Here is a 228255-nt window from a genome sequence, read left to right as displayed (position 1 = left end):
CTTCTACCGCGCCCTCGGGCTGAACCTGAAGCAACTCTACGGTCAGACGGAGGCCTGCGTCTACATCACCGCGCAGCCGGACGGCAAGATCAGGGCCGATACGGTCGGGCTGCCGTCGCCGGGCGTGGATGTGAAGATCGCCGACAATGGCGAGGTGCTGTATCGCTCCGACGGCGTCTTCCTCGGCTACTACAAGAACGAGGAGGCGACCCGCGCGACCAAGACGGAAGACGGCTGGGTGCATACGGGCGATGCCGGGCTGTTCGACGCCGAGGGCCATCTCAAGATCATCGACCGGGCCAAGGATGTCGGCAAGCTGCGCTCGGGCGCGCTGTTTGCGCCGAAATATATCGAGAACAAGCTGAAATTCTATCCCGACGTCAAGGAGGTCGTGGCGTTCGGCGACGGTCGCGATTTCTGCGCCGTGTTCATCAATATCGATCTGGAATCGGTCGGGAGCTGGGCCGAACGCAACAATGTGTCCTACGGTTCCTATCAGGAACTGGCCGGTCATCCCGACGTCTACAAGAGCATGGCCAGCCACATCGACGCGGTGAACCGCTCGCTGGCGGAAGAGGAGCTGATGGCCCCCTCGCAGATCCGTCGCTTCCTGGTCCTGCACAAAGAACTCGACGCCGATGATGGCGAATTGACCCGCACCCAGAAGGTGCGCCGTTCCTTCATCGCCGATCGTTACGGCGAGTTGATCGAGGCGCTTTACGACGGCACGACCGAAAAACACGTCGAGACCGAGGTGACCTTCGAAGACGGTCGCAAGGGCAGCCTCAAGGCTTTGGTACGGATCGTCGATGCGCCCGTCCACGGCCTCGACCCCAAGCCGGTGAGAGAGGCCGCCGAATGAACCGGGCCGTCGATCCAAGGGACCTGAACGTTCATCATGCGGACGGTGTCGCCAAGGGCGACGTCTTGCTTGAGGCGAAGGACGTGTCGCTGCGTTTCGGCGGAGTCAAGGCGATCACCAAGATCTCCTTCGACATCCGCAAAGGCGAGATCCGCGCCATCATCGGGCCGAACGGCGCCGGCAAGACCTCGATGCTGAACGTTATCAACGGGTTCTATACCCCGCAGGAAGGCACGATTACTTTTCGCGGCGTCGAGCGCCGCGCCATGCGCACTACCGACGCCGCCCGGCAGGGCATCGCACGCACCTTCCAAAACATCGCGCTGTTCAAGGGCATGACCACGCTCGACAACATCATGACGGGCCGGATCACGCTGCAGAAGAGCAACATTTTCGCACAGGCGATCTGGCGCGGCCCGGCGCTGCGCGAGGAGCTGGAACATCGCCATCGCGTCGAGGAGATCATCGACTTCCTCGAAATCCAGCATATCCGCAAGGTGCCGGTCGGGCGCCTGCCCTACGGCCTGCAAAAGCGGGTCGAACTGGGCCGGGCTCTGGCGGCCGAGCCCGCGCTGCTTCTGCTGGATGAGCCGATGGCTGGCATGAATTTGGAGGAGAAGGAGGACATGAGCCGCTTCATCCTCGACGTGAACAGCCAGTTCGGCACCACGATCGCCTTGATCGAGCACGACATGGGTGTCGTCATGGACATCTCCGACCGGGTCGTCGTCCTCGATTACGGTCGCAAGATCGGCGACGGACCGCCCGACGAGGTGTCGAAGAACCAGAACGTGATCGACGCCTATCTCGGCGTCCCGCACGAATGAAGAGCTGAGGAGAACGCTGTCGCATGAGCCCGGCCTTCCTGTATTTCCTCGAAACGGTCCTGAACGGGCTGATGACCGGCGTGATGTATTCGCTGGTCGCGCTGGGCTTCGTGCTGATCTTCAAGGCCTCGGGCATTTTCAACTTCGCGCAGGGTGTGATGGCGCTGTTTGCCGCGCTGACCCTGGTCGGACTGCAGACCGGGCAGGTGCCGTTCTCGCACCTGATCAACGCGATCTTCGGGACCGACTTCCACCAATTCGGCTGGACCCTGCCGGCTTTCGTGGCGGTCATCGGAACGCTCGTGGTGATGATCGTGTTCGCCTATTTGTTCGAAAAACTGGTGCTCAAGCATCTCATCAACCAGGAGCCGATCATCCTGTTCATGGCCACGATCGGTCTTGCCTATTTCCTTGAAGGGTTCGGCGATTTGATGTGGGGCGCCGACATCAAGGCGCTCGACATCGGCATTCCCTCCGGCGGCTCCTTCTGGCTTGAGGACGTGACCCGGGAATGGGCGGCCGAGGGGTCCGACTATTTCGGCATGTATATCGACAAGCTCGACGTGGTTGCCGCGCTGGTCGCGGTGGTACTGGTGCTGCTGCTGATGCTGTTTTCGCAATACACCGCCACCGGCCGGGCCTTGCGCGCGGTCGCCGACGATCACCAGGCCGCCATGTCGGTCGGCATTTCACTGCGCAATATCTGGGTGATCGTGTGGTCGATCGCCGGTTTTGTCGCGCTGGTCGCGGGCATCATGTGGGGCGCGAAGTCGGGGGTCCAGTTTTCGCTGTCGCTGATCGCGCTCAAGGCGCTGCCGGTCCTCATCCTCGGCGGCTTCACCTCCATTCCCGGCGCGATCGTCGGTGGCCTCATCATCGGGGTCGGCGAAAAACTGGCCGAGCTCTATGTCGGCCCGTTCGTCGGCGGCGCGATCGAAAACTGGTTCGCCTACGTCGTTGCTCTCGTCTTCCTTTTGTTCAGGCCGCAGGGCTTGTTCGGCGAAAAGATCATCGAGAGGGTTTGATGACGCACAGGAGCAGGCCCGGCGTGTTCGTGATCGATTGCCAGACGGATGATCTGTCGGAGGCGGCGGCCTTTTGGAGTGCCGCGCTCGGCGAGCGGGTGATCGTCGACGACGATGGCAAATATGCGCGGGTGGGGGACTATGACCGGCGGCCGCGCATGTTGCTGCAGGCCGTCGAGCATCCATCCCGCATTCATCTGGACATCGAGACGGACGACCGCGAAGCCGAGGCAAAGAGGCTGGAGGCCGCCGGTGCGCGCCGGATCGAGACGCGCGAGCGGTGGATCATCATGGAAGCGCCGAGCGGGCATCGCTTCTGCCTGGTCGGGCCGCAGGGGGACGATTTCGCCGAAGACACCAAGATGTGGGGAGACGCCTGATGCTCTACCGTGAAGCGGGCGATTTCAAAACCACCTATGTCGCCGACATGCAGACCTTCCCGATCCGCGGCGAGCGCCTCCTGTTCTGGCTGTTCGTGGCGGTCTGTTTCGGCGTCGTACCGTTCTTCATCACCGGGTATTGGGAAAAGTCGATCATCGTGCCGTTCCTCGTATGGTCGATGATCGCGCTCGGCCTCAATATCCTGACGGGCTATTGCGGCCAGGTCTCGCTCGGCACGGGCGGGTTCATGGCCGTGGGCGCTTTCGCCTGCTACAAGCTGACGACCGCCTTTCCCGAACTCAATATCGTGCTGATCATCGTCATGTCCGGCGCGGTGACGGCCGGCGTGGGTATGCTGTTCGGCCTGCCTTCGCTCAGGATCAAGGGGTTTTATCTCGCGGTCGCCACGCTTGCCGCGCAATTTTTCCTGGTTTGGTGCTTCAACAAGTTCGGCTGGTTCTACAATTATTCTGCGTCGGGTCAGATCAGCATGCCGACGCGGACGCTGTTCGGCGTGGCGGTGACCGGTCCGGACGCGCCCTCATGGGCGACCTACCTGGTGTGCCTGTCCTTCGTGTTCGTGTTCGCCTGGGTGGCGCGCAATCTGACGCGCGGTCGGCTCGGACGCAGCTGGATGGCGATGCGCGACATGGACATCGCCGCGCAGATCATGGGGGTTTCCCCCTTCAACGCCAAGCTGTCGGCCTTCGCCATTTCATCCTTCTATGTCGGTATGGGCGGCGCGATGTTCTTTGCCATCTATCTCGGCGCGGCCGAGGTTACGGAGGCGTTCGGCATCGACAAATCCTTCGACGCGCTGTTCATGATCATCATCGGCGGGCTCGGCTCGATCCTCGGCTCCTTCCTGGGAGCCGCCTTCATCGTTGTGTTCCCGGTGTTTTTGAAAAATGTCATGGTCGGCGGGCTTGGTTGGTCGACGGACCTAGCGGCCCATATCGAGATCATGACAGTCGGGGCGCTGATCATCTTCTTCCTGATCGTCGAGCCGCACGGGCTTGCCCAGCTTTGGCGCCTGACGAAAGAAAAACTGAGGCTTTGGCCATTCCCCTACTAGCGCGATACAATCATCTCAACCGGCCAATCGCGGCCGGGAATAAGTACTGAAAGTCTCACCATGGGAGGATTTCACATGAGACTGAAGACGTTGCTTGCAACTGCTGCACTCGCCATGGCGGTGGGAGCAGGACCGGCGATGGCCGATCTGGTCTTTCCCTCGCTGAGCTATCGCACCGGCCCCTATGCGCCGAACGGCATTCCGTTTGCCGACGGCTATGCCGACTATCTGACCTTGCTCAACGAACGCGATGGCGGCATCGAGGGTGAAAAGATCCGCATGACCGAATGCGAGACCGGCTACAACACCGAAAAGGGTGTGGAATGCTATGAATCGACCAAGGGCGAGGGCTCGCTGGTCTATCAGCCGTTGTCGACCGGCATCACCTACCAGCTGATCCCAAAGGCCACGGCCGACAAGATTCCGGTCCATTCCATGGGTTACGGGCGTACTTCGGCCGCCGACGGTGCCGTGTTTCCCTATATCTTCAACTATCCCGGCACCTATTGGGATGCCGCTTCCATCATCGTCAAGCACATCATGAACGAGGAAGGCGGCGACATATCGGGCAAGAAGATTTCGCTCGTCTACCACAATTCCGCCTACGGCAAGGAGCCGATCCGCACGCTCGAGGAACTGTCGAAAAAACACGGTTTCGAGCTGTCGCTCTATCCCGTCGACCATCCCGGGCAGGAACAGAAGGCCACCTGGCTGCAGATCCGCCGCGACCGTCCCGACTATGTCACCATGTGGGGCTGGGGCGTGATGAACCAGGTCGCGGTCCAGGAGGCGGCGAACATCCGCTTCCCGATGGATCACTTCATCGGTGTGTGGTGGTCCGGCTCTGAAAACGATGTGCTCCCGGCCGGCGCCGGCGCCAACGGCTATAAGGCGGTCACCTTCCATGGCGTTGGGACGGATTTCCCGCTGTTCGAGGACATCAAGAAACACGTCACCGACGCGGGCAAGGCGGCCGGCGACGGCAGCCATATCGGCGAGGTGCTCTACAATCGCGGCCTCTACGCGGCGATGCTCGCCACCGAGGCGGCGCGCACGGCGATGAAGATGCACGATACCAAGGAACTGACGCCGGACATGGTCCGTGACGGCATGGAAGCGCTCAAGATCGACGAGGCGCGCATGAAGGAGTTGGGCCTGCCGGGCTTCGCTCCCGAGATCGCGGTCACGTGCAGCAACCATGGCGGTCCCGGCCTTGGCGCCATCCAGCAGTGGGACGCGGACGCCAAGAGCTGGTCGCTGGTGACCGACTTCATGGGTGCCGACCGCGAGGTGGTTGACGCCCTGATCAAGGAGGATTCCGAGGCCTACGCCAAGGAAAACAACATCACGCCACGCGATTGCGGCGCCTGATTTTGATCGTGTATCGCCCCGGCGGTCCGCCGCCGGGGTCCTATCTGGCAGCCTGACGGGACATGCGCATGACGGACGCCGCACTGGCCACGAAAGAAGCCGAAGCCATTCTTTCGGTCAACAATATCGAGGTGATCTACAATCACGTCATTCTCGTCCTGAAGGGCGTGTCGCTATCGGTCCCGCGCGGTGGCATCGTGGCGCTGCTCGGGGCCAACGGCGCCGGCAAAACAACGACGCTGAAGGCGATTTCCAATCTGTTGCGAGCCGAGCGCGGTGAAGTCACCAAGGGCGGCATCGAATTCGACGGCGAACAGGTCGAGGCCTCGTCGCCCAGCGATCTCGTGCGGCGCGGCTGTATCCAGGTGATGGAAGGCCGCCATTGCTTCGGCCATCTCACAATCGAGGAAAACCTGATGACCGGCGCCTTCACAAGGCGCGACGGCGCGGCCAACGTCAGGCGGGACCTGGAAATGGTCTACGACTATTTTCCGCGCCTCAAGGAACGCCGTGGCTCGATGGCCGGTTATACGTCGGGTGGCGAGCAGCAGATGACGGCGATCGGCCGCGCCTTGATGTCGCGTCCCAAAATGGTCTTGCTCGACGAACCGTCGATGGGACTTGCCCCGCAGTTGGTGGAGGAAATCTTCGAGATCGTGAAGAAACTCAACGAGGAGCAGGGTGTGTCGCTGCTTCTGGCCGAGCAGAACACCAACATCGCCCTGCGCTACGCCAAATACGGCTATATCCTTGAATCCGGGCGGGTCGTCATGGACGGCGAGGCCAAATCACTGCGCGAGAACGAGGACGTCAAGGAATTCTATCTCGGCATTGGCGGCGAAGGACGCCGCTCCTTCAAGAACGTCAAGCACTACAAGCGCCGCAAGCGGTGGCTCGCTTGACACCGCGCTGCGGCGGGGCCGCCGTCGGCTCCGATGTCTCAAACGACCCGCGCGAGGGATGAAGCGACCTCCGGTTTGATCGGAGATGCGGGTTGACCCTGCGGAAGGCGATGGCTTGTATGTCGCGATTTGGGAATCGCGCGGTTGGAGGCCGGACCATGAACACTCGCACGTCGACACACAGCGCGTTGCGCCTGTTCGCGCTTGCCGTGGCGGGTCTCGTCCTCTGCACGGCGCCTGTCCTTTCGGCCGAGCGTGCGATGATCGTGCTTGATGCCTCCGGCTCGATGTGGGGCCGGATCGACCAGAAACCCAAGATCGGCATTGCGCGCTCGGTGCTGAAGGAGGTGCTGGCGGACCTGCCGTCCGAGGTTGAGCTCGGCCTGATCGCCTATGGACATCGGCGTAAGGGCCAGTGCGACGATATCGAGCTGCTTGTCGAACCGGGCGCCGGCAGTGCGGTCGAGATCGGCGCGGTCGCCGAGGGCCTCAACCCGCTCGGCAAGACGCCGTTGTCGGCCTCCGTGAAGCTGGCCGCCGAGACGCTGAAATTCACCGAGGACAAGGCGACCGTCGTGCTGATCACCGACGGTATCGAGACCTGCAACGCCGATCCATGCGCGCTCGGTCGCGAACTGGAGGCGACGGGCGTCGACTTCACCGCGCATGTCGTCGGTTTCGGTCTTTCGGCCGAGGAGGGGCGCCAGGTCGCCTGCCTGGCCGAGGAGACCGGCGGGCTCTATCTGCCCGCCCACGATGCCGGACAGCTTGGCGAGGCGCTCGACCAGCCGTTGACCGAGATCGCGGAAGCCGAGATCGCGCGCGACGATCCCGCTTCCGAAGCCGAGGCGACGCCGGCGCCCGCCGAACTGCCTGCCGCCACACTCGACGCGCCGAACGGCATCGAGATCGGCAGGCCGCTGACGATTGTGTGGGACGGGCCCGGAGAGCGTCGCGACGCGATCGAGATTTTTGATCCGGCGGCGCGCAACGGCGAGGGGCGCGTCGTGGCTTCGCGCCGGCTGATCAGTGGCGATGTCGACGCGAGGTCGGTCGCGCTTCTGGCCCCCGTGCGTCCCGGCGACTACGAGATTCGCTACTGGTGGGGCGAGGGCCGGACCGTGCTCACCACGCGCCCGCTCGAGGTGGTCGAGGCGCCCGTCTCGCTCGATGCGCCGGCCTCGGTTGGGCTGTCCAAGACCTTCACCGTCGCCTGGGTCGGCCCCGGGGCCCGGCGTGACGCGATCCGGATCGTCGATCCGCGCAAGCCCGATGGCAGCAGCGCGGTACTGCGTTCCAGGCGTCTTGTCAGCGGCGATTTCGACGGCCGCACGGTCGCGCTGGTGGCGCCGGCCGAGCCGGGCTTTTACCAGTTGCATTATTTCAGCGGCGACGGCCGCGCCGTACTCGCCACGCGCGAGATCGAGGTGCTCGATGCCGATGTCGCGCTGGAGGCGCCGGACGAGGTGGCAATCGCGACGCGCTTCACTGTCACCTGGACAGGACCGGGTGCTCGCCGCGACGCCGTCGAGATTTTCGACCCCCTGGCCGGCGGCGGCGCGGGCAAGGTGGTCGAGTCGCGACGTGTCGTGAGCGGCGATATGGATGCTCGTACCGTCGATCTTCATGCCCCGGCGAAACCGGGCGGCTACGAACTGCGCTATTATAACGGTGAAAACCGCACGGTGCTCGCGACGCGCGCACTGGCGGTGTTGGAGGCGGACGTCACGCTCGCCGCGCCTGAAACCGTGGCGATGGGGCGTCGCTTCAGCGTCGAGTGGACGGGACCGGGCGCCCGGCGCGACGCCATCCAACTCTTCGACCCGCGGGCGCGTGCCGGCGAAGGCAAGGTGCTGGCTTCGACGCGCCTCGTCAGCGGCGACATGGACGAGCGCATTGTTGCCCTCAACGCGCCAGCGACCGCCGGCGACTACGAACTGCGTTACTACAATGGCGACAATTCCGCCGTGCTCGCCACCCGCGCGATCAGCGTCGAGGAGATCGCCGTCGGACTGGAAGCGCCCGACACGGCGCTGATCGGTCATACCGTCGAGATCAAATGGGAAGGGCCGGGGGCTCGGCGTGACGCGATCCAGCTCTTCGATCCGAACGCCAAGGCCGGCCAGGGCGCGGTCGAGACCAGCCAGCGCATCGTCAGCGGCGACATGGACGCACAGTTGGTGCGTCTCGTGGTGCCGGCGATCGCCGGGGACTATGTCGTGCGCTATTTCAGCGGCGAGGGCCGAAAGGTGCTCGCCGAGCGGCCGATCGTCGTGGAGGCGATGGAAGTTGCGCTCGATGCGCCCGCATCGGTGCCGGCGGCGCAATTCTTTAAGGTCGCGTGGGTCGGGCCGGGTGCGGCGCGCGATGCCGTGGAGCTGTTCGACCCGGAGGCCAATGCAGGCAAGGGCAAGGTGCTTGCCTCCGCGCGGGTGGTCAATGGCGACTATGACGGCAAGTCGGTGATGATCAAGGCGCCGGCCGAGCCGGGCGCCTACCGGTTGCGTTATCATAACGGCCATAGCCGGGTGGTGCTCCACGAGACGGGTGTTGTCGTCGAATAAGGTCGGTGGCGGCCGCGCGATGCCGCCTGCGACGATCCGCAAGGTGCCTGCGCCATTGCTCTTGGGTCGGCTTTTCGCTATGTGCGCTGCGGAAGGTCTCTAACGGGGTTTGCACATGGCTGAGAATATGCCGACCGGTCCGGTCGAAACAGGCGCGGATATGGATTACAGCGAGCACGAAAAGACCTATGCGACGTTCGTTTCGCTGGCGAAATACAGCTCCATCGTCTGTGCGGCGATCATGATCGCGATGGCCTTCGGCTTTTTCGCCGGTGGCGGGTTCATCGCGTCCACGGTCCTGTTCCTGATCGTGGTTGCCCTGGCGGCATATATCCTGCGCTGACGCGGCGTGCCGGCGGATCCCTGGGAGGGGCCGCCGTAGCGGACGGCAGGCGCATTCCAACCGGAGAGGGAGTAGGCGGTGGGACAGACAGTTTTCGTGCCACGCGAGCTTGAGGCTGGCGAGGATCGCATCGCCGCCTCGCCCGATACGGCGAAGCGGCTTTTTGGGCTTGGTTTCGCGGTCGTGGTCGAAAAGGGCGCCGGCGCGGGGTCGCGCATTCCCGATGCGGAGTTCGTCAAGGCCGGTGCTACGATCGGCAAGGCCGGCGATGCCGGCAAGGCGGACATCGTGCTTAAGGTGCGCCGGCCGGCTGCGGCCGAACTCAAGGCTTACAAGAAGGGCGCTGTGGTGCTTGCCACTATGGATCCCTACGGCAACGAAGCCGCGGTCGAGGCGATGGCTAAAGCAGGCATCTCGGCGCTGGCGATGGAATTCATGCCGCGCATCACGCGCGCGCAGTCGATGGACGTGTTGTCCTCGCAGGCGAATCTCGCCGGATACCAGGCGGTGATCGACGCGGCGGCCGAATATGACCGTGCGCTGCCGATGATGATGACGGCCGCCGGGACAGTGCCGGCGGCCAAAGTGTTCGTCATGGGCGCCGGCGTGGCCGGCCTGCAGGCGATCGCGACGGCGCGCCGCCTCGGCGCCGTCGTCACCGCGACCGACGTGCGCGCGGCGGCCGGCGAGCAGGTCGCCTCCCTCGGCGCCAAGTTCATCATGACGGATGCGCTCAAGGACGCCTCCGGCGAGGGCGGTTACGCGCGCGAACTGACGGATTCTGAAAAGAAGGCGCAGGCCGAGTTGGTCGCCGAGCATATCGCCAAACAGGACATCGTCATCACTACGGCGCTGATCCCGGGGCGTCCGGCACCGCGGCTGGTGTCGGGCGAGATGGTGAAGTCGATGCGTCCAGGCTCGGTCATTATCGACTTGGCGGTGGAGCGCGGCGGCAATGTCGAAGGCGCGAAGGCCGGGGAAATCGTCACGACCGCGAACGACGTCAAGATCGTCGGACATTTGAACGTGCCGGGCCGGGTCGCGGCTTCCGCTTCGCTGCTTTACGCCAAGAACCTGTTCGCCTTCCTCGAAACCATGATCGATAAGGACAACAAGACGCTGTCGCTCGATCCCGACGAGGAATTGGTCAAGGCGACGCTGCTGACCCATGACGGCGTGGTCGTTCATCCGAATTTCGCCGGCGACAAACCTGCGCCGGCAGCGAAAAAGCCAGCAGCTAAAAAGCCAGCGGCCAAGAAACCGGCGCCAAGTAAGCCGGCGACCAGGAAAGCGCCGCCGAAAAAGGCGAGCGCAAAAAAATCCGCCGTGGCCCAACCGGCCCCCGCCGGAAAGCCGAAGGGAGACGCCTGATGGAACAGTCCGCTTTCGAACAGGCGCTCGACCAGCTCGACCAGGCCTCGGCCGCGGCGCGGCTGGCGCTGCAGGAGGCAGGCGGGGCAGCCGACGCCGCCGGCGGGATCGCCCATGCCGCCACCGGCGGGGCGATCGACCCGTTCGTCTTCCGCTTCGCGATCTTCGTCCTGGCGATCTTCGTCGGCTATTATGTCGTGTGGTCGGTCACCCCGGCGCTGCACACGCCGCTGATGTCGGTCACCAACGCGATTTCCTCGGTAATCGTGGTCGGCGCGCTTTTGGCGGTCGGCATTTCCGCCTCGGGGCTCGCCACCGGCTTCGGCTTCATTGCGCTGGTGCTCGCATCGGTCAACATCTTCGGCGGTTTCCTGGTCACACAGCGCATGCTCGCCATGTACAAGAAAAAAGAGAAGTGAGGCCCAGTCGATGAGCGTGAACCTCGCTTCCTTCCTTTATCTCGTTTCCGGTGTCTTGTTCATCATGGCGCTCCGGGGCCTGTCGCATCCGACCACCAGCCGCCAGGGCAACCTCTACGGCATGATCGGCATGGCGATCGCCATCATCACGACGCTGGCGCTGGCCACGCCGTCCTTCGGCGGTTTCGTTCTCATCGTCGCCGGCATAGCCATTGGCGGCGGCGCGGGTGCGGTGATTGCCAAGCGCATCGCGATGACGGCGATGCCACAGCTCGTCGCCGCTTTTCACTCGCTCGTCGGGCTGGCGGCGGTGATGGTCGCCGCGGCGGCGATGTATTCGCCCGAAAGTTTCGGGATCGGCGCGGTCGGGGCCATCCACGCCCAGGCGCTGGTCGAGATGAGCCTGGGCGTCGCCATTGGCGCCATCACCTTCACCGGCTCGATCATCGCGTTCCTGAAGCTCGACGGGCGCATGTCGGGCAAGCCGATCATGCTGCCGATGCGGCATGTGGTGAACGCGGCGATCGCCATCGGGCTGTTCGTGCTGATCATCATGCTGGTAACCACGCAGTCGACGACCGTCTTCTGGTTGATCGTGTTGCTGTCGCTGGCGCTCGGCGTCCTGATCATCATTCCGATCGGCGGTGCCGACATGCCGGTCGTGGTGTCGATGCTGAATTCCTATTCCGGCTGGGCCGCAGCCGGCATCGGCTTCACGCTCGGCAATCTGGCGTTGATCATCACCGGTGCGCTGGTCGGTTCGTCGGGCGCGATCCTGTCCTACATCATGTGCAAGGGCATGAACCGCTCCTTCATTTCCGTCATTCTCGGTGGCTTCGGTGGCGAGACGGCCGCGGCCGCCGACGACGGCATAGAGCGCACGGTCAAGCAGGGCTCCGCAGACGACGCGGCCTATCTCATGGCCAACGCCTCGAAGGTCATCATTGTGCCGGGCTACGGGATGGCGGTGGCGCAGGCCCAGCACGCGCTGCGCGAGATGGCCGATAAGCTGAAGGCCGCCGGCGTCGAGGTCAAATACGCCATCCATCCGGTCGCCGGCCGCATGCCGGGCCACATGAACGTGCTGTTGGCCGAGGCGAACGTGCCTTACGACGAGGTGTTCGAGCTGGAGGACATCAATTCCGAGTTCGCCCAGGCCGACGTCGCCTATGTCATCGGCGCCAACGACGTCACCAATCCCGCCGCGCGCGACGACAAATCCTCGCCGATCTACGGCATGCCGATCCTCGACGTCGACAAGGCGCGCACCTGCCTGTTCGTCAAGCGCTCGCTGGGCTCGGGCTATGCCGGTATCGACAACACGCTGTTCTACAAGGACGGCACGATGATGCTTCTGGGCGACGCCAAGAAGATGACCGAGCAAATCGTCAAGGCGCTCGATCACTGATCGATCCCCGTCCTATCGGGAGCTTTAGCCGATAGGCGTGTGACAGGCCGGGGTGGAAGCGTCCCGGCCGTTATCGTTTGCAGCCCTGTTCCGCCGCGGCCCTTGCACGTGTTCACCGAGGCCGGAATCGGCCGGCTCTTGGCAAAGCCGCGTCAGGCGTCGCCTTCAAGCACCGGCGTATGCCGCCGTCCTGCGTCGCGCGCGATGATGATCCCGGCGGCAAGGCCGACCGCTCCGAGCGGAATGAAGGCCAGGAACAGCCAGGTGGCGACATTGGCCGCCGCCGCCGCGCTGAGGCCGCCCGAAAAGCCGCTGGCATTGGCGATGATGCCGGCGACCGCCGCGCCGAGCGCATAGCCGATCCGCTGCAGGGTGGGGATGGCCGAGGACGTGATCGTGGTTTCCGAAGGCGCGGCCGAGGCGACGATGAGACGGGTGATGAACGGCCAGGCGATGCCGAAGCCGCCGCCCTGAAGCAGCGCACAGGCCAGCACCAGCGGGATCGAGCCCGAGGGAACCGTCCAGGCGAAACCGACGATGCCGGCGGTGATCATCAGGGCGCCGGTGGCGATGATCGCCCGCTCGCGGCGAGGCGGCGCATTGGCGACCAGGATCGACAGTACCGACCATGAAATCGCCTCGGCGGCGATGATGTAGCCAGCCGTGAGGGCTGAAATCCCGTGTAGCCGCGTCAGCAGCAGCGGCCCGTAAATGGTGAAGGCGACCGTGGCGACCGAGAAGGCGAAGACCATGATCATGCCGGCGCCGAGCGTCGTGCGCGCGTCGAACAGACGCGCGGGGAAAAGCCGGGAAGCGGGCCGTCCGGCGTCGATCCGGAAGAACAGGGCGAGGCCTGCCAGCCCGCCCGCAAGCAGCAGGCCGGAGCGCACGATATCGAGCGCGACGCCGGCATAGGCGATCAGCATGACCGAAACCGCCAGGCAGCCGAGCGCGGTTGCCGGGAAGGGGGGTGCGACCTCGCCGCGCGTTTGCGTCGCGCCCGGCGCGGACAGGACGATGAAGCTGATCGTGGCCATGACGAGCCCGCCGCCGGCGAAAAGCCCGAACGACCAGCGCCATGACCAGGCCTCGGCCACCAGCGCGCCGATCAATGGCCCGGAAAAGGCGGCGGTGCCCCAGACGACCGAAATGATGGCGAAGAGTTGCGGCCAGATCAGCCGCGGAAACAGACGTTCGACCGAGACGAAGGCGAGCGCTACCAGCGCGCCGCCGCCGAGCCCCTGGATCAGGCGTCCCACCAGCAGCCAGTCCATGCCGGGGGACAGGGCGCAGGTCAGCGCGCCGGCGGCGTAGAGAAAGGCCGCGCCGGCCATGTTGGAGCGCAGCGGCAGGTAGGAGATCATGCGCCCGGCCGCCGCACCGGCCGTGATCGAGCCCAATTCATAGATGGCGAGGGTCCAGCCGACGAACTGGACGCCGGAAATGTCGGCCACCATAGCCGGCATGATCGTGGCTACCATGGTCTCGTTGGTGGCGTGCAGCATGATGCCGAGGCTGATGAAGATGAAGCGGGCGAGATCGCCGCTTGCCCACAGGGCCCGCCAGTCGAGCGCGGTTTCGGGTTCATCACGCGTCGACATGGGTGCTCCGGGCGGTAACCAGATAGGCGCAACGCCGCGCGCCGGCGAGCAGGTGCTCGGTGCGCTCGACCGTGGCCTCGGGACCGAGCGCGCGCCGGAACATGTCGAGTTCGGAGCGGCAGAAGCCCTGGCAGTTCCGCGCCGCCGCGCAGATCGGGCAATGGTTTTCCACCAGCAGATAGGTGTCCGGCGCCACAGGCTCCCATTCGGCCATATAGCCTTCCTTCGTGCGCAGGGCGACGAGCCGATCGAGTCTGGTTTCCAGGTCGGGCGTGGCCCGCAACGCGGCGTGGTATCGGTTTTCGGTGTCGCGGGCGCGGTCGTCGATCAGGCGGTCGAGGCCGGCCTGACCGAACAGGGTGCGGATTGTCTGGATGATCTCGACCGTCAGTGCGGCGTGCATATCGGGAAAACGCGACTGCGCGGCCTCGGTCAGGCGCCAGATGCGGCGCGGCCTTCCGACGGCGCCGGCCTCGTCCTGATAGGAGACCAGCCCGCGGGCGAGCAGATTGTTCAGAAGCTTGCGCACGCCGGGGCCCGTCACGGCAAGGTGACGCGCCAGTGCCCCGGTCGACTGCGGTCCCCTGAATTTCAGGAAACGCAGAATGGGTTCGTCACTATCGGAAGTTTGCTCCATGACCAACCGCAATAAAGAAACCGAACGGTTTCTTTATTGCGGTTTAGGCATCGCGCGTCAAGCCCGCCGCCGGCAGCGGGCTGCGTTGAAGGCCTCAGTCGGCCGCGGACCGCAGTTCGAAGCGACTGACGCCGATTGCGACATTGACGCCGGTCTGCGTTTGAACACTGACGGGTTGCAGCGAGAAGCTCTCGCCGGAGCCGCCGACCAGAACATTGGCGCCGGCACCGACGCCCGCGCTCGCCTCCGCGCTGGCGCCGACATAGTCGCCGGCCAGGGCGCCCGGCTCGTAGACGTCGGCGGCCGGAGCAAGCACGACCCACTGCATGACCGACTGGCCCGTCACGCCGATATCGAGACCGAATTTGCGGATGACACCGAAATAGGCCTCCGTCGGTTCGTTCTCGTCCGCCGGCTTGTAAGTGCAGCTTACATCCTTGGTCGATCCGACGATGAAGCCGGCGCCGCCTTCCACCACGCAGTCGAGAAGGCCGAGCTTGACCCCTTCCTGGGCGGAGGCGGGTGCCGCGACAAACATGCCGGCCATGGCGGCGATCAAAAATTTCTTCATCCGTTCATCTCCTTGTTCGGGATTTAAACGGGCGAGGGGCCGTGGCGTTCCCCACGGCCTGACGATTTATCGCGGTCAAAGGCGGGTTTCGGCTGCTTGGGTCAGCCCTGAACGCGAGCGAGGCCGGTCTTGGCGGGGCCGTATTCGGGATCGAGCTTCAAGGCTTGGCGGTAGGAGCGCATGGCCTTTTGCTTGTCGCCGCGCCGCTCATAGACCAAGGCCTGATTGGCCCAGCCTTCCGCGATCTCGCCGTCCAGCTTGATGGCGGTGTTGAAATCGGAGAATGCGTTGTCCTCGTCGCCGAGGGCGAGATAGGACACGCCGCGGCCATTATAGGGTTCGGCCGCGTTGGGTGCGAGCGAGATGGCGGTGGAGAAATCCTCAAGCGCCAGATTGTGCTGGCCCTGCGCCTGATAGAGCAGGCCGCGATTGTGGTAGGCGCGCGGATCGGTGGTGTCGAGCTGGATGGCGCGCTGGAAATCGTCGAACGCCTCGCGCGTGCGTCCGGCCAGGCGATAAAGATTGCCTCGCCCGATATAGGCCGCGTCATAGCTCGGATTGAGCTGGAGCGCCTTGTTGTAATCGGCCACGGCCCTGCCGTCATCGCCCTTGAAACGATGAATGAGCGCGCGGTTCGCATAGGCCTGGAAATAGGACGGGTTCAGGCGGATGGCGGTGTCGAAATCCTCCAGCGCCTCGCGATAGCGGCCCGCCCGCCCGAAGGCAGAGCCCCGCACATTGTAGGCCTGGGCATCCCTGGGGCTGCGTTCGATCACCGCTGTCAGCGAGGCGATGTTTTCGGCCGAGCCCTGGGCGGTGTCGATCGCGGCGATCTCGGCGCCGGGCCCCGATGTCTGGCAAGCCGCGAGTGCCAGACACAATAAAGCTGCGAAGGGTGTCGCCGATCTACGCCCTTCGCGTTTCCTGCCTGAATATCCCTGCATGCTGTCTCGTTCCCCGTCCGGTCCCGGGGGACCGCTCTGTTCACGCCCGAAAAAAGCCTGCCGCCGAACGCAAAAAGGCGGCGGCGACTTTCATCGCCCCACCCTGGATAACGCCGGAAATCGACGAAATAGCGGCGCGATCAACGCGCCACGGCACCGCGCGGACCAGCCATCAGTCCTTCGCGCTGGGCGCGCTTGCGGGCAAGCTTGCGAGCACGGCGAACCGCTTCGGCCTTCTCGCGCGCACGCTTTTGTGAAGGTTTCTCGTAGTGTCCGCGCATCTTCATTTCGCGGAAAATGCCCTCGCGCTGCATCTTTTTCTTGAGCGCGCGAAGCGCCTGATCGACGTTGTTGTCGCGGACAAGTACCTGCACGGGCGTTCCTGTTTGTCGGTTACGATCCTCGAGGCGTGGTCAGCAACAAACGCCTCCGCAGCGACATCGCTGCAAATCGGAGCGGCTGATAGCAGAATCACCAAGTCTTGTCCAGCACCAAACGCGGCTGGTTGAAGGGTTAAGCTGTTACCCGTACGCCATCGACGCGCCGCGCGGCGGGCGTTGCTTCGACCTCGTCCCGGACAATTATTTGCGCGCCCTGGCGACGAAACGGGGTAGACGAGCCCCGCCTGCCGGGTCGCACTTGACGCAAAACGGCAAACGCCGTCGCATTTGGCGCAAAAACTTGCCGGCGAAGTCGGTAGGGATACGCTTGCGACAATCGTCGCGAACGGTGGTCGGGCAGTTTCCAGGGCGGATAGCCGATGCGCAAATATTCCGTTTTCGCCATCGCACGCGAAGCGCTTCGCGGCCACAAGGGCTGGCCGGCGCAGTGGTCGTCGCCCGAGCCCAAGGCGTCTTACGATGTCGTCATCGTTGGCGCCGGCGGGCATGGCTTGGCGACCGCCTACTACCTGGCCAGCGAATACGGCATCACCAATATCGCGGTGCTGGACAAGGGTTGGCTCGGCGGCGGCAATACCGGCCGCAACACCACGATCATTCGTTCCAACTATCTTTATGACGAATCCGCCGGCATCTATAACCACGCGATGAAGCTGTGGGACGGGCTCTCCCAGGAGCTCAACTATAACGTGATGTATTCGCCGCGCGGCGTGATGATGCTGGCCCACAACGTCCACGACGTGCAGGTCTTCAAGCGCCACATCCACGCCAACCGGCTGAACGGGGTCGACAATCAGTGGCTGTCGCCCGAGGCCGCCAAGGCGTTCTGCCCACCGCTCAACATTGCCGGCAACGCCCGGTACCCGATAATGGGCGCGGCGCTGCAGCGGCGCGGCGGCACCGCTCGCCACGACGCCGTCGCCTGGGGATACGCGCGCGGCGCGGCGGCGCGCGGCGTCGACATCATCCAGAACTGCGAGGTCACCGGTATCCGCCGCGGCGCGGACGGCGCGGTCGCCGGCGTGGAGACCGCGCGCGGCTTCATCGGCGCCAGCAAGGTGGGCGTGGTCGCGGCCGGCCACTCAACCGTGCTGATGGACATGGCCGGCGTTAGGATGCCGCTCGAAAGCTATCCGTTGCAGGCGCTGGTGTCGGAACCGGTCAAGCCGTGCTTTCCCTGCGTGGTGATGTCGAACACGGTGCACGCTTATATCTCACAGTCCGACAAGGGCGAGCTGGTGATCGGCGCGGGCACCGACCAGTACACCTCCTATTCGCAGACCGGAGGCCTGCACATCATCCAGCACACGCTCGACGCGATCTGCGAGATGTTCCCTATGTTCACGCGCATGAAGATGCTGCGCTCGTGGGGTGGCATCGTCGACGTGACCCCCGACCGCTCGCCGATCCTGGCCAAGACGCCGGTCAAGGGGCTTTACGTCAATTGCGGCTGGGGCACCGGCGGGTTCAAGGCGACGCCGGGCTCGGGCCACGTCTTCGCCCACACCATCGCCCGCGACGAGCCGCACCCAATCAACGCGCCGTTCACGCTGGAACGTTTCCGCACCGGGCGGCTGATCGACGAGGCGGCCGCGGCGGCCGTGGCGCACTGACCATGCTGGGCCTGGCCGATCTCGCGGTCGCCGTGCCGCTTCTCTTGGCCTCGGAGCAGGACTTTTTCCACCTTCCGAACGAGGACGAGGTGCGCGTCCAGCCGATCGCGCGTACCGACGGGGAACGTGGCTGGCCGTTCTCGGTGACATTTGGACATATCGCCTGTGTCTGGTCGGCCGGCCGGCCGCTGGCGATTTTCGTCGAGGACATCGACGAGGCCGATACCGACGAGGAGGCCGCTCGCCATGTAATCCTCTCGGTCGATCCGATCGAACTGACCGTGCTCAACATCGCCAATCGGACGCTATTTGCGCCCGCCGGCAGCATCGAGGACCTGATCGAACGCGTCGCCCCCTATGTGGTGATCGGCGAACGTCTCTGCGACCAGCCGCCCGGGACCGTGCTCGGCCCGGGAGAATTGTGAGGATCGGCAAGCGATGCTTCTAATTCACTGCCCCTATTGTGAGGAAGAACGGCCGGAGCTCGAGTTCCGCCATGCCGGCGAGGCGCATGTCGCGCGTCCGGTCGAGATAACCGCAGAAAGCGACGAGGCCTTCGAGGGCTATTTCTTCATCCGCGCCAATCCACGCGGGATCGCCTATGAGCGCTGGCGTCATATTCACGGCTGCGGGCGTTTTTTCAACGCTGTGCGGGACACGGTGAGCGACCGGTTCTTCGCCACCTACAAGGCGGGCAGGAAAAAGCCCGACGCGGCGAAATTCGCCGGCGCGGCGACGGGCGGAAAGGACAAACGCTGATGGTCGGCGCCAATCGCATCGCCGGGACCGGCCGGCTTTCGGCCGCCGGGCGGCTTGCCTTCTCCTTCGACGGCCGTTCCTATCAGGGGCTGGAGGGCGACACGCTCGCCTCCGCGCTGCTTGCCAACGATGTCCATCTGGTCGGGCGGTCGTTCAAATATCATCGGCCGCGCGGCGTTCTGTCGGCCGGCACCGAGGAGCCGAACGCGCTGGTCGGCGTCCACCGGGACGCCGCGCGCAGGACGCCCAACGTGCGTGCGACCGTCCAGGAGGTCTATGACGGGCTGACGGCGGTGTCACAAAACCGCTGGCCGTCGCTTGCTTTCGACATCGGCGCGATCAACGACCTGTTCTCGCCCTTCTTTTCGGCCGGTTTCTACTACAAGACCTTCATGTGGCCGAAGGCGGCGTGGGCGGCGTTCTACGAACCCAAGATCCGTGCCGCGGCCGGGCTGGGAGTTGCCCCCGACAGGCCCGATCCAGACCGTTACGCCGCGCGCTACGCCCATTGCGATGTGCTGGTCGTGGGCGGCGGCGCGGCCGGGCTTGCGGCGGCGCTTACCGCGGCCGAAACCGGCGCGCGCGTCATCATCTGCGACGAGCAGGCCGCGCCCGGCGGGGCGATGCGGTTTGAAACCGGCGCGCGCATCGACGGCGAGGAAGGCTGGGCCTGGGCGCAAAAGGCCACGGCCCGGCTCGCCGGGATGGACAATGTGCGCGTACTGACGCGCACGACCGCATTCGGCTATTACGCTCAGAATTTCGTCGCGCTCGCCGAGCGCGTCGGCGATCACCTGGCCGAGCCTGGTGACCGGCCGCGCGAGCGGCTGTGGCAGGTGCGGGCCAGGCGGGTGGTGCTGGCGACCGGCGCGATCGAGCGGCATATGGTGTTCGCCGACAATGACCGGCCCGGCATCATGCTCGCCTCGGCCGCGCGCACCTATCTCAACCATTACGGGGTCTGCGTCGGCCGTAATGTCGGCGTCTATGCGGGCAACGATTCCGCCTATGCGGCGGCGATCGACCTGAAACGGGCCGGCGTCGCGATCGCGGCGATCGTCGATCTACGCGAAACGCCGAAGGGCGCGCTCTACGAGGAGGCGCGCGGGCTCGGTATCGACGTCCTGCCGGGCCGGGCCGTCATCGGTGTCGACGGCCGTACACGGGTCAGCTCGATGACCGTTACGCCGCGCACCGGCGGGCCATCGCGCCGGATCGCGATCGACGCGCTCTTGACCTCGTCTGGCTGGACGCCCTCGGTTCACCTTTATTCGCAGTCGCGCGGCAAGGTGGCTTTCGATGCGTCAACGCAACGGTTCCTGCCGGACGCCTATCCGCAGGACTGCGTTTCGGTCGGCGCCTGCAACGGCACCGACGACCTGGCCGCCGCGCTGAAGGAAGCGGCCGCGGCGGGTGAACGGGCCGGCCGTGCGACGGGTGCCAGGGCCAAGGCAACCAAGGCGCCCAGGGTCGACGCGTCGGAGGGCTGGTCGGGCGGCATGCCCGGCGTTGCGCCGGGCGCCGGCGCCGACGCTGCGGTGAAGGCGTTCGTCGATTTCCAGAACGACGTCACGGCCAAGGATATCCGCCAGGCGGTGCGCGAGGGCATGCGCTCGATCGAGCATGTCAAGCGCTTCACCACCAACGGCATGGCCACTGATCAGGGTAAGACGTCGAACCTGCACGGGCTGGCGATCGCGGCCGACGCGCTCGGCAAGGAGATGCACGAGGTTGGGCTGACCACGTTTCGTCCGCCCTATACGCCGGTCACTTTCGGCGCGCTCGTCAATCAGGCGCGCGGGGCGCTGTTCGACCCGACGCGCAAGACCGCCATGCATGACTGGCACGAAAAGCACCGGGCGGTGTTCGAGGATGTCGGCCAGTGGAAACGGCCCTGGTATTATCCGCGCGCGGGCGAGGACATGCACGAGGCGGTCAACCGGGAATGCGCCACGGTGCGGCAGACCGCCGGCCTGTTCGACGCCTCCACGCTCGGCAAGATCGAGGTGGTCGGCCCGGACGCGGCGGCCTTCATGGAGCTGCTTTACACCAATCCCTGGCAGAAGCTGGAGCCGGGCCGTTGCCGCTACGGCGTGATGCTGCGCGAGGACGGTTTTGTCTACGATGACGGCGTCGTCGGGCGGCTGGCGCCAGACCGGTTCCACGTCACCACCACGACAGGCGGCGCGGCGCGGGTGCTCAATCACATGGAGGACTATCTCCAGACCGAGTTCCCGCATCTCAAGGTGTGGCTGACCTCGGTGTCGGAACAATGGGCTGTGATCGCCGTCCAGGGGCCGAAATCGCGCGACATCATTGCGCCGTTCGTCGAGGGTATCGACCTTGCCGACGCCGCCTTGCCGCACATGTCGGTGCGCGAGGGGCAAGTCTGTGGCGTGCCGGCCCGGCTGTTCCGCATGTCTTTTTCCGGCGAATTGGGCTTTGAGGTCAATGTCCCGGCCGATTACGGCGAGGCGGTCTGGGAGGCGCTGTGGACCGAGGCCGAAAAAAACGGCGCCTGTGCCTACGGCACCGAGACCATGCATGTCCTGCGCGCCGAAAAGGGGTTCATCATCGTCGGCCAGGACACCGACGGGACTGTGACGCCCGACGATGCCGGTCTCGCCTGGGCAATCGGCAAGAAGAAGACCGATTTCGTCGGCATACGCGGCTTGCGGCGACCGGACCTGATGGCCGCCGGGCGCAAACAACTCGTCGGCCTGAGAACCCGGGATCCGAATATCGTTCTGGAGGAGGGCGCGCAGATCGTCGCCGACCCGAACCAGCCGGTGCCGATGACGATGATCGGTCACGTCACATCGTCCTACTGGTCGCAGAACTGCGGCCGTTCGATCGCGCTTGCCCTGATCGCGGACGGTCGCGCGCGGATGGGCGAAACCGTTTACGTACCGATGCCCAACGGGGCGATCGCGGCGGAGATCGGACAGACCGTCTTTTTCGACGAAAAAGGGGAGCGGGTGCATGGCTGACGTGGCAAACCGCGATCTGAAGGCTATGCGCCGCGAAAAGCTGGCCGGGCTGTCGACGACGCGCGAGCGCGTCAGTGTCACGCCTGGACCGCCGGCGGCGCGGCTTGCGCTGCGCGCGGGCGAGGACGCCCTCAACTCGGTCTCGCGGGCGCTCGGCGTCGGCGTTCCACGCAAGCCCAAGACATCGGCACGGGCGAAATCGGGCGGCCGGGTCGCACTGTGGCTGGGACCGGACGAATGGCTGGTGATCGACGAGGACGGCGCCGATCTGCCGGCCGCCGCCGGCTGGGCGAAGGCGCTCCATTCGGCCGTCGACGTGTCGCATCGCAACGTCGCGATCCTGGTCGCCGGGGACGGGGCGGAAACCTGTCTTGCCGCCGGCTGTCCGCAGGACCTGTCGCTTGCCGCCTTTCCGGTCGGGGCCTGTTCGCGTACGGTTCTGGGCAAGGTCGAGATCGTGCTGTGGCGCACCAGCGAACGGGCTTTCCATGTCGAGGTGTGGCGCTCCTTCGCCGAGTACGCCTACGCGTTTCTGGCCGAGGCGGCGCGCGACGTGTAGGCTTTGTCCGGCAATCGGACCGGTCTTCATGCACGACGTCCGCCTCGACCACCGTCAGCTGCTTGCCGCGCTGTCGCGCGCGCAACGTCGTGCGCTGACCGAAAAGTCCGACCGGCCGGGGCTCGTGCGGCTTTGCGTGCATTTCGGGTCGATCGCCGGGCTCGGCCTGCTGATCGCGGCGCGGGCGCCGTTGTGGCCGGTGCTGGTGCCGGTCCAGGGCATCCTGATCGTGTTCCTGTTTACGCTCGAGCACGAAACCATCCACGGCACCGCCTTTCGCACCGACTGGTTCAACCAACGGGTCGCGCAGATCTGCGGCTTTCTGATCGCGATCCCCGCCACCTGGTTTCGCTATTTCCATTTCGCCCATCATCGCCATACGCAGGACCCGAAACGCGATCCCGAACTGGCCGCGCCGAAGCCTGAAAGCCTGGGCGGTTATATGGTGCATGTGTCGGGCCTGCCGCTGTGGCGGTCGCTGGCGACCACCCTGGTGCGCAACGCGGCGGGGCGAGTCGATGGCGATTTCGTCCCCGGCAACGCCCGGGGCAGGGTGGTGCGCGAGGCGCGCGTCACGCTGGTGCTGTATGGCTTGCTGGCCGGGCTGTCGATTGCCGCCGGGTCGGGCGTCCTGCTATTTATCTGGGTGATTCCGGCTGTGGTCGGCCAGCCCTTCCTGCGGCTTTATCTGCTCGCCGAGCACGGGCGCTGCCCGTTCGTGGCCAACATGCTGGAAAACACCCGCACCACCTACACCAACCGGCTAGTGCGCTGGGTCGCCTGGAACATGCCCTATCATGCCGAACACCACGCCTATCCGGTGGTGCCGTTCCACAAGCTGCCGGAGTTTCATGACTTGGCCGAAGCCCATCTGAAGGTGACGGAAAACGGCTATCGCCGCTTTCACGCCCGCTATGTGGGCGGCTTGCGCGGCTCAGACGATGGCGGCCGTGCTGCAGATGTCAGGGATTGAAGGCGAGCAGCGGGCGTACCTCGATGCCGCCGACCTCGCGCTCGCGCGCCAGATGCTTGCCGGCCTCGATCGCCTCGTCGAGCGTGTCGCACTCGATGATCCAGAAGCCGAGCAGTTGCTCCTTGGTCTCGGCATAGGGTCCGTCGACCACCATCGGGTCGTCGCCGGCCTTGACGAAATGCGCCGCCGTCGTCGGCTTGAGGCGTAGGCTCGGTCCGATTCGGGCCTTGGTGCGGATCTTGTCCTCGGCCGCGCGCACACGCGCCATCATAGCCGCCTCATCCTCGTCGCTCAGGCAACTGGTTTGGGCCTGAGAGTGGTAGCAAAGCAGGGCAAACTGCATCTTATCCTCCTATCGCCGCCCCGTTAGGGCGAACCATGGCCGTTGCTACGGGTGCGCTCGGGCGGCTTTTGACGGCGTCGTCGACAACAAGATCACAACGCGGCGATGCCGCCGTCGACGGAAAGCGTGTGGCCGGTCATGAAGCTGTTTTTCGGGTCGGCGGCGAACAGGATCACCTCCACCACCTCGTCGATTTCGGCGACGCGTTTCATCGGCACGCCCCGGGTCAGTTGCTCGATCGCCTCGTCTTCGCCAAGTCCGGTCATCCTGACGAAATCCTGCACCATATTGGTGCGGGCATAGGAGGGGCAGACCGCGTTGACGCGAATCCCCTTGGCGGCATATTCGGCCGCGCCCGAGCGGGTGAGCCCGACGACGCCGTGCTTGGCCGCGGCATATACGGAAAGGCGCGGGGCGCCGGCGACGCCGGCGACGGAGGCGATGTTAACGATTGCGCCGGCCCGGCCCGTGGCGCGCCGCTGCCGCTCCATCTGCGGCAATTGGTGCTTCATGGCAAAAAACACGCCCATAAGATCGATGTCGATAATGCGTCGTGCCTCCTCGCTCGGCACGCTCGCAAGCTTGACATAGCTTTGCGCGATGCCGGCATTGTTGATGGCGATGTCGAGCCGGCCGAAGCGTTCGACGGCGAGCGCCACCAATCGTTCCGACAGACTTTCCTCGGCGATGTCGCCGGCCAGGACCGCAGTCGGGCAAGAGAGTGAGCCGGCGAATGCGGCCAGGCCGGTTTCGTCGACATCCGACAGGACGAGCGTCGCACCGTCTTCGGCCAGGCGTTCGGCGGTGCGGCGGCCGAAACCGCCGGTGGCGCCGGTGACGAGCACGACCTGATCGGAGAACCGCGCCATCATTTCCCCCCGTTGATCCGCTTCATCGCGAGTCCGGCGAGCAGCCGAACGGCCTCGCCATACATGCGCGCCTTTTCCGGGTTGGAGGCGTTGCCGTCGAGCGAGCGCTTGTAGACGCCCTGGCAGATCGCGGCGAGCCGGAAAAAGGAGAAGGCGAGGTAATAGGTCCAGTCGTCGATCGCGCCGATGCCGCGACGTTCGCAATAGCGCGCGACATAGTCCTCCTCGCTCGGGATGCCGAGGGCGGCGCGGTTGACGCCGTCGAGGCCGCGAAAGCCGGAACTGTGCGGCAGGCGCCACTGCATGCATTGATAGGCGAGGTCGGCCAGCGGGTGGCCGAGCGTGGAGAGCTCCCAGTCCAGCACGGCGAGCACGACCGGGCGGTCCGGCGCGAACATCATATTGTCGAGCCTGAAGTCGCCATGTACGAGCGAAAACTGGCCGTCGTCGTCGGGCTGCGCCTCGGCGAGCCAGGCGACGAGCCGTTCCATGTCCTCCACCTTTTCGGTCTCCGACGCCCGGTACTGGCTGCTCCAGCGGCCGTACTGGCGCTCGAAATAGCTGCCGGGCCGGCCGAAATCCGCAAGCCCGGCCTTGTCGATGTCGATGTCGTGGAGTGCTGCGAGCGTGGCGTTCATCGCATCGTAGATCGCCGTGCGCTCGCCATTGTCCGCGGCCTCCGGCAAGGCCGGATCCCAGAAAATCCGGCCCTCGATGAACCCCATCACGTAGAACATGCGCCCGATCGGCGAACTTTCCTGCGACAGATGAAGCACTTTGGGGACCGGGAAACCGGCTTTGCCGAGTGCGGCCATGACCCGGAATTCGCGGTCGACCTGATGCGCCGATTTCAACAGCTTGCCAGGCGGCTTGGCGCGCAGCACGTAGCGGCCGGACCTGGCGGCAATCATATAGGTTGGATTTGACTGGCCGGTCTGGAACTTCTCGATTTCCTCCAGCCCTTCGAATCCGGGAACATGCTTTTCGAGATACGGGGCGAGGGTCTCGGGGTCGAGGAGGTTCGGGTCGGTCACGATGCCTTGTCCACTCTTTGAAGCTGGGAAAGGGTAAGCCAGCGCGCGGTCAGGGCCGGTTTTTTCGAGTTTTCGATCTCGATCGTTATGTCATAGGCGATCTCGACCCAGCCGGAGGGGCGGATATTGGCATTGGCAAGGAAAAACCGGGCCCGCACGCGCGCGCCGGCCTTGACCGGCGCCTTGAAGCGGACTTGGTCGAAGCCGTAATTGATGCCGATCACCGTGTTCTTGAGCGGAGGAAGCGTCTCGTAGGCAAGCGCCGACAGCAGCGACAGCGACAGAAAGCCGTGCGCGATCGTACCACCATAAGGTGTCTCGCTTGCTGCCCGCGCGGGATCGACATGGATGAATTGGTGATCGTCGGTCGCATCGGCGAACTGATCGATCATGCGTTGCGAAACCGTCCGCCACGGGGAAATGCCGATTTCGGTCCCGATCGCGGCGGTCAGGTGATCGGTGTCGACGGGTTCCAGCGGTTCCTTGCTCATCAGTCGCGTATCAATCCGGTTCCTTGAACAGAGACATGCCATGCTGCACGGACTGCCCACCGTCAATCGGCAGGATCGCGCCGGTGACATAACTCCCAGCCTTTGCGCACAGATAAAGCGTTGCGCCGGCAATGTCATCCGGATTGCCGATTCTTCCGATCGGCACCCTGCTGCCGACCCTGGCGGCCTTTTCGTCGGTGCCGGTAGCGAAAGCCGTCATGCGGCTCTGGAAAGGGCCGGGCGCGAACGCGTTGACGGTTATATGCCGGCCGGCGAGTTCGTAGGCCAGCGTCCGGGTCAGATGATGCACGGCGGCCTTGGAGGCGGTGTAGGAATAGGCCCCGTCTGCGATCGGCTGGGTACCCATCACCGATCCGAGATTGATGATGCGCGCCGGATCGTTGTCGGTCGCGGCGTTTTCGAGCAGCGGCAAAAGGCTGCGGGTCAGGTGAAACAGACCGGTCACATTGACGTTCAGCACCCGGGCCCAGGCGTGATAGGGGAAAGTGTCCAGCGGCTCCCCCCAGCTCAGCCCGGCATTGTTGATCAGGATGTGCAGGTGGTCGGTGCGTGCTCGCACCGCTTCGGCGAGCGCGTTCACCCCCTCCTCGCTGCCGACGTTGCCGGCAAAGCCTTCCGCCTTGCCCGCGCAGCCGAGCGCGTTCAGCTCGCCGGCCACCTTCTCGCATTCCTCCGGCCGGCGCGAGGCGATGTAGACCTCGGCGCCAGCGCGCACCAGCGCGGTCGCCGCCATGCGGCCGATGCCGCTCGCCGCGCCGGTGATCAGGGCGCGCTTGCCGGCCACCGAAAACAGTTCGTCCAGATAAGCCATCTTTCTCCCCTTCGCGGCCCGCCCATGTGAGTCCGCATTGACAACATACTCGGTAGTATGTTCATCATTGCCCTGCCAGTAAAGAGCCCTTCGGTCTTGTGCCGAAACGATAAAAGGGCGGACAGGGAGGTCGTGCGGGCAATGTCGCTTGGCGTTCGCGAACACGTTGTCGACAGCTCACGCGCCGACATTTTGCGCGCGGCGGCGACCTGTTTCATGGAACGCGGCTACGCCAGCACGTCGATCGACGACGTGGCGCGCAGTCTCGGTGCCACGAAGGGCCGGATCTATCATCATTTTCCGTCCAAGGCCGATCTGTTCGCCGAGGTCTTCCGCGCCGGCATGGACATGAACTACCAGGCCGTCGAACCCTACCGCCACCTGCCGGGTCCGGCGCTGCCGCGCTGGCGCAAGATGGCGATGGTGCATGTGCTGCAGATGATCGACACCAAGCCGTTCCAGCGCGCGGTGTGGATCGGGGTCGAAATGCATCTGCGCGGCGCGACCACGCCCGCCCAGCGCGAGGTTTTTAACGAGCTGCTGGAATATCGCAGCACCTATGGCAAGCTGTTTCGCGAGACCTTGTTGCAGGGGCGCGAGGAGGGGGTATTCCGGTTCGAGGACATGAGCATCGCCAATCAGTTGATGTTCATGACGCTCAACTCGCCGATCTTCTGGTATTCGCCACGCGTCGGCGAAACCCGCTCCGATATCGAGGTCATCGCCCGTCAGGTCGTCGATTTCGCCCAGGGCGGGCTTCGTGGAACACAGGAAAACCCGACATGAGCATTATGGATCTCGGCATGACCGAGCGGCTGAAACCGATCCACGACAAGGTCGCGCGCATGGTGCGCGAGGAGATCATGCCGCTCGACGGGGAGTTTCTGGCCGAAGTCGGCAGGGACGGCGACCGGTGGAGCTACACGGCGCGCCAGACCGAAATTCTGGAAGGCCTGAAGGCCAAGGCGCGCGAGCGCGGTCTGTGGAATTTCTGGCTGACGGAGTCGAACCGCGGCTACGGCCTGTCGACCGTCGAATACGCCTATCTGGCCGAGGAGATGGGCAAAGCGCATCTGGGGGCGGAGACGTTCAACTGCTCCGCGCCGGATACCGGCAATATGGAGGTTCTGGAGCGTTACGGTTCCGAGGACCACAAGCGCACCTGGCTGGCGCCGCTGCTGGAGGGCCGCATCCGCTCGGCCTATTTGATGACCGAGCCCGACGTCGCGTCCTCCGACGCGACCAACATCGCCATGAGCTGCGAGCGCGACGGTGCCGACTATGTGCTCAACGGTGAGAAATGGTGGTCGTCGGGTGCTGGCGATCCGCGCTGCGCGATCTATGTGGTGATGGTGAAGACCGCCGAGGACGGGCCGAAACATCAGCGCCATTCCATGATCCTGGTGCCGGCCGACACGCCCGGCATCATCAAGCTCAGGGCGATGCATGTCTATGGCGAGGACGATGCGCCGCACGGCCACCTGCACCTCAAATTCGAGAATGTCCGGGTTCCGGCCGAAAATCTCCTTCTCGGCGAAGGGCGCGGCTTCGAGATCGCGCAGGGCCGGCTCGGACCCGGCCGCATCCACCACTGCATGCGCGCCATCGGCCAGGCCGAGATGGCGCTGGAGCAAATGTGCCGGCGCTCCATGCGCCGCGAGGCGTTCGGCAAGCCGCTTGCCCAGCTCGGTGCCAATTACGACATCATCGCCGAATGCCGGATGGAGATCGAGATGGCGCGGCTGTTGTGCCTCAAGGCCGCCTGGATGATGGATCGGGGCGACCCGCGCGCCGCCGCGCCCTGGATCAGCCAGATCAAGGTGGTCGCGCCCAGGGTGGCGCTAAAGGTGACGGACGAGGCGATCCAGATGTTTGGCGGCCAGGGCATCAGCCAGGACACCCCGCTCGCGCGCTCGTGGACGCATTTGCGCACGCTGCGCCTCGCCGACGGACCGGACGCGGTGCATCGCCGGCAGGTGGCACGGGTCGAGTTGAAGAAATACACGCAGGAAAAGGTGTGACGGCGTCATGAAAGCGATCGTTGCCCGCGATTTTGCCCCGCTCGACCGGCTCGAATATGCCGACTGGCCGGAGCCGGAGGCGAGCGGCCATATGGTGGTGATCGAGGCCGACGCGATCGGCGTCAACTATCCCGACGGGCTGCTCGTGCAGGGGCTTTATCAGATGAAGCCGCCAGTGCCGTTCGTGCCGGGCATGGAGGTGGCGGGCACGGTGACAGCGGTCGGCGATGCGGTGACCACCGTCAAGGTCGGCGATCGGGTCGCGTCGGTCTCCTCGCACGGCGCCTATGCCGAGAAGGTCGCCGCGCACGAAGACACGGTGATGCGGTTGCCCGACGGGATGAGCGACGCCGACGCCTGCGCGCTGCTGTGCGGCTTCGGGACGTCGCACCACGCCCTCAAGCAGCGCGGCAAGCTCGTTGCAGGCGAGACATTGTGCGTGCTCGGCGCGGCCGGCGCGACGGGGCTTGCGGCCGTGCAGATCGGCAAGGCGATGGGCGCGCGGGTAATCGCCGTCGCCTCCAGTGAGGAAAAACGCCGGATCGCCCTCGATGCGGGCGCCGATCTGGTGCTCGGCTACGACAATCTCAAGGAGACGCTGAAAGAGGCGACAGGCGGCAAGGGGGTCGACGTCGGCTACGACCCGGTCGGCGGCGAGGCTTTCGACGCATTGGCGCGCGCCATGGGCTGGGGCGGTCGGCTTTTGGTGATCGGCTTCGCCTCCGGCACGATCCCGAAATTTCCCGTCAATCTCGCTTTGGTCAAGGGATTCAGCGTCGTCGGCGTCTTCTGGGGCGCGTTCACAGCCAGGGACCCTGCCGCCTATGCCGCCAACATGCGCGAACTTGTCGGCTGGTACCTTGACGGCAAGGTCAAGCCGGTGATCGAGGGCGAATATCGGCTCGCCGACGCCCCGGCGGTGCTCGCGCGGGTGATGAACCGCGGCGCGGCCGGCAAGCTCATCCTGAAACCCGAGAGGCACGTCACATGACGATACCAGCCACCATGCGGGCGCTTTTGCTGAAACATGACGGCTATTCCGCCGCGCCGTCGGATGCCTCGCTTGCCGACATGGCGTCCTTCGTCGAACTGGGCGAGATCGGCGTGCCCGAGCCCGGCCCGAGCCAGGTGCTGGTGAAGGTCAGGGCGGCGTCGATCAACCCGTCGGATGTCATGTTCGTCAAAGGGCTCTACGGCCAGCCGCGCCACAAGGGCCAGCCGGCCGGTTTCGAGGGCGTCGGCGAGGTCGTCGCGGCCGGTTCGGACGCTGCCGGGCAAAAACTTGTCGGCGCACGTGTCGCCTTTCCGACCGGCCTGTCGAACTGGGGTTCGTGGGCCGATTACGCGATCGCCGAGGCGGCGGCCTGCATTCCGCTGATTGACGGCGTCAACGACGTCGACGGCGCCGCCATGATCGTTAACCCGCTGACCGCGCTCGCCATGTTTGGGATCGTCAAGGAGGAGGGGGAGAAGGCGTTCGTGCTGACGGCCGCGGCGAGCCAGCTTTGCAAGCTGATCATGGGCGTGGCGGCCGAGGAAGGGTACCGGCCGATCGCCATCGTACGCCGCGACGACCAGATTGCGCTGCTGGAAAAGGCCGGCGCGGCGCATGTGCTCAATGCGACGGCGCCCGATTTCGATGCGGCGCTGAAGGCGGTGATGAAGAAGGAGCAGCCGCGAATCTTTCTCGACGCGGTGACCGGGCCGCTGGCCGGCCGGATATTCAACGCCATGCCGAAGCGGGGGCGCTGGATCGTCTATGGCCGGCTCGACACCGAGACGACGCCGATCCCGGAGCCGGGACAACTGATCTTCATGCACAAGCGCATCGAGGGCTTCTGGCTTACGAACTGGTTGCGCGCCGCCGCGCCCGAGCGCAGGGTCGGGGTTGTCATGGAGGCGCAGAAGCGGTTCGCCGACGGGCGCTGGTCGACGGACGTCACGGCGGTCGTGCCGCTCGACGAGGCGATCGCGCGCGTGCCGGGCGAACTCGCCAAGCCGAACGGCAAGGTGTTTATCGCACCCTGACGAAAGTGGGCGAGTTTGCTTGCGGGAACAGGCAAGTCGCTGGTACGGTTAAAAAAAACACGGCGAAGACCGTGACGGTGATGGGAGGAGAACGTCTTGGACGTCTTGCAGCTTGTTGTAAGCGGCCTCGCCAATGGGTGCGTCTACGGCCTGATCGCCTTGGGGTTCGTCCTGATCTACAAGGCGACCGAAGCCGTGAATTTCGCCCAGGGCGACTTCATGATGCTCGGCGCCTTCATCGCGCTTGGCCTGACCAATCAAGACTTCCTCGGCTGGCCGTTCTGGCTGTCGGTACCGATCGCGATCGTGCTGATGGGTGTGTTCGGCTATCTGCTCGACCTGTTCGTGCTCAGGCGCATGTTCGGCCAGTCCCAGATCGCGATCGTCATCCTCACCATCGCGCTCGGCTTCGTGCTGCGCTTTTTCGCCGGGTTGATCTGGGGGCATGAGCCGATCTCGCTGGAATCGCCGATCGCCGGCAAGGATGTGCGTTTCGGCGGGCTGGTGCTCGGCCTCGACGAGGTGATGATCATCGCCGTCACGCTGATCCTCACGATCGCACTCTATTTCTACTTCAACCGCACCAAGCTCGGCGTTGCGATGCAGGCCGCCTCGCAGAACCAGCTCGCCGCCTATTATATGGGCATACCGGTGATGCGCGTACATTCGCTGATCTGGGGGCTTGCCGGCGCGGTTGCCGCCATTGCCGGCATCCTGTTCGCCTCGAAGGGCTCGATCGACCCCTCGATCGGCCTGCTCGGCATCAAGGCTTTCGCCGCGGCGGTGATCGGCGGGTTCGGCTCGCTGCCCGGCGCGCTGCTTGGCGGGCTGATCGTCGGGCTGATCGAGCCGTTCTCGTCCTACTACATCGCCGCCGGCTATTCGCAGATCATGCCCTATCTGCTGTTGTTCCTGATTCTCATCTTCCGACCACACGGCATTCTCGCCCAGGTCCATCGGAAGAAGGTGTAGCGCGGCCATGAGAATCGTTTTCAAGACGTCCTACGACGCCGACATCAATTATTTCCGCCATGGCAACCAGGCGGTGTGGTATCTGCTTTTGACCGTGCTGGTGGTCTTGCTGCCGCTGTTCTTCGACACGTTCTGGGTCGGCGAGATGACCAACCTGCTGATCTGGGCGATCGCCGGCATGGGGCTGATGGTCCTGGTCGGCCAGACAGGCCAGGCGAGCCTCGGCCATGCCGCTTTCCTCGCCGTCGGCTGCTATGCCAACGTACTTTTGCAGGAAAGGCTGGGACTGCCCTTCATCCTGTCCTTTCCGCTGGCCGGCGTGATCGCCGGGCTGGCCGGCGTCCTGATCGCCATCCCGACCACCAAGCTGCATGGCATCTATCTGGCTATCGGCACGCTGGCGATCTCGATTCTCACCGACGACCTGATCGTCATCGCCGAACCGCTGACCAACGGCGTGGTCGGCCTGTTCGCGCCGACGATCAGCATTTTCGGACTGGAGATCGATCGCTACGGCAATCCGGAGCGGTTCTACTGGCTGGTGCTGATCGTCACGATCCTGGTGGTACTCGCCTATCGCAACCTGCTGCGCTCGCCACTCGGCCGCTCTTTCGCCGCGGTGCGCGATTCGGAAGTCTCGGCGCAGGCGATGGGTGTCAACATCGCCCGCACCAAGGCGGTTTCCTTCGGCATATCGACTGCGATCACTGGTCTGGCCGGGGCGCTGATGGGCCATTTCGCCGGCATCTTCAACAACGAGACCTTCAACATCATCATCTCGATCCAGCTTCTGATGATGATCGTCATCGGCGGGCTCGGTTCCATCCATGGCGCGTTTTTCGGCGCGATCGTGGTGGCGTTGATGCCGCAAGCGATCGCGATGGGGCGCGATTTCCTCACCGGTCTGACCGGCAGCGGGTCGATCGCCATACCGGGGCTGGAATCGGCGATCTTCGGCGCCATCTTGATCGGATTCATTCTGTTCGAGCCGATGGGCATTTACGGCCGCTGGGTGAAGATCAGGACCTATTTCGAGCTCTTCCCGTTCTACCGGCGCGACATGTTCAGGCGCCAGAAGAGCTATCTGAAGACGGAGCGCATGCGATGAGCCTGCTCGAAATCGACAATGTCACGCTTCGTTTCGGCGGCGTGGTGGCGGTCAACCAGGTCTCGTTTTCGGTCGAGGCGGGCGAGGTTTTCGCGCTGGTGGGCCCCAACGGCGCCGGCAAGTCGACCATCTTCAACCTGATTTCGCGCTTCTACGAGCCTGCGGAGGGCGACATCCGCTTCGACGGTAAGAGCATCCTGACGCGCCAACCGCACGAGATCGCCGGGCTGGGGATCGCGCGCACCTTCCAAAACATCGAGCTGTTCGAACAGGCCACCGTCCTGCAGAATCTGCTTGTCGGACGCCATCGCCACCGGCACTCCAACTTCGTCTCGGAACTACTGTTCACCCCCTTCGTGCGCGAGGAGGAGCGGCGCCACCGCACCGCGGTTGAAAAGGTGATCGATTTTCTCGACCTGCAGCCCTATCGCGAGAAGATGATCGCGGGCCTGCCCTACGGGGTGCGCAAGGTGGTCGAGATGGGCCGGGCGCTCGCGATCGAACCGAAGCTGCTGCTGCTCGACGAACCGGCCTCCGGCCTTTCGGTGGAGGAAACCCAGGACGTGGCCTTCTGGATCGAGGACATCAAGACCCAGATGGGCATCACCGTTTTGATGGTCGAGCACGACATGCATCTCGTCTCCTCGGTCTCCGACCGGGTGCTTGCACTGGCCGACGGCATGATGCTGGCGCTCGGAACGCCGGCGGAAGTCCAGAGCGATCCCAAGGTGATCGAGGCCTATATCGGCTCGGCCGACGACGCGGCGGAAAGGGAGGTCGCATGAGCGGCGCCACGGCAGCACAGGCACATCCCGTTCAGGCGCCGCAGGCTTTGCTGACGGTCAGCAACCTGGAAAGCTATTACGGGCCGATCATGGCGATCCGCGGCTGCAGCCTGGAGGTCCGCGAGGGCCAGATCGCGACTGTGCTCGGCGCCAACGGTGCCGGCAAGACGACACTGATGAAGACGATTTCCGGGGTCATGGACCCGGAAAAGGGGCAGATCGTCTATCGCGGCGAAAACATTGCCGGCGCGAGCCCCGACAGCGTCGTGCGCAAGGGCATCGTCCATGTGCCGGAGGGACGGGAGGTGTTTCCGTTGCTGACGGTCGAGGAAAACCTGAGAATGGGGGCCTTCACCCGCAGCGACGCTGGCGAAGTGCGCCGCGACGAGGAGATGGTATTTTCCTATTTCCCGATCCTGGCCGAGCGGCGCCGGCAGGCCGCCGGCACGCTGTCGGGCGGCCAGCAGCAGATGCTGGCGATCGGCCGCGGGCTGATGGCGCGTCCGACGCTGATGCTGCTGGACGAACCGAGCCTTGGCCTGTCGCCGCTGCTGGTGAAGGAAATCTTCAGGATCATCCGCCGCCTCAATCGCGAGCGGAAGGTGACGATGCTGCTCGTCGAGCAGAACGCCAAGGTCGCCCTGGAAGTGGCCGATTACGGTTATGTGATGGAACTCGGGCGTATCGTCATGGCCGACGACGCAAAGCGCCTGCTGCAGTCGAAGGACGTGCAGGAATTCTATCTCGGCGTCCAGCAGGAGACGCAACGCGGTCAGAAACGCTGGAAGCAGAAAAAGACTTGGCGCTGACGCGCTTGAACAGGGAGGACGCAATGACGATTGCCGAAAAACTGCCTCCGCAACAGACGGTTCACGGGCATAGTTTCAACGCGGACCTGTCGCGGGGGCCGTATGTGTTCGACGGTTGCGACACGTTGGTGAAGCTGTTTCGTCATCGCTGCCAGGAGCTGGGCGGTCGTGTCGCGCATCGTGAAAAGCAGTTCGGCATCTGGTTGTCCTACACCTGGGAGGATTTTTACGAGCATGCAAGGCTGATCGGGCTCGGCCTGCTCGCGCTCGGACTAAAGCGCGGCGAGGTGGTGTCGATCCTGTCGGAGGACAATAAGGAATGGATCTACACGGACCTCGCCGTCCAGTCAGTGGGCGGCATCGCGTCTGGGGTCTACACCACCGATTCGGCAAAGCAGCTGCAATATCTGGTCAACGATTCCGATAGCCGCTTCCTGTTCGTGGAAAACGACGAGCAACTCGACAAGTACTTGTCGGTCAAGGATGGGATGCCGGGGCTTGCCAAGGTGATCGTCTACGATGCCGACGGCCTGCACGGCTTTTCCGACGACAGGGTGATCTTCCTCGACGAGCTTTACCGGCTCGGGCGTGATTTCCTGAAGCGGAATCCCCAGCGTTTCGAGGAGGAGATCGCCGGATCGAAACCGGACGACACGGCGATCCTGGTCTACACCTCCGGCACCACCGGCCCGCCGAAGGGGGCGATGATCAGCCATGAAAACATCATCGTGTCGATCGCCGGCGCGGTCTTGACGCTGCCCGTCGACGAAACCGACGAACAGGTCTGTTTCCTGCCGCTGTGCCATATCCTGGAAAGGCTGATCAGCGTCTTCACGCCGATCGGCCTGCGCTCGACAGTCAATTTCGCCGAAAGTCCCGAGACGGTGTTCGACAATCTGCGCGAGGTCTCGCCGCACGTGTTCACGGCGGTGCCGCGCGTGTGGGAAAAGGTCTATTCGCGCATCACCATCATGGCCAACGAGGCGACGCCGCTCGGCAAATGGGCTTTCCGCCGCGCGCTCGCGGCCGGCATGGCACGCGCCGAAGCGCTGGAAAACGGGAAGACGGTTCCCGCTGCGACGCGGATGTCCTACGCCATCTGGGATTTCCTGGTGCTCAAGAACCTGCGCCGCATGCTCGGTTTTGACCGGCTGAGGCGGGGGACGACGGGCGCGGCCCCAATCTCGCCGGCGCTTTTGAAATGGTACCGGGCCGTCGGCATTACCGTGCTGGAAGGCTATGGCATGACCGAAAGCGCCGGCGTGATCTCGGTTAATCTGATCGAAGACAACAAGACCGGCACGGTCGGCCAGCCGGTCCCTGGCGGCGAGCTCCGCATCTCGCCCGAGGGCGAGATCCAGTACCGTGGCGCCAATGTATTCAAGGGTTACTGGAACAAACCCGACAAGACGGCCGAGACGGTGACTAAGGACGGCTGGCTCAAGACCGGCGATGTCGGACGGCTCGACAATCAGGGTTTTCTGACGATCACCGGACGGGTCAAGGACATCATCATCACCGCCGGCGGTAAGAACATCACCCCGGCCGAGGTCGAGAACCGGTTGAAGTTCTCGCCGTTCATCGCCGACGCGGTGATCATCGGCGACAAGCGCAAATATCTGACCAGCCTGATCATGATCGATCAGGAGAATGTCGAGAAATTCGCGCAGGACCGGCGCGTGCCGTTCAACGACTTCAAGTCGCTGTGCGCGGCGCAGGAAGTGCGCGATCTCATCGCCGGCATCGTCGCGGAGACCAATGCCGAATTTGCCCGTGTCGAGCAGATCAAGGATTTCCGCTTGATCGACGTGCTCTTGACGGCCGAAGATGAGGAACTGACCGCGACGATGAAGTTGAAGCGAAGTTTTGTCGAACAAAAACATAAAAAGCTGATCGACGATATGTATGGCCAGCCCGGCCATGCAAAAACCTGACCATAATTGCCAAGGAGGAAATACCCATGAGGAAGACACTGACCAGATCCATCCTCGCAGCCGCGATGGCGGCCGGGATGGCCTCGGCCGCCAACGCCACGCAGGGCGTCAGCGACGACGAGATCGTGCTCGGTTCCAACGGTGACCTGTCCGGCGTGTTCGCCGCCTTCAACGTGGGCGCCATCAAGGCGGCGCAGCAGGTGTTCGACGAGGTCAACGAAAAGGGCGGAATCCATGGACGCAAGATCCGCTTCGTCGTCGAGGATCACGGCTATCAGGTGCCCAAGGCGGTACAGAATTTCAACAAGCTGGTGAATTCCGACAAGGTCTTCGCCATGCTGCTCAATCTGGGCACGCCGCACAACATCGCCGGTTTCAAGATCATGGAATCGAAAGAGGTGGCGAACGTATCGCCGCTGACGGCCGCGCGCCAGATGATCGAAGGCGATACCACTTACAAATATACCGGCTTCTCGTCGTACTACGACCAGATCCGCGCTGGCGTGGAGTTCCTGGTCAAGCAGGACGACGCCAAGGAAGTGTGCGCGATGTATATTCCTTCCGATTTCGGCAAGGAGATCGAGGAGGGCGCCAAGAGCAAGGCCGAGGATCTCGGGCTGACCTGGGCGGCGGAGACCACGCACAAGCCTGACGAACAGGATTTCGTCGGCTCGATCCAGAAGCTGAAGGATGCCGGCTGCGACATCGTCGCCACTGCGCTTGGCGTGCGACAGACCATCGTCGCCTACGGCACGGCCAAGAAACTCGGCTGGACCGACGTCGCCTTCATCGGTTCGTCGGCTGGCTTCAACACCGCTGTCGCCAAGGTGCCAGGCGGGGTGACGGAAGGCTATTATGCAGCGGCGGGCTGGGTCGATTTCGAGGCCAGGATGGATGTTCCCGAGGTCAAGCAGTGGGCCGAAAGCTACGAGGCTTATGCCGGCAAGGCACCGGACACGGCCGCCCAGCTCGGTTACGGCGCGGCCAAGACGCTGGTCATGGCGCTTGAGGCCGCCGGAAAGGATCTGACGTCTGAAAGCTTCCGCACAGCCATGGAAGGCGTGAAGTTCCAGGATGTGGTCAACGACGTTCCGGTCGATGTCGGCGCCGACCATCAGGGCGGCGAACTGATCATCATTTCCAAGATCGTGGGCGACAAATGGGTCGAGGTCGGCCGCGTCGACCCGTCTCAGTCGAACTGATCGGCATGAGTTGAAGAATAGAGGCCGCGCGGCGATCGTCGCGCGGCCTTTACCATGCGATTGGAACGACTTTACTCGCCAGGCGTCGCCGCCGGACGCCGCGCCTCATCGATCTCCCTGTGCAGTCTGGCCTCTTCCTCGGCCTTGGGCGTCACGAGGTGGCCGAGCAGCAGATAGGCGACCGGCGTGAGAAACAGGGTCGAGACCGTTGCAAGTCCGAGGCCGCCGACGATCACCCAGCCAAGTGCGATCCGCGCTTCGGCGCCGGCCCCGCTCGCCATTACCAGCGGCACGCCGCCGACGATCGTGCAGATCATGGTCATCATCACCGGGCGCAGCCTGACATTGGCGGCGTTTTCGATAGCCTCGCGCACGGTCTGGCCGCGGTCGCGGAGCTGATTGGCGAACTCGACGATCAAGATGCCGTTCTTGGCCATGATACCGACCAGCAGCACCAGGCCGATCTGGCTGTAGACGTTCAGCGTCGTGCCGGTCAAAAGCATGGCGAAAACCGCGCAGGCGAGCCCGAGAGGCACCGTCGCCATGATGATGAGGGCACTGACGAAGCTTTCGAACTGCGCCGCCAGCACCAGGAGGATAATGATGATCGCGAAGCCGAAGGTCGTCATCATGCTTTCCGACTGCTCGCCGAGCGTGGCGGTTTCGGCAAGCGGGATGATGCGGTAGCCGGGCGGCAGCAGCGGTTCGGCGATTTCCAGCGCGCGCTCATAGGCCGGTCCGAGCGCGAAGTCGGCGTCGAGCGCGGAGGTGACGGAAACGGCGCGCATCTGCTGCTCGCGCGACAGCGATGGCGGCACGGCCATCTCGCTCAGCGTGGCGATGGTGGAGACCGGCACGAAACGGTTGTCGCGGGTCTTCAGAAAGATGTTTTCCAGATCGGTGGGGTCGTTGATCGGATTGGTGGTGGAGACCAGCTTCACGTCGAAGCTGCGGTCGTCGATGAACACCGTGCCGATCTTGCGCCCGTCGAGCATGGCCTGCAGCGCCTCGCCCATGCCGGCGATTTCGATGCCGAGGTCGCTCGCGCGCTCGCGGTCGATCCTGACGGCGAGTTGGGGTTGGGTGGTGTCGCTGGACAGGCGCGCCTGGCGAAAGCGCGGGTCTTTTTCCATCTCGGCTACGATCGCGGAAGCGGTTTCGTTGAGCACGGCGTAATTGGCGCCTGCGACGGCGAATTGCAGTCCGCTGCCGGCGCCGCGTATGCCCAGGCTGTTGGGCTGGAAGGCGAAGGCGCGCACGCCCGGCACCTGAGCGACCAGGGCGTTGGCCTCGTCGAGAATGTCCTGCTGGGAGCGCGCGCGCGCGTCCCACGGTGCGAGACGCATCACCAGAAAGCCGCTGTTGGAGGATCCGCCGGAGCCGGCGATGGAAAATGTGCTCTCGATCTCACCGTTTTCCTGTAACGGAGCGAGCAGGGCTTCGATACGCAGCATCTGGTCGGCGAAGTAATCGAGGCTGACGCCTTGCGGTGCCGAGACCCGCATGAACGCCAGCGAGCGGTCCTCGCGTGGTGTCAGTTCGGACTTGATGGTCGGATAGAGCAGGGCCGCCGATCCGGCGATTAGCGCCGAGACGACAACGACTACAAGCGGCGCGTCAAGGCAGACGCGCAGCACCCGCGCGTAAAGCCCGGACAGGCCGCGCCCGAGCGATCCCATCGCGCCGTGGTTCTGCGCCTGCTCGCTGGTGCGCAGGAAGCGCGAGGCCAGCATCGGGCACAGCGACAACGCCACGAGCGACGACAGGAATACGGAAATAGCCAGCACGAAGCCGAATTCGCGGAACAGGCCGCCGGTCTGGCCGGGCAGGAAGGACAGCGGCACGAAGACAGCGATCAAGGTGGCAGTGGTTGCCAGGACGGCAAAAAACACCTCCTCGGTGCCCAAGACGGCCGCCGCGCGCGGGCCGAGCCCCTGATTGCGACGCCGGACGATATTTTCCAGCACCACGATGGCGTCGTCGACCACCAGGCCGGTCGCCAGCACCAGCGCGAGAAGGGTCAGGATATTGATCGAAAAGCCAACGAGGTAGATGGCGGCCACCGTGCCGACCAGGGCGACCGGGATCGCCACGGCCGGTATGATCGTGGCGCGAAAATCCCACAGGAACAGGAAGATGATCAAAAGCACGACCGAGACGGCGATGCCGAGCGCAATCTCGACTTCGTGGATGGCGCCGGTGATGAAGGTGGCGTCGTCGCTGGTTACGTCGATCGATACGCCCTCGGGCAGGTTTTCGCGGATGCGCTCCGCCGCCTCGCGGATGCCGGTCGAGATTTCGAGCGTGTTCGATTGGGCCGCGCGGATGACGCCCATACCGATGCCGGTCTTGCCGTTGGCGCGTAATTGCGTCTCGCCGAGATCCTTGCCCAGGGTCACAGAGGCGAAGTCGCCGAGGCGGGTATTGCCCTTGACGACGATCTTCTCGAACGCTTCGGGCGTGGCGACCGTTGCCGAAGCGCGCACGATCAGGTCCTGGGTGTTGCTGGTCAGCGAACCTGCCGGCGCGTCGAAGGCCATCGACGCCAGCGCGTTGCGGACGTCGCCGACGGTCAGGCCAAGGCTGGCGAGTCGGGCCGGGTCGATGTCGATGCGGAAGATCTTGTCGCGTTCGCCATAGACCTGGATGTCGGCGACGCCGGTGACGGATGCGAGCTGGTCGACGAGTTCGTCTTCGACCAGCACCGTCATGTCCTGGACCGACATGGTCGCCGAGGTGACGGCGAGCCGCATGACCGGCTGGGCGTTGGAATCCGCCTTGATGATACGGGAGGCGTCCGCGTCCTCCGGCAGTTCGTGGGCGATCCGGCCGAGGGCGTCGCGCATGTCGGAGGCGGCCGTGTCGATATTGGCCGTGTCGTTGAATTCAACCGTCACCGTGCTGCGACCGAAGGAAGACGACGACGATATCCATTTCACGCCGGCGATCCGCGATACGGCGCCCTCGATCAGGCCGGTCAGTTCGCGGTCGATGGTTTCGGCCGAGGCGCCTGGATATTCGGTGCGAATGGTGATCACCGGCCGGTCGACTTCGGGCAGTTCCCGGATCTCGACACCGAGCAGGGCGGCAAGGCCGGCCACGGCAATCAGCGTGTTCATCACGAAGGCAAGCACGGGGCGGCGGACGAAAAGCGCCGTCAGGCCGAGTTCGGGATCGGTTTTCGTGCTCATTGCCCCCGTTCCGCTTAGGAGCCGCTGGCGGGGCGCGGCGTTCCCGTCTCGGGTGCCGCGGCTTCGCCGTCACGGCTTGCCAAGCGGACTTCCGCGCCCTCGCGTACGGCATGAACGCCCTGCGTGACCACGGCGTCAGAAAGCGCCAGCGGCGCGTCGACGAGGATGCTGTCGGCGTTGCGTTGGACAATCCGAACGGCGACGCGTTCGGCGCGTCCGTTGCGCACCGCCCACACAAAAGCGCCGTCGGCACCCCATTGCACCGCGAGCGGATCGACGGCGGGATAGGTGTCGCCGGGAAAGCGCATGGAAACATGGAACGACATGCCGGCGCGCAGTCGGTCGGCGGTGTTGTCGAGGCGGGCCTGGACGTGCAGCGTCCGGCTTTCGGCGTCGATGCGGTTGTCGACGGCGCTGACACTACCTTGAATGGTTTCGCCCGCGCGGGCGATGGCAGCGGCAGTCAGCGGCGAGCCGACGGAGACCGAGCCGGCATAGCGTTCGGGGATCCAGAAATCGACCAGGATTTCCGAGCGATCGTCTATCGAGGCGATTTCGCTTTGCGCAGTGACATAATTGCCGGCGGCGATCGGCAGGATGCCGACAATGCCGTCAATCGGGGCCGCGACGGAGCGACGCGACAATTCCAGTTGCGCGTCGCGCAGCGCCAGGCGCGCATTGTCGACGGCGAGTTCGGCATCGGTGACCTGGACCGCGCTGGCGGTGTTGGAGGCTCGCAGCGCGCGCGCGCGCTCGAGCCGGGCTTCCGCATCGCGCAACGCGATACGGGCCCGATCGAAGGCGATCTGCTCGGCCTCCGCGTCAAGCCGGGCGATCACCTCGCCGGCCTCGACGAGCGAGCCCGATTCGACCAGCAATTCGGTCATGCGGCCACTGGTAAAGGGGGTCACGGTGACGGAACGCGCGGCGCGTCCGGTGCCGATGGCAACGAGGCGGTCATTGATGGTGCTTTCCAGGACGGGGCCGGTCACGACCCCGGCTTGCGCTGGCCGGCCGCCACGACCGCGGGCTGGACCGCCTGCGCGGCCGTCACCGCCGGCGGTTTCGGTCGCCGCCACCGGTACCCAGTCAAGGCCCCAGCGCGCAAGTTGCTCGCCGGCGCCCGGGAAAAACCGCACCCATACCGCCGCGGTGACAAGCAGTACCAGCAGGGTCAGCGCAATTTGCTTCCAGATCGACATCCATCACTCCGGGACCGCCGGTCACCCGCCATTTTTGCTTGCTTCCGCCCGCTACGCCGCCGTCAAAAGGCGAGCGCGCGGGCGAGGCCGGTTCCGCAAACGGTCAATAGGCTGTCTTTATGACAATTCTCCGGCGTGCCTGCACGCCGAAAAATGTTAAATCTTGTCCATGTTTATCGCCTTCGCCGCGTTGGACTCAGCCGCCGCGCAGCGCTTCCATCTCGCGGATACGCCCCTGGCTCTCGGTCTCCAGCGCGCGGGTGAGTTCCCCGATCAGGATTTCGGCGATCACGAACAGCGCGGCCGAAGAGTCCCAGGCCGACGGCACCGCGGTGCGCCCGGCGATGACGTGGCGCGAGAAGCGGGCGATCGGCGACAGCCATTGATCCGTTACCAGAACGATGTGGATGCCGCGTTTGGCTGCCAGTTCGGCGAAGTGCAGCAGGCTGTCCTGATAGCGTCTGATGTCGAAGATCACGAGCACGTCGCGCTTTCCCATGTCGATCAGGCGGTCGCGCCAGTTGCTCTCCTGGCCGGTGAGATGGGAGACGTTCGGGCGGATGATCGTCAGGTGGGCGGCCATGTAGCGCGCGATTGGATCGGTGAAGCGGCCGCCGACCAGATGGATGCCGCAGCGCCGGTTCGACAACAATGTGACGATGTCGCGGATCTGGCGGTCGGAGACGTGCTGGAACGTTCCGTGGATGTTTTCCAGCGTCGCGTCCACCGTCTGCGCCGTCCTGCCGCGCGAGGGCGGGGTCTGTGCCGTGCGCGTGAGCGGCGACTGGAGTTGCGCGGCGAGCTCGTCCTGAAGGGCCGACTGGAACTCGGCGTAGTTGTGGAAACCGAGCCTGGCGACGAAACGCAGGATGGTCGGTGAACTGACACCGGCTTGATGCGAAAAATCGGCGACGGTCTTCAACCCGATCAAGGGATAGTTGGCGATCAGGGTCTGCGCAGCGCGTTTTTCGCCCGTCGGCATGGCGTCCATCCGGTCCGCGATCAGTTCGGCAATGCTGGTGGCCACGACGCCATCCTCCTTGCGGCGCGCCGCCTTGCTTTCGGCGGAAAAGCCATTTGACACGTCCGAAAAAATTGTATGAAATCATCCATAGACGCGCAACATTATAAAAAACGTATCATACGTTACGAAAAAGGGATCTGCGCAGACAATGGGAGCGGCGCCGTCGCAGAGTGCGGAGACGTTCGATCCGGTCCGCCTTTCCGGGCGTTCGGCACCGGGACCGCTTGTGCTTTTGTGCGAGCATGCATCCAATTTCGTTCCCGCCGAATTGGCCGACCTCGGCCTGCCGGTCGCCGCGCTGCAAAGCCATATCGCCTGGGACCCAGGTGCGGCGGCGGTCGCGCGCGCCATGGCCGGGCGGCTGGGCGCGGCACTGGTCGAATCGACCGTGTCGCGGCTGGTGGCGGATTGCAATCGCCTGCCCGACGCAGCCGATCTCGCGCCTGAGATCAGCGAAACGACGTCGGTGCCCGGCAATCGCGGCCTGGATGCCAGGGGCCGCGCGCGTCGCATCGCGATGGCGCACGCGCCGTTCCACGCCGCCGTCGCCGGGCTGATCGAGGAGAGAATCGCGGCCAATCGCCCGGCGGCGGTGGTTTCGGTTCACTCCTATACACCAGTCTATCGCGGTCGCCACCGACCCTGGCATGTCGGGATTGTGCACGACGCCGACGCGCGCATGGCACGACCGATGCTCGCGGGTTTGGCGCGGCTGCCGGGCATCGTTGTCGGCGACAATCAGCCCTATTCGCCGCAGGATGGAGTTTATTACTCGCTTGCAAGGCATGCGCGTGCGCGAAGCCTGCCTTGCGCGATGATTGAAATCCGCAATGATGGAATCGCGACCGACGAGGGGCAGCGCCTGTGGGCCGGGCGGCTTTGCGACATCCTGGCCACGATGGGCTACGCAGCGCAGGAGGGGGCGTGATGGCAATGATCGGATCGGCGATAGCGGGGCCCCGCAATGCCTGAGCCCGTGAAGCGGTTCGTGCGCGCCGTCGACGCGGTCAACCGCGTCGTCGGGCTGTTTGCGATGTATCTCATCTTCGCGATCATGGGCGTGCTTTTATATTCCTCGATCATGAAGGCGGTGGCGATCCCACCGCTGTGGACGTTGGAAATGGCCCAGTTCCTGATGGTCGGCTACTACATGCTCGGCGGCGGCTGGTCGTTGCAGAACGATGCCCATGTGCGCATGGACCTGATCTACGGTCGCTGGAGCCCGCGCCGGCGCGCCGCGATCGACGCCGTCACCATCCTGTTTTTGATCTTCTATCTTTTCATGCTGCTTTACGGCGGATTTTCCAGCACCGGGTACGCGCTGCATTATGGCGAGAAGAGCTATTCGGCGTGGGCGCCCTACATGGCGCCGATCAAGATCGTCATGTGCATCGGCATCATCTTCATGATCCTGCAGGCGGCGGCCCAGTTCTTCCGCGATGTCGCGCGCGTTCGCGGCGAGGAGTTCTGATGGGCTACGAGTTGATCGCCGTCACGATGTTCTCCTCCATGATGGTGCTGCTTTTGACGGGGCAGCGCGTCTTCGGCGCGATCGGCTTCGTCGCCGTCATCTTCGCTTTTCTGCTGTGGGGGACGGGTGGGTCCGAACTCGGTTTCTCGGCGGCGATGAAGCTGATGAAATGGTATCCGCTGCTGACGCTGCCGCTGTTCATCTACATGGGCTACATGTTGTCGGAATCCGGCATCGCCGACGATCTTTACAAGATGTTCCATGTCTGGTTCGGCCCGGTGCGCGGCGGGCTCGCGATTGGCACGATCGGGTTGATGGTGGTGATCTCGGCCATGAACGGCCTGTCGGTCGCCGGCATGGCGATCGGGGCGACGATCGCCCTGCCCGAACTGCTCAGGCGCGGCTACGACAAGGTGATGGTGACCGGCGTCATCCAGGCCGGATCCTCGCTCGGCATCCTGGTGCCGCCCAGCGTGGTGCTGGTGCTTTATGGCATGATCGCGCGCCAGCCGGTCGGTCAGCTCTGGCTGGCCGGCGTCTTTCCCGGCCTTTTGATGGCGACCCTGTTCGTCGTTTATATCGCGGCGCGCTGCTGGCTCCAGCCCAGCCTCGGTCCGGTGCTGCCGGCCGGCGAGCGCAACGTGCCGCTGCGCGAGAAGCTGCGGCTTCTGCAGGCCGGCATACTGCCGTTTTTCATCTTTTTCATGATGACGGGGCTGTTCCTGATGGGTTACACCAGCCTGGTGGAAAGCTCCGCCGTCGGCGCGGTGGCGGCGACGCTCGCCGCGCTCGTCAAGGGCAAGCTGACGCGCACGGTGCTGCATGACACGGTGCGCAAATCGCTGGCCGTGTCGTGCATGTTCATGTGGATTATCGTCGCCGCCTTGTGCTTTGGCGCGGTCTTCGACGGGCTCGGCGCAGTCAAGGCGATCGAGTATTTCTTTGTCGACAGGCTCGGCCTGACGCCGTGGGAAGTGCTGATCCTGATGCAGCTTTCCTACCTGATCATGGGCATGTTCCTCGATGACACGGCGATGCTGGTGATCGTCGCGCCGCTCTACGTGCCCCTGGTCAAGCTGCTCGGCTTTGATCTGATCTGGTACGGCGTGCTCTACACGATCACCTGCCAAATCGCCTATATGACGCCGCCCTTCGGCTACAACCTGTTTTTGATGCGGGCCATGGCGCCGCCGGAAATCAGCCTCGGCGACATCTATCGTTCCATCATTCCGTTCGTCGCGGTGATGATCTTCGGCCTCGTCGTGGTGATGGCGTTTCCGCAGATCGCGCTGTGGCTGCCGCAGCATGTCTATCTTCGCTGAAGACGGAGGTCTTCGACCATGAAAGCGGGTGCGAAAGGAGGTGACGTTCAAAAACCGCGAGCCGACAGGCCGACCCGTACGGGCGGCCTGATGAGGGTGAACGAACAGGAGGAAGAGACGATGCACAACAGACGCCAATTCATCAAGAAGGCCGGCCTCGCCGGTGTCACCGCCGCCGGTGCGACGACGCTGGCCACGCCCTATGTGCGCGCGCAAAGCCCGATCCGCTGGCGGATGCAGACCTATGCCGGCGTCGCGCTCGCCGAACATGTCATCAAGCCGGCGATCGACGCCTTCAACACGGTCGCCGACGGCGAAATGGTTATCGAGCTCTACACCGCCGACCAGATCGTGCCGACGGGCGAGCTGTTCCGGGCCATGCAGGCCGGCACCCTCGATGCGGTCCAGAGCGACGAGGATTCCATGGCCGCGCCGGTCGACGTGTCGGTGTTCGGCGGCTATTTCCCGTCGGCCACGCGCTATTCGCTCGACGTGCCGGTGCTGTTCAACCAATACGGGCTCAAGGAGATCTGGGAGGAGGCCTATTCCGAGGTCGAAAACGTCACCTGGCTTAGCGCCGGCTCCTGGGATCCGTGCCACTTCAACACGACCAAGCCGATCCGCAGCCTGGAAGACCTGAAGGGGCTGCGCGTCTATACCTTTCCGACCGCTGGACGCTTTCTGAGCCAGTTCGGGGTGGTGCCGGTCAACATCCCCTACGAGGACGCCGAGGTCGCGGTGCAGACCGGCGAGCTCGACGGGATGGCCTGGTCGGGCATCACCGAGGATTACACGGTCGGCTGGGCCGACGTCACCAACTACTTCCTGACCAACAACATCACGGGTGCCTGGATCGGTTCGTTCTTCGCCAATTCGGAACGCTGGAACGCTATTCCCGAGCGGCTGCAGACGCTGTTCAGGCTGTGCATGGATTCCTCGCATTATTATCGCCAGCACTGGTACTGGGGCGGCGAGGCCAAACTCAGGACCGGCGGCACCAAGCTGGAGCTCACCACCATCCCCGAATCCGAATGGCAACAGGTGGAGGACGCGGCCGAAAAGCTGTGGGAGGAGATCGCGGGCGAAAGCGATCGCAGCGCGCGGGTGGTGAAAATCCTGAAGGAATACCGCGACACCATGCGCAAGGCGGGTCCGCCCTACCGCTATGCCTAGACCATGATTTGGGTGTCGGTGTTGGGAACGCACCATGCCGGCAAAAGACGATAGATCATGATCGCGACCGGCTGGAACGCCTCTTTGTTCCGGCCGGCGCACTCGGGACGGGGTCGGCCGATTGGTGCCGGGCCTCGGCGAAAACGAAACTGGCCGGTGCCGCCGGCGGAGAGCTTGATGTCCGCAACGATGACCCTTGAGGAACTGAAACGGGCGGTTGGCGCCGGCGATATCGACACGGTGCTTGCCGCAGCGGTCGACATGCAGGGACGGCTGATCGGCAAACGCTTTATCGGCAGCTATTTTGTCGAAACCGCCCATGGCGAAACCCATGGCTGCAACTACTTGCTGGCCAACGACATCGATATGGAGCCGGTGCCGGGCTACAAGGCGGCGAGTTGGACCAAGGGTTACGGCGATTTCGTTATGAAGCCGGACCTCGCCACGATCCGGCCGCTGCCGTGGCTGGAAAAGACTGCGCTGGTGATCTGCGATATCCAGGATCATGCCACGCATGCCGACCTGCCACATTCGCCACGCGGCATCCTCAAGCGCCAGGTCGCGCGGCTGCGGGAGCGTGGGTGGCTCGCCTATTTCGCCTCCGAGCTGGAATTCTACCTGTTCGACGAAACCTTTCGCAGCGCGCGCGGAAAACACTGGCGGGGCCTCGACACCGCCTCGCCCTATATCGAGGATTACGTGATCCACCTCACCACCAAGGAAGAGGAGGTGATGCGGGCGATCCGCAACGGACTTCAGGGCGCCGGGATTCCAGTGGAGAATTCCAAGGGCGAATGGGGCCCGGGCCAGGAGGAGATCAATGTCCGCTACGCTGAGGTTTTGGAGATGGCCGACCGGCACGCGGTGCTGAAGACCGGTTGCAGGGACATCGCCACGGCCATGGGCAAATCGATCACCTTCATGGCCAAATACGACTACGCGCTTGCTGGCAATTCGAGCCACATCCACAATTCTCTGTGGAGCGCCGACGGCAAGACGCCGCTGTTTTTCGACAAGACTGGCCGCTACACGATGACGCCGCTGATGCGCGCCTGGGTCGCCGGCCAGCTTAAATACGCCAGCGAGTTCACCTGGTTCCTGGCGCCCTACATCAATTCCTACAAGCGTTTCCAGGTCGGCACTTTCGCGCCGACCAAGATCGTGTGGAGCCGCGACAACCGCACGGCCGGTTTCCGTCTATGCGGGGAGGGGACCAAGGGCATTCGCATCGAATGCCGGATCGGCGGCGCCGATCTCAATCCCCATCTCGCCTTCGCCGCGTTGATCGCCGCCGGTCTGGCGGGCGTCGAGGAAAAGCTCGATCTTGCCGACCCGTTCGAGGGTGATGCCTATCACGGCGCGCGGCTGAAGGAGATCCCGAAGACCCTGCGCGAAGCGACCGAGACGATGGCGAAGTCGAAAATGCTCAAACAGGCCTTCGGCGAGGAGGTGATCGAGCATTACGTGCACACAGCCCGTTGGGAACAACTCGAATATGACCGTCGGGTGACGGATTGGGAACTGCATCGCGGCTTTGAAAGGTACTGATAGGAAATGGGTTCCTTGTGACCGTATCTGGCTGATGTTATCTGTGACGCATGACCGAAGGAACGAAGTACCATCCTCTCTTCGAGCATCTCCTGTTTTCGGGACAGGGTCGCGTCGAGATGAGCTTTGCCGAGGTCGAGAAGGTCATCGGCGCGAAACTTGCGCCTTCCGCGCGTCGACGAAAGGAATGGTGGAGCAACAATGCGAAAGGTCACAGTCAGGCCCTGTCGTGGCTACGTGCCAACTACAGGACGTCGCAGGTGGACCTGGCGGGCGAAAAAATCGTGTTCCAACTGGAAGGGTGGCCCAACGGGTACCGCGCTCCCGATCTGACGAAGCGACCCGGCGCGGCTCGTACAGGCTGGGGCGAAGCGGATCAGGCCGACCACGTAGCCACGAGCGACGCCGCAGGCGGAGCGGATCATCCGCTCTTCGGAATATGGCGGGGAAAGGTGACACTGGTGCCAGGGTACGACTACACCAAACCGGCGTTCGAGCCCGATTGATTCACATGTCAGATCAACTTCTGCTGGATACTTGTGCCCTTATCTGGATCGCGCTGAACGAGCCGATCAAGCCGGAAGCCAGGGCTGCGATGAGTTCCGCCATGACCGCTGCCGAAAAGGTCCGCGTGTCGCCGATCTCGGCGTGGGAGCTGGGGCTGTTGAGTGCCAGGGGACGGCTCGCGGCAGCCAGGTCACCCATGGCCATTTTCGGCGAGGTGATCGCCACGGAGGGGGTGAGGTTGGAGCCTCTTTCTCCGGAGGTCCTGATCGAATCGTCATTCCTGCCTGGCGCGCTTCATCGGGATCCCGCCGATCGCATCCTGATCGCGACGGCGCGATCGGTCGGCCTGACGATCGTGACGCGAGACCAGGCCATCCTCGACTATGCGCAGCAGGGCCATGTCCGCGCCCTGCCTTGCTGACCTGACGGAGCGCCCATGTCCAGTACCGTGAAATTGAAATCCCCCGTCGACGGTTCGGTCTACGCCGAGCGACCGCTCGCGACCGACCAGCAGATCAACGCCGCCGTCGAGCGGGCGCGGAGAGCGCAAGCCGACTGGGCTCAGGTGCCGATCGCCGAGCGCGGCGCCTATCTGCTCGGCTTTCTCGACGCACTTTTGGCCATGAACGAGGAGATTGTGCCGGAACTTGCCTGGCAGATGGGCCGGCCGGTGCGTTACGGCGGCGAAAAGGGCGGCGTGGAGGAGCGCACCCGCTACATGGTGGGGCTGGCCGAGACCGCGCTCAAGCCGTTTGTTCCGCCGGACGACAGACCCGGCTTCCGGCGCTATCTGAAACGCGAGCCGCTGGGCGTCGTCTTCACCATCGCGCCGTGGAACTATCCCTATCTGACCGCAGTCAACTCGATCGTGCCGGCGCTGATGGCAGGCAATGCGGTGCTGCTGAAACACGCCGCCCAGACCCTTCTGGTCGGCGAACGGTTCCAGGCCGCGTTCGACAGGGCCGGCCTGCCGAAAGGCCTGTTCGAGAACCTGGTGATGAATCACGGCCAGACCGAACGGCTTTTGGCGTCGGGCAAGGTCGACCATTGCAACTTCACCGGCTCGGTCGGCGGCGGGCGCGCGATCGAGAAGGCGGCGGCCGGCACCTTCACCACGCTCGGACTCGAACTCGGCGGCAAGGATCCCGCCTATGTGCTGCCCGACGTCAAGCTCGACCATGCTATCGCCAATCTGGTCGACGGCGCTTTCTACAATACCGGCCAGTGCTGCTGCGGCATCGAGCGGGTTTATGTGCATGCCGACATCTATGACGATTTCGTCGACGGTTTCGTGGCTGAAACGAAAAACTACGTCGTCGGCGATCCGCTCGAGACCGCGACCACGATGGGGCCGATGGCACAGACGCGTTTTGCCGACCTGATCCGCGAACAGAAGGCCGAGGCATTGCGCAAGGGCGCCAGGGCCCACATCGGCATGAAGGTCGACAACGATCGAGAAGGCTCGCCCTATATCGCGCCCGAGGTGCTCACCGATGTCGATCATCAGATGAGCGTGATGCGCGAGGAGAGCTTCGGGCCGATCGTCGGCATCATGAAGGTGCGTAACGACGACGAGGCGGTCGCGCTGATGAACGACAGCCCTTACGGGCTCACCGCTTCGATCTGGACGACCGACACCGACCACGCCGCCGCGATAGGCGACCGCGTGGAGACGGGCACGGTGTTCATGAACCGTTGCGACTATGTCGATCCGGGGCTGGTATGGACCGGCGTCAAGGATACCGGCAAGGGTGGGGCGATGTCGGTGGTCGGCTACGAGAACCTGACCCGGCCCAAAAGCTATCATCTGAGGGACGTGTCGTAACGTTTGCATGCCCCTCCTCCGGCCCCGTTGCGCTCGGATGAGTGGGTTTTTCCTCCTGTCAATTAAACGAACCGGATTGCCATGACCTCGTTAACCGCCAATTGGAGTTTTCCCACTGCGATCCGCTTCGGCCCGGGCCGGATCGCGGAACTGCCCGAGGCGCTGCGTATCGCCGGCATCGCCCGACCGCTTTTCGTCACCGATCCCGGCTTGGCGAAGCTGCCGGTCGTCGGACGGGCGCTGGCGGTGCTGGAGGAGGCCAAAATCGCCCATGGCGTCTTTTCCGAGGTCAAGCCGAACCCGGTCGAAGCCAATCTGACGGCCGGCGTTTCGGCCTTCGCGACGGGCGGTCATGACGGCGTGATCGCCTTCGGCGGCGGGTCGGCGCTCGATCTCGGCAAGCTGATCGCCTTTGCGGCCGGTCAGAACCGGCCGGTCTGGGATTTCGAGGATGTCGGCGACTGGTGGACGCGTGCCGACGCCGACCGGATAGCGCCGGTCGTGGCCGTGCCGACGACGGCGGGAACCGGCTCGGAGGTCGGGCGCGCCGGCGTGCTCACCAACGAGGCGACACACACCAAGAAGGTGATCTTTCATCCCAAAATGCTGCCGGCGGTCGTCATTGCCGATCCGGAGCTGACCGTCGGTATGCCGCCCTTCATCACCGCCGGGACCGGAATGGATGCGCTGGCGCATTGTCTGGAGGCCTATTGTGCGCCCGGCTTTCATCCAATGGCTGCGGGGATCGCGGCCGAAGGCGTGAGGCTGGTGCTGGAGAATCTGCCTAGGGTCTTTGCCGATGGCACCGACATTGCCGGTCGCGCGCAGATGATGGCGGCCGCGGCGATGGGCGCAACGGCATTTCAGAAAGGGCTCGGCGCGATCCACGCGCTTTCGCACCCTATCGGCGCGCTCTACGACACTCATCACGGCATGACCAACGCGGTGTTCATGCCCTATGTGCTGGCGGCGAACCGTCCGGCAATCGACGGACGCATCGCCCGGCTCGCGGCCTATTGCGACATTTCCGGTGGCTTTGACGGCTTTGCCCGCGAGATCCTTGCCCTGCGCGAACGTCTCCAGGTGCCGCATCGGCTCGGCGGCCTTATCGCGGGGCTCGACATGGATGCCGCCCGTAAGGAGCTGATCGCGCAGATGGCGATCGTCGACCCGACCGCCGGCGGCAATCCGGTCGAGCTGACGGCAGAAGGCGCCCGCTCAATCCTTGAGGCTGCGATCGACGGCGCGGTGTAGAGTATTCGCGTCAGGCCGCTCAGCTGGCCGGCGTCGAAAGCCGCGACGTCCAGTCCTCGACGGCGCGGCGGGCGAGCCGCCGCCGCGCGAGATCGCGCCATGAGGTCGACAGGACGGCAAGCTCGGCCATCTCTGCAAGCGCGTCGTGGTTCAGCATGTCGCGGTAGAGCGTATGCGCCAGCCGGGACAGCGTCCAGGTTCCGGCCGGCCTGTCGATCAGCTCGGCCGTCGCGCCGGCTTCGATTTCGCCTTCCTCGATCACCCGGTAATACCAGCCGGTCCGGCCGCTCTCCTGGACTCGGCGCGCCATCTGGCGTTCGCCGAAACGCTCGTTGAGACGCCAGCAGGGCTGCCGCCCCTGCGAGACCTGAACCGTCGCGCCGCCGAGGCGAAAGACGTCGCCGATGCAGATCTCAGCCTCGGTGACGCCGCGCGAGGACAGGTTTTCGCCGAAGGCGCCGATCGCCGCCAGGGTGGCGGCGATGTCGGGATGGTGGTCGCGCCAAGCCGGGTAGTGGTCGGCCGGATAATGGTGAAGCGCTTTTTCCGGGCCGCCATGATGCTTGCGGTCGCCCTGCTGGTCGCCGACCAGCCCCTCGCGGGTCAGACGCACGGGGCCGCGCACCGGTGCCTTGCGGATGCCGCTGGCTATCTGTCTTGGCCCGAGCGGCGCGACCTGGCCGACCAGCACGGCGTCGACCACGAAGCCCGACGTTGCGCCTTCGCTCTCTGCCATGTTTCTCACCAGCTTTGCCTCAGTCGTTCCATGACCTTGTCGGCCATATGGGCGCATCTGTCGCCGTCGAACGGGAACAGGTCGGCGAAACCGGACGAAAGTTCCGCCTCGATAGCCTTTTTCAACAATCGCCGGGCGCGGTGCAGGCGGGTTTTGACCGTCTCGGACCTGATCGACAAATAGGTCGCGGTGTCCTCCGTGCTCATGCCTTCGACGTCGCGCAGGATGAACACCGCCCGGAAGGCGGATGGCAGCGTGTCGACCGCCCGTTCCAGCGTCTTCCTGATTTGTTCGCGGGCGGTCTCCGTTTCAGGGTTCGGGACGGTCGGCACTATCGGGAACATGAGGACATTGTCTCCAGCCGGGCGCGCCGCGCCGTTCTCCAGTTCGGCGAGGTCGGCCATGGGCCGGCGTTTTCTCAAGCGGCCGAGCGCCTCGTTGATGGCGATCCGGGACAGCCAGGTTGAGACCGCCGCGTCGCCGCGAAAACCGTCGAGCCGGCTGAAGGCGCGCACATAGGTTTCCTGCACGATATCTTCCGCTTCGGCGTCGTCGCGCACGAAGCCGCGCGCGAGACGAAACAAGAGTCGGTTGTGCTTTTTGACCAGGACACGAACCGCCTCCTCGCTGCCGCTCTTGGCGCGAGCGACAAGGGCTGCGTCATTGGCCGGGCCCGGTTCTGTGCGGGTGGCAAGATGCTGTTCCATCACAACCTCGTTTCGCTCCCTCTTGTGGTCATGAGCGTCGCACGACGCCGCGTGCCATGATTTCGTCGATGCTCGGAAAGCCGCGCAGCGCGACCTCGGGCAGGTCGCCCGCCGGGTCGCCCTCGATCCACCCACTCTTGACGGGACCGCCGACGATGATGCGTCCGACCATGCCCGCATGTTCGTGCGGAATGCAATAATAGTCGTAGACGCCCGGTTGGGTGAGCGTGAGCGAATAGGTTTCGCCCGGCAACAGGAAATCGGAGTCCCAGGGCGCCGCACGCGCTGGCATGCGCCGCGGCCGATCATAATTTTTCGGGTGGTAGGCGGTGGCGGTGTGCGAATTTCCCTTATCTCGATTGGTCCAGCGGACCGTCTGGCCAGGCCCGATTAGAAGGCCTGCCGGGTCGAACCAGACATGGGCGCCGTTGTCGCGACCGCCCATGTCGATTTCCACGATGTCGGCCGACAGGGCCGGCCGCGCGAGGATGGGCAGGAGGGCGGCCAAGCCGCCGCCCGCCCACAGGAATTGACGCCTGCTGATCGTCATTGCCCGACCCGCGCCTCCTCATCGGCCGCGACATGCCACAACACGATATGGGCGTGCGGCACCTCCACGCCGGGATGGCCGGCATTATAATAGATATCGACATGGTCGACGGTGCCGCCGGGCACTGCCAGATTGTCGAAGGACGTGTCGGGGTTCAGGTCGGCGACCGGGACCATATAGATGGTGCTGACCAGAGCGCCGTCGCGGTCATAGGCAAGGAACGGCCCGGCGGGCAGGCTTGCGGGATCGACGAAAAGCTGGCCGAGGCCGGGGATGAAATCCGGCAGTTTCACCAGCTTGGACACCTGCTGGTAGGGCGCGGCCGGCGGCGATTTTGCGACCGCTTCGTCGGGATCATGCGCAAGGGCCGGCGCGGCAAAGGCGAGGGCAAGGGCGGCGGCGCCCAGAAGGATCGTTCTCATCGGTTTGTCCTTTCCATAGTCCGCCCCGTTATGGAGCGACAGCAATTGGATGCGGCCGGACCGCAAAGGTTCCCGCCGGTTCAACGCAATTGAAGCGAGGCGAGGAATTCGCCGCGCAGCGCCGCATCCTCCCGGTAGGCGCCGAACATGGCTTTCGTCACTAGGCCGGTGCCGCAGGCACGTATGCCGCGCGAACTCATGCAGTCGTGCCGTGCCTCGACGACGACGGCCACGCCGGCCGGTTGCAAGACCTGCTGGATAGCGGCCCCGATCTGGTCGGTCATACGTTCCTGGATCTGCAGCCGGCGCGCGAAGGCGTCGACGAGACGGGCGAGCTTGGAAATGCCGATGACCCTTTGACTAGGCAGATAGGCGATATGCGCCTTGCCGCGGATCGGCGCCATGTGGTGCTCGCACCAGGAAAAGAAGGCGATGTCGCGCAACTCGACGGGGTCCGCGTAGCCGCCGATCTCGTCGAATGTGGTGCCCAGAATGTCGTCGGGCGCTAGGTCGTAGCCGCCGAACCAGTCTTCGAACGCGCGTGTCACGCGCGCCGGAGTGTCGGCCAGGCCTGGCCGGGCTGGATCGTCGCCGGCCCAGCGTATCAGCACCGCCACCGCGGCCTCGACTTCGCTTCGGGTCAGGGCAGGGCTGTTATTCTGACGTCGCCGCGCTTTGGCGGCGGCGCGGCCGTGGTCTTCGAGCGAGGTCGTGGCGCGGGTCGCGTGCCGCGGACCCTCCGTCGCGATATCCATGATCTGTTCTCCGTGCCGGCTGCATTCGACCGTTCGATGCGGGATGCGGCCGAAGGTTCCCGCCGCGACTGTTTGACAATGCGGCTTTCCGGTCCGCCTGCGCATGACGGCGCGCGCGCGAATACCGACCGGTGCGACACACGCGCTCTTGCGGCGCGCCGCCGGGATCGTTAAAAGCTATATCTGAAATACTTCTTTTAGGATCGCCCATGTCCGATCATTTCCCGTTGCGCGCCCGGCCGGCTCCGCCGCGCGAGCTTGCGGTTCCCGAGGGCGTCGACCGGGCCTTTATCGGCCGGCTGGTGCGCGATTTTTATGGCCGGGTTCGTGCCGATCCGCGCCTGGGGCCGATCTTTGCCGGCGAGATCGGCGAGGCATGGGAGCCGCATCTGGAGAAGATGACGGATTTCTGGTGTTCGGTGATCTTGCGCAACGGCGCCTATGAGGGCCGCCCGGTTCCGGCCCATTTGAAGCTGAAACAGGTGCGTCCCGAGGATTTCGATATCTGGCTCGGCCTTTTTCGGCAGACGGTTTCACGGGCTTGCGAACCGGCGCTTGCCGCCGTCTTCGTCGAGCGGGCCGAACGGATCGCTACAAGCCTGAAGCTGGCGATGTTTTACCGGCTGCCGGCAGCCGGGGTTACGGCGTCCGGCGGTCCGGCGTCGACGCACGAGGTCTGATATGGCGAAGCGAATGCCTGTCCGTCTGCCCGCGGCGCTGACCGCGCTTGCGGCGGCCGTGTGGCTTGGCATGGTCGTCGGCGTGTCCTTCCTGGCGACACCGGTCAAATTCCAGGCGCCTTCGCTCGCGCTGCCGGTCGCCCTTGAGGTCGGCCGGGTCACTTTTGGCCTGTTTTCGCGGGTCGAGTGGGGCTTCGCCGTTCTGCTCGCGGTTTCCGTTGGTCTACCCGGCGCGGGACGGGGCGCCCGGCTGCTGGCTGCGGCCGTGCTCGCGTTCGTCGCGGTGGAGGCGATCTGGCTACTGCCGGCCCTCGACGCGCGGGTCGAAGCCGTCATCCAGGGGCGACCGGAGCCGGCAAGCTGGCATCATCTCCTCTACGCGGTCGCCGAAACCGCCAAGGCGGTCTTGCTCGCCGCTCTCGCCCTCCTTGCGCTGCGACGGCTCGGCTGGGAAGCCGGACCGGGTAGAACCGCGGCCGGCGTTCCGGGAGACTGATTTGCGACGTTGAGCATCGTCCTGGCTTTGCCGTGATCCGCGCCCCGTGCGTTGGTCGAAATCCCTGCCAATGCACGTCGCCGACGGTTCGCGTCGGCTCGGCGATGATGTCGCGCCATCGCGTGATCCCAGCTTGTTCCATCGACTATCCAGCGCGAATAAACTGCACATGTCAGTTTGCCCTCGATGCAAGGTCAGTGATACTAAGAACGGTGACTCAAAGCTCGCCGACAGGAGACCAACAGGCCTATGAACACGTCCGAGGAGCTGCCGCGGATCGGCCTGAGCGAACAGGCTTACGCGAAGATAAAGGACGACATCGTCTGGTGCCGACTCCGTCCCGGCGAGGAGGTTAGCGAAACCAAGCTTTGCGGTCTCTACGGTTTCGGAAAGGCTCCGATCCGTGCGGCCTTGTCGCGCCTGTCGCAGGAATCCTATGTCGTGCCGCAGCCGCGGAGGGGACATGTGATCGCGCCGGTCACACTGAAGGCGATGCGCGAATTGTTCGAGCTGCGCCGGATCGTCGAGCCGGCGATCAGCGAGATGGCCTGCGGCGGGGTCGATGGCGACCGGCTGCTGGAACTGGACGCGCGCTGCGCGCACGGCTACGTGCCGGGCGAGGTGGAAAGCGAGGCCCATTTTATTGCCGCCAACAAGGCGTTTCATCTCGAGATCGCACGTGCGGCCAACAATTCGCGGCTGACTGCGCTGCTGGAACAGATCCTCGACGAAATGACACGGCTTCTGCATTTGGGCTACGTGCTGCGCGAGCGCCCGACCGAGGTGCGCGCCGAGCACCACACGCTGATCGAGGCGCTGGCGCAGGGCGACAAGGCGACGGCACGCGCCACCACGATCGCGCATATCGATAGCGTGCGCCAGATGGTCATGGACGGCATCACCCAATATTCGAGCTTGAACGAGGCCAATATCGCTCCGGCCATGGCAGCCGGCAGCAGGCGCTGAATCCCGGGGTCGACGGGCCGGCCGTTCGGCCGATGCGGGGATGGTGACGTCAAGATCGCCGCGCCGCAGGCCTTTTGGGCCGACCGCAACACGATACCGGCTTCCGTCTCAGCCGGTCCGCACCGCAATTGCAGCTCACCCAGTCCGGGCTTTCGTGCCGACGAGGACCCGGCTCAACCACGGAGAAAGTCGAATGAAGCCAGTTTCCACCGCCGCCGCGCCTGCCGCGATCGGTCCTTATTCGCAGGCCGTGCGCACCGGCTCGCTGCTGTTCGTTTCGGGACAGTTGCCGATCGACCCCGCGACGGGCGAATTCGCGACCTCGGACGCGGTCGGTCAGATGCGCCAGTGCCTGGCCAATATCGCGGCGATCGCCAAGGAAGCCGGCAGCGACATTTCGCGCACGGTCAAGACCACCATACTTCTGACTGATCTGGGTGGGTTCGCGGCCATCAACGAGGAATACGGCAAGGCGTTCGCCGAGCCCTATCCGGCCCGCGCCTGCTACGAGGTCTCGGCCCTGCCGAAAGGCGCGCTGGTCGAAGTCGAAGCGGTGATCGAGGTCGACTGACCGGCCTCGGGCGCTCGCGCGCACAAGAAAGGCCCGGCGCGTGCGCCGGGCCTTTTTCGTCGGCAGAGGGAAACCGTTCAGCCGATCTTGGTCAGCAACTCGTTGATCGACTGTTTGGCGTCGCCATACAGCATGCGGGCATTGTCCTTGAAGAACAGCGGGTTCTCGATGCCGGAATAGCCGGTTCCCTGGCCGCGCTTGCACACGATGACGGTACCGGCCTTCCAGACCTCCAGGACCGGCATGCCGGCAATCGGCGAGTTCGGATCGTCCTGGGCTGCCGGGTTCACGATGTCGTTCGAGCCGATGACGATGGCGACCTCGGTGTCGGAGAAATCCTCGTTGATCTCGTCCATCTCCAGAACGATGTCGTAGGGCACCTTGGCCTCGGCCAGAAGCACGTTCATGTGCCCGGGCAGGCGGCCGGCGACAGGGTGGATGGCGAAGCGCACCTCTTTGCCCTTGGCGCGAAGCCTGCGCGTGAGTTCGGAAACCGCGCTTTGCGCCTGGGCGACCGCCATGCCGTAACCCGGCACGATGACCACGCTGTCGGCGTCGTCCAGCGCGGCGGCCGCCTCGTCGGCGGTGGTGGCGATCATTTCGCCCTCGACCGCCATTTGCGAGCCGCTCGCGCCACCGAAACCGCCGAGAATGACCGACACGAAGGCTCGGTTCATGGCCTTGCACATGATGTAGGACAGGATCGCGCCCGAGGAACCGACCAGCGCGCCGGTGACGATCAGCAGGTCGTTGGACAAAGTGAAGCCGATCGCGGCCGCGGCCCAGCCCGAATAGGAATTGAGCATCGAGACGACCACCGGCATGTCGGCGCCGCCGATGCCCATGATCAAATGGTAGCCGATGAACAGCGCCAGAACCGTGATCGCGATCAGGGGCAGCATGCCGCCGAACGCCAGATAATAGACCGCCAGCACCACGCAGGCGAGTGCGGCGGCGGCGTTGAGCAGATGTCCGCCCGGCAGTTGCGCCGGCTTGCCGTCCAGTTTGCCGGCGAGCTTGCCGAAAGCGACCACGGACCCGGTGAAGGTGACCGCGCCGATGAAGACGCCGAGCACGACTTCGACCTGAAGAAAGGCGATCTCGGTCGGGGTCTTGGTGGCGAGCCTGGCGGCGAAGGCGGCCAGGCCGTCGAGGCTCTCGCCCGCCGCCCGCAACCCCTCAACGCGCAGCCGTTCCATCTCGGCGTTGAGCCCGACGAACACGGCGGCGAGGCCGACGAAGGAATGCAGCGCGGCGACCAGTTGCGGCATCTGCGTCATTTCCACCCGCCGGGCGACGACCGTGCCGATCACGGCGCCGACGAGCACCATGGCCAGCATCAGCCCGTAATTGCTGACCCCCGGCCCGAGCGCGGTGAAGACCACGGCGAGCGCCATGCCGGCGATGCCGTACCAGACCGCGCGCTTGGCGCTTTCCTGATTGGAGAGCCCGCCGAGCGACAGGATGAAGAGCACGCTCGCCGCGACGGCGGCGGAGGTAACCAATGGTTGTGCGAACATATGCTGCCTCCGCCTCAGGATTTCTGGAACATTGCGAGCATGCGGCGCGTGACCAGAAAGCCGCCGACGATGTTGATGGTGGCGATCAGCATCGAAATGGCGGCGAGTGTCACGACGAGCCAGTCGCCCGAGCCGATCTGCAGCAGCGCCCCGAGCACGACGATGCCCGAGATGGCGTTGGTCACCGCCATCAACGGCGTGTGCAGCGCGTGGCTGACGTTCCAGATCACCTGGAAGCCGATGAAGCAGGCGAGCACGAAGACGATGAAATGCTGCATGAAGGAGGCCGGCGCGACCGCGCCGACAAGGGCGATCAGCGCCGCCCCGGCGACGAGTAGGCCGGCCTGGCGCCGCGTCTGGGCGCGGAAGGCGGCGATTTCCAGCGCGCGCTTTTCTTCCGGGCTCGGCTCCTTCGGCTTGTCCTTGCGCGGTGCTGCCGCGATCGCCCGTACTTTCGGCGGCGGCGGCGGATAGGTCACGGCGCCCTGATGGGCGACGGTCGATCCGCGGATGACGTCGTCGTCCATGTCGTGAATTAGCGTGCCGTCCTTGGCCGGCGCGAGCTCGCCCACGAACTGGCGGACATTGTTGGCATAAAGCGTCGAGGACTGGGTTGCCATGCGGCTTGGAAAGTCGGTGTAGCCGATGATCGTCACCTTATTGTCGGTGACGATCCTGTCGTCCTTGACTGTCAGTTCGCAATTGCCGCCGCGTTCGGCGGCCAGGTCGACGATGACGGAGCCGGGCTTCATCGCCTCGACCATGTCCCTGGTCCACAACACAGGCGCGTCGCGGTTGGGAATCAAAGCGGTGGTGATGACGATGTCGATCTCGGGCGCGAGCGCGCGGAATTTTTCGAGCTGCTTGGCCTGGAACTCGGGCGAGGACGGCGCGGCGTAACCGCCGCTGGCGGATCCGTCCTGCTGGTCGCTGTCGAAATCGAGATAGACGAATTCCGCGCCCATCGATTCGATCTGCTCGGCCACTTCCGGGCGAACGTCGAAGGCGTAGGTGATCGCGCCGAGCGCGGTGGAGGTGCCGATCGCGGCGAGGCCGGCGACGCCGGCGCCGACCACCAGCACCCTGGCCGGTGGCACCTTGCCGGCGGCGGTCACCTGGCCGGTGAAGAAGCGGCCGAAATTGTTGCCGGCCTCGATCACCGCGCGATAGCCGGCGATGTTGGCCATCGACGACAGCGCGTCGAGCTTCTGGGCGCGGCTGATGCGCGGCACCATGTCCATCGCCACCACGGTCACGCCTCTGTCGGCGGCCTGGCGCATCAGCGCCTCGTTCTGGGCCGGGTGGAAGAAGGAGATCAGCACCTTGCCCTTGCTCAGCCGCTCGATCTCAGTCTCGGTCGGCGGGCGAACCTTGGCGACGAGGTCGGCATCCGCCCACAGGCGCTCGGCCGATTTGACGATCTCGACGCCGGCTTCTTCATAGGCGGCGTCGGTGAAGCCGGCCTTCTCGCCGGCACCGGTCTCGATGGCGCAGGCGAAGCCGAGTTTCCGCAGCATCCTGGCGCTGTCCGGTGTCATCGCGACGCGGGCCTCGCCGTCAAGCACCTCCCTTGGCGTTCCGATTTTCATTTTTTTTGTCCTCTTATTGTTGGTGGAGGCGGCGAAGGGCGTTGCGGCCCGACAGCCTGCGCAGCGGCCGTACCGAAACGCCCGCATGCCGGCCATTCGCCGGCGCGGCGGGAAAAGCTGCTTTCTTCAGCCTGCCAAGCCGGCTTCGGCCAGGGCGTGCCGGCTGCCGATGCGGGCACGTTTGAGTGCCGGCGCCTGGACGCGCTCGGCCAGCGGCGGCGCCTGACGCGACCGGCGCTGCTGCACCTCGTTCGGGGTGCCGTAGAGCGTGGTGCGCTGGCGCGGGTTGCGGCCGGCGTCGCGGATCGTCTCGTCCATGCGATGCGGCGGGAACTCCTGCCCGTGGCGGGTGCCGGCGGCGCGGCTGATCGATTCGTCCATCAGCACGCCACCGAGGTCGTTGGCGCCCGCCCGCAGCGCGGCGGCGATGCCCTCCTCGCCCATCTTCACCCAGGAGACCTGGATATTGGCGATCACCGGGTTCAGGGCTAGGCGCGACACGGCATGCATCATCACCGCTTCGCGGAAGCTCGGCCCCTGGCGGGCGTCGCCCTTGAGATAGATCGGCGCTTCCATGTGCACGAAGGGCAGCGGCACGAATTCGGTGAAGCCGCCGGTTCGTTCCTGCAGGGCGCGGATGCGCAGAATGTGCCGTGCCCAATGCCGATAGCGCTCGACATGGCCGAACATGATGGTGGCCGTGGTGCGCAGGCCGATCTCGTGCGCGGCCTCGATCACGCCGAGCCAGTCCTCCGTCGACAGTTTTTGTGCGCACAGCGCCGCGCGTATCTCGTCGTCGAGGATTTCGGCCGCCGTGCCCGGCAGGCTGCCGAGCCCGGCCTCCTTCAGCCGTTCAAGGAATTCGCGTACCGGAATGTTGAGCGATTGCGCGCCGTGACTGACCTCGAGCGGCGAGAAAGCGTGAACGTGGATGCCGGGGGCGGCGCGCTTGGCGGCGCGGCAGATTTCCAGATAGGTCTCGCCGGTATAGTCGGGGTGGATGCCGCCCTGCATGCAGACCTCGACGCCGCCGCGCTCCCAAGCTTCGCCGACCCGTCGGGTGATTTCCGACAATTCCAGATCGTAGGGGCGTCCGCGCAGATGGGCTGCCGTCCGGCCCTTGGAAAAGGCGCAGAACCGGCAGCCATAAGTGCACACGTTCGTGTAGTTGATGTTGCGTGTGACCACGTAGCCAACCGTGTCGCCCACCGTCTCGCGGCGCAGCGCGTCGGCGGCGTCGATGACGGCGTCGGCCATCGATCCACGCGCCTCGAAAAGCGACACGATCGCCTGCTCGTCGAGCGGCCGGCCGGCGACGGCCATGTCGATCGCGCGCATGGCGGCGGCGGCACGCGAGGGTAGGGTGGCGGCGGCCGGGAAATCATGGCCGCGCTCGGTCCGGCCGACGCGCCAGCCGCTTTCATGGGCAAGGCCCGACGTGTCCTGGCGGCGCAAAGCGGCCTTGCGCGGTTCCGGCGCCAGCCAGGTGCCGGCTTCGTCCAGCCAGGCCGGGTAGACGGCCAGGCGCGGCGCGAGCGTCTTGCCGGCGCGCGCGGTCTCGGCTGCGAGCCGCTCGAGCTCCGGCCAGGGCGCTTCCGGATTGACATGATCGGGGGTGACCGGCGAGACGCCGCCCCAATCGTTGATGCCGGCGTCGATCAGCGGCTTCAGCCCGTGGGCGCGCAGATTGGGTGGCGACTGGATCGCCATCTCGGGACCGAAGATCATCCGGGCGACGGCGATCGTCCAGAGCTGGTCGTCCAGGCTCGGCTCGGGCGCATCTGCCATCTTGGTGCCGGGCTTGGCGCGGAAGTTCTGGACGATGATTTCCTGAATGTGGCCATGCTCGGCGTGAAGCGCGCGCAGGGCGAGCAGCGCCTCGACGCGCTCGCGCCGGGTCTCGCCGATACCGATCAGGATGCCGCTGGTAAACGGCACCTTGGCGCGGCCTGCCGCCGCGATCGTGGCCAGCCTTACGGCGGGGTTTTTGTCGGGCGAGCCGAAATGCGGCCCGCCGCGTTCGCTCAGCCGCTCGGACGCGGTTTCCAGCATGATGCCCTGCGAGACGGAGACTGCGCGCAGCACGCGGATTTCGTCCTCGCTCATCACGCCGGCATTGATATGGGGCAGCAGACCGGTCTCGCGCAGCACCATGTCAGCCATCGCGGCGAGATAATCGACAGTGGTTTCGTGGCCGAGCGCGCCCAGTTCCTCGCGGGCGATCCGGTAGCGCAGCTCCGGCTTGTCGCCGAGCGTGAACAGCGCCTCGTCGCAGCCTGCTTTGACGCCGTCCTTGGCGATTGCCAAAACCTGCTCGGGCGTCAGGAAGGCTGCGCCGCAGTTTCGCGGTGCCTGCGCGAAGGTGCAGTAATGGCAGACGTCGCGGCAGAGCTGGGTGAGCGGAATAAACACCTTGCGCGAGACCGTGACGACGTCGCCGTGACCGGCATCGCGGATTGCGCCGCCTGCGGCGACGAGGTCGTCGAGCTCGTCGCACCCGGCAAGCAGCAGGGCCTCGTCGTCATCGATCCTGCCGCCCTTGATGAGGCGCTTGCTCCACTGTGCGATCGGCGGCGTGGTCATTGCACAATCTCCTCTTTCGTGCCCTGGGCGCGGTTGTGTCGTGGCAATGCGCGGACCAGAGCGCGAGCTCTGTGGGCGCTGTCGCCCGATACCGCGTCGCGCAACTGTTCCAGATCGTTCGGCAGGTCGATGTCGCAGGCCAGCGAGGCGAGGCGAAGCGCGCGCCTCGGCGGCAGGCGCCGGTCGCTGGGTCGGTCGAGATGGCGACGGAAACTGTCCGGGCCGAAACGGAACTCGGGCGGCGTCGATGCCGGAAAAACGAGGCCGTTGGTACCCGTGCCGTGCCGGTCCGGCACGACCGCGCAGACGCGCGCCAGCGCAGCGGCGGCGATGGCGATGTCCAGTTCAGCGCTGTCCAGAAACGGCAGGTCGGCGGGCAGCACGGCCACGATCCGCGCGCCGCTGGATGAGAGGGTGCGGGTCGCGAAGGCGACGGCGGCGTTGAGCCCGTCGGTGCCGGTGGGCTGGTGGATGAAGGTGTGACCGGATCGCGCGGCCAGGGTCGCGGTCGCGGGATCGGGACCGCAGAGCGCGATGCCGGACAGAAGCTGCGAAGCACGCAGCTCGTCGAGCAGGTCGAGCAGCATGGCCTGCTGCAGGTCGGTGCGCTGTCGCGGCGTCAGGATGCCGGCGAGGCGGGATTTGGCCCGCGCGCCTTCCTTGACCGGAATCAGGGCCCAGGCGCCGCGGCTCATGATTTTGCGTCCGCTGCGTGGGCGTCGGCTGCGGCGAGCACCGTGCGGGCCAGCGCCACGGACTGCTCGAGGCCATGCATGAGCGTTGGCGCGAACAGGGTTTTCGGGCCGGTCACCGCGGCGCCGCTGTCGGCCTCGTCGGCGATCAGGATATCGAGGAAATCCGCATAGTGGTCGGCGATCGTTTGCAGCGTTGCTGCGTGGCCGAGTTCGCCGATCATCTTGGCAAGCGGACCCTTGACGGCTTTGCCGCCGACCAGCGGCGACACCGCCACAACCGGCGCGCGCACGGCGCGGATCGCGGCGCGCAGGCTGGGGATCGCCAGCATCGGATCGATCGACAGATAGGGGTTGGACGGGCAGATCACCAGCGCGGCGAGGGGCTCGGCGCTGAGCGCGGCCAGCGCTTCCCGGGTCGGGCGCGTCCGCTCGGCGCCGTCGAAACGCAGGGCGCGAATCCGCGGCTGCCAGCGCCGGCCGACGAAATAATGCTGGAAGGGCAGGGCGCCCTCGTCGGTGTCGACGATCGTGGCCACGGCATCGTCGGTCGCCGGCAGGATCGTGCAGCCGACGCCGAGGGCGCGGGCGATCTCGCCGGTGATTTCGGTCAGCCGCGCGCCCTGCGCCAGACGCTGGGTGCGCACGGCCTTGGTGGCGAGATCGGTATCGCCGAGCCCGAACCAGCTCTCGCCGCCCAGTTCCTTGACGGCCTCCATGAAACGCCAGCTCTCGCCGTCGCGGCCCCAGCCGCTGTCGCGGTTGGAGCGGCCTGCGAGCGTATAGGTGACGGTATCGATGTCGGGGCTGACATGCAGGCCGAAATGGCGGAAATCGTCGCCCGTATTGACGATGATGGTCAGCCTGTCGGACGGCACCACGCGCGACAGGCCGAGCGCCAGCTTGGCGCCGCCGATGCCGCCGCACAGCGCAACGACGCGGCCGTCGGCAGCGGTTGAGAAAGCGGTGCGGCTCATCGGAAGAGGTCCCTTTCCGGATCGCGCAGCCCGTCGCTGGCGTCGTGCACGCCGGCCTGCCAGTCGAGCCCGCGCACGATCGCGACCGGGATCGCTTCCGCGCCTTCGCCCATTGCCAGGCACGCGGCGGCGGCAACCGCGTCGGCGAAGCCGACTTCCGTCACCTGCATCACCCGTCCGAACAGGTCCTGCTCGCCGCGCCGGTCGACGACAGCCGGAACACCGGCGACGCCGATCGCGATTCCCGTCGTGCCGATCCGCCAGGGTCGGCCGAAACTGTCGGAGATGACCACGCCGATGCGCTCGACGCCGTGCGGGCGAAGCCGGTCGCGCAGCGCGCGGGCGGAGGCGTCGGGATCCTCGGGCAGGAGCAGGATCGTCTCGCCGTCTGCGCCGTCCGCTTCGACATTGGACTGGTCGATGCCGGCATTGGCCATGATGTGCCCGAGCTTGTGCTCGACGATCAGCACGTTTGGGACGGCGCGGATGACGGCGCGGCTTTCCGACAGGACGGCCTCGACCAGTCTGGCATCCTTGTTGACCGTGCCGGCGAGGTCGCGCGCGGCCGGCGAGGGAACGTAGTCGTTCAAGGCTCGCTTGCGGCCCTCCGCCTTGCTGACGATCTTCTGCGCCACCACGACGATGTCGCCGTCCTGCAAGGCGATGGCGCTGCGCTCCATCGCGCCCGCGATTTCCACGCAGAGATCGCTGTCCGGCCCGATCATCGGCAGGCCGGCCAGCCTTAGGATATGGATGGGTCCGATCCCGGTCATCACGCCCGTTCGGCGGCCTTGTCCCGGATTCCGGTGACGACGATGCCGGCGCCTTCCGGAATGTTGTAGCGCTTGTTGATACCGATCAGCACCGACGTCAGCGCCTCGGCGGCGACCGAGTTGGCGAGCGGCCCGGCATGGATGCCGCGCAGGCCGATCCGGTCCGCCAGCGCCACGATCGTCTCGCGGGCCGCCACGTCGTCGGAAAACAGCAGCACGTCGCCGTCGATCTTTTCGCCCTTGCGCAGCTTCTGCGCCGACACGCTGTGAAAACCGGTCACCAACCGTACCTGCGGGCCGAGCGTCGCAGCCGCCCGATTGGCCGCGCAGCCCTCGGGAGGCATCTGGACGCGCGCCACTTTCGGCGGCACCAGCGGTACGGTGGTGTCGAGCACGATCTTACCCGCGACCTTGTCGGCGATGGTCTCCAGCGTGCTCACGTGGCTGGCCGAGGGCACGGTGATGGCCACGATCTCGCCGGCCTCCGCGCAAGCGACATTGTCGAGCCCGACGACTTTCGCGCCCGTGCTTTCGGCGATTTCAGCGGCGGCCGCCTCGGCCCGCGCCACGTCGCGCGAACCGATGAAAACGGTGAGCCCGGCGCGTGCGCAGGCCATGGCCAGCCCGCCGCCGAGCGCGCCTGTGCCGCCCACGATAGCTATGCTTTTTATGTCAGTCATGTCTCGAATGTCCTTGCCTTGCTCGGGATGTCGGACGTCGCTTCAGATGTGCGGCACGACTTCCTTGGCGAAGATTTCCATCTGGTCGTAGAGTTCCGGCAGGGTGTTGACGGCGAAATACAGTCCCAGAAGATGGGTCGCGCCGGCTGCCTTGAGCGCCTGCGCCTTCTCGATCACCTGCTCGGGAGTGCCGATCAGGTTGATGTCCTCGTGCCGGACCTCGCCCTGATCCTTCAGCGTCGACTGTGACAGCGAGACAAGATGCTTGTGCATCTGGCTTTCCTGGAACCGCGCGATGGCCTGCTCGCGGGTGCGGCCGACATAGACGACATATTGCGGCGCCACTTCGATCTGTTTGGGATCGCGGTTCTTCTGTTCGGCCAGGGCGTGCAGTTTCTGGACGTTCTCACGCAGCTTCTCAACCGCGAGGCAGGCCGGCAGCCAGCCGGTTGCGTAGTCGACGGTGCGCTGCAGGGCGTTGACGTTGTTGCCGCCGACATAGGTCGGCAAGACCGGCTGGAACGTCTTGGGGTACATCTCGATATCGTTGAACTTGTAGAACTCGCCGTCGAAACTGGCGGAGCGCTGGTTGTAAAGCAGGTCGAGCGCCTGGAACGCCTCCTCGACCATACGGCCGCGATGAACCTTCCAGCCGGGATGCAGCGCCTCGAACTCCTCGCGATAGGCGCCGATGCCGATGCCGATCTCCAGACGACCGCGGCTGAGATGATCGATCGTGGCGATCTGCTTGGCCGCCACGACGATGTCGCGCCGCATCGGCAGGACCAGCATGCCGGTGCCCAGCCGCAACGAGGTCGTTTCGGCGGCGATATAGGCGTAGGTCGACAGGATCTCCCAGAAATTGGGCGCCTGGGAAAATTCCTCGCGGACATATTGCTGGGTCGTCATGTGGTCGTTGCCCCACACGGAATCGTAGCCCAGCGCTTCCGCTCGCTTTGCCATGTCCACTAGGTCATGAACTCCGGCAAACGGCACCGGGTACATCATGCCTTCCATGCCGGTCGGCAGGCCTACGCTTACTTTCATGGTTTCGTTTCCCTATGTCCGCACGTTAATTCGATAATCGGAACGGTGTTGCGAAAATCATCAGGCGCGGAAATTCCTTTGTCAAGCTTCGGTAGGTCAATTTTGCAAATCTGAAGTTCGTGGTAACAGATGTTGACATGTCAGGCTAGCGTCCTCTAACCTGAAAATATCGAAATGGTGTTCCGAAAAACGGTACACTCGATCGGTTGGAGAAAGTGCATGCTGTTGAACCGCGAACGTCTGGACCGCGCTCTTGCGGAAAATAAAGTCGACGCGGTTGTCGCTGCCACATTCGAGAACGTCCGCTACTTCACGGGGATCGGCAGCGTCTCCCTGAAGATCCATCCCTATTTCGGGAATTGCTACGCCTTCGTGACCGCCGGCTCGACCGGCGGCGCGAAGCTCGTGTCGAGCGTCGGCGAGGTCGATCAGGTGCTCGATTCCTTCGATGGTGTCGAGGTCGCGGCGACTTTCGGCACGTTCTATCGGGAAATGCGTGACGACGGGCCGTTGCGGCTGACGGAAGCCGAGGCGCGGCTCAAGGCGGCCTCGGTGGAGCTTGCTTCGTCGGGCGCGCCGGCTGCCGCGCTGGCCTCCGCGCTCAAGGCGGCGGGGCTCGCGCGCGGGCATATCGGTCTCGACGAGGACGGCATGAAACCCGGTATCGGCGAGGAGCTCCGGCGTCTGTTGCCGGAGGCGCGGTTTTCGAATGCTTCGGACCTTCTGTCTTGGACGCGGCGGGTCAAGACGGCGGAGGAGGTCCGCCGCCTGCGCCGCGCCGCGGCTGCCACCGAGCAGGCGATCCGCGCCGTTGTCGCGGTGCTTGAGGAGGGCGTGACCGAGCGCGGGATGATGCTCGAGTTCAACCGGGCGATCGCCTCGCAGGGGGCGATCCCGCAACTGACCATGATCCGGTTCGGGCGCAACGGCGTCGGCGGGCAGGTGCTGCCCGACCTGACCCGGTTGCGCAAGGGCGATACGATCTGGTTCGACGTCGCCTGTACGCGCGATGGCTACTGGTCCGATATCGCGCGCAATGTTTCCTTCGGCGAGCCCGATCTGCGGGTCGCGACCTACTACGCCGCCCTCAAGCACGGCGAGGATGTGGCGATTGAGTCAGCGCGCCCCGGCATGACCGCCGGCGCGCTTTTCGACCTGATGGTCGACGGGGTCCGTCAGGCGGGCATCCCGCATTATCGGCGTCATCATGTCGGGCACGGCATCGGTGCGGAGATCTATGAAAAGCCGGTTCTCACTCCAGGCAACGATTTGGTGCTGGAGGCCGGCATGGTGCTGAATGTCGAGACGCCCTACTACGAGTTCGGGACCGGCGGCATCCATGTCGAGGATCCCTTCGTGCTGGGCGATGACGGGGCGAACGTGCTGTTGACCGGGCTGGCCCGCGAATTGATGGTGGTGGAGCCGTGAGTGAGGCCGGCAAGCTTTACAGCGACGTCCCGCGATCAGGGCAGCCGGCCGTCGATCCGGTAGGTTATGCCCGCCGACAGCGCCTGCGCCAGCTTAACGAGCGCGGTGATTTCGAGACGTCCGGTCGTGAGCAGATGCAGCGGAAAGCCGAGCGAAAGGCCTGCGACGACGCTTCCCTGGGCGTCGTAGAGCGGTACGCCGATCGCGCCGATATCCTCGAAATTCTCGCCGAGGCTGACGGCGAAGCCCGAGCGGCGCACTTCCTCGATATCTTCCTGCAGCGCCTCGGGCGTGGTCTTGGTCTTGTCGGTGCGCCGGGTCAGCGGCCCGGCGGCGATGAAGCGCTCGAAGTAGGCGCCGTCCTGCGCGGCCAGCAGCACCTTGCCGATCGCGGTCGTGTGCAGCGGGATGCGCTCTCCGACATGGGTGGAGATCTTCAGCGCGCCGCGCCCTTCCACCACGGCGGTGTAGACCACTTCGAAGTTGTTCAGGACGCCGAGATAAAAACTGTGTTCGAACTCTCCCGACAATTCCTCGAACACGCGGCGCGCCACGTCCTGAACCGGGTTTTGTTCCGCGTAGCGGCCGGCCAGGCGCATCACCTTGGCGCTCAGCCGATAACGCTGCGAGTTCTTCGAGTGTTCGACATAGCCGAAATTCTCAAGCGTGGTCAGAAGCCGGTGAATGGTCGTCGGATTGGCGTCGAGCGCGCGCGCCAATTCCCGAACCCCCCATTCGGGATGTTCGCTGTCGAATGCCTCAAGGATGCGCAGCCCGCGCGCCAGGTTCAGATTGGGTTGGGTTCGCGGATCGATCTCGTCGGTCCGGGAAACGTTCGATGGCGGCATTTCGACCTCGACTGGCTGTCGGGCAAGCCGGCGACGGTGCCGCTCACTTGACCCATAACGTGAATACATTCCAGTAATCGGAACGGTCAATCAAAAACAGAAACATCTACTGGCGATTGGATTCCCTGACCTCATGCACACCAAGCACACCCACTCCCTGGCGCTTCGGCAAACCGCGATGGGCGACCTCTCCGTCGATTTTCCGCTGTTTCCGCCGCGGGTCGGTGAGTTTCGCCGGGACGCCGATCCGTCGCTGCCATGGCCTCTGGAGCTGGATTTCGACTATTCCGCGCTGGACGTGAGCCTGTTTGACGCGCCGCGATGCGGCCCCAGTCTCGGGCTTGGCGCATGGGGCCCGCTGATGCCGCCGCTGACGCCGCAAACCAATCTGGGTGAGGGCGAAACGCCGTTCTTCGAACTGGCGGCGCTTGCCGATTGGGCCGGCATAGACCGTCCCGTCTTCATCAAGGACGAGGGCCGCAATCCGACCTGGAGCCACAAGGACCGTCTCAACCGCTGTACCGTCAGCGCCGCGCAGCTCGACGGCGCGCCGGGCGTCATCGTTGCCTCATCCGGCAATCACGGCGCCTCGGCCTCGGCCTACGCGGCCGCGGCCTGCCTGCCCTGCATCGTCTTGGCGAGTTCCACCGCGCCGCTCGCCATGCAGCGCTTCGTTGCCGCCTATGGCGCCGCGGCACTCGCCGTACCGTCCGAACGCCGCTGGGACCTGATGGCCCGGCTGCAGGCCAAGACCGGATTCCATCCGGTCAGCAATCTGACGCCACAGGCCCATACCGGACATCCGTTCGCGATCGAGGGCTACAAGTCGATCGCCTACGAGATCTTCCGCGATCTCGGCGGAAATGCGCCCGGGTCGGTTTTCGTGCCCACCGGCTACGGCGAACTGCTCTACGGCGTGTGGAAAGGGTTCGCCGAACTCAGGGCGTTGGGGCTGATAGAGCGCGTTCCGCAGCTCTATTCGTGCGAATCGACCGTCTACGGTCCTCTCCACAGTGCCATGCGTGACGATCAGCCTGTCGTAAGCGTGCCGTCGCCCAACGGCAGCACAAAGGCGCTGTCGATCGCCACACCGGTCGGCGGACTGCGCGGCCGCCGCGCGATCCTGGAAAGCGGTGGCGCCGCTCTCGCGATGGACGACGAGGAGATCGAGGCCGCGCGCGCCAAGCTCGCGCAGTCGGGGCTTTGGGTGGAATTCTCCGCCGCGGCCGGGCTCGCCGGCCTGCGCCAACAGGCCGCTCGCGAACGGCTGCCCGACGGCCCGGTGGTCTGTCTGGCGACTGCGAGCGGAATGAAGGATGTCGACGGGGCGGGCGAGGGCCTGCCGGAAACGGACGGCTCCTTCGAGGACGCCACGCGCGCGCTCCGCGAAAATTACGGACTGGAAATCTGACCGATGTGGAGGGTACCTGCAGAGCAAGCATTTTTGGACACAGATGAAAAAGAACCAATGGCCTCCGAAAAACCAACCGGAGGGGATCAACAGGAGAACCAACACATGAAACGGTGGACAAAGGCGGCCCTTGTGGCGGTCGCAACCTTTGCCGGCACGCTCCCGGCTCTGGCGCAGGACGAACCGATCACCTGGCGAATGTCGAGCTATGCCGGCGAGACCTGGGGCCTGTGGAAAAACATCGTCATGCCCTTCACCAAGCGCGTGAACGAACTCTCCGAGGGCCGGCTGGTGATCGAGCCGTACCCGGTCGACGTGCTCGCTCCGGCGACGAAAAACTACGAGGCGGTGCTCGACGGGACCGCCGATGCGGCGATGATCACACCGCTCTACGCGGTCAACGCCGATCCGGCCAACAGCTTCTACGCCGGCCATCCCGGCGGCATGGGACCCGAAACCATGCTCTATTGGCTCTATGAAGGCGGCGGGCAGGATCTGCTGACGCAGTTCAAGCGCGATACGCTCGGCCTGCATTCCCTGGTCGGCGGCGTCGTCGGCACGGAGCTTTGGCATTCGCACAAGCCGATCGAAAGCGTCGCAGACCTGAAGGGCCTGAAGTTCCGCGCCGCGGGCTCTTGGGCCTCCATCCTGTCGGAGGAATTCGAAGCCGCGCCGGTCTTCGTCACCGGCGGCGAGGTATACCAGATGCTCGATCGCGGCGGGGTGGACATCGCCGAATGGTCCGGGCCGGCCGACAATCAGATCGCGGGACTGGAAAACGCGGCCGAGTACATCATCACGCCGGGTCTTCACTTCCCCGCCGGGATCAACGAATTCATCGTCACGGCGGAAAAGTGGGACGCGTTGCCCGATGACCTCAAGGAAATCGTGACCGCGGCTGCCAAGCTCGCCGTGTTTGAAAGCTACCTGCAGTCGGGCATGGCCGACCTGGTCGCGATGAAGGAATTGCGCGCGGGCAACAACAAACTCCAGGAATTGCCGGCGGAAGTCACCGAGGCGATCACCATGGCGGGCCGCAAATGGGCCACGACCAAGGCCGAGGAGCAGACCGCAAGCGGCAATGAGTGGATGAAGAAGATCGGCGAGAGCTACTTCGCCTATCAGGATCTCTATGCCGACGGCGCTTCCTTTAAGCACCTGGATCGGAAATGATCGGACCCGGGCCCGGGTCGCGCTTCGCGGCTCCGGGCCCGGCCTTCCAGCAGGAAGTCACAATGAAACTCATCGACAGACTATCGGCCGGCTTCGCCTTCCTCTCGGGCATCATGGTCTTTCTGCTGATCGCGGTGATGATCTTCGAGGTCGTCAGCCGTTACGTCTTCGGCAGCCCGACGCTGTGGGCGGGAGACCTGACCTATATGCTGGGCGGTGCGCTGTTCCTGTGCGCGGCCGCCTTCTGCCTGAAGGAGGACGGTCATGTCAGCATCGACTTCCTCGTGCTGATGCTGCCCGAGCGCCTACGCTCCGGCATCGGCGCCGTATTGCTTCTCACACTCGCTCTACCGAGCTTTTCGGCGATCAGCTATGTCGCGGTCGCCAAGGCGCTGCGCGCCTACGAAAGGGGCGAGGTCGACCCGGTCAGCGCGTTCGCATCGCAATTGTGGCCTTTCTACGCCGCGCTGGCGGCGGGTATGGTGATGCTCACCGCCCAGATCCTGGTGACCGGCCTGCGCGCCTCCTTGAAAGCGGCAGGGCGTGATGGGTGATCCCTTGCTCGCGGGGTTGATGTTCCCGACCCTTTTCCTCCTCATCCTGCTTGGACTGCCGGTCGCTTTTAGCCTGATCGTCACCGCCTTCGGCTTCGCGCTTCTGGCCTTCGGCGACATCGCGCCGGCCCAGCTCTACCGTTTCGTCGACAAGGTCGCTTCCCAGCCGACCTTCGCGGCCATCCCGCTGTTTGTGTTCATGGGTGCCATGCTGGAGCGCTCCGGGATCGCGGCGCGCCTGTTCGAGGCCATGCGGCTATGGCTCGGCCGGTTGCCGGGCGGACTGTCGCTCGCCGCGCTGTCGATGTGCGCGATCTTCGCCGCCGGAACCGGCATTGTCGGCGCGGTCGAGGTCATGGTCGGCATGATGGCGATCCCGGCGATGAAGAAATACAACTATTCCAACGACCTGATCGCCGGCACGATCTGCGCCGGCGGTTCGCTCGGCACCATGATCCCGCCGTCGATCGTCGTCGTGGTCTACGCCACCCAAGGGCAGCTTTCGATCGGCGATTTGTTCGCCGCGGTCATCATCCCGAGCGTGCTGATGGTCGCCTGCTTCTTGGGTTACGCGCTGGTGCGCTGCGCGCTGCGTCCCCAGGACGGTCCTCCGGTGGCGGACGAGGACATCGCCATGCCGACGCGCGACAAGATCTGGATCACGGTGACCTCGCTGCTGCCGGCGCTGGGGCTGGTGCTGGCCGTGGTCGGGTCGATCATCGCCGGGATCGCCGCGCCGACGGAAGCCGCCGGCGTTGGCGCGCTCGGAACGATCATTTTGACACTGTTTTACCGGCGTCTCACGATCGAGGTTCTATGGTCGGCGACGCGCGCGACGCTGGTGATCACCGCGATGGTCATGTTCATTGTCGTCGGCGGAACGATGTTCACCAGCATCTTCCAGATCAATGGCGGCCGCCAACTGATCCAGTCGACGATATTGGCGATGGACCTGTCGTCGGGCGAACTGATCCTGATCGTGCTTTTGATCATCATGATCCTCGGCTTCGTTTTGGACTGGATCTCGATCGTGCTGATCTGCGTGCCGATCTACGATCCCCTCCTGCGCGCCGCCGGCATCGATCCGGTCTGGTTCGCGGTGCTTGCCATCATAGCCCTGCAGACCAGCTATCTGACCCCGCCGATGGCGCCGTCGCTGTTTTATCTGCGCTCGATCGCGCCGCCGGACATGAGTTACCGCCAGATGGCGCTCGGCGTGATGCCCTTCGTGGCCTGCCAGGTGCTGGTGATGCTGATCGTCTATTTCTTTCCGGCGACCGCCTTGTGGCTCACCTCCTTTGTCGGGATCTGAGGGCGGCCGGAGCGAAGGAACGAAGGACAATCCCATGACACACACAGGCGTCGGCGCGTCTCTTCCGCGCAAGGAGGATGACCGCTTTCTTCACGGGCGCGGCCGCTACCTCGCGGATATCGAAATGCCGCGCATGCTGGACGTGGCCTTCGTGCGCAGCCCGCTGGCCCATGCCGAGATCGTGGGGATCGAAAAACCGGAAGAGGCCGGCGAGCGGGTCTTCACCGCGCACGACATGGATGGCGTGGTGCCGATCCGGCCCACGTCCAACGTGGCCGGACACCGGATCATAGGCAGCCCGCCAATGGCGCTGACCCGCGTGCGTTTCGTCGGCGAGATCATCGCCGCCTGTCTCGCTCCGAACCGGGCACAGGCCGAGGATCTGGCCGAGCAGGTGGTCCCCGACCTGAAGGAACTGCCCGTGGTGGCGTCGATCGACGCGGCGATGGCTGAGGGCGCGCCGCTTGTGCACGCGGACTGGGGCACGAATCTATCGATGGAAACCCGCTTCGACAGCGGTATCGAGGAGCAGGTGGCGCGCGCAACCGTGCAGGTGACGCGCACGCTCGACATGGCGCGCCAGGCGATGGTCCCGCTCGAGGGCAAGGGCGCGCTCGCCCATTTCGATGCCCGCGACGGCCAGCTTGTCGTGTATTCCTCCACCCAGTCGCCGCACATGATCCGCAACGCGCTTTGCCAGTGCCTCGGCCTGCAGCAGCGCCAGATACGTGTCGTGGCGCCCGACGTCGGCGGCGGCTTTGGCTACAAGGCGATCCTGCATCCCGAGGAAGTGATCGTCGCCTGGCTGTCGCTGCGGCTAAGACGGCCGGTCCGCTGGCTGGAAGACCGGTTCGAGCACCTGACCGCCGGCGCCAACGCGCGCCAGCATCGTTACCAGATGACGGCGCATGCCGACGATCGCGGCCGCATCCTGGCGCTTGACGCGGTGCTGACCACCGATGCCGGCGCCTATTCGATCTGGCCGCACACCAATGGTTTCGACGCCATCCAGGCAAGCGGCATCCTGACCGGCCCCTACGATATTGGCGGCTACCGGGTACGTACGATGACGGTCGCGACCAACAAGCCGCCGCTTTCGCCCTACAGGGCGGTCGCGCGCCCCGGCGCCTGCTTCGCCATGGAGACCCTCGTCGACGCGGTGGCGCGGGCAGTCGGCCGCGATCCGGTCGAGGTGCGGCTGGAAAACCTCGTTCCCGCAGCGGCGATGCCTTATAAGGCGATCACCGGCAAGGAATATGACAGCGGCGACTACCCAGCCTCGCTGCGCCGTGCGCGTGTGCTGGTCGACGCGGTTTCGTCGGAGGCCGGACCCGACAGGCTGATCGGCACCGGCTATGCCGTCTATACCGAGCACACCGCGGTCTCGACCGCCACCATCTCCCAGATCGGCGTGCAGATGATGCCCGGCTTCGAGCAGGCCGCCGCCCTCATGCAGCCGGACGGCAGCCTGGAGATCCGGGTCGGGGTGCAGTCGCACGGGCAAGGCATGGAGACGACACTGGCCCAGATCGCGTCGGAAGTGCTGGGCATCGATCCCGAGCGCGTGTCGGTGCGCCATGGCGATACGGCGCTTTCGCCCTATTCGACCGGTACTTACGCTTCGCGCGCCGTCGTCATGACCGGCGGCGCGGTGGCCGCCGCCGCCGACAAGCTTGCGTTCAAGCTCAGGGGAATCGCCGCGCACATGATGCAGTGCACGGCCGACGATGTGCGGCTGGAGGCCGGCGAACTCGTCGGGCCGGGAGCCTCGATGACGATCGAGGAAGCAGCAGTGATCTGGCATTTCCGTCCCTTCGATCTACCCGAGGAGCTTTTGCGCGATGGGCTGGAGGTCACCGGCGGCTATCGCCCCGACGGCGATCGGGCGCCCTTCGCCTATGCCGCCCATGCCGCGCGGGTGGCGGTCGACCCGGAGTTGGGAACCGTGGAGGTGCTCGACTATGTCGCGGTCGACGATTGCGGCACCCGGGTCAACCCGATGATCGTCGACGGCCAGGTGCTGGGCGGCGTCGCGCAAGGGATCGGTACGGCGCTGTTCGAGGAAGTGCCCTTCGACGACCAGGGACAGCCGCTTGCAACCACGTTTGGCGACTATTCGGTGCCGGCGGCGAGCGAGATTCCGATGATCCGGCTCGACCACATGGAAACGCGCTCGCCCTATACGCGCTTCGGCGTGAAGGGCGTCGGCGAAGGCGGCGCCATCGCCCCGCCGGCCGCCGTGGTCAACGCCATCAACGACGCGCTCCGATCCACCGGGGCGGAGCTGTGCGCCGTTCCGGCCACGCCGCGTCGGGTACTGCAGGCGATCTTCGATGCCCAGGACCGCGCCGCCGGCAGGAAGGAGGTCGCGCGATGAAGGCTCCCGCGTTCGACTATCTGCGTCCCGCCACCATTGCCGAGGCCGTTGCCGCGCTCGCCAAAGGCGCCGGCGGCGCGCGGATACTCGCCGGCGGCCAGTCGCTCGTGCCGATGCTCAATTTGCGCGTCGTCTTTGCCGAGACGCTCATCGACATTGGCGCGATCGCCGACCTGCGTGCCGTCGTTGACGAAGGCGAAACCGTGCGGATCGGTGCCGGCGTCACCCACGCAACGCTTGAGGACGGTACGTCGGGCGATCACTGGCGCGGCATGACTGCCTTCGTCGCCCGCGACATCGCCTATCGCGCCGTGCGCAATCGCGGCACGCTGGGCGGCAGCCTGTGCCATGCCGACCCCGCAGCCGACTGGCCGGTGGCCATGATGGCGCTCGGCGCCACCATGCTGCTTGCCGGTCCCGATGGCGAACGGGCGCTGGCGGCCAAGGACTTTTCCGTCGACGTTTTCACCACGGCGCTCGAAGAAGACGAGATGCTGACTGGGATCCGGTTGCCGAAACTGTCGCCTTCGGCCCGCTGGTCCTACCGCAAGATGCGCAAGAAGGCAGGGGCCTTCGGCGAGGCGATCGCAGCGGTGGTGCACGATCCCGCGCGCGGCTTCACCCGCGTCGTCGCCGGCAGCAGCGCGGTCGGCGGGCCGTGTCGGCTGGAGGCTCTGGAAGGGGCGGTTGCGTCCGGAAGCCTGGCGGCGGAGGCAGCGATCCGCGCCGCGCTTGCTGAGCGCGAACCCGATCTCGACCGCTACGAGATGCAGATCCATGCCACCTGCCTGCGCCGTGCCATGAAGGAGGTTTTGTCGTGACCACGCTTTCGCTTACCGTCAACGGCGGGCCGGTGCGCGCCGAGATCGATCCGCGGCTCAGCCTGGCCGATTTCCTGCGCGAGAACCTGGCGCTGAAAGGCACGCATCTCGGCTGCGAGCATGGCGCCTGCGGGGCCTGCACGGTCGTGGTGGACGACATGCCGATGCGCTCCTGCATCACGCTGGCGGCCTCGTGCGAGGGCGTGCGGGTCACCACGGTCGAAGGTTTTGACGACGATCCGGTGGTCGCCCGGCTGCGCCAGGCCTTCCGCGACGAGCACGCGCTTCAATGCGGTTATTGTACGCCGGGCATGCTGGCCACGGCGCGCGACATCGTGCTGCGTCACGACCGGCCCGATATCGAGCAGATCCGCGCCGAGCTTGCCGGCTGCATCTGCCGCTGCACCGGCTATCGCGGCATTGTCCGCGCGATCGCGCATGTCATCGAGACCAAGAGCCAAGCCACCGCGGCGAAAGCGGCAACGAGCTAACGAGAGGACGGTATGGATTTTTCATTTTGCGCATTGCCGCGGCAAACAGCGGCCGAGGTCATCGAGATGGTGCAGCGGGCCGAGGACGCCGGCATTCCCATGGTCTGGGTGCCCGACGAGACCTTCATGCGCGATCCGTACGTGCTATTGGGCGCGATCGCGGCCAAGACCAGCACGATCAGGCTCGGGGTCGGCATCGCCAATCCCTATACGCGGCACCCGATCCAGATAGCCCGGGCCGTGGGCACGGTGGCCGATCTGTGCGAGGGCCGCGTCGTGCTGGGCATTGGCGCGGGGCTGAAGCCGACGCGCAAGGCGATGGCCGCGCCGGACGGAGACTTCACCGAAACCACCCGCGACGCCATCGTGGCGATGAAGGCGGTGCTGGCGGGTGAGCATCATTCGGTCGCAAACGACGTCTTTCGTTTCGACAACGCGCATATGGAGTTCAAGCCGAAGAACCCGGTCGATATCTATGTCGCCACTACCCATCCGCGCGCCTTCCGCATGGCGGGCGAGGTTGCCGACGGCGTGATCGTCGGCAATGTCGGGCGTCCCGACGCGATGAGGACGGTGACGGGGTGGATCCGCGAGGCGGCGGCGGCGGCCGGCCGGCCGGAAGACGCGGTCAAGATCGTGGCCTGGAATTTTGCCCTCTGCGGCGAGGAAAAATCGGCCATGTACGACACGATCCGGCTGATCACCGCGCGCACCATCGCCAATTCGCACAGCAAGGTGACGGGGATCCTGGGGATCGACAAGGACGAGGTCGAGAAGATCCGCGCCGTCATGCGCGGCGGCGCGACCAAGGTCGGACCGGACCTGATCCCGGATGACTATATCGACCGGATCGCCGTGATCGGCTCGGCGGAGGAATGCCGGGCCGGCATCGAGGAGTTGGCGGCGGCGGGCGCCGATATTTTCGGCCTGCGCCCGAGCCTCGAGGTGCTCGAGCGCTTCGACTACGAGGCGATGGTGCACCGGCTGTGGGGGGCGGTGCGGTAGCCGGCGCCCGGCGAACCGAAATCCTCGGGCCGGCCGGATCGTCGGCCGCGAGGGTGCTTCGCTCGTGCACTCTTGCCGACCGGCATGGCACACAAGGGCGGTTGTTGCGAAAACCGGTTCTATCACCGCGCCAGGTCGAGCAGGGCGTCGAGCAGCACGTTGGTTCCGGCCGCCAGGTCTTCGGGCGATGCGTATTCGTTGACATTGTGGCTGATGCCGTCCCGGCACGGCACGAACACCATCGCTGTCGGCACCACCTTGGCGACATTGGCGGCGTCGTGCAGCGCGCCGCTGGCGATCTTGCGATAGGCGTAGCCGCGTCGCGCGGCGCCGTCCTCAAGGGCGCGAACGCAGCTTGCGTCGAACTGGGTCGGCGAAACGGAGATGCGCTGCGTAACAGTGGCCGTGCATCCGGATTGGACGGCGAGGGTTTCGCAGATCGCGGTGCATTTGGCGGTCAGCCCGGCCAACGTTCCGGTGTCGGGGTGGCGGATGTCGATCACGAAGGCGGCTTCGCCGACGACGGTACTCGGCCCGTCGGTGGCGGTTGTCAGACGGCCGACGCTGACGCGTGCCGCCGGGCCGCATTCCAAGCCGGCCTCGTTGAGCGCCGCCAGCATCCGGGCGGCCGCCAGCAGCGCGTCCTGCCGGTGGTCCAGCGGCGTGGTGCCGGCATGGGCGTCGGTGCCCGAAACCCTGACGTCGAGCCAGGTCAGGCCCTGGACGGAGGTGACGACGCCGACCTGCTTTTCCTCCCGCTCCAGGACCGGTCCCTGCTCGATATGCAGTTCGAGGAACGCCGCGAGCGGGATTTTTTCCGAAGAGTCCCCGAGCCAGCCGCGCAGGCGCGCCTCGTCGTCGAACAGCATGCCGTCGGCGGCGCGGGTGTCGGAAAGCGCCTCATCCGTCAACAGTCCGGCATACCAGGCCGAACCGAGCAGGCCCGGCGCATAACGCACGCCTTCCTCGTTGGTCCAGTTGACCACAGCCAGCGGCGCCGCGGTCGCAATGCCCGCATCGTTGAGCGTCTCCACCGCTTCCAGCGCGGCCAGCACGCCCGAGACGCCGTCGAAGCGGCCGCCGTGCGGCTGGGTGTCGAGATGGCTTCCCGAGGCCACGATGCCGCGCGCCGGATCGCTGCCGGGGCGGACCGCGACCATGTTGCCGGCGCGGTCGACTCTTAGCTCGAGACCGGCGTCGCGGCACCAGGACGCCAAGAGCGCGCGCGCTTCTGCGTCCTCCGCCGTCATGGCAAGGCGGCAGGATCCGTTGCCGGCGATCGCGCCGATCCGGGCGATGTCCATGTGGCGCGCCCACAGTCGATCGGCGTTGATCTGCAGCGGGGGCATGGCATCGTTGGCAATCCGGGTCAAAGCGTCCTCTCCCTGCGCCCGCTGACGAGTTGAGAAATCATCACCGCCAGCACCAGGGCGCCGCCGTAGAAAAGATCGTGCACATAGGTGCGGAAGCCGAGCACGGAAAGCCCGTTGATGCCCGTCACCAGGAAATAGACCGCGATCACCGATCCCCACGCGTTGAAGCGGCCCGGCTTGATGCAGGTCGCGCCGAGAAAGGCCGCGGCAAAGGCGGGCAGCAGCAAGGTCGTTCCCGAGTTCGGATTGGCCGAGCCGGTGGTGCCGGTATAGAGCATGCCGGCGACCGCGCCCATCATGCCCGAGGCCGCGAAGGCGATCATGCGCACGCGCCCGACGGCCACGCCGGTGAGGCGGCCGACCTCGCGCCCGCGCCCGGTAAACAGCAATTGCTGCCCGTAGGCGGTGTGGGAAAGCACGTACCAGATGATCGCGGCCAGTGCGATCGCGTAATAAAAGCTGATCGGGATGCCGAATATCCGGTGGATGATCACATATTGCATGAGCATGCGCGAGACGCCGCTGATCGTCTGACTGTCGCTCATCCACAGCGTGATGCCATGCAGAAACGTCCCCACTCCGAGCGTGACGATCAGCGAATGGACGCGGAAAAACAGCACGATCGTTCCATTGACCATGCCGACCAGAGCGCCGGCTGCCAGCGCGATCGGAATGATGTAGACGAGCGGCACGCCCAGGCGCGCGCTCAAGATCGCGGTCAGCATCGACACGAATGTCAGGGTCTGGGCGATGGACAGATCGAAATCGCCGGCGGTCAGGGGAATGATCAAGCCGAGGGTGACGATCACCAGCACGGCCTCGGAGCCGAAGATGCTGGAGAAGTTGGACCAGCTCAAAAACGTCTCGGGGCGCATGGCGCCGAAGATCGCGATGACGGCCAGCCACACCAGAACGAGCCCGAACCGCTCGACTTGATAGCCGACACTAGACTGACGCATGAATTCTGCTCTCCCCGTAACAGGCCGCCTCGATGGACGATTTTGCGACCGCGTCACCGCGCAGCTCCGCCTTGACGCGGCCGCGCTCGAACACAAGTACGCGGTGGGCGATCATTTCGAGCTGTTCGAACTCCGATGTGGCGCAGATGATGGCGGCGCCCCGGGCGCACGCCTCCAGCAGCCGGTCGTAGATCTCCCGGCGCGCACCGACGTCGATGCCCTGCGTGGGCTCGTCGAGCAGGATCAGTTTCGGTTCGAGCCGCAGCCATTTGGCAAGCAGTAATTTCTGCTGATTGCCGCCCGACAGTTCCGAGGCCGCCTGCTGCGGCGACTGCGCCTTGACGACGAAGCGGCGCATCAATTCGGCCGTGATCGTCCTGTTGCCGCGGTGATCGATCCGCAGGCGACCGTCGCCCTGCACGATGGCCGGCAGCATCGCGTTTTCGGCGAGCGTGAGGTCGAGCGCCAGGCCCGCCTTCTGGCGGTCGGCGGGAATGAACACGATTCCGGCCGCAATCGCGTCGGCCGGCTTGAGATGGCGCAGATGGTGGTTTCGGCCGTTGATGGCGAGCGTGCCGGCTATCGCCGCTGACGCGCCCGACAGCAGATAGGGGACCTCGTCGTAACCCGAACCGATCAGTCCGGTCAGGCCGAGGATTTCGCCGGGCGCGACCCTTAGGTCGAGATCGTCGACGAACCGGCCGCGCAGCCCCTTGACCACCGTTGCCGCGTCAGTTCCGGAAGGCGCGTCGCCGACGAGTCTGGCCTGGCTCATTGAGCGGCCGACGATCGCGGCGACGATTTCGGAGCGGTCGGTGCGGCCGGTTTCGAAACTGCCGATGACCTGGCCGTCGCGCAGCACGGTGGCGCGGTCGGTAATCTCCATCACCTCGTCGATGTCGTGCGAGACGAAGATGATGCTGACCCCGGACTGCTTGAGCCGGCGCATCATGGCGAAGAGTTCGCGAACGTCCTCGATCGGCAGGAAAGGCGTCGGTTCGTCCAGCACCAGAAGCCCCGGCGTGGCCTGCTCGTTGTGCGAGCCGACGCGGTCGGCCGCGCGGATGATGGCGAGCTGGGCGCGCTGGACCGGCGTCAGTTCCTCGACCGCGGCCCAGGGATCGAGATCGAGGTGGTGCTCCGCAAACAGCCGGCGCGCCCGCGCGGCTTCCGCCTGCCAGTTGATGAACCAGGACGCGACCCGCTCATGATCGCCGGCGATCAGGTTTTCGAGCACCGTGGCTTCGGGCAGCAGGCCCAGATTCTGGTGGACGAAGGACAATCCGATGCGCTCGCTGCGGCCGGGCGGTATCGGCAGCGGCACTGGTTTTCCGTCGATCTCGAGTGCGCCCCCGTCCGGCTTGTGAAAGCCGGACAGGATCTTGATCAGCGTGGACTTGCCGGAGCCGTTCTTGCCGAGAAGCCCGTGGATCTCGCCCGGCATGACGGCAAGGTCGGCGCCCGAAAGCGCGTGGACGCCGCCAAACGATTTCGACAGTCCCCTGATCGCCAGCCTGGGAGGATGCCGCTCGTTCACTCAGGCAGCTGCCACAGCTTCCGGTAGCCCGTCACATAGGCGTCGCCGTACCCCTTGGCCGCATCGGCCGGCTCGCCGACCTCGCCGATATTGTCCGCGTCGAAGACGCGCAGCGGAACCTTGGAGTCGCGGATGGTTTCCTTGCCGCACAACAGCCGCATCTCGGCGTCGAGCATGGCGTGCGCGATCCAGTCGAGGTTCTCGCCGATATCCATCTCCACGTCGCCGGCGCGGATCAGGTCGAGCACGAAAGGCGTACCGTTGAAGGTCGCGACCTTGACCCGGTCGTTGCGGCCGGCGATCGCGATCGCCGGTGTTACGAAACTCGACATGCTGTCGTAGATCGGGATCACGTAGTTGAGGTCGGCATCGGCTTGCAGCGCGCCGGCGACCGTGGGTTGGATCTTCGTCGCCCAATCGGTGATCGGCACGTTGACGATCTCGTATTTGCAGTCGGGGCAGCGCGTGTCGAAGGCTTCCTTGAGGCCGCTGACGATCGAATCCGTCGACAGCGCCTCGTTGGAGACCAGAACCAGTGCATTGGTCTTGCCGCCGGTCTGGGCGATCGTCCAGTCGGCCATCAATTCGCCGGCCTTGCGGTAGTCGATAGCCACGGCGGCGTCGACGCCGGCCGGCGCATCCTGCTCGAGCCCGGTCAGGTGCGAGGTGACGATCTTGACGCCAGCGGCCTGGGCCTGGGCGACCTGGGGCTCGAAGAAGCGCGGATCGGCGCCGGCGAGCAGGCTCACCAGGTCGTAGCCATTGTTGGCGGCGTGCTCGATGCCCTGGATCCACTGGGTGGGATTGCCCTGGTTCTCCCATTCCATGTGCTCGAAGCCGAGCTCGGCGGCGAGCTTGCCCTTGTGATCGCTGATCGTCTTGATGAACGGGATCGAGCTGGAGGCCGGTATCGTGAAGATCTTCTTGCCGGCCATGCAGGATTTGGCGTCGAACGGTTCCCCCGGGGCCACGAAATCGGGAATGCCCGAATAGGTTTCGATGTTGGCACGCGCCTGGTCGACGCCGTCCTGTGCCGCGGCGGGCAGCAGGCTGGCGAGAACGAAGGCGGATGCGAGACCGGTCAATGTTTTTAGGCGTGTCATGCCATTCTCCCTTTTCACGCGTTGGATCCCCTTTGACCTGGAGGCGGGCTCATGCGAGCCGCATCGCGGTCATTTCCTCATGCGGACGCGACGGGTCTGGCTACCGACACGCCCGGTTGCGGACCGCGTCCTAGGTGCGGCCGGCGCGCAGCTCCCGCGTCGCCGCCTCGTCCACGCCTTGTCCGTCCACGACGACGCCGTAGTCGGCGCGTGCCGAGGCGGCATCGATCAGGCCGTCGAGCACGTCGTCGAGAACGGCCTGCGGATCGCGCTCCAGCGGATCGCCATATCCGCCGCCGCACGGGCCGTAGGCGGTGATGCGGTCACCCTTGGACAGTTGCCGATAGGGAAGCTTCGACGGCAGTTCGACAGTGGCGCCGCGCGCCTGCACCAATTCGATCTTAGCCGGCGATCCGTCGGCGCCGCCCAGAAACCCCCAGGGATCGAAGCGCTGGCCGTCGCCTTCGATCGAGACCGCGCCGTCCTCGAGCAGTTCGAACGATCGGATCGATCCGATGCCGCCGCGCGAGGCGCCCGGGCCGGCGACGTTCTCGCGCAGTTCGTAGTTCAGCACCCGCAAGGGCAGATGCGATTCGATGTCCTCGATCGGATTGTTGCGCGTGTTGGCGTAGAGCGTGTCGACGGCGTCCATGCCGTCCTTGCCGTAACGGCCGCCATAGGCGCCCTCCATGATCTCCATATGGACCCAGGGCGCGCTGTTGGAGACGCCGCTGAACGCCATCACCCGCAGATTGCCGATCCCGGCGCTGACCTGTTTTGGAACCGCCGGCGCGATCGCCTTCATCACGGTGTCGGCCACGGCGTTGCCGGGGCAGAAGCGCGCGATGACGGGGGCCGGGAAGGTCGGGTTGGCGAGGCAGCCTTGCGGAGCGTGGATGGTGATCGGCCGGGTCAGGCCGCTGTTTTGCGGGATCGCCCCGTAGACGTCGCTGTCGAGCAGGATGGAGCGCAGCGTCAGCCAGACCGCGCAGTCGACCGTGCCGACCAGCGGCATGTTGATCGGCTTGTTCGGCGTTTGCGGCGCGGTTCCGGTCAGGTCGACATGGATATCGGAGCCGGTGATGGTCAGCGTTACCTCGATCGGCAGTTCCTTCAGCGCGGGATCGGGGCTGTCGAGATAGCCGTCGATGAAGGTGCGGGCATTGTAGCGCCCGTCTGGAATGTGCGCGATGGCGTCGCGCATTAGGTTTTCGGAATAGTCGAGCAGGTCCTCGTAGGCGCCGGTGACCGTGTCGAGGCCGTATTGGTCGAGAAGCGCGGAGTAGCGCTCCGCGCCGATCCGGGCGGCGGCGACCTGGGCCTCCATGTCGCCGACGACGAGGTCGGCGATGCGGATGTTGCTGCGCAGGATCTGCCAGACCGGTTCCACCTTGCGGTCGTCCTCGTAGACGCGCACCGCCTTGAACTGGAGCCCTTCGGCGTAGGTGTCGACCGCATCGACGATGCCGCAGCTTCCCGGCGTCAGCGCGCCGATGTCGAGATGATGCGCGGTCGTTACCGAAAAACCGGCCAGTTCCTGCATGTGGAAGATCGGAACGACGAAACCGACGTCGGGGCCGTGCGAGGCGCCGCCATAGGGATCGTTGTGCATGAACACGTCGCCGGGTTTCACCCGGTCGCCACGGTTTTCCAACTCGCGCAGAATGCCTGCGATGTAGCCGGGAATCGGGCCGGACTGGAGCGGCGTACTCATCGTGCATTCGCAAAGCTGACGGCCGGTCGCGTCGGTCAGCGCCGCGCCGAAATCCTCGCTTTCGCGGATAATGCTCGAATAGCTCATGCGCATGAGCTTGTGGCCCATCTCGATGGCGATGTTTTCCAGCGCCCCGTGGATGACCGCTGCAAGGAAGGGATCAACGCGTGTTTGCATCTTTCGGTCCCCTTCAAGCCTGGTTGTCGTGCGTCATGCGCACATTGCCGTGTCGGTCCGCCCAGTAGGTCCAGCCGGGCGGCACCACGGTCGTGGTATCGGTCTGAAGCAGGATCGCCGGGCCGGCGAACTTGCGCTCGACCGGCAGCGAGTTCCGCTCGATATGCGGTGTGTCGTGGGTTTCCAGCGTGTCGTCGACGCGAAACACGCAGCGACCGACACCGACCTGCTTCGGCTCCGACGACACCGTGTAGGCCGGCGGTTCGGCGAGCTTGTCCACCATGCCGAGGCCGCGTAGCTTCACCGTGACGATCTCGATCGGGCTCGCCTCGAAGGCGTGGCCGTATTCCTCGCGGTGGCGGTCGTGGAACGCCTGCCAAACCCGGTCGAGCGCGGCTTCGGTAAGCGGGCCGTCCGGCACGTCGATCTTCAGCTCGTAACCCTGGCCGACATAACGCAGATCGGCCTGACGCAGCATCTTGATCTTGTCGGAAGGCACCCGGTCGCGTGCGAAGATCGCGCCGAGTTCGCGCTCCATGTCATCGTAGAGCGTCTGCAGCCGGGCGATGTCGAGCGCGCCCTTGACCGCGAACGCGGTTCTGAGCGCGTGATATTCGAGATCGGCGGTCAGCAGGCCAACTGCGGACGTGATGCCCGGATGCGGCGGGATGAGCACGTTTTTCATGTCGAGCATCGTTGCCACCCCGGCCGCGTGCAGCGGGCCTGCGCCGCCGAAGCCGCACAGGGTGAAGTCGCGCGGGTCGATGCCCTTCTGCACGGTGCGCGAACGAATGGCGTTGGCCATGTTGCTGTTCAGCACGGTGAGGGCGCCTTCCGCCGTTTCCTCGGGCGTGCGGCCGAGTTTTTCGGCAAGCTCGCCGATGACGCGCGCCGCGGCTTTCGCGTCGAGCCCCATGCGCCCGCCAAGGAAATTGTCGGCGACCAGCCGGCCGAGCACCAGGTTGGCGTCGGTGACGGTGGGAACCGTGCCGCCGCGTCCGTAGGCGGCAGGGCCCGGATCGGCGCCCGCGCTCTGCGGTCCGACGCGGAATGCCTTGCCGCGGTCGATATAAGCGATCGAGCCGCCGCCGGCGCCGACCGTGTGGATGTCGATCATCGGCAGCATCACCGGGAAATCGGCGATCTTGGCGCTGCGCGCGTCCGCTTCGGCCAGCCGCCCGTTGCGGATGATGCCGATATCGGCGCTGGTGCCGCCGATATCGAGCGTTACCAGCCGGTCGGTGCCGGCATGCGAACCGACCCAGGCGCCGCCGCGCACGCCGGCGACCAGGCCGGACAGCAGGGTGGTCGCCGGGCGTTCGGCGATCATTTCGGGCGTGGCCAGGCCGCCGTTCGACGTCATGACCCGCAATTCGCCATTGACGCCGATCTCGCGCAGTTCGTCGGAAAGCCTGCTGACGTAACGCCGTACCTTGGGTCCGATGAAGGCCGACATCGCCGCGGTGGTGAAGCGCTCGAACTCGCGGAACTGCGGCGAGACCTCGGCCGAAGTGGTCACGAAGACGTCGGGCAGCGTGGCGCGCACGATCTGGGCGGCGCGCCGTTCGTGCGCGGGATTGACGTAGGAGAACAGGAAGCCGACCAGGATCGCCTCGACGCCGGCCGCGCCCAGGTCGCGGGCGGCCTTTGCGACGGCCTCCTCGTCGAGCGGAACCAGTTCGTTGCCCTTGGCGTCCAGCCGTCCGGCCACCGTCTTGCGGAAGCGGCGGCGGATCAGGGGGCGGCTCTGCCAGGGCAGGTCCTGCATGATCGAATAATGCTGGGGTCGCTGGTGGCGACCGATATGGAGGATGTCGCGAAAACCCTCATTGGTGATCATGCCGGTCACCGCGCCGTCGTGGACGAGCATGGCGTTGGTGCCGACCGTCGTGCCGTGGAAGATGGCGTCGATCCGGCCCGGTTCGGTGCCGGTGAGTTCGCAGATCCCCCTGACGCCGTTGATCACCCCTTTGGCCGGATCGCTCGGCGTGGAAGGCGTCTTGTGGATGGTGACGTCTCCCTTCGCCAGATCCGCCAGGATCAGATCGGTAAACGTTCCGCCGACGTCGACGCCCAGTGCAATCATTCCTGCCTCCACAAGACCATGAGGCGACATTGATCCATTTGGATTGAAATGGCAAGTTGAATCCAAATGGGTTTAGGAGCTAGGACCGATGTACGGCAATGGAGGCTGATCGAACGTGAGCGCGGACAAACTGCTTGAGACCATTTTTGCCGGAGATCTGCGCGAGCTGATGGTGATCAGCTACATCGTGCTGGGCAACAACGCCGTCACAACCCGCTATATCGAACGCAGGTTCCGGATGCCCGTGCAGGCCTGGTCGGCGCTTTACGCGATCGACAAATTTCCCGGCATCCGCGCCAAGGAGATCCGCCACCTTTTCCCGCGCCCGCAAAACACGATCAGCCGCGCGGTCTCGCTGCTCGAGGCGCGGGGCTTCATCGTGCAGAACCCGTCCGATTCCGACGGCCGGGAGAAGCGGCTGGTTGCGACGGAGGCCGGCACGGCGGTGCTCGCCGACCTGATCGAGGTTTCGCGCCAGCGCCAGGAGGAGCTGCTCGGGCCGCTATCGACCGAGGAGCGGGCCGTATTCTTCGAACTGGCGCGAAAGATCGCGACCGGTCCCGATCTGCTGCGCTCGGCGGTGATGCGGTCCTGAGGTTTTTCTTGGGCGGGCCGCGCCGGTCGGGAAGATAAAGCGGGGCTTGCCCGGCCGGGGCCTTCAGTTCGCGCGGGCTGGCCCGGTGCTATCCCTGACGTGCATCTTGCAGTCCAGATAGACGATCTGCGGGGGCTGCTTGGGAGCCTCGATCCTGGCCTTCATAATCTCGATCAGCGCCTCGGCGCCATCCTCATGGGTGCCGCCGACCATGGTGAACAGGCCCAGATGCTCGGTCGCGACGTCGGGGTGACCCAATATGACTATGCTGAGCTCGTCCGGGATGTCGATTTGCATGTCGCGTATGACCTCGCGAATCCCCATGCAGTCGGAAAATCCGATGAAGATCAGAGCGGTCGGCATAGATTGCGTCTCGTCCGCGCGCAACCGCGTGAGCGCCTTCTCAAGCGCTGTCGCGACGCCCTGGGTCGGATGCTTCATCCCTTCCAGCACCATCAGCCGGCCGTCGATCTCCTGGCCCCGCCAGCGGTTCATGCGGGCGAAATAGCGCCGCCCGCCAAGAATCGGCTGGGCGGAGCTGTCGAGCGAGACCAGCGTTATGCGTCGGTGACCGAGGCCGGTCAGGTGATCGAGCGCGTGGTCGAGCGCCTCTTCCCAGTCGATGCCCATGCGGTCGATGTCGACGCCCGAGACGGTGTGGCCGTCGACCACCAGCGCGCGCGTCTTGCTCTGCAGCATGGCCAAGAGACGAACCGGAATAACCTCGTAATGGGACTGCAGGATTACCGCGTCGAAGGTCGGGATCGATTTCAGGATGTCGAGCAGATGGTCGGTGTCGTGGTAGGACATCTGCACGACCTTTCCACCATCGGCACCGACGACCTCGACGATCCGGTTCTGCACCAGCGAGCAGCGCTCGTTCATACTGGAATTGGCGAGGATCAGAAGGCTGCGCAATCCGCCCCGATGGGTGGGCGCAGCCGTGACGGCGGAGCGGGACGCGGCGCGGGCATGCGGCTTGACCACGAACGAGCCGCGGCCGACCTGCGAGCTGATCAGCCCCATAGCGCGCAATCGCGCGAACGCCTCCTGCACGGTCGCCTGGCCGACGCCGTGCCGGGCCATCAGCTCGCGCACGGTCGGCAGGCGTGCGCCATCGTCGGCAGCATCGATTTGCTCGATGAGCGATTGCGCGATCATGTCCGAGGATCCTGCCCGCAATGGTCGTCTCCTTTAGCCTGATAGTTACATTGCCGAATACAATCTTGCAAGTCGACCGAATGCTCCGGGAAACGACGAGCGCGAAACGCTGAGCGCTCGCGATAAAATATATATTTTCAAGATCTTAGTTCTGATGAGATACAAAAAGTACAAAAATTGTATCCTTGGCCTTTACAATCGTATTGTATCTGTGATTGCATTTGCCGGTGACAGGCTGGGTGGTCCGGGGAGGAAGATGTGACTGTCGGACGCAAAGGGCATTCGCAGACAAGACCGGACGCGTCGGTTCGGGCCGGGGCGGGGCTGTCTGCGGCGAACGCCATCCAGATTTCGAATGTCACCAAATCGTTCGGCGCGGCCGGGCACGGCCCGACCGTGCTCCAGAATATCGATCTGACCGTGCGCGAGAACGAATTCGTTTCGCTGGTCGGTCGTAGCGGCTGCGGCAAGACCACCTTGCTCAACATCATCGCCGGGCTGGAACGCCCGACCTCCGGCACGGTGGAAATCCACGGCCGTGAGGTGCGGGGACCGGGCCAGGGTCAGGGCGTCGTTTTCCAGCAGCATGCGCTGTTTCCATGGATGACGGCGCGCAAGAACGTCGCGTTCGGCTTCCGCGACAAGTCGCTTTCCAAATCGGACAAGGAGGAGCGGGCCCGCGAATTGCTGCAGCTCGTAGGACTGTCGGCGGCGGCCGACAAATATCCGCGCGAGATGTCGGGCGGCATGCAGCAGCGTGTTGCGATCGCCCGCGCGCTGGCGCTGGACCCGGAAATCCTGCTGATGGACGAGCCGTTCGGTGCCCTGGACGAATTGACCCGCATCGAATTGCAGCAGGAGCTGCTGCGGATCTGGGAGGCGCGCAAGAAAACCGTCGTGTTCGTCACGCATTCGATCAACGAGGCGCTGGTGCTGTCGGACCGCGTCATCCTGCTGGCGCCGCATCCCGGCCGCATCGAGCGCGATCTGGCGATCAGCCTGCCGCGCCCGCGCCCGCGCACCGATCCGCGCTTCGTCGCCCTGCACGAGGAGATCTGGAAGGGCCTGTCGTCATGAGGGGCCGCCTTGTCCTTCAATATGCGATGTCGGCCGCCGTCATTGTCGGCGCGATCGCGTTGTGGGAATTCGGCGTTAAGACCGGCTATCTGAAGGCCTACCAGTTTCCGCCGGCCAGCAGGATCGCCGAAGGTTTCGTCGAGATCGCGACGAATGGCTTTCCGACCGGCATCACCATCTGGTCGCACATTCTGACGACCGTCACGCGCATCCTGCAAGGTTATCTGGCGGCGATCGTGCTGGCGGTTCCCGTCGGGCTTGTGATCGGCGCCTTTCCGCTCCTCAACAAGATGCTCGAACCGTTGATCGTGTTTTGCCGGTCGATCGCCACGCTCAGCCTGCTGCCGCTGGTCATCGTCTGGTTCGGCGCCGGCGAACTGACCAAGGTGATCCTGATCGCCTATGGCTGCTTCTGGGTCATGCTGTCCAACGTGATCGCCGCCGTCGTCTATGTCGATCCGGTGCTGATCAGGGCCGGCCGCTCATTCGGCCTCAAGGGCGTCGCGCTTTATCGCGAGATCGTGCTACCGGCGGCATTGCCGCGCATGTTCGCCGGCGCGCGCATGGCGCTCGGTGTCGGCTTCATGGTCATCGTCGGCGCCGAGATGATCGGCACGATCGAGGGGCTCGGCGCGCTGATCATGGAGGCGCGCACCTTCTACCGCAGCGAAATCACCATTATCGGCATGCTCGTGATCGGCGTGCTGGGTTTCGTGATCTCGACCGGCCTGGCCGCGCTCGAGCGCATGCTTTTGCCCTGGGGTTCGACGTCGGAGGGCGCGCGCGCATGAGCCGGGATCGTCTGACCAATATCGCCCTGCCGCTGATCGGCACGCTGATCGTGGTTGGCGCCTGGGAAACGGCGTCGCGGCTGGGTGCGATCGATCCGCGCGTCTTTCCCGGGCCGATCACGGCAATAATCGAGGCCTCCGGCCGGCTGTCGGCCGACACTGTCGGCGAACACATGGCCTGGAGCCTGTTTCGGGTGTTTTCCGGCTTTGCGATCGGGGTTGCCGCCGGCATTGCGGTCGGCGTTCTCGCCGGCTGGTACCGCTGGTTCGGTCTGATCGCCCGACCGCTGATCGAATTGCTGCGTCCGATTCCGCCTTTGGCCTGGATCCCGCTGGCGATCATCTGGTTCGGTCTGGGCGAACCGTCGAAATTCTTCATCATCTTTCTGGGCGCGTTCTTTCCCGTCGTCACCGCCACCTATCACGGCGTCACCTATGTCGACCCGACCCTGGTGCGCGCGGCGCGCACGTTCGGCGTGCGCGGCTGGTCGCTGCTTGCCCGCATCGTCCTGCCGGCCGCCGCGCCCGATCTTGCGACCGGCATCCGCATCGGCTGGGGGCTGAGCTTCGGGGTGCTGGTCGCCGCCGAGCTGATCGCCGCCGATCGCGGGCTTGGTTACATGATCATGAACGAGCGCAACACCGGCGGTTCGGTCAGTGTCATCATCGTCGGCATTCTCTTGATCGGGTTTCTCAATCTGCTCACCGACGCCGTCATCGGCAGCGCGATCCAGCGGTGGATCGGACGCTGGCACGGCAGCGGCGTGTAGGGACTGCGCAAGACACAATCAACAAAGGGAGATTAGTCATGATGAAACGATTGAAGAGCGCGGCGCTGGCCGCGCTCGTGGCGACCTTCGCCGCCAACGCCTCGGCCGCGGACGTGGAGACCGACACGCTGTCGATCAGTATCGGCGTGGACCTGCCGTTCCTGGTCCATGTCGTGGCCAAGGAAAAGGGCTGGCTCGCCGAGGCCGGCTTCACCAATGTCGAATTCAAGAAGTTCCAGTCGGGCAATCTTGCCGGCGAGGCGCTGCTGGCCGGCGAGATCCAGCTTTGGACGCCCGGCAACCTGCCGCCGATCGCCATGGCCCATAATGGCGTGCCGGTCGTCATCCTGGGCAGCAACGCGGTCAGCCACGGTCTGGAAAAGATCGTCGTACGCAAGGACGCCAATGTCGAAAAGCCGGAGGACCTCTACAACGTCAAGCTCGGCTTGCTGGTCAGCTCGACCTCGGGTGCGCTGCTGGGCAATGTCGCCAAGCATTACGGCCTCGACTTCAACAAGATCCAGGCGGTCAATCTGGCTCCGCCGGAGGCGATGGCCAGCCTCGCCAACAACGAGATCCAGGGCATCGTGTTCTGGGAGCCGTGGCCGTATCGCGCGCTGACCGAGCTCGACACCAAGGTGGTGCACACCGGCACGATGAGCGGCTTCGCGCAGAATGACGGCGAGGCGGTCCAGGTTTCCAACAACCGCACCGTTTGGGTCGCCTCGCAGGACTGGGTTAAAAACAATCCCAACGCGACCAAGGCGCTCGTCGAGGTCCTGGTGCGTACGCAAAACTATGTCAGCGACCCGGCCAATCGCGACGAGGTGCTGAAGATCTTCTCCAACTTCCAGGAGCAGCCGCTGGAGATGAACCAGGCGCTGCTGTCGAACTATACGTTCGACGCTTCGATCGACGAAACCTATGTCGAGGACATGGCGGCGATCGCTGACTTCCTGGAAGCCACCAACAGGATCAAGGACCGGCGCGACGCGCTGACCTTCACCTATTCCGAGCCGCTGGCTGCCGCCGACAGCGCGCTCGTGTCCGTCGAGGGCCAGTGGAAGCCCTGACGCTCCTCCCAGGCGCCCCGGTTTTTCCGGGGCGCCGCTACCAGGCACCGTTCCAATCAGTATCTGGAGACCGATCGACATGGTCAGCCCGGCCAAACCCCGCATCGCCATCCTCGGCGCGGGATTCATCAGCGACTATCACGTCCGCGGCCTGACGGCGGCCGGCGATGTCGCGATCGCGTGTCTGGTCGGCCGCGACCCGGCGCGAACCCGCGCGCGCTCTGCCGAATTCGGCATCGAAAACGCGGCGACCGAACTGGCCGCGGTACTTGCCGATCCCGGCATTGACGGCGTGGTGGTCGCAACGCCGGACGGGCTGCATCGCGATCACGCCATCGCCGCCCTGTCGCAGGGCAAGGCGGTGCTTTTGCAGAAGCCGATGGCGCTCGACACGGCGCAATGCGCCGAGATCATCGCCGCGTCGGAGGCTTCCGGCGCGCCGCTGACCGTCAGTTTCATGCATCGTTATTTCCCGGAGGTGCGCTGGCTCAAGCGGCTGCTCGACGACGGCGCGCTCGGCCGGGTCCATTCCGTGCGCATCCGCAATGCCACGCCCGGCGCCGACTGGGCGGACTGGTTCTATTCGCCGGAAAATGTTTCCGGCGGCGTGGTCATGCAGCTCGGCGTGCACGGCATCGATCTATGCGCCCATCTGTTCGGTCCGATCGCCGAGGTGACGGCCAGCCTGGCAACGGCCCGGCCGAACCGCCGACTGGCAGACGGGCGCGCGGTGACCACCGCGCTGGAGGACAATGTCGTGGCGAGCTACACGCTCGCAAACGGCGCGCTGGTCAGCCACGAGATGAGCTACACCGAGATCGCCGGCTGCGATCGGTTTCGCCTCGAACTCTATGCCGACAAGGGCACGGTCTGGCTTCGTACCGAACGCGGACCGGCGGCGATCTACGCGCCCGAGATAACCGGGCAGGACGGCTGGGTGAGCCCGCCGCTTGCCGACGAGGCGCTGGGGGCAGCGCATCACCGGCACTGGCTCGACATCGTGCGCCGGCAGGCGCTCCCCGACGACAGCGCGTCCGCCGGCCTGGCCTCGATCCTTGTCGCCGAGGCGATCTATCGCGCCGCCGGCGAAGGGCGACGGGTCGCGGTCGCCTGCCCAACGCCCAAGGAGCACGAGGTCAAATGACCCAGCCGATCCGCATCGCCCTGTTGGGGGTTCAGCACTATCACGCCAATTTCTGGACCAAGGCGATCCTGGCCAGAAAGGACGCCGCCATGGCCGGCATCTGGGACAGCGACCCCGCGCTGGCCGAAAAGTTCGCCAACGCCTACGCCCTCACCGTCTTCGGCGACCGGCAGGCGCTGCTGCAGGAATGCGACGCGGTCGCGATCTGTTCGACCACGATCGAGCACAGGGAGCTGATCGCGGCGGCCATCGATGCCGGCAAGCCGATCCTGTGCGAAAAGCCGCTTTCGGTGAATGTGCGCGAGGGGCTCGAGATCTGCCGCATGCTGGCCGCTTCGCCGGTGCCGTTCATGCAGGGTTTCCCCAAGCGGTTCGACCCGGTGAGCGAAGCCGTGCGCAAGATCGTGGCCTCCGGCGATCTCGGCACGGTCACGCTGTGCCGCATAAGACACGGCCACAGCCACGGGCTGAGCGACGATTTTTGCAAGGCCTGGTTCGTCGACCCGGAAAAGTCCGGCGGCGGGACCCTGCTCGACGAGGGGGTGCACGCGGCCGACCTGCTGCGACTGTTGTTCGGCGAGCCGGAGCGGGCTTTCGCCGCCCTGTCGGCGCACACGCTGGGCCTGCCGGTCGAGGATACGGCGCTGGCGACGTTCTCCTATCGATCGGGCCTGCTGGCGGAGGTCGCGACAAGCTGGTGTTTCGCCGCCGCCGATCATTCGATCGAGATCTACGGCACGGGCGGCACCGTGCTGGTCAGCGGCGTCGACATCGCCTCGCGGCCAACGCGCGAAGAGGCGTTTTTGCAGGTCTTCCGCCGCGACGGAACCACGCGCGGCTGGCAGGTTTCCGACATCGTGCCGCATTTCAAGACCGGCGTGTTCCACGAACATGTCGCCTGGGCCTTCATCGACGCGCTTGTCGGTGGCACCGCGATGCCGACCGGCGTGCGCGACGGGCTCTACGCCTCCGCGATGATCGAGGCGGCCTACGAGGCGGCCCGGCAGGGGCGGATGATGCCGATCGACTATCCCGAGGTCGGGCCGTGACCTGGATGGCGCGCGAAATCGGCGCCGTGCCCGGCGTGGTCGAGCACCAGCTTGCCGCGGCGATGGATGACTATCTGGAGACCGGCCGCATGCTCAAGCGGCGCGCGCCGGCCTGTGTCGTCACCTGCGCGCGCGGCAGTTCCGATCACGCGGCGACCTATTTCAAATATCTGGTCGAGACCCAAATCGGCATCCCGGTCGGCTCGATGGGCCCCTCGGTCGCCTCGATCTACGAGACACCGTTGAAAATGGCCGATGTGCCGCTCGTCAGCATCTCGCAATCAGGTGCCAGCACCGACATTGTCGCCCTGCAGCAAGCCGCGCGCGCCGGTGGGGCGCCGACGCTCGCCCTCACCAACACGGCAAGTTCGACGCTGGCCCGGCAGGCGGAATTCTGCCTGGCGCTGCATGCCGGCGAGGAACGCGCGGTGGCGGCCACCAAAACCTTCGTGACGTCGCTGGTCGCGCTGGCCGCTCTCATTGCCGGCTGGCTCGACGATGCCGATCTCGCCGCCGCCATCCGCGAATTACCGGCCAGCCTTGCCAGGGCCGCCGCCACGGACTGGTCGGCGGCGCTGGCGCCGTTTTCGGCCGGTGGCAGTCTTTACATGGTGGCGCGCGGGCCGGGCTTCGCGATCGCCTGCGAGGCCGCGCTCAAGCTCAAGGAAACCTGCCGGCTGCATGCCGAGGCCTATAGCGCGGCCGAACTGCGCCATGGGCCGATCGAGCTGGCGGGAGACGATCTGGCCGCGCTGGTGTTTGCGGCCCGCGACCGGTCCGCCGCCAGCATCGGCGAGGCGGTGCGCGCCCTGCGCCAGGCCGGCGCTGCCGTGTTCGTCGCCGGACCGCGTGAGGCGCTGCCGACGGTCGATGCCGGTCATGTGCTGCTCGACCCGATCTGCCAGGTGGTGAGTTTTTACCGGTTCGCCGAGCAATTGTCGGTGATGTTGGGGCGCGATCCCGACCGGCCGGCCAGGCTTGCCAAGGTGACGGTGACGACATGAGGGCGCTGGCCTGCGATCTCGGCGGAACGAATGTACGCTTCGGGCTCGGCATCGACGGCCGCCTCGACCCCGAATCGGTCGTGCAGCTCCCGAACGACCGGTTCTCCGGCTTCGGTGCGGCGTTGAAACACTATCTCGGCCAGGCTCGGGTCGGCGGGGTCGACCGCGCCGTCGTGGCTCTGGCCGCCCCGATCGACGGCGACACGATAAGGTTGACCAATCGCGACTGGACGATCGCGCGCGCCGAAATCGCCCAAATCGCCGGCACTGGCGACGTCGTGCTGATCAACGATTTCGTCGCGCTCGGTGCGGCGCTGTCGCGCTCCGAGGCGTTGGCCACAAGGCCGGTCCTCCCGGGCGCCGCGGAGCAGGGCGTCAAGCTGGTGCTCGGTGCGGGCACCGGCTTCAATGCCAGCGCGCTGGTTGCTGACGGCCATGTGCTGGCAGCCGAGATCGGCCATACGGGCTTTGCGCCCGAGCCGGGGCTGGAGACGGAGCTGCGCGACCATTTTGCCGGCCGCTTCGGCCGCTGCTCGCTCGACCGCGTGTTGTCCGGCTCCGGCCTTGTCGCGCTTTACCGGCTGGCCTGCGGGCGCTCCGGCCGGGCGGCCCAATTGGACGATGCCGCGGCGGTGACGGCCGAAGGCGCTGGCGGGCGCGATGCCGATGCGGCTCTCGCCTGCGGCACGCTTGCCGGCATGCTCGGGCGGACGGCCGGCGATCTGGCGCTCACTTTCCTGCCGCGCGGCGGCATCTATTTGACCGGCGGCGTGACGCGCGCACTGGCGCCGTTCATCCAGGGCGCCGACAGTCCGTTCGCACGCGCCTTCCTCGCCAAGGGGCGGATGCGCGAGCTGATGCAGGGTTTCGCGCTCGACCTGGTGGTGGACGACAGCGCCGCCCTGGTCGGCTGCCTCGCTTGGCCAGACCTTCCCAGCAACAATGTCCGCGGCGCTTGCGCCGCCGGGCCGACCTGACCGGCGGAGGACCACGTCTTGCCGACACAACCGCTCCCCGATCGCCTGATGCCGCTTGCCGTCGCCGCCGGCCTGCGTCCGCTTTATGGCGATCTGCACAATCACTGCAATCTGTCCTACGGGCATGGCGAGCTCGAGACGGCGCTGGACAACGCCCGCAGGCAGCTCGACTTCGTCTCGATCACCGGCCACGCCTACTGGCCCGACATGCCGGTCGACGATCCGCGTGTCGCCCATATCGTCGATTTTCACGTCAAGGGTTTTTCGCGGCTCGAGCGGACCTGGCCGGCGCATTTCGACACGCTGGCCGCGTTCAACGATCCCGGTCGTTTCACCGTGTTTCCCGGTTACGAAATCCATTCCTGCGCGCATGGCGACTACACGATCGTGCTGCGCGATCTCGACCAGCGCGAGATCCTCAAGGCCGACGATCCGCGTACTCTGCTGGAGCGGCTGCGCGGCCGTTACGGCGGGCGCGCCTTCGCCTTTCCGCACCATATCGGCTATCGGACCGGTGCGCGGGGCATCAACTGGTCGAGCTTCGAGGAGGATCTGTCGCCGGTGTTGGAAATGATCTCCATGCATGGCTGCGCGGAGACCTCGCTGACCGACCGGCCGTTCCTGCATTCGATGGGGCCGTGCGACGGCGCCAACACGGTCCATGCCGGCCTCAATGACGGCCATCTCTTCGGCGTGCTGGGAAATACCGATCATCACAGCGGCTTTCCCGGCTCCTACGGCCATGGCCGCTCGGCCGTCTACGTGGCCGAAAACAGTCCCGACGCGCTGTGGCAAAGCCTGTTTGCGCGCCGCACCAATGCGCTGACCGGCGACAACGCGCATTTGTTCTTCTCGGTCGGCGGCGCGATGCAGGGCGACGTGGTGGCGCCGGCAAGCCGGGCGGAGATGGCGATCGAGGCGGTCGGCGGCAGCTTCATCGATCAGATCGACATCGTCAGGAACGGCGCGGTTTTCGAGCGGATCACGCCGGCATTGCGCCCGTCGGCGGTGGCGAGCGACCCGCACGCGCTGGAAACGCTGCTCGTACTCGAACTCGGCTGGGGCGCCCGCGGCAGCCATCACGACTGGGACGGCGTTCTCAAGCTCGAAAACGGCGAGATCCTGGCCGTCGAGCCGCGCCTGCGCGGTCCCGAGATCGTGTCGCCGCTAGAGGCGAGCGCGCCGGAGCCGCACGAAAGCCGGATCGTTCAGGACGGCAACGCGGTTTCCTTTTCGCTGCGCGCCCACGCCAATCCGAACAATTTCACCGCCACCACGCAGGCGATCGCGGCGCGGGTGCGGTTGCGGCCGGGCGCGCGTATCGACGCGGACCTGTCCGGCGAGCGTGTGTCGGTCGATGTCGAGCGTCTCTTGAAAGGGGCCGTGTCGGGCAATATCGGCCCGATCGATTCGCCGGCCTTCCGGTTTCATCCGCTGCCCAGGCCGCAGCAATGGCAATGGACCGGCACGGTGCCGCTCGGCCAGCTGCGGCGCGGGGAGTGGGTGATGGCGCGCATGCGCCAGGCCAACGGTCAATCGGCCTGGACGAGCCCCATCTTCTGCCGGTAGCGCTGTTCGCCTGCGGCTTGAAACGCGCGCCGGGTTCGCAGGAGCCGGCGCGGTGCCGGCTTCCGTCTCTTGATGCAGCTTTGGCCTGCGCCGTTTCGCGACCTCAGACCGAGCCGTCCAGCGTTGCCAGAAGGGCGGCGATCAGTCGCGCCCTTTCGGCCAGGCTCTCCGTCACGATATGTTCTTCCAGCGTGTGAGGGCCGTCCCCGCGCGCGCCGAGCCCGTCGAGAGTGGCGATGCCCATCGCGCCGGTGAAATTGCCGTCCGAACCGCCGCCCGAATCCTGATGCGGGATCTCCAGGCCGATTGTCTGCGCCAGGCGGGCCGCATGTTCGTAAAGCGCCCAGGAGGCCGGGCTTGCGGCCCATACCGGCCGCACGACGTCACGGCTGACCAGGACCTGCACATCCTGGCCGACCGGCTCAAGGTTCTCCATCCGGCCGATCGCCTCGGCCAGTTTCTCGTCGGTGGTGGCCGATACCAGCGCCTTGGCCCGGCAAGTCGTCGACACACAGTTCGACCAGCGGCCGCCCTCGACAACGCCGACGCTGTAGCCGGCTTCGGCGTCGGTCATCGCCTCCACGGCGATGATCTGGTGCGCCATCTCGCGGATCGCCGATACGCCTTCGCCGAGCCGCAGCCCCGCATGGCTCGGTCGGCCGCGCGTCTCGATATCGAAGCGGGCGATCGCATAGCGCCCGGTCACGACGCCGCCGTTGCGACGCGCCGGTTCGGGCACCAGCACGTAGCGGTGCCGGGCCGCCTCGGCTTCGATCAGCGCGCGGGTGCTTGGGCTGCCCACCTCCTCGTCGCTGGTGAACAACACCGTGACGGGCAGCGGCGTCCGGTGGCCGATGCGCATCAACTGGCCGATCGCCTCGAGTGCCAGATAATTGCCTGCCTTCATGTCGAGCACGCCGGGTCCGTAGCAGCGACCGTCCTCCTCGCGCCAGGCGAAATGCCCGATCGTGCCGAGAGGGTGGACGGTATCCATGTGTCCGAGCACCAGGATGCCGGGCTGACCGGCCCGGGGATGGGGAAAGCTGGCCTTGACGCAATTGCCGAAGCCGCGCGTTCCCGGAATATGCTGGACGGCCGCGCCCAGGACTGCCAGTTCGTGGGCTGCAAGGTCCATCATCCGGTTGACCGCGTCGCGCTCGTAGGTCGGACTTTCTGTCTCGACCCAGGTGCGCAGACCTGCTGCCATCCGGTCGCTGTCGAATGCGAGTCTCGTGACATCGAGACCGTCCAAATCGTTAGTTTGCATTGTTTGCGTATCGCTCTGCAATGTGTTTAAATCGACGCTATCATAAGTCGAGATTTTCACGGCGGTCAAACCATCCCGCAACAGGATCGCGCTATATCCGCAAATCGCTCGAACACCCGCACAGAGAGGACGTTGTGGCAGCAGGAAAGGCACGTACCCCGAGAGAATCGATGTCGCCGGACGGCGCCGCCTCAAAGCCGGACCGATTGTTCGTGGAGGCGCTGGCGCGCGGGTTCCGGGTACTCGAGGCCTTCGCCGACCGGCCGGCGGCGATGTCGCTTGCCGAAATCGCGGCGGCGAGTGGGCTCGACAAGAGCGCGGCCCAGCGCCTGGTGCATACGCTGGTCTCGATCGGCTATCTGGAAAAGACGGCTGCCGGCGTCGCGCCGAGCCGGCGCATCCTGGACCGCTCGTTCGATTATTTGAGGTCCAATCCGCTCATCAATCGGGCCATCCCCATTCTGGCCGACCTGCGCAGGACCATCAAGGAACGCGTCGATCTCAGCCTGTTCGACGATCTGACGATGCTTTACGTCGTGCGCATGCAAAGCAAGCGCGACACGTTCTACGCCCATCTTATCGGGCGGCGCGTGCCGACCTACTGCACGTCGGGGGGGCGTGCCGTTCTCAGCCACCTTCCCGAGGAAGACGTTCTCGACATCCTGCAGCGCTCGCAGAGGCGCAAGCTGACGCCGCGCACCACCGTGGAGATCGATCAGATCATGGAGCGGATCGTGCAGGTGCGCGAAACCGGCTATTCGCTGGCGATCGAAGAGGTTCTGGTCGGAGAAATCGCCGTGGCGGCGGCCGTGCTCGACGAAGCCGGCCACCCGGTGGGGGCGATCCACGTCGCCGCCTCCCTGGCCGAGTGGCAGCCGGACGAATTCGTCGCGCGCGCCGGCCCGCTGGTCACTGCGGCGGCGGCCGGACTGCGCCCTTCCTGAGCCTGTCGCCCGCTTCCGCCGCGACGCCGTATTCCCCCTCGAACGCCCGCTCGCTTGACAAATCGGACGGCACGTCCATAAATTGTCAAATACAGTTCGATCGTATCGCATAGCAATACGCAAAAAGGGAAACCGCATGACGGCCACACCCGGCGAACAAAGTGGGGGCAATCCGACAGACGAGGCGCTGCTGCGTGTGTCGGGCCTGGCCTACGACTATGCCGGCGTCAGCGCGGTCTCGAACTGTTCGCTGGAACTCCGCCGCGGCAAGATCGCGGCACTGATCGGCGGCAACGGCGCGGGCAAGTCGACCAGCGTCAAGATGATCGCCGGCGCCCTGAGGAGCCGGTCCGGGTCGATCATGCTCGACGGCCGGGACATCACCGGACTGCCGGCGCACAAGGTCGTCGAACTGGGGATCGCGCTGGTGCCGGAAGGTCGTCTCGTGTTCCAGCACCTGACGGTTCGCGAAAACCTGATCCTGAGTGGCCACGTACGTCGCGCCCGGGAAAAATGCACGCAGAGTTTGGGGCGGGTCTTTGAACTGTTTCCGCGCCTCAAGGAACGCCAGGCCCAGGTTGCCGGCTCGCTGTCGGGCGGCGAGCAGCAGATGCTGGCGATCGGCCGCGGCCTGATGACCATGCCGCGCCTCTTGATTCTGGACGAGCCGTCGCTGGGCCTGAGCCCGATTCTCGTCGGGCAGATTTTCGGGCTGGTACGCAAGCTCAACGAGGAGGGCATCAGCGTGCTGCTCGTCGAGCAGAACGTGCACCACACGCTTGCCATCGCCGACTACGCCTACGTGCTGGAGAAGGGCCGCGTCGTCCAGGAGGGCGAAGGCCGCCGCCTGCTCAACGACCCGAAGGTCAAGGAAGCCTATCTCGGGCTGGTCTGAATGCCGGATTTCAAAATGGGAGACGAAAGATGAGAAGACGCACCTTCCTGCAAGCAACGACCGCCGCGCTCGCCGCCGGCGCGATGCCGAAACTGGCTTTCGGCCAGGACAATATCATTACCTTCGGCGGATCGGTGCCGATGACGGGCGCGGCCGCGGAGACCGGCCAGAACGTGCTCCAGGGCTACCAATGCGCGGTCAAATACATCAACGAGGAAATGGGCGGCGCCGAGATCGGCGGGCAGAGCTATCAGCTCGACCTCAACATTTTCGACGACGCGTCCGATCCGGCACGCGCCACCACGCTGATCCAGCGCCAGGTCGATGAAGGCATCAGCTTCTTCTTGGGCTCGTTCGGCTCCAACATCGTGCTGCCCACCTGTTCCATCACCGAAGCGGCCGGCCGCATCATGGTGCAGGCCGGCGGCGGGTCCGACCTGATCTTCACCCAGGGCCGCAAGCGCGTGTTCGGCATCTTCCCGCGCGCCTCGCAGCAATTCGTGTCGTCCGTCAACATGTTCACCAGCCTCGACCCGGCGGTGAAGACGGTTTCGATCATCTACACCAACGACGCCTTTTCGGAATTTCAGGCCAAGGGCGCGCGCCAGACCATCGAACAGGCCGGTATCGAGGTGGTCGACTATATCGCCTTACCGGCTGGCGTCAGCGACGTGTCGAACGTGCTCACCACGATCCGCGAGAGCGCGCCGGACATTCTGGTCTGCACCACCCATGACCAGACCTCGATTCTCATCGCCCGCCAGATGGTCTCCACCGAGACCAACGTGCCGATGCTCTACCAGACGCTCGGCCCGCAGACGGCGGCGTTCCGCGACGCGCTGGGCAATTATGCAAACGGCGTCGTCACCCAGGCCTACTGGTCAGAGCGTGCGCCCTATTCGGGCAGTTATTTCGGTTCTGCAGCCGATTTCGCCAAGTATTTCCGTGCCAATTTCGACCGGGAACTGACCTATCACATGGCCAGCGGCGCGGCCTGTATCGTGGCCTATGTCGAGGCGGCCAAGCAGGCCGGTTCGCTCGATCTCGACGCCGTGCGCGATGGGCTTGATGCGCTCGATCTCGAGTGCTTCTACGGGCGCGTGCGCTTCACGCAGGACGGCGACGGCGATCCCGATCTGCTCGGACCGCTGCTGATCCAGCGTCAGAATGGCGAGATGGAGGTAGTCGCGCCGCCGGACGGTGCTTCGGCCAAGCCTGTCTATCCCGCCCCGACATGGCAGGAGCGCGCCTGATTGCGCGCTGTAGCGACCGCGGCACCCGGCACGCCCCCGGTTTTCCGGGCGCCGCAATCCTGTTTGGTGAGTCGACGAGCATAGTATGGCAGACCTCCCGCTTCTGGAACTCGGCGCGGACCCGCGCGAGCGCGGCCGCGTCCACGGCGCCACGCTGGCCGGCGCCATCCGCGACAACGTGGCGACCTATCTCGCTCGCTTCGAGGCGGCCGGCGCGGCGCGCGCGACGATCATGGAGCAGAGCGAGGCCTGGCTAGCGTTCATCGCCGCCGACAATGGCGAATATGGCGAGGAGATGGGCGCGATCGCGACGGCGTCGGGCCTGTCGGCGACCGAGATCGCCATGCTGAACGCTCGCTATGAAATCACCTATCTTGCCTTCGGCACCGAGGCGAAAGCCGCCAACGGGCGCCTCGAACAGGAAGGCTGTACGTCCTTCGGCATGTTGCCCGAAGCGACCGCCGATGGTCATACCGTGCTCGGTCAAAACTGGGACTGGCTGGCCAATGTGCGCGGGCGCACCTTTGTGCAGCGCGTCCGGCGCGCCTCCCGGCCCGAGGACGGCAAGCCCGATTTCATCGGTTTCAGCGAGGCAGGTATCGTCGGATCGAAGATGGGCGTCAACGCGGCCGGCATCGGCCTGTGCGTCAACGGGCTGGTGACGCCTCGCGACGGCACGACCGGTATGCGCAAGCCCTTTCACGTGCGCTGCAAGGAGATCCTCGACGCCTGGCGTTTCGACCAGGCGCTGGCGCCGGTCGTGGAGACCGATCGCACCGCTTCCAGCAATTTTCTGATCGGCCACAGCGACGGTGAAATCCTCGACATCGAGGCTACGCCCGACTATTGCGCCTACCTGTCGCCGGTCGACGGACTCGTCGTGCACGCCAACCATCTGGTGAAGGAGACGCGAACCGTCTCGCAGATGGAGCGGATCGCTCCGAACACGCTCTATCGCGGCCCGCGCGCCGAGCGCCTCCTGCGGCGCCATCTCGGCCGGATCGACCGCCCGGCGCTCGAAGAAGTGATGCGCGATCATTTTTCCGCGCCGGCTGCGATCTGTCGACATGCCGATCCGCTGCTGCGGCCCGAAAAGCGCGTCATTACCGTGGCCGCCATTCTTCTCGACCTGGACGAGCGCATTCTCTACGCGACCGACGGCCCGCCATGCGAGGCCTCGTTCCAGGCCTTTCCGCTCGTTACCGACGAGAGCCGTTGCGATGCTGCCTGAGGAGATATTGCCGTGAACGATATGAGCCCTATCGAATGGCCGAACGGTGCGCGCTGCGCCGTGATGCTGACCTTCGACTTCGACGCCGAGACGCTGTGGCTGTCGCGCAATCCCGACAATGCCAGGCGTCCGGGCGTGCTTTCACAGGGCATTTACGGAGCCAAGACCGGAGTGCCCAAGATCCTCGAGTTGATGCGCGAGGAGAGCCTGAAGGGCACCTTCTTCGTGCCCGGCTGGACGGCTGAAAAATATCGTGACCGCATGGACGCGATCGCAGCCGCCGGCCACGAGATCGGCCATCACGGCTATCTGCACGAATGGATCGATCCGGATTTTCCCGACAAGGAGCGCGAAGCGCTCGAAAAGGGCCTCGAGGCGCTGAAGACCACTGTCGGCGTCAAGCCGAGAGGATATCGCTCGCCGGCCGGCGAGACCTCGCAGAACATGATCGGCCTGCTGCACGAATACGGCTTTGAATACGATAGTTCGCTGATGGACCAGGTCAGCCCCTACCGACATATCCTGGAAGACGGCACGCGCGGCCCGGTCGAACTGCCCTGGCACTGGAGCATGGACGACGCGCCTTTCGCGCTGTTTGCCATCCAGTCGCCGCGGCCGATCCACACCAACGACCACATACTGAATGTGTGGAAACAGGAATTCACGGAGATCTATCGCTGGGGCGGACTGGTCAATGTCGTCACGCATCCGCAGATCATCGGCAGACCGTCGCGGCTTGCCATGCTGCGCGAGTTCATCGCCTTCATGCGCCGCTTTCCCGACGTGTGGTTCGCGACGGGCGCGGAGGTGGCGTCGGCCTGGGCCGCTAAGGAAAACGGCTAGGAGCTTGTCGGCCTCATGACCCTGTTCCTGCAAACGACCCTGAACGGTCTCGTGCTGGGCGGCATCTATTCGCTTGCCGCCGTCGGTTTCTCGCTGGTCTTCGGCGTGCTCGGCATCGTCAACCTGACGCATGGCATCTTCGTCGTGGCCGGCGCCTATGGCGCGCTCGTGCTGTTTACCAAGCTCGGCATCGACCCACTTTTGGGGATCGTGCCGATCGGGCTGGCCTTGTTTGCGGTCGGGTATGTGTATCAGCGTACTATCATCCAGTGGGCGGTCTCGCGCGCATCGCTGGTCGCTTCCCTGGTGGTTACGTTCGGAGTCGCGATGATGGCGCGCAACGGCCTCCAACTCGTGTTCGGACCGGACGTTCACACTATCACGCCGAGCTACAGCTTTCTGAGCATTCCCCTCGGGCCGCTGCGCATCGACGTCGTGCGTATCGTGGCCTTGGGCGCGAGCCTTGTGCTGCTGACCGTTCTGGCGCTGGTCCTGGCCAGGACGCATTTCGGCCGGGCGATACGCGCCACGGCCCAGCAACCGCTTGCAGCGGAACTGTGCGGGCTGAACGTCAAAAATCTGCATGGGCTGACATTCGGGCTCGGCGCTGCGATGGCCGGCGCGGCCGGCGCCATCATCGGCATCGTGCAGCCATTCACGGCGGCAAGCGAGGTCGCCTGGACGCTCAATGCCTTCATCGTCGTCGTGCTTGGTGGTATCGGCAGTCCGGCCGGCGCCCTGGTGGGGGGCCTGCTTCTGGGCCTCATCAATGCCTACACCGCGCAATATGTCGGCCCCTCGCTGACGCAGGCGGCGATGTTCCTGGTTCTGGTCCTCATGCTGCTGGTTCGGCCGAGCGGGCTGCTCGGCAACGCGTTCGGAGAAAGCCGATGAACCGCGCCCTCGTCCTCCTGGCGGCCATCGCCGTCGTCGTCGCGGCCGTGCTGCTGCCGTTGTGGATCGGTCCCTTCTACACGCGCGTCATCCAGCTGTTCTTCTTCTCCGCCGGTCTGGCAATCGCATGGAACCTGCTGGGCGGCTTTGCCGGTTATTGGAGCTTCGGCCACACCGTCTTCATCGGCATGGGGGCGTTCACCGCGGCGCATATCGTCACCAGGCTGGGGCCGTTCGGCGACGGGCCGTTGTCGATGGTCCTGCCGATCCTGCTGTCCGGCTTGCTCTGCGGCCTGTTCGCGGCGATCATCGCCTATCCGATCCTGCGCTTGCGCGGCATCTATTTCGCCATCGCGATGCTGGGGGTCAGCCAGGTGGTCGGCGAACTGATCAACAATCTGTCGTGGTTTCAGGGCGGGGTCGGCGTCTTTCTTCAAACGCCGCTGCCGGCCGGCACCGCGCCGGAGGACTTTTTCTACTACGTGTTCGGCGCGCTCCTGCTCGCCTCCATCCTGATTGCGATCGCGGTGCGCAAGTCGCGCTTCGGCTACGCGCTGCTGTCGATCCGGGAGGACGAGGATACGGCGATGATGCTCGGCGTGGCGACGGAGCGCTACAAGATCATGGCCTTCGTGCTGTCGGCCGTGCTCGTCGGCACGCTCGGCGCGGTTTACGGCTACAGCGTCGGCTATTTCACCACCTATACCGTGTTCCGGCTCGACTTCTCGCTCAACATGATCGTTTTCTGCCTGATCGGCGGCATCGGCACACTGGCGGGACCGGTCATCGGAACCGCGATCATGCTCTTCATCACCCAGGTGCTGTTGTCGCGGTTTCTGGACATCCACCTGCTCATTACCGGAGCCATCGTGGTGGCGATCATCCTTCTCATGCCCGGCGGCATCATCGGGGCGCTGCGCTCGTGGAGCCGTCCGCGCGTGCGCGGCGGGACGGTAGCGACGGAGACCGGCTCATGAGCGATATCCTTCTATCGGGCCGCGGCGTGACAAAGTCCTTTCGCGGGCTGACCGCCATCCGCGACGTCGATTTCGACATTCCCGCCGGCGCGATCTTCGGGCTGATCGGCCCGAACGGCGCCGGTAAGTCGACGCTGTTCAACCTGATCACCGGCTACTACGCGCTGACCGGGGGCGAGATCCGTTTCAAGGGCGAGGATATTTCCGGCTTGCCGACCTACCGGCGCAACCGGGCGGGCATCGCCCGGGCATTCCAGATATCAAAGCCGTTCCCGGCGCTGACGGTGCGCGAGAACGTGCGGGTGGGCGCGATGTTCGGGCGTCCGGGCGCGCGCGAGGCCGAGGACGTGGTCGACCAGGCGCTGGCCATCGCCGGTCTGGAAGAGCTTGCGGACCGGACCGCGGAGGGGCTGACCGTGGGCTCGCTGCGCAAGCTGGAAGTCGCGCGCGCCTTCGCCACAAGGCCGTCTCTGCTCTTGGCCGACGAGCCGTGTGCCGGCCTCAATCCGACCGAGACCGAGGAGATGGTCGGCTGCCTGCGCAAAGTGCGCGAACTGGGCACCACGGTATGGCTGGTGGAACACGACATGAAGGCGGTCACCAGCGTCTGCGATCGCATCGTGGTGATCGATGCCGGCCAGAAGATCGCCGAGGGCACGCCGCAGCAGGTTGTCGCCAATCCCAAGGTGATCGCCGCCTATCTCGGAGAGCCGCTCGAGGACGAAGCCGGCTGAGGCGGACATGCCGCTTGAGCGCGGCGCAGGCCGGACGGAGACGGGATCATGGCGGAAGAATTCGAGCCCGCGCTGATGCGGGCACAGGCCTTCGACGGCGAAAAGCTGGCCGAAGGGATCGTCGACTGGGTGGGGATGGAGACGCCGTCCGACCGGCCCGACCTGATCGACCGGATACTCGACCGGGTCGAGCGCACGTTCGACGGCCTGCCGGTCGAAATCCAACGTTTGCCCGCGCGCGACGGCTGCGGCGGCCAGATGGTCATCGACTACCGGCCCGCGGGCTGCGACGGCGACGCGGCCTTGTTGATGGGGCATGTCGATACGGTCTGGAGCGCCGGGACGCTGGCCCAACGGCCGGTCCGGCGCGAGGGCGACCGGCTTTACGGGCCCGGGATCTTCGACATGAAGGCCGGGTCCTACCTGGCGACGGAGACGCTGCGGCGCATCGCCCGGCAGGGGATCGTGCCGCCGCGCCCGGTGCGCGTCTTCCTCAACGGCGACGAGGAGATCGGCAGCCCCGTCTCGCGCGGCACCATCGAGCGTCTGGCGGGCGAAGCGGCCTTCGTGCTGGTCCCCGAACCCTCGTACGGCGCGCCGGGAACCGTCGTGACCGCCCGCAAAGGCTGGGCGCGCTTCGACCTGACCGCGCATGGGCTGTCCGCGCATGCCGGCGGCAACCGCGATGACGGGCGCAGCGCGATCCGCGAGATCGCGCACCAGATCCTCGACATCGAGGCGATGAACGACAGCGAGAGAACGGCGACATTCAATGTGGGAACCGTGCATGGCGGCACGCGCGCCAATGTCGTGCCGGACAAGGCCGGCATCGAAGTCGACATGCGTGTCGACGACATGGCCACGGCCGAGCGTCTCGTCGCGGCGATGCTGGCGCGGCGGGCGGTCGACCGCGATATCCGCCTGGAGGTGGACGGAGGCCTCAATCGCCCGCCCTTCGTCCGCTCGCCGGCCGTGGTGCGGCTTTATTCGGCCGCTCGCGCGCTCGCCGCCCATCTCGGTCTGCCGATCGGCGAGACCTCGCGCGGCGGTGTCTCGGACGGCAATTTCGCCGCCGCGAACGGCCGGCCGGTACTGGACGGTCTGGGCTGCGGCGGCGGCGGCGCCCACGCCATCGACGAGCATATTCTCGTGTCCACCATAGCTCCGCGCGCGGCCTTGTTGCATGCCATGCTGACGTCACGGCATTTCCAGAGCCTCGCGACCGACTGACACACCTTCATCCATTCTTCATCTCTCATCGAGGAGCAACACTTGAGCGCGTTGTTTTCGCCGATCACCCTGCGGGGTCTGACCCTTGCCAACCGGATCGCGGTATCGCCGATGTGCCAATACAGCGCCGTCGACGGTGCGGCGACCGGTTGGCACCTAGCTCATCTGGGCACGCTGAGCGCGTCGGGTGCCGGCTTGCTGGTCGTGGAGGCGACCGCGGTCGAGCCTGCCGGACGCATCACCCACGGCGATCTGGGGCTCTACGACGACACCACCGAAGACGCGCTGGCGCGCATCGTGTCGCACTGCCGCGATCATGGTTCGGCGCGGCTTGGCATCCAACTCAGCCATGCCGGGCGCAAGGCGTCTGCGCAACGGCCGTGGGAGGGGGGACGTGCGCTCGGGGCCAGCGAAATGCCATGGACGACGATCGCACCCTCCGCGGTGGCCTTCGGGGAGGGCTGGCACGTGCCGCGCGCGATGGAGCATGCCGATCTGGAGCGCGTCAAGGAGGCGCATATGGCAAGCGCCCGGCGCGCGGCGCGGCTCGGTTTCGACCTTCTGGAGCTGCATGCCGCGCACGGCTATCTGCTGCATCAGTTTCTGTCCGGGCGCGCCAACCGGCGAACCGACGAGTACGGCGGCAGCATCGACAACCGCATGCGTTTCCCGCTCGAGGTGGTCCGTGCGGTCAGAAAGGCGTGGCCGCGGGACCGACCGCTCGGGGTGCGCATGACCGGCTCGGACTGGGTCGAGGGCGGGATCGACCTCGACGAGGCGGTGCGTTTCGCCCACGGGCTGAAGGCGGAAGGCGTCGACTTCGTGTGCGTGAGCAGCGGCGGGGTGACGCCGACCGCGGCGCCGCGGACCGGGCCCGGCTATCAGGTCGCGCTGGCGAAGCGGGTGCGTGATGAAACGGACCTTGCCGTGCGTACCGTCGGCCTGGTGACGACGCCGAAGCAGGCTGAGCGGATCGTCGCGGCCGGCGACGCCGACATGGTCGCGCTCGGCCGAGCCTTTCTCGACAATCCGCACTGGGGCTGGGCGGCAGCGCGGGTTCTGAGTGCCGAGGTCGAGCGGCCGGTCCAGTATCAGCGCGCGGCCGACGCGGTTTGGCCCGGCGCGGCCTATTCCGACGCCGACTAAGACGCTGGGACGATCATCGGCCTCGCCGTCTGTTCCGACCGCAATGGCTGCCAACGCCACCCAACGGTTGCTTAGGCCGCGATTGGAGGCAGCGCCAAGCGCCTGTGGCAGCGTGAAGCGGGCAGGGCTTTTTGAAGGCGGTTAAAGCGGGGCGGGCTCTGGCGCAAGGATCATTCATGATGTTCACCGTCATCGACGAGTTAACCCGTGACGGTCTTTCTATCCGGCTGCTCTTGCCGGGATTTCCTTGCCAGGACCGAGCGCCCAGACTGAATGGGCGATCAGTGTCATCACCAATATTGAACCGCCTATCAACGAAGCGGTGGTGGGCACTTCGGCGAAGATCATCCACACCCATACCGGCGTGAGTACCGTTTCAAGCAGATAGAACATGGCCACTTCCGGACCGGAGATGTATTTCGGTCCGGTCGCGAGGCAGAAAAACGAGAGCGGTAGAACAACAGTGCCGGTGAGCACGACCCACAAGGGCTGCTCGACGCGGAATCCCACTTGGCTCACCATAACCAGGCCCAACACCGCAGGCGCGGCGAATGCCACGAGCGCGGCAAAACCCATGTCTTTGCCTGACGCCCTGGTAACGGTGATCGCACTGGCCAGCAGAACCGACGAGGCGACCGCGAAGAGATCGCCGACGAGACTGCCGCGTCCGAGGCTGTCGAGCACGATGATCGAGACCCCGCCCAGCATGAACGCCATCGCGACCACCGTGGCCAAGCGTGGTCTCTCATCGAGAAACAGCCACCCCAGAAGCGTGGCAAAGACGGTGTTGAAGGCCAGAATGAAAACGAGATTGGCGGTGGATGTGTTGAAAACCGCCATGACGAAAGTGATCGAGGCCGTGCCGTAAAGCGCGGCCACGAACAGGCCCGCGCGCCCGGGGACAAGGGTCGGGGGATTTTTGCGGATCAGAGCCCATACCATCCAGATTGCAATGGCGGCGAGAAAGGTCGTTCCGCTTCGCAGCAGCACGATCGACCATGGGTCTCCGTCGGCGAGCCGGATCAATGGAATGTCGATGGTGAGGGCCATGCCGCCAATCGCGGTGATGAGGAGGCCCTTGGCATGGTTTGCGTTCGTCTTGGACATCAAAGAACTCGCTGGTACCGCATTCCGTCGTTTCGGCTAGGCCGGTTGCTGGTGGTAAATCAGAAGGCCGGTAGCGGCCGGTAGCGGCGGTCCACGACTTCCTGGCGCACCTTGGCCGCGCCGGCGGTCGCTTCATCCCGCAGTCCCTGCATATCGATCGTCGCGAAGTTGCCGCGGTCGTAGAGTACGCGTCCGGCCACGACGGTCTGGAGTATTTCCGCCCGGCTGCCGTAGCGCACCAACTCGCTCGTGACGTCCTGGCTTGCCATGAAGTGCGGAGCAGTCCCGTCCATCACCAGAAAGTCGGCTGCTTTGCCCGGCTCCAGAGACCCGGTGATATGGTCGATACGCAGGCTTGAGGCGGATTCGATGGTCGACATTTCAAGCAGTTCGCCGGCCGGCAGGAACTCCGGGTCGAACCGCTCCACGCCCCATCGCGCGCCGTGGATGAGCCAGGCTGCGCGCATGGTCGCGAACATGTCGTTGGCCTGGTTGTCGCAGCCAAGGGCAACCCGGATGCCGGCCGCGCGAAAGCGAGGCAGGTTGGGGATGGCATTCATATTTGCGACGCACTCGGTCGGTGAGTGTGCGAGCGCTGCCTTGCCCTTGGCGAGAATCTCGATTTCCCGTTCGCTGGCAAGGACGGCGTGAACCGCCACAAGATGCTCGTCCACCACTCCAAGGTCGAACAGTCTTTCGACAGGGCGGCGTTTCCAGACGTCGAGGCAAAACTCGACCTCCTCGCGATCGCGTCCGATATGGACTTGGAGCGTGGAGTCAAACCGGCGGGCGAGGGCCGCGCCTTCCGTGAAATACCGGGGTGAGAAGCCCAACAGGGCGGATGCGTTCACCGCTGCATGGATCAGCCCATCGCCCCGCGATGGGAAGCGCTGGAGTAGATCCTCCGTGCGCAGCAGGTCGGACTCGGCTTCGCCGTCTCTCGCCTTGACCCATGATCGATCATTGATCTGGCTGTAGAGCGATGCGTGATGGAAGTCCTGGTCGGCTCGGCCACGGGCCAGGATGCTTCGAATCCCGACCTCCTCGAGCGTTTCGAGGATGGCGGTTTCATGGTCGGGGTTGAGCGTCCCCTCGCACAGGGTGGTGACGCCCGCGCGCAGCATCTGGGCACTCAGAAGGCGGACAGTTGACGCCGCCTCGTCTGCGGTCAGCACACGTTGCGCGGGGTTGTAAATGCGTGGGATCATCGGCAGTTCGCCCGAGGTCAGGCCTCGGACGAAACATTGGGTGCAGTGGGTGTGCGCGTCGATAAATCCTGGCGTCAAGAGCGCGTCCGGGCCACCGAGCATATCGGCGGCGCGATAGCGTCCAGCGATGTCGGCATGGGCGCCGACCGCGACGATTAACCCCTTGTCGATGGCGATGGCGCCGTCCTCGATGATGCGACGGGTCGGGTCCATCGTGATGATCCTCCCGCGCGCAATCATCTGCACGGGCTGCGGGGCGTCGGCGGTCATGGCTGTCCTCGATTAAGCGTTAGGTCCGGAACACGCTCAGGCCAAATTTCTCGGCGCGAACGACGTTCTGGTAAACTTCGATATTCGTTGCCATGTGCTCGCGCATGGCGGTGTTGGCTGCATCCGCATCGCGCGCGGCAATGGCTTCGATGATGCGTCTGTGCTGTTCGGAAAAATGAGCGCGGCGCTCGGGTTTGAGGGTCGACCTACGCATGGTGTTCCACACGATCTGCTTGCGGATCTCGTTCACCGTCTCGAACATGGCCAGAAGGATCTTATTGCCCGCTGCACGCGCGATCGCAGCGTGCAGTTTCTCATCCCACACTTCGTAGATTTCGATGTTGCGGGCCGCCGCGCATCTACGGCCGATCGACTGGATCTCGGCGATTTGGGCGGTGTCCGCACGCAGCGCGGCCATCGCGGCAAGTGCCGGTTCGATCGTGTGCCGCGTTTCGACGACTTCCATCGGGTTGGAATTGTCGATCAGCAGGCGCAGCGCTTCGACCTCGACCGTGGGGCGTGGTCCGACGAATGTGCCCTTGCCGACATGGCGCCAGATCCGACCCTGCTTTTCGAGCTTCTCGAGCGCCTGCCGTGTCTGCCATCGGCTCGCGCCAAGCCGTTCCGATAGCTCCCTTTCGGTGGGCAGGCGCTCGCCTTCGGGTAGCCGAGCCTCGTCGATCAAGTCCGAAATCGCTTTGGCAAGGGCGTCCAAATTTCTCTCCATTGCAACCAATTTTTGATTGCGTGATTATGGATATCAGAAAATATTTATGTATGTCAACTAGTTAAAAGAACTGAAAAATGCGTGTTGACTCGATAATTGCAATAATCAAGGTATTTTGAGGTGAACCTGGAGATGTAGCGCTACCCTGACCGATCGGGTCAAGCGCACGTGGGTTTGGTGGAGGAGAACGCAATGCGAATTCATACGATGATAGCAACTGCAGCGCTTGCACTATGCGTGTCAGCGTCGATGGCGAGTGCGGAGACGATTACGGCGGTTCACAATGGCGGAACGGTCGGCGCGGCTCAGCACGAGGCCTTTTTCGTTCCGTTCGCGGAAGCGCGGGGCCATACGGTTGTCGAGGACACTTTCAATCAGGAACTCGCCAAGCTGCGCTCGCAGATCGAGACCGGTAACCTGATCTGGGACGTGGTTAGCGTGACGGCGATCAATGAGGCGACGGCTTGCGAGGAAGGGCTGCTGGAGCGGGTCGACTGGGCGGCTATCCTCGACCTTGAGGATTTCAAGGGGGCTGGCGGCTTCGGTGAGTGCGGCGTGCCCAATAACCTGGTCTCCGGCGGACTTGTCTATGATGCCGACGTGATCGATCCAGCGGATGCGCCGCGTACATGGGCGGACTTCTGGAACGTGGAGAAATGGCCCGGCAAGCGTGGAATGCTCTACCGCGCCGAACAGACCCTCGAGGTGGCGCTCATGGCCGATGGCGTTCCGCCGCAGGACGTCATGACGGTGCTCTCGTCGGACGGCGGGGTGGAGCGGGCATTTGCCAAGCTCGAAGAACTCAAGCCCCATATCATGTGGTGGAAGAGCGGCGATGAATCCATGCAGAACATCCTGTCGGGCGAGGTGGTGATGACCTTCGCCTGGAACGGGCGCGTGGCGACGGCGAACAAGTCGAACGACCGCAACCTGAAAATCGTCTTCGACGCCGGGCACGTCTCGGGAAGCCAGTACTTCGCGATCATGAAGGGAGCGCCGAAGCTCGACCTGGCCAAGGAGCTCATTCTATTTTCGTCTTCGCCGAAAGCGCAGGCGCAATATTCGCGCCTGATCGACTATGCGCCTGCGAATGCGGAAGCCTTCGACCTGCTGACGGAAGCTGAACTCGCCACGCTGCCACGCGACCATCTCGACAAGGCGTCGTTCCAGAACGGCCAGCTCTATCTCAACTTCTGGCTCGACAATGGCGACACCCTTCTGCAGCGCTTTCTGAGGTTCGCCGCACAGTAGGATTTTTGAAGCTCAAACTCTCGGGAGGAGTCCTATGAGCAGGAGAAAAACGGCATTGGCAACGGTTGTCGCGTTGTCGATCGCGGCATTGATCTCACATCAGGCGTCGGCCGAAAGCCTTACGGTCGTAAATCAGGGCGGTTCGCCGGGCGACGCACAGAAAACGGCGGTTTTCGATCCGTTCACGGCCGAAACCGGGATCGAAATCCTGGTCGACACCTACAACCAGGAACTGGCGAAGATCAGGGCGCAGGTCGAGACCGGCAACCTGATCTGGGATGTCGCCAGCGTGCATTCCCTTAACGATGCGATCGGCTGTGACGAGGGGCTCCTCGAGCAGATCGACTGGTCAGAACATATCGACGAAACCAAGTTCGAGGCCGTGGGCGGCTTTACCGAATGCGGGGCGCCTTATCTCGTGTCGCCGGGTGCTCTGGTCTACGACGCGGACCGCTGGCAGGGCGATATGGTGCCGCGATCCTGGAGCGACTTCTGGAATGTGGAGAAATGGCCCGGCAAGCGTGCGCTTCCGTTCCAGCCGGACCAGGTCCTCGAGATCGCGCTTATGTCGGATGGTGTCGCCCCGCGCGACGTACCGGAAGCGCTGACTTCGCCGGGCGGTGTTGACCGCGCCTTCGCCCAGCTTGAGAAGATCAAGCCACATGTCCTGTGGTGGAAGAGCGGCGATGAATCGATGCAGCTCCTGCTCACCAACGAGGTGGTCATGGGGTATGGCTGGCAGGGGCGCGTGAACGTTGCCAACCGCTCCAGCGGCCGAAACCTGAAGATCGCCTGGGAGGCCGGATACACCTCGGCGGTCATCTATCTGGCGGTGATGACCGGTTCGCCCAAGCTCAAGGAAGCCATTGAACTTGTGAAGTACTCGCTTGAGGCGGAGTCGCAGGCGCGCTACGCCGAAATCATGGGCTATCCGCCGGCAAACGTGGATTCCTACGCAATGCTGTCGGATGAAAATCGCGCAAATCAGCCGACCGAATATCTGGATCGCGGCATGATGCAGGCGGGAGATCTCTATATCAGCTTCTGGCGCGACAACGGGGACAGCATCCGCCAGCGCTTCTCCACCTTTACCGCGCGCTGAGACCGCAATCATGAGTACCACTACGACCCTCGCCGACACCGGGCAGGTTCCCCGGCGGCTTCGTACGCTGGTACGCCGCGCCGAGCGCCAGCATTTTTCAAGAATGCTGGCGCTGATGGCGCCGAGCGTGGTGTTCGTTGCCCTGTTCTTCGTCGTTCCGATCGCGTTGTTTCTTTTCCGTAGCGTCGACAACGCCGAGATCCCCAAATACATGCCGCGCACCGTCGCCGAAATCGGACAATGGCATGCCGACGACCTGCCTCCTGAGCCCGTGTTTCGCGCTCTTGCAGAGGATCTGATCGCCCTTAAGGGGCAGCCGGAAGCCGCTGTTTTGGGCCGGCGGCTGAATTACGCGGTGCCGGGTTTTCGTGGGCTGGTCACGCGAACGGTTCGCCGGCTGCCGGCTGCGGTTCCACATTCTGCCATCGACACTTTGGCGGACATTGATGCCAGGTGGCTGGACCCGACCTATTGGGCGACGCTGAAGCAGCAGTCCGGGCGTATGACGGATTTCTACCTGCTCTCCGCCATGGATCTGCAGCGCGGCACGGATGGCGCAATCACCAGGGTCGACGAGACGCAAGCCATCTTCCTGTCGCTTTATGGCCGCACGCTCTACACCAGCGTCGGCGTGACCGTGATCTGCCTGCTTATCGGCTATCCGGTCGCCGCCGTGATGGCTACGGCCGGACCGGCTGCTGCCAACTGGCTGCTCATGCTCGTTCTGGTCCCTTTCTGGACATCGCTTCTGGTGCGGACGACGGCATGGGTAGTCCTTCTTCAGACCGAAGGCCTCGTCAATAAGGTACTGATTTACCTGGGTGTCATCTCCGAGCCGCTCAGTCTGATGTTCAACACTGCGGGTGTGTTCATCGCGATGGTGCATGTCCTGCTGCCTTACATGATCTTGCCGCTCTACAGTGTGATGAAAGGCGTGTCGCCGGTCCATCTGCGGGCCGCATCCTCCCTCGGCGCGCCGCCGATTACGGTCTTTCGAACCGTCTATCTGCCGCTTACCATTCCCGGTATCGCAGCCGGCTGCACGCTCGTATTCGTGCTTGCTGTCGGGTTCTACGTAACGCCTGCCCTCGTTGGCGGTCCCGGCGACCAGATGATCGGATATTTCATCGCCTACTTCACCAATTCGGCGGTGAACTGGGGACTGGCATCCGCGCTCGGCGCTTTCCTGATCGTTGTCATCGCCGCCATCTACTTGGTGCTCGGCAAGGTCGTCGGCTTCGACAAGCTTAAGGTAAGATGATGCAGAAGCTTCGCCGGCGGGCACGACGTGGCAGCCTTTGGCAACTTGCGTTGCGGGGCTTCGTGGGGTTGGTCCTGGCCTATCTGGTTCTGCCGATCCTGGTCGTGATCCCGCTTTCCTTCACGGCCGGACAACTTCTGGTCTTCCCGATCCCGGGCTATTCGCTGCAATGGTACGAGGACTTCTTCACCAATCCCCTGTGGACGGGCGCGCTTTGGAACAGCCTGCTGATCGGCGTGGCCACCACCATTCTGGCCACCATATTGGGAACGCTGGCGGCACTCGGGCTGCACGGTTCGCAGTTCCGCCTCAAGCCGGTCGTCGTGGCGCTCTTGATCACGCCGCTGGCAGCCCCCGTCGTCATCGTGGCGGTTGCCACGTTCTATTTCTTCGCTTCGATCAATCTCGTCGGCACCTATCTCGGCGTCATCCTGGCCCACACCGTGCTGGCGTTGCCGTTCGTCGTCATCACCGTCACGGCAACGCTGCAGAGCTTTGATCCCAACCTGACGCGGGCGGGTGCCAGCCTGGGCGGAACGCCGGTTCACGTTTTTCGGACCGTCACGCTGCCGATCATCGCTCCTGGCATCATATCGGGCGCGCTGTTTGCATTCGTGACGTCTTTCGACGAGATCGTCGTGGCGTTGTTCGTTGCGAGCCCACAACAGCGCACCCTTCCCAGACAGATATTCAGCGGCGTCAGCGAAAGCATCAGCCCGACGATCATGGCTGCTGCCGTAGTGCTTTTGGTGATTTCGCTCGGTCTCATGATCGTCATGGAAATTCTGCGCCGTCGCGGCGAGCGGCTGGCGGGGCGCAACCGGTAACAACAGACTTGATGGAAGCTGGAATGATTTCGGAACACGATACGGTCGCAATCAGCGGCGGCACGATCATCGCCCATAACGCAGACGGGCACAGTACGATCGAAGGCGGCGTGGTCGTGATGCGCGGCGACCGGATAGTCCATGTCGGACAGTCTTGGGACGGACAGGCCGCCCGCATTATCGACGCGCGGGGCAAGCTGGTTATTCCAGGGCAGGTCAGCACGCATGCGCATGTGGGCGCTCACGAGGCCCAGCGCGCGCTGGTCGATACCGGCCAGCGTGAATTCATCAGGTCGAGCTTTTTGCATTTCCTGCCTGCGCGCCGCTCGGGTCAGCCCGGTGTCGCATCGCAGCAGGACCTTCGAGCATCGCTGCGGTTCGGGTTCTCGGCCTTGCTTCGTCATGGTGTGACCACCGTTCTGGCGTTTGCGCCGGCAGGGCCGGATGAAGGCCGGACGATGCTTGAAGTTGCCGAGGAATCCGGCATCAGACTGTTCTGGGCGCCGATCGTGACGGGCGGGCGATATTGGCTGGAGGACGACGGCAAGGTCACACGGGAGCTCGACGAGAACGAGGGACTGGTCTCGCTGCGCCGCGCCGCGCAATTCATCGAGCGCCATTCAGGCGCGATGGACGGACGGCTGAACGGCGTTATCGCCCTTGACGAGTATTACGTCTCCACGCCGCGATTGCGGCGCGAAGCCAAGGCGGTGGCACGCTCGCTCGGCGTTCCGTTTACGATGCACTTCCTCGAGCAGCACAGGGAGTTCTTCGAGACCGTGTCGGACGGCGGCCGCACACCGGTGCAATGTCTTGCCGACGAAGGGTTACTTGATCCCTCAACGCTGCTGGCGCACTGCATCTATGTCGGATCGCACAGCCTGGTCGGATACCCGGTCGCAGACGATATTCGCATCCTCGGCGAACACGGGACCGCAGTCGCCCATTCGCCCGTGGCTTTTTCCAGGCGCGGCATGATGCTGGAGAGCTTCGACAGATATCGTCGCGCCGGCATCAATGTCGCGTTGGGGACCGATACCTATCCACTGGACATGTTCGCGGAGATGCGAGCGGCGTCCACGGCCTGCAAGGCGGCGGACCGGAATTACGAGGCGGCACCTGCGGGCGCGGTGTTCGGAGCCAGCAACCTTGCCGGCGCAAAGGCGCTGGGCTGCGCGGACATTGGGCGCATAGCGGCCGGTGCAAAGGCCGACATCGTGATCGTGGATACCGGCAATCTGAGTTTCGGTGTCAATCCCGATCCCATTCGTGCCCTGGTCCATCTGGCCACGCCGGGGATGGTCGACACGGTCATCGTGGACGGTCGGGTGGTCGTCTCCGACAAGCGCCTCCTGGGTGTCGACGAGAACGCCCTGCTTGAGGAGGTGCGCACGTCAAGCGAGCGAATGTGGCAGCACTACAGCCAATATCATCCCAGCGGACAGACGCTCGCCGAGCGGTTTCCCGCCGCGCTACCTCAATGGACGGAGTAAACATTGAACGCGATTGCTTCCATATCCGGCAAGGACCGGACTGACGACCCAATCGTACGTTTTTCCGGTGTCCGGAAGAGCTATGACGGCGAGACCCTGGTCGTGCGCGACTTGAATCTCGACATTGTCAGGGGCGAGTTCCTGACGCTGTTGGGACCGTCCGGTTCGGGCAAGACGACCAGCCTGATGATGCTTGCGGGTTTCGAGGCGCCGACCGAGGGAACGATTTCGATCGGCGGCAAGGATGTCACGGCGTTGCCACCCTACCGGCGTGGGATCGGTGTCGTGTTTCAGAACTACGCCCTGTTCCCGCATATGACGATAGGTCAGAATGTCGGCTACCCGTTGCGCGTTCGCGGAGCCGCCCAGGCCGATATCGACAAGCGGGTCGTGGAAGCGCTGGAAATGGTCGAGCTCGGCGCATTCGCCGACAGGCGTCCGGCGCAATTGTCCGGCGGACAGCAGCAACGTGCGGCTCTGGCGCGGGCGCTGGTTTTCAGGCCGGAACTCGTTCTCCTGGATGAGCCGCTCGGTGCGCTCGACAAGCAGTTGCGCGAACAGATGCAGTATGAGCTCAAGCGCCTTCACGAGGAACTGAAGGTCACCATGGTTTATGTCACGCATGACCAGACCGAAGCATTGACGATGTCCGATCGTATCGCCGTGTTCAATGACGGCGGCATCCAGCAACTCGCGCGTCCGTCGGATCTTTACGAGAACCCGCAAAACGCATTCGTTGCCGAGTTTGTGGGAGAGAACAACCGGCTGACCGGCATCGTGACCGGCGGTTCCGAAAACGGCGTTTATGTCGATGTCGGCGGCGGTGTCAGCGTGCACGCCCGCCCCGTGGGCAGCTTTGCGCCGGGCGACAGGACGGTGCTGTCCCTGCGCCCGGAGCGCATCGCTGTTGGCAAGGACGGACAATGGGAAAACGACTTCACCATCGAGATCGACAAGGTCGTCTATCTCGGCGATGTCAATCGTCTCCTGCTGCGCTTTGCCGGCGGTAGCGAGTTCGCCGTGAGGGTCGCCAATCAGGGCGGCGGTCCGGTGTTTCAACGTGGCGACAGCGTGCGCGTCGCGTGGCGTCAGTCGGACTGCCTGGCTTTCCCGGCCGAGTGACGGCTGTTCGCGGTCTGCATAGCCCCTAGGTTTGTGGACGCCTTCTTCCCAAAACTTGAGGCAGGGAGTCACCTGAGACCCGGCTTTTTCTGGTCCACCGCCATTCCCTGCCGTTCCCCCGTTAGGCGGATACCGCGGTAGGCAGTGCGCTGACGTTCGCTGGCAACGTCTCATGGCCTCGCGCAGATCCCCGTTGTCCGGTCTGCTGCTCCTGTATCGGAAGACGTGGCCGTTCTCCCGCATCAGCCGCTCGACACGGTGCAGACCGCAGGAGAGCCCGTCGGCGAGAGCATCGTGCCGGATACGACGTGCGCCACAGGTGCGATCGCTGCTCTTGACGCTGCGGTCGCACCAATGGCGCCGAGAAGGTTTTTGTTATGGCGTGACCGCGTGCTGGGGGCGCTGGGGAGTTAGGCTTGAAAGCGCGAGCGTGAGACATCCAACGCTTCGCAAAGCCATTCCGACGGTCAGATCGAACGGCGCTTTGTAATGAGAACGGACCTCGTATCGCGCCTCTCCAAACCCGCGGATTTGGGTTTGCCGCTGCCCGTTGCGAGAGGGCTTTGCGGGTCTCTCGCCAGAAACGGAAAAACCGCCGAGGCGGATTTTTCAACTTTTCCAAGGGGGCCGATGGTGGGCGTGACAGGGATTGAACCTGTGACCCCTACGATGTCAACGTAGTGCTCTCCCGCTGAGCTACACGCCCATCAGCGCCGCGCATAGACCACACAAATCATGCTGGCGTCAATGCCGAAAATCCATCGTCCGACGACGGCCCCGGTCAGGCCGCTTTCAGCATTTTTTCGACCTCGCTGACGAGCTCGCGCAGGTGGAACGGCTTCGACAGGACCTTGGCGTCCTTGGGTGCTTTCGAATCCGGATTGAGCGCGACCGCGGCGAAGCCGGTGATGAACATCACCTTCAGATCGGGGTCGATCTCGGTCGCCCGGCGCGCGAGTTCGATACCGTCCATCTCCGGCATGACGATATCGGTCAGGAGCAGCGAAAACGGCTCCTCGCGCAGCCGTTCATAGGCGCTGGCGCCATTGTCGAAATCGATGACGTCGTAACCGGCCCGTTCCAGCGCCTTGACCAGAAAGCGGCGCATGTCGTTGTCGTCTTCGGCTAGTAGGATTCTCGTCATGGATTCCCGTCCGCATTCCAGAACAGAGTCGGCCGCCATGCCGCCCGTTAACCAAACCAGATATATGCGTAGGGTAAGGTAAACATCAAGTGAACCGTAGCGGCGCTCGGGGACCGAATCCCCATTTTGTGCCGTCGCCATCGTGCTCGGGCAGGCGCGGCGTGGCGGCAGACCGCATGCGATTGGTTCTGGACAGGCCACGGATCGGATGGCACTTTCGCGGCATGACCAGACCCTGCCCGCGGCGGATCAACCTTCGATGAGCGTCGCCGACGATTTCGCCGGCGTCGTGCCTTTCCAGACACGGTGCCCACCTCACCAGAGCGTTCCCTTCATCTTCAATTCGCCGCATAGCGGGCGAAGCTATCCCGAACGCTTCCTGGCCTTGTCCAGGCTCGACCGCCAGGCGATCCGCCGCTCGGAGGATTGTTATGTCGAGGAATTGTTCGCAGCCGCGGTCGCCTTCGGCGCGCCGCTGCTTTCGGCCAATTTTCCGCGCGCCTATCTCGACGTCAACCGCGAACCGTGGGAACTCGATCCGCGGATGTTTTGCGAGCCCTTGCCGGCCTATGCCAACATCCGCTCGCCGCGCGTGGCGGGCGGGCTCGGCACGGTGCCGAAGATCGTCGGCGAAGGCCAGGAAATCTACGCCGGCAAGCTGCCTTTCGCCGAGGCGCGGCAACGCGTCGAAGCGCTCTACAAGCCCTATCACGCCTGCCTGGGGCGGTTGCTTGCCGACACTCAGGCCGTTTTCGGACTGGCCGTCCTGATCGATTGCCACTCCATGCCGGCCAGTATCCGGGTGGGCGAAACCGGCGTCAGGCCCGACTTCATCGTCGGTGATCGCTTCAACACCTCCGCCTCCGCGGCGCTCAGCGAAGCCGCAATCGGCATCCTGACTTCACTCGGCTACACCGTCGCCCACAACAAGCCCTATGCGGGCGGCTTCATCACCGAACATTACGGGCGACCGGCGCACGGGATGCACGCCTTGCAGATCGAGGTCAATCGCGGGCTTTATATGAACGAACGCAACTACCGCAAGTCGAGCGGTTTTTTGCCGCTCGCCGACAATATGGCCCGTTTCGTCGACAGGCTGATCGCGGCGGCCGGCTTTGGCCGGCCGGCGATGCCGTTGGCGGCCGAATGAGCCTGGAAAGGCGAAAAAAAAGACCGCATCGCGAGACGACACGGTCCAAGTCTAGGGAGGAAACGCCCAAAAGGGCATGAACGGACAAACCGTTCGCAAAAAGCCTATTGTGCAATGCACAAAAGTCAAGCGCCGACGGTGGAAAACCCGTATTTCGCCGTTTGGTAGGTCCAAAATGCCGATTATATGTGGCAAATTTGCAACAAAATGGGGATTCAAATGGCAACGGCGGAACTGTTGCGCCGAATCGCGGCCGCGGCGGCCGAGCAGACGCTGCCGCGGTTTCGCCGCGCTGGCGCGGTTTCCAACAAGCAGGCGGCTGGCTTCGATCCGGTGACGGAAGCCGATCGCGAGGCCGAACGCGCGATCCGCGAGATCATTCGGGCGGAATTTCCCGATGACGGCATTGTCGGCGAGGAGCACGGGGTGGAGAACCCCGACGCGCGCCGTGTGTGGGTGATCGACCCGATCGATGGTACGCGCGCCTTTATTTCCGGCGTTCCGTTGTGGGGGACGCTGGTCGGCCTGGTCGAGGACGGCAAGGCGGTGGCCGGGCTGATGTCGCAGCCGTTCATCGGCGAGCTTTATTACGCGACCGGGCAGGGGGCGTTCTATGAGGGCCCCGGCGGTGCGCGGCCGCTTGCCACGCGTGCGACGACGTCTCTTGCCGAGGCAAGCCTGTTCACGACGACGCCGGCGCTGTTTCAGGGCGCGCTGCGCGATCGCTACGATCGTCTGGAGGCGGCAGTCCGGCTGCCGCGCTACGGAACCGATTGTTATGCCTTTGCGATGGTGGCGGCCGGCCATGCCGATATCGCGGTGGAGGCGGGGCTGCAATCCTACGACATCGCCGGCCTGGTGGCGCTGATCGAGCGGGCGGGCGGGGTGGTGACCACATGGCAGGGCGGACGGCCGGAAGGCGGCGGCGACATTGTCGCGGCGGCCACGCCGGCGTTGCATCGCGCGGTGCTCGACCTCGTCGGCGACTGATCCGGGGCGGATCCGGGCGGCCGCTTTTCGTCAGGCGATCGCGGTGTCGGTGCCGGGCACAAAGGCGGCGAAGGCGGCCAGCAACTGCTCGCGATAGATGTCGGCTTCCTGCAGCAATTCGTGGCGGGCTCCGTCGATCGTCAGCAGCGAGGCGGCGCGCAGCGGCGTCGCGTAATGCTCGATCGCGCGGGTCGACACGACGGTGTCGGCGCCGGCGGCGACGAACAGCGTCGGCAGTTGGATGCGGGCGGCGAAGGCCGGCTCCGTCACCTGTTCGATGGCACGGCAGGCCGCGCGCACCCAGCCGGCGGTCGGCCCGCCGAGCGCCAGATGGGGGAATTGCTGGTAGAGTGCGACATTGCGCTGATAGCGGGCGAAATCAGTGGTCAGCTTGTTGGTCGCGAACGGGGGCGGGACCGCCGGCCGGCGCCCCCAGCCCAGATAGACCGTGCCGAGGCCGAGCGCGTAAAGCAGTGAGCTGATGCGGCGCAGGCCGCTCACCGAGGCATGTTGGCCCTCGAAGGCGAGTAGCGGCGCCGAAAGTACCATGCGCCGGACCCGGTTGGTCAGGCTCGGCGCGGCGAGCAACGCCACTAGCGCGCCGGTCGAATGGGCGAGGATGTAAAACGGGCCGCGGCAGTCGGGCAGGGCGATGTCGGTGAAGAACCGGTCAAGATCGGCCACGTAGTCGTCGAAACTGTCGACATGGCCGCGTTGCGGATCGCGTGTGAGGCGCTCCGAGCCGCCCTGGCCGCGCCAGTCCATGACGGCGGAGCCGAGGCCGAGCTTCGACAGGTCGCCGATGGTCTCGAAATATTTCTCGATGCACTCGTTGCGGCCGGACAGGATGATCACCGTGCCCTTCAGCGGCCTGGCCTGTGCTGGAAAAAGCGCGTAACGCAGCCTTTTCCCGTCCCAGCTTTCGAAATAGCCCACACGCGCGCGCTCCGGGACGCGATTGCCCGGGATCTCGTGAAGCACTGCCGTGTCTTTGTCTTCGAGCGGCATGTCGGCGCGCAGGTTCATGCTCCGGTGATAAGTAGGCGCTGGGAGAAAAGCAAAGAAAATCAGGGACGATCCGGATCGCGGAGGTCTTGAAAGATCAAGGCCGGAGGTGCTGCCAGCAACCTCCGGCCTCTGTCGATCCGGGAGGAAGGGACGTTACACCCGGACCAAACTCGTTCGAGGCGGCTTGTCGCCCCGATCTGATGACCCAACACTAGTGGGGCGAAGATGAACCCGGACCGAAAGGCCGGTTCATGTGCCGTTCAGGAAGAAAACCGGCCGGCGGGGGTGCTCTTGAACCGGGTTTTGGCGCTTCCCAAATAAGGGATGCGGCCGCCGTCGGATCGGGGCCGCTGGCGTTGCGGAAATGCCTTCTCGGATCTCCAAAAAACGCCAAACGCGAACTTGTTGCTCAACAGGAGAACACACCATGCGTCACGTCGATTTTTCGCCGCTTTACCGCTCCACCGTCGGCTTCGACCGTCTTTTCACCATGCTCGATTCGCTGGCCCAGCCCGATAGCGGCCAGACCTATCCGCCCTACAACATCGAACGGACCGGCGAGGACGCCTACCGGATCTCGATGGCCGTGGCCGGTTTCGCCGAGACCGACATCGCGATCGAGGCGCACCGCAACGTGCTGACTGTCAAGGGCGAGAAGTCCGAGGCCGATGGCGAGGACGGCGTCGATTTGCTTTATCGCGGCATCGCCTCGCGCGCCTTCGAGCGCCGCTTCCAGCTTGCCGATCATGTCGAAGTGACTGGCGCCGAGCTTAAAAACGGCCTGCTTCACATCGATCTGAAGCGCAATATCCCCGAGGAGATGAAGCCGCGCAAGATCGCGATCTCCGCGGCTAAAGGCGTCACGTCGAAGCAGATCGAGACGGACCTGGCCAAATAACCCTCTTGCTCGACTACCATCGGCAAGATTTCGTGGCGGCGCCTTTCGGGGCGCCGCTTTCATATGCCCGTGCGGGAAGCACTATTTTGGCCGCGAGCGCGCGAGCAAATGATCGAGCGACAGCCTGCCTGCGCCGTGGACGACGATGACGACGAGAACGAACACCCATAAGAGCCGCTGATCCCAGATGATCGCGTCGGGCATGCGGTCGAACATCGCGCCGATCGACTTGGCGTCGAGGCCGTGCTGGGTGACGTCGACATAGCTCTGGACGATGACGAAAAAGATCATGCCGAGGGCGGCAAGCCTGCTGAACAGGCCCACGACGATCAAGAGCGGCAGGACGAATTCCGTCCAGGTGCCGAGATAGACGATGACGTCATAGGGCCAGGCGAGCGCGTTTTCGTCATAACCGTTCGCCTCCATCACCTTGGGCAGGATCGAGACATAGGCCCCCGACGAGGGGTTGAGAAAGCCGAAAATCCCGTCGGAGAATTTTCCCCAGGACGAATTGAGGTAATAAAGCAAAAGCACGCTGGCGAAGACGACGCGGGCCGCAAGGCCGGTGAACCATCCAGCCAGTGCCGCTTGGAGGCCGGAAAAGAACGTGTCGTGCAGGCGTATCACCGCGCCGAGCGGCCAGACCGGCTTGCTTGTGCGCTCATCGCTGTTGTCTTCCATGATGTCGTTCCGTTTGCTGGTTCCGGGAGACGTCATGCGTCGGGAACAAGAATATCGGCGAAAGCGCCGGCCTCCATCATGCCGGCGATATTGGCGCCAAGATCGAAACCAGGCTCGGTCCCGCCCGCCGCCGCGGCCGCCTCGCCGAGCGGTTTTCCGGTGCACAGCAGCGTCAAAAACACCGCCCCGCCGGGCGGCAGCTTGCGCACGAACACGTCGAGCGCCGGCCGGGTGACGAGTGCGTCCTCGCCGTCGCGCTCCAGGATCTTGCCGACAGGACCGCTGGCGCGATTGGCTGCGAAGATCGTCACGGCGGGATAGGCGGAACGCAGAACCCTGGTGGCAGGATGCGGTTGGAAGCGCAATGCCGGCAGGGCGTCTTGTGGAGCGCTCGCCAGCTTTTCGGGCGCCAGCGGGTCGCGGTCGGCGGCGTGATAGGCGTCGAGCCAGGCCCGTTCGATGCGGGCGACATCGCCCAGCCAGGGGAGCGGGCGCGTATGTTCGAAACCGTCGATGAAGGCGGCAAAGCCGTGGCCGTAGTCGAACAACAGCGGCGAGCGCGGCGGCTCGCGGCGCACATAGAGGCGCGCCATATCGCGAAAGAAGGTCTCGCCGACAATGCGCCTCACGGCGGGAAACGTGTCGGCGAGCGCGTCAATGAGGGAGACGGTGACGTTGTTGCGATAGACGTTGTAACGCACGTCGCCGGCTTTTTCGCCCGGTCCGCCGACGCCGGGCGGCGTCGGTCTGTCGGGGTCGAGAAGCGGGGTCGTGAACGGGCCGGCGAAAGCCGCGCCGGGCGGGCTATTCGGCTGCTGCATGGTGGATTTTCCGGGCGCCGGTAGCGGCATGGCGATCGAGAACGGCCTGCGCGGCGTCGGCCTCTGCCTTGAGTATCGGCCAGTCGGGAATATCGCCGTCCCATTCTACCAGCGTCGGGATCGTTCCGGCGCGACCGATGACGATATCGTAGAGCTTCCAGACCGCATCGCAGACGGGGCCGTCATGGCTGTCGATCAGCAGCGGTTCTCCCTCGTCGTCGCTCTGTTGGCGATGGCCGGCGAGATGGATCTCGCCGACATGTTCGAGCGGAAAGTCGGCCAGATAGTCGAGGGCCGAAAAACCTTGATTGGTGGCGGACACGAAGACGTTGTTGACGTCGAGCAGCAGCCCGCATCCGGTGCGGTCGACGATCTCGCGGATGAACCCGGTCTCGTCGTAGTCGGATTCCGCGAAAACCAGATAGGTCGAGGGGTTTTCCAGCAGCAGCCGACGCCCGATCGCGGCCTGTACCTGGTCGATGTGCTCGCATACATGCCGCAGCGTTTCGTTCGTATAGGGCAGCGGCAGAAGGTCGTTGTAAAAAACATCGTCGTGGGTCGACCAGGCGAGATGTTCCGACACGATCGCCGGTTCGTAGCGCTCGACCAGCGATCTGAAACGGGCAAGATGGGCCTCGTCGAGCGGCTGCGGCGCGCCGATCGACATGCACACGCCGTGCAGCAGAACCGGGTAATCCCGCCGCACGCGGGAAAGTGCTGCGTGCGGCGGGCCGCCGGCACCCATGTAGTTTTCGGCATGCACTTCGAAAAACCCGACCTGGTCGCGCTCGGAAAAGATCGCGTTGAGATGGGTGTGTTTCAGGCTCGCGCCGGAGCGGCCGGAAACGGGAAAGGCCGAAAAGCGACTGTTTCCGTTGTTGGCGTGCGGCATGGCGGACCCTTTGCGGACGCGTTTGGCCGGTCCTTCCCGGGAGACGGCGCTCAGATCATGATGGCGTTTCGTCGAACCGCCATCATGATCGGTTGTTGAGGCATGATCTTTCCCGAAAACCGGCGTCCGCTTTTCGGAGCCATGCTTTTAGGACGGCAGATCGCGCTCGAGCGGCTCAAGCGAGCCCATCCGGTTTTCCGGGAGTTCCATCGACGCGCAGGTGCCGGCATCGACCAGTTTCCAGGAATTGCCCTGATAGTCGACGCTGGACGTGCCCTTGCAGGTGGTGCCTGGACCGGCGGCGCAGTCGTTCTGGCCGGCCATGGCGACGCCATAGCATTTTTCTTTTTCCTGGGCCTGGGCCGCGGTGGTTGTCATGGCGCCGGCGGCAACGGCGCCCGCCACGACGCTGGCTAGATAAGCGGCGCCGATCACGGTTTTGGTCGACATGGTGTTCTCCTCTCGGTTTCAAGAATTCCGGCCGGCTCAAGCCGGTACGCCACTTTTTCAAATGCGCTGGTCACATGGAAATAAACCCGGCGAGATCAAACATCACGCGGCGCTAACGCGAACGTTACCGATTTGTAATGTTAAAAACGGTCGCGGCCGTTCATGCGATCAGGCCGGCGAAGCGGTCGATTTCGTCGGCGGTCGTCGCGAAGCTGGTGACAAAACGGCAGATTTCCTCGTCCGCCGCGATGGAGCCCTCGAAGCCCTCGGGCGCGCTCCAGCCATAAAAGGCGACGCCTTCGCCGATCAAGCGCTCGACCATGGCGCTCGCCACGACGATGAAGACCTCGTTCGCCTGAGGGTTCCAGGCGAGCCTGGCCTTGGCCGAGCGCCCGACGCAGTCGGCAAGGCGGGCCGCCATCGCATTGGCATGACGGGCGTTGTCGAGCCACAAATCGTCCTTGAAATAGGCCTGGAACTGGGCGGCCACGAACCGCGATTTCGAAAGCAATTGCGCGGCGCGTTTGTGCAGGAAGGCAAATTCGGTCGCCTGGGCGGGGTCGAACAGCACCACCGCCTCCGCGCACCAGCAGCCGTTCTTGGTGCCGCCGAAGGACAACAGGTCGACGCCACGCTTCCATGTCATCTCGGCCGGCGAGACATCGAGCGATGCCAGGGCGTTGGTGAAGCGGGCCCCGTCCATATGCACGGCCATCCCATGCCGCTCGGCGACCGCCGCGATAGCGTCGAGCTCGTCCGGCGTATGGACGGTGCCGATCTCGCTTGCCTGCGTCACGGAAACCGCCACCGGCCGTCCCGCGTGCAGGAATTCCGGCGGATAGCGCCTGACCGCCTCCTCCAGTGCCTCCGGGTCGATGCGGCCGAGCGGACCACCGACGCGGGCAAGGCGAGTGCCGCCGGTCAGATATTCGGTGGCGCCGGCCTCGTCCTCGACCAGATGCGCCTCGGCGTGGCAAAAGGCGACACCGCCGGGACGCGAGACGCTCGCCAGCGACAGCGCGTTGGCGGCCGTTCCGGTCGAGACGAAGAAAACCGCCACGTCCCTCTCGAAGATCTCGCAGAAGCGGCGGCGGATTTCGTGATCGAGGTCGCTGTCGCCGTAGGCGCGTGCATGGCCGCCCGCATGGTCGGCGAGCGCGTCGGCGATGGCCGGGTGGGCGCCGGCCCAGTTGTCAGAAGCAAAAATCATCGCTGTTTCCGAAATGAGCTGAAGGAGGGCCGGACTGTGCCCGGTTTCGATATGCGGCTTCAAGGGGCTTGCGCTTCAAGGCAAGGCGACCAGGCGCGTATGCGAGGGGCCGACCATGTGCCGCCGGAAAGGGGTAATGCCGTGTTTCGGGAAATAAAATGCTGTACGATGCTTGCTCAGGATAATTTTGTTGCGATTCCATGCGAAAAAGATCGCGATCCGGTCTTGTGTGCGTTATCCAATTCTGCCATTGTGTAATTAGGACAGCAGTGCTGTCTTATTTATCCGGGAAATTCGAGCCGGGGCTGGTGTAAAACGCCGGCTCTGGCATGTGTGCCGGATAGCAGCGACCTGGGGCGCGAACGGTCTTCGCAGCCAAGCCCGACAGGTCACCCTCGTGGAACGATGTGCACGAGGTGGACGTGCTGATAAAATAGGCGTCCGCAGTATCAAGGCACCCCAAAACGGGGCCAATGGAGGAAGGACGATGACGGATTCGACGCCATCAGCGACGACGCAGCCCTGCCCGGCCGCCGGGCGCGATGCGCGTGCCGCCAAACGCGCCGTCCTGCCGATGCCGGGCGCGCAGGGTCTCTACGATCCGCGCAATGAGCATGATTCGTGCGGTGTCGGCTTCATCGCCGACATGAAGAACCGCAAGTCGCATCAGATCGTTGTGGACGGGCTCGCCATGCTCGAAAACCTAACCCATCGCGGCGCGGTCGGCGCGGACCCGCTGATGGGCGACGGCGCGGGCGTGCTGGTCCAGATTCCCGACCGTTTCTTCCGCGAGGAGATGGCCGAAAAGGGCATCGAGTTGCCGCCGCCGGGTCATTATGCCGTCGGCCATATCTTCATGCCGCGCGACAGCGAACTGCGCGCCCATATCGAGCAGGTGTTCGCCGAGGTGACGCAGGCCGAAGGCCAGCCGCTGATCGGCTTCCGCGACGTGCCGGTCGACAATGCCTCGCTGTCGAAAGCACCGCATATCGCGGCATCCGAACCGGTGCATCTGCAGGTCTTCATCGGCCGCAATCCGGCGATCGCCTCCGACGAGGATTATGAGCGGCGCCTCTATATTCTGCGCAAGGTGGTGTCGGCACGTATTTTCGAGGAGACCGGCGGGCGCGACAACGGCTCGTACACGGTGTCCTTGTCCTCGCGCACCATCGTCTACAAGGGCATGTTTCTGGCCTATCAGGTCGGCGCCTATTACAAGGACCTGCTCGATCCGCGCTTCGAATCGGCGCTGATCCTGGTTCACCAGCGCTTTTCGACCAACACCTTCCCGTCATGGAAGCTCGCCCATCCCTACCGAATGGTCGCGCATAATGGCGAGATCAACACCCTGCGCGGCAACGTCAACTGGATGGCGGCGCGCCAGGCCTCGGTCGATTCGGAGCTGTTCGGCAACGACATCTCCAAACTATGGCCGATCTCCTATGAAGGCCAATCGGACACGGCCTGTTTCGACAACGCGCTCGAATTCCTGTGGCAGGGCGGCTATTCGCTCGCGCATGCCATGATGATGCTGATCCCGGAGGCCTGGGCCGGCAACAAGCTGATGGGCGAGGACCGCAAGGCGTTCTACGAATACCACGCCGCGCTGATGGAGCCGTGGGACGGGCCGGCCGCGGTCGCTTTCACCGACGGGCGCCAGATCGGCGCGACGCTCGACCGCAACGGGCTGCGCCCGGCGCGCTACATCGTCACCGACGACGACCGGGTGATCATGGCCTCGGAGGCCGGCGTGCTGCCGGTCGACGAGGACAAGATCGTCAAGAAATGGCGTCTGCAACCCGGCCGGATGCTTCTGATCGACCTGGAAAAAGGCCGCATCGTCTCCGACGAGGAGATCAAGTCGGACATCGCCGGCAAGCACCCCTACCGCCAATGGCTCGACTCCACCCAGCTCATTCTGGAAGAGCTGAAGCCGGTGGAGCCGCGGGCGCTACGCCGCGACGTGTCGCTGCTCGACCGCCAGCAGGCCTTCGGCTACACGCAGGAAGACCTCAAGCTGCTGATGGCGCCTATGGCCACGACCGGCCAGGAGGCGATCGGGTCGATGGGCACCGATACGCCGATCGCCGCCATGTCCGGCCGCACCAAGCTGCTCTACGAATATTTCAAGCAGAATTTCGCTCAGGTCACCAACCCGCCGATCGACCCGATCCGCGAGGAACTGGTGATGAGCCTGGTCTCCTTCATCGGACCGCGCCCGAACATTTTCGATCTGGTCGGTTCGTCGCGCAAGAAGCGGCTGGAGGTACGCCAGCCGATCCTGACCAATGGCGACCTGGAGAAAATCCGCTCCATCGGCCACACCGAGGACCGCTTCGACACCAAGACGATCGACATCACCTATTCCGCCACCGAGGGCGCGGAGGGCATGGAGGCAGCGGTCGAGCGCCTGTGCGAGCGCGCGGAGGCGGCCGTTGCCGGCGGCTACAACATCATCATTCTTTCGGACCGGCAGATCGGACCGGACAGGATCGATATTCCCACGCTTCTGGCGACCGCGGCGGTGCATCACCACCTGATCCGCAAGGGCCTGCGCACGGCGGTGGGGCTGGTGGTCGAATCGGGCGAGCCGCGCGAGGTGCACCATTTCTGCTGTCTGGCGGGTTATGGCGCCGAGGCGATCAACCCCTATCTCGCCTTCGATACGCTGATCGAGATGCACCGGCGCGGCGAGTTCCCGCCCGAGGTCGACGCGCAGGAAATCGTCACCCGCTACATCAAGTCGATCGGCAAGGGCATCCTGAAGGTCATGTCCAAGATGGGCATTTCGACCTACCAGTCCTATTGCGGCGCGCAGATATTCGACGCGGTCGGGCTGAAGGACGCGTTCGTGGAACGCTATTTCACCGGCACAGCGACCACGATCGAGGGCGTTGGGCTCGACGAAGTCGCAGCCGAGACGGTCGAGCGTCACGTCGCGGCCTTCAGCGACGATCCGGTCCTGCGCAATGCGCTCGATGTGGGCGGCGAATATATGTACCGCATCCGCGGCGAGGAGCATGTGTGGACGCCGGACGCGGTGGCGAGCCTCCAGCATGCGGTGCGCAAGGGATCGTTCGACACCTACAAGGATTATGCCGAGCAGATCGACACGGCTTCGGGGCGGACGAAGACCATACGCGGGCTGTTTCACATCCGCACGGCGGCCGAGATGGGGCGCAAGCCCGTGCCGCTCGACGAGGTCGAGCCGGTCGCCGAGATCGTGAAGCGGTTTTCAACCGGAGCGATGTCGTTCGGTTCGATCAGCCGCGAGGCGCACACGACGCTGGCGCGCGCGATGAACACGCTCGGCGGCAAGTCGAACACCGGCGAGGGCGGCGAGGAGCCTGACCGCTATCTGCCGTTGCCCGACGGTTCGTCCAATCCCGAACGCTCGGCGATCAAGCAGGTTGCGTCCGGACGGTTCGGGGTGACGACCGAATATCTGGTCAATGCCGACATGGTCCAGATCAAGGTCGCCCAGGGCGCCAAGCCCGGCGAGGGTGGACAGTTGCCGGGCCACAAGGTGGACGCCACCATCGCCAAGGTGCGCCATTCGACGCCTGGCGTCGGGCTGATTTCGCCGCCGCCGCATCACGACATCTATTCGATCGAGGATTTGGCCCAGCTCATCTTCGACCTGAAAAACGTCAATCCCGCCGCCGACATCTCTGTCAAGCTCGTCTCAGAGGTCGGAGTGGGCACGGTGGCGGCCGGAGTGGCCAAGGCGCGTGCCGACCACATCACCATCGCTGGCTATGATGGCGGTACGGGCGCCTCGCCGCTGACCTCGCTCAAACATGCCGGCAGCCCGTGGGAGATGGGCCTGGCCGAAACCCACCAGACCCTGGTGCTGAACGGGTTGCGCTCGCGCATCGCGCTTCAGGTCGATGGCGGCCTGCGCACGGGCCGCGACGTCATCGTCGGGGCGCTTCTGGGCGCCGACGAGTTCGGCTTCTCGACCGCACCGTTGATTGCGGCCGGCTGTATCATGATGCGCAAATGCCATCTCAACACCTGTCCGGTCGGCGTGGCGACCCAGGACCCTGTGCTGAGGAAACGCTTCAAGGGCGCGCCCGAACACGTCATCAACTATTTCTTCTACGTGGCCGAGGAGGTACGCGCGCTGCTGGCGGCAATGGGCTACCGTAAACTCAACGAGATCATCGGCAATACCGACCTGATCGAGAAGCGGCCGCTGATCGAGCACTGGAAAGCGCGCGGCCTCGATTTCAGCCGCGTCTTCCACAAGCCGGCGGCGCCGAAGGAGGCGACCTACTGGACGCAGCGCCAGCAGCATCCGATCGACGACATCGTCGACCGCAAGCTGATCGCGGAGGCCGTGCCGGCGCTCGAGCGCAAGGAAAAGGTTTTAATCGAGATGCCGATCCGCAATGTCGACCGGTCCGCCGGCGCGATGCTGTCGGGCGAGGTCGCCAAGCGCTACGGCCACAAAGGGCTGAAGCACGACACGATCTCCGTGCGCTTCACCGGCACCGCCGGACAGTCCTTCGGTGCGTTTCTGGCGCGGGGGGTGTCGTTCGAACTCAACGGCGACGGCAATGACTATGTCGGCAAAGGGCTGTCGGGCGGTCGCATCGTCATCCGCCCGCCGGAGGGATCGCGGATCGTGGCGGAGAATTCGATCATCGTCGGCAACACGGTGCTTTACGGCGCGGTCGAGGGCGAATGCTATTTCCGCGGCGTCGCCGGCGAACGTTTCGCGGTGCGCAATTCGGGCGCCGTGGCGGTGGTCGAGGGCGTCGGCGATCACGGCTGCGAATACATGACCGGCGGCGTCGTCGTCGTCATCGGCCAGACCGGGCGCAACTTCGCGGCCGGCATGTCCGGCGGTGTTGCCTATGTGCTCGACGAGGTCGGGGATTTTGCCGAGCGCTGCAACATGGCCATGGTCGAGCTCGAGCCGGTGCCGGAAGAAGACGACATGCTGGAGAAGCTGCACCATCATGGCGGCGACCTCGCCCACAAGGGCCGTGTCGACGTCTCCGGCGACATGACCCGCCACGACGAGGAGCGGCTGGTGCAACTGATTTCGAACCACATGCACTATACCGGTTCGACGCGGGCCAAGGACATCCTCGACAATTGGGCCGATTACAGGCCGAAATTCCGCAAGGTTATGCCAGTCGAATATCGCCGCGCGCTCATCGAGATGGAGCGTATGCGCATGGGGCTGGCGGCGGAGTAAGCAGGAACGCGGACACCATGCCGGCGCGCGGGCGCAAACCCCGCGCCGCGGTGCCTTGGAGAGCGACATATGGGCAAGGTAACAGGTTTTCTCGAGATCGACCGGCAGGTGCACAAATATCAGCCGGCCTCCGACCGCATTCGGCATTTTCGCGAGTTCACGCTGCCGATGTCGGAGAAGGAAGTCGAGAAACAGGCCGCGCGCTGCATGGATTGCGGCATTCCCTATTGCCACGGTCCGACGGGCTGCCCGGTTCACAACCAGATTCCCGACTGGAACGATCTCGTCTATAATGGCGACTGGGATACGGCGATCCGCAACCTGCACTCGACGAACAATTTTCCCGAATGGACCGGGCGTATCTGCCCGGCTCCGTGCGAGGAGGCGTGCACGCTCAACCTCGAGGATATTCCCGTCGCCATCAAGACGATCGAGCACGCGATCGCCGATCGGGCCTGGGAGACGGGCCACATGCGGCCCTATCCGGCCGAGCACAAGACCGGCAAGAAAGTCGCCGTCATCGGCTCGGGACCGGCCGGCATGGCGGCCGCCCAGCAACTCGGCAGGGCAGGCCACGAGGTGCATGTCTACGAGCGCGAGAGCCGGCCAGGCGGGCTGATGCGCTACGGCATCCCGGATTTCAAGATCGAAAAACACCATGTCGACCGTCGCGTCAGCCAGATGGAAGGCGAGGGGGTGACGTTTTTCTGCGGCGTCAATGTTGGCATCGACAAGTCCGTCGAGGAGCTGTTGGCGGCCTATGACGCGGTGCTTTATTGCGGCGGTTCGGAAAATCCGCGCCCGGCCGGCATTCCCGGCAGCGAGCTGATCGGCGTCCATGACGCCATGCCCTATCTCGTCCAGCAGAACCGGCGCGTGGCGGGCGAGGACATCCAGTCGTCGGCCTGGCCGTCCGAGGCTATCCTCGCCGGCGGCAAGCATGTCGTCGTCGTCGGCGGCGGCGACACGGCGTCGGATTGCGTGGGGACCGCGTTCCGCCAGGGGGCGGTGCGTGTCACCCAGCTCGACATCCGTCCGCAACCGCCGGAAAAGGAGGACAAGCTCGCCGTGTGGCCCTATTGGGCGACCAAGATGCGCACCTCTTCGAGCCAGGCCGAGGGCGCTGAGCGCGAATTCCAGGTCGCCACGCTCGAATTCGTCGGCGAGGACGGAGTGCTGACAGGGGTCAAATGCGCCGCGGTCGACGAGGCGCGCAAGCCGATCGCCGGCACGGAATTCCTGATCCGCGCCGATCTCGCCTTCATCGCCATCGGCTTTTCCGGCCCGATCGAGGGCGGCATCATGCGGGAGCTGTCGGACAAGGTCACGACCGTGCTCGACCGACGCCGCTCGACCAATATCGAGGCCAACGACCGCGACTATCGCACCAGTCTCGACCGCTTCTTTGCGGCCGGCGACGTGCGGCGCGGCCAATCGCTGGTCGTTTGGGCGATCCGCGAGGGTCGCCAGGCCGCGCATTCCATCGACACCTTTCTGATGGGATCGTCGGTGCTGCCGCGGTAGATTGCCGGATCGGGAGCCAGCAACCGGCAACGGGAACCGGCGGCAGCGGACCGGACCCCGCCGACACTTTTCGAGACTATTTTCTACCGGGCCGGCACGATCGCAGAGGTCTCGTCGCGGTCCGCACCCGGTTGGGGCACCACGGCGACGGCCGGCTCGACGCCGATCGAAAAATCGTCGACCCGTCCGGGGCGGGGGGCGGGCGTTTTACCCTCAATGGCAAGCTTTTCCGACAGGGTCACGGCCTCGCCGGTCTTTGGATCGAGGCTCGCACCCAATAATTCGTCCCCGCCGTCCAGATCGGGATCGCCGAGTGCGATCGGGGGTGTGCGCTCGACCGTCGGCTGACCGGCCGTCGGCGGACCCAGTAACTCGGGCACGCCGAGATCGGGAAAGATACTAGAGGGGCCGGCGCCCAGAATCCGCTTCAGCGGTTTTTCGGCATAAAAGGCGATCTTGCGCCGGCCGGCCTGGGTGAAATTGATACCGTCGCCGGCGCGCAGCCTGACCGCCTGCCCGTTGATGTCGGGGCCAGTGGCCGCATAGGCGCCGTTTTCGTCCACGAAGCCCTCCCAGATATCGACGAAGGTGCCGCCGACGGTCTCGACCGCGTTACGCTGCAGGTCGTTGAAGGCCAGCATGTCGGAGGTCATTGTCGAGAATTTGAAGGCCGGCAGGCCGACCCAGACCACGGGAACACCGCGTTCGGCGAAACTCTGTGCCAGTGTCCCGGCGCGGGTGGCGTATTCCGCGGTCCATTTTTCCGAACGCACGCTTTCCCGATTTCCGTCGACGCGCATTTGCTGGCGGTCGTTCGACCCCATCATGACCACGCCGACGGCCGGTTTCACCTCGTCCAGAATCGGGCCGATCTCGGCGGGCCAGTTATAGAAATCGTCACGCACGAAGCCCGACGAGCCGTTTGACCTGTCGACGATACGCACAGTCGGATCCTCGGCGAACACCGTCGTCAGTCCTTCCGCCAGGCCGCCGGCGAGAAAGTCGCCGACGATGACGACGACGCGGGCATCCTCGGCCTTTTCCACCGCGTCGACGGTCGGCCGCGACGGCGCGGAAGACCGGCTCGGGGCCGTGGCGCGCCGCGTGGTGGTCCGTTTTTTCACCTGCGGGACCTGTCGTCGCTCCGGCTGGCGGGCGCGTTCACGTCCGCCCCGAAACAGGAATTCCAGCAGCGTGCGCGGCCGCTCCTGCGCGAAGGCCCCGCCGGCGACGTCGATGAACACGGTCGCCAGGGCGAGCAGCGCGATCGCCAGGAGACGCGTCGTTGGCAGTCGTGTCGAAGCCCGCTCGTGCATAAATGTTCCTTCAAGTCAGCGGCGCAGCCGGCTGAGCACTTCCATGCTGGGATGACCGTCGACCGGCATGCCGACCCGCTTCTGGTAGGTTTCGATCGCGCCGCGCGACCCCGAGCCGATCTTGCCGTCGATCGGACCGTCATAAAGTCCGACTGCCCCCAGGCGCTTCTGCAGTTCCTGTTTTTCGGCGAAACTCAATTTGGTGAAGGGCCGGTTCCAGTCACGTTCCAGTCCGCCATAACCGGCGATTTCGTCGGCCAGAAGACCAACCGCCAGCGCGTATTTGTCGGCGTTATTGTAGCGTTTCAGGACGAAGAAATTGCGTGTCATCAGGAAGGCCGGCCCGGCGCGACCGTCGAGCACTTTCAGCTCTGCCTTCTCGGACGCGCGCGGGAAAGGCTTGCCGTTGGTTCGTGTTACGCCGATCGACTGCCACTTGGCCAGCGACATCGAACCGCCGGGAAACTTGCGGCCCGGCGGCAGGCTGACCTCGTAACCCCAGGTCTTGCCGCCCTGCCAACCATTCTTGCGCAAGAGGTTCGCCGCCGTCGCCAGCGCGTCGGGGATGGAATTCCAGATGTCGCGGCGGCCATTGCCGTCGATGTCGACCGCATAGGCCTGATAGCTTGTGGGGATGAACTGCGTGTGGCCCATGGCGCCGGCCCACGACCCGGTCAGATGGGAGACGTCGATGTCGCCCGATTGCAGGATTTTCAGTGCGGCGAGGAGCTGGGTGCGCGCGAATTTGGCGCGCCGCTTGTCGGCATAGGCCAAGGTCGACAGCGAGCGCACGACATTGCGCATCACCCGGTCGTTTTCGAGGATTTCGCCATAGTTCGATTCCATCGACCAGATCGCCAGGAGGATATGGCGGTCGACCCCGAAACGGGATTCGATTCGGTCGAGCCAGTTTTTCCACTTGCGCGCCATCTGGCGGCCCACCGTGATCGAGTGCTCGTGGACGCGGTTGTCGAAATAGTCCCAGACCGGGGCGGTGAATTCCGGCTGATAGCGGGCTTTCTCCAGCACTTCCGGGTCGGGAGCGGTCACGCCGCGGAAGGCGCGGTCGAGCGTGGCGTTGGAAATGCCGTTCTTCTGGGCGGTGCTGCGGAAGCCCGCCACCCAGCGTTCGAATTTCGCATCGGCCAGCACCGGGGAAGTCAGCAGGCCGAACGCGAGAGCCGCACCGGCAAGGAGACTGGTCGCGCGTGCGACGAATGTTTTTGCAAGCATCATCTGATCCGTTTGTTGTCTCGGGATGATCTTTCGCGGGTTGCGGTTAGAAAATGGTTTACCATAGTGTGAATCGGCGAGACATAGGCCGGTGTGTCCACACCGATCGGCTATCCCGTTCGATATTTCTTAATTCCGGCGTGACGATGTCACTGTCGGAATCGAAGGCTTGGTTGCAGTGATGAGAAAAGTTCGAAAAGCGGTTTTCCCGGTTGCGGGGCTCGGCACCCGGTTTCTGCCGGCGACGAAGGCGGTGCCGAAGGAAATGCTGACCGTCGTCGACAAGCCCGTCATCCAATATGTCGTCGACGAGGCGCGCGAGGCCGGCATCGAGCACCTGGTTTTCGTCACGGGGCGCAACAAAGGCGTCATCGAGGACCATTTCGACATCCAGGTCGAACTCTACGATACGCTCGCCCAGCGCGGAAAGGATGCCCAGCTCGAGCGGCTGCAGCGCATGCAGCCGGGGCCCGGCGAAACCAGCTTCACGCGCCAGCAGGAGCCGTTGGGGCTGGGCCATGCGGTGTGGTGCGCCCGTTCGATCGTCGGCGACGAGCCGTTCGCGCTCCTGCTGCCGGACATGATCATGCAGTCTAAGCGGTCCTGCCTGACCGAGATGGTCGACCTCTACGCCCGCACGGGTAAGAACGTCGTGGCGGTGCAGGAGTGCGACCCGGGCGAGACGCACAAATACGGCATCGTTGAAAAGGGCGGCGAGGCCGGCACCGGTTTCGAGATCACCGGCATGGTGGAGAAGCCGGCTCCGGGAACGGCGCCATCCAACCTCTACATCAACGGACGCTATATCCTGCAGCCAGAGATTTTCGATATCCTGGCCGAACAGAAACAGGGTGCCGGCGGCGAGATCCAGTTGACCGACGCCATGCTCACGCTGATGGAGCGCCAGCCCTTCTACGGTTATCACTACAAGGGCCGGACCTTCGATTGCGGCTCGCCGGAAGGGTTCGTGGCAGCCAATGTCGCTTTCGCGCTGTGGCGGCCCGATATCCAGCCGGTGGTTTCGGAGGAACTGTCACGGCTGATGGCGGAAATTGAGCCGGTCGAACGCCGCGCCACCAAGCGCTGACACGCGCCCGCCTTCGGCACACACGGTTCAGCGCTGCAGCCGCAGGCCCAGATAGACGCTGCTGGCCTGCCAATCGCGGTTGGGCAGCGTGCTCCTGAAAGTCTCGTGGCGCAGGCGGCCATTGATGCCGGCATAGCGGTTGAACCACCAGGTCGCGCCGGCCTCGGCGCGCAGTCCAAGCTCGCTGTCGCGCGTGCCGATATAGTCGCGCCAGTCAGCGCCGATCGAGGCTTCCAAGAGCAGGTTGGCGCGCGCCTCGCGCGACAGGGCAAGCCCGCCTGAATACAGGATCGAGCCGCTCTCTCCGGCGCTGGTGGTGCCTTCGACGGTCGTCGAGCCGGTGAGCGTCACCGTGGTGCGGCGAACCGGCGACCAGGCGAGGCGGGCATCGACGGTCGGGCCGGAGACCGGCGCCAGGCGCGTGTCGTCGAAGGTCTCGCGCAGCCAGCCGGCCGACACCTCGCCTGAAAGCTTTTCGCCGAAATCGAATGTCGCGCCGCCGCGCACCGCCAGGCGATCGGCGGAGCGGGCAAAACCGCTGCTGTCGATCTCAAGATCGTAGAAACGGCGCCCGATCTCGGTCTCCACGAACGGCACCAGCGCCGGTGCGACCTCGTAGCCAATCCTCAGCGCGACCGAGGCCAGGGTCGCGTTGCGTTCTTCCTGCGACAAGGTTCCGCCGCTCGACAGTTCGGCGTCGGAATAAAACTCACGGTCGACAAGCCCGGTCGCCGACAGGCGCAGCTTGCCGACATCCTTGCGCAGGCCGAGTGTGCCGGTCAGGCCGTGCTGAAGCGGCTGGGAGGCGGTGCCGACGATCACGACCGGGGAGGATGCGGTTTCCGGGCGCAGCGTGTAGGCAAAACCCGCGCTAGCAGCGTAACCGCCGCCGAGATCGAGATCGAGCGCGGTATCGAGCCCGCCCTGGGCCTGGGAATAGTCAGCCCCGGACACCGATTTCAAGAACGTGCCGTAAAGGCTGGCGCGGGCGGCGTGGCGCGACCAATCCGACACCGCGTTGAGGCGAAGCTGGGTTTCCGACAGCCAGCCTTGCTCGCCGCTGGGGCTGGAATCGACATTGCTGGTCCAGCGCACGCCCTGGTCGAGGGTCGCGGTGACGTCGAACGTGCCGAGCCGCAGGCCGAGGGGCGCGTAGGGAGCCTCCTCGGCGTCCAGGTCGCGGTTCTCGATCGCTTCGACGCGACCGTTCAGGACTTCCGCCGAGCTATTGGCCTCTTCGTCGAGACTGTCGAGGGTCGGTGCGCGTACCGAGGCGGTCGTCTCGACGACCTCTTCGCCTGCCTCTTCGTCTTCGTCGGTGGTGCCCGGCGTCCGGCTCTGCTGCCGCTCTGCCGCGATCTCCGACTCCGTCTGGCGGCGGTTCTGACGCGCCATGGATGGCCGGCGAGCGGGCCGTGGCGCGTCGGCGAAGGGATCGTCGTCGTCGGAGTCGGCAAAAATGCTGCGCTCGCGCCCGGCCGGGTCCGCGCCATCCTCGGCCTCGTCGGGAAGCGCGCCTTCGCTGACGGGAACATAGCCCCGTGGCGCCGCCTCGTTGTCGGCGGAAACTTCCTCGCCGGGGCGGATGCCGCCGGACGACAGCAGGCTGCGATTGACGGTTTCCTCCAAGACCCCGCCACGCAGATCGCTTTCCTGGCCGAGAGCCGGCATTGTCGAAACGCCGGTGCAAAAGGCGGCGGCAAAAAGGCCGGTGGCTGCCCCTCGCAAGAGCGGGACGCCGGTTTTTTCCCGCATGCTTTTCGGCGTCCTCGTCATGTCCTGATGCGCGCGCGTGGTGGAACTTTACCGAACCGTAAATGGGGATGGTTAACGCTTGGTTGAGAACCGCCGGCGGGTCCGGTTCGCGGCCGGCGTTCCGGCGTGCCAAATGCCGTTGGACACGGCATGACGAAGCGGCTAAACGAAGCGCCATGCAAGGCATTCCAGAGAAAAAGCAGCCGGATCACGACGCTGCGATCGCGTCCGCGGTGCGCACGGTCTCGACTGGGCAGGCCGGCATGGCCGCGCTGGCGGAAGCCCTCGACAACGGGCTTTCAGAACCGTTCGCGGACGCGGTGGCGCGTCTGTCGGCGATTCGCGGTCGGGTGATCGCGACCGGTGTCGGCAAAAGCCACCATATTGGCTCGAAACTGGCCGCGACGCTGTCATCCACGGGAACTCCGGCGTTCTTCGTGCATCCGGCGGAAGCCAATCACGGCGATCTCGGCATGATCACCCGCGACGACGCCGTCATCGCCATGTCCTGGTCGGGCGAAAGCTCGGAGCTGAAGGGAATCGTCTCTTATTCGAAACGCTTCGCGATTCCGCTGATCGCCATCACCTCGGGCGAGGACTCCACCCTGGCGCGCGAAGCCGACATCGTTTTATGCCTGCCACGAGCGGCCGAGGCCTGCCCACACGGGCTGGCGCCGACGACGTCGACATTGCTGCAACTGGCGATCGGCGACGCGCTGGCGGTGGCGTTGCTGGAAGCGCGCGGCTTCACGCCGGACAATTTCAAGACCTTCCATCCCGGCGGCAAGCTTGGTGCGAACCTGACCCAGGTGCGCGAGATCATGCACGGCGAGGAGGAATTGCCGCTCGTGGGGCCCGGAACTCGGATGCCCGAAGCCGTCATGATGTTGGCGAAAAAACGCTTCGGCTGTGTGTGCGTGACCGATGCCGGCGGCCGGCTGGCGGGCATCTTCACCGATGGCGACCTGGCGCGCAGCCTCGATCGCAACCTTTCCGAACTCGCCGTTGAGGACCTGATGACGCGCGCGCCCAAGACGATCGGACCGACCACGCTCGCCGGTGCCGCCATGGCCGCGCTCAACGAGCATCACATCAGCGCCCTGGTCGTGGTCGAGGAGGGCCGGCCGGTCGGGATCGTCCATTTCCACGATCTGCTGGCGATCGGCGCGGCGTGAGGTTCCGGCCTGCCTGGTCGAAAGCCTGCCGCTATCAGATGATTTCGACGACCAGATCGCCGTCCTTGACCGCGACCACGCGCACCCGCGTTCCCGCCGCCGCGTCGGGACCCGACACGCGCCAATAGGTGTCGCCGATGCGGATCCGGCCCCGGTTGTCACGGATGGATTCATCCAGCGTCGCGGTGCGTCCGACGAGCTGTTTGGCGCGTTGGTTGAGCAGCGGCTGGTCGCTCGGCGCCTGGCGGCCGTGGACGAAGCGATAGCCGCCATAGGCGGCCACCAGCGACAGGGCGAGGAAAACCAGCGTCTGTACCTGCCAGTCCCAGAACCGGGCCTCCCAGAAGGCAATCGACAGCAATCCGGTGGCGAGTGCTGCTAGCCCGATCCAGACAAGAAAGACGCCGGGAACGAGGATCTCGGCGGCCAGAAGGGCGAAGCCGAGCACGATCCAGCTCCAGGGGCCGAGTTCGACGAAGACACTTGCGATCATGCCAGATTTTCCCGTGCCGGGTTCAGGATTCGTCCGGCGTGACCACGGGCGGCCGCGCCGGACTGCGCCGGACCAGCGGAACCGCGTCCTCGCCGAACACTTCCTTGGCGATCGCGCCGATGCCACCCAGCGAGCCGATCAGTGATGACGCCTCGAACGGCATCAGGACGACCTTGTTGTTGTTGGCCGAGCCGATCTTGGCCAGAGCCTCGGTGTATTTCTGGGCGACGAAATAGTTGATCGCCTGCACGCCGCCCTGGGCGATCGCCTCCGAGACCGACTGGGTGGCGCGGGCCTCGGCCTCGGCGAGGCGTTCGCGGGCTTCGGCGTCGCGGAAGGCCGCCTCTTTGCGGCCCTCGGCCTCCAGAACCTGGGCCTGTTTCAAGCCTTCGGCCTCCAGAATTTGGGCGCGCTTATTGCGTTCGGCCATCATCTGGCGGGCCATCGAATCGACCAGGTTTTCGGGCGGATTGATGTCCTTGATCTCGACCCGGGTCATCTTCACCCCCCAGGGGTTGGCGGCCTCGTCGACCACGCGCAGCAGACGCTCGTTAATGGCGTCGCGGTTCGACAACAGCTCGTCGAGGTCCATCGACCCCATGACGGAGCGAATATTGGTCATGGTCAGGTTGAGGATGGCGTTTTCCAGGCCCGACACCTGATAGGCGGCCTGGGCGGCGTTGAGCACCTGATAGAAGGCAACGCCGTCGACGGCCACGATGGCGTTGTCGCGGGTGATCACCTCCTGAGTCGGCACGTCGAGCACCTGCTCCATCATGTTCAGTCTGGCGCCAACGCGGTCGATGAAGGGCACGATGACGTTGAGGCCGGGCGACAGGGTGCGGGTGTAGCGGCCGAAACGCTCAACGGTGAAATTGCTTCCCTGCGGCACGGTCTTGATGCCGACAAAGATGAGCAGCAGCACGAGAACGACAAGGACCGGAATGAGAATGTCGAGACCGGTGATTGGCATGCGTATGTCCTCCGCTGGCCGTGTCGAATTGGACGCCGGCGTGTCGGCCGGTAATCCTGTCAGCGGGAAGACTTAGACCGTTTTGTGGCCGGATGGAAACAGTTCCGCCGGCCCGGCCGTCACGATTCCGCCGGAACCCATTCAGGCAGCCAGGCGCCGATGGCGTCGATGGTCGCTGCGGCATCGACCACGCCGAGATGGTTGACGCCGGGCAGAACCCGATAGGTGCCGGCGGGCGTGTGCGGCTTGATGGTCGGCTCGTAGCGGTCGGCGATGAAGGCTTCGTCCCTGTCGCCCGCGAGCAGCAGGAAAGGCCTGTCGAGCCGGGCAAGATCGCTCGCGTAATCGGAGCGCGGCGCGAATGAGACATTCATGCGGTAGGTGTAGCGCGTCGTGGCGGTGTCGCCGAGCGGGCCGTCGAGCACGGCCTGCGGCATGGCGAAGCCGATCACGGGTAAATGGTTGAACGCGGTGATGCCGAGGGCGTTGAGCAGGCCGAGCGCAACAATGCGCCCGGTGGCCGGGCGTGCCCAGCCGCCGGAATCGGGCCGTGTGGTCGGCGCATTATATTTGAGAAAGGGCGCAAGCAGCAAGAAGGCATCGGCCTCGCCGCCATAACGCCCGCCGGCGAAACGCACGACAAGCCCGCCGCCTGACGAATGGCCTCCGAGGACGACCGGACCGGCCTTGCCTCCCTCTTTCAGGTGGGCGATCAAGTCGAAAAGGTCTTCCTCGAGCTGACCGATATGGTCGACGTCGCCACGCCGGGCGGGGTTTTGTCCATGCCCGCGCAGGTCGGGCGCGATCACGGTGCCGTGCCCGTTCGCGGCGAGCGCCGTGGCGAGCGCGTGAAACTGCATGCCGTGCCAGCCCGAACCATGGACGAGAATGATCGTGCGCGCCGACCCGCCATTGGCGGCGGCATAGCGCCGGTAGTGGAGAGAGGCGCCGTCGCGGGCGCGATAATCCTGCCGTTCGGGAAGAGCGGACAGGTCAACCGTGATCGCGGCGGCGAAATCGAGACCGGAGCCTTGTGTTGGCTGCGGGCGTTCGGGCGGCCGGCTGAAGGCGACAAGGCCGGCGAGGATCGCGACGCCGGCGGCAAGCGTGACGAGCGCGGACGTGGCGAGCTTGGCGAGCATGCGACTGTCCCTTGCGGTCTCAGATCCAGCCGGACAGTTCGCGGCGCACCATCGCCTCGATGACCGCCATGCCTTCGGCACTGTCGTTGAGGCAGGGAATATGGGTAAAATTCTTTCCGCCCGCCTCGTGGAAAATCTCGCCAGCCTCGCCGGCGATTTCCTCGAGTGTTTCGAGACAGTCGGAGACGAAGCCCGGATTGAAGACTGCGATCGATTTCATCCCGTCGCTTGCCAACCTCTCGACGGTCTTGTCGGTGTAGGGTTGCAGCCATTCCTCCGGGCCGAAGCGCGACTGGAAACAGGTCATCAGTCGTTTTTCGTCCCAGCCGAGCCGTTCGCGCAACAGCCGCGTCGTTTTCTGGCAATGACAATGATAGGGGTCACCGGCGCGGAAATAGCTTTGCGGAATGCCGTGGTAGGACGCGATCACCGTTTCGGGTTCGAAGTCGAGCGTTGCGAGGTGGGTTTCGATCGAGCGTGCCAGCGCGTCGATATAAACCGGTTCGTCGTGATAGGCCGGCACGGTGCGCGTGGCCGGCATCCAGCGTTTTTTCATCAGCACCTTGAAAAACGCGTCGTTGACCGTCGCCGTCGTGGTCGCCGAATATTGCGGGTAGAGCGGGAACATCACGATGCGGTCGCAGCCGGCCGCCGTCAGACGCTCGATCACGCTTTCGATCGAGGGTTGCCCGTAGCGCATGGCCCAGTCGACGAGCACCTGGTCGTGGCTTTGCAGCGCGTGCGCCAGCTTTTCGGCCTGGGCGCGGGTGAAGGTGCGCAGCGGCGATTCGTTGCGTTCCCGGTTCCAGATCTTGTCATAGGCGGCGCCGGATTTTTTCGGACGCGTGTTGAGCACGATGCCGTAGAGGATCGGATACCAGAGCGCGCGCGGCCATTCGATCACGCGCTTGTCGGACAGAAACTCGCGCAGATAACGGCGCATCGACGTGAAATCGGTGCCGTCCGGCGTGCCGAGATTGACCAGCATGACGCCGACCTTCGGCGGCGCGACGCGCGGATGGCCGGCCGGCAGCGGGCCCGTCTTCCTGGTCTCTTTTTGGGCAGGGCCCGGTGTGAGTGTCATGAAGCAGTCCTTGTGCGAATGAGGCACATAGCGGCCGGTGGCGCGCGATCAAGCGCGCGGCTAGCCGATCTATACCAACGTGTCCGCAACAAAACACAAATCCCGCCCCCGGTGACGGGAGCGGGGCAATTGGTCGCGAAGCGCGATCAAAAACGCCTCAATTGGCGGCCGGCACCTTGAGCGGGCTGCCGATCGGCAAGAAGTCCGGATTGTAGTCCGGGTTCGCCGCCTTCAGCTTGGTCCACATCATCGGATCGCCATAAAATTCGCGAGCGAGCTTCCAGTAGCTGTCGCCGCGCGCGATCATGTGCGTTTTTCCCGCCATTGCCATTTCGCCATCGGCGGGCTTTTCGGCGGGAATGGTCGTCTCCTCGGCGGTCTTCATTTCTGCCTCCTTGGCTATTTTTTCTTCCTCGGCCTTCTTCATGGCGGCCTCTTCGGCGGCCTTGGCTTCCTCGGCGGCTTTCATTTCCGCCTCCTTGGCCATTTTTTCTTCCTCGGCCTTCTTCATGGCGGCCTCTTCGGCGGCCTTGGCTTCCTCGGCGGCTTTCATTTCCGCCTCCTTGGCCATTTTTTCTTCCTCGGCCTTCTTCATAGCAGCTTCTTCGGCGGCCTTGTCGGCCACCTCGTCGGCGGGGAGTTCCGGCGCTTTGGTCGTCAAAGTGTTCGACATTGCGGGCAGTTCGGGGGTTTCAACCACGGGCTCGCTCGCGGGCGCCGCTTCGGCGGTCATTTCCTCTTCGGGTTCTTCGGCAGCCGCCATCGCCTCGACCCTGGTGATGCGCCCCTCGACAACCGGCTGATAGGGACGGTTTTCGACCAGGTAGTCGGCGACCACCTGCTCCAGCCCGGGCCCGTAATCGTAAGCGTTTTCGGCATTTGTCTTGAACAGCGCATAGCCGTCGCCGCCATTGCGCATGAAATTGTTGCTGACGACGCCGTAGGTCTTGTCCGGGTCGATCGGCACCCAGGTTCCGTCTTCGTTGACCTCGACCGACTGGATGCGGCCTTCGTTCGATGCGACGGAGGGATCGAAGCTGAAGCGCAGGCCGGCGACCTGGGCGAAGCGGCCGCCGCCATCCTCGATCTGACTGACGCCGTTTTCCAGCGAGGCGACGATGTCGGCGCCTTTGAGCTGGAACGTGGCGAGCGTGTTCTGGAACGGCAGGACGGCGAGCACCTCGCCCATCGTGACCTCGCCGGCGTCGATCGAGGCGCGCAGTCCGCCACCGTTCTGAATGGCGATCTGGACGCCCTGGTCCTTCACCCGGTCGAGCATGGCGTCGGCGACGAGATTGCCCATCTCGCATTCCTGCGCCCGGCAGGTTTCGCGGCTGCCGTCGATCGGCGCGGTGGTCTCGGCGACCACCTTGTTCTTGAGCTCCTCGATCGGAGCGCCGAGTTCCTTGATGCGCGCCAGAACCAGTTCGTCCGGCGTGACGGAGGCATCGAGCAGCATCGGGTCGCCGGCGGCGGAGGTCACGACGCCGTTGTCGTCGAAGACGACCTGGAACTCGCCGAGATATTTCGAATAGGAGGCAGCCTGCACCACCGGTACGGCATATCCGTCCGGATTGTCGACCATGGTCGGATAGGGGCCGGCCGCGCCGTCATCATTGTTCGACAAAAGCGTGTGGCTGTGGCCGCCGACCACCACGTCGACGCCGGGGATCTTGGCGATCGCGGCGAGGTCGCGCGGATAGCCGACATGGGTCAGCGCGATGATCTTGTCGACGCCCTGCGCCTTGACCGCCTCGACCGCGGCGGTGATCGTGGCGACGTCCTCCTCGATAGAGATATTCTCGCCCGGCGAGGACAATTCGGCGGTGTCGTTGGCGACCGCTCCGACCACCGCGATCCGTTCGCCGCCGCGTTCGAAGATCGTGAACGGCTCGATGCGCCCGGTCAGTTTCGAGGCGTCGGCGGCCTTCACATTCGTGCTCAGCACGGGGAAGTCGGCGGCGTCGAGGAAGGTCGCAAGGCCGTCCTCGCCATCGTCGAACTCATGGTTGCCGACGGCCATGGCGTCGGTGCCCATCAGGTTCAGGAATTCCGCTTCGACGGCACCCTTGTAGGTGGTGTAAAACAGCGAGCCTTGGAAATTGTCGCCGGCGTTGAGGAACAAAAAGTTCTGGCCGTCGAGCGCGGCGCGACGGTCGCGCACTGCGGTGACGAGGCGCGCCGCGCCGCCGAAGCATTTGCCTTCGGTCTCGTCGTCGGCCGAGCAGGTCGAATCGTATTTGTTGATCGACTCGATCCGGCTGTGCCAGTCATTGATGTGCAGGATGGTGAGCGTGTAGTCGGCAAAGGAGGCGGATGCCGACATGGCGAGTATCGAGGCCGATGCGGCAGCGAGCGCGGCGAGTTTCTTCATGACCATTCTCCCGTTAACCCCTTGGCCGGCTTGCGGCACGGCCGGGTTCGAACAAACCCAATTGAGAACTAGCGCGGCTTGTTGTCAAAATTATCTCGCGCGATTGCGGGCCATGTTCACACCGAGCCCGGCGCGATGCAAGCGTTTCGATGGCAAGGATCAGCCGGAATAATCGCGTTCGTCGGCGATCACCTTGCCGTCATTGGGCAACTGGCCGGGTTGGACGACGGCCACGTCGCCGCCGAGCTTGGTCAGTTCGCGCAACGTCGCCGTGACGACGCCGATCTCGGGGTTCGCGTCGGCGGTCGGCTCGATCTGGAGTTCCATCGCGTCGCGATCGCCGTCGCGGCGCACCACCAGACGGGCGCGCGCGATTTCGGGATGGCGGCGCACGATGTCGGCGACCTGCTTGGGATCGACGAACATGCCCTTCACCTTGGTACGCTGGTCGGCGCGGCCCATCCAGCCGTTGATGCGCTGGCCCGTGCGCCCGCATGCCGACAGGCCCGGAAAGATGGCGGACAGGTCCCCGGTGCCAAGCCGCACGAGCGGATAGACGGGATTGAAGCCGGTCACCACGACCTCGCCGACTTCTCCATCTTCCACCGGGTCGCCGGTGCCCGGCCGCACGATTTCCACGATCAGATTTTCGTTGACGATCATCCCGGGCAGCGGCTTGCCGTTTGTGCCGGCCGCCTCAAAGGCGATGACGCCGAATTCGGCGGTGGCGTAGCATTGCAGGACGTCGATGCCGCGCTCGGCATATTCGACACGCAGGGAGGGGAACAGCGCGCCGCCCGACACCAGCCCGTGACGGAAGCAGGACAGGTCCTTTTGCATCTCGCGCGCCTTGTCGAGCATGACCTTCAAAAAGTCGGGCGTGCCGCAATAGACCGAAGGTTTCAGCGCGGCCGCGGCCTCGACCTGCATTTCGGTGTTGCCGGTGCCGGCGGGAAACAACATGCAGCCAAGCGCGCGCGCGCCGTCGTCGAGAATGAAGCCGCCGGGCGTCATATGGTAGGCGAAGGCATTGTGGACGATGGCGCCGGGGCGGATGCCGGCGGCGTAGAAGGCACGCGCGCCCTGGCCCGGATCGACACCTTGTCCCTGCGGTTCCCAGATCGGCCCGGGCGACATGAAGATGCGCTGCCCGGCGAGCGCCCGGGCGTCGGCAAAGCCGCCGAAGGGCGGGTCTTGCCGCTGCATTTCGAGCAGTTCGGCCTTGCGCAGCACCGGCAGGCGGGCCAACGCCTCGCGCGACGTCACCGTCTCGGGGTTCACGCCGTCCAGCCAGCGCGCCAGGCCCGGCGCCGCCTCGATCGCGTCGGCCAGAAACCGCGGAAGGCGCCGAAACAGTTCCCGCTCGCGCTCGGCCGGGTCACGAACCTCCAGGTCGTCGAAATAAGCGCTCATCGGCGTCCTCCTCCCCCATTTTTGAGGCGTTATCGCAGGAGGCCGCTCGGCCACGCAAGGCGTGGCGATACACTTGAAAAAATAGTTTCGATCCGCGTCAGGCCCAGGCGAACGAATCCCGTCCGGCGTGCAGCCGAGTTGCGTCAGGCCGGCAGGCGCCGCGTCAGCACAAAAGTGGAGCCCGAGGCGCTGGTGCAATTGAGTTGGTCGGTCGTCACCTGGCGGCAGTTGAAGCTGATCTCGGCCGGCAGGCCGCGGCGCTTTCTGGCCAGCGACACGCCGGACATGGTGACCTGGTCCGCACCGCTGGAGAAATAGCGGCCTTCCGAAAGCCGTTCGCCGGTATCGAGCGCCACGGTCTGGAACGAGCCGCCCGACAGGGTCGAAACACCGCCGGTCGCATCGATCCAGGTTCCCTGAAAGCCGGTCGGCCGGGGCGCCACGGGGCCGCCGCCGGGTCCCTGGGATTGACAGCCGGCCAGAATGGCCAGACCGGCCGCGGCCAGGATCAGGGGGGACTTCTTCATCGTGGCGACTCCTCTCATCGTCACCGCCTGTCTTGCCGCGTCAGGCCGGCAAAAGCAAGGCGACAGTGCGGCAGGCCGCTTCGTCGGCGCCGGCCGATCCCATCACGGTCACCTGACGAGGATGTTGCGGAACTGCCAGGGATCTTTGGTGTCTATGTCTTCGGGAAACAGGCCGGGCCGGCCGACGAGCGGTGTCCAGTCGGTGTAATAGCCCTTTACAGGGCCGAGATAGGGTCTCTGCACCTCCAGGCAGCGCGCGAAATCCATCTCGTCGGTTTCCACGATGCCGGCGCGCGGATTTTCGAGCGCCCACACCATGCCGGCCAGCACCGCCGATGTCACCTGCAGGCCGGTCGCGTTCTGATAGGGCGCCAGCTTGCGGGTCTCGTCGAGGGAAAGCTGGGAGCCGAACCAATAGGCGTTCTTCCGGTGGCCGTAGAGAAGAACGCCGAGTTCGTCGATGCCATCGACCAGCTCGTTTTCGTCGAGCACGTGTTGTACCGGCTGCGCCTTGCCGGCGGCGCCGAACATCTCGTGTAGCGACAGCACCGCGTCGTTGCAGGGGTGGTAAGCGTAATGGCAGGTCGGCCGGTAGGAGAGTTTGCCCTTGCTGTCGCGCAAGGTGAAGAAATCGGCGATCGAGATCGCCTCGTTATGCGTCACAAGAAAGCCATACTGGGCCCCCGGTGTCGGACACCAGGTGCGCACGCGCGTATTGGCGCCGGGCTGTTCCAGATAGATCGCCGCCCGGTTGCCTTTCTTGTGGCTTCTGGCGTTTTTGGGCTTCCATTTCTCGTGTGTGCCCCAGCCGAGCTCTGCCGGCTGCAGTCCCTCGGAGACGAAACCCTCGACCGACCAGGTGTTCCAGAACACGTCCATCGGTTTCGGGTTCCTGGCCCGCTGCGTGTCGCGCTCGGCGATATGGATGCCCTTCACGCCGGCCTTTTTCATCAGCTTCGCCCAGCCCTGGCGGTCGCCGGCGCCGGGCCGCTTATAGGCGAGCCCCAGATCGTCGGCGAGGTTGACCAGCGCCTGCTTGACGAACCACGAGACCATGCCGGGATTGGCGCCGCAGCACGACAAGGCGGTGGTGCCGCCGGGATGTTTGCGCTTTTCGCGCCGCACCGTTTCGCGCAGCGCGTAGTTGGTGCGCGCGGCGTTGTCCGCCTTGTCGTCGAAATAGAAGCCGAGCCAGGGTTCCACGACTGTGTCGACGTAAAGCACATCCAGCTTGCGGCATAGTTTCATCAAGTCGAGCGAGGAGGTGTCGACCGACAGGTTGACGCAAAACCCCTGGCCGTCGCCGGCGGTCAGGTAGGGCGTCAGCAGATCCTTGAGGTTGTCCTTGGTCACATGCGCCTGGACGAAGGCGATACCGCGCTCGTCGAGCAGCGCGCGGTCGTCATCGCGCGGATCGATCACCACCATGCGTGATTTGTCGAAGCGAAAGTGACGTTCGATCAGCGGCAGGGTGCCGCGGCCGATGGAGCCGAAACCGACCATGACGATCGGACCGGTGATGTCGCCGTGTTTGGGCCAGTCCTTGTCAGCCATGCGGACAGGCTCCTTTCCGATTGCCAGTCATTCTGGTTCGCGGCTAAATCACAAAGCCCTGTCACAATAAAGCGAAAACGCGCCGAAGCGTGGCTGCGGGTTTCGAAGCGGTGAAAAGAACGCTATGTGATAGGGACGAACAAAGCGGTACCGCCAGCCCGGCCAGGGCGCGCGCGGACCGCAAAACCACAATCGCAGGATAGTCTCATGCCCGCCTATCGCTCCCGTACAACCACCCATGGCCGAAACATGGCCGGCGCCCGCGGCTTGTGGCGTGCCACAGGCATGAAGGACGGCGATTTCGGCAAGCCGATCATCGCGGTCGTCAACTCCTTCACCCAGTTCGTGCCCGGCCACGTGCACCTGAAGGATCTCGGCCAGCTCGTCGCGCGCGAGATCGAGAGCGCCGGCGGTGTCGCCAAGGAGTTCAACACGATCGCCGTCGATGACGGCATCGCCATGGGCCATGACGGGATGCTCTATTCGCTGCCGTCGCGCGAAATCATCGCCGATTCCGTCGAATATATGGTCAACGCGCATTGCGCGGACGCCATGGTGTGCATCTCCAATTGCGACAAGATCACACCCGGAATGCTGATGGCGGCCATGCGCCTCAACATACCGTGCGTGTTCGTTTCGGGCGGGCCGATGGAGGCCGGCAAGGTCGTGCTCAACGACAAGACCGTGGCGCTCGACCTTGTCGACGCGATGGTCGCGGCCGCCGACGACAGCGTTTCGGACGAGGACGTGCAGACCATAGAGCGTTCGGCCTGCCCGACTTGCGGCTCGTGCTCGGGCATGTTCACCGCCAATTCGATGAATTGCCTGACCGAAGCGCTTGGCCTGTCCTTGCCCGGCAACGGCTCCACGCTCGCCACCCATGCCGACCGCAAGCGCCTGTTCGTGGAGGCAGGCCATCTGATCGTCGATCTCGCGCGACGTTATTACGAGCAGGACGACGAGACGGCGCTGCCGCGCACCATCGCCTGCAAGGAGGCGTTCGAGAACGCCATGACGCTCGATGTCGCGATGGGCGGCTCGACCAACACGGTGCTGCATATCCTGGCTGCCGCCTTGGAAGGCGAGATCGATTTCGACCTCGACGACATCGACGCCCTCTCGCGCCGGGTGCCGGTGTTGTGCAAGGTCGCGCCGAGCAAGAGCGACGTCCATATGGAGGACGTGCACCGGGCCGGCGGCATCATGGCAATCCTGGGCGAACTCGACCGGGCCGGGTTGCTCAAGACCAACCTGCCGACGGTGCATTCGGTTTCGTTCGCCGAAGCGCTCGACCGCTGGGATATCGTGCGCACCGAGGCCGAATCCGTGCGCGATTTCTACCGCGCCGCGCCGGGCGGCGTGCCGACCCAGACCGCCTTCAGCCAGGAGCGCCGCTGGGACGAACTCGATCTTGACCGCGAAAACGGCGCCATCCGCTCGGCCGAGCATTCGTTCTCCAAGGATGGCGGGTTGGCGGTGCTGAAGGGCAATATCGCGCTTGAAGGCTGCGTCGTGAAGACCGCCGGCGTCGATGAGTCGATCCTCACATTCTCCGGGCCGGCGGTGATCTTCGAAAGCCAGGACGCGGCGGTGAAGGGGATTCTCTCAAACGAGGTCAAGCCCGGCGACGTGGTCGTGATCCGCTACGAGGGGCCGCGCGGCGGGCCCGGAATGCAGGAAATGCTCTATCCGACCAGCTATCTGAAGTCGAAAGGGCTCGGCAAGGTGTGCGCGCTCATCACCGACGGGCGCTTTTCCGGCGCCACGTCCGGACTGTCGATCGGCCACGCCTCGCCGGAGGCAGCCGAAGGCGGTGCGATCGCATTGGTGGAGGCTGGCGACATGATCGAGATCGATATTCCCAACCGCACGGTCAGTGTCGCGGTCTCGGACGAGGAACTCGGGCGCCGCCGTGCGGCGATGGAAGCCAGGGGCGCGGACGCCTGGAAGCCGACGGCACCGCGCAAGCGTAAGGTGACCACTGCGCTCAAGGCCTATGCCGCGCTGACGACCAGCGCCTCCAAGGGAGCAGTCCGGCACGTACCGGACTGATCCGCCAAGCCGCCTTTTATTACGCCGAACCGTCACCCTCCGGTCCACCGGGGGCGTCGGCTTCGCCTGACGGAAGGGTGAAGGCGGCGGGAGCGGGGATCAGGTCGCTGCCAGCTTGTTAAGCGCGGCGACCAGCCGGTCGCGGTCGGCGGCAAGCCCCTTATAGGTCAGTTGCGCGGCATTAAGCGCAGCGAGCTGGGCGGCCAGCGAGCGTGCCAAGGCGGCGCGGTCGGGATGCGCGGCCAGGATGCGCATCGGATCGAGAAAGATGCGGATCGTGAACAGGATGTCGCCGGAGACGGGCAGTTTGCGCAGTGTCTGGCGTTCGACGCGGATGAAACTGCGCAGCAGCGGGGCGTCGTCGGCTGAGTGCGCTGCTTCGCGCTCGCGGCGTGCGTCGCGCGTGGCCTTCGACAGCGGCTTGTGGAGTTCGTTGTCGTCCTGAAGCGACCAGTTCAGCCGCTCGACCGGCTGCGCGACCTTGAGATTGTCGAAGATGCGATTGATCAGCCCGGCCGTGCGCGTTCCGCGGCCGAAACCGGGAACGGCGGCGTGGATATCCTCGAGCGGCCGGCCGAACTTTTCCGCCAGCGTCCAGGATGAGGGAAAGCACAGCGATGCCGCGGCGAGCCGCCATCCGGCCTCGCCCTTACGCATCAGGACGAGGTCTTCCTGGACCAGGAGCGAAGCCGTCTTGAGAGGAGGGGCGTCGCTATCGCCCTCGCGCTCCATCGCCGCGAGCGCCGCCTCCCATTGCCGGGTTCCGGGAAAGACCGCCGGAAAGCCGGCGGCAAGCTCTGCCCGCACCAGGGCGAGCACCTCGTTCTGGGCATCGCGGGTTTCCGATTCTTCCGCGAAGACGGTGCCGGGTGTCGTGTCAAACAGCCGGCGTTTTTCGGCGAGGTAAGCTTCGTAATCCCGGTCGATCTCGAGCCAGCATCCGGGATCGAGCGGTTTTAGCCCGATGGTGAACGGGGTCGCCGTGCCGTCATAGGGCGTATGCGCGGGTTGCGACCGGCGGCCCACCCTGTCAGCTTTCCATCGCCTCGAGCTCGTCGATCAAACCCTCGATCATCGAGAGGCCCTTGTCCCAGAAAGCCGGGTCGGAGGCGTCGAGCCCGAAGGGGGCGAGCAGTCCGGAATGATGTTTTGTGCCGCCGGCCTTCAGCATGTCGAAATATTTCTCCTGAAAGCCGCTTTCGGCGTTCTGGTAGACGGCGAACAGCGAGTTCACCAGACAGTCGCCGAAGGCGTAGGCATAGACGTAGAACGGCGCATGGATGAAATGCGGGATATAGCTCCAGAAGACCTCGTAACCTTCGCGCAGCCTGATCGCCGGGCCGAGGCTTTCACGCTGTACCTCGAGCCAGAACTCGCCGAGCCGGTCCGATGTCAGCTCGCCATTGCGGCGCTCGGCATGGACCTTGCGCTCGAAGGCGTAGAAAGCGATCTGGCGCACGACCGTGTTGATCATGTCCTCGACCTTCTGGGCGAGCATGGCCTTGCGTTCGCGCCGGTCGGTGGTCTTGTCGAGCAGCGAGCGGAAGGTGAGCATTTCGCCGAATACCGACGCCGTCTCGGCGAGCGTCAGCGGTGTCGAGGCCATCAGCGCGCCCTGCCGGCCGGCCAGAACCTGGTGGACGCCGTGCCCGAGTTCGTGCGCGAGCGTCATCACGTCGCGCGGCTTGCCCATATAGTTCAAAAGCACATAGGGATGCGCGGAGGGAACGGTCGGGTGGGCGAAGGCTCCCGGCGCCTTGCCCGGGCGTACCGGGGCGTCGATCCAGCGCTTGTCGAAGAACTGGGCGGCGATATCGGCCATTTCCGGCGCGAAACCGCGATAGGCTGAAAGCACGGTGTCTTTTGCCTCCTCCCAGCCGATCACCGCCTGCGGCGTTTCGGGCAAGGGAGCGTTGCGGTCCCAGTGGTTGAGTGTGTCAACGCCCAGCCAGCGCGCCTTGAGCTTGTAATAGCGGTGCGACAGACGCGGATAGGCGGCCTCGACGGCGGCCGCGAGCGCGTCCACCACGTCGCGCTCGACGCGATTGGCGAGATGGCGCGAATCGGCGATGTCGTCGAAGCCGCGCCAGCGGTCGGAAATCTCCTTGTCCTTCGCCAGCGTGTTGGTGATCAGCGTGAAGACCCGTTGATTGGCCTGAAACGTCTTGGCCAGCGCGTCTGCGGCGGCCTTGCGCTTGTCCCCGTCGGGGTCCTGCAGGAAGTTCAGGGTCGGCTCCAGCGGCAGTTCCTCGCCATCGACCTCGAAACGCAGCGCCGTCATGGTCTCGTCGAACAGACGGTTCCAGGCGCCGCGTCCGGTCACCGATTTTTCGTGGAAAAGCTGTTCGATCCGGTCCTCGAGTTGAAACGGCTTGTCCCTTCTCAAATCGACGATCCAGGAGCGGTAGTGGCCGAAGGCGGGCGCGGCATCGAGCGCGGCGTTGATGGCGCCTTCGTCGATCGTGTTCAACTCCAGCGGAAAGAACAGCAGATGGGCGCTGGCGTCGGTCATCCTTTCCTGGATATCGCCGTAAAGCTTCGCCCGCTTCGGATCGCTGGTGTCGCCGGCATAGATCAGGCTGGCATAGGAGACGATGCGCCCGATCAACTCCTCGAGCGCTTCGTAGGCTTCCATCGCCGCGCCGAGCCGGCTCTTTTCCTTCAGCTCGGCCTCCTGGGCGAGCTTGCCGCGCCAGTTGGTCTCGAAAGCTTGCGCATCGGCCTTGGCGCGGTCGAGATCGCGCGCAAGCTCGTTGGAATCCATCGCCGGATAAAGATCGCCGAGATTCCATTCGGGCAGGTCGCCCAGTCGCCTTGTGGCCTCGCGTCGTGCGGAAGTCGCGGTCGTCTGCGTCGCGGTCGGAGCGCTCATGCCTTGATCCTTACGGGCTGGTTCGGCTGTTTGCGGTCGGGGAAAGGATTTGTTCACCGGCTTTGTTGAGCCCCTATTTAGATGGGTGTGCCAGTATGATCCAGTGACCAATTTCCAGCGAGGACAGCTTTGTCCAGCGCCACCATGACAGACACCATACTGATCGTCGATGACGATCCCGTGCAACGGCGGCTTCTGGAGGCCGCGGCGACCCGCGCCGGCCATGCCTGCGTGTCCGTGGATGGCGGCAAGGCGGCGATGGCGCATCTGACCGGTCCCAAGGGACAGGGAACCGGGGTTCTCATCCTCGACCTGGCCATGCCGGACATGGACGGGCTTGCGGTTCTGGCTGCCATGCGCGCGGTCGGCATCGATCTGCCGGTGATCGTCCAGACCGCCCAGGCGGGCATCGAGACGGTCGTGTCGGCGATGCGCGCCGGCGCGTTCGACTTCGTCGTCAAACCGGTGTCTCCGGACCGGCTTCGCATTGCGATCGCCAACGCGCTCAAGGTCAAGGCGCTGGGCTCGACCGAACGCATCTCCAAGCCGGCCCATATCGAGACGCTGGCCATAAAGGATCTGGTCACCCGTAGCCCGGCGATGGATCGGGTCGTGCGGCTGGCCGAAAAGGCCGCCGCCTCCAGTATTCCGATCCTGATCGAGGGCGAGTCGGGCGTCGGCAAGGAGGTCATCGCGCGCGCCATCCGCGGCGCCAGCCCGCGCCGTTCGAAACCGTTCGTGACGGTGAATTGCGGCGCGATTCCCGAAAATCTGGTCGAAAGCATCCTGTTCGGCCATGAAAAGGGCTCCTTCACAGGTGCCCAGGACAAGCACGCCGGCAAATTCGTGGAGGCCAGTAGCGGCACCCTGTTCCTGGACGAGATCGGCGATCTGCCGCTCGACGTCCAGGTCAAGCTCCTGCGTGCTGTCCAGGAGGGCGAGGTCGATCCGGTTGGCGGCCGGTCGGCGGTCAAGGTCGATATCCGCCTGATTTCAGCGACGCATCGCGATCTCCTGCAGCGCGTCAAGGACGGGCTTTTTCGCGAAGACCTTTTCTACCGGCTCAACGTCTTTCCGATCTACGTGCCGCCGCTGCGCGACAGGCGCGAGGATCTGGACGAACTGGTAAGCCTGTTCATCAACCGCTTCAGCGCCGCCGAAACCGGTGGTCGCGTCACCGGCATTTCGGGCGAGGCGATGGCGGTTTTGAAGGCCTATGACTGGCCGGGAAATATCCGTCAGCTCGAAAACGCGATCTTTCGCGCGGTGGTGCTGAGCGAAGGGTCGACGCTGACCTCGGAGGAGTTTCCGCAGATCCGGGCGCAGGTCGGCCTGGTCGACCCGGTGGACGAAACGGGCCTTTATCTGGAGACGATCCCCGGTCTGGACGCCGATCCGGCGCGCGCCGACATCGTGATCGGTTCGCATGCGGCGCGGCCGGGCGCCAGCACGCTCGACCTGTTTGACGATCGCGGCAATGTGCGATCGCTTGCCGTGATCGAGCGCGAGGCGATCGAGTACGCCATCGAGCATTATTCCGGACAGATGAGCGAGGTCGCCAGGCGGCTGGGGATCGGGCGTTCGACGCTCTATCGCAAACTCAAGGAATATGGCATCGATCCCGAGACGGGACGAGGCGAACATGTGGCCGGTTGAGTTCGCCTGACCGGGTAGGCGTGATAAATCTTTGGTTTACCTTGACCCCGGTCAAGGGACTTTCGCCGGCTTTTTGCCATCGTCTCACCGCATTTGATCTTCAATAAGCGTCGATTAACCATTAGGGATGATAGTCGGACGGCATCGGAAAGCGTCTGTCGGTCTTCCGGGGACACTTCAAAGCCACAAGGCCTCTTGATTTGAACGACCAAGCTTCTTCCATCGGCGGATGGCGATTGAGCGTGCTTTTCCGTCCTGTCCATATGGCGGTCCTGCTGCTTGCGGCATGTTTCATGCTGACGGCGGCCGACGCGCATGCCGAAACGCGCACGCTGAAGCTCTACTTCATCCATACCAAGGAACGCGCCGAGATCACCTACAAGCGCAATGGGCGCTACCTGTCTTCGGGGCTGAACCAGATCAACCGTTTTCTACGCGACTGGCGGCGCAATGAGCCGACCAAGATGGATCCCCGCCTGCTCGATGTGGTCTGGGAGGCTTACCAGGATGTCCGCGCCCGCGATTATATCCATGTTGTCTCGGGCTACCGCTCGCCATCCACGAATTCCATGCTGCGCAAGCGCGGCCGCGGCGTTGCCAAGAAAAGCCAGCATATGCTCGGCAGGGCGCTCGACTTCTACATCCCCGGCGTGCCGCTGAAGAAGCTGCGCAATGCCGGTCTGAGGGCGGGTGTGGGCGGCGTCGGCTATTATCCGCGCTCCGGTTCGCCCTTCGTCCATTTCGACACAGGCAGCGTCCGGCACTGGCCGCGCATGAGCCGTGGCGAACTGGCCTCGGTATTCCCGAACGGCAAGACCTTGCATGTGCCGACCGACGGCAAGCCGCTTCCCGGTTACAATCAGGCGCTTGCCTCCTACAAATCGCGCAAGAAGGGTGGCGGTACCGTGCAGGTCGCCCGTAGCGACGATCGCGACGCCGGCGCCAGCTCCTCCGGCACCAGGTCTTCGGGCGGCGGGTTTCTGGCCAACCTGTTCGGTGGCGGCGCCGACGAGGAAGAAGACAATATCGCGATTTCGCAGGAGCCGATGCGTCGTGGTCAGACCGTGACCAGAACCGCGCCGAAACCCAAGCCCGCGGCCGAATTGCCGGGCGTGGCTGTGGCCGCGGCTCCCGCACAGGCACCCAAGGCTGAAGAACCTCCTCGGGTCGACACGCCCGAGACAATCCTGGCGGCCTTGCCGGAACGCCGCGTGCCGCTGCCGGCGTTCGCGCCACGGCCGAAGGCGGATGTGGGAACGGCACTCGCGCTCGCCGCCGCCGATACGGCCCCCGAAACGGAAACGGCTGAAGAGACGGTGCTTGCCTATGGCGTGCCGCTGCCGGCGACCCGGCCTGGGGCCCGAGAGGCGATCGCGCTCGCCGCGGCCGGAGAAAAGCCGGCCGGTGACGCGGCGGCCGCCGCCGAAATCCGCAAATCGGCGATCGCCGGGATCATCGAAAAGTCCCGCCGTCTGGTGGCCGACGACGAAAGACGGGATGCCGAGCAGCGCGAGATCGTGTTGGCGGCCTTCGCCCCGGTTCCCGAGTTCCGGCCCGGAGAGGGTCCGATCAAGGAAATCGTGGCGGCCTTGCCGCAGCCGCGTCCGGGCGACCGGCTGCGCGCGGAAATCACCGGGGCCACCGGCCCGGTCCCTGCAAAAGGCGGCCGGCTTGCCGCGCCGAAGGATACGCAGCGCGCCCTGCTTCTGGCCAGCGCGGGTTATCGCGACGCCGAGGCGGTCATCGACACGCGCGTGAAGACCACCGGCAAGGGCGCCAAACCCGGGCCTTCCGACGCCAAGGGTGACCGTCGGGCGGTGACGCTGCCGGTCGAGGAGATCAAGGCGCGCTGGGCGCTGGAAACCGCTGGCCGGGCAACGCGTTCGATCGCGAGCGCCAAGACGCCGTCGCTGGCGCACAACGCGATCCGCATCGCGCCGACGCAGGTCTATACGAGCGGTTTCGAAACCGCGCCCGCCGCGCCCGATCCCGCGCGTTTTTCCGGCAACGCGGTGACCTTCCTGTCGGTGGCGCGCTTCGAAACCGAGTAGCACGGCGATACGGCCGGCCGCGGTCTTTCGAATTCGTCTTCCACGTCGAAAGGACGGATCCCGAGAGCGGCTCGCCGGGGCGCTCTTGCGGTCGGTCAGCGGGACCGGTCCGCCTCGTCTTCGTGATGTTTGTCAGGCTTTTGAAAGAGCGGCCGCCTCGCGCGCCAGCGCCTCGATGCCGTCCCAGTCTCCCGCTTGCAAGAGCGTGTCGGGCGCGATCCACGACCCTCCGACGCAGATCACGTTGGGCAGCGACAGATAGGCCGGCGCGTTACCGGGCGTCACGCCGCCGGTCGGGCAAAAGCGGGTGCCGGCAAGCGGTGCCGACAAGGCCTTGAGAAAGGCTATGCCGCCCGATTGCTCGGCCGGAAAGAATTTCAGGACCGAATAGCCTTCCTCGGCCGCCGCCATGATCTCGCTCGGGGTCGTCGCGCCGGGCAGCAGTGGGACGTCGGTCGAGCGCGCGGCATCGAGAAGTTCCTGGGTCGTGCCTGGGCTGACGATGAAGCGGGCACCGGCTCGTACCGCCTGATCGAACTGGCGTCCGTTGAGAATAGTGCCGGCCCCGACCACCGCTTCGGGCACCTCGGCGGCGGCGATGCGGATCGCATCGACCGCCTCGCGCGTGCGCAAGGTGATCTCGATTGCCGGCAGGCCGCCTTTGGCCAGGGCGCGCGCCAGCGGCGCGGCGTCCGCCGCGCGATCGATCTTCAGGACGGGGATCACCGGTTGGCCGGTGAGGATGGGCAGGAGCTTGTCGGTCTTTTGGGGCATGGTCGCGGCGGCGCCTTTTTCGTGAACCGTTCGGGAGCCGGGTATAGCCGATCGGTCGCATAATCAGAAGCCGGACGGGCCCGAAATCACCAGTGGGACAGCGCGCGCGACAGGGCGGCGAGCAGCGATTGCCAGATCGTGCCCGGTTCCGCTTCGTGCCCGCCGCCGGCCAGAACCTGCCACGTCCTCGGCCCGGCGACGCCGTCCGCCTGCAAACCGTTTCGGCGCTGGAAGGCGCGCAGCGTCCGCTCGGTTTCGGGTCCGAACACGCCGTCCTGCTCGATTTTGTGGCCTGCCGCGAACAATCGCGCCTGCAAATCGCGCACGCGTGCCCCGGTGTCACCGCGCGACACCGGTTTCCGGGCGAGAGCGTCGCCGACGCCCGGCACGACCGGATTGACGGAGACGGCCTCATACCGGGCAAAGGCGCGGGCGATCTTCCGGTCATAGCCATATTTGCGATAGCCGGGGCCGTTGTAACCCTTGGCGAAGGCGGCCCAGTCGCGGCGTCTGAGCGCGGCTGTCAGGCCGGCCTTATCGATGTAGCGCAGCATGATCGCGATCTGGCCTTCGACGCCGGAGCGGGCCTCGTCGACCATTGACTCCACGCTTGCGTAACCGAGCCAGGCCCAGTGTGCGCCCATGACTTGGCCGATGCCCCAGGAGACAGATTCCAGCGCTGCCTTGCGGTCGATGGCGCAGGCCCGTTCCAGCAGCGCCCAGCGGGCGGCCTGGGTGCGTGGATTGGCGACGCTGCCGGGCTCGGGCGAGGCCAGGCCCGCGGCGCGGGCCCGGGCGCGTTGCGCACCCCTCAGGCGACGGTCGAAATAATGGCCCTCGAAGCGGATCACCGGCTCGCGCCGACCGGCGACGGTCGCGAAGGGTTTGCCGGCGCTTTCGACATCGGCGACAGCGAGCAAGGTCGCCGGCGCGAGGGCGTGACGCGCCGCCGCGGCGGTGATCGACTGGATGATTTCCTTGCTGAACATCTTCGGGGGCCTCCGCAACCAATGCGGACAATGATGCGGGCAGGGATGCAGAGGTGGATCGAAAGCCGGGCCGGTGCCAACGGCCCCAATGGTGTGCTTGTGTCGACGGGGCTGAAACGGCACGGCTTTTTCGCGCTGCTTGCGCTTTCGGCGCCAAGCGGATAGGCGACATCCATCATGAATTCGCCCACGGTTCCGGACCCCGTCAAGATCGCTGCGCTCTACCGCTTTCGCCGCCTGGTGCGGCCCGAGGCGCTGCGCGCGCCATTGGCCGCCTTTTGTGCTCGCCACGGTATCAGGGGCACGCTGATCGTGGCGCCGGAAGGCATTAACGGCACCGTCGCCGGCCCGGATGCCGGGGTCGACGCGCTGCTTGCCTATCTGGAACGTGACGCAGGGCTTGGCGATCTTGAGGTCAAGTTCAGCCGCACCGGCAAAATGCCGTTCCTGCGGATGAAAGTCCGGCTGAAACGCGAGATCGTCACCATGGGTGTCGAGGCGGTCGATCCGGTGGAGGAAGCCGGAACCTATGTCGAGCCGGCGGAATGGAACCGGCTAATCGACGATCCCGATACGGTGGTGATCGACACCCGCAACGACTACGAGGTGTCGCTCGGTACTTTCGCGAATGCGCTCGATCCGGCAACCCGGCGCTTTCGCGACTTTCCGGCCTGGGCCGAGGCGCACCGCGACGCGTTTCGCGGCCGCAAGGTGGCGATGTTCTGCACAGGCGGCATCCGCTGCGAAAAGGCGACCGCCTACATGAAATCGATCGGGATCGAGGAGGTCTTCCACCTCAAGGGCGGGATTCTGAAATATCTGGAAGAGGTTCCGGCCGAGGCAAGTCGCTGGCGCGGTGAATGTTTCGTCTTCGACGAGCGCGTTTCGGTCGGACACGGGCTCGCACAAGGCGCAGCGTCACTGTGTCGGGCCTGCCGCCATCCGCTGAGCGGGCAGGACAGGGGCTCGCCGGGCTTCGTCGAGGGCGTCTCGTGTCCGCATTGCGCCGACAAGCGTTCGGCCGCCGATCGGGCCCGTTATGCCGAGCGTCAGCGCCAGGTCGAACTCGCCGATAGTCGCGGCTTCGGACCTCATCTCGGGCAACGGGAAAATGGGAACGCCTGATCCTTTCGCCGCACATCATTGCAATGTCGTGGCCGCACGCCTAGCTAGAGGCTGCCCGAACGCCCAATCGCGGAGGTTTTATGTTCGATCCCAAGAAGCTGCTCGATGATCTGCTCGGCTCGAAAGTTCCGGGCACGGACTCAACGCTCCGCGACAAGGCGGGTCAGGCGACGCAATTGGCCAAGGACAACCCGCTGGCAACCGGCGCGCTGGTCGCCGTACTGCTGGGCACCGGCACCGGACGCGCGGTCACCGGCACGGCGCTGAAGGTCGGCGGCCTCGCCGCCGTTGCCGGTCTCGCCTACAAGGCCTATCAGAACTATCGCGCCGGCGACGCGCCGGGTTCCGACCCGGCCGCGGTCGAACCCGAGCTTCTGGCACCCCCGTCCGACAGCGAGTTCCGACCGGAAACCGCCCCGCAGGGCGAAACCGAGTTCGCGCTCACCCTGGCGCGCGCGATGATCGCCGCCGCCCGCGCCGATGGCCATATCGACGATGAGGAGCGCGGCAAGATCGCCGACCGGCTCAGACTGTCCGGCATCGGTGAGGAGGCAGAGGCGTTCCTGGTGTCGGAACTGAAAAAGCCGGTCGACCTCGACGCGCTGGTTGTGGAGGCCCGTACCGAGGCACAGCGCGTGGAACTCTACACCGCCTCGCGGCTGGCGATCGAGCCGCAGACCCGCGCCGAGCGCGGTTATCTCGACATGCTGGCCGGGCGCCTGAAACTGCCCGACGCGCTGATCGACCACATCGAGGCGACGGTCTCTTCGGCCAAGGAGCCGGCTCCTTCGCAGCCCGCACCGGGCGATGCGCCGTCCGGCAGGTCGCCCTGGTAGGTCCGCCCGCGCCGGCTTTTTCGCCGGGCGAGGCCTGACGATGGCGTCGCGCGGCGGATGCCCGTTAAGGTTTCGTTAACCAGTTGAGCGCATGCTTGGTCCAGTCGGATCAGCTTTCCTCCTCCCAAGCATGGTCCAGATCGGGCGGTCGCGAATGGCCGCCCTTCCTTATTCCCAGACAGCTTGCGCATTCCGCCATCCTCTGCCAAGTGCATCGGGTCGGAGGAATGCATATGGATGCAAGCAGGGTCGCGATCGTCACCGGAGCGGGAACGGGAATCGGCAGGGCAGCCGCCGCGGCGCTGTCGCGCGACGGCTGGCACACGGTCTATGTCGGGCGGCGCGGGGCGCTGCTCGAGGAAGCGATCGCCGCGGCCGGGCAGACGCCGGGTGAGGCGCTGGCATTTCCCGTCGATGTCACCGATCCCGCGGCGGTGGACGATCTGTTCGAGCAGGTCGCGGTCCGGTTCGGGCGGGTCGATCTCCTGTTCAACAATGCCGGCATGTTCTCAAAAACCCAGACGATCGACGAAACGCCGGTCGATCTGTGGAAGGCGGTCGTCGAGGTCAATCTGACCGGTGCCTTTTTGTGCGCGCGGGCGGCTTTCAGGCAGATGCGCCGGCAGACGCCGATCGGTGGCCGCATCATCAATAACGGTTCGATCTCCGCGCATGCGCCCCGACCGGGCTCGGCGCCCTATACGGCGACCAAGCACGCCATCACCGGCCTGACGCGGACGCTGGCGCTCGACGGGCGGCCCTTCAACATCGCCTGCGGGCAGATCGATATCGGCAATGCGCTGACCGACATGGCCGCGCCGATGGCCGACGGCGTGCCGCAGGCCGATGGCCGGATCGCGCCCGAGGCGGTGATGGATGTCGACAATGTTGCCCGTTCGGTGCTGCACATGGCCAATCTGCCGCTTAACGCCAATGTGCTGTTCATGACCGTGATGGCGACGAAGATGCCCTTTGTCGGCCGCGGTTGAGAAAAACCGTTCCGCAGGCCGCGCCAACTTCAACGGAATTGCTTGGACACGACCGGTATTGCACGCTTCGATAGGCAAGGGTGCGCGAGCGTGGCGGCGCAGGTAGGCGGCTGTGCCGCGAGGCCGCGCCCCGGACCGGGGCCAGAGTAAGGACAGACCCTAACCATGGCAGCGATTATCGACGGCTATCAAGGCTATGTCGCGCTCGCGGTGTTGGCCGTCCTGCTGGTGTTTTTCATCATCGAGCGGTATCCGCCGGAGGTCACGGCGGTTGCCGGCGCGGCGGCATTTCTCGTCCTCGGGCTGACGCCCGCCGAAGAGGCCACGAAGGTTTTTTCCAATGCAGCGCCGCTGACGATCGCGGCCATGTTCGTGCTGTCGGGAGCGCTGGTGCGTACCGGGGTCCTGGAAATGGTCGCCGACAGGGTGATCGGCCAGGCGGCGCGCCGCCCGGCGACCGCCATCGGCGTGCTCCTGTTCGGCGCGGTCGCGGCCTCGGCCTTCATGAACAACACCCCGGTGGTGTTGATTCTGATCCCGATTGTGTTCCGGCTCGCCCGCTCGCTCGATGTCGCCGCGACCCGTCTTTTGATCCCCGTCTCCTACGCCGCGATCCTCGGCGGCACCTGCACGCTGATCGGCACCTCGACCAACATTCTCGTCGACGGCGTGGCGCGCGAGGCCGGGCTGGCGCCGTTTTCGATCTTCGAGATGACCCCGGTCGGCTTGGTGGCGGCCCTGACCGGTACGGTCGTCATGCTCACTCTCGGCCGTTTTCTGCTGCCCGACCGGCGCACAGGCGGCGAAACCTCGCCGGCCGGACAGACCGAATTCCTGTCCGAGATCACGGTGCGGGCCGAAGGCCGCTACACCCAACACAAGATCGGGCAACTGGCCGATTTCAAGCGCTCCGGCCTGCGCATCCTCGGTCTGCGCAGCGGCACCGACATCATGCGCGAGAACATCCAGGACCGGATCATGAAACGCGGCGATTCGCTGATCGTTGCGGCGACGGCGGCCGAGATCCTGACGCTGAACGAACAAGCCGACCTGCGGGTGGGCATGCGCCGGGGGCAGGAGCGCACCGGCGAACGGGTCGCGGTGGAGGCGGTTGTGGCGCCGCATCGCGGCACCGCCGGCGGCCGCATCGCCGACCTGTCGCTCGGCCGGCGCTATGGCGTGCGCGTGCTCGGCGCGCACCGGCATCGCCACATTCCCGGTTCCGATCTGGAAAGCGTGATGCTGCGGCCGGCCGACAAGCTGCTTCTGGAAGGCCCACCGGCCAATTTCGACGCCCTCACCGAGGATGCGGCGCTGGTTTCGGTAACGCGGCCGAGCGGACGTCCTTATCGGCGCGGCAAGGCGCCGGTCGCCGTGCTCGCGCTCGCCGCCGTGGTGCTGCTTGCCGCCGTCCAGATCATGGACATCTCGATCCTGGCCATGCTCGCCGTCGCCGCGATCCTGGTTCTGCGCTGCATCGACAGCGACGAGGCGTGGGGGTCGATCGACGGTTCGATCCTGGTGCTGATCTTTTCGATGCTGATCGTCGGCGCCGGGCTGGAGAAGTCCGGCGCGGTCATGCTGATCGTCTCGGTGCTGACGCCGTTGCTGGAGGCGTCCCCGCCGCTGGTCACGCTCGCCGCGATCTATATTCTCACCTCGGTGTTCACCGAACTGGTCAGCAACAACGCCGTGGCGGTGCTGATGGCACCGATCGCGATCGGCCTGGCCAGCCAGCTCGGCATCGACGCGCGACCCTTCCTGATCGCGGTGATGATCGGTGCCAGCGCCAGTTTCGCAACCCCGATCGGCTACCAGACCAACACGCTGGTCTATGGCGCGGGCAATTACCGCTTTTCCGACTTCCTGAAGATCGGCGTACCGATGAACCTGTCGATCGCGGCCACCACCTGTCTGGCGATCTGGTATCTCTACGATCTGTGAGCCTTGCGGCTGGTCGGCTTCAATCGCCTTGCACGGCCGCGCCGGGCAGGTAGAGCGTGATCGGCCGGATTTCGTAGACGGCCGACGTGTTGACGCGCTGCAGGTCGCGGGCGGCCGCAACCGCAGCATCCAGCGTGTCGCATTCCAGCACGTAGAAGCCGAGCAACTGCTCCTTGGTCTCGGCGAATGGTCCGTCGATCACCATCGGCTCGCCGGGCCCGCGTAGGGTGACGGCATTGCCGGTCTTGTCGAGTCGGGCTGCCGGACCGAGCCGGTTTTTCCGGTCGATCTTGTCGTGAACTTTCATCATGCCCGCCATCAGTGCGGCGTCCTCGTCAGGCGACATCGCGGAAACGGTGTCTTCCTCGTGATAGGCGAGTATTGCGTAGAGCATGCTTCCTCCCGTTCGATCCAGCGAGCCCAGCGGTCCGGAGATAATCTCGAGATCGCGGATCAGCGGGTCAAGAACGTTTCCATGCGCTCGATCGCGCGCAGGATGTTTTCCTCCGAATTGGCGTAGGACAAGCGGATATAGCCTTCGCCGAGCACGCCGAAATCCGGCCCGCCAATCGTGGCGACGCCGGCTTCGTCGAGAAGGGTGGTCGCCAGTTTCTTGGCCGGCCAGCCGGTTTCGCGCACGTTCGGATAGGCATAAAAGGCACCCTTCGGCGTCACGCAGGAAATGCCGGGCAGGCCGTTCAGCCCTTCCACGATCACCCGGCGGCGGCGGTCGAAGGCGCGCAGCATGGTCTCGACCTCGTCCTGCGGCCCGTCGATGGCGGCGATGCCGGCATGCTGGCTTGGCGCGTTGACGCAGGACCAGCAATTGACGGCGAGCTTGCGCACCTTGTCGTAGAGCCGCTCCGGCCAGATCGACCAGCCCATGCGCCAGCCGGTCATGGCCCAGGTCTTGGACCAGCCGTTGAGCACGATCAGTCGGTCGCGGATATCAGGAAAGCCGAGCAGCGAACACTGCTGCTCGCCGTCATAGGTCATGACGTCGTAGATCTCGTCCGAGAGGATGGCGATGTCGGGAAACGCGGCAAGGCCGGCGACCAGCTTCTCGATCTCCGCGCGCGGCGTGACGCCGCCGGTCGGATTGGCGGGCGAGTTCAGCACCAGCAGCCTGGTTCGCGGGGTAATCAGCGCCAGCGTTTCCTCGGCCGAGAAGGCGAAGCCGTTTTCCTCGCGCATCGGTACGGGAACCGGCGTGGCGCCGGTGAACTCGATCATCGAACGGTAGATCGGAAAACCGGGATCGGGATAGAGGATTTCCGCACCCGGTTCGCCGAACATCAGGATCGCCGCGAACATGGTCGGTTTGCCGCCCGGCATGATCATCACTGCCTCGGGAGAGACCTCGACGCCGGTGGTGGCCAGCGTGCGGCGTACCACGGCCTCGCGGGTGGCGATCAGGCCGTTGGCGGGTGTGTAGCCATGATGCCCGTCGCGCAGCGCCTTGACGGCGGCCTCGACGATGTGGGCGGGCGTGCTGAAATCGGGCTGGCCGATGCCGAGATTGATGATGTCGCGCCCCTGTTCGGCAAGCCTGGTGGCCCGCGCGAGAACGGCGAAGGCGTTTTCCTCGCCGATGCGGTCGAAGGCCGGAATCGTGTGGAGCATGCGGCGAGTCCTTGTGGTCCTTTCCGTTCTGCCTAACTTTTGTGAGCCTCCGGCGGCAAAAGTCAAACGGCAGGAGTATCAAGGTGGGTGAGGAGCTTGCGAACTGGACCGGGCGGCCGCGGCCGCAGCATACGGCCATGGAAGGGCGTTTCGTGCGGCTCGAGCCGCTCGATCCGGCACGCCACGGCGACGGGCTCTATGAAGCCTCGAGCGTTGCCGATGCGCCGGAGCGGTTCCGGTGGCTGCCAGAGGTTCCGCCTGCCAGCCGGGCCGACTTCCAACCCTGGCTCGACAAGGCGGCGGCGAGCGCGGACCCGCTGTTCTTCGCCGTCATCGACCGCCGCAGCGGGGCGGTATGCGGCCGCCAGACGCTGATGCGCATCGATGCGGCGAACGGCGTGATCGAGATCGGCAATATCTATTGGGGACCGGCGATCGCGCGCACGCCGGCCGCCACCGAGGCGCTTTATCTGTTTGCCGCCCATGCGTTCGACGCGCTCGGCTATCGGCGCTTCGAATGGAAATGCAACGACCGCAACGCGCCCTCCAAGCGCGCGGCGGAACGGTTCGGATTTTCGTTCGAAGGGGTTTTCCGCCAGCATATGGTCGTGAAGGGCGAAAACCGCGACACGGCGTGGTATGCGATGATCGACTCGGATTGGCCGGTGCTGAAACGGGCCTTCGAGGCGTGGCTCGACCCGGCCAATTTCGACGGGGAAGGAAGGCAGTTGCGCCGGCTGGAGGCATGCCGAGACGCCATCAAGGAGTAGACTTCGGTCATGGGGCACGACCACAGCCACGATCACGGGCATGACCATGGCTCCGGCAACAAGACGCGCATGTTGATCGCCGCGCTCCTGACCGGCGGTTTCATGATCGTTGAGGCGGCGGGCGGGCTTTTGACCGGGTCGCTGGCGCTGTTGGCCGATGCAGGGCACATGCTGACCGATTCGGTTGCGCTGGCGCTCGGCTGGTATGCTTTCCATCTCGCCGAACGCCGCGCCAATGAGCGCCTGACCTATGGTTACGACCGCATCAAGACGCTGGTTGCCTACACGAACGGCCTGACGGTGTTCGTGATTGCGTTGTGGATCGTCTACGAGGCGTGGGAACGGTTCTCTATGCCGTCGCCGGTGTTGGGCGGTCCGATGCTTCTCGTCGGCCTTGCTGGCCTCCTCGTCAATATCGTCGCGTTTTTTGTCCTGCATGGCGGATCGCGCGACGACCTCAATATGCGCGGCGCCATTCTGCACGTGCTGGGCGACCTTCTCGGCTCCGTCGCCGCGATCGCGGCCGCCATCATCATACTGGTCACTGGCTGGTATCCGATCGACCCGATCCTGTCGGTGCTGGTGGCGGTGCTGCTGTTCCGCAGCGCCTGGGCACTGATCCGCGATTCGGGCCATGTGCTGCTCGAGGGTGCGCCGACGAGCCTCGATCGCGATGCGATCGCCCGGGACATTGAAACGCATGTCGTCGGCGTGCGCGACATTCACCACATGCATGTCTGGTCCTTGGACGGCCGGCGTACCATGGCGACCCTGCATGCCAGTCTGGAGAGTGGAATGGCGGCCGGCGAAGCGATCGCGCGCATCAAGGCGCGGCTTGCGGACGAACACGGTATCGGTCACGCCACCGTCGAACCCGAATACGGAGATTGCGCCGACGCGCGCAACGATCACAACAACCATTCGCACTGAAGAGAGGTAGTCATGGCCGGCAGGCTGAAGGGCAAGATCGCGGTCGTCACCGCGGCGGGGCAGGGGATCGGACGGGCGATCGCGGAAGCGTTTGTCGCAGAGGGCGCGACGGTCTACGCGTCCGATCTGACGCGCGACAAGCTGGACGATCTGCGTCGCGTGAAACGGGCCAAACTCGACGTGCGCTCGACGCGGGCAGTGGAAAAATATGCCGAAAAGATCGGCGACATTGACATTCTGGTCAATGTCGCCGGCTTCGTGCATCACGGCACCGTGCTCGACTGTTCGGAAAAGGACTGGGATTTTTCCTTCGATCTCAACGTCAAATCCATGCACCGCACGATCGCGGCCTTTCTGCCCGGCATGCTCCGGCGCGCCGGGAATAGCGGGACCTCGGCCTCGATCATCAATCTTTCGTCCGGCGCCTCGTCGCTGAAGGGCGCGCCGAACCGCTACACTTATGGTGCGACCAAGGCGGCGGTGATCGGCCTAACGAAATCGGTCGCGGTCGATTTTATCCGCCAGGGCGTGCGCTGCAACGCGATCTGCCCCGGCACTGTGCGTTCGCCCTCCTGGGAGGCGCGGGTGGAGGAGCTTGGCCAGTCGGTCGGGGGTACCGACAAGGCGATGGAAATGTTTGTGTCGCGCCAGCCGATGGGGCGTGTCGGCGAAGCCTCCGAAATCGCCGCGCTGGCACTCTATCTGGCTTCCGATGAATCGGCCTTCACCACCGGTACTGCGATCCCGATCGACGGCGGGTGGACGCTGTGATGGACGCCCGGACCCGCAACGCGGCGATCGCCGCCGCGATCATCCTGGTCGGCTTTGGCCTGTTCGCCTTCTACATGCCCACGATCATGCTGGCGGTCGGCGAGAGCTCGCCGCTTGCCGCCGGCGCCATCGCGGTGACCTTCGTGGTCGCGTTCTTTCTGGTGTTCTGGCTGCGCGGCCGCGCGCAGCGACGCAAATGAGCATGCGGGTTCTGGTGACGGGCGCGGCCGGGATGATCGGACGCAAGCTCGTCGCCCGGCTCGCGCGCGACGGGGCGCTCAACGGCAGGCGGCTCGCCGCGCTCGACCTGCACGACATCGTCAGCGCCGACGCGCCGGCGATAAATGGGGCCACGGTCTCGACCCATATCGGCGACCTTGCCGCGCCCGGCGAAGCCGACAGGCTCGTCGCGGCGAAACCGGACATGGTGTTTCATCTCGCCGGCGTCGTTTCGGCCGAAGCCGAAGCCGATTTTGACAAGGGATACCGGGTCAATCTCGACGGCACGCGCGCGTTGTTCGACGCGATCCGGGCCGCCGGCCACGCGCCGCGCGTAGTGTTTTCCTCCTCGATCGCGGTTTTCGGGGCGCCGTTTCCCGACACGATTCCCGACGATTTCCATCCCACGCCGCTGACCTCCTACGGCACCCAGAAACTGATCGGCGAGGCACTGCTTGCAGATTATTCGCGCCGCGGCTTTCTCGACGGGATCGGGCTTCGCCTGCCGACCATCTGCGTCAGACCCGGTAAGCCGAACAAAGCGGCGTCCTCGTTCTTTTCGGCGATCATCCGCGACCCGCTCGCCGGCCGGCAAACGATGTTGCCGGTGCCGCGCTCGGTTCTGCACACCCATGCCAGCCCGCGCGCGGCGGTAGGGTTCTTGCTGCACGCCGCCGGCCTTGCCGGCGAAGCGGTCGGTCCACGGCGCAACCTGACCATGCCGGGCGTGGCCTGCACCGTCGGCGAGCAGATCGAGGCGCTCGAGCGTATCGCCGGGTCAAAAGCGGTCGGGCTGATCCGCGAGCAGCACGACGAGGCGGTCTGGGCGATCGTGCGCAACTGGCCGACGCGGTTTATGGCCGAACGGGCCCGCGCGCTCGGGTTCGAGGCCGAGGAGAGTTTCGACGAGATCGTCACGGCGCATATCGAAGACGAGTTCGGCGAGGCGAGCTGACCGGCTCTACGCCTGCAGGCTCGCGGTGAGAAGCGTAAGGCCGATCAGGAAGACGAAGGCGGCGCCGCCGATCTCGATCGCGCCGTGGATGCGATTGCCCAGACGTCCGTTGCCGGCAAACGCCACGGCCCAGTTCTTGGCGACGACCGCGAGCGTTGCGAGCACCGAGACGGTGATCGCGGTGCCGAGCGCCATGGCGAGTACCGAGACGATGCCGCCGAGCCACAGGCCGTTGAGGAAGGAAAAAGTCAGGACGATCAGCGCGCCCGAGCAGGGTCTCAGGCCGACGGCCGCCACCGCCGACCAGGCGGTACGCCAGGTGAAGCGATCACCGGAAATGAGCCGCGGGTCGGGGGCGTGGGCATGGCCGCAACTGGCGCAGACCTCACCGGGCCCGTGGTCATGATGGTGGTGGTACCCGTCGCCGTGGTGATGATCACGATCGTGTGTGTGACCGCCGTGACGATGATGGTCGTAGTTTGCGGCGATCGCCGCCGACAGGGTTTTGGCCGGGCCGCCAAAAAGCCGGGCGCGCAGGCCGGGGCCGGCTTTTTGCCACAAGAGCCAGGCTCCGAACAGCGTGATCAGCGCGTAGCTGGCCACTTCCAGGAACCAGGTCGCGCCGGTCATCGAGACCGCGGTGCCGCGCAGGAACAAAAACACCACGCCGATCAGCAGGATAGCGCTCAGTGCCTGGAGGAAGGCCGAGACGAAGGAGAGCATCACGCCGCGTTTGAGCGCCACCTCGTTGGCCAGCATGTAAGACGAGATCACCGCCTTGCCATGGCCCGGTCCGGCGGCGTGAAAGATGCCGTAGGCGAAGGAGAGCCCGACGAGCAGCCACAGCTTGCCGGTATCCTGGCGCATCGCTTTCAACGCGCCGGTGAGCGCGCGGTAGAAGGCCTGCTGCTGCGTGTTGACCCAATTGACAAAGCCACCGAAAAGCCCGGATTGCGGTAACATCGCCTCGTTGGTGCCGATGCCGAGCGAACTCTGGGCGTGGCCTGCCTCGACCGCCACCAGCAGGATGCCGGCGGTCAGAACGGTCAGCGCGGCGATCATACGTGCTTTCATCACAACCGGCCTCAACCCTGTGCGGGGCAGGAAATTTCGAGCCGGGTCGCGAACAGCTTGCTCATGTCGTTGCCGGTCGGATCGTTGAAGAAGGCCTCGGTCAGGGTTGTCTGGTTCTGGGCGATCGCCTCGTCCGGATCGGGCCGCACCACCCGGCGGCCGCAGCCCGACGGCAGTCCCTCGACCGTCATATAGGCGTCCTCGACGAAATCGATCGCGGTGTAGAAGGTCGGGTCATAGACACCGAAATCCACCGTGCCGTCGAGCTTGAGCGTATCCCTGGGCTCGGATTCGAACAGGATGATGAGCTGATTGTCCTCGAAATTGACCATCAGACGGTCCGGCGCCTTCATGGCGACCGGCTTGCCGTTGACCGAGACGATCTGGAAATAATCGAACTCGCCGATCGAATCGTAGACCACGGTCGACACTTCTTCGAGCTCTTCCGGGCTTAGTTTCAAATCGCCGTTCTTGTCGAATTCCACAAGCACGGTGCTGGAAAACAAATCGTCGAAGCGCCACACATGGCGCAGCGAAGTGACGGTCCGGTTTGTGTCGACAACGACATCAAGGCGCGCCTCGGCAAAGACATGCGGATGCGCGGCCGCCGGCCCGGCGGTGCAGACGGTCGCAGCTGCGATTGCGGTCAAGATCGAGCGTTGCATGGTCGGCCGCATCAACTACCTGCCGAATAGGGGATGGAGTTCGGCCGCAGCATGACCACAAAGCGGGCGAAATTGGGACGGCCCGATCTCATGGCGCGCGCTCGTCCTTGAACCATTGTACGAGGAAATCGACGAAGACGCGAACCTTGGCCGGCAAGTAGCGGCGATGCGGGTAGACGGCGAAAATCCCGGCATCGGTCGGCATGCGGTCGTCGAGCAGCGACTTCAATCGCCCGGCCTCGATCTCGGGGGCGGCGATGAAGTCGGGCAGGATGGCGAAGCCGAGCCCGGCCAGGGTCGCTGCGCGCGCGGCAAGCGGGCTGTTCACCTCGATCGGGCCGGAAACCGGCACGGTAATCGTCTCGCCATTGTCGCCCTTGAACGGCCAGTTGGAGAGCCAGCGCCCATTGGTGTCGATGATGCAGGGCAGGCCGGCGAGATCTTGCGGCCGCCGCGGCGCGCCGTTCTTTTCGAGAAAAGCCGGCGATGCGCAGACCTTGACCGTGAACGGCGCGAGGCGGCGCGCGATCAGGGAGGAATTCTCCAACCTGGAAATGCGAACTGCAAGGTCGAACCCTTCTTCAACGAGATCGACGAAACGGTCGTCGAGATTGATATCGAGCACGATGTCGGGATGGGCGACGGCGAAGTCGATCAGCGACTGGCCGATCGGGGCGTCGGCGAAGGTGCGCGGCGCGGACAGCTTGATGCGCCCCTTCACGTCGCCGGAGGATTCGCGCACCGAATCGGCCAGGCTGTCGATTTCGCGGATGATTTCGGAGGCGCGGCGAAAATAGGTGTGGCCGGCTTCGGTCAGCGAGAACTGGCGCGTCGTGCGGTTGAGCAGCAGCGCGCCGAGATCGTCCTCCAGTTCGCGGACATATTTCGACAAAAGCGCCTTGGAACGGCCGATCTTGCGCGCGGCGGCGGAAAACCCTTCCGCCTCGACCACGGCGATGAAGGCGCGCATGCGGGTGAGCGTGTCCATGCCTCAGCCTCCCTCGACCTGGCCTAGGATCGTTCGCGCAATCCCGAACGGCGCGCTGTCGACCTGGCCGGGCGGCAGGGTAATCTGCGGTAAACCGCTGAGGCTGGACAGGCACAACAGGCCGAGCGCGCGTTCACGATAGGTCTGCAACGCGTCGAAGGACGCATCCATACGCGGCGCGTTACGGAGGCCGGTCTCGGCGGCGGCTGCGTCGGAGTCGATGTCGCGGCCGAAATCGAAGCGCTCGCGCACGCCGGGCGCCGAGCGTTCTGCAGTCCCAGCCTCGGCCTCGCGGTCGGGGTTGCCGCAGCCGGTCCTCATCCCGGTAATGTCGAAGATATCCTTGACCGCGAGCCTCAGGCCCGAAAGCGGGCCGGAAACAGCCTCGCGGAGCACGGGAGCGGGATAGTCGAGGAGGGCATTGTGGGGCGGAATCGTTCGGGTCATCGTTCGCAATCAGTTTACGGTTCGGGGAAGAATGTTCGACGGGCGAAAAATTGCAAGCCCGGAACGATTTTTGATTGATTGTGACAGACGTCGCGCCTATATCCGCGCCTGCCCAAAGTCGCACGTGCCTGTGGGTGTCCGCCGGTCCTCGAAATGGCGAGGAAGCCGGTACGGTACCTGGACCTAACCACTCCAGTCGGTCTCGCGGCCCAACCGCAGATCGAGGACATCTTGAAGCAACGACGGTGCGGGCCTTTCTGGTGTCTGCCGGTTGTCCATAAACCGGGGTTACTGAAGAGGCACACCTTCATTGCCGGCAGTGCGGAACGGGTCTCCCAATCCAAAGCTGAGGCAGACAAAGCGAGCAGTCGCCCCAAAGGCGGAGGCTCATCGCCGCGTGAAACGCGTTTCGAGCTCCGGTCATTTCCACCGTCCGGGTTCAGCAACGCATTTTCGCGCCCTTTGTCCACCGCGGGGCCGGACGCCGTGCGCGCCGATGCCCGCGACCCTTGAGCCTGGCGGGTCGAACCGCCTGTTGGAGAGACCCGATGGCAACGCAGCGCATCCTCGATTTCCTCGCCACCCGCCGTCCCGACGGCCCCTGCCTGATCGTCGATCTCGACATTGTGCGGGACAATTACCGCGCCTTCGAAAAGGCGCTGCCGGAAAGCCGCATCTTCTATGCGGTCAAGGCCAATCCGGCGCCTGAGATCTTGCGCCTGCTGGCCGCATTGGGCTCCTCCTTCGACACGGCCAGCGTGGCGGAGATCGAGATGGCGCTGGATGCCGGGGCAACGGCCGAGCGCATCAGCTTTGGCAACACCATCAAGAAGGAGCGCGACATCGCGCGCGCCTTCGATCTCGGGATCCGGCTTTTCGCCGTCGACTGCGTGGAAGAGGTCGAAAAGATCGCCCGCGCCGCGCCGGGCAGCCGCGTCTTCTGCCGTGTGCTCACCGACGGCGAGGGCGCGGAATGGCCGCTGTCGCGCAAGTTCGGCTGCGTGCCGGCAACGGCGGTCGACGTCCTGCGCCGCGCCGCCGCACTCGGGCTCGAGGCCCACGGCGTGTCGTTCCATGTCGGGTCGCAGCAGACAGATCTGTCGGCCTGGGACAAGGCGCTGGGCGACGCCAAGGCCGTGTTCGCAAGACTGGCCGATGAGGGCATCGTCTTGAAAATGGTCAATATGGGCGGCGGTTTCCCGACCCGCTACCTGAAGGACGTGCCGGCCGCGCAGGCCTACGGCCAGGCGATCTTCGAGGCGTTGTCGCGCCATTTCGGCAACCGGCTGCCCGAAACCATCATCGAGCCCGGCCGCGGCATGGTCGGCAATGCCGGCGTCATCAAGTCGGAGGTCGTCTTGATCTCGAAAAAGGCCGACAACGACAATCTGCGCTGGGTCTATCTAGACATCGGCAAGTTCGGCGGCCTGGCCGAGACGATGGACGAGGCGATCCGCTACCCGATCATCACGCCGCGCGACGGCGACCAGGCCGCGCCCTGCGTGCTCGCCGGCCCGACCTGCGATTCGGCCGACGTGATGTACGAAAAGACGCCCTATCCGCTGCCCTTGTCGCTGACGATCGGCGACGAGGTGCTGATCGAAGGCACCGGCGCCTATACCACCACCTATGCTTCGGTGGCCTTCAACGGCTTCGAACCGCTGCGATCCTACGTGATCTGACGGGTCGCAAGACCCGTCGGGTCATCCGGCGGCGGGCGTTCTGCCCGCCCCGGCCCGCTCGTGGACACATGTCTCCGCTTGGGAAGGATCTTCCGGAGATGGATCAGCTCGAATTTTTTCCGGTGACGGCGCTCGTGCCGCCTTTGCCCGCTGCGCCGGGCACGGCGGCAGGCGCCGCCACGATCACGCTTGAGACCGATGCCGACGCGCTCGCGCGCGAGGCGCTGCTCGACCGGGCGATGGGCGCCGGCCGCAAGCGTAAAGCGTCCGAAAAACTGCGCCGCGGCCGCCTGCCGGCCGCCGGGCTGGCGTTGGCGGCGCACGACGGCGCGGGCCAACTGGTCGGGACGGTGCGGCTGTGGAACGTGACGGCGGCGCTGTCGCCGTCGCCTTCCGGCTTGCTGCTTCTCGGGCCGCTGGCGGTCGATCCGTCGCTCAAGGGCGCGGGCGTTGGCGCGGCGCTGATGCGCCACGCGATCGGGGAGGCCGGCCGCCTCGGTCACGGCGCGATCCTGCTCGTCGGCGATCCGGATTATTACCGGCGTTTCGGCTTCAGCGCCGACAAGACCGACGCGCTCGCCATGCCCGGCCCTTACGAAAAACACCGGCTTTTGGCGCTGGAACTGCGGCCGGGTGTGCTCGACGGCGCACGCGGCGTGTTGAGTGCGTGCGGAAAAAGAAGTCCGCGGAGCCGCGCGCGCAGGATGGCGGCCTAGGACGCGTCCCGCGACTTCGCATCCAGCCGCTCGGCGGGATGCAGTCAGCAAAAAGCCCGGCGCGGAGCGCCAGGCGCTTGTCGTGGCAAGGCAGGCTTTCGGATCAGAGCACCTGGCTCAAGGCCATGGCCGCCGACATGTCGCCGTCGACCTTCATCTTGCCCTGCATGAAGGCGGCCGTCGGGTTGAGTTCGCCGGCGACCAGCGCCTCGAAATCGTCCTTGGACATGGAAATCGTGCAGTCCGCGTCGCCGTCACCGGTCGAGACGCTGGTGCCGTCGATCATGATGGCGCCGGCCTCGCCGAGGTCGAACTTCACCGATTTGTCGAATCCGGAATCAGCGAGGCGCTCGCCGATTTTTGCTGCGATCGAATCAAGGCTCATGGGCTTTCTCCTCGTGGCGGCGTGCGCCTTTGTGGCGATGTCGGTTTCTTCCGCCGGCAAGGCGACGGGCAGGCCGGTGATAGCAGTCGATTGACGTTTACGTCAACGTTGATTAGCGTCGTCGCTGCGGAGGAGGCGCGCGATGGGCTATCGAAGCATTTTGCGGGACGACTGCTTTGCCGGCGAGGTCCATCTTGTCACCGGCGGCGGGTCGGGCATCGGCCGTTGCATCGCGCATGAACTGGCAGCACTCGGCGCCCACGTCGTCATCACCGGCCGCAAGCCCGACAAGCTTGAGGCGGTCACTGCCGAAATCGAAGCCGATGGCGGCAGCGCCGAGGCGCGGGCCTTCGATATTCGCGACGAGGCGGCGGTAAAACAGGCGCTGGCCGGCGTCGTGGAACGCCACGGGCGGATTGACGGGCTGGTCAACAATGCCGGCGGGCAGTTTCCCGCGCCGCTGGAGGCGATCTCCAAGCGTGGTTTCGAGGCGGTGGTTGCCAACAATCTGACCGGCGGTTTCCTGGTGATGCGCGAGGCGTTTTGCCAGTCGATGCGCAAACATGGCGGCGCGATCGTCAACATGGCCGCCGATATGTGGCGCGGCATGCCGGGCATGGGACATTCGGGCGCGGCGCGGGCCGGCATGGTCAATCTGACCAAGACGGCGGCCTATGAGTGGGGCCAGCACGGCGTGCGGGTCAACGCCGTCGCGCCGGGCTGGATCGCCTCGTCGGGCATGGACACCTATGACGGCATGACCAGGGCGCTGATCCCGCATCTGAAGGATCACGTGCCGGTCGGACGCATCGGGGTCGAGGCCGAAGTGTCGTCGGTGGTGTGTTTCCTGCTGTCGCCGGCGGCGTCCTTCGTCACCGGGGTCACCGTGCCGATAGACGGCGGCGCGCCGCTCGGCAGCCCGCTCTACCCGGTGAAGGCAAAGAGCCGGATCGCCGCCTTCGACGGGTTTCACCGCGCCGTGATGCCCGCGGCCCTTGCCGGGGAGGATGCGGGCTGATGCCGGCGCTGTCGTCCGCCCTCGATGTCCGCTCTCAGGATTTTGCGGCCAATGCCGAGGCGATGGCCGGCAAGCTTGGCGAGGTGCGGGCGCTCGAGCAGCGCGTGCGCGACAATTCGGCCGCGCGCCGGGCGCGGTTCGAGGCGCGGGGTCAGATCCTGCCGCGCGAGCGTGTCGAGCGGCTGCTCGACCGCGGCCAGCCCTTTATCGAGCTGTGCACGCTCGCCGGCTACAAGATGCACGACGACGATGGCGGCAAGACCATCATGGGTGGCGGCACCATTGCCGGCATCGGCGTGGTGGCCGGCCGGCGCTGCATCGTCTCGGCTTCGGATTCCGGCATCAAGGGCGGCACGATCCCGCCGATCGGGCTGAAGAAGGCGCTGCGCCTGCACGAGATCGCTTTCGAGAACCGGCTGCCGCTGATCTATCTGGTCGAAAGCGGCGGCGCCAACCTGCTTTACCAGGCCGAGATGTTCGTGGAAGGCGGACGCTCCTTCGCCAACCAGGCCCGGCTGTCGGCCGCCGGCATTCCGCAGATCGCCATCGTGCACGGATCCTCGACGGCGGGCGGGGCCTATCTGCCGGGACTGTCGGACTATGTCGTTCTGGTGCGCGGGCGCTCGAAGATATTTCTGGCCGGCCCGCCGCTGGTCAAGGCGGCGATCGGCGAGGAGGCCGACGACGAGGAACTGGGTGGGGCCGACCTGCACGGCACGGTTACCGGGCTTGGCGAATATGTCGCCGAGGACGACATTCAGGCGATCGCCTATGGCCGCGAGATCATGAAGACCATCGGCTGGGACGCCGTCGCGCCCGCGCGGCCGGCCGCGCCGCCGCTTTACGACGCCGAGCAACTGATGGGCATCGTGCCGGCCGACGACAAGGCGCCCTTCGACATGAAGGAGGTGATCGCGCGCATCGTCGACGGGTCTGACTTTCTGGAATTCAAGCAGGCCCATTCGCCCGACACGATCTGCGGCCATGCCAGTGTCGAGGGGCATCGCGTCGGCATTCTCGCCAATAACGGCCCGATCATGCCGACCGGCTCGCTCAAGGCGGCGCAGTTCATCCAACTGTGCGACCAGGCCGGCACGCCGCTGGTCTTTTTGCAGAACACCACCGGCTACATGGTCGGCTCGCGGGCCGAGCGCGACGGCGCGATCAAGCACGGCTCGAAAATGATCCAGGCGGTCGCCAATGCGCGGGTGGCGAAATTCACCTTCATTCTCGGCGGCTCCTATGGCGCGGGCAATTACGGCATGTGCGGGCGGGGGTTCTCGCCGCGTTTCATCTTTTCGTGGCCCTCGGCGCGCACCGCGGTGATGGGCGGCGCGCAGGCGGCCAAGGTGATGGAGATCGTCAGTCGCGGCAAGGCGGCGGCTTCCGGCGCGGAGCCCGACGAGGCGCAGCTTGCGAAGATGAGCGCCGGCATACGCGCCGGCGTCGAGGCGCAGTCGACGGCTCTCTTCGCCACCGCCAGGCTGTGGGACGACGGCATCATCGACCCGCGCGACACCCGGCGCGTGCTAGGGCTGTGCCTGCAGATCGCTGCGGAAGGCGCTGGGCGTGATCTCAGGCCCAACGCGTTCGGCGTGGCACGGGGATGAGCGTCCAGGCACACAGGAAGGAATGACAGCGATGCAGTTCACCCCCGAGCACGACAATCTGCGCCGTACCGTGGCCAAGTTCGTCGACACCGAGATCAATCCCCATGTCGACGCCTGGGAGGCGGCGGAGGAATTTCCCTCGCACGACCTTTTCAAGAAGCTCGGCGATCTCGGCCTGCTCGGCATCAAATACGACCCCGACTATGGCGGGCTGGGTCTCGATTTTTCCTATTCGATGGTGATGGCCGAGGAACTCGGCCTGTGCGCGGCCGGCGGCGTGCCGATGGCGATCGGGGTGCATACCGACATGTGCACGCCGGCGCTCAACCGGTTCGGGTCCGATCACGTCAAGAAGACGTTTCTCGCCCCCTCGATCGCCGGCGACGTGGTCGGCTGTCTCGGCGTGTCGGAACCCGGCGGCGGCTCGGACGTCGCCGCCGTCAAGACGACGGCGCGCGTGGACGGCGACGATTTCGTCATTTCCGGCACCAAGATGTGGATCACCAACGGCATGAAGGCCGACTGGTGCTGCCTCCTCGCCAACACGTCGGACGGCCCGCCGCACAAGAACAAGTCGCTGATCGCGGTGCCGATGGATGCAAAAGGCATCTCGCGCCAGAAGATCAGGAAGATCGGCATGAATTCGTCCGATACCGCGCAATTGTTCTTCGACGAGGTGCGGGTGCCGCGGCGCAACCTGATCGGCCAGGAGGGCATGGGCTTCACCATGCAGATGCTGCAGTTCCAGGAGGAGCGGCTGTATTCGGCGGCGAGCTCGCTCAAGGGATTCGACCGTCTGATCGACCTGACGATCGACTATGCCGGCGCGCGCACGACCTTCGGCAAGCCGGTGCTCGACAATCAGGTGGTGCATTTCCGGCTCGCCGAACTCAGGACCGAGGTCGAGGCGCTCAGGGCGCTGACCTGGAGCGCGATCGAACAATATGTCGCCGGGCGCGACGTGACTCGGCTCGCCTCGATGGCCAAGCTCAAGACCGGGCGCCTGGCGCGCGAGCTCACAGATTCCTGTCTGCAATATTGGGGCGGCATGGGCTATACGCTCGACAATCCCGTCAGCCGCGCCTTTCGCGACACGCGTCTGGTGTCGATCGGGGCCGGCGCCGACGAAATCATGCTCGGCATCATCTGCAAGCTGGAAGGCACGCTGCCGGGCACGAGCAACAAGGCGCGCGGGTAGTCGCATGGCCTTGCGAGGATCTGACCCGATGTCGCCGTTTGGCAATTGCCGCTCCCGCCCGTGCTCATGGAAGGCGGCGGCGTGATCGCGCGCCTGCTGATCGCCAATCGCGGCGAGATCGCCTGCCGCATCGCCGCCACCGCGCGCCGGATGGGCATCGCCACGGTGGCGGTCTATTCCGATGCCGACCGCGCGGCGCTGCACGTGCGCCAGGCCGACGAGGCGGTGCGCATCGGCGGGGCACAGGCTTCGTTGTCCTATCTCGACGGCGACGCGGTGATCGCCGCCGCCCTGGCGACGGGAGCCGAGGCGATCCACCCCGGCTACGGTTTCCTGTCGGAAAACGCCGATTTCGCCGAAGCCTGCCAGGCGGCGGGACTGGTCTTCGTCGGTCCGCCGCCCGACGCGATCCGCGTCATGGGCGACAAGGCGCGGGCAAAAGCGGTGATGGTCGAGGCCGGCGTTCCGGTGGTGCCGGGTTACGACGGGGCCGATCAGTCGGCCGAACGGCTGGCCGAGGCGGCGCGCGAGATCGGTTTTCCGGTGCTGATCAAGGCGGCGGCCGGCGGCGGCGGGCGCGGCATGCGGCGCGTCGATCGGGCCGAGGCGTTCAACACCGCACTGGAAAGCGCGCGGCGCGAGGCCGAGGCGGCGTTCGGCGACGGGCGCGTGCTGCTCGAAAAGCTCGTCACCGAGGCCCGCCATGTCGAGGTGCAGGTGTTCGCCGACGCGCATGGCAATGTCGTGCATATGGGCGAACGCGATTGTTCGGCGCAGCGCCGGCATCAGAAGATCGTGGAGGAAACCCCGTCGCCCTTCGTCGATGCGGCGATGGGGGCGGCGATGGCGGTGGACGCGGTCGCGGCGGCCAAGGCCGTCGGTTATGTCGGGGCGGGCACGGTCGAGTTCATCGTCGGCGCCGACCGCCAGCATCATTTCCTGGAGATGAACACCAGGCTCCAGGTCGAACACCCGGTCACGGAGATGGTGACCGGCATCGACCTGGTGGAATGGCAGTTGCGCGTTGCGGCGGGCGAGCCCTTGCCGTTGCGCGAGGAGGATATCGACTTTTACGGCCATGCGATCGAGGCCAGGCTCTACGCCGAGGACCCGGCCGACGGCTTCCGCCCGCAGAGCGGTGAAATCCTGTTCTGGCAGCCGCAGGTCGGGACCGGCGAGGCGGGTATCCGGATCGACAGTGGCGTTGCGGCGGGCGACCGGGTCTCGCCGCACTACGACCCGATGATCGCCAAGCTGGTCGCCCATGGCCGAAACCGCGACGAGGCGATCGACAGGCTGGTGCGGGCGCTCAGGGCGCGGCCGCTGTTCGGCCTGACGACCAATCGCGGTTTTTTGATCGATCTGCTGGAGGGGGGCGACTTCAGGCAGGGCGGCGTCACCACCGGTTTCATCGACGGCCTGCTCGGCAGCGGACGCGCGGCGATGGGGGCGCAAGCCTTGCAGGACTGGCACTTCGCGCTCGCCGGCGCCGTTCTGGCGCTTCACGTCGACGGCGACTGGTTCCGCTCGAGCGCCGTCGCGACTTGCCCGCTGACACTGACATGCGGCGGCGACACCCGCCATGTCGTGGCCGATATCGCGCGTGGCCTCGTCTCGGCGATCCGTGTGGATGGCGACGCGGCGGCGCTGACGGAGATCGTGTTGCACGGCCAGGAACTGCGCTACGTCCATGGCGGCACGCCGGCGCGGGTGACGGTTTTCGTGTCCGGGCGGATGGTGTGGCTCGATATGGACGGGCATAGTCTGGCGTTCCGCGAAACCGATCCGCTGGCCGCCCGGCCGCCGGTCGCGGACGCTTCGCGCGTGACGGCGCCCGTCACCGGGCTTTTGCGCTCGGTCGCGGTCGTTGCGGGCGACCAGGTCGAGCCCGGCGATACGCTGGCCGTCATCGAGGCGATGAAGATGGAGACCGCGCTTGCGGCCACGGTGTCCGGCACGGTGCGGGCCGTCCATCGCGGCGAAGGCGATCAGGTTGGCGCCGGAGACCTGCTGATCGAACTCGATCCGGGCCCTAAAGAGCCGACGGCCGGCGATCAGGCCGGTTGAGTCCGGCGCCATTTTGTTATAGTCAATAACATTAATTGCCGAAGGCGGCGGGCACGGCATGCGCGGGACGTCGCGTCGATGTCGCGCGCCCCACGACAGGCGATGTTCACGACGGTGCACAAGAGGCTGAAACCGACATGACCGATACCCCGCAGGGCCTGCGTTTCAGTTTCGACGACGCCTGGCTGCTCGACGGCACGCGTACGCCGTTCGTCGACTATACCGGCGCGCTGTCGGCGATCTCGCCGATCGATCTCGGCATCAAGGTCGCACGCGCCGTGCTCGACAAGGCCGGGTTCGATCCGGGCGAGATCGGCACCACCATTGCCGGCTCGATGGCCCAGGCCTCGTTCGACGCCTACATGACGCCGCGCCATATCGGGCTTTATGCCGGGGTGCCGGTGGAACGGCCGGCGCATCTGGTGCAGCGCATTTGCGGCACCGGCATCGAGGTGGTGCTGCAGGCGGCCGAGCTGGTGGAACGCCGGCGGGTGGGGGCGGCGCTGTGCGTGGGCACCGAATCGATGAGCCGCAATCCGGTCGCCGCTTACACGCACCGTTCCGGGTTCCGCATGGGCCAGGTCGAGTTCAAGGATTTCCTGTGGGAGGCGCTGCTCGATCCGGCCTGCTCGTGCACCATGGGCGACACGGCCGAAAATCTGGCGCGCGACTACCGGATCAGCCGCGAAGAGGTGGACCGCTACGCCGAACGCTCCTTCGCCCGCGCGCTCGCCGCGCAGGCGGACGGGTTCTTGGCCGGCGAGATCACGCCGGTCGTCAGCGAGAGTTTTGCCGTCGATGGTTTCAACGCGCGCGGCATCCGGCTGCCGCGCAAGATCGAGACGGTCGACACCGACAGCCATATCCGTCCGTCCTCCTACGACATGCTGGCCAGGATCAGGCCGGCTTTCGGCGGGGTGCAGACGGGCGGCAATTCCTCGGCGATCGTCGATGGGGCGGCGGCCGCCATCGTCGCCAGCAAGGCGCGCGCCAACGGACGCAAACCGCTTGCCCGCATCGTCGCCGGCGCGACGGTCGGCGTGCCGCCGCACATTATGGGCATCGGTCCTGCGCCGGCGATCCGGGCGCTGCTCGATGAGGCCGGGCTCGATCTCGACGCGATCGACCGCATCGAGATCAACGAAGCCTTCGGCGCCCAGACGATCGCCTGCGCGCGCGAGCTCGGCCTCGACGAGGACAAGCTCAACGTCAATGGCGGGGCGATCGCCATCGGTCATCCGCTGGGCGCGACCGGTATCCGCATCACCACCACGGTGGCGCGCGAGCTGCGCCGCGCCGGCCTGCGTTACGGCATCGCGGCGGCCTGTATCGGCGGCGGGCAGGGGATCGCGGTCCTGGTCGAAAACCCGGATGCGGGCTGACGGAGCGGCGGCCATGCTCGTTCATCGCCGCGAGGTCGAGATCGAATGGGGCGATTGCGACGCCGCCGGCATCGTCTTCTACCCGCGCTATTTCGCCATGTTCGACGCCTCCACCGCCTATCTATTCGAAAAGGCGCTGGGCATGAAGAAAATCGCCTGGACGAAGGCCTACGGCATTGTCGGCATTCCGATGGTCGACACCGGGGCGCGCTTCATCCTGCCCTCGCGTTATGGCGACGTGATCGTCATCGAAAGCCGGGTCGGCGACCTGCGCCGCTCGAGCTTCGATGTCCAGCACCGCGTGTTCAAGGGCGACGAACTCGCTATCGAGGCGCGCGAAACCCGGGTATGGGCCGAAAAGCACCCCGACGATCCTGACCGCATACGCGGCAAGACCATCCCCGAAGAGGTGGTCGCTGCGCTTTCGGCCGGGTAGGGCTGCCCGTCCCAGTCCGGGCCTATTGCCCCGCAGGCTCGATAAGGCGGTCCAGCAGTTCGATCAGCCGGTCGCGTTCGCGCGCGCCGCCGAGGCGTTCGATCAGCCGGGTTTCGTGCTCTGCCCAGACCGCGGCCATCTTGCGCACGAATTTCTCGCCTTCCGGGGTCAGGTGCAGGGAATGTGAACGCCGGTCGGTGTCGGCCTTGCGCCGCTCGGCCAGGCCGCGCTTTTCGATCCCGTCCATCAGTGCGACGAAATTGGCGCGTTTGATGCCCAGCATCTCGGCGATCTCGGACTGCTTCAGCCCGGGCGTGTTGGCGATGATGGTCAGGACCGAAAATTCGGCCGGACGTAGTTTCAGCTTCGAAAACGTGCCGATGAAATCCTGGAAGACGTGCAATTGGGCGCGACGCAGCTTGTAACCGATGATGGTCGACATTGCCGGCATGCCGGCGCCTGCTCCCGGCGCCGGTCGCGCGACGGCTGGGCTCTCATTCCCGTCTTTCGAGCCTGTCGTTTTTTTGGAACCAGCGTTCACTGTGCCTGCCGACCGCTCCCTGCCGCCGCTTTTCACCGACGAAAATCGGTGCCGTCCGGCCCCTCGCAAAATTTGTTCGCACGAACGGCGAAGCCGGGTCAACTGCCTGCTTGGCCTGCGTCTTCGCCTTGTACCCCGCTATAATGTTATGATATAAAACATTTTTCGATCCTGCGAGCAAACTTGGAGGCGAGGCGCGATGAATCCACCCAGTGGCGCGGCCATACGCGATGACGATGACGCCGTGCCCTTGCGCATCACGCTTGACGGACCGATCGCTCTTCTCGCCTTCAACCGGCCGGAGAAGTGCAACGCGATCAGCGACGCGCTGCTGGACCGGTTGAAGAGTTTCTTCTCCGAGCCGCCCAAGGCGGTGCGCGTCGTGGTGCTGCATGGTCTGGGCGGGCATTTTTCGGCTGGTCTGGACCTCTCCGAACAGGTCGCGCGTGAACCGGCCGAGGTGATGCGGCATTCGCGCGGCTGGCATCAGGTCATGGATGAGATCCAGTTCGGCGGGCTGCCCGTGGTCTCCGTGCTCAACGGCGCGGTGATCGGCGGCGGGCTCGAAATCGCCGCATCGACCCATGTGCGCATCGCCGAGCCTTCGGCCCGGTTTCAACTGCCGGAAGGCAAAAGGGGAATTTTCGTCGGCGGCGGCGCGACGGTGCGGGTCGGGCGTATCCTCGGCGCCGACAGGCTGACGGAAATGATGCTGACCGGACGTTCCTACGATGCCGAGGAGGGACACCGCCTTGGCCTGGCGCATTATCTCGTCGGTGATGGCGAGGGGATCGCCAAGGCCCGCGAACTTGCCATGGAGATCGCCTCGAACGCGCCGCTGGTCAACTATCTGGTCATCCAGGCCGTCTCGCGCATCGACGATATGGGGCGCGGCGACGGCCTGTTTGCCGAAAGCCTCGGCGCGGCGCTGTCGCAGACCGACACCGATGCCAGGGAGGGTCTGCGGGCGTTTCTGGAAAAGCGCGATCCCCGTTTCAGATAGCGTCCGGGAAGCGCCGCGCGGCCGGCGCTTTCTAGTCTTGCGTGCGCACGGTGTTGCGCAGCACGCCGAGCCCCTCGACCTCCAGTTCGACGACATCGCCGTCGCTCAGGAACCGGTCCAGTTCCAGCCCGCAGCCATTGCCCATCGTGCCGGAGCCGAAAAACTCGCCGGCATGCAGGGTTTCGTCGCGCGAGACGTGGGCGATCATGTCCTCGAAGGTGAACAACATGTCGGCCGACGACCCGCGTCCCCAGACCTCGCCGTTCACCCGCGCTTCCATGGCGAGCTTGTAGGGATCGGCGAGTTCGTCCGGCGTGACGATCCACGGGCCGATCGCGTTGCCGTAGTCGAAGCTCTTGCCCTTGGTCGGGCCTAGCATGGTCTGCATTTCGGCAAGCTGGGCGTCGCGGGCGGAAAAGTCGTTGTAGATCGTGTAGCCGAAAATATGGGAGCCGGCGTCGCCGACGGGAATATCGCGGCCGGGCCTGGCGATGACGATGCCGAACTCGCATTCGAAATCCATCACCCGGCTGTAGCGCGGCCAAGCAACCACGGCGTCGGGTCCGATCACCGAAAAGCGGTTGGTCAGATAATAGGCCGGCTGGGCACTGTAGATGTCGGGCACGGCGTCGAGCGGCTTGGCGGAAGCTGCCGCCGCCTCGTCGCCTCGTGCCATGGCCGCAAGCCGCCGCATGCCGCGCGGTGCCTGCTTGATATGGCCGGGGAAGACGGAAAAGTCGCGCATCTGCCGTGGCACGGGAAGCGGCGCCAGTAATCGGGTCTGCGCTAGCGGGCAGGAATGGCGGGCGACCAGCGCCGGGTCGGCGGCCATTTCGCGGGCGTGGCCGAGCGCAGCCTCGCCGGCATCGATCAAATCGAGCATGGTGGCGAAGGCGGGATCGTTGCCCGATGCGTCCGTCAGGTCGAAGACGGTTTGCGACCGGGTGTCGACGTGACCGATCCGGCGTGTAGCATGCTGTTCGAAGGTGACCAGTTTCATGCGCCGCGGCCCTCCCTGACCGGATTGGCGCGCTGCCGGACCGTATCCATGCTCAACGCAGGACCGGCCGATTCTGACCGCCATCGGCATCGCGGCGGCGCAGCGCGTTGTCGCGGATGTCGCTCTTGGTCAAGTAGTCGATCTGCTGGACGAGTACTTCCTCGACCAGCTTGTCGCCGACGCGTGCGTTGATGCTGTCGCGCAGGCCGTTGCGCAGCGCCACCAGGTCGAGCACGTCGGTTTGCGAAAAATCGATCTGCGGGTTGGAAAACAGGTAGGTGTAGAGCTGGTCGACGAGCAGCGTGTCGAGCGGCAGTTCGAGTTTCTTCAGCTTTTCCGGCTCGACGGTGTAGATCAGCCGGGTCAGGAAGTAGCCGCGTACCTCGCCCTTCTGGATAACCGGCACCGAGACGATCTCGGTCTTGTAATAGTCCAGTCCCTCGAGATAGGCGCGCTCGCCGGTGTCGCCCTTGTCGCCGGTCGCCGAAAAGGCGAAGAATATCGAGCCGATCGTGACCGCGACGATCCACACGGCGCCGATGACGAACTTGATCATAGGCCGCCGCCTCCGCCGAAGGCCCTGGTGGAGTAGGTTCCGTCGTCTTCCGAGCGCTCGATCGCGTCCTGCAGCAACCTGGCGACTTCGTTAACCGCGCTCAGATGAGCCTTGATCGCGGATTCGTTGTCGGCGAGTTTGTCGCGCAGGCGTCCGATGTCGCTGCGATGGGCTTCGAGTGCTCCGGCGCCCAGGTCGCGTACGGCGCGGTTCAGGTCGTAGAGGTGGCGGCTCTTGCGCGCGTTCGACGCCTTGAGGTCGAAATTGACGTCGGTGCGGATGGCTGCCGTCTCCGCCTCGATCGCCTCCTCGATGCGTATGATGATGGTCCCGAGCGAACCCGCGCGAGGGCCGGGTCCGGACGGCGCATCAGTGCCCGCGCGCAGGGTCGGCACGGATGTATAGATGTCCTGTTCGCTCACTGTCGCGCAAGCTCCCTCGTCTCAACGCCCGGAACGGTCGGCAAGACCCGTCGGGTCGGCCTCGTCCTCGAAGCTGCGCACGATGGTGCGCTGGATTTCGTCGATCAGCGCTACCGAAAGCAGGTCTTGCGTGTCGGCGGCGCGCTTGGCTTGCATATCGGAGGCGATGCCGGCAACCGCGACACGCTTGTCGTCATCCATGTAAAAATCGCCCAGGACGCGATCGGCGATGCCGATACCGCCGCGCTTGGCCATCTCGCTGGAAAGCTCCTGCGCGAGGAAGGTCTTCCACATCTCGCCGGCCAGCCCTTCGCCGTAGACGTTCTGGGCATCCGCAGGCAGCATGCTCTGCATGAAGGTCTGGAGCACCATCGCTTCGAAGTCGCGGAAAGCCTCCGGCGCTTCGGCACCGGTCCCGTCGACGGGCTTGCCGCGCAGGTTTTGCGCCCCGCCCGCTTCGAACCCGGCCACCACCGACTTCGCCGCGGCCGCCAGACGCGTGCGCGCCGCGGCGAGATCGGTCTTGTCGACGGCGCGGGCGACATCGAGAACGATGTCGCTGGGGGGCGAAATAGCCAAGGCGATCCTCTTCTCGAAATTCCACTTTGTCCGTTGTCGCAGACAGAGCTTGCCGCAACCTTACTTGTCGCCCGGCGCGCGCCCGAGCATGCGCTCGACGCTTTCCAGCCCGTCGCGCTCCTCGCGCGCGCGTTCTTCCTGGCTGAAGGCGGCCCGGCGGTTGCGTTCAAGCACCCGGCAACGTGAGGTTTCTATGGCGACTTTTCCCGCTTCCTCCGCCGCAGCGGCCAGGGCGCGGTCGCGGTCCTGGAAGGCGCGGGTGATGCTACGCTCGTAAAGGTCGGGGAAAAGCGCGGAAAGCGAATCCGGACCCTGCTTGCGCTCCGCGACCTCGCTCGCCCTTGCCTCGGCCTCGTGAGCGTCGCGCAGATGGCCGGCGCGCTGCGTCTCGTGCAGCGCCTTCAACTGGCTCTGGACCCTGAGCAGCCGGGCGAGGCGTTGGCTCTTTTCCATCGCTATCGTCCTATCGTGATCGGCACGAACCCGTCCGCAAACAGGCGCAGCAGCGGGCCGATGCCAAGATAAAGAAGCAGGATGCCGCCGGCCAGCACGAAGGGCAGTGAGATGAAGTAGATCGGAATCTGCGGGGTGAGCTTGTTCACGAAACCGATCGCGAGATTGACGATGATGCCGTAGGCGACGAACGGGCTGCCGAGCTGGATCATGACCAGGAACGCCTCGGACAGGATGTCGACCATGTCGGTGAGCGCGGATCGAGGATTGAACAGCAGGTTCGGCGGGGCGACCTCGTAGGAATTGACCAGGGCCTTGATGATTTCATGGTGGAAATTGAAGATGAACAGCAAAAGCAGCGCCGAAAGCGTGATCAGATTGGTGACGGCGGCCTGCGGTTCGGCTTCTTCGATGCCGGACGCGACCATGTTGCCGTAGCCCGACATCATGGCGATGGCGGAACCGATGAACTGCAGCGCGAGCACGTAAAACCGGGTCACCAGGCCGATCAGCGCCCCGGTCAGCAGTTCCGATACGACCATCTGGGCCAGGACGTCCGGCTCGCGGCTGGCGTGGGGAAGCAGGCTGTCCCACAGGTGGATCAGGAGCGCGAAGGTTGCCGCGATCGCGACGAACAGCCGGATCTGCATTGGTACGCGCACGCTCGACAGGCCGGGCATGAGCATGAAACAGGCGCCGATGCGGCAAAAGGCCAGAAACGCCGTGATGACGATCTGGTCGGTGATCACGACAGCGAGCCGAGCACCTTGATCTCGACGCCCTTGGCGATCTCGACATGCGACAGGACAGGCAATGTCGAGAACAGGCGTTCGATGATCATGCGCACATAGGGCCGGGCGTCCGGCGCGGTCACCAGCGCGAAACGTTCGCCCGCGTCGAAATGCTGGCGGATCACCTTGGTCGCCTCCTGGCCGAATTCCTCCAGCAGGCGGGGATCGATGTCGAATTCGCGCACCTCGCCCTTCTGGTCGCGCTTGAGCGCCTGGTGGAAGGCGAGATCCCAGCGGTTGCCGAGCCGCAGCACCTTCAGCACGCCCGCTTCGGACAGGTCGCCGCAGATCTGCTGCGACATGCGGATGCGCACATGTTCGACGATCTGTTCGGTGCGCCGCACATGCGGGGCGATCTCGGCGATCGCCTCGATGATCAGGTGCAGATTGCGGATCGAGACGCGTTCGGCCAGCAGCAGCTTCAACACCGCCTGCAGACCCGGATAGGAGATGTGGCTGGTGCAGATTTCCTCGGCGAGTTTCTTGTATTCCGGATCGAGACGTTCGATCAGCGTTTTCATGTCCTTGTAGGACAGAAGCTGCGGCAGGTTGTTGCGGATCACCTCCGAGAGGTGGGTGAGCAGGACCGAAAGATTGTCGGCGACCGCGAAATTGTCGCGCTTCAACTCCTCCGCGAAGGTCTCGGGAACCGAATAGGCGCGCATGCCGAACGCCGGCTCTCGGACCTCCTCACCCGGCATGTCCGGCGGCTCGTTGCCGCCCAGAAGCACCATCACCTCGCCGACGCGCATCTGATATTCCGCCACCACCGTGCCGTGAATTTTGATCTGGTAGCTTTTTGGCGGGATGGCGAAGTCGTCGGTCAGGCGCACTTCCGGCACGACGAAACCGAAATCGAGGGCGAATTTCTTGCGCATCTTACCCATGCGGAAGGCGAGTTCCTGATGCGAGGCGAGCATGCGCGCGGAAAGCTGCTTGCCGATCAGAAGCTCGATTTCGGGCGTCCTCAGCGAGGATCTGATGGAGTTCTTGTCCTCCGCCTCGATCGCTTCCTGGCGCTGCTTTTCGTCCTCGGCCTCGGCGGCGGCGCGACGGTTTTCGCGTAGCGGTATTGCGTAGCCGATGCCGGCCATCACCGTGGCTAGCCCGACGAAGGGCAGGAAGGGAAGGCCGGGCAGGAAGGCGAGTACCGCGAGAAGCAGGGCCGCGACCTGCAGGGCGCGCGGATAGGCGGTAAGCTGGCCGAAGACGGCCTGGTTGGCGGAGCCGCGCGTGCCGCCCTTGGAGACCAGAAGGCCGGCGGCCAGCGAAACGATCAGCGCCGGTATCTGGGTCACCAAGCCGTCGCCGACCGACAGCTTGACGAACACGTCGGCGGCTTGGCCGAGGTTCATGTCGTGGCGGCCATAGCCGATCGCCACGCCGCCGACGATGTTGACGCCGGTGATGATCAGGCCGGCGATCGCGTCGCCGCGGACGAATTTCGAGGCGCCGTCCATCGAGCCGAAGAATGAGCTTTCCTCCTCGAGCTCGCGCCGGCGCGCCTGGGCTTCCTTGTCGTTGATCATGCCGGCGGAAAGGTCGGCGTCGATCGACATCTGCTTGCCGGGAATGGCGTCGAGGGTGAAGCGGGCGCCGACTTCGGCGATCCGGGTGGCGCCCTTGGTGATGACGATGAAGTTCACCACGATCAGGATCAGGAACACGATCAGGCCGATGACGAAATCACCGGCCATGACGAGGTTGGAGAACCCGCCGATAACGTAACCGGCCGCGTTGGTGCCCTCGTTGCCATGCGCGAGAATGACGCGCGTGGTGGCGATGTTGAGCGCCAGCCGCAGCATGGTGGCGATCAGCAGGATCGTTGGGAAGGACGAGAAATCGAGCGGCCGCTGGATCCACAACGCGACCATCAGGATCAGGACCGAAATGGCGATCGAAAACGCCAGCCCGATATCGATCATGAAGGCGGGAATCGGCAGGAACAGGACCGACAGTATGGTGATGATGCCGATCGCGAAGAAGACGTCGCGGCCGTTGCGGGCGGAGGCCGCCGGGACGGGCGTGTAAGTGGTCTGGCCTGCCGCCATGTCGGTCTGGTGTCTCCGCGCCTGATTTGAAGGTCGCAGACTAGGGCCTCAAGCTTGCGCGAGGATGAGTTTCGCGGTGCGGCCGGCCGCAGGCGTGTCGGCCGGTCGCATGCGCTCTACTGCGCGGTCGGCACCCGCGTGAAGACGCCGTCGCGATAAGCGTTGAGATGTTCGATACGCACCGCGCTCGCAGCGCCGTCGGCCATCTCGAACGTGACTTTGGACACAGAACCGCGCGGCTGGTTTTCGTTGAAGGGCTCGATGATGAAACTGTCCTCCTCCCAGGGCGTCATCGCAAAGGCGATGTCGGCGGGACCGACGGCAAGCCGAAGACTGCCGTCGTCGACGGTGATGGTGGCCGGTCCGTAATAGGCGTTTTCGTAGCTGCCCTGATAGGTTTCCAGCGGCCGGGATGCGCGCGCGCCGGCGGACGCCTTCCGGCCGGCCAGTTCGCCCGCCGGTGCCGTCAGTGGCGCCATTCGCGACCGATAACCCTCGAGCCAGTCGCGCTTCACACCGCCAAATTCGACCATGTCGGTGAAGCTGGCGGCGATCGCCTCGGCCGCGCCGACCGGTGGCGCGTTGGTCAACACCACGATGCCGAGATCGAGGCCGGGGATCAGCGTGAAGGCGGTGGCCGTGCCCTGCGCGAAAGCGCCCGAATGGCTGAAGGCGACGCGGCCGGAAGCGCGCGCACCGACGTTGAAGCCGAAGCCGTAATGGCTGGCCCGCGCGTCGAGCGCATGCGGAGGCGAGGACATAATCTGCGGGCTCACGGCCGGCATCAGCGCGGCGGGCGCGATGATCTCGTTGCCCTCGAACGTGCCGCCGCCGAGCACCATGGTCATCCATCTGGCCATGTCGTTGGCGCTCGAGCTGACACCGCCGGCGGGGGATTGCGGGTCCGGCTGGCGCAGGTCCGCGACCTCGTACCCGTCGGGGCCGGGGACATGCGAGGCCGCGCGATTGGTTCGGGCAAGATAGTCGCTGTAACGCGAACTGGTCGCCGACATGCCCAACGGGCGGTAGATCGCCTGCGCTGAGAGTTCTTCCCAGGAACTGCCCGCGGCCGTTGCCACGGCTTCCGCCGCCGCGGTCAGGCCGAAATTCGTATAGGCGTAGCTGTCGCGGAACGCGGCCTGCGGCAAAAGATGGATACGTTTGAGAATTGCGCTGCGGCCATAGCCGATGTCCTCCAGATCGTCGCCGGCGTGATCGGGCAGGCCCGAGCGGTGCGCGTAAAGATCGCCGATCGTGACATGAGCGGACACCCAGGGGTCGGCCAGTCGGAACCATGGCAGGTGCGCCTGGACCGGAGTGCTCCAGTCGATCACGCCGAGCGAGACCTGGTGCGCGACGACGGTCGCGCCGATCGGCTTGGACAGCGAGGCCAGCAGAAACACCGTGTCGGCGTCGACGGGTTCGCCGCTTGTGCGCGAGCGCATGCCGAAGCCTTTGGCGTAAACGGTCTGGCCTGCGTGAACGACGGCTATCGCCAGGCCAGGGACGTTCGAGCGGTACAAAATGTCGGCGGCCAGCGCGTCGAGCCCGGCAATGGCGGCATCGATTTGCGCCTGGGTGGTTTCGATGGCGACTTCCTGGGCGGGCGACGGCATATGCCGCGCCGTTGCCGCCTCCTCCTGCTGAGACGATGCCGGGGTCGCCAGGAGCACAAGGGCGGCGGCAAGGCTTGCCGTGCGGATCGCGATGGCTTGGTGGGTGAACAAAGGGCATTCCTTCCTTTCGAACGTCGCGACCTCGATGTATCGAGGTCGCGCTCCGGCGCGGCATCGCTTGCCTGATGCGATAAAGGTGGCAAAACGGCCCGCGCCTATCGCGATGCCACGCGGCGACGAAAAGCGATTTTTCATGCCGGCCGCGGCGCGATCAGAAACCGCCTTGGATACGCTGGAAGATGACGTTGGTGAAGGAGGAAATCTGCGCTCCCACGAAGGGCCCGGAAAAGGCGACGGCGAGCAGGATGGCGACGATCTTCGGGACGAAGGTGAGGGTGATTTCCTGAACCTGTGTCAAAGCCTGGATCAGCGCGATGGAGACGCCGACGAGCATGGCGACGATCACGGCCGGTCCGGACGCCATCAGCACCGTCCAGATGGCGAATTGCACGATATCGAGCGCGTCGGCTTCATTCATGGTTCTTCGGGTCCGTCGGCCTGGAAGGCCGCCGAGCCTAGCTGATCGTCATGCCCGCTTCGACCGGAAACTCGGTCCCGTCGGCCAGCACCGCGACCAGACCCGCGCTGCCGATGCGCACCTCCGCGACCTTGCCGGAGATCGCGCCGTCGGCCGAGGCCACGGTCCGCCCGATGATGGCGTCGGCTTGGCCGAGCAACGATACCTGCATGAGCTGGTCGATCTTGCTGTTGGTCTGGACTGTCTGCTCAACCTGCGAAAACGTCGCCAACTGCGCGATATAATCGGTGGATTCCATCGGCTTGGTCGGATCCTGGTTCTTCATCTGCGTGACGAGCAGCTTCAGGAAAGAATCGTAGTCGACCATGTTGGAACGCTTGGTGTCGGATTGCGGCGCCGGGGCCGGCGGTGCGGATGTCGCGCTGGTTACGGTCATGATGCAAGCGCCTCCAGCGCCAGGTTTTCGATCGGTTTGTAGGCGGTGTCGCTTTCGGCCAGAGCGACGGCCTCGAGCGGAAACAGGCCGCGTAGCATCTTCAACGCCTCATAGGTGTGTTCCTCGGCGACCAGCCTGTCGACCTGTTTCAGCGTCGCGCGGATTTGTTCGCTGGAAAAACTGGCCAGAAGTAGCGGCAACGACCGGCGGAACATGTCGCGCGCGTCGCCCGAATCGTTCGGATTCATCAGGATGACCTGAATGATGAAATAGAGCTGGCGCAGCGGCGTGGACGCGTTTTCGGGCAGCATGACATGGTTTTCGAGCAGGAACTGCACATCGTTGAGGAACTCGATCGAGGTCTTGCGATCGACCTTCACCACGGCGCCGTTAATGTAGATCTTTTCGTTGGCCTTCAGCGATATCCTGAGCTTGCCCTTCATTGAATGCCGTCCCTGATGATCTGGGAGACTTCGATCAGTCCGTCGAAATTGTCCGCCTCGCCCTGCCGGACCGCCTCTGCCTCGCGCAGCAGCCACAGGCCGATCGAGATCAGATTGGCGCGCAGTTCGGAAGGCAGGCCGTTTTCCGGACTGCCGAGATCCTCCACGAACGCCGTCCACAGCCTGTTGAGGAAATGAACCGCCTCGACCGCCTGCATCGATCCCGCGCCCGCTTCTCGCGCGCTGACCAGGAGATCGATGGACCTGGTCAGCAATTGCCGCTCGCGGTCCTTCGCATCCGCGGCCGAGTCGGATTGGATGTCGGCGTATGAAAACTGATACATCGTCTTTCCGTGTTCACTTTCTGCCGTCTTGGCGCCGGATTAGGACAACAGCCTCGTCAAGCTCAGTTGCTGGATACGCGCGGTCAGCGCGTAGGAGGTTTCGATCTGGGTGATGAGAGCGTTGACGCGTGTCGCCGCCTCGTATGGGTCCACACCTTCCATGTCGTTCAGGAAGCCGTTGAAGATATCGACCTGCATGGAGATGCGTTCACTGGCGTTTTTGATCCTCTGCTCGGTGAAGCCGGCGGCGGCCTGCACCTGGGCGATGTCTCCCATCGCTTCGGTGACCAAGCGTGTCGCGGTCTCGGCGACGGCCACGAGGGCGCCTTCGTTCATGGTGCTAGAATAGAGGTCGTCGACGATCGCCGCGGCCATGGCGAGTTTGCGTATCCCGTCAACATTGGCGCTGACGGAGGTCTCCACGGTCTCATTGAGCGATATGCGGGTTGAAATTCCCTGGTCGGTGGCGCTCGACCAGTTTGTCTCCCAACCCGCGCCGAGGAATTCGGCGGCGGCTGGACCGTCTAGGAAGGCCTTGATGGCGGGACCGTCGATGCCGGCGGCGGCCGGATCGTTCTGGCCAAAGCCGAAATGCGCCAGGAAGGCCGCGTCGAAGGCGGTCTTGGCGGCGGAGGGCGGGTCGGCGCGATAGGCGGCGAGTGGCCGCACGTCCGTGTTGACGCCGGCGAACAAGTGTTCGCCGTTGAAGCTGGAATTGACGATGCCGGTCAACGCCTCCCCCATCACCACACCCGCCTGGCGGGTGGTGGCCGGATTGGAATCGCCCGAAACCGCCGCGGTGAGCGCGGACAGGAACGTCGATCCGGCCTCCGATACCCGGCTCAGCGAATCCTGGGTCGCGGCGAGACGGGATGAAACCAGCGTGTTGGAATCCACGATCGTCTGAAGCCGGCCGACGTCCCGCGCCAGCGACACGGCCTGTCCGGTGCGGATGCCGAGCGCCAGGCCGACATCGGCGACCTTGCCCGATTGCGCTTCCTTCTGGCCGCTGACAAGGTCACTTTGCATGCGCAACAGGGAGTGCCTGAGCGCCTGGGAGATTGCCTGGGAGGAGACGTAGGAAACTTTCACGGCTGTCTCACACCACTTCCAGGAGGGTCGCCATCATCTGATCGACGGTGCGGATCAGCCGGGCGGATGCCTCGTAAGCGTGTTCGAGATCGAGAAGGAGCGACATCTCGACGTCGATATTGACGCCGGTTTCGTTCGACAGCGCCTCGGCGGTGCGCACCTTGAGGGCGCTTGTCGTCATTTCGGCATTCGACGCGGTCTGGCGGTTTGCCTCGATCCAGCCGATCGAGCCGCTGGAGAGTTCGGTGACGCTGACATTGGCGGCAAGCCCGGCTGCCGGATCGAACGCGATCGGATCACCGAGGCGGTCGCCATAGTCGATCAGAAGGTCGGCGTAGGAGGCTCCGCCGGGATTGGCGACATAGGCTGCCCCGTTGGCGCCGCCATCGCGCAGCAAGGCGGGAGTGCCGCCGACATCGGAATCGAACGCCGGATTGACCGTGATCGCATAGGCCAGTCCCGTTGTGGCCACTCCGGCCGGGGGCAGGGCTGGGCCGCCGGCCCAGGTGAACAGCCCGGCAAGCGGGGGGGCGCCCCCGCCCGTGCGGTCGGTTTCTGCGAATGCGGTGATGGCGCCGCGCGCGATCTCGTCGAGTTGGGTCTGCAAGGTCGTGGCGACCTCGTCGCGCAGGGTGACGAGGCTGGAAAGCCGGCCCGAAACCGCGCCATTCTTGCCGGGCGCGAGCGGAACGCCGTCTATGTAGACAGACTTGCCGCTTATGCCCGGCGCATAGGCCGAGGTGCTCTCGAAGGAGACGGCGCGCGGCCTGGTCTCGAACAAGGTCGCCCCGTCCGCGGTGGTGATGACCATGTCGTCATTGGCGCGCGCGAAGGTCGAGACGGGGATATGGCCGGATATCTGCTTGAGGATCGCCTCGCGCTGGTCGAGTGCGTCGGATGCGTCGCGCCCGGTCGCGCGGGCTGCGATCACCGATTTGTTGGCGACTTCGAAATCGGCGAGCAGCCTGTTGAGATCGTTGACCGCCAACCCGATTTCCACGTCCATATTGGTGCGGAAAGTCTGGATCTGCGCGCTGCCGTTGTTGAGCGAATGGACGAATTGGCGCGCGGCGTCCAGCGCGCCTTCGGCGACCGTGGCGCTCGACGGGCTGGTTGCGTAGAGCTGCAGGGCTTCTTGAAGCTTGCCGAGCGCGGTCGCGGGCGAGGAGGCGTTGTCGGCGCCATTGACCGAGATCGCGAGCGCGTCGAGGCCGGCAAGCAACTGCTTTTGCGCTTCCCAGGAAGACGAGGCGCCGAGATTTTGCCGGAAAAGGGCTTCGGCGGCCGCACGCCGGATTTCGGCGACGCGAACGCCGGGCGCCTCGCTCGACAGAATGGCTGAGCGTCGCGAATAGTCGGGATTGGAGGCATTGGTGACGTTTTGCGAGACGATGCTGGTCCGCCGCGCCGTCGTCAGCAGCGCGTTTTGTGCGATCCCGAGGGCGGCCGTCAGCGACATTCCAAAGCTCTTTCCGACAAGGACACGTCAGACTACCTTTTCAAGTTCACCAAAATATCCATCAGCTCGGAGCCGGTCTGGAAAACCTTGGAATTGGCGGTGTAGCTGCGCTGCGATTCGATCATCGCGGTCAGCTCCTCGCCGATATCGACATTGGAGGCCTCAAGCGCGCCGGCGCGAATCGACCCGAAACCGCCTTCACCGGCGAAGCCGAGAAAAACATCGCCCGACGACGTGCTCTGGCTGAAGACGTTGCCGCTTTCGACATTCAGTTCGTCGGGGCTGCGGACATTGGCGAGCGGAATCCGGTAGAGTTCCTGCAGCGTGCCGTTTTCGTACTGGGCGTAGACCGTGCCGTCGCCGTCGATCTTGGCTTCTTTCATGGCGCTGGCTGCGCTGCCGTTCACATTGGCGTCGCCGGGGATGTAACCGGCCGACAGCTGGCTGAGTGCGGAAAAATCGAGGTCGAGCGTTTCCCCGCCCGGGATCGGGATCTGGATGTCGTTGGCGCTGCCGGTGGCAAGTTTGCCCGACGTGCCGTCGAAGGTGAGCGTCTGCGTCGCCAGCGGACCCGTGGCATAGGGGAAGCCGGTTGTCGCAGCGCCGTCAGCCTGGTTGTAGACCGCGACCTCCCATTCGTTCGTCGCCGTCTTGGTGAAATAGATGTCGAGCAGGACCTCGCCGCCGAGGCTGTCATAGGTGACCAACGACGTCTTGTTGGTGAATGCCGCGCCCGGCGCGTTGGTGGATGGCAGGTCGGCGGCGGCCACGACGTCGGCGCCGGCCGGCAGATTGGCGGAAAAGCGCCCGAAGGTCGTCGGTATGGCGGTCAGCGCCTGCTGGAGCACCTGGATCGGCTCGAGCCCGGCGAAGGAATTGCCGACCGGCGTCGGCGCGCCGTTTTCGAAGCTGTAGCCCATCAGATAGAAGCCGGCCGCGTTGACCAATCGCCCCTCGTCGTCGGGCACGAAGGAACCGGCGCGTGTCAGGAAGGGCTGGCCGGCGGTATCCTGCACGACGAAGAAACCGTTGCCGTAGAGGGCCAAATCCGTCGCGGACGGCGTATATTGGATGACACCCTGGCGCGAGACGGCCGAGCGCACATTGGAGACCACGCCCCCGGACGAATAGCTGCCCTCACCGCTGGCGATCACCAGGGTGGAAAACTCGGTCATCGATTTCTTGTAGCCATTGGTGTTGGCGTTGGCGATGTTGTCGGCGACCGTGCCGAGCCGGTTGGACTGGCCCTGCATTCCGGATACCCCGGTCCGCATCATCCCGTAAAGGCTCATTGCAACTTCTCCTCGTGGTCAGCACCGCTACCTGACAGGCTATCGTTTCTGTCTTGCGCGAAACTGTCTTTGGCACCGGGTTCGGGCTCGTCGCCGGTGCCGAGACCCGCCTGATCCGCCGAAGGCGACGGAAAGGCAGGGAGCATCACACGTTCAGCCGATATCCGAGGAAACGCTTGGAATCGATAGGATCGGTGCCGATCCGTTCGCGCAGCTTCTTGCGCAGCTTGCTGACATGGCTTTCAACGACGTTTTCCTCGACCTCATCGTCGAAAATTCCGTAAATCGCGTTGAAAAGCTGGGTTTTGGTCACCCGCCGTCCGCGATTGCTGGCGAGATATTCGAGAATGCGCCGTTCGCGGCGCGGCAACGGCAACGGCGTGCCGTCGATCTCGGGATCCTTGCCATTGGTGTAAATGCGCAGCTTTCCGATCTCGGTATAGGCCGCCTCGTCCTGCGCCCGTCGACGGATCGCCGCGATCCGAGCCAGGATTTCGCGAATATGCACCGGCTTGCGGACGACGTCGTCGACGCCGAGTTCGAACAGCCGCAACGTGTTTTCCAGCGAATGGTGGTCACTCAGCGCGATCACGGGAGCCCCGCTGCGTTCGCGCAACGCCCGTGGTGAGACAGGGTGGCTGTCGCATTCACCGATCAGAAAGGCGCCGACCGCCTTGAGGTCGTCCTCGGCCGCTGTCGACACCCATTCGCCAAACTCGCTGGCGCAAAACCCCGCACTCGGGACACCCTCTCTGCCGAAAAGCGAAGAATATCCCTCTTTTACTCGATCACGCTCATCCACAATCACAATCATCGGCCCGCCCTCCGAATCAGTTTCATGGTTCGCCGAACAAAGGCGTACCCGGTGGCGGGAATCACCGGCAACTGTGATTTCTTGTATGTATCGATTCGGGATTCGGGGAGCGGCCAACGTGGGATTGTCCACAGCTTGTCCACAGTTTCGGCTCGTGTTTCGGCAGCCGGAATCCCTCGCCGGAATGCATCTATTGGTTGCAGAATGCCCGGGCGTTCGTGGTCCAGCGACCGAAGCCGGTTGCAACCATATTCTGGATCACGCGGCACACGTAACGCTTTTGTGCGGGGTCGTTGTCGGGCCCGGCGTGATAGCGCGCGACGGCCATCGACCAGCTCGTGTGGCGTTTTTTCAGCTCGGCCAAAAATCGCGCGGCGTAGTCGACGTTGCGGCGCGGGTCGAGCATGTCCGCCACCCCGGTAAACCGGGCGCGGTGATAGTGGTGATTGATTTGCATGCAGCCGAGATCGATCAGCTTGGCGCCGCCCGATCTCGCCTCGGTGAAGGTCCGGATCGCCTCGGCCTTGTCGCGAGCGAAGACGGCTCGCCCCTCTATGTTGAGCGCGAAAGGTTGAAGGCTTCCCTTGTGGCCTGTTTCCGTAAGGCCCACAGCATATAGTATTCCCGCCGGCACGCCGTATTTTTCAGACGCGCGCAGGATCTCGCCCTCGCAGGGATTGGCGGCGGCGATTTCAGATGTAAATGCCGCCAGAAGCAGGACCGGAATCGCCAGTGCGCGCATCCGTATTCGAGCCTCCTTTTTGGTTGTCGCGTCGCGAGTGATCGCCCGTGTGGGATCGGTTTTCGTTCTGCTCGCGGGCACCCGGCGAAAACCCTGGCGAGCCGTTTCCGTCGCGCGGGGACAGACCAGCCTGGGCCGCGTTGGCGGGAGCGGGCTGCTGGACGATCGTGACGTCGTCGACCTTGAACCCCAGCCCGCGCAGGGAGGCCGCGAGCGCATCCCGCTCGACCGAAAGCCGCTGAAACGCCTCGGCATTGTCGACGCGAATTTCCACCATGAGTTGTTCTCCCTGAGTGCGCAGCCGCGCGTTCACCGTCCCCAGGGAAATCGGCTGAAGCTGAATCGTGAGATCGCGGACCGGCGCTTGCCTATTGACTCCGGGTGTATCCGAGGCGCTCGCGGCGACACGCGCAAACTCGCTCGTACCGCGGTCGGCGGCGATGGATTTCGCCAGCGCCGACACGGTTTCGCCCGATTGGGATGGACCGAGGCCAAGGTGGCTGGCCTCGGCGAGCACCTTGACCTTGATCGGCAGCGGGTCGACGGGCTCGCCGGCGACCGGCGGGGGCGCCCGGTGGTTCGCGCCTGGCTCCTGCGCTGTCGTGCGCGGCTGGTCGTTTCGGGGCGCTTCCTCCTCGATGGGAGCTGTCTCCGCGGCCATGGCGCGCACTTGCGCGGCTTCCGGCCGGCGGCCGTCGCGGGTGTCAGCCACGGGAGTTGCTCCGGACGCGCCACCGCCATTTGCGCGACGCGGCGTTTCGGCCGGCACCAGCGGCGGGATCGCCGTCGTGTCCGTCATGTCCGCCGCTTCCGGCATCGCCGGCTCGGCCTCGTCGCCGGAAGGCTCGCTTTCGTCCTTCTCCCCGTCAAGCGCCACGGTGCTGTTGTCGCCTTCGCTGGCCGTCCGCAGGGAGAGGCCGGGATGACGCAACAGGGTGAACGGACCTTCGACAGGCGCCGGCGGACGCTGGCGGCGCTCAGACCCGTCCGCCTCTGCCGAATTGGCCGGTTGCCGCCCTTCCATGACGGTGTCGTCTTTGCCTTCGGGGCGGTTCGTCGCGGCGTCGTCCGGTTCGTTTCCAGGCTCCGGCCGCTTGTCTTGCCCGCGCTGCAGGATGCTGGAGAATGCGTCGTTTGCCGGTTCCGCCTCGCGACGTGCAAGTCGCGCGTTCGCCGGGGGGGCAGCGGCGGCCAGGCCGGAAATGTCGGTCATGGGCGTTCCACCTCCTCTTCCTCTTCCAGCATCCGGTCGATCGCATCGAGTTTCTCGCGCACCGAGGTGACGAGTTCGGACCCGCGCCGGTAGGTTTCGTCATCCGTGTCGGGGGCGGCCGCGGTGTCGATCGCCGGGATCTCGGGCTCATTCGCGGTCGTGGGAAGCGGTTCCGCGGTTTTTTCCGCCCGTGGCGCGACGGCCGGTGCCCCGGCCTCGGCCTTGTCTTGGGTTTCGAGCGCCGCCGTTTCCGTCTCCGGCGCGGGAGGTGCCGGTGGGGACAGCATCTCCGCCGCGATCGCGCGTGCCGCCTGGAAAAGGCGTCTGTCGCGCGGCGACAGCATGGCCGGATCGACCTTTTCGAGCGTTGCCACGACGTCTTGGGCGTTTTCCGAGGTGATCGAGGCAAGGGCGGCGTAAAGCACGGCGCGCGGGTCTTCCGGCTCGTCGGTCTGGCGCGCGACCTCGCGCGCCTTGGTCGAGGCGAAGGCCGAGCGCTCGGCCTGTCCCTTGATGGTGCTGCGACGGGCAAGCCGCAGATAGATGGCCTCCTGCTGGGCGGGACGCATCAGCGACACGATGCGGTCGATCTTCTGTGCGCCGATACGGTCGTGAAAGGCGACGAGGCCCTCGACGAAGGCATCGGCGAATTCGCTTGCATAAGGCGAGCGCAGGAACCGGCGCGTATATTGCTCGGCCACCGTCATGAAACGCTCGGGCTGGTTAAGCGTGATGCAGGCCGGCAGCGAGCGCCGTAGCGCGGCTTCCTCGACCAGTGTGCCGGGCGCCAGCAGCCGTGCCTGGTCCATGAAGCCAAGGGCCGTGCCCGGTTGGCTGAGCGCGATGATCGAGCCCTTCACCAGCGCCAGATAGGCGCCGACCTCGGGTTCGAGAGTCATCGGGTCGATGTCGGCGAGCGCCTGGGCGGCCCTCGGCAACTGGCCGCGCATATAGGCCAGAACGCCCAGCCCAAGCGCGCGGTCGTTGCCGGCCGGCATGGTGCGCGAGAGCACCACGTCGAGCGTGGCGGGGTTGCCGCCGCTCATCGCGTAGACCATCAGTGCGGTGAAGTTGCGGCGGTCCTCCAGCTCTTTCCGGGTGACGGCGCGGAAGCGCTCATCGGTGAGTTCGAGCAGCTTGCGCTGCATGGGCAGGGCGGCATGGTCGCCGCGAGCCAGGCGATCCTGCACCAGCTGCAGTGACCGAACGACCTTGAACGGCGCCATCGCGGCGCCCTGCGCGGCCACCGAGACGGGGGCGGTCGCGATCAGCGCGCCGACCAGGAGAAGCCGCGCGATCACCCTTTCGTCTCCAGGACGATTTCGATGCGTCGGTTCCGATCGTCGAACGGATCGTCCGGCACCTTGAGCTGGCGGTCGGCATAACCGGCGACTTCGCGGATACGCTTTTCGTCCAGGCCGCCGCGCACCAGCATGTAATAGGCGGAATGGGCGCGGGCGGTCGAAAGCCGCCAATTGTCGTAATCCTCGCTGCGGAACGGCCTGCCGTCGGTATGGCCGTTGATCGCAATCGCGCCTTTGTGTGTGCTCAGCACCGCCGCGACCTTTTCCATCGCCAGAACCAGGTCGCGGCGCGGTACTGCGGAGCCGATCTCGTACATGCCGTAGTCGAGCTGATCGGTCAGGGAGACCATCACGCCGCGGTCGGTCGGGGTTACCGAAATGCCGTCGTAAATCTTCTCGCCGGTTCCGAAGGCCTTGGCCAATTCCTCGCTGATCTCCTTGGCCTCCGCCAGGGCGGCGGCATCGGGCTTTTCGGGTTCGGCGTCGCCGTTTTCATCATCCACCTTCGCGTCCGCGTCGTCCTTTTCGTTCGGCTTTTCCTCGACAGTGGGTGCGAACGGATCGTCCTCGAAATCCTCGTGCCTAATACCGGCGCGCGGGTCGGCGCCTTCGGCGGCGTTTTTGACCTGGGGCGCTTCGAACAGGTCGGGTTCGCCGGGCTCGTCCTGTTCGACCTGCTTGGACCAGAAATCGGGCGCGAACGGATCGCGGTAGGATTCGCCGCCCGAGGCGCCGGTGGCCGCGCCCGAGGTGGCGGCGCCGCCGTCGCCCTTGGCGCTCAGGTTCTGGAGTTCGCCGGATTCGGCGGCGATTTCGGCCAGCACGGCGTAGGGATCGGAAAACAGATGTTCATCCGACGCCGAATCGGTGCTGTCGCCAGCCGTGGCACTGCGTTCATCGCCGGCGCCGCTGGTCGACGGCCCCTTCGACTTGGTGGATTTGTCGGACTCCTCGGTACTGTCGGAGCCTTGTTCCTTCTGCGGTCCGGAGCCAGCATCATCGAGACCGCGCCGGCTCGAGTTGCGGTCAACCAGCTTGATCGGGTTGAAATAGCTGGCGACCGAAACCTTGGTTTCCTCATTCGCGGCATTGATCAGCCACATGACAAGAAAGAAGCACATCAACGCAGTCATGAAGTCGGCAAAGGCGATCTTCCAAACGCCGCCATGATGGGCATCATGGTCGTCGCCGCGGCTGTGCTTGACGATGATGATCTCGTGCGGGTGGTCGGACTTGTCGGTGTTCATGCCAGCACCTCCGCGGCCGAGACGGACCATTCGGAAAGCCGCGTCTCGTAGACGCTGCCGTCAAGGACGACGGAAAGATCGAGGCCGTTCGATTCGGTAAATTCCAGCAGGCGCGCCTGCTCGCCGAGCGCGTCTTCGAGCGCCTGGTAGAGCGACATCGGTCCATGGACCCGAATCTTGGTCGTTTCGGCGTCGCGGACAGAGGTGCGGATGATTTCGGCCAGCCGCGACACGGAGCGGCGTTGCAGATCCTCGGCCAGAACAGGTCCCAGAACGCGCGTCACCACCTCGGCGGTCAGATCCAGCAATCGTTTCTCGGTGGCGTCGAAACTCTCCCGGATTTTGGCTCCCAGGTCCTCGCCGAGACCGGCCTGAAGCGTTTCGACCTCGGCGACATGCCTTTCCCGTTCGGCTTCCAGTGCCGCGGCATGGTCCGCGTCCAGTCGCGCTGTGGCTTCGGCCACCGCCTTTTCGACCGCTTCGGCGATCAGGGCGTCGACATCTGGCAGGTCCGGTTCGGGTGGCATCGGCTCGATACCGAGCGGCATGTCGAAATCCGGCATCGGCGTCTCGAACGGCGCGGGTTCGTCCCGCTTGCCGAAATCGACCAGAATGTCCGCGAGCGACAAGTTCGCCATCAGCCCGCCATCGCCTCGCCGACGCTCTCGCCCTGGGTCCATTTACGCAGGATGGCGGCGGTGCGCTCCTCGTTGAGATCCACCATCTGCGCGAGACGCTCCTGCGGCACGGGCCGCAAGCGCATCTTCAGCTCTTCCATCACGTCATTTTCGTTCGGCGACATCTCGGCCAGAGGATCGGGCAGGGCGATGTTGTCGAGCGGCGAGCCGATGGAAAGCTGCAGATCGTCAAAATTCGGCCCTTCCGGCTCCTCCGCCTTGGTCAGCATGCCGGCGAGCGGACGCAGGCCGAACCAGGACACCAGGAAGGCGACGACGATAAAGGCGAGCGCGTTCACCATCGAACCGGTATATTGCGCGGCGATTTCCAGATAGCTGGGCGCCGCCGCCGCCTCGGCCTCCATTGCGTCGACGAAGGAAAGGGCGGTGACGTTGATCTTGTCGCCGCGTTCCTCGTCGAGCCCGGCGGCGGTCGACACCACCTGCTGAATTTCGGCGACGCGGGCCTCGACCATTTCCGGCGTCGCGCCTTCGCCGAGCACGGCAGCCAGCCGCTCGCGATTGACCACGACCGCGATCGAGAGCCGCGAAATCGAATAGCCGTTGCTGACCGTGGCAATGCGCTTGGAGTTCAATTCGTAATTGGTGATCTCTTCCTTGCGCTCGCGCTCCTCGCTCGATTGCGGGGTCGCCGCGCCGCCGGCGTTTTCGTCGGGCAGGTTCTGTTCGACCGACGCAGGGGCGGCGGCCGTGCTCTTGTTGGAATTGTCGTTTTCGCGGATGACCTGGATCGAGCGTTCGACCCGCGAATCGGGATCGAAGATGGTCTCCTCGATCTGGCGGCTATCGGTGTTGACCACCGCCTTGACGCTGGCGCGGAAGTTCTCGTGTCCGAGATAGGGTGACAACGCGCGGTAGATGTTGTCGGCGATCTGGCTTTCGACCGTTCTCTGGATGGAGATCGACTGGTTGAGCGAGCTGGTGGTCGGATCCTCTCCCGCCGCCAGCAGGGAACCGTCCGCGTCGAGCACGGTCACGTTGTCGGCGGTCAGTCCGGGAACCGCCGCCGAGACGAGATGGCGGATCGAATTGGCGCTGCGCGTGGCATCGACGCCGCCGGTGCGGATGACGACAGAGGCCGTCGGCTTCTGCTCTCCGCGACGGAAATTGGCCTGCTCGGCCATCACGATATGGACGCGCGCCGATTTGATGCCGGCGATCGACTGGATGGTGCGGGCGATCTCGCCTTCGAGCGCACGCACGCGCGTCACTTCCTGCATGAAGGAGGTCAGGCCCAGCGAGCCGACATTGTCGAAAAGCTCGTAACCGGCGTTGGAACTGGCCGGCAGTCCCTTTTCGGCGAGGATCATGCGGGCGCGGCCGGCCTGGCCGGACGATACCATGACGGAAGCCCCTTCCGCGCCGATGTCGTAGGTGACGCCCGCTTCGCCCAGCACCACGCCGATCCTGTTGACGTCGCCACGGTCGAGACCGACGTAAAGCGTCTCCATCGCCGGCCGGTTCAAATAGATCGAGGCCACCGTGATGACCGCCATCACGAGAGCGGCCATGCCGCCCATGACCATCAGGCGCTGGGTGCCCAGCGCCTTGAGATTGTCGGCGATTTTCTGGAGTTGTTCAGGCAAAGCGCGTCGTCCCGGAGTGAATGGCCCGGGAAGACTAATGCGCGAAGCTTGCGCGAGAATGAAATCGGGCCGCGCCCCTCAGGAGCGCGGCCCGGATCGTCTCATGCGCGGCGCGGGTGCGCCGCGATGCCGGTTAGCGGAACAGCGACAGGATCGACTGCGAGTTGGAATTGGCCATCGACAGGGCCTGGATGCCGAGCTGCTGCTGGACCTGAAGGGCCTGCAGACGGGTCGATTCCTTGTTCATGTCGGCATCGACCAGCGTCCCCACGCCGCGATCGATGGTGTCCATCAGGTTGCCGACGAATTCGGTCTGGAGATCGATGCGCTTCTTGGCGGCGCCGAGATCGGATGCGGCCGTCGTCATCTTGCCGATCGAATCGTCGACGCCCTTGATGTAGTTCTCGAGCGTCGTCAGGTCGGCGGCGCTGTTGGTCAGGGCCGAGATGTCCAGCGAGGCGACGGTAAAGCCGCCGGCCGACTGGTCGGCGAGCAGCGCGCCGGTGGCGGCGTCGTAACGGCCGTCGAGAATGCCGGTGCCGGCCGCAGCCGCGTCGGCGGCGGAATCGAACAGCTTGGTGCTGGACGTGTCGACCGAAATCGTGCCGACCGACACGGAGCCGTCCGTGGCGCGGGTGAACGAGGCAACGATGGTCTTGGTCGCGCTGTAACCGGCGGCGCTCGAATCAACCGACAGCCAGTTCTCGCCCGAGAAGGTCGAGGCGCTGGCGTTCGAGGTCAACTGGCCCTGCAGCGCGGTGATCTCGGCCTGGATCTTGGTGCGGTCGACGCCCGGCTCGCGGGCGGCCACCAGCTTGGCCTTGATCTCGTCGACGACGTCGATGGCGGCCTTCATGCCGGTATAGGCAGTGTCGACCTTGGCGGCACCGAGGCCGAGCGCGTCCTGGACCGTCGACAGGGCCTTGTTGTCGGAGCGCATCGTGGTGGCGATCGACCAGTAGGCGGCATTGTCGCTCGCTTCGCCGACGCGGTAGCCGGTGGAGATGCGATTCTGGGTGGTTTCGAGAGCCTTGTTGGTGGCCTGGAGGGTCTTGAGCGCGGTCATAGCCGACGCGTTGGTCATGATACTCGACATGGGTGTCCCCTTACAAAACGCAGATACTCGACATACCGGATTTCACCGGTAAGACGGCTCGGCATCATGCCAATCAAGCACCCGAAACACGGGCTTTGATCCGTCCTGAAACGACTAATGTCCCGACCCTTTGTAAGGCCGGGACATTTTGATTCAGTTAATGGGGTGGAGACGGTCGGTTAACCGTGTCGCTAGCCGCGGAACAGCGACATAATCGACTGCGAGTTCTGGTTCGCGATCGACAGGGCCTGGATGCCGAGCTGCTGCTGGACCTGAAGGGCCTGCAGGCGGGTCGATTCCTTGTTCATGTCGGCATCGACCAGCGTCCCCACACCGCGATCGATGGTGTCCATCAGGTCGGAGACGAAGGTCGTCTGCAAGTCGATACGCTTCTTTACCGCGCCCAGATCGGACGCGGCCGTCGTCATCTTGCCGATCGCGTCGTCGACGCCCTTGATGTAGTTCTCGAGCGTCGTCAGGTCGGCGGCGCTGTTGGTCAGGGCCGAGATGCTGAGATCCACCACGCGGAAGCCGCCGGCCGACTGGTCGGCGAGCAGCGCGCCGGTGGCGGCGTCGTACCGGCCGTCGAGAATGCCGGTGCCGGCCGCAGCCGCGTCGGCGCCGGCGTCGAACAGCTTGACGGTGAGGGTGTTGATCGAGATGGTTGAGACCGACACGGAGCCGTCGGCGGCGCGGTTGAAGGACGAGACGATCGACTTGGTGGCATTGTAATTGGCCGCGTCGGAATCAACCGACAGCCAGTTCTCGCCCGAGAAGGTCGAGGCGGCCGCGTTCGAGGTCAACTGGCCCTGCAGCGCGGTGATCTCGGACTGGATTTTGGTGCGGTCGACGCCCGGCTCGCGGGCGGCCACCAGCTTGGCCTTGATCTCGTCGACGACCTCGATCGCGGCCTTCACACCCGTATAGGCGGTGTCGACCTTGGCGGCACCGAGGCCGAGCGCGTCCTGGACGGTGGAGAGAGCCTTGTTGTCGGAGCGCATGGTGGTGGCGATCGACCAGTAGGCGGCATTGTCGCTCGCTTCGCCGACGCGGTAGCCGGTGGAGATGCGAGCCTGGGTGGTTTCGAGAGCCTTGTTGGTGGCCTGGAGGGTCTTGAGCGCGGTCATAGCCGACGCGTTGGTCATAATACTCGACATGGGGGACTGTCCCTTACTGACTGTCACAAACTAACGAACAGGGACATACCGGACTTCACCGGTAAGACGGTTTGGCATCATGCCGGTCGACACCCTTCAGTCAGGTCGCCGATCCATCCTGCTTAACCATGTTCTGACAGGGAAAATTTACCAAACCGATAATTTTTGGCAGGAATTTCAGGGAATTGTCTAACAAAACCTTAACGAGAGCTACCGGCAGCAGGCCAAGGCGCCGACCTTAACCTTAAGGCAAAGTAAACGTTGGTGGGCTATGGATCGTGACAGCGCCGCTGTGGCATCTTGTCGGAGCGGTACCACGACCTGAAGCTTGGCGGGGCGTTCGGCCTTGATCGAATCCACATTATTCTTCTCACTGGGTTTTTTATGCGCGGCCTTTCTCGCGCTGATGATCGCGCCCGCGCTGTGGCGGCGCGCTGTCGCGCTCACCCGAAGGCGGATCGAGGCCTCGGTGCCGTTGTCGTTGGGCGAGATCGAGGCTGACAAGGACCGCATGCGCGCGGAATTCGCCATGTCGACACGGCGCCTCGAAATGAGCATCCAGACGTTTCGCGAAAAGGCCGCCAACCAGATCATCGAGATCAACCGCAACCAGGAGCAGCTCAAGAAGCTGGTTGCCGAACGTGCGGAAAAGAACGACGCGATCACCGAACTCGAAAAGCAGGCCGGCGAGTTGCGCGACGAGTTGCGCCAGCGCGAGGACCGCCTGCAGCGTCTCGGCGAGCGGCTGGCCGAGACCGAGCGGGATATCGAGGACAAGGCGGTCGAACTCGACAAGCTCGGCCGCATGTATGACGAAGCCAGTCTTACCGCCAGCAACCGACAGATCGAATTGGTCGCGCGCGAGGCGGATTTCGAGCGCGTCTCCGGCGATGTCAGCACGTTGCGCGAGCAGCGAAAAGACGCCGAACGGCGCCTGCGCGAGGCGGTTGCGGAAAGCAAACTCTTGCAGGAAACCCTACGCGCCGAGAAGAAGAAGGGCGGCGGGCTGGAGAAGAGGCTGGAGCGGCTGACCACCACGTTGAGCGATCGCGAAGACAAGCTTGACCGGCGCGAGAAGGAACTCGCCCGGCTGCGCGCGCAACTCAAGGGCTCGTCCAGGACGGAAAGCGATCTCGGCGCCGAGCTTGCCGAATCGGAAAAGAACCGGGTCCAGCTTGAAGCTGAAATTGCCGATCTGACCCTGCAGATGTCGACGCTGTTGTCGGGTGCGACCGGCGGCGATGTTGAAAAGGCAATTGCCAGGGTCGATGAGCAGCGCGAGCGGCTCGAGGAGCGCATGAAGCTTATCCTGCGTGAAAACCGCAAGCTGAAGAGCGAATTGTCTACCCATACGCGGGCCCGCTCGGACGATTGGGATGAGCAGCGCCGGGAAAACGCGCTGCTGCGCGAGCAGATCAACGATCTCGCCGCCGAGGTGGTCAAGCTGACCGAGATGCTCGACGGTCCCGACTCGCCGATCGGAGAGGAACTGGCGAAGGCCGGTGAAATTCCGGCGCAGACACTCTCGGGCGGCAAGGGCTCGCCCGCGACGAGTCTCGCCGATCGGGTTCGCGCGCTGAAGGAAGCAGCCTCAGTCCGCTGAGCCCGCCGCGTCCGCGCCGTGCCACAGCCGGTGCAGGGCAATGGCGGAGGCCGCCGCGACGTTCAGACTGTCGAACCGCTCCGACATTGGGATGCGTATCGTACGCATCGACCGCATGACCGGTTCCGGCAGCCCGGGACCTTCGCTGCCGAAAAACAGCGCGCGGCGCCGGCCGGGGCGGTACGCGCCGACGGACGTGCCGCCCGACGGCGACAAGGCCAGGCAGTCGAAGTCGTGCGCGGCAAGCCGTTCGGTTATCGTCGCCACCGCGCCGGCGCGCACGAACGGAACCTTGAGCGCTGCGCCGACCGAGACGCGGATCGCCTTGCGGTAGAGCGGATCGCCAGCGGTTTCGTCGAGAACGACCAGATCGGCTTCGAAGGCGGCGGCGTTGCGGAAGATGGCGCCGATATTGTCGTGATTGGCGAGGCCGGCCAGAACGATCACCAGCGCGTTCGCCGGAAGCGCCTCGAGAGCCGCGTCGAGCTCGCGCGCCGCTGACCGGCGGCCGAGCGCCAGGATGCCGCGATGGACGTGAAATCCCGCTACCGCGTCAAGCACCGCTGCCGGGCACACATAGGCCGGCACGCCGTCCGGCGCGGCCTCGATCAGCTCGTCAACCCCGGCAAGCCGGTTTTCCAGCAGGAGTAGCGATTCCGTCTCGAACGGGCTTTGCCGCAACAAAACATTGAGCACGACCTTGCCTTCGGCGATGAAGCGGCCCTGGCGGCCGACCAGGTCGCGTTCGCGGATATCGCGATAGGGGGCGAGCCGGGGGTCGGCCGGATCGTCGACGGGAATGATCTGGGCTGGCATGCGGGCGAATCCGGAACCGATACGAAAATACGATCATCGGCCAAGTCGACGGAACTGTGAACCGGGTCGGGGCGCGCTGAAAGCGCTTGTACCCGCGGGTATGGGGCGGTCAGCGCTGCTTGGAAACCGTGTGCTCGTCATCGTCGGCGAAAATGTCGTCGAGGGCCTTAAACAGCCTTCTGACGTCCTCCGACCCGCAGGAATAATAGATGGTCTGCTTGTCCCGGCGCGTGTGCACCAGGCCGAGATTGCGTAGACGGGCCAGATGCTGCGAGAGCGCTGACTGGCTAAGCCCGACCTTCGAGGCGATCACGCCGACCGGCAATTCGCGCCCGAGGATCTCGCACATGATCTGTATTCGCTTGCTGTTCGCGAAAGCGGTTAGGAATTCTGCTGCGGTGTCGGCATGAGCCAAGAGTTGTACTGGTGCCAATGTCCGCCTCCTGCGAGGGGATTGATCTAATCGTTGTTTCAGGAAGCCAGGATCAGAAACCGACCCGACCAGGTGCCCCATACCCGGCCATTACCCCCTGTATCAATGAAGTTAGTCCAGATTCGAAGCGGACGAAAGCGCAGGCGCGTCAAATAATGCCGCTTGGTCTCACGAAGTCGTGGATGCTTCGTGTTTTCGCGCCGTTTTCGCCATATCGACGAGTACGCTGCGCAAATCGGCGGCGTCGGTTAGGACGCGGGGGAAGAAAATCCGCCGGGCCTCGGTACCGCTGGCGATGTCCAGACCCCCGGCATCGATGCCGGTCAAAAGCCATGCGCGCCGGTCCCTGGCGCCGGCGAAATGGCGGGCATAGGCAGCGATCGCGTCGCGGTGGTCGGCGTTCATGTGATCGATGGCGCCCTGTTCTGTTTCGGCCAGCCCCGAATTGGCCGGATGTTCGGCGACGAGATCGGCCCGTCCCAACAGATAGGCCTTGCCAAATCCACCATTCAGACTGGCGCTCTGAAGGGCGAGCCGGAAGAAGGAAAAATCGCCGAAATCGGCATAGAGCTTTGCCTTCGGGTGCCGGTTGAGGTAGCGGCGGCGGGCGCGCGCGCCATCGGCCGCGTTGCGGTCGAGCTTTTCGGCGCGGCAGCTAAGCGTGATGCGCGGATGGGCGAGCGGGTCGCCCTTGCCGGGCTCGCCGAGCAGCAACGAGCAGCGCGGATCGGCCGTCAGCCCGGCGGTGTGGCCGGATAGCGCGGACACCAGGATCAGCGGGGTACCGTCGAGATCGGTCGCGGTTGCCACTCGGCTTGCCGAGGGCGCCCCGGTCTTCGGGTCGAGCACGGCCAGCGCCCCAAAACGGGCCGTGCGTATCAGCGTGCTGGCGAGCCGGATCGATTCGGCATCGGTTTCGCGGATCGGATCGGGTTTCTTGTCGGTCATTTTGTCCCGCGGCACGGCCGCATTATCCATGCTGTTTATACGCCGAGAATACCGGCGTCGACGAGGGTTTCGGCCCTGGTCTCCTCGATGCCGAAATCGCCGAGAATGGCGGCGGTGGGCCGCGCGGCCGACGGTCCGAGCGGCGCCGACGGGGTTCTGGCGAAACGGGGCGCCGGGCCGGGCCGGGTCAAGCCGCCGGTCTCGACATGGGTCGCCCGCGCCCGGTTGTGCGGATGCGCCGGCGCTTCGGCGAGCGACAGCACCGGTGCCACGCAGGCATCGGTGTCTGCGAACAGCGACGCCCAGTGGTCGCGTGGTTCGCATTTCAGCCTGGCAGCGATCGCGGCGCGCATCTCCTGCCAGCGCGCCGTGTCGTATTGCGCCTTAGCCAGGCGTTCCTCGAGCGGCAGCAGGCGGGCGAATTCGGCGAAGAACTGTGGCTCCAGACAGGCGACGGCGACGTGTTTGTCATCGGCCGTCTCGTAGGTGTCATAGAACGGGCAGCCCGAATCGAGCAGGTTGGCGCCACGTTTGTCTTGCCAGATGCCGGCCGCCATGAAGGCGAAGAACGGCGCGGCGAGCATTGAGGCGCCGTCGATCATCGCCGCGTCGACCACCTGGCCTTTACCGGTGCGCGCCCGCGCTACCAGGGCGGCCAGCACGCCGGCGATCAGGAACATCGTCCCGCCGCCATAGTCGGCGACGAGGTTGAGCGGCGGCAGTGGCTTGCCGTCTCTAGGGCCGATCGCGTGCAGGACGCCGGACAGCGCCAGATAGGTCAGGTCGTGCCCGGCCCGTTCGGCGAGCGGCCCGTCCTGGCCGAAACCGGTCATGCGGCCATAGACGAGCCCGGCATTGTCGGCGCACAGCACCTCCGGCCCCAGCCCCAGCCGTTCCATGACGCCGGGCCGGTAGCCCTCGATGACGATGTCGGCCCCGGCGGCGAGCCCGCGCACCAGCGTCACGCCGTCGGCGTGTTTGAGGTCGATCTTGAGCGTGTCGCGACCGTGGCGGTCGAGATCGAAGGCCTCGGGAATGTTCAGGAACGGGCGCCCGCTACGCAGGCGCTCGACGCGGAGAACCTTTGCGCCCATTTCGGCGAGCATAAGACCGGCGAGCGGCACCGGGCCGATCCCCGCCATCTCGACGACCTTGAGGCCGGCGAGCGGCCCGGTGCGCTGCGTGCTCTCCATTGCCCGCCGTCCTCGGTTCAGCGGGGGGCCATACGGATCGCGCCGTCGAGGCGGATGGTCTCGCCGTTGAGCATCTGGTTATCCACGATGTGGCAGGCGAGCGCGGCATATTCCGACGGCTCGCCCAGACGCGGCGGGAAGGGTACCTGCTGGCCGAGCGATTGCTGCGCCTCCTCGGGCAGGCCTGCCATCATCGGGGTGCGGAAAATGCCCGGTGCGATGGTGCATACTCTGATGCCCGCGCGCGACAAATCGCGCGCCACAGGCAGGGTGAGGCCGACCACGCCGCCCTTGGAGGAGGAATAGGCCACCTGACCGACCTGCCCGTCGAAGGCCGCCACCGAGGCGGTGTTGACGATCACGCCGCGTTCACCGCCGTCCAACGGCTCCAGCTTCTCGCAATGCACGGCGAAAAGACGGATCATATTGAAGGTGCCGATCAAATTGACCTCGATCACCTTGCGGTAGGCATCGAGCGAATGCGCGCCGTCCTTGCCGGTGGTCTTCATCGCGATGGCGATGCCGGCGCAATTGACCAGCATGCGCGGTCCACCCAGCCTGTCGGCCACCTCCGCGATCGCGGCTTCGGCGCTCTCCGCGCCGGAAACGTCGCAGCGCACTGCGATGCCATCGAGTTCGTCGGCGACTTTCTGCGCGCGCTCCATGCCGACGTCGAGAATAGCGATTCTGGCGCCCTTGGCGGCCAGCGCCCGCGCCGTCGCCTCGCCCAGTCCCGAGCCGCCGCCTGTGACGATCGCAACCTCGCCCGATGGGTTCATGATGAGTGTCCTCCAACAATGTTATGAAATAGAACCATTCAACCCCATCGTAGCGCCCGCCGAGGCGGCTGCGCAAGCGCGACTGCGACAAGGTCGGCCGATTGCGGTGACGATCACGCGGAAAATTGCGGGCCTGACGGGAGTGGGTCTCCCGTCGATTGCAGTTGCGTCCGTACCACCGCGCGGCGCCGGCGCCAAACAACGCGACGCGCCGGGTCTTTGCTGCCCGTGCGCGCCGCGTTCCCCTCGGATAACCGGTTTCCGTCAGCCAGGCGACATGCCGCGCAGCCGCTCGTTGCGGCGCCGGATCATCTCCAGCGTGCTCAAGAGCAGGATCGAGAGCGCCACCAGCAGGCTCGCCAGCGCCAGGATGGTCGGGCTGATTTCCTCCCGCAGTCCGGAGAACATGCGCACCGTCATCGGCGTCTGTTCCGGGCCGGCCATGAAATTGACGATCACCACCTCGTCCAGCGAGGTGACGAAGGCAAACAGTGCGCCCGAGATCACGCCGGGCAGAAGCAGCGGCAGGATCACCTTGAAGAAGGTGCGCGTCTGGTTGGCGCCGAGACTTTGCGAGGCACGGATCAGCGTCTCGTTGAAGCCGGCGAGCGAGGCCGTCACAGTCAGCACCACGAACGGCGTTCCGAGCACGACATGGCTGAGGATGATGCCCGGAAAGGTTTGCGAAAGGCCGGCGCGGGCGAAAAAGCTGAACAGGGCGGCGGCCGTGATGATCAGCGGTACGATCATCGGCGAAATCAGCACGGCGGTGATCAGTCCCCGCGCCGGCATGCTGGGACGGTTCAGTCCGAGTGCGGCCAATGTGCCGAGCGCGGTGGCGACAATCGTCGAGGCGATCGAGATGATGAAGGAATTGCGGATCGAACTCATCCATTCCGACGAACTGAACAGATTGTCGAACCAGCGCAGGGAATAGCCCTGCGGATCGAAAGTCAGCATCTCGCGCGTGAAGGTGAAATAAGGTTCGGCGTTGAAGGCGAGCGGAATGATGACGATGATCGGGGCGATCAGGAAGAAGAAGATCAGCCCGCAGATCACATTGAAGGCATAATGCCAGATGCGCTCGACCGGCGTTGCATATGAGGGCAGGGCCATGCGCGTCTCCTATCCGAACTTCAGCCGGTCGACGCCGACCAGCTTGTTGAACACCCAGTAGACGATCAGCACGGCGACCAGCAGGATGGTCGCCAGCGCGGCCGCCAGCTTGAGCTGTGCGCTCGATCCCTGCATGTTCTGCGCGATCAGGTTGGAGATGAAGATGCCGCTGTCGCCGCCGACCAGCGCCGGTGTGATGTAGTAACCGATCGCCAGGATGAAGACGAGGATGCAGCCGGCCGCCAATCCGGGAACGGTGAGCGGGAAATAGACCCGCCACCAGGCGCGGAACGGATGCGCGCCGAGCGATTTCGCGGCTCTGAGATAGCTCGGTGGAATGGTCTTCATCACCGAATAGAGCGGCAGCACCATGAACGGCAACAGGATGTGGGTCATGGCCACGATCGTGCCGGTGCGGTTGTAGATCATCCGCAGCCTGCCATCGTCGCCGATGACGCCGACCGCTACCAGAAGCTCGTTGATGACACCCTGTTGCTGCAACAGCACGATCCAGGCCGAGGTGCGCACCAGCAGCGAGGTCCAGAACGGCAAGAGCACCAGGATCAAAAGCAAATTGGCGATCCGTGTCGGCTGGGTCGCCAGCATGTAGGAGATCGGATAGGCCAGCACCACACAGATTAGCGTGATCAGAATGCTCATCCAGGCGGTGCGGAAAAACAGCCCCGTATAGACTTGGTAGATCTCCGGACGCGGCGCAATCTCGCCCTTGGAATTGTATTCATAGTCGACCGCAAGCAGATAATAGGTTGGCGTCAGCAGGCGCGATTCACGCTTCAGTATGTGCCAGAGTTCGAGATTGGCCCAGTCGCCGTCTGCGTCGAGAAACTTTTCGCGATAGGGCGCCGACCATCCGTCGACCTTGCGGGCGGTGCGCATCACGGTGCTGCGCGCGCCCGGGATTTCGCGGTTGATGCGCGCGGCGGCGCGGCCGATGGTGCGGTTTTCGATACCGACGATCATGTCGGCGGCCATGGCCTGGAACACCGGTTCGGGCGGCACGTCTTCTCCGTCCCATTCCTGGAGCGCCGCGGCGGTCTGCGGCAGGTAGCCTCGGATTTCGGGATTGTAGACCGAACGCCAGATCATCGCGAGAATGGGCACGACGAAGACGATCAAGAGGAAGAACAGAAGCGGCGCCACCAGCGCGAAGGCCCGGCGTCGTTCTGCTCTCTGCGAGCGGTGCAGCGCCTGCTTCAGCGGCGTGCCGTCGGCTGCCAGGATGGGCGCGCGGGAAGTCTTTCGTGACGATGCCATGTGTCCGTCCGGTCGGATTCGGGTATTGCGGTGGAACGGGCGGGGCGCGATGGCGCCCCGCCGCGATCGTCGGGTCAGCCGGCGACCCAGGCGTTGAAACGCTCTTCAAGCGCGTCGCCGTAATCGGCCCAGAATTGGACGTCGAACGGGATCGCGGTTTCGAGGTTTTTCGGATTGGTCGGCATGTGCGGTTTCATGTCGATATCCGTGCCCTCGAGCATTCCCACCAGCGGTGCCGAAGATTTGCGGGCCGGACCGTAGGAGATGTACTTGGCCTGATCGGCGAGGCGCTGCGTATCGGTCGCGAACGCCAGATAGTCCTTGATGGTGTCGAGATTGCCGGTGTCGACCGGCACCACCCAGCCATCGGTCTCGAACATCTGGTGATCCCACATGATCTCGAACGGCTGGTCTTCGTTGACCTGCGCGTTGAAGATGCGACCATTATAGGCGGTGGCGATCACCGCCTCCTTGTCGGCCAGCATCTGCGGCGGCTGCGCGCCTTCCGACCACCAGATCACGTTGTCCTTGATCTCGTCGAGCTTGGCGAAGGCACGATCCTGGCCTTCCTCGGTGGCGAGTACCTCGTAGACCTTGTCGGTCTCCACGCCGTCGGCCAGCAGGGCCCATTCGAGGTTCTTTTGCGGGATCTGCTGCAGTGCCCTTGTGCCGGGGAATTTTTCCACATCCCAGACGTCCACGACCGTCTGCGGGCCGCCATCGGGGAACGCTTCGGTATTGTAGGCAAACATCGTGGCATAGAGGATCTGCGGAATGAAGCAGGGGCCGAGCGTGCCTTCGATGAAGTCCTTGGAGGCCGGCGTGCCGTCGGGGGCCGCCTTGAGCCACTCGTCATGCGGCACTTCCATCACCAGGCCCTCGTCGCAGGCGCGCTGGGCGTCGGCCTGCAGCATGTCGACCACGTCCCAGGTCACATTGCCGGCCTCGACCTGGGCGCGAATGCCGGCCAATGCGTTGGCCGACTTGTCCTCGTTGAGGATCTCCACGCCGGTCTTTTCGGTGTAGGGCTTGTGGTACGCCTCGATCTGGGACTTCGAATAGGCGCCGCCCCAGGAGACGATCGTCAGTTGTTTGTCCTGCGCGATCGCACCGCCAAACGCGATGGCCGCAACCGTGCCGGTCAAGATCAGAACCCGTTTCATACTGACACCTTCCTTTGATTTTTACTGCTTTAACTTCGGGATGAAAGACACATCGAGTTTGTGTCCGGCGTTTGTTTTTTCTCTCAAAGTCCGCCGGATGACCTGTTCGGATCGTGCTCGCGCCAGGCGCTCAGTCGCCGTGGTCGAGGGCCCGGCAATCCTCGGTCGCCCACCCGACCCGCACGCTTTCGCCGGCCTTGAAGCGGCGTGCGCCGAGCCGGTTGCGGGTCTTGACCACGAAGGCGCTGTTGTCGGCGACCGTCATGCGGGTGCGGATATGGTCACCGAGATAGATCACCTCCTCGACGCGTCCCGTCACGGTGTGATCCGTGACGCTTTCGTCAGGGTCGATCTCGACACGCTCGGGCCGGATGGAAAGCTGGGTGCGCTCGCCGGGGCCGGCATTGATCGCCAGCGCCATCACCTCCTCGCCGTCGTTCAAAAGAACGCGCGCGATGCCGTCATTGATCGATCTGATCTTGCCGACAAGCGTATTGTTCTCGCCGATGAACTGGGCGACGAAACTGTTTTCCGGCTTTTCATAGAGCTCTTCCGGCGAGGCGAGCTGCTGGATGACGCCGTCATTGAAGACCGCGACCCGGTCCGACATCGTCAGCGCCTCGCTCTGGTCGTGGGTGACGTAGATCACGCTGACGCCGAGCGATTCGTGCAGGTGCTTGATCTCGAACTGCATATGTTCGCGCAGCTGTTTGTCGAGCGCGCCGAGCGGCTCGTCCATCAAGACCAGTTCCGGCTCGAACACCAGTGCGCGGGCGAGCGCCACGCGTTGCTGCTGACCGCCGGATAGCTGGGCCGGCCGGCGTCCGTGAAAGCCGCCTTCGCCCATCTGCACCATATCGAGCGCGCGCTGAACCTTCTTCTCGCGCTCGGCCTTGTCGAAACCGCGCACCTCGAGCGGAAAAGCGAGATTTTCCGCTATCGTGAGATGGGGAAACAGCGCGTAGTTCTGAAAAACCATCCCGATGCCGCGTTTGTGCGGCGGCACGCTGTTGATGGGCTGGCCGTCGAGATAGATTTCGCCATGCGTTGCCGGCTCGAAGCCGGCGACCATCATCAGGCAGGTGGTTTTGCCGGACCCGGACGGTCCGAGCATGGTCATGAATTCACCCCGCTCGAGGCGGAGATTGAGGTTTTTTACGACGAGGGTCTCGCCGTCATAGGATTTCTGTACTTCCTCAAAGAGGACCATCGGTTGGTCGGAAGGCGCGCTTTCAGGCCGCGGTCTCGATGACTGCCCGACCTTGCGCTCCTCGTCGACTAGCTCATTCAATGTTTTCTCCCTCTGGTCATTTTTTGTGACCCTAGAGGAATATAGCCGCTCGATCAAACCCTTCTGGCTTGCATATTCATTTGAAAATTAGCTTTCCTGAAATTATTCCCTTCGATTTTCGATTGTAAAGTCTCTTATGAATATTTCTCAAGTTCGTGAAGTAATTATCGCGCTGTTATTCACGGTGTGAAAAATATGAAAATATGCGCGGATTCTTGGAAAACCCGGTACAAAGTACACGACGAATAGTCGTAGGGCTTGCCGGCCGCTGCGGCTCGCCCCGCCGTGTTACCGGCGCAGCACGGCTCCGAGCACGTCGCGGATGCCGATTGCGCCGACGAAGCGTGACTGCTCGTCGAATACGGCGACCGGCGCGGTTTGCGATTGGTGCATGGCGTGCATAACTGCCTTCAGCGGCGTGCCCGGTTTGGCCCAGTAAACCTGGTGGGTGTCTTCCGGCAGGGTTTCGAGCGGGTCGCACGCCGCCCAGATGGCGGGCTTTCCGTTGCGCTCGGCGCCGATGACCAGCATGTTTTCGTCGAGCCGGAAGCGGGTTGTCTGCCGGCGGTCGAGCCAGACCCAGCCGTCGCTGCCGATATCCAGGTCGCGCCGGTCGCGCATCACGTTCCATGCCGTCAGCACCGAAAGCGGATTCACGTTGGAAATGAAATCGCGCACGTAATCGTTTGCGGGCTCCAGCACGATCTCTTCCGGCGAACCCGACTGCACGATGCGCCCGCCTTCCATGATGGTGATGCGGTTGCCGATCTTCAGCGCCTCTTCCAGGTCGTGGCTGACGAAGATGATCGTCTTTTTCAGATCGCTTTGGAGCTGCAGCAATTCGTCCTGGAGCTTCGTACGAATGAGGGGGTCGAGCGCGGAAAACGGCTCGTCCATCAGAAGGATCGGCGCTTCGGTGGCGAAGGCACGGGCGAGCCCGACGCGCTGCTGCATGCCGCCCGACAGTTCGTGCGCGTATTTGTCCGCCCATTGGTCAAGGTGGACGAGTTCGAGTTGTCGCGCCACCCGTTCGCGCCGCTCCTTGTCCGGCACGCCGGCCAGTTCCAGGCCAAACCCGACATTTTCCGCGACTGTCCGCCACGGCAGCAAGGCGAATTGCTGGAAGACCATCGCCACGCATTCGCGGCGGATCTTGCGCAATTCGGCCTCCGAACAGGAAACCACATCGGCCTGCCAGTTGTCGGCATGCACGATCACCTCGCCCCTCGTGACCGCGTTCAGGCGGTTGACCGCGCGCAGCAGGGTCGATTTGCCCGAGCCCGACAGGCCCATCAGCACCGAGATCTCGCCTTCCTCGATGGTCAGACTGCAGCCCGCGCAGCCGAGAACGCTGCCCGTCTTCTCCAGGATTTCGGCCCGATCGGCGCCTTTGTCGAGCAGGGCGAGCGCCGCCGCCTGCTGCTCGCCGAAGATGATGTCGACATTGCGAAACTCGACCGCCGTGCTCATTTGGCGTCTCCCCGCCCGATGCGCGACATGCGGTCGAGGATGATCGCCACGATGACGATCGCTAACCCGGCTTCCAGGCCGAGCGGAATATTGACCGAGTTCAGCGCCCGCACAACCGGCTTGCCGAGGCCGTTGGCGCCGATCAGCGCCGCGATTACCACCATCGACAGGCACAGCATGATGCACTGGGTCAGCCCGGCCATGATGGTCGGCAGCGCCGCCGGCAGTTCGACCTTCCACAGAAGCTGGCGTTTGGTGGCGCCGAAGGCTTCGCCGGCCTCCAGCATCGGTTTGGGCACCGAGGTGATGCCGAGATAGGTCAGCCGGATCGGCGCCGGCGAAGCGAAGATGACGGTCACGATCAGACCGGGCGCGATGCCGAGGCCGAACAGGATCAGCACCGGAATGAGATAGACGAAGGTCGGCAGGGTCTGCATCAGGTCGAGCAGCGGCTGCATGAATCGGTAGACGCTTTCCTTATGCGCGGCCCAGATGCCGATCGGCACGCCGATAGCCATCGACACCGCGGCGGCGGCGACGACGAGGACGAACGTCTCGACGGTTTCTTTCCACAGGTCTTGGTTGACGATGAACAAAAGCCCCAGCGCGACGGCCAGGGCGAGCTTCCACGATCTCTGCAGGTACCAGGCGAGCGCGGCGATCGCGGCGACGAGCACGACCGGCGGGGCCAGGAGCAGAATGTCAACGAGACCGTCGAGGACGAATTTGAGCCCGTCGGCTATCGAATCGAAGAACCACTCGAAATTGGTGGTCAGAAAGTCGAAGAACTGCTTGCCCCACCGCCCGATCGGTATCTTGACGCTGGCGATCCAGTCCGAAATCGGATCCATGTCTTAGCCCCCACCGGATGCGCCGCTGGTCGGTGCACCCATGCTCATTTCGTATCGCGGCTTCCGGACGTCACCGGACCCTGCCCGGCTCCGGTCGCGGCCTTGTCGGCGGCATACATTGCCGGCAAGACACAAACCGCTCCCGTCGCGGAAACGCCCCCGAAGCCGTGATCGACGATTACGTGCCTAGTGCCGACTTCACCGCCGCCATGGCGTCGCCGCCATCGAGCGTGGTCACGCCGTCCAGCCACGGGGCGATCGCGTCCGGGTTGGCTTTCAGCCACGCTGCCGCCGCGGCCTGCGGCTCCGCGCCGTCATCGAGGATCGCGCCCATGATCTCGTTTTCCATCTTGAGCGAGAAGACGAGGTTTTCGAGCAATTTTCCGACATTCGGGCATTCCGTGGCATAGCCGGCACGCACATTGGTGTGCACGGTCGCGCCGCCGTAATTGGGGCCGAAAACGTCATCGCCGCCGGCCAGGTAGGCCATCTCGATATTCGCGTTCATCGGGTGCGGCTCCCAACCCAGGAAGACCACATCCTCCTTGTTGCCGACAGCCTTGGACACCGCCGACAGCATGCCGGCTTCCGAGCTTTCCACCAGTTCGAAGCTCGACAGGCCGAACGTGTCGTTCTCGATCATGTCGAGGATCAGGCGATTGCCGTCATTGCCGGCCTCGATACCGTAAATCTGGCCGTCGAGCTTGTCTTTGAACTTGGCGATGTCGCTGAAATTCTGCAGGCCGGCATCGAAGGTGTATTTCGGCACCGCCAGCGTATACTTGGCGCCTTCGAGATTGGTGGTGATCGTTTCCACCGTTCCGTCGTCGAGATAGGGACGGATATCGGCTTCCATGGTCGGCATCCAGTTGCCGAGGAAGATGTCGATGTCGTTGGAGGCCAGCGACCTGTAAGTGACCGGAACCGACAAAATCTCCACGCTTGGCTGGTAGCCGAGCGCCTCGATGATGACGGACGTTGCCGCCGTCGTCGCGGTGATGTCGGTCCAGCCGACGTCGGAGAAGCGCACTTCCTTGCAGCTTTCGGGATCGGCGGCCTGGGCTTGGACCGACAACGCGGCCGTCAGGCCGAGCGCGATGGCGAAGGTTTTGGTGCGATGCATGAATTTTCTCCCGTTGAGATGCCTGGACGGAGCGCGACGGCGTCGGTCGGCGCCATTTTTTTGGTTGTGCGAACCAAACACCATTTTGCGGTCGATTCAAGCGCCGTGCCTGCGATGACACCGCCGCGCCGTGTGCTTGTTGCGACAAAACTGCACGAATTGCGTGGATGACCGGTGATTTTGTGCCGGGTCGGGAATGAAGCATCTCCCCGAAAACGGCCGACTGCGCTTAAAGGAAGTCATGGCCAAACTCTACTTTCACTACGCGACGATGAACGCCGGCAAGTCGACAATGCTTCTGCAGGCGTCCTACAACTACCGCGAACGCGGCATGACGACGATGGAGTTCATCGCCGCCTTCGACGATCGCGCCGGGCAAGGCCGCATCGGCTCGCGCATCGGCCTGGCGGCAGGGGCGGAAACCTTCCGGCAGGGCGACGACCTTTACCGGCGCATCGCCGAGCACCACGCGCATACGGTCGTGCATTGTGTCTTCGTCGACGAGGCCCAGTTCCTTTCGCATGAACAGGTCTGGCAGCTCGCCCGTGTCGTCGACCGGCTCGACATCCCGGTGATGTGCTACGGGCTGCGCGTCGACTTCCAGGGCAACCTGTTTCCCGGCTCGCACGCGCTGCTCGCGATCGCGGACGAATTGCGCGAGGTGCGCACGATCTGCCGCTGCGGGCGCAAGGCGACGATGGTCGTCAGACTTGGGCCCGACGGCAGGGTGAGCCGGCAGGGCGAACAGGTCGTGATCGGCGGCGACGACAAATATGTGTCCTTGTGCAGGCGCCACTGGGAAGAGGAAATGGGCCGCTGGCCGGCCGAGGACATGGTTGGGTTCGCGCGAGGCTGACGGACCAGGCCGATGGCCCGGGTCCGAAGGCACGGTGGTCCAGGCTACCGTAGACGGCAAGCGGACTTTCAATCGCAACATTCGGCCCATATATTCAACCACCGCCGCGCGACCGCCGGCATCGATCAGCGAATTGGAGAAACTGGATGGCGACCCTGCAGAATTTCGATGCCGAAATCGCCAAAACCCGCAAAACCGTCGAGGACATGCGTTCCAAGATCGAGCAGTCCGGGATCGTGCTGGACCAGATCGCGCAGGCGGACAAGAAGATCGGCGAGGTCGATTTCGACATCGAAAACGCGCGTATCGCCGACGTGCTCAAGCAGCAAAAGACCATGGAGGCGAATATCGCCGACCTGATCATCGGGCTCGAGGACGCCACCAACGTGTTCGGTGCCGAGTTCGAGAGCATGAAAAGCTATACCGGCTGGGAGACCTTTGTCGGGTTCTTTTCCAAGCAGCGCCAGCAGCGTATGCGCACCGAGCGCGTCCGAAACATGTCGCTGGCCGGTAACCTGCAGGAACTGCTCGGCAAATCCGACACGATCGTCGGCATCCTGTCCGACCAGAAACAGGTTCTGGACGAGCGCTACAAAACCTCGGAGGCGAGCCTCGCCGAGGTGATCGAGCGCCGCAAGACCACGATGGACACGCTGACGACGACGCAGAAGCGCATCGAGGAGCTGAACCCGATGCTGCTCGACATCGAAAACCGGATCGCGGCCTCCACCAGCCAGGCCGACCGCACCGAACTCGAGGGCGAACGCTCCAAGCTCGCCACCGAGTATAACGAGATGCAGGCCAAGGAGCAGGAATTGCTGGCCGAGAGCCAGACGCTCGAGCGCTACACCTCGATGTTCCAGACCTTCGTCGATTCGCTCAACAACCAGAT

Annotated in this window: 211 protein-coding genes, 1 tRNA gene and 1 pseudogene (2 of these 213 only partly in view); 107 read left to right on the top strand and 106 right to left on the bottom strand. The window is 64.9% G+C overall.

Annotated elements, in window-relative coordinates; genetic code table 11:
- The 12 genes from GN330_RS01350 to GN330_RS01295 all read left to right on the top strand — a co-directional run.
- A protein-coding gene (locus GN330_RS01350) for an AMP-dependent synthetase/ligase (RefSeq protein ID WP_156710771.1) crosses the window boundary here: on the top strand, window positions 1–862 show its end. 1124 nt of this gene lie to the left of the window's left edge; 862 of the gene's 1986 nt are visible here — the last part of the coding sequence; the start codon falls outside the window, past its left edge; its stop codon occupies window positions 860–862.
- The gene (locus GN330_RS01345) at window positions 859–1689 is read left to right on the top strand and encodes an ABC transporter ATP-binding protein (protein ID WP_156710770.1); all 831 of its coding nucleotides are present in this window, start codon (window positions 859–861) and stop codon (window positions 1687–1689) included. The genes GN330_RS01350 and GN330_RS01345 overlap by 4 nt, the downstream gene beginning before the upstream one ends.
- 23 nt (window positions 1690–1712) lie before the next feature.
- Entirely contained in the window at window positions 1713–2714 is a 1002-nt protein-coding gene (locus tag GN330_RS01340; protein WP_156710769.1) for a branched-chain amino acid ABC transporter permease, read from the top strand.
- Complete coding sequence (locus GN330_RS01335) at window positions 2714–3094, top strand: VOC family protein (RefSeq protein ID WP_156710768.1); 381 nt, start codon at window positions 2714–2716, stop codon at window positions 3092–3094. The genes GN330_RS01340 and GN330_RS01335 overlap by 1 nt, the downstream gene beginning before the upstream one ends.
- Window positions 3094–4170 (top strand): branched-chain amino acid ABC transporter permease, encoded by a 1077-nt coding sequence (locus GN330_RS01330; protein ID WP_156710767.1) that lies wholly within the window; start codon window positions 3094–3096, stop codon window positions 4168–4170. The genes GN330_RS01335 and GN330_RS01330 overlap by 1 nt, the downstream gene beginning before the upstream one ends.
- Before the next feature lie 75 nt (window positions 4171–4245).
- Entirely contained in the window at window positions 4246–5541 is a 1296-nt protein-coding gene (locus GN330_RS01325; RefSeq protein WP_197434981.1) for an ABC transporter substrate-binding protein, read from the top strand.
- Between the two features lie 68 nt (window positions 5542–5609).
- Entirely contained in the window at window positions 5610–6443 is an 834-nt protein-coding gene (locus tag GN330_RS01320) for an ABC transporter ATP-binding protein (protein WP_156710766.1), read from the top strand.
- 158 nt (window positions 6444–6601) lie between these two features.
- Window positions 6602–9007 (top strand): VWA domain-containing protein, encoded by a 2406-nt coding sequence (locus tag GN330_RS24060; RefSeq protein WP_156710765.1) that lies wholly within the window; start codon window positions 6602–6604, stop codon window positions 9005–9007.
- A 115-nt stretch (window positions 9008–9122) separates the two neighbouring features.
- The gene (locus tag GN330_RS01310) at window positions 9123–9350 is read left to right on the top strand and encodes an aa3-type cytochrome c oxidase subunit IV (RefSeq protein WP_156710764.1); all 228 of its coding nucleotides are present in this window, start codon (window positions 9123–9125) and stop codon (window positions 9348–9350) included.
- Window positions 9351–9428: 78 nt separating this feature from the next.
- Window positions 9429–10721, top strand: coding sequence for a Re/Si-specific NAD(P)(+) transhydrogenase subunit alpha (locus tag GN330_RS01305; RefSeq protein WP_343040142.1), 1293 nt, complete (start codon window positions 9429–9431; stop codon window positions 10719–10721).
- A complete protein-coding gene (locus GN330_RS01300; protein WP_156710763.1) occupies window positions 10721–11140 on the top strand; it encodes an NAD(P) transhydrogenase subunit alpha part 2 in 420 nt (139 codons plus the stop codon). Before GN330_RS01305 ends, GN330_RS01300 begins: the two co-directional genes overlap by 1 nt.
- A 10-nt stretch (window positions 11141–11150) precedes the next feature.
- Window positions 11151–12548, top strand: coding sequence for an NAD(P)(+) transhydrogenase (Re/Si-specific) subunit beta (locus GN330_RS01295; protein ID WP_156710762.1), 1398 nt, complete (start codon window positions 11151–11153; stop codon window positions 12546–12548).
- 152 nt (window positions 12549–12700) lie between these two features.
- Here the strand turns inward: GN330_RS01295 and GN330_RS01290 are convergent, their stop codons facing one another.
- The 5 genes from GN330_RS01290 to rpsU form a co-directional block, all read right to left on the bottom strand.
- Window positions 12701–14149: an MFS transporter gene (locus GN330_RS01290; protein ID WP_156710761.1), complete on the bottom strand. Its 1449-nt coding sequence runs from the start codon at window positions 14147–14149 to the stop codon at window positions 12701–12703.
- The gene (locus GN330_RS01285; RefSeq protein WP_156710760.1) at window positions 14136–14786 is read right to left on the bottom strand and encodes a helix-turn-helix transcriptional regulator; all 651 of its coding nucleotides are present in this window, start codon (window positions 14784–14786) and stop codon (window positions 14136–14138) included. Before GN330_RS01285 ends, GN330_RS01290 begins: the two co-directional genes overlap by 14 nt.
- Before the next feature lie 94 nt (window positions 14787–14880).
- Window positions 14881–15357, bottom strand: a complete 477-nt coding sequence (locus tag GN330_RS01280) for a DUF992 domain-containing protein (protein WP_156710759.1) — start codon at window positions 15355–15357, stop codon at window positions 14881–14883.
- 101 nt (window positions 15358–15458) lie between these two features.
- Window positions 15459–16301 (bottom strand): tetratricopeptide repeat protein, encoded by an 843-nt coding sequence (locus GN330_RS01275; RefSeq protein WP_156710758.1) that lies wholly within the window; start codon window positions 16299–16301, stop codon window positions 15459–15461.
- 140 nt (window positions 16302–16441) lie between these two features.
- On the bottom strand, window positions 16442–16675 hold the full coding sequence (gene rpsU / locus GN330_RS01270; RefSeq protein ID WP_343040140.1) for a 30S ribosomal protein S21: 234 nt from the start codon (window positions 16673–16675) through the stop codon (window positions 16442–16444).
- A gap of 386 nt (window positions 16676–17061) precedes the next feature.
- Between rpsU and GN330_RS01265 the strand changes: the two genes are divergently transcribed.
- The 6 genes from GN330_RS01265 to GN330_RS01240 are packed head-to-tail and all read left to right on the top strand — an operon-like array spanning window position 17062 to window position 23596.
- Complete coding sequence (locus tag GN330_RS01265; RefSeq protein ID WP_156710757.1) at window positions 17062–18315, top strand: sarcosine oxidase subunit beta; 1254 nt, start codon at window positions 17062–17064, stop codon at window positions 18313–18315.
- Window positions 18316–18317: 2 nt separating this feature from the next.
- Window positions 18318–18740: a hypothetical protein gene (locus GN330_RS01260; RefSeq protein WP_156710756.1), complete on the top strand. Its 423-nt coding sequence runs from the start codon at window positions 18318–18320 to the stop codon at window positions 18738–18740.
- A 13-nt stretch (window positions 18741–18753) separates the two neighbouring features.
- Entirely contained in the window at window positions 18754–19074 is a 321-nt protein-coding gene (locus GN330_RS01255; protein WP_156710755.1) for a sarcosine oxidase subunit delta, read from the top strand.
- On the top strand, window positions 19074–22064 hold the full coding sequence (locus tag GN330_RS01250; protein WP_156710754.1) for a sarcosine oxidase subunit alpha: 2991 nt from the start codon (window positions 19074–19076) through the stop codon (window positions 22062–22064). Before GN330_RS01255 ends, GN330_RS01250 begins: the two co-directional genes overlap by 1 nt.
- Entirely contained in the window at window positions 22057–22623 is a 567-nt protein-coding gene (locus tag GN330_RS01245; RefSeq protein ID WP_156710753.1) for a sarcosine oxidase subunit gamma, read from the top strand. The genes GN330_RS01250 and GN330_RS01245 overlap by 8 nt, the downstream gene beginning before the upstream one ends.
- A gap of 28 nt (window positions 22624–22651) precedes the next feature.
- The gene (locus tag GN330_RS01240) at window positions 22652–23596 is read left to right on the top strand and encodes a fatty acid desaturase family protein (protein ID WP_156710752.1); all 945 of its coding nucleotides are present in this window, start codon (window positions 22652–22654) and stop codon (window positions 23594–23596) included.
- Here the strand turns inward: GN330_RS01240 and GN330_RS01235 are convergent.
- The 5 genes from GN330_RS01235 to GN330_RS01215 form a co-directional block, all read right to left on the bottom strand.
- Entirely contained in the window at window positions 23586–23939 is a 354-nt protein-coding gene (locus tag GN330_RS01235) for a YciI family protein (RefSeq protein WP_156710751.1), read from the bottom strand. The two genes, GN330_RS01240 and GN330_RS01235, sit on opposite strands and share 11 nt — an antisense overlap.
- Before the next feature lie 92 nt (window positions 23940–24031).
- A complete protein-coding gene (locus GN330_RS01230; RefSeq protein WP_156710750.1) occupies window positions 24032–24808 on the bottom strand; it encodes an SDR family NAD(P)-dependent oxidoreductase in 777 nt (258 codons plus the stop codon).
- A complete protein-coding gene (locus GN330_RS01225) occupies window positions 24808–25842 on the bottom strand; it encodes a phosphotransferase family protein (RefSeq protein ID WP_343040138.1) in 1035 nt (344 codons plus the stop codon). Before GN330_RS01225 ends, GN330_RS01230 begins: the two co-directional genes overlap by 1 nt.
- A complete protein-coding gene (locus GN330_RS01220) occupies window positions 25839–26333 on the bottom strand; it encodes a MaoC family dehydratase (RefSeq protein WP_156710748.1) in 495 nt (164 codons plus the stop codon). Before GN330_RS01220 ends, GN330_RS01225 begins: the two co-directional genes overlap by 4 nt.
- Window positions 26334–26343: 10 nt before the next feature.
- On the bottom strand, window positions 26344–27165 hold the full coding sequence (locus GN330_RS01215; protein WP_156710747.1) for an SDR family oxidoreductase: 822 nt from the start codon (window positions 27163–27165) through the stop codon (window positions 26344–26346).
- Window positions 27166–27306: 141 nt separating this feature from the next.
- Between GN330_RS01215 and GN330_RS01210 the strand changes: the two genes are divergently transcribed.
- The 10 genes from GN330_RS01210 to GN330_RS01165 all read left to right on the top strand — a co-directional run bounded on the left by GN330_RS01210 (window position 27307) and on the right by GN330_RS01165 (window position 38024).
- Window positions 27307–27951: a TetR/AcrR family transcriptional regulator gene (locus GN330_RS01210; RefSeq protein WP_197434980.1), complete on the top strand. Its 645-nt coding sequence runs from the start codon at window positions 27307–27309 to the stop codon at window positions 27949–27951.
- Window positions 27948–29186, top strand: coding sequence for an acyl-CoA dehydrogenase family protein (locus GN330_RS01205; protein ID WP_156710745.1), 1239 nt, complete (start codon window positions 27948–27950; stop codon window positions 29184–29186). Before GN330_RS01210 ends, GN330_RS01205 begins: the two co-directional genes overlap by 4 nt.
- Window positions 29187–29193: 7 nt before the next feature.
- Window positions 29194–30177, top strand: a complete 984-nt coding sequence (locus GN330_RS01200; protein WP_156710744.1) for an NADPH:quinone oxidoreductase family protein — start codon at window positions 29194–29196, stop codon at window positions 30175–30177.
- The gene (locus GN330_RS01195) at window positions 30174–31214 is read left to right on the top strand and encodes a zinc-binding dehydrogenase (protein ID WP_156710743.1); all 1041 of its coding nucleotides are present in this window, start codon (window positions 30174–30176) and stop codon (window positions 31212–31214) included. The genes GN330_RS01200 and GN330_RS01195 overlap by 4 nt, the downstream gene beginning before the upstream one ends.
- A gap of 96 nt (window positions 31215–31310) precedes the next feature.
- Complete coding sequence (locus tag GN330_RS01190) at window positions 31311–32186, top strand: branched-chain amino acid ABC transporter permease (protein WP_156710742.1); 876 nt, start codon at window positions 31311–31313, stop codon at window positions 32184–32186.
- A 7-nt stretch (window positions 32187–32193) separates the two neighbouring features.
- On the top strand, window positions 32194–33294 hold the full coding sequence (locus tag GN330_RS01185; RefSeq protein WP_156710741.1) for a branched-chain amino acid ABC transporter permease: 1101 nt from the start codon (window positions 32194–32196) through the stop codon (window positions 33292–33294).
- Complete coding sequence (locus GN330_RS01180) at window positions 33291–34079, top strand: ABC transporter ATP-binding protein (RefSeq protein WP_156710740.1); 789 nt, start codon at window positions 33291–33293, stop codon at window positions 34077–34079. The genes GN330_RS01185 and GN330_RS01180 overlap by 4 nt, the downstream gene beginning before the upstream one ends.
- The gene (locus GN330_RS01175) at window positions 34076–34888 is read left to right on the top strand and encodes an ABC transporter ATP-binding protein (RefSeq protein ID WP_156710739.1); all 813 of its coding nucleotides are present in this window, start codon (window positions 34076–34078) and stop codon (window positions 34886–34888) included. Before GN330_RS01180 ends, GN330_RS01175 begins: the two co-directional genes overlap by 4 nt.
- A 23-nt stretch (window positions 34889–34911) precedes the next feature.
- Entirely contained in the window at window positions 34912–36822 is a 1911-nt protein-coding gene (locus GN330_RS01170) for an AMP-dependent synthetase/ligase (RefSeq protein WP_156710738.1), read from the top strand.
- A 26-nt stretch (window positions 36823–36848) separates the two neighbouring features.
- Entirely contained in the window at window positions 36849–38024 is a 1176-nt protein-coding gene (locus GN330_RS01165; RefSeq protein ID WP_156710737.1) for an ABC transporter substrate-binding protein, read from the top strand.
- 71 nt (window positions 38025–38095) lie between these two features.
- Here GN330_RS01165 and GN330_RS01160 read toward each other — a convergent pair whose 3' ends face one another.
- The 3 genes from GN330_RS01160 to GN330_RS01150 all read right to left on the bottom strand — a co-directional run bounded on the left by GN330_RS01160 (window position 38096) and on the right by GN330_RS01150 (window position 43444).
- Window positions 38096–41215: an efflux RND transporter permease subunit gene (locus GN330_RS01160; protein WP_156710736.1), complete on the bottom strand. Its 3120-nt coding sequence runs from the start codon at window positions 41213–41215 to the stop codon at window positions 38096–38098.
- A 14-nt stretch (window positions 41216–41229) separates the two neighbouring features.
- Window positions 41230–42417 carry an efflux RND transporter periplasmic adaptor subunit gene (locus GN330_RS01155; protein ID WP_156710735.1) on the bottom strand — a complete coding sequence of 396 codons (1188 nt, stop codon included), beginning with the start codon at window positions 42415–42417 and terminating at the stop codon, window positions 41230–41232.
- 196 nt (window positions 42418–42613) lie between these two features.
- A complete protein-coding gene (locus GN330_RS01150; RefSeq protein ID WP_343040135.1) occupies window positions 42614–43444 on the bottom strand; it encodes a MurR/RpiR family transcriptional regulator in 831 nt (276 codons plus the stop codon).
- A gap of 145 nt (window positions 43445–43589) precedes the next feature.
- Here GN330_RS01150 and GN330_RS01145 point away from each other — a divergent pair, with 145 nt between their 5' ends.
- The 9 genes from GN330_RS01145 to GN330_RS01105 all read left to right on the top strand — a co-directional run bounded on the left by GN330_RS01145 (window position 43590) and on the right by GN330_RS01105 (window position 52541).
- Window positions 43590–44369: an N-formylglutamate amidohydrolase gene (locus GN330_RS01145; protein ID WP_156710734.1), complete on the top strand. Its 780-nt coding sequence runs from the start codon at window positions 43590–43592 to the stop codon at window positions 44367–44369.
- 36 nt (window positions 44370–44405) lie between these two features.
- A complete protein-coding gene (locus GN330_RS01140) occupies window positions 44406–44912 on the top strand; it encodes a TRAP transporter small permease subunit (RefSeq protein ID WP_156710733.1) in 507 nt (168 codons plus the stop codon).
- The gene (locus GN330_RS01135; RefSeq protein WP_156710732.1) at window positions 44912–46234 is read left to right on the top strand and encodes a TRAP transporter large permease; all 1323 of its coding nucleotides are present in this window, start codon (window positions 44912–44914) and stop codon (window positions 46232–46234) included. Before GN330_RS01140 ends, GN330_RS01135 begins: the two co-directional genes overlap by 1 nt.
- A gap of 120 nt (window positions 46235–46354) precedes the next feature.
- On the top strand, window positions 46355–47407 hold the full coding sequence (locus tag GN330_RS01130; protein WP_156710731.1) for a TRAP transporter substrate-binding protein: 1053 nt from the start codon (window positions 46355–46357) through the stop codon (window positions 47405–47407).
- 177 nt (window positions 47408–47584) lie between these two features.
- Window positions 47585–48955: a glutamine synthetase family protein gene (locus GN330_RS01125; RefSeq protein WP_156710730.1), complete on the top strand. Its 1371-nt coding sequence runs from the start codon at window positions 47585–47587 to the stop codon at window positions 48953–48955.
- Between the two features lie 50 nt (window positions 48956–49005).
- On the top strand, window positions 49006–49461 hold the full coding sequence (locus tag GN330_RS01120) for a DUF7662 domain-containing protein (protein ID WP_156710729.1): 456 nt from the start codon (window positions 49006–49008) through the stop codon (window positions 49459–49461).
- 5 nt (window positions 49462–49466) lie between these two features.
- Complete coding sequence (locus tag GN330_RS01115; RefSeq protein WP_156711887.1) at window positions 49467–49883, top strand: type II toxin-antitoxin system VapC family toxin; 417 nt, start codon at window positions 49467–49469, stop codon at window positions 49881–49883.
- A 15-nt stretch (window positions 49884–49898) separates the two neighbouring features.
- Complete coding sequence (locus GN330_RS01110) at window positions 49899–51287, top strand: aldehyde dehydrogenase family protein (protein ID WP_156710728.1); 1389 nt, start codon at window positions 49899–49901, stop codon at window positions 51285–51287.
- 81 nt (window positions 51288–51368) lie between these two features.
- On the top strand, window positions 51369–52541 hold the full coding sequence (locus GN330_RS01105) for an iron-containing alcohol dehydrogenase (RefSeq protein ID WP_156710727.1): 1173 nt from the start codon (window positions 51369–51371) through the stop codon (window positions 52539–52541).
- A 19-nt stretch (window positions 52542–52560) separates the two neighbouring features.
- On the opposite strand, the gene GN330_RS01100 is transcribed toward GN330_RS01105, so the two are convergent.
- The 5 genes from GN330_RS01100 to folE form a co-directional block, all read right to left on the bottom strand.
- Window positions 52561–53277, bottom strand: coding sequence for an MOSC domain-containing protein (locus GN330_RS01100; protein WP_156710726.1), 717 nt, complete (start codon window positions 53275–53277; stop codon window positions 52561–52563).
- 5 nt (window positions 53278–53282) lie between these two features.
- Window positions 53283–53984 (bottom strand): RNA polymerase sigma factor, encoded by a 702-nt coding sequence (locus GN330_RS01095; RefSeq protein ID WP_156710725.1) that lies wholly within the window; start codon window positions 53982–53984, stop codon window positions 53283–53285.
- A gap of 28 nt (window positions 53985–54012) precedes the next feature.
- Window positions 54013–54534, bottom strand: a complete 522-nt coding sequence (locus GN330_RS01090; protein WP_156710724.1) for a cupredoxin domain-containing protein — start codon at window positions 54532–54534, stop codon at window positions 54013–54015.
- A complete protein-coding gene (locus GN330_RS01085) occupies window positions 54531–54956 on the bottom strand; it encodes a DUF5602 domain-containing protein (RefSeq protein WP_156710723.1) in 426 nt (141 codons plus the stop codon). The genes GN330_RS01090 and GN330_RS01085 overlap by 4 nt, the downstream gene beginning before the upstream one ends.
- 80 nt (window positions 54957–55036) lie before the next feature.
- A complete protein-coding gene (gene folE, locus GN330_RS01080) occupies window positions 55037–55711 on the bottom strand; it encodes a GTP cyclohydrolase I FolE (RefSeq protein ID WP_156710722.1) in 675 nt (224 codons plus the stop codon).
- A gap of 209 nt (window positions 55712–55920) precedes the next feature.
- Between folE and GN330_RS01075 the strand changes: the two genes are divergently transcribed.
- The 4 genes from GN330_RS01075 (at window position 55921) to GN330_RS01060 (ending at window position 58424) form a co-directional block, all read left to right on the top strand.
- Window positions 55921–56391, top strand: coding sequence for a group III truncated hemoglobin (locus GN330_RS01075; RefSeq protein ID WP_156710721.1), 471 nt, complete (start codon window positions 55921–55923; stop codon window positions 56389–56391).
- 13 nt (window positions 56392–56404) lie between these two features.
- A complete protein-coding gene (locus tag GN330_RS01070; protein WP_210252312.1) occupies window positions 56405–56887 on the top strand; it encodes a DUF4149 domain-containing protein in 483 nt (160 codons plus the stop codon).
- A gap of 249 nt (window positions 56888–57136) precedes the next feature.
- Window positions 57137–57853, top strand: coding sequence for a GntR family transcriptional regulator (locus GN330_RS01065; RefSeq protein ID WP_156710719.1), 717 nt, complete (start codon window positions 57137–57139; stop codon window positions 57851–57853).
- Window positions 57854–58046: 193 nt separating this feature from the next.
- On the top strand, window positions 58047–58424 hold the full coding sequence (locus tag GN330_RS01060; RefSeq protein WP_156710718.1) for a RidA family protein: 378 nt from the start codon (window positions 58047–58049) through the stop codon (window positions 58422–58424).
- 77 nt (window positions 58425–58501) lie between these two features.
- Here the strand turns inward: GN330_RS01060 and GN330_RS01055 are convergent, their stop codons facing one another.
- From GN330_RS01055 to GN330_RS01020, 8 genes are all read right to left on the bottom strand, one after another.
- Complete coding sequence (locus GN330_RS01055) at window positions 58502–59944, bottom strand: NAD(P)(+) transhydrogenase (Re/Si-specific) subunit beta (RefSeq protein WP_156710717.1); 1443 nt, start codon at window positions 59942–59944, stop codon at window positions 58502–58504.
- Window positions 59945–59958: 14 nt separating this feature from the next.
- Window positions 59959–61533, bottom strand: a complete 1575-nt coding sequence (locus GN330_RS01050) for a Re/Si-specific NAD(P)(+) transhydrogenase subunit alpha (protein ID WP_156710716.1) — start codon at window positions 61531–61533, stop codon at window positions 59959–59961.
- 126 nt (window positions 61534–61659) lie between these two features.
- The gene (cofH, locus tag GN330_RS01045; protein ID WP_156710715.1) at window positions 61660–64116 is read right to left on the bottom strand and encodes a 5-amino-6-(D-ribitylamino)uracil--L-tyrosine 4-hydroxyphenyl transferase CofH; all 2457 of its coding nucleotides are present in this window, start codon (window positions 64114–64116) and stop codon (window positions 61660–61662) included.
- Window positions 64113–64811: a 2-phospho-L-lactate guanylyltransferase gene (gene cofC / locus GN330_RS01040; protein ID WP_156710714.1), complete on the bottom strand. Its 699-nt coding sequence runs from the start codon at window positions 64809–64811 to the stop codon at window positions 64113–64115. Before cofC ends, cofH begins: the two co-directional genes overlap by 4 nt.
- A complete protein-coding gene (gene cofD, locus GN330_RS01035; RefSeq protein WP_156710713.1) occupies window positions 64808–65785 on the bottom strand; it encodes a 2-phospho-L-lactate transferase in 978 nt (325 codons plus the stop codon). Before cofD ends, cofC begins: the two co-directional genes overlap by 4 nt.
- Window positions 65782–66558, bottom strand: coding sequence for a coenzyme F420-0:L-glutamate ligase (gene cofE, locus GN330_RS01030; RefSeq protein WP_156710712.1), 777 nt, complete (start codon window positions 66556–66558; stop codon window positions 65782–65784). Before cofE ends, cofD begins: the two co-directional genes overlap by 4 nt.
- Window positions 66558–67238, bottom strand: a complete 681-nt coding sequence (gene npdG / locus GN330_RS01025) for an NADPH-dependent F420 reductase (RefSeq protein ID WP_156710711.1) — start codon at window positions 67236–67238, stop codon at window positions 66558–66560. Before npdG ends, cofE begins: the two co-directional genes overlap by 1 nt.
- 42 nt (window positions 67239–67280) lie before the next feature.
- Complete coding sequence (locus tag GN330_RS01020) at window positions 67281–68285, bottom strand: LLM class flavin-dependent oxidoreductase (RefSeq protein WP_156710710.1); 1005 nt, start codon at window positions 68283–68285, stop codon at window positions 67281–67283.
- 219 nt (window positions 68286–68504) lie between these two features.
- Here GN330_RS01020 and GN330_RS01015 point away from each other — a divergent pair, with 219 nt between their 5' ends.
- Window positions 68505–69713: a M24 family metallopeptidase gene (locus GN330_RS01015; protein ID WP_197434979.1), complete on the top strand. Its 1209-nt coding sequence runs from the start codon at window positions 68505–68507 to the stop codon at window positions 69711–69713.
- A gap of 35 nt (window positions 69714–69748) precedes the next feature.
- On the opposite strand, the gene GN330_RS01010 is transcribed toward GN330_RS01015, so the two are convergent.
- Complete coding sequence (locus tag GN330_RS01010; protein WP_197434978.1) at window positions 69749–70561, bottom strand: IclR family transcriptional regulator; 813 nt, start codon at window positions 70559–70561, stop codon at window positions 69749–69751.
- Between the two features lie 133 nt (window positions 70562–70694).
- Between GN330_RS01010 and GN330_RS01005 the strand changes: the two genes are divergently transcribed.
- The 8 genes from GN330_RS01005 to GN330_RS00970 all read left to right on the top strand — a co-directional run bounded on the left by GN330_RS01005 (window position 70695) and on the right by GN330_RS00970 (window position 79705).
- Window positions 70695–71972, top strand: a complete 1278-nt coding sequence (locus GN330_RS01005; RefSeq protein ID WP_156710707.1) for a threonine synthase — start codon at window positions 70695–70697, stop codon at window positions 71970–71972.
- A 105-nt stretch (window positions 71973–72077) separates the two neighbouring features.
- A complete protein-coding gene (gene dctP, locus GN330_RS01000) occupies window positions 72078–73145 on the top strand; it encodes a TRAP transporter substrate-binding protein DctP (RefSeq protein ID WP_197434977.1) in 1068 nt (355 codons plus the stop codon).
- Between the two features lie 62 nt (window positions 73146–73207).
- Window positions 73208–73699, top strand: a complete 492-nt coding sequence (locus tag GN330_RS00995) for a TRAP transporter small permease subunit (protein WP_197434976.1) — start codon at window positions 73208–73210, stop codon at window positions 73697–73699.
- On the top strand, window positions 73692–75011 hold the full coding sequence (locus tag GN330_RS00990) for a TRAP transporter large permease (protein WP_156710704.1): 1320 nt from the start codon (window positions 73692–73694) through the stop codon (window positions 75009–75011). The genes GN330_RS00995 and GN330_RS00990 overlap by 8 nt, the downstream gene beginning before the upstream one ends.
- A 34-nt stretch (window positions 75012–75045) precedes the next feature.
- Window positions 75046–77388, top strand: a complete 2343-nt coding sequence (locus tag GN330_RS00985) for a xanthine dehydrogenase family protein molybdopterin-binding subunit (protein ID WP_156710703.1) — start codon at window positions 75046–75048, stop codon at window positions 77386–77388.
- Window positions 77385–78209: an FAD binding domain-containing protein gene (locus GN330_RS00980; RefSeq protein ID WP_156710702.1), complete on the top strand. Its 825-nt coding sequence runs from the start codon at window positions 77385–77387 to the stop codon at window positions 78207–78209. Before GN330_RS00985 ends, GN330_RS00980 begins: the two co-directional genes overlap by 4 nt.
- Window positions 78206–78700 (top strand): (2Fe-2S)-binding protein, encoded by a 495-nt coding sequence (locus GN330_RS00975; RefSeq protein WP_343040127.1) that lies wholly within the window; start codon window positions 78206–78208, stop codon window positions 78698–78700. Before GN330_RS00980 ends, GN330_RS00975 begins: the two co-directional genes overlap by 4 nt.
- Before the next feature lie 12 nt (window positions 78701–78712).
- Window positions 78713–79705, top strand: coding sequence for an LLM class flavin-dependent oxidoreductase (locus tag GN330_RS00970; RefSeq protein WP_156710700.1), 993 nt, complete (start codon window positions 78713–78715; stop codon window positions 79703–79705).
- 122 nt (window positions 79706–79827) lie between these two features.
- On the opposite strand, the gene GN330_RS00965 is transcribed toward GN330_RS00970, so the two are convergent.
- From GN330_RS00965 to GN330_RS00940, 6 genes are all read right to left on the bottom strand, one after another.
- A complete protein-coding gene (locus GN330_RS00965; RefSeq protein ID WP_156710699.1) occupies window positions 79828–81078 on the bottom strand; it encodes a M20 family metallo-hydrolase in 1251 nt (416 codons plus the stop codon).
- Complete coding sequence (locus GN330_RS00960) at window positions 81075–82037, bottom strand: ABC transporter permease (protein WP_156710698.1); 963 nt, start codon at window positions 82035–82037, stop codon at window positions 81075–81077. Before GN330_RS00960 ends, GN330_RS00965 begins: the two co-directional genes overlap by 4 nt.
- Window positions 82024–83574 (bottom strand): ATP-binding cassette domain-containing protein, encoded by a 1551-nt coding sequence (locus GN330_RS00955; protein ID WP_156710697.1) that lies wholly within the window; start codon window positions 83572–83574, stop codon window positions 82024–82026. Before GN330_RS00955 ends, GN330_RS00960 begins: the two co-directional genes overlap by 14 nt.
- A complete protein-coding gene (locus GN330_RS00950; protein ID WP_156710696.1) occupies window positions 83571–84677 on the bottom strand; it encodes a sugar ABC transporter substrate-binding protein in 1107 nt (368 codons plus the stop codon). Before GN330_RS00950 ends, GN330_RS00955 begins: the two co-directional genes overlap by 4 nt.
- Before the next feature lie 130 nt (window positions 84678–84807).
- A complete protein-coding gene (locus GN330_RS00945) occupies window positions 84808–86568 on the bottom strand; it encodes a hydantoinase B/oxoprolinase family protein (RefSeq protein WP_156710695.1) in 1761 nt (586 codons plus the stop codon).
- 13 nt (window positions 86569–86581) lie between these two features.
- Window positions 86582–88654, bottom strand: coding sequence for a hydantoinase/oxoprolinase family protein (locus tag GN330_RS00940; protein ID WP_156710694.1), 2073 nt, complete (start codon window positions 88652–88654; stop codon window positions 86582–86584).
- Between the two features lie 115 nt (window positions 88655–88769).
- Here GN330_RS00940 and GN330_RS00935 point away from each other — a divergent pair, with 115 nt between their 5' ends.
- Window positions 88770–89249: a MarR family transcriptional regulator gene (locus tag GN330_RS00935; RefSeq protein WP_197434975.1), complete on the top strand. Its 480-nt coding sequence runs from the start codon at window positions 88770–88772 to the stop codon at window positions 89247–89249.
- A 63-nt stretch (window positions 89250–89312) separates the two neighbouring features.
- Here GN330_RS00935 and GN330_RS00930 read toward each other — a convergent pair whose 3' ends face one another.
- The gene (locus tag GN330_RS00930) at window positions 89313–90410 is read right to left on the bottom strand and encodes a substrate-binding domain-containing protein (protein WP_156710693.1); all 1098 of its coding nucleotides are present in this window, start codon (window positions 90408–90410) and stop codon (window positions 89313–89315) included.
- Window positions 90411–90668: 258 nt separating this feature from the next.
- Here GN330_RS00930 and GN330_RS00925 point away from each other — a divergent pair, with 258 nt between their 5' ends.
- The 9 genes from GN330_RS00925 (at window position 90669) to GN330_RS00885 (ending at window position 99864) form a co-directional block, all read left to right on the top strand.
- Entirely contained in the window at window positions 90669–91487 is an 819-nt protein-coding gene (locus tag GN330_RS00925) for an ABC transporter ATP-binding protein (RefSeq protein ID WP_343040124.1), read from the top strand.
- Window positions 91484–92278 carry an ABC transporter permease gene (locus GN330_RS00920; protein ID WP_156710692.1) on the top strand — a complete coding sequence of 265 codons (795 nt, stop codon included), beginning with the start codon at window positions 91484–91486 and terminating at the stop codon, window positions 92276–92278. The genes GN330_RS00925 and GN330_RS00920 overlap by 4 nt, the downstream gene beginning before the upstream one ends.
- On the top strand, window positions 92275–93048 hold the full coding sequence (locus GN330_RS00915) for an ABC transporter permease (RefSeq protein WP_156710691.1): 774 nt from the start codon (window positions 92275–92277) through the stop codon (window positions 93046–93048). Before GN330_RS00920 ends, GN330_RS00915 begins: the two co-directional genes overlap by 4 nt.
- A 38-nt stretch (window positions 93049–93086) precedes the next feature.
- Entirely contained in the window at window positions 93087–94121 is a 1035-nt protein-coding gene (locus tag GN330_RS00910) for an ABC transporter substrate-binding protein (protein ID WP_156710690.1), read from the top strand.
- Window positions 94122–94200: 79 nt separating this feature from the next.
- The gene (locus tag GN330_RS00905; RefSeq protein ID WP_156710689.1) at window positions 94201–95265 is read left to right on the top strand and encodes a Gfo/Idh/MocA family protein; all 1065 of its coding nucleotides are present in this window, start codon (window positions 94201–94203) and stop codon (window positions 95263–95265) included.
- Complete coding sequence (locus tag GN330_RS00900; RefSeq protein WP_156710688.1) at window positions 95262–96314, top strand: Gfo/Idh/MocA family protein; 1053 nt, start codon at window positions 95262–95264, stop codon at window positions 96312–96314. The genes GN330_RS00905 and GN330_RS00900 overlap by 4 nt, the downstream gene beginning before the upstream one ends.
- Before the next feature lie 5 nt (window positions 96315–96319).
- Window positions 96320–97318, top strand: a complete 999-nt coding sequence (locus GN330_RS00895) for an SIS domain-containing protein (protein ID WP_156711884.1) — start codon at window positions 96320–96322, stop codon at window positions 97316–97318.
- On the top strand, window positions 97315–98295 hold the full coding sequence (locus GN330_RS00890) for a glucokinase (protein WP_156710687.1): 981 nt from the start codon (window positions 97315–97317) through the stop codon (window positions 98293–98295). Before GN330_RS00895 ends, GN330_RS00890 begins: the two co-directional genes overlap by 4 nt.
- An 18-nt stretch (window positions 98296–98313) precedes the next feature.
- Window positions 98314–99864, top strand: coding sequence for a CehA/McbA family metallohydrolase domain-containing protein (locus tag GN330_RS00885; RefSeq protein WP_246188467.1), 1551 nt, complete (start codon window positions 98314–98316; stop codon window positions 99862–99864).
- 103 nt (window positions 99865–99967) lie between these two features.
- Here GN330_RS00885 and GN330_RS00880 read toward each other — a convergent pair whose 3' ends face one another.
- A complete protein-coding gene (locus GN330_RS00880; RefSeq protein WP_156710686.1) occupies window positions 99968–101131 on the bottom strand; it encodes a M20/M25/M40 family metallo-hydrolase in 1164 nt (387 codons plus the stop codon).
- 170 nt (window positions 101132–101301) lie between these two features.
- On the opposite strand from GN330_RS00880, the gene GN330_RS00875 reads away from it, so the two are divergent.
- The 10 genes from GN330_RS00875 (at window position 101302) to GN330_RS00830 (ending at window position 111278) form a co-directional block, all read left to right on the top strand.
- Window positions 101302–102075 carry an IclR family transcriptional regulator gene (locus GN330_RS00875; protein ID WP_156710685.1) on the top strand — a complete coding sequence of 258 codons (774 nt, stop codon included), beginning with the start codon at window positions 101302–101304 and terminating at the stop codon, window positions 102073–102075.
- 136 nt (window positions 102076–102211) lie between these two features.
- A complete protein-coding gene (locus GN330_RS00870; RefSeq protein ID WP_156710684.1) occupies window positions 102212–102970 on the top strand; it encodes an ABC transporter ATP-binding protein in 759 nt (252 codons plus the stop codon).
- Window positions 102971–102999: 29 nt separating this feature from the next.
- Complete coding sequence (locus tag GN330_RS00865; protein ID WP_156710683.1) at window positions 103000–104223, top strand: amino acid ABC transporter substrate-binding protein; 1224 nt, start codon at window positions 103000–103002, stop codon at window positions 104221–104223.
- Window positions 104224–104308: 85 nt separating this feature from the next.
- Window positions 104309–105454, top strand: coding sequence for a C45 family autoproteolytic acyltransferase/hydrolase (locus GN330_RS00860; RefSeq protein WP_156710682.1), 1146 nt, complete (start codon window positions 104309–104311; stop codon window positions 105452–105454).
- Window positions 105455–105475: 21 nt separating this feature from the next.
- Window positions 105476–106297, top strand: a complete 822-nt coding sequence (locus tag GN330_RS00855; RefSeq protein ID WP_197435068.1) for a polysaccharide deacetylase family protein — start codon at window positions 105476–105478, stop codon at window positions 106295–106297.
- A gap of 15 nt (window positions 106298–106312) precedes the next feature.
- Complete coding sequence (locus GN330_RS00850) at window positions 106313–107191, top strand: branched-chain amino acid ABC transporter permease (RefSeq protein ID WP_156710681.1); 879 nt, start codon at window positions 106313–106315, stop codon at window positions 107189–107191.
- A complete protein-coding gene (locus tag GN330_RS00845) occupies window positions 107188–108168 on the top strand; it encodes a branched-chain amino acid ABC transporter permease (RefSeq protein ID WP_156710680.1) in 981 nt (326 codons plus the stop codon). Before GN330_RS00850 ends, GN330_RS00845 begins: the two co-directional genes overlap by 4 nt.
- The gene (locus GN330_RS00840; RefSeq protein ID WP_156710679.1) at window positions 108165–108902 is read left to right on the top strand and encodes an ABC transporter ATP-binding protein; all 738 of its coding nucleotides are present in this window, start codon (window positions 108165–108167) and stop codon (window positions 108900–108902) included. Before GN330_RS00845 ends, GN330_RS00840 begins: the two co-directional genes overlap by 4 nt.
- A 48-nt stretch (window positions 108903–108950) precedes the next feature.
- The gene (locus GN330_RS00835) at window positions 108951–110132 is read left to right on the top strand and encodes a M20 family metallopeptidase (RefSeq protein ID WP_156710678.1); all 1182 of its coding nucleotides are present in this window, start codon (window positions 108951–108953) and stop codon (window positions 110130–110132) included.
- 42 nt (window positions 110133–110174) lie between these two features.
- A complete protein-coding gene (locus GN330_RS00830) occupies window positions 110175–111278 on the top strand; it encodes an NADH:flavin oxidoreductase/NADH oxidase (RefSeq protein ID WP_156710677.1) in 1104 nt (367 codons plus the stop codon).
- Between the two features lie 219 nt (window positions 111279–111497).
- Here GN330_RS00830 and GN330_RS00825 read toward each other — a convergent pair whose 3' ends face one another.
- From GN330_RS00825 to GN330_RS00815, 3 genes are read right to left on the bottom strand one after another with little or no spacing between them, the layout of a single operon-like run.
- Window positions 111498–112385, bottom strand: a complete 888-nt coding sequence (locus GN330_RS00825) for a DMT family transporter (RefSeq protein WP_156710676.1) — start codon at window positions 112383–112385, stop codon at window positions 111498–111500.
- A gap of 59 nt (window positions 112386–112444) precedes the next feature.
- Complete coding sequence (locus GN330_RS00820) at window positions 112445–113863, bottom strand: amidohydrolase family protein (RefSeq protein WP_156710675.1); 1419 nt, start codon at window positions 113861–113863, stop codon at window positions 112445–112447.
- Window positions 113864–113882: 19 nt separating this feature from the next.
- Entirely contained in the window at window positions 113883–114578 is a 696-nt protein-coding gene (locus GN330_RS00815) for a FadR/GntR family transcriptional regulator (RefSeq protein ID WP_197434974.1), read from the bottom strand.
- A 204-nt stretch (window positions 114579–114782) separates the two neighbouring features.
- Between GN330_RS00815 and GN330_RS00810 the strand changes: the two genes are divergently transcribed.
- From GN330_RS00810 to GN330_RS00785, 6 genes are all read left to right on the top strand, one after another.
- Entirely contained in the window at window positions 114783–115841 is a 1059-nt protein-coding gene (locus GN330_RS00810; protein ID WP_156710673.1) for an ABC transporter substrate-binding protein, read from the top strand.
- Window positions 115842–115875: 34 nt separating this feature from the next.
- Window positions 115876–116943 carry an ABC transporter substrate-binding protein gene (locus tag GN330_RS00805; RefSeq protein ID WP_156710672.1) on the top strand — a complete coding sequence of 356 codons (1068 nt, stop codon included), beginning with the start codon at window positions 115876–115878 and terminating at the stop codon, window positions 116941–116943.
- Between the two features lie 103 nt (window positions 116944–117046).
- Window positions 117047–118204, top strand: coding sequence for an ABC transporter permease (locus GN330_RS00800; RefSeq protein ID WP_246188465.1), 1158 nt, complete (start codon window positions 117047–117049; stop codon window positions 118202–118204).
- A gap of 50 nt (window positions 118205–118254) precedes the next feature.
- A complete protein-coding gene (locus GN330_RS00795; protein WP_246188464.1) occupies window positions 118255–119031 on the top strand; it encodes an ABC transporter permease in 777 nt (258 codons plus the stop codon).
- 119 nt (window positions 119032–119150) lie between these two features.
- Window positions 119151–120524: an amidohydrolase family protein gene (locus GN330_RS00790; protein ID WP_246188522.1), complete on the top strand. Its 1374-nt coding sequence runs from the start codon at window positions 119151–119153 to the stop codon at window positions 120522–120524.
- A gap of 3 nt (window positions 120525–120527) precedes the next feature.
- Window positions 120528–121646 carry an ABC transporter ATP-binding protein gene (locus GN330_RS00785; RefSeq protein ID WP_156710668.1) on the top strand — a complete coding sequence of 373 codons (1119 nt, stop codon included), beginning with the start codon at window positions 120528–120530 and terminating at the stop codon, window positions 121644–121646.
- A gap of 237 nt (window positions 121647–121883) precedes the next feature.
- Here GN330_RS00785 and GN330_RS24180 read toward each other — a convergent pair.
- From GN330_RS24180 to cpdR, 3 genes and pseudogenes are all read right to left on the bottom strand, one after another.
- Window positions 121884–121982: pseudogene (locus GN330_RS24180) on the bottom strand (IS3 family transposase); the annotation flags it as partial.
- A gap of 295 nt (window positions 121983–122277) precedes the next feature.
- Window positions 122278–122352 (bottom strand) — tRNA-Val (locus GN330_RS00780).
- Window positions 122353–122427: 75 nt separating this feature from the next.
- Window positions 122428–122790 carry a cell cycle two-component system response regulator CpdR gene (gene cpdR / locus GN330_RS00775; RefSeq protein ID WP_106570922.1) on the bottom strand — a complete coding sequence of 121 codons (363 nt, stop codon included), beginning with the start codon at window positions 122788–122790 and terminating at the stop codon, window positions 122428–122430.
- 208 nt (window positions 122791–122998) lie between these two features.
- Here cpdR and GN330_RS00770 point away from each other — a divergent pair, with 208 nt between their 5' ends.
- Window positions 122999–123940, top strand: coding sequence for an N-formylglutamate amidohydrolase (locus GN330_RS00770; protein WP_156710667.1), 942 nt, complete (start codon window positions 122999–123001; stop codon window positions 123938–123940).
- Between the two features lie 219 nt (window positions 123941–124159).
- Window positions 124160–124930 carry a histidinol-phosphatase gene (hisN, locus tag GN330_RS00765; protein ID WP_156710666.1) on the top strand — a complete coding sequence of 257 codons (771 nt, stop codon included), beginning with the start codon at window positions 124160–124162 and terminating at the stop codon, window positions 124928–124930.
- A gap of 30 nt (window positions 124931–124960) precedes the next feature.
- Here the strand turns inward: hisN and GN330_RS00760 are convergent, their stop codons facing one another.
- Window positions 124961–125956: an alpha/beta fold hydrolase gene (locus tag GN330_RS00760; RefSeq protein WP_246188463.1), complete on the bottom strand. Its 996-nt coding sequence runs from the start codon at window positions 125954–125956 to the stop codon at window positions 124961–124963.
- 409 nt (window positions 125957–126365) lie between these two features.
- Between GN330_RS00760 and GN330_RS00755 the strand changes: the two genes are divergently transcribed.
- The gene (locus tag GN330_RS00755; protein WP_156710665.1) at window positions 126366–126836 is read left to right on the top strand and encodes an Hsp20 family protein; all 471 of its coding nucleotides are present in this window, start codon (window positions 126366–126368) and stop codon (window positions 126834–126836) included.
- An 81-nt stretch (window positions 126837–126917) separates the two neighbouring features.
- Here GN330_RS00755 and GN330_RS00750 read toward each other — a convergent pair whose 3' ends face one another.
- From GN330_RS00750 to GN330_RS00730, 5 genes are all read right to left on the bottom strand, one after another.
- Complete coding sequence (locus GN330_RS00750; RefSeq protein ID WP_156710664.1) at window positions 126918–127517, bottom strand: DoxX family protein; 600 nt, start codon at window positions 127515–127517, stop codon at window positions 126918–126920.
- A 32-nt stretch (window positions 127518–127549) separates the two neighbouring features.
- Window positions 127550–128338, bottom strand: a complete 789-nt coding sequence (locus GN330_RS00745; RefSeq protein WP_156710663.1) for an HvfC/BufC N-terminal domain-containing protein — start codon at window positions 128336–128338, stop codon at window positions 127550–127552.
- Window positions 128322–129230, bottom strand: coding sequence for an MNIO family bufferin maturase (gene bufB / locus GN330_RS00740; protein WP_156710662.1), 909 nt, complete (start codon window positions 129228–129230; stop codon window positions 128322–128324). Before bufB ends, GN330_RS00745 begins: the two co-directional genes overlap by 17 nt.
- A 147-nt stretch (window positions 129231–129377) precedes the next feature.
- On the bottom strand, window positions 129378–129680 hold the full coding sequence (locus tag GN330_RS00735) for a BufA1 family periplasmic bufferin-type metallophore (RefSeq protein WP_156710661.1): 303 nt from the start codon (window positions 129678–129680) through the stop codon (window positions 129378–129380).
- A gap of 160 nt (window positions 129681–129840) precedes the next feature.
- On the bottom strand, window positions 129841–130890 hold the full coding sequence (locus GN330_RS00730; protein ID WP_156710660.1) for a threonine aldolase family protein: 1050 nt from the start codon (window positions 130888–130890) through the stop codon (window positions 129841–129843).
- Window positions 130891–131377: 487 nt separating this feature from the next.
- Here GN330_RS00730 and gltB point away from each other — a divergent pair, with 487 nt between their 5' ends.
- Window positions 131378–136099 (top strand): glutamate synthase large subunit, encoded by a 4722-nt coding sequence (gltB, locus tag GN330_RS00725; RefSeq protein ID WP_156710659.1) that lies wholly within the window; start codon window positions 131378–131380, stop codon window positions 136097–136099.
- A 69-nt stretch (window positions 136100–136168) separates the two neighbouring features.
- The gene (locus tag GN330_RS00720; protein WP_156710658.1) at window positions 136169–137623 is read left to right on the top strand and encodes a glutamate synthase subunit beta; all 1455 of its coding nucleotides are present in this window, start codon (window positions 136169–136171) and stop codon (window positions 137621–137623) included.
- An 83-nt stretch (window positions 137624–137706) separates the two neighbouring features.
- Here the strand turns inward: GN330_RS00720 and GN330_RS00715 are convergent, their stop codons facing one another.
- A complete protein-coding gene (locus GN330_RS00715) occupies window positions 137707–138939 on the bottom strand; it encodes an SGNH/GDSL hydrolase family protein (protein ID WP_156710657.1) in 1233 nt (410 codons plus the stop codon).
- A 15-nt stretch (window positions 138940–138954) separates the two neighbouring features.
- Entirely contained in the window at window positions 138955–140172 is a 1218-nt protein-coding gene (locus tag GN330_RS00710; RefSeq protein WP_425487147.1) for a lytic murein transglycosylase, read from the bottom strand.
- 181 nt (window positions 140173–140353) lie between these two features.
- Between GN330_RS00710 and galU the strand changes: the two genes are divergently transcribed.
- Window positions 140354–141259 carry a UTP--glucose-1-phosphate uridylyltransferase GalU gene (galU, locus tag GN330_RS00705; RefSeq protein WP_156710655.1) on the top strand — a complete coding sequence of 302 codons (906 nt, stop codon included), beginning with the start codon at window positions 140354–140356 and terminating at the stop codon, window positions 141257–141259.
- Window positions 141260–141286: 27 nt separating this feature from the next.
- Here the strand turns inward: galU and GN330_RS00700 are convergent, their stop codons facing one another.
- Entirely contained in the window at window positions 141287–143014 is a 1728-nt protein-coding gene (locus tag GN330_RS00700; RefSeq protein ID WP_197434973.1) for an outer membrane beta-barrel protein, read from the bottom strand.
- 176 nt (window positions 143015–143190) lie between these two features.
- On the opposite strand from GN330_RS00700, the gene GN330_RS00695 reads away from it, so the two are divergent.
- Window positions 143191–144189 carry a KpsF/GutQ family sugar-phosphate isomerase gene (locus GN330_RS00695; RefSeq protein ID WP_156710653.1) on the top strand — a complete coding sequence of 333 codons (999 nt, stop codon included), beginning with the start codon at window positions 143191–143193 and terminating at the stop codon, window positions 144187–144189.
- A gap of 34 nt (window positions 144190–144223) precedes the next feature.
- On the opposite strand, the gene GN330_RS00690 is transcribed toward GN330_RS00695, so the two are convergent.
- The 8 genes from GN330_RS00690 to GN330_RS00655 all read right to left on the bottom strand — a co-directional run bounded on the left by GN330_RS00690 (window position 144224) and on the right by GN330_RS00655 (window position 153749).
- Window positions 144224–144682, bottom strand: a complete 459-nt coding sequence (locus GN330_RS00690) for an NfeD family protein (RefSeq protein ID WP_156710652.1) — start codon at window positions 144680–144682, stop codon at window positions 144224–144226.
- 22 nt (window positions 144683–144704) lie between these two features.
- The gene (locus tag GN330_RS00685; protein ID WP_156710651.1) at window positions 144705–145655 is read right to left on the bottom strand and encodes an SPFH domain-containing protein; all 951 of its coding nucleotides are present in this window, start codon (window positions 145653–145655) and stop codon (window positions 144705–144707) included.
- Window positions 145656–145774: 119 nt separating this feature from the next.
- Window positions 145775–146797, bottom strand: coding sequence for an alpha/beta hydrolase (locus tag GN330_RS00680; RefSeq protein WP_156710650.1), 1023 nt, complete (start codon window positions 146795–146797; stop codon window positions 145775–145777).
- Window positions 146798–146816: 19 nt separating this feature from the next.
- Entirely contained in the window at window positions 146817–147881 is a 1065-nt protein-coding gene (gene hemH / locus GN330_RS00675) for a ferrochelatase (RefSeq protein ID WP_156710649.1), read from the bottom strand.
- 157 nt (window positions 147882–148038) lie between these two features.
- Window positions 148039–150255, bottom strand: a complete 2217-nt coding sequence (locus tag GN330_RS00670) for a 5'-nucleotidase C-terminal domain-containing protein (RefSeq protein WP_156710648.1) — start codon at window positions 150253–150255, stop codon at window positions 148039–148041.
- Between the two features lie 159 nt (window positions 150256–150414).
- Entirely contained in the window at window positions 150415–151668 is a 1254-nt protein-coding gene (locus GN330_RS00665; protein ID WP_156710647.1) for a phenylacetate--CoA ligase family protein, read from the bottom strand.
- 143 nt (window positions 151669–151811) lie between these two features.
- Complete coding sequence (locus tag GN330_RS00660; protein ID WP_156710646.1) at window positions 151812–152195, bottom strand: Omp10 family outer membrane lipoprotein; 384 nt, start codon at window positions 152193–152195, stop codon at window positions 151812–151814.
- Window positions 152196–152303: 108 nt separating this feature from the next.
- On the bottom strand, window positions 152304–153749 hold the full coding sequence (locus GN330_RS00655; protein WP_156710645.1) for a homospermidine synthase: 1446 nt from the start codon (window positions 153747–153749) through the stop codon (window positions 152304–152306).
- A 207-nt stretch (window positions 153750–153956) separates the two neighbouring features.
- Between GN330_RS00655 and ilvD the strand changes: the two genes are divergently transcribed.
- Window positions 153957–155801 carry a dihydroxy-acid dehydratase gene (gene ilvD, locus GN330_RS00650; RefSeq protein ID WP_156710644.1) on the top strand — a complete coding sequence of 615 codons (1845 nt, stop codon included), beginning with the start codon at window positions 153957–153959 and terminating at the stop codon, window positions 155799–155801.
- A 99-nt stretch (window positions 155802–155900) separates the two neighbouring features.
- On the opposite strand, the gene GN330_RS00645 is transcribed toward ilvD, so the two are convergent.
- Together GN330_RS00645 and GN330_RS00640 are read right to left on the bottom strand one after the other, a co-directional pair.
- On the bottom strand, window positions 155901–156827 hold the full coding sequence (locus tag GN330_RS00645) for a heme-dependent oxidative N-demethylase family protein (protein ID WP_343040117.1): 927 nt from the start codon (window positions 156825–156827) through the stop codon (window positions 155901–155903).
- Between the two features lie 4 nt (window positions 156828–156831).
- Window positions 156832–158673 carry a M3 family oligoendopeptidase gene (locus GN330_RS00640; RefSeq protein WP_156710643.1) on the bottom strand — a complete coding sequence of 614 codons (1842 nt, stop codon included), beginning with the start codon at window positions 158671–158673 and terminating at the stop codon, window positions 156832–156834.
- A 144-nt stretch (window positions 158674–158817) separates the two neighbouring features.
- Here GN330_RS00640 and GN330_RS00635 point away from each other — a divergent pair, with 144 nt between their 5' ends.
- Window positions 158818–160329 (top strand): sigma-54-dependent transcriptional regulator, encoded by a 1512-nt coding sequence (locus GN330_RS00635; protein ID WP_156710642.1) that lies wholly within the window; start codon window positions 158818–158820, stop codon window positions 160327–160329.
- Window positions 160330–160571: 242 nt separating this feature from the next.
- The gene (locus GN330_RS00630) at window positions 160572–162380 is read left to right on the top strand and encodes a peptidoglycan L,D-endopeptidase MepK (protein ID WP_343040347.1); all 1809 of its coding nucleotides are present in this window, start codon (window positions 160572–160574) and stop codon (window positions 162378–162380) included.
- A gap of 132 nt (window positions 162381–162512) precedes the next feature.
- Here GN330_RS00630 and GN330_RS00625 read toward each other — a convergent pair whose 3' ends face one another.
- Window positions 162513–163154 (bottom strand): 2-dehydro-3-deoxy-phosphogluconate aldolase, encoded by a 642-nt coding sequence (locus tag GN330_RS00625; RefSeq protein WP_156710641.1) that lies wholly within the window; start codon window positions 163152–163154, stop codon window positions 162513–162515.
- A gap of 86 nt (window positions 163155–163240) precedes the next feature.
- Window positions 163241–164143, bottom strand: a complete 903-nt coding sequence (locus tag GN330_RS00620; protein ID WP_156710640.1) for an N-acetylmuramidase domain-containing protein — start codon at window positions 164141–164143, stop codon at window positions 163241–163243.
- 177 nt (window positions 164144–164320) lie between these two features.
- On the opposite strand from GN330_RS00620, the gene trhO reads away from it, so the two are divergent.
- The 4 genes from trhO (at window position 164321) to GN330_RS00600 (ending at window position 169037) form a co-directional block, all read left to right on the top strand.
- Window positions 164321–165268, top strand: coding sequence for an oxygen-dependent tRNA uridine(34) hydroxylase TrhO (gene trhO / locus GN330_RS00615; RefSeq protein WP_156710639.1), 948 nt, complete (start codon window positions 164321–164323; stop codon window positions 165266–165268).
- Between the two features lie 80 nt (window positions 165269–165348).
- On the top strand, window positions 165349–166104 hold the full coding sequence (locus tag GN330_RS00610) for a tellurite resistance TerB family protein (RefSeq protein ID WP_156710638.1): 756 nt from the start codon (window positions 165349–165351) through the stop codon (window positions 166102–166104).
- A 233-nt stretch (window positions 166105–166337) separates the two neighbouring features.
- Window positions 166338–167093, top strand: a complete 756-nt coding sequence (locus GN330_RS00605) for an SDR family oxidoreductase (RefSeq protein WP_156710637.1) — start codon at window positions 166338–166340, stop codon at window positions 167091–167093.
- A 165-nt stretch (window positions 167094–167258) separates the two neighbouring features.
- Entirely contained in the window at window positions 167259–169037 is a 1779-nt protein-coding gene (locus tag GN330_RS00600) for an SLC13 family permease (protein ID WP_156710636.1), read from the top strand.
- Window positions 169038–169056: 19 nt separating this feature from the next.
- On the opposite strand, the gene GN330_RS00595 is transcribed toward GN330_RS00600, so the two are convergent.
- Both GN330_RS00595 and GN330_RS00590 read right to left on the bottom strand, forming a co-directional pair.
- Entirely contained in the window at window positions 169057–169431 is a 375-nt protein-coding gene (locus GN330_RS00595) for a YciI family protein (protein WP_156710635.1), read from the bottom strand.
- A 59-nt stretch (window positions 169432–169490) separates the two neighbouring features.
- Window positions 169491–170660, bottom strand: coding sequence for a pyridoxal phosphate-dependent aminotransferase (locus tag GN330_RS00590; RefSeq protein WP_156710634.1), 1170 nt, complete (start codon window positions 170658–170660; stop codon window positions 169491–169493).
- A gap of 137 nt (window positions 170661–170797) precedes the next feature.
- On the opposite strand from GN330_RS00590, the gene GN330_RS00585 reads away from it, so the two are divergent.
- Genes GN330_RS00585 through denD form a run of 5 tightly spaced genes read left to right on the top strand, consistent with a single transcriptional unit; the run spans window position 170798 to window position 174305 of the window.
- Window positions 170798–171430 carry a GNAT family N-acetyltransferase gene (locus GN330_RS00585; RefSeq protein ID WP_156711879.1) on the top strand — a complete coding sequence of 211 codons (633 nt, stop codon included), beginning with the start codon at window positions 170798–170800 and terminating at the stop codon, window positions 171428–171430.
- 9 nt (window positions 171431–171439) lie between these two features.
- The gene (locus GN330_RS00580) at window positions 171440–172360 is read left to right on the top strand and encodes a cation diffusion facilitator family transporter (protein WP_156710633.1); all 921 of its coding nucleotides are present in this window, start codon (window positions 171440–171442) and stop codon (window positions 172358–172360) included.
- Between the two features lie 12 nt (window positions 172361–172372).
- Window positions 172373–173131, top strand: a complete 759-nt coding sequence (locus GN330_RS00575) for an SDR family oxidoreductase (RefSeq protein ID WP_156710632.1) — start codon at window positions 172373–172375, stop codon at window positions 173129–173131.
- Window positions 173131–173331: a hypothetical protein gene (locus GN330_RS00570; RefSeq protein WP_156710631.1), complete on the top strand. Its 201-nt coding sequence runs from the start codon at window positions 173131–173133 to the stop codon at window positions 173329–173331. Before GN330_RS00575 ends, GN330_RS00570 begins: the two co-directional genes overlap by 1 nt.
- Window positions 173332–173333: 2 nt before the next feature.
- Window positions 173334–174305 carry a D-erythronate dehydrogenase gene (gene denD / locus GN330_RS00565; protein WP_156711878.1) on the top strand — a complete coding sequence of 324 codons (972 nt, stop codon included), beginning with the start codon at window positions 173334–173336 and terminating at the stop codon, window positions 174303–174305.
- A 6-nt stretch (window positions 174306–174311) separates the two neighbouring features.
- On the opposite strand, the gene GN330_RS00560 is transcribed toward denD, so the two are convergent.
- The 4 genes from GN330_RS00560 to GN330_RS24175 form a co-directional block, all read right to left on the bottom strand.
- The gene (locus GN330_RS00560; RefSeq protein WP_156710630.1) at window positions 174312–175379 is read right to left on the bottom strand and encodes a nickel/cobalt transporter; all 1068 of its coding nucleotides are present in this window, start codon (window positions 175377–175379) and stop codon (window positions 174312–174314) included.
- Window positions 175380–175390: 11 nt separating this feature from the next.
- Window positions 175391–176056 (bottom strand): DUF1007 family protein, encoded by a 666-nt coding sequence (locus tag GN330_RS00555; protein ID WP_156710629.1) that lies wholly within the window; start codon window positions 176054–176056, stop codon window positions 175391–175393.
- 76 nt (window positions 176057–176132) lie between these two features.
- On the bottom strand, window positions 176133–177032 hold the full coding sequence (locus GN330_RS00550) for a LysR family transcriptional regulator (RefSeq protein WP_156710628.1): 900 nt from the start codon (window positions 177030–177032) through the stop codon (window positions 176133–176135).
- A 3-nt stretch (window positions 177033–177035) separates the two neighbouring features.
- Window positions 177036–177488 (bottom strand): hypothetical protein, encoded by a 453-nt coding sequence (locus GN330_RS24175; protein WP_156710627.1) that lies wholly within the window; start codon window positions 177486–177488, stop codon window positions 177036–177038.
- 539 nt (window positions 177489–178027) lie between these two features.
- On the opposite strand from GN330_RS24175, the gene GN330_RS00540 reads away from it, so the two are divergent.
- Window positions 178028–179161 carry a type III PLP-dependent enzyme gene (locus GN330_RS00540; protein WP_156710626.1) on the top strand — a complete coding sequence of 378 codons (1134 nt, stop codon included), beginning with the start codon at window positions 178028–178030 and terminating at the stop codon, window positions 179159–179161.
- Window positions 179162–179259: 98 nt separating this feature from the next.
- Window positions 179260–179877, top strand: a complete 618-nt coding sequence (locus GN330_RS00535) for a GNAT family N-acetyltransferase (RefSeq protein ID WP_156710625.1) — start codon at window positions 179260–179262, stop codon at window positions 179875–179877.
- Window positions 179878–179980: 103 nt separating this feature from the next.
- Here the strand turns inward: GN330_RS00535 and GN330_RS00530 are convergent, their stop codons facing one another.
- Complete coding sequence (locus GN330_RS00530) at window positions 179981–180262, bottom strand: SCP2 sterol-binding domain-containing protein (protein WP_156710624.1); 282 nt, start codon at window positions 180260–180262, stop codon at window positions 179981–179983.
- A gap of 142 nt (window positions 180263–180404) precedes the next feature.
- On the opposite strand from GN330_RS00530, the gene GN330_RS00525 reads away from it, so the two are divergent.
- From GN330_RS00525 to GN330_RS00500, 6 genes are all read left to right on the top strand, one after another.
- Entirely contained in the window at window positions 180405–181280 is an 876-nt protein-coding gene (locus tag GN330_RS00525; protein ID WP_156710623.1) for an SDR family oxidoreductase, read from the top strand.
- The gene (locus GN330_RS00520) at window positions 181280–182890 is read left to right on the top strand and encodes an acyl-CoA carboxylase subunit beta (protein ID WP_156710622.1); all 1611 of its coding nucleotides are present in this window, start codon (window positions 181280–181282) and stop codon (window positions 182888–182890) included. Before GN330_RS00525 ends, GN330_RS00520 begins: the two co-directional genes overlap by 1 nt.
- Window positions 182891–182921: 31 nt before the next feature.
- The gene (locus GN330_RS00515; protein ID WP_156710621.1) at window positions 182922–184088 is read left to right on the top strand and encodes an acyl-CoA dehydrogenase family protein; all 1167 of its coding nucleotides are present in this window, start codon (window positions 182922–182924) and stop codon (window positions 184086–184088) included.
- 81 nt (window positions 184089–184169) lie between these two features.
- The gene (locus GN330_RS00510) at window positions 184170–186155 is read left to right on the top strand and encodes an acetyl/propionyl/methylcrotonyl-CoA carboxylase subunit alpha (protein WP_343040111.1); all 1986 of its coding nucleotides are present in this window, start codon (window positions 184170–184172) and stop codon (window positions 186153–186155) included.
- 137 nt (window positions 186156–186292) lie between these two features.
- Window positions 186293–187537 (top strand): thiolase family protein, encoded by a 1245-nt coding sequence (locus tag GN330_RS00505; RefSeq protein WP_156710620.1) that lies wholly within the window; start codon window positions 186293–186295, stop codon window positions 187535–187537.
- A 13-nt stretch (window positions 187538–187550) separates the two neighbouring features.
- On the top strand, window positions 187551–187973 hold the full coding sequence (locus GN330_RS00500) for an acyl-CoA thioesterase (protein ID WP_156710619.1): 423 nt from the start codon (window positions 187551–187553) through the stop codon (window positions 187971–187973).
- A 22-nt stretch (window positions 187974–187995) separates the two neighbouring features.
- Here the strand turns inward: GN330_RS00500 and GN330_RS00495 are convergent, their stop codons facing one another.
- The gene (locus tag GN330_RS00495) at window positions 187996–188424 is read right to left on the bottom strand and encodes a MarR family winged helix-turn-helix transcriptional regulator (RefSeq protein WP_246188462.1); all 429 of its coding nucleotides are present in this window, start codon (window positions 188422–188424) and stop codon (window positions 187996–187998) included.
- Window positions 188425–188713: 289 nt separating this feature from the next.
- Here GN330_RS00495 and GN330_RS00490 point away from each other — a divergent pair, with 289 nt between their 5' ends.
- Window positions 188714–189517 (top strand): crotonase/enoyl-CoA hydratase family protein, encoded by an 804-nt coding sequence (locus tag GN330_RS00490; protein WP_156710618.1) that lies wholly within the window; start codon window positions 188714–188716, stop codon window positions 189515–189517.
- A 31-nt stretch (window positions 189518–189548) separates the two neighbouring features.
- Here GN330_RS00490 and GN330_RS00485 read toward each other — a convergent pair whose 3' ends face one another.
- The 24 genes from GN330_RS00485 to GN330_RS00370 all read right to left on the bottom strand — a co-directional run bounded on the left by GN330_RS00485 (window position 189549) and on the right by GN330_RS00370 (window position 212446).
- A complete protein-coding gene (locus GN330_RS00485; protein ID WP_156710617.1) occupies window positions 189549–190517 on the bottom strand; it encodes a fumarylacetoacetate hydrolase family protein in 969 nt (322 codons plus the stop codon).
- Between the two features lie 52 nt (window positions 190518–190569).
- The gene (locus tag GN330_RS00480; protein ID WP_156710616.1) at window positions 190570–191073 is read right to left on the bottom strand and encodes a hypothetical protein; all 504 of its coding nucleotides are present in this window, start codon (window positions 191071–191073) and stop codon (window positions 190570–190572) included.
- On the bottom strand, window positions 191070–191495 hold the full coding sequence (locus GN330_RS00475) for a hypothetical protein (RefSeq protein ID WP_343040110.1): 426 nt from the start codon (window positions 191493–191495) through the stop codon (window positions 191070–191072). The genes GN330_RS00480 and GN330_RS00475 overlap by 4 nt, the downstream gene beginning before the upstream one ends.
- Before the next feature lie 21 nt (window positions 191496–191516).
- A complete protein-coding gene (locus GN330_RS00470) occupies window positions 191517–192074 on the bottom strand; it encodes a rod-binding protein (RefSeq protein WP_156710615.1) in 558 nt (185 codons plus the stop codon).
- Window positions 192075–192134: 60 nt separating this feature from the next.
- On the bottom strand, window positions 192135–192527 hold the full coding sequence (locus GN330_RS00465; protein WP_156710614.1) for a hypothetical protein: 393 nt from the start codon (window positions 192525–192527) through the stop codon (window positions 192135–192137).
- 2 nt (window positions 192528–192529) lie between these two features.
- Window positions 192530–193276, bottom strand: a complete 747-nt coding sequence (fliR, locus tag GN330_RS00460; RefSeq protein ID WP_425487146.1) for a flagellar biosynthetic protein FliR — start codon at window positions 193274–193276, stop codon at window positions 192530–192532.
- Complete coding sequence (gene flhA / locus GN330_RS00455) at window positions 193273–195369, bottom strand: flagellar biosynthesis protein FlhA (protein ID WP_156710613.1); 2097 nt, start codon at window positions 195367–195369, stop codon at window positions 193273–193275. The genes fliR and flhA overlap by 4 nt, the downstream gene beginning before the upstream one ends.
- Window positions 195370–195485: 116 nt before the next feature.
- Window positions 195486–197096: a serine hydrolase gene (locus GN330_RS00450; protein WP_246188461.1), complete on the bottom strand. Its 1611-nt coding sequence runs from the start codon at window positions 197094–197096 to the stop codon at window positions 195486–195488.
- A 160-nt stretch (window positions 197097–197256) separates the two neighbouring features.
- A complete protein-coding gene (fliQ, locus tag GN330_RS00445; protein ID WP_156710611.1) occupies window positions 197257–197523 on the bottom strand; it encodes a flagellar biosynthesis protein FliQ in 267 nt (88 codons plus the stop codon).
- Window positions 197524–197560: 37 nt separating this feature from the next.
- Window positions 197561–197959, bottom strand: coding sequence for a flagellar hook assembly protein FlgD (gene flgD / locus GN330_RS00440; protein WP_156710610.1), 399 nt, complete (start codon window positions 197957–197959; stop codon window positions 197561–197563).
- Window positions 197956–198402 (bottom strand): flagellar biosynthesis repressor FlbT, encoded by a 447-nt coding sequence (gene flbT / locus GN330_RS00435; protein WP_156710609.1) that lies wholly within the window; start codon window positions 198400–198402, stop codon window positions 197956–197958. Before flbT ends, flgD begins: the two co-directional genes overlap by 4 nt.
- The gene (gene flaF / locus GN330_RS00430) at window positions 198399–198746 is read right to left on the bottom strand and encodes a flagellar biosynthesis regulator FlaF (RefSeq protein WP_156710608.1); all 348 of its coding nucleotides are present in this window, start codon (window positions 198744–198746) and stop codon (window positions 198399–198401) included. Before flaF ends, flbT begins: the two co-directional genes overlap by 4 nt.
- Before the next feature lie 39 nt (window positions 198747–198785).
- The gene (locus GN330_RS00425; RefSeq protein ID WP_343040109.1) at window positions 198786–199838 is read right to left on the bottom strand and encodes a flagellar hook-associated family protein; all 1053 of its coding nucleotides are present in this window, start codon (window positions 199836–199838) and stop codon (window positions 198786–198788) included.
- 7 nt (window positions 199839–199845) lie between these two features.
- The gene (flgK, locus tag GN330_RS00420) at window positions 199846–201297 is read right to left on the bottom strand and encodes a flagellar hook-associated protein FlgK (protein ID WP_156710607.1); all 1452 of its coding nucleotides are present in this window, start codon (window positions 201295–201297) and stop codon (window positions 199846–199848) included.
- A 32-nt stretch (window positions 201298–201329) separates the two neighbouring features.
- Window positions 201330–202589 carry a flagellar hook protein FlgE gene (locus GN330_RS00415; RefSeq protein ID WP_156710606.1) on the bottom strand — a complete coding sequence of 420 codons (1260 nt, stop codon included), beginning with the start codon at window positions 202587–202589 and terminating at the stop codon, window positions 201330–201332.
- A 145-nt stretch (window positions 202590–202734) separates the two neighbouring features.
- Window positions 202735–203403: a response regulator transcription factor gene (locus tag GN330_RS00410; protein ID WP_156711873.1), complete on the bottom strand. Its 669-nt coding sequence runs from the start codon at window positions 203401–203403 to the stop codon at window positions 202735–202737.
- A gap of 190 nt (window positions 203404–203593) precedes the next feature.
- Entirely contained in the window at window positions 203594–204145 is a 552-nt protein-coding gene (locus tag GN330_RS00405; protein WP_156710605.1) for a lytic transglycosylase domain-containing protein, read from the bottom strand.
- Entirely contained in the window at window positions 204096–205358 is a 1263-nt protein-coding gene (gene fliK, locus GN330_RS00400) for a flagellar hook-length control protein FliK (protein ID WP_156710604.1), read from the bottom strand. Before fliK ends, GN330_RS00405 begins: the two co-directional genes overlap by 50 nt.
- On the bottom strand, window positions 205355–206659 hold the full coding sequence (locus GN330_RS00395; protein WP_156710603.1) for a chemotaxis protein MotC: 1305 nt from the start codon (window positions 206657–206659) through the stop codon (window positions 205355–205357). Before GN330_RS00395 ends, fliK begins: the two co-directional genes overlap by 4 nt.
- Window positions 206656–207909, bottom strand: coding sequence for a MotB family protein (locus tag GN330_RS00390; RefSeq protein ID WP_156710602.1), 1254 nt, complete (start codon window positions 207907–207909; stop codon window positions 206656–206658). The genes GN330_RS00395 and GN330_RS00390 overlap by 4 nt, the downstream gene beginning before the upstream one ends.
- A complete protein-coding gene (locus tag GN330_RS00385; protein ID WP_156710601.1) occupies window positions 207906–208547 on the bottom strand; it encodes a hypothetical protein in 642 nt (213 codons plus the stop codon). The genes GN330_RS00390 and GN330_RS00385 overlap by 4 nt, the downstream gene beginning before the upstream one ends.
- The gene (gene fliF / locus GN330_RS00380) at window positions 208547–210193 is read right to left on the bottom strand and encodes a flagellar basal-body MS-ring/collar protein FliF (protein ID WP_156710600.1); all 1647 of its coding nucleotides are present in this window, start codon (window positions 210191–210193) and stop codon (window positions 208547–208549) included. The genes GN330_RS00385 and fliF overlap by 1 nt, the downstream gene beginning before the upstream one ends.
- A gap of 133 nt (window positions 210194–210326) precedes the next feature.
- Complete coding sequence (locus GN330_RS00375) at window positions 210327–211289, bottom strand: flagellin N-terminal helical domain-containing protein (RefSeq protein WP_156710599.1); 963 nt, start codon at window positions 211287–211289, stop codon at window positions 210327–210329.
- 191 nt (window positions 211290–211480) lie between these two features.
- Entirely contained in the window at window positions 211481–212446 is a 966-nt protein-coding gene (locus tag GN330_RS00370; protein WP_156710598.1) for a flagellin N-terminal helical domain-containing protein, read from the bottom strand.
- 346 nt (window positions 212447–212792) lie between these two features.
- On the opposite strand from GN330_RS00370, the gene GN330_RS00365 reads away from it, so the two are divergent.
- Window positions 212793–214049, top strand: coding sequence for a coiled-coil domain-containing protein (locus tag GN330_RS00365; protein WP_156710597.1), 1257 nt, complete (start codon window positions 212793–212795; stop codon window positions 214047–214049).
- On the opposite strand, the gene GN330_RS00360 is transcribed toward GN330_RS00365, so the two are convergent.
- From GN330_RS00360 to GN330_RS00305, 12 genes are all read right to left on the bottom strand, one after another.
- A complete protein-coding gene (locus GN330_RS00360) occupies window positions 214038–214865 on the bottom strand; it encodes a TrmH family RNA methyltransferase (protein WP_156710596.1) in 828 nt (275 codons plus the stop codon). The genes GN330_RS00365 and GN330_RS00360 overlap by 12 nt on opposite strands.
- Window positions 214866–214974: 109 nt before the next feature.
- A complete protein-coding gene (locus GN330_RS00355; protein WP_156710595.1) occupies window positions 214975–215298 on the bottom strand; it encodes an ArsR/SmtB family transcription factor in 324 nt (107 codons plus the stop codon).
- A gap of 168 nt (window positions 215299–215466) precedes the next feature.
- The gene (locus GN330_RS00350) at window positions 215467–216246 is read right to left on the bottom strand and encodes a HugZ family pyridoxamine 5'-phosphate oxidase (protein ID WP_156710594.1); all 780 of its coding nucleotides are present in this window, start codon (window positions 216244–216246) and stop codon (window positions 215467–215469) included.
- 35 nt (window positions 216247–216281) lie between these two features.
- Complete coding sequence (locus tag GN330_RS00345; protein ID WP_156710593.1) at window positions 216282–217439, bottom strand: CaiB/BaiF CoA transferase family protein; 1158 nt, start codon at window positions 217437–217439, stop codon at window positions 216282–216284.
- A 17-nt stretch (window positions 217440–217456) separates the two neighbouring features.
- Entirely contained in the window at window positions 217457–218218 is a 762-nt protein-coding gene (locus tag GN330_RS00340; protein ID WP_156710592.1) for a 3-hydroxyacyl-CoA dehydrogenase, read from the bottom strand.
- Between the two features lie 264 nt (window positions 218219–218482).
- On the bottom strand, window positions 218483–219334 hold the full coding sequence (locus GN330_RS00335) for an ABC transporter permease (protein ID WP_156710591.1): 852 nt from the start codon (window positions 219332–219334) through the stop codon (window positions 218483–218485).
- Window positions 219335–219343: 9 nt separating this feature from the next.
- A complete protein-coding gene (locus GN330_RS00330; protein ID WP_156710590.1) occupies window positions 219344–220609 on the bottom strand; it encodes an ABC transporter permease in 1266 nt (421 codons plus the stop codon).
- A 74-nt stretch (window positions 220610–220683) separates the two neighbouring features.
- Window positions 220684–221772, bottom strand: coding sequence for an ABC transporter substrate-binding protein (locus tag GN330_RS00325; RefSeq protein WP_156710589.1), 1089 nt, complete (start codon window positions 221770–221772; stop codon window positions 220684–220686).
- A 130-nt stretch (window positions 221773–221902) separates the two neighbouring features.
- Window positions 221903–222982 carry an ABC transporter ATP-binding protein gene (locus GN330_RS00320; protein WP_156710588.1) on the bottom strand — a complete coding sequence of 360 codons (1080 nt, stop codon included), beginning with the start codon at window positions 222980–222982 and terminating at the stop codon, window positions 221903–221905.
- A 369-nt stretch (window positions 222983–223351) separates the two neighbouring features.
- Entirely contained in the window at window positions 223352–224533 is a 1182-nt protein-coding gene (gene choV / locus GN330_RS00315; protein ID WP_156710587.1) for a choline ABC transporter ATP-binding protein, read from the bottom strand.
- Entirely contained in the window at window positions 224530–225384 is an 855-nt protein-coding gene (choW, locus tag GN330_RS00310) for a choline ABC transporter permease subunit (protein ID WP_156710586.1), read from the bottom strand. The genes choV and choW overlap by 4 nt, the downstream gene beginning before the upstream one ends.
- A gap of 178 nt (window positions 225385–225562) precedes the next feature.
- Window positions 225563–226507, bottom strand: coding sequence for a choline ABC transporter substrate-binding protein (locus GN330_RS00305; protein ID WP_156710585.1), 945 nt, complete (start codon window positions 226505–226507; stop codon window positions 225563–225565).
- Between the two features lie 241 nt (window positions 226508–226748).
- Here GN330_RS00305 and GN330_RS00300 point away from each other — a divergent pair, with 241 nt between their 5' ends.
- Window positions 226749–227363 carry a thymidine kinase gene (locus tag GN330_RS00300; RefSeq protein WP_156710584.1) on the top strand — a complete coding sequence of 205 codons (615 nt, stop codon included), beginning with the start codon at window positions 226749–226751 and terminating at the stop codon, window positions 227361–227363.
- A 146-nt stretch (window positions 227364–227509) separates the two neighbouring features.
- Window positions 227510–228255: the 5' portion of a hypothetical protein gene (locus tag GN330_RS00295; RefSeq protein ID WP_156710583.1), read on the top strand. It continues 343 nt past the right edge of the window; the window shows 746 of its 1089 coding nt (coding positions 1–746); its start codon is at window positions 227510–227512; its stop codon lies beyond the right edge, outside the window.

Origin of the sequence: Nitratireductor arenosus (assembly GCF_009742725.1) — a bacterium.
Lineage (GTDB): Bacteria > Pseudomonadota > Alphaproteobacteria > Rhizobiales > Rhizobiaceae > Mangrovimarina > Mangrovimarina arenosa.
Note: the sequence above shows the minus strand (reverse complement) of the source record. Positions and strands in the feature narration are given on the sequence as shown.

Excerpts from the sequence above, each read along its gene's own strand:
- flbT (WP_156710609.1), bottom strand. The coding sequence starts at position 198,402 with ATGAAGGGCAAGCTCAGGATATCGCTGAAGGCCAACGAAAAGATCTAC.
- gltB (WP_156710659.1), top strand. The coding sequence starts at position 131,378 with ATGACGGATTCGACGCCATCAGCGACGACGCAGCCCTGCCCGGCCGCC.
- GN330_RS00485 (WP_156710617.1), bottom strand. The coding sequence starts at position 190,517 with ATGAAACTGGTCACCTTCGAACAGCATGCTACACGCCGGATCGGTCAC.
- GN330_RS00685 (WP_156710651.1), bottom strand. The coding sequence starts at position 145,655 with ATGCCAATCACCGGTCTCGACATTCTCATTCCGGTCCTTGTCGTTCTC.
- GN330_RS00525 (WP_156710623.1), top strand. The coding sequence starts at position 180,405 with ATGGGCTATCGAAGCATTTTGCGGGACGACTGCTTTGCCGGCGAGGTC.
- GN330_RS01125 (WP_156710730.1), top strand. The coding sequence starts at position 47,585 with ATGTCCGCAACGATGACCCTTGAGGAACTGAAACGGGCGGTTGGCGCC.
- GN330_RS01145 (WP_156710734.1), top strand. The coding sequence starts at position 43,590 with ATGGGAGCGGCGCCGTCGCAGAGTGCGGAGACGTTCGATCCGGTCCGC.
- GN330_RS00730 (WP_156710660.1), bottom strand. The coding sequence starts at position 130,890 with ATGATTTTTGCTTCTGACAACTGGGCCGGCGCCCACCCGGCCATCGCC.
- GN330_RS01140 (WP_156710733.1), top strand. The coding sequence starts at position 44,406 with ATGCCTGAGCCCGTGAAGCGGTTCGTGCGCGCCGTCGACGCGGTCAAC.
- npdG (WP_156710711.1), bottom strand. The coding sequence starts at position 67,238 with ATGACTGACATAAAAAGCATAGCTATCGTGGGCGGCACAGGCGCGCTC.
- GN330_RS01340 (WP_156710769.1), top strand. The coding sequence starts at position 1,713 with ATGAGCCCGGCCTTCCTGTATTTCCTCGAAACGGTCCTGAACGGGCTG.
- GN330_RS00760 (WP_246188463.1), bottom strand. The coding sequence starts at position 125,956 with ATGAACCTGCGCGCCGACATGCCGCTCGAAGACAAAGACACGGCAGTG.
- GN330_RS00900 (WP_156710688.1), top strand. The coding sequence starts at position 95,262 with ATGACCCAGCCGATCCGCATCGCCCTGTTGGGGGTTCAGCACTATCAC.
- fliQ (WP_156710611.1), bottom strand. The coding sequence starts at position 197,523 with ATGAATGAAGCCGACGCGCTCGATATCGTGCAATTCGCCATCTGGACG.
- GN330_RS00800 (WP_246188465.1), top strand. The coding sequence starts at position 117,047 with ATGCTGGCGCTGATGGCGCCGAGCGTGGTGTTCGTTGCCCTGTTCTTC.
- GN330_RS01010 (WP_197434978.1), bottom strand. The coding sequence starts at position 70,561 with ATGCCGCCATCGAACGTTTCCCGGACCGACGAGATCGATCCGCGAACC.
- GN330_RS00670 (WP_156710648.1), bottom strand. The coding sequence starts at position 150,255 with ATGAAGAAACTCGCCGCGCTCGCTGCCGCATCGGCCTCGATACTCGCC.
- GN330_RS01015 (WP_197434979.1), top strand. The coding sequence starts at position 68,505 with ATGCTGTTGAACCGCGAACGTCTGGACCGCGCTCTTGCGGAAAATAAA.
- GN330_RS01095 (WP_156710725.1), bottom strand. The coding sequence starts at position 53,984 with ATGGAACAGCATCTTGCCACCCGCACAGAACCGGGCCCGGCCAATGAC.
- GN330_RS00610 (WP_156710638.1), top strand. The coding sequence starts at position 165,349 with ATGTTCGATCCCAAGAAGCTGCTCGATGATCTGCTCGGCTCGAAAGTT.
- flgD (WP_156710610.1), bottom strand. The coding sequence starts at position 197,959 with ATGACCGTAACCAGCGCGACATCCGCACCGCCGGCCCCGGCGCCGCAA.
- GN330_RS01090 (WP_156710724.1), bottom strand. The coding sequence starts at position 54,534 with ATGACGATCAGCAGGCGTCAATTCCTGTGGGCGGGCGGCGGCTTGGCC.
- GN330_RS00495 (WP_246188462.1), bottom strand. The coding sequence starts at position 188,424 with ATGCCGGCAATGTCGACCATCATCGGTTACAAGCTGCGTCGCGCCCAA.
- GN330_RS01245 (WP_156710753.1), top strand. The coding sequence starts at position 22,057 with ATGGCTGACGTGGCAAACCGCGATCTGAAGGCTATGCGCCGCGAAAAG.
- GN330_RS01185 (WP_156710741.1), top strand. The coding sequence starts at position 32,194 with ATGAGAATCGTTTTCAAGACGTCCTACGACGCCGACATCAATTATTTC.
- GN330_RS01130 (WP_156710731.1), top strand. The coding sequence starts at position 46,355 with ATGCACAACAGACGCCAATTCATCAAGAAGGCCGGCCTCGCCGGTGTC.
- GN330_RS00980 (WP_156710702.1), top strand. The coding sequence starts at position 77,385 with ATGAAGGCTCCCGCGTTCGACTATCTGCGTCCCGCCACCATTGCCGAG.
- GN330_RS01205 (WP_156710745.1), top strand. The coding sequence starts at position 27,948 with ATGAGCATTATGGATCTCGGCATGACCGAGCGGCTGAAACCGATCCAC.
- GN330_RS01065 (WP_156710719.1), top strand. The coding sequence starts at position 57,137 with ATGAACACGTCCGAGGAGCTGCCGCGGATCGGCCTGAGCGAACAGGCT.
- GN330_RS00810 (WP_156710673.1), top strand. The coding sequence starts at position 114,783 with ATGCGAATTCATACGATGATAGCAACTGCAGCGCTTGCACTATGCGTG.
- GN330_RS00410 (WP_156711873.1), bottom strand. The coding sequence starts at position 203,403 with ATGATTGTGATTGTGGATGAGCGTGATCGAGTAAAAGAGGGATATTCT.
- flaF (WP_156710608.1), bottom strand. The coding sequence starts at position 198,746 with ATGTATCAGTTTTCATACGCCGACATCCAATCCGACTCGGCCGCGGAT.
- GN330_RS01215 (WP_156710747.1), bottom strand. The coding sequence starts at position 27,165 with ATGGCTTATCTGGACGAACTGTTTTCGGTGGCCGGCAAGCGCGCCCTG.
- GN330_RS01120 (WP_156710729.1), top strand. The coding sequence starts at position 49,006 with ATGACCGAAGGAACGAAGTACCATCCTCTCTTCGAGCATCTCCTGTTT.
- GN330_RS00625 (WP_156710641.1), bottom strand. The coding sequence starts at position 163,154 with ATGCCCCAAAAGACCGACAAGCTCCTGCCCATCCTCACCGGCCAACCG.
- GN330_RS00905 (WP_156710689.1), top strand. The coding sequence starts at position 94,201 with ATGGTCAGCCCGGCCAAACCCCGCATCGCCATCCTCGGCGCGGGATTC.
- GN330_RS00680 (WP_156710650.1), bottom strand. The coding sequence starts at position 146,797 with ATGCTCGCCAAGCTCGCCACGTCCGCGCTCGTCACGCTTGCCGCCGGC.
- GN330_RS24060 (WP_156710765.1), top strand. The coding sequence starts at position 6,602 with ATGAACACTCGCACGTCGACACACAGCGCGTTGCGCCTGTTCGCGCTT.
- GN330_RS01075 (WP_156710721.1), top strand. The coding sequence starts at position 55,921 with ATGTCCGATCATTTCCCGTTGCGCGCCCGGCCGGCTCCGCCGCGCGAG.
- GN330_RS01260 (WP_156710756.1), top strand. The coding sequence starts at position 18,318 with ATGCTGGGCCTGGCCGATCTCGCGGTCGCCGTGCCGCTTCTCTTGGCC.
- GN330_RS00370 (WP_156710598.1), bottom strand. The coding sequence starts at position 212,446 with ATGTCGAGTATTATGACCAACGCGTCGGCTATGACCGCGCTCAAGACC.
- GN330_RS00560 (WP_156710630.1), bottom strand. The coding sequence starts at position 175,379 with ATGAAAGCACGTATGATCGCCGCGCTGACCGTTCTGACCGCCGGCATC.
- GN330_RS00855 (WP_197435068.1), top strand. The coding sequence starts at position 105,476 with ATGAGCCCTATCGAATGGCCGAACGGTGCGCGCTGCGCCGTGATGCTG.
- GN330_RS01195 (WP_156710743.1), top strand. The coding sequence starts at position 30,174 with ATGACGATACCAGCCACCATGCGGGCGCTTTTGCTGAAACATGACGGC.
- GN330_RS00735 (WP_156710661.1), bottom strand. The coding sequence starts at position 129,680 with ATGTCGACCAAAACCGTGATCGGCGCCGCTTATCTAGCCAGCGTCGTG.
- GN330_RS01235 (WP_156710751.1), bottom strand. The coding sequence starts at position 23,939 with ATGCAGTTTGCCCTGCTTTGCTACCACTCTCAGGCCCAAACCAGTTGC.
- GN330_RS01210 (WP_197434980.1), top strand. The coding sequence starts at position 27,307 with ATGTCGCTTGGCGTTCGCGAACACGTTGTCGACAGCTCACGCGCCGAC.
- GN330_RS00930 (WP_156710693.1), bottom strand. The coding sequence starts at position 90,410 with ATGATCGCGCAATCGCTCATCGAGCAAATCGATGCTGCCGACGATGGC.
- GN330_RS00695 (WP_156710653.1), top strand. The coding sequence starts at position 143,191 with ATGCAAGGCATTCCAGAGAAAAAGCAGCCGGATCACGACGCTGCGATC.
- GN330_RS01050 (WP_156710716.1), bottom strand. The coding sequence starts at position 61,533 with ATGAAAATCGGAACGCCAAGGGAGGTGCTTGACGGCGAGGCCCGCGTC.
- GN330_RS00515 (WP_156710621.1), top strand. The coding sequence starts at position 182,922 with ATGCAGTTCACCCCCGAGCACGACAATCTGCGCCGTACCGTGGCCAAG.
- GN330_RS00655 (WP_156710645.1), bottom strand. The coding sequence starts at position 153,749 with ATGGCTGACAAGGACTGGCCCAAACACGGCGACATCACCGGTCCGATC.
- GN330_RS01155 (WP_156710735.1), bottom strand. The coding sequence starts at position 42,417 with ATGTCGATCTGGAAGCAAATTGCGCTGACCCTGCTGGTACTGCTTGTC.
- GN330_RS00715 (WP_156710657.1), bottom strand. The coding sequence starts at position 138,939 with ATGCACGAGCGGGCTTCGACACGACTGCCAACGACGCGTCTCCTGGCG.
- GN330_RS00375 (WP_156710599.1), bottom strand. The coding sequence starts at position 211,289 with ATGTCGAGTATCATGACCAACGCGTCGGCTATGACCGCGCTCAAGACC.
- GN330_RS01180 (WP_156710740.1), top strand. The coding sequence starts at position 33,291 with ATGAGCCTGCTCGAAATCGACAATGTCACGCTTCGTTTCGGCGGCGTG.
- bufB (WP_156710662.1), bottom strand. The coding sequence starts at position 129,230 with ATGCCGCACGCCAACAACGGAAACAGTCGCTTTTCGGCCTTTCCCGTT.
- GN330_RS00500 (WP_156710619.1), top strand. The coding sequence starts at position 187,551 with ATGCTCGTTCATCGCCGCGAGGTCGAGATCGAATGGGGCGATTGCGAC.
- GN330_RS01335 (WP_156710768.1), top strand. The coding sequence starts at position 2,714 with ATGACGCACAGGAGCAGGCCCGGCGTGTTCGTGATCGATTGCCAGACG.
- cofH (WP_156710715.1), bottom strand. The coding sequence starts at position 64,116 with ATGACCACGCCGCCGATCGCACAGTGGAGCAAGCGCCTCATCAAGGGC.
- GN330_RS00665 (WP_156710647.1), bottom strand. The coding sequence starts at position 151,668 with ATGAGCGCTTATTTCGACGACCTGGAGGTTCGTGACCCGGCCGAGCGC.
- denD (WP_156711878.1), top strand. The coding sequence starts at position 173,334 with ATGCGGGTTCTGGTGACGGGCGCGGCCGGGATGATCGGACGCAAGCTC.
- cofE (WP_156710712.1), bottom strand. The coding sequence starts at position 66,558 with ATGACCGGGATCGGACCCATCCATATCCTAAGGCTGGCCGGCCTGCCG.
- GN330_RS01330 (WP_156710767.1), top strand. The coding sequence starts at position 3,094 with ATGCTCTACCGTGAAGCGGGCGATTTCAAAACCACCTATGTCGCCGAC.
- GN330_RS00415 (WP_156710606.1), bottom strand. The coding sequence starts at position 202,589 with ATGAGCCTTTACGGGATGATGCGGACCGGGGTATCCGGAATGCAGGGC.
- GN330_RS01325 (WP_197434981.1), top strand. The coding sequence starts at position 4,246 with ATGAGACTGAAGACGTTGCTTGCAACTGCTGCACTCGCCATGGCGGTG.
- GN330_RS00360 (WP_156710596.1), bottom strand. The coding sequence starts at position 214,865 with ATGCCAGCCCAGATCATTCCCGTCGACGATCCGGCCGACCCCCGGCTC.
- GN330_RS01295 (WP_156710762.1), top strand. The coding sequence starts at position 11,151 with ATGAGCGTGAACCTCGCTTCCTTCCTTTATCTCGTTTCCGGTGTCTTG.
- GN330_RS00985 (WP_156710703.1), top strand. The coding sequence starts at position 75,046 with ATGACACACACAGGCGTCGGCGCGTCTCTTCCGCGCAAGGAGGATGAC.
- GN330_RS00890 (WP_156710687.1), top strand. The coding sequence starts at position 97,315 with ATGAGGGCGCTGGCCTGCGATCTCGGCGGAACGAATGTACGCTTCGGG.
- GN330_RS00940 (WP_156710694.1), bottom strand. The coding sequence starts at position 88,654 with ATGATTGCACTGGGCGTCGACGTCGGCGGAACGTTTACCGATCTGATC.
- GN330_RS01005 (WP_156710707.1), top strand. The coding sequence starts at position 70,695 with ATGCACACCAAGCACACCCACTCCCTGGCGCTTCGGCAAACCGCGATG.
- GN330_RS01290 (WP_156710761.1), bottom strand. The coding sequence starts at position 14,149 with ATGTCGACGCGTGATGAACCCGAAACCGCGCTCGACTGGCGGGCCCTG.
- GN330_RS00635 (WP_156710642.1), top strand. The coding sequence starts at position 158,818 with ATGACAGACACCATACTGATCGTCGATGACGATCCCGTGCAACGGCGG.
- GN330_RS00330 (WP_156710590.1), bottom strand. The coding sequence starts at position 220,609 with ATGGCATCGTCACGAAAGACTTCCCGCGCGCCCATCCTGGCAGCCGAC.
- GN330_RS01135 (WP_156710732.1), top strand. The coding sequence starts at position 44,912 with ATGGGCTACGAGTTGATCGCCGTCACGATGTTCTCCTCCATGATGGTG.
- GN330_RS00840 (WP_156710679.1), top strand. The coding sequence starts at position 108,165 with ATGAGCGATATCCTTCTATCGGGCCGCGGCGTGACAAAGTCCTTTCGC.
- GN330_RS00820 (WP_156710675.1), bottom strand. The coding sequence starts at position 113,863 with ATGACCGCCGACGCCCCGCAGCCCGTGCAGATGATTGCGCGCGGGAGG.
- GN330_RS01085 (WP_156710723.1), bottom strand. The coding sequence starts at position 54,956 with ATGAGAACGATCCTTCTGGGCGCCGCCGCCCTTGCCCTCGCCTTTGCC.
- GN330_RS01115 (WP_156711887.1), top strand. The coding sequence starts at position 49,467 with ATGTCAGATCAACTTCTGCTGGATACTTGTGCCCTTATCTGGATCGCG.
- GN330_RS00300 (WP_156710584.1), top strand. The coding sequence starts at position 226,749 with ATGGCCAAACTCTACTTTCACTACGCGACGATGAACGCCGGCAAGTCG.
- GN330_RS00385 (WP_156710601.1), bottom strand. The coding sequence starts at position 208,547 with ATGGCGAACTTGTCGCTCGCGGACATTCTGGTCGATTTCGGCAAGCGG.
- GN330_RS01020 (WP_156710710.1), bottom strand. The coding sequence starts at position 68,285 with ATGAAAGTAAGCGTAGGCCTGCCGACCGGCATGGAAGGCATGATGTAC.
- GN330_RS00340 (WP_156710592.1), bottom strand. The coding sequence starts at position 218,218 with ATGAACCCATCGGGCGAGGTTGCGATCGTCACAGGCGGCGGCTCGGGA.
- GN330_RS00835 (WP_156710678.1), top strand. The coding sequence starts at position 108,951 with ATGGCGGAAGAATTCGAGCCCGCGCTGATGCGGGCACAGGCCTTCGAC.
- GN330_RS00580 (WP_156710633.1), top strand. The coding sequence starts at position 171,440 with ATGGGGCACGACCACAGCCACGATCACGGGCATGACCATGGCTCCGGC.
- GN330_RS00915 (WP_156710691.1), top strand. The coding sequence starts at position 92,275 with ATGAGCCGGGATCGTCTGACCAATATCGCCCTGCCGCTGATCGGCACG.
- GN330_RS00700 (WP_197434973.1), bottom strand. The coding sequence starts at position 143,014 with ATGCGGGAAAAAACCGGCGTCCCGCTCTTGCGAGGGGCAGCCACCGGC.
- GN330_RS00405 (WP_156710605.1), bottom strand. The coding sequence starts at position 204,145 with ATGCGCGCACTGGCGATTCCGGTCCTGCTTCTGGCGGCATTTACATCT.
- GN330_RS01055 (WP_156710717.1), bottom strand. The coding sequence starts at position 59,944 with ATGTTCGCACAACCATTGGTTACCTCCGCCGCCGTCGCGGCGAGCGTG.
- hemH (WP_156710649.1), bottom strand. The coding sequence starts at position 147,881 with ATGACACTCACACCGGGCCCTGCCCAAAAAGAGACCAGGAAGACGGGC.
- fliK (WP_156710604.1), bottom strand. The coding sequence starts at position 205,358 with ATGACCGACATTTCCGGCCTGGCCGCCGCTGCCCCCCCGGCGAACGCG.
- GN330_RS00990 (WP_156710704.1), top strand. The coding sequence starts at position 73,692 with ATGGGTGATCCCTTGCTCGCGGGGTTGATGTTCCCGACCCTTTTCCTC.
- GN330_RS00860 (WP_156710682.1), top strand. The coding sequence starts at position 104,309 with ATGGCAGACCTCCCGCTTCTGGAACTCGGCGCGGACCCGCGCGAGCGC.
- GN330_RS00690 (WP_156710652.1), bottom strand. The coding sequence starts at position 144,682 with ATGATCGCAAGTGTCTTCGTCGAACTCGGCCCCTGGAGCTGGATCGTG.
- GN330_RS00755 (WP_156710665.1), top strand. The coding sequence starts at position 126,366 with ATGCGTCACGTCGATTTTTCGCCGCTTTACCGCTCCACCGTCGGCTTC.
- flgK (WP_156710607.1), bottom strand. The coding sequence starts at position 201,297 with ATGTCGCTGACGGCCGCCCTCGGGATCGCACAAAACGCGCTGCTGACG.
- GN330_RS00345 (WP_156710593.1), bottom strand. The coding sequence starts at position 217,439 with ATGGAGAGCACGCAGCGCACCGGGCCGCTCGCCGGCCTCAAGGTCGTC.
- GN330_RS01200 (WP_156710744.1), top strand. The coding sequence starts at position 29,194 with ATGAAAGCGATCGTTGCCCGCGATTTTGCCCCGCTCGACCGGCTCGAA.
- GN330_RS01280 (WP_156710759.1), bottom strand. The coding sequence starts at position 15,357 with ATGAAGAAATTTTTGATCGCCGCCATGGCCGGCATGTTTGTCGCGGCA.
- GN330_RS00825 (WP_156710676.1), bottom strand. The coding sequence starts at position 112,385 with ATGTCCAAGACGAACGCAAACCATGCCAAGGGCCTCCTCATCACCGCG.
- GN330_RS01175 (WP_156710739.1), top strand. The coding sequence starts at position 34,076 with ATGAGCGGCGCCACGGCAGCACAGGCACATCCCGTTCAGGCGCCGCAG.
- GN330_RS00875 (WP_156710685.1), top strand. The coding sequence starts at position 101,302 with ATGTCGCCGGACGGCGCCGCCTCAAAGCCGGACCGATTGTTCGTGGAG.
- GN330_RS01345 (WP_156710770.1), top strand. The coding sequence starts at position 859 with ATGAACCGGGCCGTCGATCCAAGGGACCTGAACGTTCATCATGCGGAC.
- GN330_RS00770 (WP_156710667.1), top strand. The coding sequence starts at position 122,999 with ATGGCACTTTCGCGGCATGACCAGACCCTGCCCGCGGCGGATCAACCT.
- GN330_RS01105 (WP_156710727.1), top strand. The coding sequence starts at position 51,369 with ATGACCTCGTTAACCGCCAATTGGAGTTTTCCCACTGCGATCCGCTTC.
- GN330_RS00850 (WP_156710681.1), top strand. The coding sequence starts at position 106,313 with ATGACCCTGTTCCTGCAAACGACCCTGAACGGTCTCGTGCTGGGCGGC.
- GN330_RS00660 (WP_156710646.1), bottom strand. The coding sequence starts at position 152,195 with ATGAAGAAGTCCCCCCTGATCCTGGCCGCGGCCGGTCTGGCCATTCTG.
- GN330_RS00505 (WP_156710620.1), top strand. The coding sequence starts at position 186,293 with ATGACCGATACCCCGCAGGGCCTGCGTTTCAGTTTCGACGACGCCTGG.
- GN330_RS01230 (WP_156710750.1), bottom strand. The coding sequence starts at position 24,808 with ATGGCGCGGTTCTCCGATCAGGTCGTGCTCGTCACCGGCGCCACCGGC.
- GN330_RS01255 (WP_156710755.1), top strand. The coding sequence starts at position 18,754 with ATGCTTCTAATTCACTGCCCCTATTGTGAGGAAGAACGGCCGGAGCTC.
- choV (WP_156710587.1), bottom strand. The coding sequence starts at position 224,533 with ATGAGCACGGCGGTCGAGTTTCGCAATGTCGACATCATCTTCGGCGAG.
- flhA (WP_156710613.1), bottom strand. The coding sequence starts at position 195,369 with ATGGCGGCAGGCCAGACCACTTACACGCCCGTCCCGGCGGCCTCCGCC.
- GN330_RS00605 (WP_156710637.1), top strand. The coding sequence starts at position 166,338 with ATGGATGCAAGCAGGGTCGCGATCGTCACCGGAGCGGGAACGGGAATC.
- GN330_RS00805 (WP_156710672.1), top strand. The coding sequence starts at position 115,876 with ATGAGCAGGAGAAAAACGGCATTGGCAACGGTTGTCGCGTTGTCGATC.
- GN330_RS00720 (WP_156710658.1), top strand. The coding sequence starts at position 136,169 with ATGGGCAAGGTAACAGGTTTTCTCGAGATCGACCGGCAGGTGCACAAA.
- GN330_RS00590 (WP_156710634.1), bottom strand. The coding sequence starts at position 170,660 with ATGCTCCACACGATTCCGGCCTTCGACCGCATCGGCGAGGAAAACGCC.
- galU (WP_156710655.1), top strand. The coding sequence starts at position 140,354 with ATGAGAAAAGTTCGAAAAGCGGTTTTCCCGGTTGCGGGGCTCGGCACC.
- GN330_RS00595 (WP_156710635.1), bottom strand. The coding sequence starts at position 169,431 with ATGCTCTACGCAATACTCGCCTATCACGAGGAAGACACCGTTTCCGCG.
- GN330_RS00530 (WP_156710624.1), bottom strand. The coding sequence starts at position 180,262 with ATGAGCCTTGATTCGATCGCAGCAAAAATCGGCGAGCGCCTCGCTGAT.
- GN330_RS00305 (WP_156710585.1), bottom strand. The coding sequence starts at position 226,507 with ATGCATCGCACCAAAACCTTCGCCATCGCGCTCGGCCTGACGGCCGCG.
- GN330_RS00960 (WP_156710698.1), bottom strand. The coding sequence starts at position 82,037 with ATGCGTCAGTCTAGTGTCGGCTATCAAGTCGAGCGGTTCGGGCTCGTT.
- GN330_RS01110 (WP_156710728.1), top strand. The coding sequence starts at position 49,899 with ATGTCCAGTACCGTGAAATTGAAATCCCCCGTCGACGGTTCGGTCTAC.
- GN330_RS00390 (WP_156710602.1), bottom strand. The coding sequence starts at position 207,909 with ATGAACACCGACAAGTCCGACCACCCGCACGAGATCATCATCGTCAAG.
- dctP (WP_197434977.1), top strand. The coding sequence starts at position 72,078 with ATGAAACGGTGGACAAAGGCGGCCCTTGTGGCGGTCGCAACCTTTGCC.
- GN330_RS01165 (WP_156710737.1), top strand. The coding sequence starts at position 36,849 with ATGAGGAAGACACTGACCAGATCCATCCTCGCAGCCGCGATGGCGGCC.
- GN330_RS01100 (WP_156710726.1), bottom strand. The coding sequence starts at position 53,277 with ATGGCAGAGAGCGAAGGCGCAACGTCGGGCTTCGTGGTCGACGCCGTG.
- GN330_RS00570 (WP_156710631.1), top strand. The coding sequence starts at position 173,131 with ATGGACGCCCGGACCCGCAACGCGGCGATCGCCGCCGCGATCATCCTG.
- hisN (WP_156710666.1), top strand. The coding sequence starts at position 124,160 with ATGGCAACGGCGGAACTGTTGCGCCGAATCGCGGCCGCGGCGGCCGAG.
- folE (WP_156710722.1), bottom strand. The coding sequence starts at position 55,711 with ATGGATATCGCGACGGAGGGTCCGCGGCACGCGACCCGCGCCACGACC.
- GN330_RS01300 (WP_156710763.1), top strand. The coding sequence starts at position 10,721 with ATGGAACAGTCCGCTTTCGAACAGGCGCTCGACCAGCTCGACCAGGCC.
- ilvD (WP_156710644.1), top strand. The coding sequence starts at position 153,957 with ATGCCCGCCTATCGCTCCCGTACAACCACCCATGGCCGAAACATGGCC.
- GN330_RS01220 (WP_156710748.1), bottom strand. The coding sequence starts at position 26,333 with ATGAGCAAGGAACCGCTGGAACCCGTCGACACCGATCACCTGACCGCC.
- GN330_RS00320 (WP_156710588.1), bottom strand. The coding sequence starts at position 222,982 with ATGGTCCTCTTTGAGGAAGTACAGAAATCCTATGACGGCGAGACCCTC.
- GN330_RS00465 (WP_156710614.1), bottom strand. The coding sequence starts at position 192,527 with ATGGAAAAGAGCCAACGCCTCGCCCGGCTGCTCAGGGTCCAGAGCCAG.
- GN330_RS01320 (WP_156710766.1), top strand. The coding sequence starts at position 5,610 with ATGACGGACGCCGCACTGGCCACGAAAGAAGCCGAAGCCATTCTTTCG.
- GN330_RS00950 (WP_156710696.1), bottom strand. The coding sequence starts at position 84,677 with ATGACACGCCTAAAAACATTGACCGGTCTCGCATCCGCCTTCGTTCTC.
- GN330_RS00710 (WP_425487147.1), bottom strand. The coding sequence starts at position 140,172 with ATGCTTGCAAAAACATTCGTCGCACGCGCGACCAGTCTCCTTGCCGGT.
- GN330_RS00790 (WP_246188522.1), top strand. The coding sequence starts at position 119,151 with ATGCGCGGCGACCGGATAGTCCATGTCGGACAGTCTTGGGACGGACAG.
- trhO (WP_156710639.1), top strand. The coding sequence starts at position 164,321 with ATGAATTCGCCCACGGTTCCGGACCCCGTCAAGATCGCTGCGCTCTAC.
- GN330_RS00325 (WP_156710589.1), bottom strand. The coding sequence starts at position 221,772 with ATGAAACGGGTTCTGATCTTGACCGGCACGGTTGCGGCCATCGCGTTT.
- GN330_RS01285 (WP_156710760.1), bottom strand. The coding sequence starts at position 14,786 with ATGGAGCAAACTTCCGATAGTGACGAACCCATTCTGCGTTTCCTGAAA.
- GN330_RS00745 (WP_156710663.1), bottom strand. The coding sequence starts at position 128,338 with ATGCAGCAGCCGAATAGCCCGCCCGGCGCGGCTTTCGCCGGCCCGTTC.
- GN330_RS00750 (WP_156710664.1), bottom strand. The coding sequence starts at position 127,517 with ATGGAAGACAACAGCGATGAGCGCACAAGCAAGCCGGTCTGGCCGCTC.
- GN330_RS00945 (WP_156710695.1), bottom strand. The coding sequence starts at position 86,568 with ATGCAAACACGCGTTGATCCCTTCCTTGCAGCGGTCATCCACGGGGCG.
- cpdR (WP_106570922.1), bottom strand. The coding sequence starts at position 122,790 with ATGACGAGAATCCTACTAGCCGAAGACGACAACGACATGCGCCGCTTT.
- GN330_RS01170 (WP_156710738.1), top strand. The coding sequence starts at position 34,912 with ATGACGATTGCCGAAAAACTGCCTCCGCAACAGACGGTTCACGGGCAT.
- GN330_RS00865 (WP_156710683.1), top strand. The coding sequence starts at position 103,000 with ATGAGAAGACGCACCTTCCTGCAAGCAACGACCGCCGCGCTCGCCGCC.
- GN330_RS00995 (WP_197434976.1), top strand. The coding sequence starts at position 73,208 with ATGAAACTCATCGACAGACTATCGGCCGGCTTCGCCTTCCTCTCGGGC.
- GN330_RS01275 (WP_156710758.1), bottom strand. The coding sequence starts at position 16,301 with ATGCAGGGATATTCAGGCAGGAAACGCGAAGGGCGTAGATCGGCGACA.
- cofC (WP_156710714.1), bottom strand. The coding sequence starts at position 64,811 with ATGAGCCGCGGCGCCTGGGCCCTGATTCCGGTCAAGGAAGGCGCGCGG.
- GN330_RS00350 (WP_156710594.1), bottom strand. The coding sequence starts at position 216,246 with ATGACCGACAAGAAACCCGATCCGATCCGCGAAACCGATGCCGAATCG.
- GN330_RS00575 (WP_156710632.1), top strand. The coding sequence starts at position 172,373 with ATGGCCGGCAGGCTGAAGGGCAAGATCGCGGTCGTCACCGCGGCGGGG.
- cofD (WP_156710713.1), bottom strand. The coding sequence starts at position 65,785 with ATGAGCCGCACCGCTTTCTCAACCGCTGCCGACGGCCGCGTCGTTGCG.
- GN330_RS00970 (WP_156710700.1), top strand. The coding sequence starts at position 78,713 with ATGGATTTTTCATTTTGCGCATTGCCGCGGCAAACAGCGGCCGAGGTC.
- GN330_RS00870 (WP_156710684.1), top strand. The coding sequence starts at position 102,212 with ATGACGGCCACACCCGGCGAACAAAGTGGGGGCAATCCGACAGACGAG.
- GN330_RS00540 (WP_156710626.1), top strand. The coding sequence starts at position 178,028 with ATGGCAACGCAGCGCATCCTCGATTTCCTCGCCACCCGCCGTCCCGAC.
- GN330_RS00845 (WP_156710680.1), top strand. The coding sequence starts at position 107,188 with ATGAACCGCGCCCTCGTCCTCCTGGCGGCCATCGCCGTCGTCGTCGCG.
- GN330_RS00335 (WP_156710591.1), bottom strand. The coding sequence starts at position 219,334 with ATGGCCCTGCCCTCATATGCAACGCCGGTCGAGCGCATCTGGCATTAT.
- GN330_RS00620 (WP_156710640.1), bottom strand. The coding sequence starts at position 164,143 with ATGTTCAGCAAGGAAATCATCCAGTCGATCACCGCCGCGGCGGCGCGT.
- GN330_RS00910 (WP_156710690.1), top strand. The coding sequence starts at position 93,087 with ATGATGAAACGATTGAAGAGCGCGGCGCTGGCCGCGCTCGTGGCGACC.
- GN330_RS00535 (WP_156710625.1), top strand. The coding sequence starts at position 179,260 with ATGGATCAGCTCGAATTTTTTCCGGTGACGGCGCTCGTGCCGCCTTTG.
- GN330_RS00480 (WP_156710616.1), bottom strand. The coding sequence starts at position 191,073 with ATGATCAAGTTCGTCATCGGCGCCGTGTGGATCGTCGCGGTCACGATC.
- GN330_RS01160 (WP_156710736.1), bottom strand. The coding sequence starts at position 41,215 with ATGAGCACGAAAACCGATCCCGAACTCGGCCTGACGGCGCTTTTCGTC.
- GN330_RS00490 (WP_156710618.1), top strand. The coding sequence starts at position 188,714 with ATGAATCCACCCAGTGGCGCGGCCATACGCGATGACGATGACGCCGTG.
- GN330_RS00895 (WP_156711884.1), top strand. The coding sequence starts at position 96,320 with ATGGCGCGCGAAATCGGCGCCGTGCCCGGCGTGGTCGAGCACCAGCTT.
- GN330_RS01265 (WP_156710757.1), top strand. The coding sequence starts at position 17,062 with ATGCGCAAATATTCCGTTTTCGCCATCGCACGCGAAGCGCTTCGCGGC.
- choW (WP_156710586.1), bottom strand. The coding sequence starts at position 225,384 with ATGGATCCGATTTCGGACTGGATCGCCAGCGTCAAGATACCGATCGGG.
- GN330_RS00585 (WP_156711879.1), top strand. The coding sequence starts at position 170,798 with ATGGAAGGGCGTTTCGTGCGGCTCGAGCCGCTCGATCCGGCACGCCAC.
- GN330_RS00880 (WP_156710686.1), bottom strand. The coding sequence starts at position 101,131 with ATGCAAACTAACGATTTGGACGGTCTCGATGTCACGAGACTCGCATTC.
- GN330_RS01250 (WP_156710754.1), top strand. The coding sequence starts at position 19,074 with ATGGTCGGCGCCAATCGCATCGCCGGGACCGGCCGGCTTTCGGCCGCC.
- GN330_RS00640 (WP_156710643.1), bottom strand. The coding sequence starts at position 158,673 with ATGAGCGCTCCGACCGCGACGCAGACGACCGCGACTTCCGCACGACGC.
- GN330_RS00550 (WP_156710628.1), bottom strand. The coding sequence starts at position 177,032 with ATGGACACGCTCACCCGCATGCGCGCCTTCATCGCCGTGGTCGAGGCG.
- GN330_RS00600 (WP_156710636.1), top strand. The coding sequence starts at position 167,259 with ATGGCAGCGATTATCGACGGCTATCAAGGCTATGTCGCGCTCGCGGTG.
- GN330_RS00920 (WP_156710692.1), top strand. The coding sequence starts at position 91,484 with ATGAGGGGCCGCCTTGTCCTTCAATATGCGATGTCGGCCGCCGTCATT.
- GN330_RS00555 (WP_156710629.1), bottom strand. The coding sequence starts at position 176,056 with ATGCGGCCGACCATGCAACGCTCGATCTTGACCGCAATCGCAGCTGCG.
- GN330_RS00520 (WP_156710622.1), top strand. The coding sequence starts at position 181,280 with ATGCCGGCGCTGTCGTCCGCCCTCGATGTCCGCTCTCAGGATTTTGCG.
- GN330_RS01070 (WP_210252312.1), top strand. The coding sequence starts at position 56,405 with ATGCCTGTCCGTCTGCCCGCGGCGCTGACCGCGCTTGCGGCGGCCGTG.
- GN330_RS01240 (WP_156710752.1), top strand. The coding sequence starts at position 22,652 with ATGCACGACGTCCGCCTCGACCACCGTCAGCTGCTTGCCGCGCTGTCG.
- GN330_RS01060 (WP_156710718.1), top strand. The coding sequence starts at position 58,047 with ATGAAGCCAGTTTCCACCGCCGCCGCGCCTGCCGCGATCGGTCCTTAT.
- GN330_RS01310 (WP_156710764.1), top strand. The coding sequence starts at position 9,123 with ATGGCTGAGAATATGCCGACCGGTCCGGTCGAAACAGGCGCGGATATG.